198 protein-coding genes, 1 tRNA gene, 4 rRNA genes and 11 pseudogenes (1 of these 214 only partly in view) are annotated in these 230,686 nt (G+C 44.6%); 100 read left to right on the top strand and 114 right to left on the bottom strand.

Annotated features, from left to right (window positions below; all coding sequences use genetic code 11):
- On the bottom strand, positions 1 to 302 hold the 5' portion of the coding sequence (gene hslR, locus ACYX4W_RS02775) for a ribosome-associated heat shock protein Hsp15 (RefSeq protein WP_179984995.1). The gene continues 103 nt to the left of window position 1, outside the view; the window shows 302 of its 405 coding nt (coding positions 1-302); it begins with the start codon at positions 300 to 302; its stop codon lies off the left edge, out of view.
- Between the two features lie 128 nt (positions 303 to 430).
- Between hslR and gspC the strand changes: the two genes are divergently transcribed.
- From gspC to ACYX4W_RS02840, 13 genes are all read left to right on the top strand, one after another.
- Complete coding sequence (gene gspC / locus ACYX4W_RS02780) at positions 431 to 1,351, top strand: type II secretion system protein GspC (RefSeq protein ID WP_476074613.1); 921 nt, start codon at positions 431 to 433, stop codon at positions 1,349 to 1,351.
- A gap of 114 nt (positions 1,352 to 1,465) precedes the next feature.
- A complete protein-coding gene (gene gspD / locus ACYX4W_RS02785) occupies positions 1,466 to 3,511 on the top strand; it encodes a type II secretion system secretin GspD (RefSeq protein ID WP_179984997.1) in 2,046 nt (681 codons plus the stop codon).
- Between the two features lies 1 nt (position 3,512).
- Positions 3,513 to 5,072, top strand: coding sequence for a type II secretion system ATPase GspE (gene gspE / locus ACYX4W_RS02790; protein ID WP_474829101.1), 1,560 nt, complete (start codon positions 3,513 to 3,515; stop codon positions 5,070 to 5,072).
- Positions 5,073 to 6,299, top strand: coding sequence for a type II secretion system inner membrane protein GspF (gene gspF / locus ACYX4W_RS02795; protein WP_476074614.1), 1,227 nt, complete (start codon positions 5,073 to 5,075; stop codon positions 6,297 to 6,299).
- Positions 6,299 to 6,736, top strand: a complete 438-nt coding sequence (gene gspG, locus ACYX4W_RS02800; RefSeq protein WP_012520130.1) for a type II secretion system major pseudopilin GspG — start codon at positions 6,299 to 6,301, stop codon at positions 6,734 to 6,736. The genes gspF and gspG overlap by 1 nt, the downstream gene beginning before the upstream one ends.
- 5 nt (positions 6,737 to 6,741) lie before the next feature.
- Positions 6,742 to 7,368, top strand: coding sequence for a type II secretion system minor pseudopilin GspH (gene gspH / locus ACYX4W_RS02805; protein WP_269917930.1), 627 nt, complete (start codon positions 6,742 to 6,744; stop codon positions 7,366 to 7,368).
- A gap of 26 nt (positions 7,369 to 7,394) precedes the next feature.
- Entirely contained in the window at positions 7,395 to 7,823 is a 429-nt protein-coding gene (gspI, locus tag ACYX4W_RS02810; RefSeq protein WP_476075436.1) for a type II secretion system minor pseudopilin GspI, read from the top strand.
- A 1-nt stretch (position 7,824) separates the two neighbouring features.
- Positions 7,825 to 8,451, top strand: coding sequence for a type II secretion system minor pseudopilin GspJ (gspJ, locus tag ACYX4W_RS02815; protein WP_476074615.1), 627 nt, complete (start codon positions 7,825 to 7,827; stop codon positions 8,449 to 8,451).
- Complete coding sequence (gspK, locus tag ACYX4W_RS02820) at positions 8,451 to 9,521, top strand: type II secretion system minor pseudopilin GspK (RefSeq protein ID WP_474856684.1); 1,071 nt, start codon at positions 8,451 to 8,453, stop codon at positions 9,519 to 9,521. The genes gspJ and gspK overlap by 1 nt, the downstream gene beginning before the upstream one ends.
- Positions 9,521 to 10,720 carry a type II secretion system protein GspL gene (gene gspL, locus ACYX4W_RS02825; RefSeq protein WP_476074616.1) on the top strand — a complete coding sequence of 400 codons (1,200 nt, stop codon included), beginning with the start codon at positions 9,521 to 9,523 and terminating at the stop codon, positions 10,718 to 10,720. The genes gspK and gspL overlap by 1 nt, the downstream gene beginning before the upstream one ends.
- Positions 10,717 to 11,196: a type II secretion system protein GspM gene (gene gspM, locus ACYX4W_RS02830; protein ID WP_476074617.1), complete on the top strand. Its 480-nt coding sequence runs from the start codon at positions 10,717 to 10,719 to the stop codon at positions 11,194 to 11,196. Before gspL ends, gspM begins: the two co-directional genes overlap by 4 nt.
- Positions 11,193 to 11,948, top strand: a complete 756-nt coding sequence (locus tag ACYX4W_RS02835) for a type II secretion system protein N (RefSeq protein ID WP_476074618.1) — start codon at positions 11,193 to 11,195, stop codon at positions 11,946 to 11,948. The genes gspM and ACYX4W_RS02835 overlap by 4 nt, the downstream gene beginning before the upstream one ends.
- Positions 11,949 to 12,034: 86 nt before the next feature.
- Complete coding sequence (locus ACYX4W_RS02840) at positions 12,035 to 13,468, top strand: YdgA family protein (protein ID WP_476074619.1); 1,434 nt, start codon at positions 12,035 to 12,037, stop codon at positions 13,466 to 13,468.
- Positions 13,469 to 13,757: 289 nt separating this feature from the next.
- On the opposite strand, the gene ACYX4W_RS02845 is transcribed toward ACYX4W_RS02840, so the two are convergent.
- The 4 genes and pseudogenes from ACYX4W_RS02845 to yrfG form a co-directional block, all read right to left on the bottom strand.
- A complete protein-coding gene (locus ACYX4W_RS02845) occupies positions 13,758 to 14,885 on the bottom strand; it encodes an MBL fold metallo-hydrolase (protein ID WP_476074620.1) in 1,128 nt (375 codons plus the stop codon).
- Between the two features lie 210 nt (positions 14,886 to 15,095).
- A pseudogene (locus tag ACYX4W_RS02850) lies at positions 15,096 to 16,485 on the bottom strand (NAD-dependent succinate-semialdehyde dehydrogenase).
- A 280-nt stretch (positions 16,486 to 16,765) separates the two neighbouring features.
- On the bottom strand, positions 16,766 to 17,317 hold the full coding sequence (yjjX, locus tag ACYX4W_RS02855) for an inosine/xanthosine triphosphatase (protein WP_474856690.1): 552 nt from the start codon (positions 17,315 to 17,317) through the stop codon (positions 16,766 to 16,768).
- Positions 17,318 to 17,324: 7 nt separating this feature from the next.
- Positions 17,325 to 18,038 (bottom strand): GMP/IMP nucleotidase, encoded by a 714-nt coding sequence (yrfG, locus tag ACYX4W_RS02860; protein WP_476074621.1) that lies wholly within the window; start codon positions 18,036 to 18,038, stop codon positions 17,325 to 17,327.
- 71 nt (positions 18,039 to 18,109) lie between these two features.
- Here yrfG and nudE point away from each other — a divergent pair.
- The 3 genes and pseudogenes from nudE (at position 18,110) to ACYX4W_RS02875 (ending at position 20,235) form a co-directional block, all read left to right on the top strand.
- A pseudogene (gene nudE, locus ACYX4W_RS02865) lies at positions 18,110 to 18,674 on the top strand (ADP compounds hydrolase NudE).
- Positions 18,675 to 18,677: 3 nt separating this feature from the next.
- Positions 18,678 to 19,523, top strand: a complete 846-nt coding sequence (gene cysQ / locus ACYX4W_RS02870; RefSeq protein ID WP_476074622.1) for a 3'(2'),5'-bisphosphate nucleotidase CysQ — start codon at positions 18,678 to 18,680, stop codon at positions 19,521 to 19,523.
- Between the two features lie 127 nt (positions 19,524 to 19,650).
- Complete coding sequence (locus ACYX4W_RS02875) at positions 19,651 to 20,235, top strand: YceI family protein (RefSeq protein ID WP_476074623.1); 585 nt, start codon at positions 19,651 to 19,653, stop codon at positions 20,233 to 20,235.
- A gap of 110 nt (positions 20,236 to 20,345) precedes the next feature.
- Here the strand turns inward: ACYX4W_RS02875 and mdoH are convergent, their stop codons facing one another.
- On the bottom strand, positions 20,346 to 22,346 hold the full coding sequence (mdoH, locus tag ACYX4W_RS02880) for a glucans biosynthesis glucosyltransferase MdoH (protein ID WP_476055453.1): 2,001 nt from the start codon (positions 22,344 to 22,346) through the stop codon (positions 20,346 to 20,348).
- Positions 22,327 to 23,952, bottom strand: a complete 1,626-nt coding sequence (locus tag ACYX4W_RS02885) for a glucan biosynthesis protein G (protein WP_476074624.1) — start codon at positions 23,950 to 23,952, stop codon at positions 22,327 to 22,329. Before ACYX4W_RS02885 ends, mdoH begins: the two co-directional genes overlap by 20 nt.
- Positions 23,953 to 24,786: 834 nt before the next feature.
- On the opposite strand from ACYX4W_RS02885, the gene ACYX4W_RS02890 reads away from it, so the two are divergent.
- Positions 24,787 to 25,341, top strand: a complete 555-nt coding sequence (locus ACYX4W_RS02890) for an outer membrane beta-barrel protein (RefSeq protein WP_476074625.1) — start codon at positions 24,787 to 24,789, stop codon at positions 25,339 to 25,341.
- A gap of 92 nt (positions 25,342 to 25,433) precedes the next feature.
- On the opposite strand, the gene ACYX4W_RS02895 is transcribed toward ACYX4W_RS02890, so the two are convergent.
- From ACYX4W_RS02895 to ACYX4W_RS02910, 4 genes are read right to left on the bottom strand one after another with little or no spacing between them, the layout of a single operon-like run.
- A complete protein-coding gene (locus tag ACYX4W_RS02895; RefSeq protein ID WP_476074626.1) occupies positions 25,434 to 25,667 on the bottom strand; it encodes a YheU family protein in 234 nt (77 codons plus the stop codon).
- A gap of 58 nt (positions 25,668 to 25,725) precedes the next feature.
- Positions 25,726 to 26,760, bottom strand: coding sequence for a hydrolase (locus tag ACYX4W_RS02900; RefSeq protein ID WP_118491212.1), 1,035 nt, complete (start codon positions 26,758 to 26,760; stop codon positions 25,726 to 25,728).
- A gap of 20 nt (positions 26,761 to 26,780) precedes the next feature.
- Positions 26,781 to 27,287, bottom strand: a complete 507-nt coding sequence (locus ACYX4W_RS02905; RefSeq protein ID WP_476074627.1) for a TIGR02444 family protein — start codon at positions 27,285 to 27,287, stop codon at positions 26,781 to 26,783.
- A complete protein-coding gene (locus tag ACYX4W_RS02910) occupies positions 27,268 to 29,241 on the bottom strand; it encodes an ATP-binding cassette domain-containing protein (protein WP_476074628.1) in 1,974 nt (657 codons plus the stop codon). The genes ACYX4W_RS02905 and ACYX4W_RS02910 overlap by 20 nt, the downstream gene beginning before the upstream one ends.
- 118 nt (positions 29,242 to 29,359) lie before the next feature.
- Here ACYX4W_RS02910 and ACYX4W_RS02915 point away from each other — a divergent pair, with 118 nt between their 5' ends.
- Together ACYX4W_RS02915 and ACYX4W_RS02920 are read left to right on the top strand one after the other, a co-directional pair.
- Entirely contained in the window at positions 29,360 to 29,566 is a 207-nt protein-coding gene (locus ACYX4W_RS02915) for a YheV family putative zinc ribbon protein (RefSeq protein ID WP_012520152.1), read from the top strand.
- Positions 29,567 to 29,744: 178 nt separating this feature from the next.
- The gene (locus tag ACYX4W_RS02920) at positions 29,745 to 30,854 is read left to right on the top strand and encodes a DUF748 domain-containing protein (protein ID WP_476074629.1); all 1,110 of its coding nucleotides are present in this window, start codon (positions 29,745 to 29,747) and stop codon (positions 30,852 to 30,854) included.
- 136 nt (positions 30,855 to 30,990) lie between these two features.
- Here ACYX4W_RS02920 and ACYX4W_RS02925 read toward each other — a convergent pair whose 3' ends face one another.
- From ACYX4W_RS02925 to ACYX4W_RS02935, 3 genes are all read right to left on the bottom strand, one after another.
- The gene (locus ACYX4W_RS02925; RefSeq protein WP_012520154.1) at positions 30,991 to 31,149 is read right to left on the bottom strand and encodes a hypothetical protein; all 159 of its coding nucleotides are present in this window, start codon (positions 31,147 to 31,149) and stop codon (positions 30,991 to 30,993) included.
- A gap of 238 nt (positions 31,150 to 31,387) precedes the next feature.
- Positions 31,388 to 31,636 (bottom strand): SlyX family protein, encoded by a 249-nt coding sequence (locus tag ACYX4W_RS02930; protein WP_474803538.1) that lies wholly within the window; start codon positions 31,634 to 31,636, stop codon positions 31,388 to 31,390.
- Positions 31,637 to 31,645: 9 nt separating this feature from the next.
- Positions 31,646 to 32,578: a WD40 repeat domain-containing protein gene (locus ACYX4W_RS02935; RefSeq protein WP_269917973.1), complete on the bottom strand. Its 933-nt coding sequence runs from the start codon at positions 32,576 to 32,578 to the stop codon at positions 31,646 to 31,648.
- Positions 32,579 to 32,775: 197 nt separating this feature from the next.
- Here ACYX4W_RS02935 and fkpA point away from each other — a divergent pair, with 197 nt between their 5' ends.
- Positions 32,776 to 33,561, top strand: coding sequence for an FKBP-type peptidyl-prolyl cis-trans isomerase (fkpA, locus tag ACYX4W_RS02940; RefSeq protein ID WP_476074630.1), 786 nt, complete (start codon positions 32,776 to 32,778; stop codon positions 33,559 to 33,561).
- Between the two features lie 264 nt (positions 33,562 to 33,825).
- Here fkpA and ACYX4W_RS02945 read toward each other — a convergent pair whose 3' ends face one another.
- A complete protein-coding gene (locus ACYX4W_RS02945; RefSeq protein WP_179985024.1) occupies positions 33,826 to 34,095 on the bottom strand; it encodes a hypothetical protein in 270 nt (89 codons plus the stop codon).
- A gap of 174 nt (positions 34,096 to 34,269) precedes the next feature.
- On the opposite strand from ACYX4W_RS02945, the gene greB reads away from it, so the two are divergent.
- The 3 genes and pseudogenes from greB (at position 34,270) to ACYX4W_RS02960 (ending at position 39,532) form a co-directional block, all read left to right on the top strand.
- Positions 34,270 to 34,755 carry a transcription elongation factor GreB gene (gene greB / locus ACYX4W_RS02950; RefSeq protein WP_179985025.1) on the top strand — a complete coding sequence of 162 codons (486 nt, stop codon included), beginning with the start codon at positions 34,270 to 34,272 and terminating at the stop codon, positions 34,753 to 34,755.
- A gap of 178 nt (positions 34,756 to 34,933) precedes the next feature.
- Positions 34,934 to 37,316, top strand: a pseudogene (locus ACYX4W_RS02955) (Tex family protein).
- Positions 37,317 to 37,753: 437 nt separating this feature from the next.
- Positions 37,754 to 39,532, top strand: a complete 1,779-nt coding sequence (locus ACYX4W_RS02960) for a C1 family peptidase (RefSeq protein WP_476074631.1) — start codon at positions 37,754 to 37,756, stop codon at positions 39,530 to 39,532.
- 162 nt (positions 39,533 to 39,694) lie between these two features.
- Here ACYX4W_RS02960 and ACYX4W_RS02965 read toward each other — a convergent pair whose 3' ends face one another.
- The 3 genes and pseudogenes from ACYX4W_RS02965 to bioH all read right to left on the bottom strand — a co-directional run bounded on the left by ACYX4W_RS02965 (position 39,695) and on the right by bioH (position 41,964).
- Entirely contained in the window at positions 39,695 to 40,645 is a 951-nt protein-coding gene (locus ACYX4W_RS02965) for a putative metalloprotease CJM1_0395 family protein (RefSeq protein WP_476074632.1), read from the bottom strand.
- Positions 40,646 to 40,659: 14 nt separating this feature from the next.
- Positions 40,660 to 40,977 (bottom strand): hypothetical protein, encoded by a 318-nt coding sequence (locus ACYX4W_RS02970; RefSeq protein WP_476074633.1) that lies wholly within the window; start codon positions 40,975 to 40,977, stop codon positions 40,660 to 40,662.
- 176 nt (positions 40,978 to 41,153) lie between these two features.
- Positions 41,154 to 41,964 (bottom strand): annotated as a pseudogene (gene bioH, locus ACYX4W_RS02975) (pimeloyl-ACP methyl ester esterase BioH).
- Between the two features lie 167 nt (positions 41,965 to 42,131).
- Between bioH and ACYX4W_RS02980 the strand changes: the two are divergent.
- Entirely contained in the window at positions 42,132 to 42,776 is a 645-nt protein-coding gene (locus tag ACYX4W_RS02980) for a ComF family protein (RefSeq protein ID WP_476074634.1), read from the top strand.
- A gap of 66 nt (positions 42,777 to 42,842) precedes the next feature.
- Here the strand turns inward: ACYX4W_RS02980 and ACYX4W_RS02985 are convergent, their stop codons facing one another.
- A complete protein-coding gene (locus ACYX4W_RS02985; RefSeq protein ID WP_476074635.1) occupies positions 42,843 to 45,500 on the bottom strand; it encodes a M14 family zinc carboxypeptidase in 2,658 nt (885 codons plus the stop codon).
- 161 nt (positions 45,501 to 45,661) lie between these two features.
- Here ACYX4W_RS02985 and nfuA point away from each other — a divergent pair, with 161 nt between their 5' ends.
- The 5 genes from nfuA to ACYX4W_RS03010 all read left to right on the top strand — a co-directional run bounded on the left by nfuA (position 45,662) and on the right by ACYX4W_RS03010 (position 48,908).
- Positions 45,662 to 46,240: a Fe-S biogenesis protein NfuA gene (gene nfuA / locus ACYX4W_RS02990; RefSeq protein WP_118491185.1), complete on the top strand. Its 579-nt coding sequence runs from the start codon at positions 45,662 to 45,664 to the stop codon at positions 46,238 to 46,240.
- A 45-nt stretch (positions 46,241 to 46,285) separates the two neighbouring features.
- Entirely contained in the window at positions 46,286 to 46,516 is a 231-nt protein-coding gene (locus tag ACYX4W_RS02995; RefSeq protein ID WP_474829031.1) for a hypothetical protein, read from the top strand.
- Positions 46,517 to 46,727: 211 nt separating this feature from the next.
- Positions 46,728 to 47,423: an aspartate/glutamate racemase family protein gene (locus ACYX4W_RS03000; protein WP_476075437.1), complete on the top strand. Its 696-nt coding sequence runs from the start codon at positions 46,728 to 46,730 to the stop codon at positions 47,421 to 47,423.
- Between the two features lie 74 nt (positions 47,424 to 47,497).
- Positions 47,498 to 47,881 (top strand): VOC family protein, encoded by a 384-nt coding sequence (locus ACYX4W_RS03005; RefSeq protein ID WP_476074636.1) that lies wholly within the window; start codon positions 47,498 to 47,500, stop codon positions 47,879 to 47,881.
- A gap of 274 nt (positions 47,882 to 48,155) precedes the next feature.
- Positions 48,156 to 48,908, top strand: a complete 753-nt coding sequence (locus ACYX4W_RS03010; RefSeq protein WP_476074637.1) for a class I SAM-dependent DNA methyltransferase — start codon at positions 48,156 to 48,158, stop codon at positions 48,906 to 48,908.
- Between the two features lie 95 nt (positions 48,909 to 49,003).
- On the opposite strand, the gene ACYX4W_RS03015 is transcribed toward ACYX4W_RS03010, so the two are convergent.
- Positions 49,004 to 50,350, bottom strand: coding sequence for an MATE family efflux transporter (locus ACYX4W_RS03015; protein ID WP_476074638.1), 1,347 nt, complete (start codon positions 50,348 to 50,350; stop codon positions 49,004 to 49,006).
- Between the two features lie 161 nt (positions 50,351 to 50,511).
- Here ACYX4W_RS03015 and ACYX4W_RS03020 point away from each other — a divergent pair, with 161 nt between their 5' ends.
- A complete protein-coding gene (locus ACYX4W_RS03020) occupies positions 50,512 to 51,612 on the top strand; it encodes a polysaccharide deacetylase family protein (RefSeq protein ID WP_476074639.1) in 1,101 nt (366 codons plus the stop codon).
- 96 nt (positions 51,613 to 51,708) lie between these two features.
- On the opposite strand, the gene ACYX4W_RS03025 is transcribed toward ACYX4W_RS03020, so the two are convergent.
- The 6 genes from ACYX4W_RS03025 to ACYX4W_RS03050 are packed head-to-tail and all read right to left on the bottom strand — an operon-like array spanning position 51,709 to position 56,308.
- Positions 51,709 to 52,296 carry a GNAT family N-acetyltransferase gene (locus tag ACYX4W_RS03025; protein ID WP_474803502.1) on the bottom strand — a complete coding sequence of 196 codons (588 nt, stop codon included), beginning with the start codon at positions 52,294 to 52,296 and terminating at the stop codon, positions 51,709 to 51,711.
- A 1-nt stretch (position 52,297) separates the two neighbouring features.
- Complete coding sequence (locus ACYX4W_RS03030; RefSeq protein WP_476074640.1) at positions 52,298 to 52,942, bottom strand: SCO family protein; 645 nt, start codon at positions 52,940 to 52,942, stop codon at positions 52,298 to 52,300.
- The gene (gene cyoE, locus ACYX4W_RS03035; RefSeq protein WP_474803497.1) at positions 52,939 to 53,856 is read right to left on the bottom strand and encodes a heme o synthase; all 918 of its coding nucleotides are present in this window, start codon (positions 53,854 to 53,856) and stop codon (positions 52,939 to 52,941) included. Before cyoE ends, ACYX4W_RS03030 begins: the two co-directional genes overlap by 4 nt.
- On the bottom strand, positions 53,849 to 55,066 hold the full coding sequence (locus ACYX4W_RS03040; protein WP_476074641.1) for a COX15/CtaA family protein: 1,218 nt from the start codon (positions 55,064 to 55,066) through the stop codon (positions 53,849 to 53,851). Before ACYX4W_RS03040 ends, cyoE begins: the two co-directional genes overlap by 8 nt.
- A 5-nt stretch (positions 55,067 to 55,071) precedes the next feature.
- On the bottom strand, positions 55,072 to 55,611 hold the full coding sequence (locus ACYX4W_RS03045) for a hypothetical protein (protein ID WP_476074642.1): 540 nt from the start codon (positions 55,609 to 55,611) through the stop codon (positions 55,072 to 55,074).
- Positions 55,604 to 56,308, bottom strand: coding sequence for an SURF1 family protein (locus ACYX4W_RS03050; protein WP_476074643.1), 705 nt, complete (start codon positions 56,306 to 56,308; stop codon positions 55,604 to 55,606). Before ACYX4W_RS03050 ends, ACYX4W_RS03045 begins: the two co-directional genes overlap by 8 nt.
- A 45-nt stretch (positions 56,309 to 56,353) precedes the next feature.
- Here ACYX4W_RS03050 and ACYX4W_RS03055 point away from each other — a divergent pair, with 45 nt between their 5' ends.
- Positions 56,354 to 56,563: a DUF2909 domain-containing protein gene (locus ACYX4W_RS03055; protein ID WP_476075438.1), complete on the top strand. Its 210-nt coding sequence runs from the start codon at positions 56,354 to 56,356 to the stop codon at positions 56,561 to 56,563.
- A 16-nt stretch (positions 56,564 to 56,579) separates the two neighbouring features.
- On the opposite strand, the gene ACYX4W_RS03060 is transcribed toward ACYX4W_RS03055, so the two are convergent.
- The 6 genes and pseudogenes from ACYX4W_RS03060 to ACYX4W_RS03085 form a co-directional block, all read right to left on the bottom strand.
- Complete coding sequence (locus ACYX4W_RS03060) at positions 56,580 to 57,473, bottom strand: cytochrome c oxidase subunit 3 (RefSeq protein WP_476074644.1); 894 nt, start codon at positions 57,471 to 57,473, stop codon at positions 56,580 to 56,582.
- Between the two features lie 23 nt (positions 57,474 to 57,496).
- Positions 57,497 to 58,084 carry a cytochrome c oxidase assembly protein gene (locus ACYX4W_RS03065; protein ID WP_334059765.1) on the bottom strand — a complete coding sequence of 196 codons (588 nt, stop codon included), beginning with the start codon at positions 58,082 to 58,084 and terminating at the stop codon, positions 57,497 to 57,499.
- Between the two features lie 151 nt (positions 58,085 to 58,235).
- Positions 58,236 to 59,880, bottom strand: a pseudogene (ctaD, locus tag ACYX4W_RS03070) (cytochrome c oxidase subunit I).
- A gap of 10 nt (positions 59,881 to 59,890) precedes the next feature.
- Positions 59,891 to 61,054 carry a cytochrome c oxidase subunit II gene (coxB, locus tag ACYX4W_RS03075; RefSeq protein ID WP_476074645.1) on the bottom strand — a complete coding sequence of 388 codons (1,164 nt, stop codon included), beginning with the start codon at positions 61,052 to 61,054 and terminating at the stop codon, positions 59,891 to 59,893.
- Positions 61,055 to 61,636: 582 nt separating this feature from the next.
- Positions 61,637 to 62,263, bottom strand: a complete 627-nt coding sequence (gene lexA / locus ACYX4W_RS03080; RefSeq protein WP_474803480.1) for a transcriptional repressor LexA — start codon at positions 62,261 to 62,263, stop codon at positions 61,637 to 61,639.
- 173 nt (positions 62,264 to 62,436) lie between these two features.
- Complete coding sequence (locus tag ACYX4W_RS03085; RefSeq protein ID WP_476074646.1) at positions 62,437 to 64,719, bottom strand: sensor domain-containing diguanylate cyclase; 2,283 nt, start codon at positions 64,717 to 64,719, stop codon at positions 62,437 to 62,439.
- A 279-nt stretch (positions 64,720 to 64,998) separates the two neighbouring features.
- On the opposite strand from ACYX4W_RS03085, the pseudogene plsB reads away from it, so the two are divergent.
- Positions 64,999 to 67,453, top strand: a pseudogene (gene plsB / locus ACYX4W_RS03090) (glycerol-3-phosphate 1-O-acyltransferase PlsB).
- 304 nt (positions 67,454 to 67,757) lie between these two features.
- On the opposite strand, the gene ilvA reads toward plsB, so the two are convergent.
- Positions 67,758 to 69,305 carry a threonine ammonia-lyase, biosynthetic gene (gene ilvA / locus ACYX4W_RS03095; protein WP_476074647.1) on the bottom strand — a complete coding sequence of 516 codons (1,548 nt, stop codon included), beginning with the start codon at positions 69,303 to 69,305 and terminating at the stop codon, positions 67,758 to 67,760.
- On the bottom strand, positions 69,305 to 71,155 hold the full coding sequence (gene ilvD / locus ACYX4W_RS03100; protein ID WP_476074648.1) for a dihydroxy-acid dehydratase: 1,851 nt from the start codon (positions 71,153 to 71,155) through the stop codon (positions 69,305 to 69,307). The genes ilvA and ilvD overlap by 1 nt, the downstream gene beginning before the upstream one ends.
- Positions 71,156 to 71,582: 427 nt before the next feature.
- On the opposite strand from ilvD, the gene ACYX4W_RS03105 reads away from it, so the two are divergent.
- Both ACYX4W_RS03105 and ACYX4W_RS03110 read left to right on the top strand, forming a co-directional pair.
- Entirely contained in the window at positions 71,583 to 72,200 is a 618-nt protein-coding gene (locus ACYX4W_RS03105) for a trimeric intracellular cation channel family protein (protein WP_476055427.1), read from the top strand.
- A gap of 200 nt (positions 72,201 to 72,400) precedes the next feature.
- The gene (locus tag ACYX4W_RS03110; RefSeq protein ID WP_476074649.1) at positions 72,401 to 73,915 is read left to right on the top strand and encodes a YifB family Mg chelatase-like AAA ATPase; all 1,515 of its coding nucleotides are present in this window, start codon (positions 72,401 to 72,403) and stop codon (positions 73,913 to 73,915) included.
- 19 nt (positions 73,916 to 73,934) lie between these two features.
- On the opposite strand, the gene ilvY is transcribed toward ACYX4W_RS03110, so the two are convergent.
- Entirely contained in the window at positions 73,935 to 74,807 is an 873-nt protein-coding gene (gene ilvY / locus ACYX4W_RS03115; RefSeq protein ID WP_474856719.1) for an HTH-type transcriptional activator IlvY, read from the bottom strand.
- A 157-nt stretch (positions 74,808 to 74,964) separates the two neighbouring features.
- Between ilvY and ilvC the strand changes: the two genes are divergently transcribed.
- Positions 74,965 to 76,443 carry a ketol-acid reductoisomerase gene (gene ilvC / locus ACYX4W_RS03120; RefSeq protein WP_476074650.1) on the top strand — a complete coding sequence of 493 codons (1,479 nt, stop codon included), beginning with the start codon at positions 74,965 to 74,967 and terminating at the stop codon, positions 76,441 to 76,443.
- Positions 76,444 to 76,593: 150 nt separating this feature from the next.
- Here ilvC and ACYX4W_RS03125 read toward each other — a convergent pair whose 3' ends face one another.
- Both ACYX4W_RS03125 and ACYX4W_RS03130 read right to left on the bottom strand, forming a co-directional pair.
- The gene (locus tag ACYX4W_RS03125; protein ID WP_476074651.1) at positions 76,594 to 77,844 is read right to left on the bottom strand and encodes a multidrug effflux MFS transporter; all 1,251 of its coding nucleotides are present in this window, start codon (positions 77,842 to 77,844) and stop codon (positions 76,594 to 76,596) included.
- A 138-nt stretch (positions 77,845 to 77,982) separates the two neighbouring features.
- Entirely contained in the window at positions 77,983 to 79,968 is a 1,986-nt protein-coding gene (locus ACYX4W_RS03130) for an alpha/beta hydrolase family protein (protein ID WP_476074652.1), read from the bottom strand.
- 275 nt (positions 79,969 to 80,243) lie between these two features.
- Between ACYX4W_RS03130 and ACYX4W_RS03135 the strand changes: the two genes are divergently transcribed.
- Together ACYX4W_RS03135 and ACYX4W_RS03140 are read left to right on the top strand one after the other, a co-directional pair.
- Entirely contained in the window at positions 80,244 to 82,082 is a 1,839-nt protein-coding gene (locus tag ACYX4W_RS03135; RefSeq protein WP_476074653.1) for an autotransporter assembly complex protein TamA, read from the top strand.
- Entirely contained in the window at positions 82,079 to 85,981 is a 3,903-nt protein-coding gene (locus ACYX4W_RS03140) for a translocation/assembly module TamB domain-containing protein (protein WP_476074654.1), read from the top strand. Before ACYX4W_RS03135 ends, ACYX4W_RS03140 begins: the two co-directional genes overlap by 4 nt.
- A gap of 40 nt (positions 85,982 to 86,021) precedes the next feature.
- Here the strand turns inward: ACYX4W_RS03140 and ACYX4W_RS03145 are convergent, their stop codons facing one another.
- Together ACYX4W_RS03145 and ACYX4W_RS03150 are read right to left on the bottom strand one after the other, a co-directional pair.
- Complete coding sequence (locus ACYX4W_RS03145) at positions 86,022 to 86,642, bottom strand: hypothetical protein (protein ID WP_476074655.1); 621 nt, start codon at positions 86,640 to 86,642, stop codon at positions 86,022 to 86,024.
- Positions 86,635 to 87,141: an RNA polymerase sigma factor gene (locus tag ACYX4W_RS03150; protein WP_476074656.1), complete on the bottom strand. Its 507-nt coding sequence runs from the start codon at positions 87,139 to 87,141 to the stop codon at positions 86,635 to 86,637. Before ACYX4W_RS03150 ends, ACYX4W_RS03145 begins: the two co-directional genes overlap by 8 nt.
- Before the next feature lie 228 nt (positions 87,142 to 87,369).
- Between ACYX4W_RS03150 and ACYX4W_RS03155 the strand changes: the two genes are divergently transcribed.
- Complete coding sequence (locus tag ACYX4W_RS03155; protein WP_476074657.1) at positions 87,370 to 87,645, top strand: hypothetical protein; 276 nt, start codon at positions 87,370 to 87,372, stop codon at positions 87,643 to 87,645.
- Between the two features lie 50 nt (positions 87,646 to 87,695).
- Here the strand turns inward: ACYX4W_RS03155 and ACYX4W_RS03160 are convergent, their stop codons facing one another.
- The 4 genes from ACYX4W_RS03160 to proB form a co-directional block, all read right to left on the bottom strand.
- Complete coding sequence (locus ACYX4W_RS03160; protein ID WP_474803436.1) at positions 87,696 to 88,598, bottom strand: DMT family transporter; 903 nt, start codon at positions 88,596 to 88,598, stop codon at positions 87,696 to 87,698.
- A 9-nt stretch (positions 88,599 to 88,607) separates the two neighbouring features.
- Positions 88,608 to 89,504, bottom strand: a complete 897-nt coding sequence (locus ACYX4W_RS03165) for a D-2-hydroxyacid dehydrogenase (RefSeq protein ID WP_476075439.1) — start codon at positions 89,502 to 89,504, stop codon at positions 88,608 to 88,610.
- A 113-nt stretch (positions 89,505 to 89,617) separates the two neighbouring features.
- On the bottom strand, positions 89,618 to 90,055 hold the full coding sequence (locus ACYX4W_RS03170; protein ID WP_476074658.1) for an acyl-CoA thioesterase: 438 nt from the start codon (positions 90,053 to 90,055) through the stop codon (positions 89,618 to 89,620).
- Positions 90,056 to 90,150: 95 nt separating this feature from the next.
- Complete coding sequence (gene proB / locus ACYX4W_RS03175; RefSeq protein WP_476074659.1) at positions 90,151 to 91,251, bottom strand: glutamate 5-kinase; 1,101 nt, start codon at positions 91,249 to 91,251, stop codon at positions 90,151 to 90,153.
- A gap of 195 nt (positions 91,252 to 91,446) precedes the next feature.
- Here proB and ACYX4W_RS03180 point away from each other — a divergent pair, with 195 nt between their 5' ends.
- From ACYX4W_RS03180 to ACYX4W_RS03195, 4 genes are all read left to right on the top strand, one after another.
- The gene (locus ACYX4W_RS03180) at positions 91,447 to 93,909 is read left to right on the top strand and encodes a M1 family aminopeptidase (protein WP_476074660.1); all 2,463 of its coding nucleotides are present in this window, start codon (positions 91,447 to 91,449) and stop codon (positions 93,907 to 93,909) included.
- Positions 93,899 to 94,483, top strand: coding sequence for a DUF6702 family protein (locus ACYX4W_RS03185; protein WP_476074661.1), 585 nt, complete (start codon positions 93,899 to 93,901; stop codon positions 94,481 to 94,483). Before ACYX4W_RS03180 ends, ACYX4W_RS03185 begins: the two co-directional genes overlap by 11 nt.
- A gap of 312 nt (positions 94,484 to 94,795) precedes the next feature.
- On the top strand, positions 94,796 to 95,215 hold the full coding sequence (locus tag ACYX4W_RS03190; protein WP_476074662.1) for a hypothetical protein: 420 nt from the start codon (positions 94,796 to 94,798) through the stop codon (positions 95,213 to 95,215).
- 244 nt (positions 95,216 to 95,459) lie between these two features.
- The gene (locus ACYX4W_RS03195; protein ID WP_476074663.1) at positions 95,460 to 96,827 is read left to right on the top strand and encodes an ABC1 kinase family protein; all 1,368 of its coding nucleotides are present in this window, start codon (positions 95,460 to 95,462) and stop codon (positions 96,825 to 96,827) included.
- A 6-nt stretch (positions 96,828 to 96,833) separates the two neighbouring features.
- Here the strand turns inward: ACYX4W_RS03195 and ACYX4W_RS03200 are convergent, their stop codons facing one another.
- Together ACYX4W_RS03200 and ACYX4W_RS03205 are read right to left on the bottom strand one after the other, a co-directional pair.
- Positions 96,834 to 97,142: a DUF6482 family protein gene (locus ACYX4W_RS03200; RefSeq protein ID WP_269917869.1), complete on the bottom strand. Its 309-nt coding sequence runs from the start codon at positions 97,140 to 97,142 to the stop codon at positions 96,834 to 96,836.
- 93 nt (positions 97,143 to 97,235) lie between these two features.
- The gene (locus ACYX4W_RS03205) at positions 97,236 to 97,628 is read right to left on the bottom strand and encodes a hypothetical protein (RefSeq protein ID WP_476074664.1); all 393 of its coding nucleotides are present in this window, start codon (positions 97,626 to 97,628) and stop codon (positions 97,236 to 97,238) included.
- A gap of 384 nt (positions 97,629 to 98,012) precedes the next feature.
- On the opposite strand from ACYX4W_RS03205, the gene ACYX4W_RS03210 reads away from it, so the two are divergent.
- The 7 genes from ACYX4W_RS03210 to ACYX4W_RS03240 all read left to right on the top strand — a co-directional run bounded on the left by ACYX4W_RS03210 (position 98,013) and on the right by ACYX4W_RS03240 (position 103,365).
- Complete coding sequence (locus ACYX4W_RS03210) at positions 98,013 to 98,873, top strand: DUF3014 domain-containing protein (RefSeq protein ID WP_476074665.1); 861 nt, start codon at positions 98,013 to 98,015, stop codon at positions 98,871 to 98,873.
- Positions 98,860 to 99,486, top strand: a complete 627-nt coding sequence (locus ACYX4W_RS03215; protein WP_474803412.1) for a DUF1285 domain-containing protein — start codon at positions 98,860 to 98,862, stop codon at positions 99,484 to 99,486. Before ACYX4W_RS03210 ends, ACYX4W_RS03215 begins: the two co-directional genes overlap by 14 nt.
- Before the next feature lie 211 nt (positions 99,487 to 99,697).
- Positions 99,698 to 100,990, top strand: a complete 1,293-nt coding sequence (locus ACYX4W_RS03220) for an amidohydrolase family protein (RefSeq protein WP_476074666.1) — start codon at positions 99,698 to 99,700, stop codon at positions 100,988 to 100,990.
- Between the two features lie 24 nt (positions 100,991 to 101,014).
- Entirely contained in the window at positions 101,015 to 101,602 is a 588-nt protein-coding gene (locus tag ACYX4W_RS03225; RefSeq protein WP_474856737.1) for a YqaA family protein, read from the top strand.
- Between the two features lie 171 nt (positions 101,603 to 101,773).
- Positions 101,774 to 102,235: a hypothetical protein gene (locus tag ACYX4W_RS03230; RefSeq protein ID WP_476074667.1), complete on the top strand. Its 462-nt coding sequence runs from the start codon at positions 101,774 to 101,776 to the stop codon at positions 102,233 to 102,235.
- A gap of 27 nt (positions 102,236 to 102,262) precedes the next feature.
- A complete protein-coding gene (locus ACYX4W_RS03235; protein WP_461852146.1) occupies positions 102,263 to 102,445 on the top strand; it encodes a hypothetical protein in 183 nt (60 codons plus the stop codon).
- Positions 102,446 to 102,561: 116 nt separating this feature from the next.
- On the top strand, positions 102,562 to 103,365 hold the full coding sequence (locus tag ACYX4W_RS03240; RefSeq protein WP_476074668.1) for a DUF1206 domain-containing protein: 804 nt from the start codon (positions 102,562 to 102,564) through the stop codon (positions 103,363 to 103,365).
- Between the two features lie 52 nt (positions 103,366 to 103,417).
- On the opposite strand, the gene tusA is transcribed toward ACYX4W_RS03240, so the two are convergent.
- The 3 genes from tusA to rph are packed head-to-tail and all read right to left on the bottom strand — an operon-like array spanning position 103,418 to position 105,080.
- Complete coding sequence (gene tusA / locus ACYX4W_RS03245; protein ID WP_476074669.1) at positions 103,418 to 103,678, bottom strand: sulfurtransferase TusA; 261 nt, start codon at positions 103,676 to 103,678, stop codon at positions 103,418 to 103,420.
- The gene (gene pyrE / locus ACYX4W_RS03250; protein ID WP_476074670.1) at positions 103,668 to 104,309 is read right to left on the bottom strand and encodes an orotate phosphoribosyltransferase; all 642 of its coding nucleotides are present in this window, start codon (positions 104,307 to 104,309) and stop codon (positions 103,668 to 103,670) included. The genes tusA and pyrE overlap by 11 nt, the downstream gene beginning before the upstream one ends.
- A 57-nt stretch (positions 104,310 to 104,366) precedes the next feature.
- A complete protein-coding gene (gene rph / locus ACYX4W_RS03255; protein ID WP_025257195.1) occupies positions 104,367 to 105,080 on the bottom strand; it encodes a ribonuclease PH in 714 nt (237 codons plus the stop codon).
- Between the two features lie 300 nt (positions 105,081 to 105,380).
- On the opposite strand from rph, the pseudogene ACYX4W_RS03260 reads away from it, so the two are divergent.
- A pseudogene (locus ACYX4W_RS03260) lies at positions 105,381 to 106,245 on the top strand (YicC/YloC family endoribonuclease).
- A 146-nt stretch (positions 106,246 to 106,391) separates the two neighbouring features.
- On the opposite strand, the gene ACYX4W_RS03265 reads toward ACYX4W_RS03260, so the two are convergent.
- The 3 genes from ACYX4W_RS03265 to ACYX4W_RS03275 form a co-directional block, all read right to left on the bottom strand.
- Positions 106,392 to 107,897, bottom strand: coding sequence for a tryptophan halogenase family protein (locus tag ACYX4W_RS03265; RefSeq protein WP_476074671.1), 1,506 nt, complete (start codon positions 107,895 to 107,897; stop codon positions 106,392 to 106,394).
- Complete coding sequence (locus ACYX4W_RS03270) at positions 107,875 to 109,545, bottom strand: tryptophan halogenase family protein (RefSeq protein ID WP_476074672.1); 1,671 nt, start codon at positions 109,543 to 109,545, stop codon at positions 107,875 to 107,877. The genes ACYX4W_RS03265 and ACYX4W_RS03270 overlap by 23 nt, the downstream gene beginning before the upstream one ends.
- A 142-nt stretch (positions 109,546 to 109,687) precedes the next feature.
- The gene (locus ACYX4W_RS03275) at positions 109,688 to 112,618 is read right to left on the bottom strand and encodes a TonB-dependent receptor (RefSeq protein WP_476075440.1); all 2,931 of its coding nucleotides are present in this window, start codon (positions 112,616 to 112,618) and stop codon (positions 109,688 to 109,690) included.
- Positions 112,619 to 113,141: 523 nt separating this feature from the next.
- Between ACYX4W_RS03275 and ACYX4W_RS03280 the strand changes: the two genes are divergently transcribed.
- From ACYX4W_RS03280 to ACYX4W_RS03295, 4 genes are all read left to right on the top strand, one after another.
- Positions 113,142 to 114,479 (top strand): GH1 family beta-glucosidase, encoded by a 1,338-nt coding sequence (locus tag ACYX4W_RS03280; RefSeq protein WP_476074673.1) that lies wholly within the window; start codon positions 113,142 to 113,144, stop codon positions 114,477 to 114,479.
- 17 nt (positions 114,480 to 114,496) lie between these two features.
- Positions 114,497 to 116,047: an MFS transporter gene (locus tag ACYX4W_RS03285; RefSeq protein ID WP_476074674.1), complete on the top strand. Its 1,551-nt coding sequence runs from the start codon at positions 114,497 to 114,499 to the stop codon at positions 116,045 to 116,047.
- 45 nt (positions 116,048 to 116,092) lie between these two features.
- Entirely contained in the window at positions 116,093 to 117,094 is a 1,002-nt protein-coding gene (locus tag ACYX4W_RS03290) for a LacI family DNA-binding transcriptional regulator (RefSeq protein ID WP_476074675.1), read from the top strand.
- Positions 117,095 to 117,464: 370 nt separating this feature from the next.
- On the top strand, positions 117,465 to 117,956 hold the full coding sequence (locus tag ACYX4W_RS03295) for a nuclear transport factor 2 family protein (RefSeq protein ID WP_476074676.1): 492 nt from the start codon (positions 117,465 to 117,467) through the stop codon (positions 117,954 to 117,956).
- A 37-nt stretch (positions 117,957 to 117,993) separates the two neighbouring features.
- Here ACYX4W_RS03295 and ACYX4W_RS03300 read toward each other — a convergent pair whose 3' ends face one another.
- The 3 genes from ACYX4W_RS03300 to ACYX4W_RS03310 all read right to left on the bottom strand — a co-directional run bounded on the left by ACYX4W_RS03300 (position 117,994) and on the right by ACYX4W_RS03310 (position 120,622).
- Complete coding sequence (locus ACYX4W_RS03300) at positions 117,994 to 118,635, bottom strand: YiaD family glycine zipper/OmpA-like lipoprotein (protein WP_334059806.1); 642 nt, start codon at positions 118,633 to 118,635, stop codon at positions 117,994 to 117,996.
- Positions 118,636 to 119,015: 380 nt separating this feature from the next.
- The gene (locus tag ACYX4W_RS03305; protein ID WP_476074677.1) at positions 119,016 to 120,212 is read right to left on the bottom strand and encodes an HD-GYP domain-containing protein; all 1,197 of its coding nucleotides are present in this window, start codon (positions 120,210 to 120,212) and stop codon (positions 119,016 to 119,018) included.
- Positions 120,213 to 120,283: 71 nt separating this feature from the next.
- Positions 120,284 to 120,622 carry an MGMT family protein gene (locus ACYX4W_RS03310; RefSeq protein WP_476074678.1) on the bottom strand — a complete coding sequence of 113 codons (339 nt, stop codon included), beginning with the start codon at positions 120,620 to 120,622 and terminating at the stop codon, positions 120,284 to 120,286.
- Positions 120,623 to 120,720: 98 nt separating this feature from the next.
- On the opposite strand from ACYX4W_RS03310, the gene ACYX4W_RS03315 reads away from it, so the two are divergent.
- A complete protein-coding gene (locus ACYX4W_RS03315) occupies positions 120,721 to 121,302 on the top strand; it encodes a tRNA-uridine aminocarboxypropyltransferase (protein ID WP_476074679.1) in 582 nt (193 codons plus the stop codon).
- 23 nt (positions 121,303 to 121,325) lie between these two features.
- On the opposite strand, the gene ACYX4W_RS03320 is transcribed toward ACYX4W_RS03315, so the two are convergent.
- The 25 genes and pseudogenes from ACYX4W_RS03320 to rpmH form a co-directional block, all read right to left on the bottom strand.
- Complete coding sequence (locus ACYX4W_RS03320; protein WP_476055391.1) at positions 121,326 to 121,925, bottom strand: glutathione S-transferase family protein; 600 nt, start codon at positions 121,923 to 121,925, stop codon at positions 121,326 to 121,328.
- Positions 121,926 to 122,003: 78 nt separating this feature from the next.
- Positions 122,004 to 122,810, bottom strand: a complete 807-nt coding sequence (locus ACYX4W_RS03325) for a hypothetical protein (RefSeq protein WP_476074680.1) — start codon at positions 122,808 to 122,810, stop codon at positions 122,004 to 122,006.
- A gap of 80 nt (positions 122,811 to 122,890) precedes the next feature.
- Complete coding sequence (locus ACYX4W_RS03330; protein WP_474803358.1) at positions 122,891 to 123,841, bottom strand: hypothetical protein; 951 nt, start codon at positions 123,839 to 123,841, stop codon at positions 122,891 to 122,893.
- A gap of 214 nt (positions 123,842 to 124,055) precedes the next feature.
- Positions 124,056 to 124,469 carry a F0F1 ATP synthase subunit epsilon gene (locus ACYX4W_RS03335; protein WP_476074681.1) on the bottom strand — a complete coding sequence of 138 codons (414 nt, stop codon included), beginning with the start codon at positions 124,467 to 124,469 and terminating at the stop codon, positions 124,056 to 124,058.
- Between the two features lie 60 nt (positions 124,470 to 124,529).
- Positions 124,530 to 125,915: a F0F1 ATP synthase subunit beta gene (gene atpD, locus ACYX4W_RS03340; protein ID WP_012520216.1), complete on the bottom strand. Its 1,386-nt coding sequence runs from the start codon at positions 125,913 to 125,915 to the stop codon at positions 124,530 to 124,532.
- Between the two features lie 33 nt (positions 125,916 to 125,948).
- Positions 125,949 to 126,809 (bottom strand): F0F1 ATP synthase subunit gamma, encoded by an 861-nt coding sequence (gene atpG / locus ACYX4W_RS03345; RefSeq protein WP_012520217.1) that lies wholly within the window; start codon positions 126,807 to 126,809, stop codon positions 125,949 to 125,951.
- A gap of 58 nt (positions 126,810 to 126,867) precedes the next feature.
- The gene (gene atpA, locus ACYX4W_RS03350; RefSeq protein ID WP_269917847.1) at positions 126,868 to 128,409 is read right to left on the bottom strand and encodes a F0F1 ATP synthase subunit alpha; all 1,542 of its coding nucleotides are present in this window, start codon (positions 128,407 to 128,409) and stop codon (positions 126,868 to 126,870) included.
- A gap of 13 nt (positions 128,410 to 128,422) precedes the next feature.
- The gene (gene atpH / locus ACYX4W_RS03355; RefSeq protein WP_025257159.1) at positions 128,423 to 128,956 is read right to left on the bottom strand and encodes a F0F1 ATP synthase subunit delta; all 534 of its coding nucleotides are present in this window, start codon (positions 128,954 to 128,956) and stop codon (positions 128,423 to 128,425) included.
- Positions 128,957 to 128,970: 14 nt separating this feature from the next.
- A complete protein-coding gene (atpF, locus tag ACYX4W_RS03360; RefSeq protein ID WP_269917846.1) occupies positions 128,971 to 129,441 on the bottom strand; it encodes a F0F1 ATP synthase subunit B in 471 nt (156 codons plus the stop codon).
- A 45-nt stretch (positions 129,442 to 129,486) separates the two neighbouring features.
- Positions 129,487 to 129,708 carry a F0F1 ATP synthase subunit C gene (gene atpE, locus ACYX4W_RS03365; protein ID WP_012520222.1) on the bottom strand — a complete coding sequence of 74 codons (222 nt, stop codon included), beginning with the start codon at positions 129,706 to 129,708 and terminating at the stop codon, positions 129,487 to 129,489.
- Positions 129,709 to 129,807: 99 nt separating this feature from the next.
- The gene (gene atpB, locus ACYX4W_RS03370; protein ID WP_012520223.1) at positions 129,808 to 130,641 is read right to left on the bottom strand and encodes a F0F1 ATP synthase subunit A; all 834 of its coding nucleotides are present in this window, start codon (positions 130,639 to 130,641) and stop codon (positions 129,808 to 129,810) included.
- A gap of 101 nt (positions 130,642 to 130,742) precedes the next feature.
- Positions 130,743 to 131,129: an ATP synthase subunit I gene (locus ACYX4W_RS03375; RefSeq protein ID WP_474803345.1), complete on the bottom strand. Its 387-nt coding sequence runs from the start codon at positions 131,127 to 131,129 to the stop codon at positions 130,743 to 130,745.
- Positions 131,130 to 131,335: 206 nt separating this feature from the next.
- The gene (locus tag ACYX4W_RS03380; protein ID WP_118491049.1) at positions 131,336 to 132,214 is read right to left on the bottom strand and encodes a ParB/RepB/Spo0J family partition protein; all 879 of its coding nucleotides are present in this window, start codon (positions 132,212 to 132,214) and stop codon (positions 131,336 to 131,338) included.
- A 44-nt stretch (positions 132,215 to 132,258) separates the two neighbouring features.
- The gene (locus ACYX4W_RS03385; protein WP_474803341.1) at positions 132,259 to 133,053 is read right to left on the bottom strand and encodes a ParA family protein; all 795 of its coding nucleotides are present in this window, start codon (positions 133,051 to 133,053) and stop codon (positions 132,259 to 132,261) included.
- Between the two features lie 35 nt (positions 133,054 to 133,088).
- Entirely contained in the window at positions 133,089 to 133,724 is a 636-nt protein-coding gene (gene rsmG, locus ACYX4W_RS03390) for a 16S rRNA (guanine(527)-N(7))-methyltransferase RsmG (protein ID WP_474803338.1), read from the bottom strand.
- 316 nt (positions 133,725 to 134,040) lie between these two features.
- Positions 134,041 to 135,943, bottom strand: a pseudogene (mnmG, locus tag ACYX4W_RS03395) (tRNA uridine-5-carboxymethylaminomethyl(34) synthesis enzyme MnmG).
- Between the two features lie 887 nt (positions 135,944 to 136,830).
- Complete coding sequence (locus ACYX4W_RS03400) at positions 136,831 to 137,658, bottom strand: ATP-binding protein (RefSeq protein ID WP_071960318.1); 828 nt, start codon at positions 137,656 to 137,658, stop codon at positions 136,831 to 136,833.
- A gap of 6 nt (positions 137,659 to 137,664) precedes the next feature.
- The gene (locus tag ACYX4W_RS03405) at positions 137,665 to 138,333 is read right to left on the bottom strand and encodes a DnaT-like ssDNA-binding domain-containing protein (RefSeq protein ID WP_476055387.1); all 669 of its coding nucleotides are present in this window, start codon (positions 138,331 to 138,333) and stop codon (positions 137,665 to 137,667) included.
- Between the two features lie 27 nt (positions 138,334 to 138,360).
- Positions 138,361 to 138,798 carry an FMN-binding protein MioC gene (gene mioC / locus ACYX4W_RS03410; protein ID WP_474803328.1) on the bottom strand — a complete coding sequence of 146 codons (438 nt, stop codon included), beginning with the start codon at positions 138,796 to 138,798 and terminating at the stop codon, positions 138,361 to 138,363.
- Between the two features lie 97 nt (positions 138,799 to 138,895).
- A complete protein-coding gene (gene mnmE, locus ACYX4W_RS03415) occupies positions 138,896 to 140,284 on the bottom strand; it encodes a tRNA uridine-5-carboxymethylaminomethyl(34) synthesis GTPase MnmE (RefSeq protein ID WP_476074682.1) in 1,389 nt (462 codons plus the stop codon).
- A 2-nt stretch (positions 140,285 to 140,286) separates the two neighbouring features.
- Entirely contained in the window at positions 140,287 to 140,769 is a 483-nt protein-coding gene (locus ACYX4W_RS03420; RefSeq protein WP_334014123.1) for a YajQ family cyclic di-GMP-binding protein, read from the bottom strand.
- A gap of 70 nt (positions 140,770 to 140,839) precedes the next feature.
- Positions 140,840 to 142,498, bottom strand: coding sequence for a membrane protein insertase YidC (gene yidC, locus ACYX4W_RS03425; protein ID WP_476074683.1), 1,659 nt, complete (start codon positions 142,496 to 142,498; stop codon positions 140,840 to 140,842).
- Positions 142,499 to 142,508: 10 nt separating this feature from the next.
- Positions 142,509 to 142,757 carry a membrane protein insertion efficiency factor YidD gene (gene yidD, locus ACYX4W_RS03430; protein ID WP_474856789.1) on the bottom strand — a complete coding sequence of 83 codons (249 nt, stop codon included), beginning with the start codon at positions 142,755 to 142,757 and terminating at the stop codon, positions 142,509 to 142,511.
- Positions 142,742 to 143,101, bottom strand: a complete 360-nt coding sequence (gene rnpA / locus ACYX4W_RS03435; protein ID WP_334059820.1) for a ribonuclease P protein component — start codon at positions 143,099 to 143,101, stop codon at positions 142,742 to 142,744. The genes yidD and rnpA overlap by 16 nt, the downstream gene beginning before the upstream one ends.
- A 17-nt stretch (positions 143,102 to 143,118) precedes the next feature.
- A complete protein-coding gene (gene rpmH, locus ACYX4W_RS03440; protein WP_014290886.1) occupies positions 143,119 to 143,253 on the bottom strand; it encodes a 50S ribosomal protein L34 in 135 nt (44 codons plus the stop codon).
- 616 nt (positions 143,254 to 143,869) lie between these two features.
- Here rpmH and dnaA point away from each other — a divergent pair.
- The 4 genes and pseudogenes from dnaA (at position 143,870) to gyrB (ending at position 150,300) form a co-directional block, all read left to right on the top strand.
- Positions 143,870 to 145,537: a chromosomal replication initiator protein DnaA gene (gene dnaA, locus ACYX4W_RS03445; RefSeq protein WP_476074684.1), complete on the top strand. Its 1,668-nt coding sequence runs from the start codon at positions 143,870 to 143,872 to the stop codon at positions 145,535 to 145,537.
- A gap of 32 nt (positions 145,538 to 145,569) precedes the next feature.
- Positions 145,570 to 146,670 carry a DNA polymerase III subunit beta gene (gene dnaN / locus ACYX4W_RS03450; RefSeq protein ID WP_179981861.1) on the top strand — a complete coding sequence of 367 codons (1,101 nt, stop codon included), beginning with the start codon at positions 145,570 to 145,572 and terminating at the stop codon, positions 146,668 to 146,670.
- A gap of 111 nt (positions 146,671 to 146,781) precedes the next feature.
- The gene (gene recF / locus ACYX4W_RS03455) at positions 146,782 to 147,870 is read left to right on the top strand and encodes a DNA replication/repair protein RecF (protein WP_476074685.1); all 1,089 of its coding nucleotides are present in this window, start codon (positions 146,782 to 146,784) and stop codon (positions 147,868 to 147,870) included.
- A gap of 8 nt (positions 147,871 to 147,878) precedes the next feature.
- A pseudogene (gene gyrB / locus ACYX4W_RS03460) lies at positions 147,879 to 150,300 on the top strand (DNA topoisomerase (ATP-hydrolyzing) subunit B).
- A 165-nt stretch (positions 150,301 to 150,465) separates the two neighbouring features.
- Here the strand turns inward: gyrB and ACYX4W_RS03465 are convergent.
- From ACYX4W_RS03465 to glyQ, 3 genes and pseudogenes are all read right to left on the bottom strand, one after another.
- Positions 150,466 to 150,910, bottom strand: a pseudogene (locus tag ACYX4W_RS03465) (hypothetical protein).
- A gap of 84 nt (positions 150,911 to 150,994) precedes the next feature.
- Positions 150,995 to 153,073, bottom strand: coding sequence for a glycine--tRNA ligase subunit beta (gene glyS, locus ACYX4W_RS03470; protein WP_476074686.1), 2,079 nt, complete (start codon positions 153,071 to 153,073; stop codon positions 150,995 to 150,997).
- Positions 153,074 to 153,075: 2 nt separating this feature from the next.
- Entirely contained in the window at positions 153,076 to 153,981 is a 906-nt protein-coding gene (glyQ, locus tag ACYX4W_RS03475; RefSeq protein WP_014947716.1) for a glycine--tRNA ligase subunit alpha, read from the bottom strand.
- A 146-nt stretch (positions 153,982 to 154,127) separates the two neighbouring features.
- On the opposite strand from glyQ, the gene ACYX4W_RS03480 reads away from it, so the two are divergent.
- The gene (locus ACYX4W_RS03480; protein WP_474803304.1) at positions 154,128 to 154,736 is read left to right on the top strand and encodes a DNA-3-methyladenine glycosylase I; all 609 of its coding nucleotides are present in this window, start codon (positions 154,128 to 154,130) and stop codon (positions 154,734 to 154,736) included.
- A 136-nt stretch (positions 154,737 to 154,872) separates the two neighbouring features.
- On the opposite strand, the gene ACYX4W_RS03485 is transcribed toward ACYX4W_RS03480, so the two are convergent.
- The 4 genes from ACYX4W_RS03485 to ACYX4W_RS03500 all read right to left on the bottom strand — a co-directional run bounded on the left by ACYX4W_RS03485 (position 154,873) and on the right by ACYX4W_RS03500 (position 157,607).
- On the bottom strand, positions 154,873 to 155,334 hold the full coding sequence (locus tag ACYX4W_RS03485) for a DUF2489 domain-containing protein (protein ID WP_179981868.1): 462 nt from the start codon (positions 155,332 to 155,334) through the stop codon (positions 154,873 to 154,875).
- Between the two features lie 18 nt (positions 155,335 to 155,352).
- On the bottom strand, positions 155,353 to 155,856 hold the full coding sequence (gene yihI / locus ACYX4W_RS03490; RefSeq protein WP_474803301.1) for a Der GTPase-activating protein YihI: 504 nt from the start codon (positions 155,854 to 155,856) through the stop codon (positions 155,353 to 155,355).
- Positions 155,857 to 155,982: 126 nt separating this feature from the next.
- Entirely contained in the window at positions 155,983 to 156,630 is a 648-nt protein-coding gene (locus ACYX4W_RS03495) for a class I SAM-dependent methyltransferase (protein ID WP_474803299.1), read from the bottom strand.
- A 353-nt stretch (positions 156,631 to 156,983) separates the two neighbouring features.
- Complete coding sequence (locus tag ACYX4W_RS03500) at positions 156,984 to 157,607, bottom strand: c-type cytochrome (protein WP_179981871.1); 624 nt, start codon at positions 157,605 to 157,607, stop codon at positions 156,984 to 156,986.
- Between the two features lie 174 nt (positions 157,608 to 157,781).
- Between ACYX4W_RS03500 and yihA the strand changes: the two genes are divergently transcribed.
- The gene (yihA, locus tag ACYX4W_RS03505; RefSeq protein ID WP_474803296.1) at positions 157,782 to 158,417 is read left to right on the top strand and encodes a ribosome biogenesis GTP-binding protein YihA/YsxC; all 636 of its coding nucleotides are present in this window, start codon (positions 157,782 to 157,784) and stop codon (positions 158,415 to 158,417) included.
- A gap of 414 nt (positions 158,418 to 158,831) precedes the next feature.
- Here the strand turns inward: yihA and polA are convergent, their stop codons facing one another.
- The gene (gene polA / locus ACYX4W_RS03510) at positions 158,832 to 161,621 is read right to left on the bottom strand and encodes a DNA polymerase I (protein WP_474803293.1); all 2,790 of its coding nucleotides are present in this window, start codon (positions 161,619 to 161,621) and stop codon (positions 158,832 to 158,834) included.
- Positions 161,622 to 162,042: 421 nt separating this feature from the next.
- Here polA and elbB point away from each other — a divergent pair, with 421 nt between their 5' ends.
- Together elbB and ACYX4W_RS03520 are read left to right on the top strand one after the other, a co-directional pair.
- The gene (gene elbB / locus ACYX4W_RS03515) at positions 162,043 to 162,696 is read left to right on the top strand and encodes an isoprenoid biosynthesis glyoxalase ElbB (protein ID WP_179981874.1); all 654 of its coding nucleotides are present in this window, start codon (positions 162,043 to 162,045) and stop codon (positions 162,694 to 162,696) included.
- Positions 162,697 to 162,950: 254 nt separating this feature from the next.
- Entirely contained in the window at positions 162,951 to 164,402 is a 1,452-nt protein-coding gene (locus ACYX4W_RS03520; RefSeq protein WP_474803290.1) for a TrkH family potassium uptake protein, read from the top strand.
- A gap of 106 nt (positions 164,403 to 164,508) precedes the next feature.
- On the opposite strand, the gene trkA is transcribed toward ACYX4W_RS03520, so the two are convergent.
- The 4 genes from trkA to def form a co-directional block, all read right to left on the bottom strand.
- A complete protein-coding gene (gene trkA, locus ACYX4W_RS03525) occupies positions 164,509 to 165,888 on the bottom strand; it encodes a Trk system potassium transporter TrkA (RefSeq protein ID WP_136782368.1) in 1,380 nt (459 codons plus the stop codon).
- A gap of 63 nt (positions 165,889 to 165,951) precedes the next feature.
- Complete coding sequence (rsmB, locus tag ACYX4W_RS03530; RefSeq protein ID WP_476074687.1) at positions 165,952 to 167,271, bottom strand: 16S rRNA (cytosine(967)-C(5))-methyltransferase RsmB; 1,320 nt, start codon at positions 167,269 to 167,271, stop codon at positions 165,952 to 165,954.
- A 2-nt stretch (positions 167,272 to 167,273) separates the two neighbouring features.
- Complete coding sequence (gene fmt / locus ACYX4W_RS03535; RefSeq protein ID WP_474803283.1) at positions 167,274 to 168,224, bottom strand: methionyl-tRNA formyltransferase; 951 nt, start codon at positions 168,222 to 168,224, stop codon at positions 167,274 to 167,276.
- Positions 168,225 to 168,232: 8 nt separating this feature from the next.
- Positions 168,233 to 168,742, bottom strand: a complete 510-nt coding sequence (gene def, locus ACYX4W_RS03540; protein ID WP_474803280.1) for a peptide deformylase — start codon at positions 168,740 to 168,742, stop codon at positions 168,233 to 168,235.
- A 216-nt stretch (positions 168,743 to 168,958) separates the two neighbouring features.
- Here def and ACYX4W_RS03545 point away from each other — a divergent pair, with 216 nt between their 5' ends.
- The 7 genes from ACYX4W_RS03545 (at position 168,959) to ACYX4W_RS03575 (ending at position 174,781) form a co-directional block, all read left to right on the top strand.
- Entirely contained in the window at positions 168,959 to 170,032 is a 1,074-nt protein-coding gene (locus ACYX4W_RS03545) for a LysM peptidoglycan-binding domain-containing protein (RefSeq protein WP_476074688.1), read from the top strand.
- 38 nt (positions 170,033 to 170,070) lie between these two features.
- On the top strand, positions 170,071 to 171,180 hold the full coding sequence (gene dprA, locus ACYX4W_RS03550) for a DNA-processing protein DprA (protein ID WP_476074689.1): 1,110 nt from the start codon (positions 170,071 to 170,073) through the stop codon (positions 171,178 to 171,180).
- A 1-nt stretch (position 171,181) separates the two neighbouring features.
- The gene (locus tag ACYX4W_RS03555; RefSeq protein ID WP_014947732.1) at positions 171,182 to 171,658 is read left to right on the top strand and encodes a DUF494 family protein; all 477 of its coding nucleotides are present in this window, start codon (positions 171,182 to 171,184) and stop codon (positions 171,656 to 171,658) included.
- 85 nt (positions 171,659 to 171,743) lie between these two features.
- Complete coding sequence (locus ACYX4W_RS03560; RefSeq protein WP_476074690.1) at positions 171,744 to 172,286, top strand: DNA topoisomerase family protein; 543 nt, start codon at positions 171,744 to 171,746, stop codon at positions 172,284 to 172,286.
- 45 nt (positions 172,287 to 172,331) lie between these two features.
- Complete coding sequence (gene tsaC, locus ACYX4W_RS03565) at positions 172,332 to 172,937, top strand: L-threonylcarbamoyladenylate synthase type 1 TsaC (RefSeq protein WP_474803266.1); 606 nt, start codon at positions 172,332 to 172,334, stop codon at positions 172,935 to 172,937.
- Positions 172,934 to 173,866 (top strand): oxygen-dependent coproporphyrinogen oxidase, encoded by a 933-nt coding sequence (gene hemF, locus ACYX4W_RS03570; RefSeq protein WP_474803263.1) that lies wholly within the window; start codon positions 172,934 to 172,936, stop codon positions 173,864 to 173,866. The genes tsaC and hemF overlap by 4 nt, the downstream gene beginning before the upstream one ends.
- Positions 173,867 to 174,100: 234 nt before the next feature.
- Positions 174,101 to 174,781, top strand: a complete 681-nt coding sequence (locus tag ACYX4W_RS03575; RefSeq protein ID WP_474803260.1) for an OmpW family outer membrane protein — start codon at positions 174,101 to 174,103, stop codon at positions 174,779 to 174,781.
- 124 nt (positions 174,782 to 174,905) lie between these two features.
- Here ACYX4W_RS03575 and ACYX4W_RS03580 read toward each other — a convergent pair whose 3' ends face one another.
- The gene (locus tag ACYX4W_RS03580; RefSeq protein ID WP_474803257.1) at positions 174,906 to 175,337 is read right to left on the bottom strand and encodes a group II truncated hemoglobin; all 432 of its coding nucleotides are present in this window, start codon (positions 175,335 to 175,337) and stop codon (positions 174,906 to 174,908) included.
- Here ACYX4W_RS03580 and aroE point away from each other — a divergent pair.
- Positions 175,336 to 176,175, top strand: a complete 840-nt coding sequence (gene aroE, locus ACYX4W_RS03585; protein WP_474803254.1) for a shikimate dehydrogenase — start codon at positions 175,336 to 175,338, stop codon at positions 176,173 to 176,175. The two genes, ACYX4W_RS03580 and aroE, sit on opposite strands and share 2 nt — an antisense overlap.
- On the opposite strand, the gene ACYX4W_RS03590 is transcribed toward aroE, so the two are convergent.
- Both ACYX4W_RS03590 and ACYX4W_RS03595 read right to left on the bottom strand, forming a co-directional pair.
- A complete protein-coding gene (locus tag ACYX4W_RS03590; protein ID WP_474803251.1) occupies positions 176,172 to 176,714 on the bottom strand; it encodes a gamma carbonic anhydrase family protein in 543 nt (180 codons plus the stop codon). The genes aroE and ACYX4W_RS03590 overlap by 4 nt on opposite strands.
- 26 nt (positions 176,715 to 176,740) lie before the next feature.
- A complete protein-coding gene (locus tag ACYX4W_RS03595) occupies positions 176,741 to 177,559 on the bottom strand; it encodes a glycosyltransferase family 2 protein (RefSeq protein WP_474803248.1) in 819 nt (272 codons plus the stop codon).
- Between the two features lie 740 nt (positions 177,560 to 178,299).
- Here ACYX4W_RS03595 and ACYX4W_RS03600 point away from each other — a divergent pair.
- The 4 genes from ACYX4W_RS03600 to rrf (ACYX4W_RS03615) all read left to right on the top strand — a co-directional run bounded on the left by ACYX4W_RS03600 (position 178,300) and on the right by rrf (ACYX4W_RS03615) (position 183,553).
- Positions 178,300 to 179,832 (top strand): 16S ribosomal RNA (locus tag ACYX4W_RS03600).
- A gap of 330 nt (positions 179,833 to 180,162) precedes the next feature.
- Positions 180,163 to 183,038 (top strand): 23S ribosomal RNA (locus ACYX4W_RS03605).
- 127 nt (positions 183,039 to 183,165) lie between these two features.
- Positions 183,166 to 183,281 (top strand): 5S ribosomal RNA (gene rrf, locus ACYX4W_RS03610).
- A 140-nt stretch (positions 183,282 to 183,421) separates the two neighbouring features.
- Positions 183,422 to 183,553 (top strand): 5S ribosomal RNA (rrf, locus tag ACYX4W_RS03615).
- Together the 16S, 23S and 5S rRNA genes form the textbook arrangement of a ribosomal RNA operon.
- 90 nt (positions 183,554 to 183,643) lie before the next feature.
- On the opposite strand, the gene ACYX4W_RS03620 is transcribed toward rrf (ACYX4W_RS03615), so the two are convergent.
- The 8 genes from ACYX4W_RS03620 to ACYX4W_RS03655 form a co-directional block, all read right to left on the bottom strand.
- Positions 183,644 to 184,174 carry an acyloxyacyl hydrolase gene (locus ACYX4W_RS03620; RefSeq protein ID WP_474803245.1) on the bottom strand — a complete coding sequence of 177 codons (531 nt, stop codon included), beginning with the start codon at positions 184,172 to 184,174 and terminating at the stop codon, positions 183,644 to 183,646.
- Between the two features lie 165 nt (positions 184,175 to 184,339).
- A complete protein-coding gene (locus tag ACYX4W_RS03625; protein WP_474803242.1) occupies positions 184,340 to 185,131 on the bottom strand; it encodes a hypothetical protein in 792 nt (263 codons plus the stop codon).
- 138 nt (positions 185,132 to 185,269) lie between these two features.
- Complete coding sequence (locus tag ACYX4W_RS03630) at positions 185,270 to 188,359, bottom strand: error-prone DNA polymerase (RefSeq protein WP_476074691.1); 3,090 nt, start codon at positions 188,357 to 188,359, stop codon at positions 185,270 to 185,272.
- Between the two features lie 35 nt (positions 188,360 to 188,394).
- On the bottom strand, positions 188,395 to 189,867 hold the full coding sequence (locus ACYX4W_RS03635; protein ID WP_476074692.1) for a Y-family DNA polymerase: 1,473 nt from the start codon (positions 189,865 to 189,867) through the stop codon (positions 188,395 to 188,397).
- A 2-nt stretch (positions 189,868 to 189,869) separates the two neighbouring features.
- Positions 189,870 to 190,622 (bottom strand): recombinase RecA, encoded by a 753-nt coding sequence (locus ACYX4W_RS03640; protein ID WP_476074693.1) that lies wholly within the window; start codon positions 190,620 to 190,622, stop codon positions 189,870 to 189,872.
- Positions 190,623 to 190,871: 249 nt separating this feature from the next.
- Entirely contained in the window at positions 190,872 to 191,384 is a 513-nt protein-coding gene (locus ACYX4W_RS03645; protein ID WP_474857181.1) for a hypothetical protein, read from the bottom strand.
- Between the two features lie 2 nt (positions 191,385 to 191,386).
- Complete coding sequence (locus ACYX4W_RS03650; protein WP_476074694.1) at positions 191,387 to 193,138, bottom strand: DUF885 domain-containing protein; 1,752 nt, start codon at positions 193,136 to 193,138, stop codon at positions 191,387 to 191,389.
- A 39-nt stretch (positions 193,139 to 193,177) separates the two neighbouring features.
- Entirely contained in the window at positions 193,178 to 193,513 is a 336-nt protein-coding gene (locus ACYX4W_RS03655; RefSeq protein WP_136783251.1) for a DUF1820 family protein, read from the bottom strand.
- Between the two features lie 187 nt (positions 193,514 to 193,700).
- Here ACYX4W_RS03655 and ACYX4W_RS03660 point away from each other — a divergent pair, with 187 nt between their 5' ends.
- Positions 193,701 to 195,338: a M28 family metallopeptidase gene (locus tag ACYX4W_RS03660; protein WP_476074695.1), complete on the top strand. Its 1,638-nt coding sequence runs from the start codon at positions 193,701 to 193,703 to the stop codon at positions 195,336 to 195,338.
- Positions 195,339 to 195,383: 45 nt separating this feature from the next.
- On the opposite strand, the gene ACYX4W_RS03665 is transcribed toward ACYX4W_RS03660, so the two are convergent.
- Positions 195,384 to 196,226, bottom strand: coding sequence for an adenylyltransferase/cytidyltransferase family protein (locus ACYX4W_RS03665; RefSeq protein ID WP_476074696.1), 843 nt, complete (start codon positions 196,224 to 196,226; stop codon positions 195,384 to 195,386).
- A gap of 107 nt (positions 196,227 to 196,333) precedes the next feature.
- Here ACYX4W_RS03665 and ACYX4W_RS03670 point away from each other — a divergent pair, with 107 nt between their 5' ends.
- Positions 196,334 to 197,398, top strand: coding sequence for a CDP-glycerol glycerophosphotransferase family protein (locus ACYX4W_RS03670; RefSeq protein WP_476074697.1), 1,065 nt, complete (start codon positions 196,334 to 196,336; stop codon positions 197,396 to 197,398).
- A gap of 82 nt (positions 197,399 to 197,480) precedes the next feature.
- Here ACYX4W_RS03670 and slmA read toward each other — a convergent pair whose 3' ends face one another.
- Positions 197,481 to 198,068: a nucleoid occlusion factor SlmA gene (gene slmA / locus ACYX4W_RS03675; protein WP_012516568.1), complete on the bottom strand. Its 588-nt coding sequence runs from the start codon at positions 198,066 to 198,068 to the stop codon at positions 197,481 to 197,483.
- Positions 198,069 to 198,183: 115 nt separating this feature from the next.
- Positions 198,184 to 199,413, bottom strand: a complete 1,230-nt coding sequence (coaBC, locus tag ACYX4W_RS03680) for a bifunctional phosphopantothenoylcysteine decarboxylase/phosphopantothenate--cysteine ligase CoaBC (protein ID WP_474857186.1) — start codon at positions 199,411 to 199,413, stop codon at positions 198,184 to 198,186.
- Between the two features lie 205 nt (positions 199,414 to 199,618).
- Here coaBC and radC point away from each other — a divergent pair, with 205 nt between their 5' ends.
- The 9 genes from radC (at position 199,619) to mutM (ending at position 206,773) form a co-directional block, all read left to right on the top strand.
- The gene (gene radC, locus ACYX4W_RS03685) at positions 199,619 to 200,296 is read left to right on the top strand and encodes a RadC family protein (protein WP_476074698.1); all 678 of its coding nucleotides are present in this window, start codon (positions 199,619 to 199,621) and stop codon (positions 200,294 to 200,296) included.
- A gap of 92 nt (positions 200,297 to 200,388) precedes the next feature.
- Positions 200,389 to 200,748, top strand: coding sequence for a hypothetical protein (locus ACYX4W_RS03690; protein WP_476074699.1), 360 nt, complete (start codon positions 200,389 to 200,391; stop codon positions 200,746 to 200,748).
- A gap of 94 nt (positions 200,749 to 200,842) precedes the next feature.
- A complete protein-coding gene (locus tag ACYX4W_RS03695) occupies positions 200,843 to 201,532 on the top strand; it encodes a YjbF family lipoprotein (protein WP_476074700.1) in 690 nt (229 codons plus the stop codon).
- Entirely contained in the window at positions 201,532 to 202,281 is a 750-nt protein-coding gene (locus ACYX4W_RS03700; RefSeq protein ID WP_474834302.1) for a capsule biosynthesis GfcC family protein, read from the top strand. The genes ACYX4W_RS03695 and ACYX4W_RS03700 overlap by 1 nt, the downstream gene beginning before the upstream one ends.
- Positions 202,278 to 204,392: a YjbH domain-containing protein gene (locus ACYX4W_RS03705; protein WP_476074701.1), complete on the top strand. Its 2,115-nt coding sequence runs from the start codon at positions 202,278 to 202,280 to the stop codon at positions 204,390 to 204,392. Before ACYX4W_RS03700 ends, ACYX4W_RS03705 begins: the two co-directional genes overlap by 4 nt.
- Positions 204,393 to 204,722: 330 nt before the next feature.
- Positions 204,723 to 204,959 carry a 50S ribosomal protein L28 gene (gene rpmB, locus ACYX4W_RS03710; RefSeq protein ID WP_012516576.1) on the top strand — a complete coding sequence of 79 codons (237 nt, stop codon included), beginning with the start codon at positions 204,723 to 204,725 and terminating at the stop codon, positions 204,957 to 204,959.
- Positions 204,960 to 204,970: 11 nt separating this feature from the next.
- On the top strand, positions 204,971 to 205,126 hold the full coding sequence (gene rpmG / locus ACYX4W_RS03715) for a 50S ribosomal protein L33 (RefSeq protein WP_012516577.1): 156 nt from the start codon (positions 204,971 to 204,973) through the stop codon (positions 205,124 to 205,126).
- 372 nt (positions 205,127 to 205,498) lie between these two features.
- Positions 205,499 to 205,963 carry a hypothetical protein gene (locus ACYX4W_RS03720; RefSeq protein WP_476074702.1) on the top strand — a complete coding sequence of 155 codons (465 nt, stop codon included), beginning with the start codon at positions 205,499 to 205,501 and terminating at the stop codon, positions 205,961 to 205,963.
- The gene (gene mutM, locus ACYX4W_RS03725; protein WP_476074703.1) at positions 205,964 to 206,773 is read left to right on the top strand and encodes a bifunctional DNA-formamidopyrimidine glycosylase/DNA-(apurinic or apyrimidinic site) lyase; all 810 of its coding nucleotides are present in this window, start codon (positions 205,964 to 205,966) and stop codon (positions 206,771 to 206,773) included.
- Between the two features lie 103 nt (positions 206,774 to 206,876).
- Here mutM and coaD read toward each other — a convergent pair whose 3' ends face one another.
- Both coaD and ACYX4W_RS03735 read right to left on the bottom strand, forming a co-directional pair.
- Positions 206,877 to 207,365 (bottom strand): pantetheine-phosphate adenylyltransferase, encoded by a 489-nt coding sequence (coaD, locus tag ACYX4W_RS03730; protein ID WP_179981907.1) that lies wholly within the window; start codon positions 207,363 to 207,365, stop codon positions 206,877 to 206,879.
- Positions 207,366 to 207,473: 108 nt separating this feature from the next.
- Entirely contained in the window at positions 207,474 to 208,199 is a 726-nt protein-coding gene (locus ACYX4W_RS03735; RefSeq protein ID WP_476074704.1) for a 3-deoxy-D-manno-octulosonic acid kinase, read from the bottom strand.
- Between the two features lie 72 nt (positions 208,200 to 208,271).
- On the opposite strand from ACYX4W_RS03735, the gene ACYX4W_RS03740 reads away from it, so the two are divergent.
- From ACYX4W_RS03740 to glpG, 8 genes are all read left to right on the top strand, one after another.
- Positions 208,272 to 209,297: a glycosyltransferase family 9 protein gene (locus ACYX4W_RS03740; protein WP_474857195.1), complete on the top strand. Its 1,026-nt coding sequence runs from the start codon at positions 208,272 to 208,274 to the stop codon at positions 209,295 to 209,297.
- Between the two features lie 87 nt (positions 209,298 to 209,384).
- A complete protein-coding gene (locus tag ACYX4W_RS03745; RefSeq protein WP_474803191.1) occupies positions 209,385 to 209,858 on the top strand; it encodes a hypothetical protein in 474 nt (157 codons plus the stop codon).
- A complete protein-coding gene (locus tag ACYX4W_RS03750; RefSeq protein ID WP_476074705.1) occupies positions 209,855 to 211,030 on the top strand; it encodes a hypothetical protein in 1,176 nt (391 codons plus the stop codon). Before ACYX4W_RS03745 ends, ACYX4W_RS03750 begins: the two co-directional genes overlap by 4 nt.
- 9 nt (positions 211,031 to 211,039) lie before the next feature.
- On the top strand, positions 211,040 to 213,484 hold the full coding sequence (locus ACYX4W_RS03755; RefSeq protein ID WP_476074706.1) for a bifunctional diguanylate cyclase/phosphodiesterase: 2,445 nt from the start codon (positions 211,040 to 211,042) through the stop codon (positions 213,482 to 213,484).
- Positions 213,485 to 213,911: 427 nt separating this feature from the next.
- The gene (locus tag ACYX4W_RS03760) at positions 213,912 to 215,108 is read left to right on the top strand and encodes a glycine C-acetyltransferase (protein ID WP_476074707.1); all 1,197 of its coding nucleotides are present in this window, start codon (positions 213,912 to 213,914) and stop codon (positions 215,106 to 215,108) included.
- Positions 215,105 to 216,130, top strand: a complete 1,026-nt coding sequence (gene tdh / locus ACYX4W_RS03765; protein WP_476074708.1) for an L-threonine 3-dehydrogenase — start codon at positions 215,105 to 215,107, stop codon at positions 216,128 to 216,130. The genes ACYX4W_RS03760 and tdh overlap by 4 nt, the downstream gene beginning before the upstream one ends.
- Positions 216,130 to 216,441 (top strand): thiosulfate sulfurtransferase GlpE, encoded by a 312-nt coding sequence (gene glpE, locus ACYX4W_RS03770; RefSeq protein ID WP_118490912.1) that lies wholly within the window; start codon positions 216,130 to 216,132, stop codon positions 216,439 to 216,441. The genes tdh and glpE overlap by 1 nt, the downstream gene beginning before the upstream one ends.
- A 158-nt stretch (positions 216,442 to 216,599) precedes the next feature.
- The gene (glpG, locus tag ACYX4W_RS03775; RefSeq protein ID WP_476074709.1) at positions 216,600 to 217,463 is read left to right on the top strand and encodes a rhomboid family intramembrane serine protease GlpG; all 864 of its coding nucleotides are present in this window, start codon (positions 216,600 to 216,602) and stop codon (positions 217,461 to 217,463) included.
- A gap of 204 nt (positions 217,464 to 217,667) precedes the next feature.
- Here the strand turns inward: glpG and ACYX4W_RS03780 are convergent, their stop codons facing one another.
- Positions 217,668 to 218,081 carry a flagellar basal body-associated protein FliL gene (locus ACYX4W_RS03780; RefSeq protein WP_476074710.1) on the bottom strand — a complete coding sequence of 138 codons (414 nt, stop codon included), beginning with the start codon at positions 218,079 to 218,081 and terminating at the stop codon, positions 217,668 to 217,670.
- A 148-nt stretch (positions 218,082 to 218,229) separates the two neighbouring features.
- Here ACYX4W_RS03780 and ACYX4W_RS03785 point away from each other — a divergent pair, with 148 nt between their 5' ends.
- The 4 genes and pseudogenes from ACYX4W_RS03785 to ACYX4W_RS03800 all read left to right on the top strand — a co-directional run bounded on the left by ACYX4W_RS03785 (position 218,230) and on the right by ACYX4W_RS03800 (position 220,501).
- Complete coding sequence (locus ACYX4W_RS03785; protein WP_474803170.1) at positions 218,230 to 218,799, top strand: chorismate--pyruvate lyase family protein; 570 nt, start codon at positions 218,230 to 218,232, stop codon at positions 218,797 to 218,799.
- Complete coding sequence (gene ubiA, locus ACYX4W_RS03790) at positions 218,796 to 219,656, top strand: 4-hydroxybenzoate octaprenyltransferase (RefSeq protein ID WP_476074711.1); 861 nt, start codon at positions 218,796 to 218,798, stop codon at positions 219,654 to 219,656. The genes ACYX4W_RS03785 and ubiA overlap by 4 nt, the downstream gene beginning before the upstream one ends.
- Positions 219,657 to 219,933: 277 nt before the next feature.
- Positions 219,934 to 220,170, top strand: a pseudogene (locus ACYX4W_RS03795) (type II toxin-antitoxin system RelE/ParE family toxin); the annotation flags it as partial.
- Between the two features lie 25 nt (positions 220,171 to 220,195).
- Complete coding sequence (locus tag ACYX4W_RS03800) at positions 220,196 to 220,501, top strand: helix-turn-helix domain-containing protein (RefSeq protein ID WP_476074712.1); 306 nt, start codon at positions 220,196 to 220,198, stop codon at positions 220,499 to 220,501.
- A 110-nt stretch (positions 220,502 to 220,611) separates the two neighbouring features.
- On the opposite strand, the gene ubiK is transcribed toward ACYX4W_RS03800, so the two are convergent.
- The gene (ubiK, locus tag ACYX4W_RS03805; RefSeq protein WP_012516595.1) at positions 220,612 to 220,863 is read right to left on the bottom strand and encodes a ubiquinone biosynthesis accessory factor UbiK; all 252 of its coding nucleotides are present in this window, start codon (positions 220,861 to 220,863) and stop codon (positions 220,612 to 220,614) included.
- Positions 220,864 to 220,974: 111 nt separating this feature from the next.
- Here ubiK and rep point away from each other — a divergent pair, with 111 nt between their 5' ends.
- On the top strand, positions 220,975 to 222,990 hold the full coding sequence (rep, locus tag ACYX4W_RS03810; protein WP_476074713.1) for a DNA helicase Rep: 2,016 nt from the start codon (positions 220,975 to 220,977) through the stop codon (positions 222,988 to 222,990).
- A 220-nt stretch (positions 222,991 to 223,210) separates the two neighbouring features.
- Here rep and ACYX4W_RS03815 read toward each other — a convergent pair whose 3' ends face one another.
- Entirely contained in the window at positions 223,211 to 225,811 is a 2,601-nt protein-coding gene (locus ACYX4W_RS03815) for a sensor domain-containing phosphodiesterase (RefSeq protein WP_474857203.1), read from the bottom strand.
- Positions 225,812 to 225,913: 102 nt separating this feature from the next.
- Positions 225,914 to 226,321, bottom strand: coding sequence for a c-type cytochrome (locus ACYX4W_RS03820; protein ID WP_014947775.1), 408 nt, complete (start codon positions 226,319 to 226,321; stop codon positions 225,914 to 225,916).
- 265 nt (positions 226,322 to 226,586) lie between these two features.
- On the opposite strand from ACYX4W_RS03820, the gene ACYX4W_RS03825 reads away from it, so the two are divergent.
- Positions 226,587 to 226,663, top strand: a tRNA-Arg gene (locus ACYX4W_RS03825).
- 2 nt (positions 226,664 to 226,665) lie between these two features.
- Here ACYX4W_RS03825 and ACYX4W_RS03830 read toward each other — a convergent pair.
- The 3 genes from ACYX4W_RS03830 to ACYX4W_RS03840 form a co-directional block, all read right to left on the bottom strand.
- Positions 226,666 to 227,523 carry a helix-turn-helix domain-containing protein gene (locus ACYX4W_RS03830; RefSeq protein ID WP_476074714.1) on the bottom strand — a complete coding sequence of 286 codons (858 nt, stop codon included), beginning with the start codon at positions 227,521 to 227,523 and terminating at the stop codon, positions 226,666 to 226,668.
- Between the two features lie 74 nt (positions 227,524 to 227,597).
- Complete coding sequence (locus tag ACYX4W_RS03835) at positions 227,598 to 228,995, bottom strand: sugar porter family MFS transporter (protein WP_476074715.1); 1,398 nt, start codon at positions 228,993 to 228,995, stop codon at positions 227,598 to 227,600.
- Positions 228,996 to 229,005: 10 nt separating this feature from the next.
- The gene (locus ACYX4W_RS03840) at positions 229,006 to 230,667 is read right to left on the bottom strand and encodes a sulfatase family protein (protein WP_476074716.1); all 1,662 of its coding nucleotides are present in this window, start codon (positions 230,665 to 230,667) and stop codon (positions 229,006 to 229,008) included.
- Between the last annotated feature and the right edge of the window lie 19 nt (positions 230,668 to 230,686).

A 230,686-nucleotide genomic window follows, 5' to 3' on the forward strand; every position in this document is an offset into this window, starting at 1 on the left:
TCTTCACGTTTTGTTACACTTTCAGCCGTTTCTTCAAAAAGCGCCTGCGCTAAAGGTGCACTTAAACGCTTATCACTTAAGCCTAGCACCTTTATTTCACGAATATCCCATCCTGCGGGAACTTTAATCATGGCACCAAGCTCTACATGCTTACCAGGTTTGGCTCGTTGCCCGTTGTACTGGACCTTTCCCGACTGCACCATATCTCTAGCGATGGCGCGAGTCTTAAAGAACCTTGCAGCCCATAGCCACTTGTCCAGCCTAACATTTTGTGGTGTATTGTTACTTTCCGATTGGCTCATGTAATAATTTCGTAATGGTGCGGCTTTAGTGTTTGACCCTCACCTTTACTAGGCTATTATGGGTTTGCTAAAGCGCGGTTAACCAAAAATTCACTATATTATAATAAAGCAGTACCATTAGTGGCAGCATGACATTCAATAAACCCAATCCACAATCTCTGGTTGTTTATCTAAGCCAGCATCAAAAACAGCTACATACCATAGTAGTGGTTCTGCTTAGCCTGTATTTAATTGCATTTGCTGCCAAACTTGTGTGGCGAATTATACCTGAACCTCAACTATCTGCGACACCCACAGTAAGCCGAACTCCGGTTATTTCATCGTCATCAGGCAAAAGTGGGGTCAACATAGCGAAAATACAACAGCTGAATTTATTTGGTAATGCGGCAGCTAAACCTGCTGAACCCGTTGCCGAAGTAACCGACGCCCCTGAAACCCGTTTGAATCTAACTTTAACGGGTGTAGTAGCAAGTTCGGAACAAGAAGCTGGTACGGCGATTATTGAAAATCGTGGAAGCCAAGCGGTATATGGTTTAGGCGACAAAATCGAAGGCACCAATGCCACGTTGCAAAAGGTGTATAACGACCGCGTCATTATTAAAAACGGGGTAAGAAACGAAACCCTGATGCTAGACGGCATTGACTACGACGAAGCTAATCGTCGCCGTGAAATGCAGGCAAGAAATCGCCCTGAGCCAGAAGATGAATTAGAAGAAGATACCGTCGAGCTTAGCGATGAAGCATTAGAGGCAACTGCGGCACTTCGTGAACGGCCTGCTAGCTTTACAGATTTTATTTCGATATCGCCAAAAACCGAGGAAGGCCAGCTTATTGGTTACCAGGTTAGTCCTGGGAAAGAACCTGAATTATTCAAATCGGCCGGGCTTCAGGCTGGCGATGTTATTACACAAATTAACGGGCTAGACCTTACCGACTTGCAACAATCGCAAGAGGCTTTGTCTGAGCTACGCAATGCACAGAATATAGAATTAACGATTATTCGAGATGGCAGTTTAACCACGCTCTACTTAGATTTACCCGAGGCGTAACAACAACTAAAACGGTAACGGCTCGCTTTTTACTAGTAAGCGTTTGTGTAGAGGTCAGCACGTAACTGACAAGCAATTCAGCCATCGACATGTTAGGAAATGAAGGAAGTTAGAATGAAAAGGCGCACTAGCCATAAACTATTATCTCGCTTAGGCACAGCTATGTGTACGGCGCTTCTGTGTTTCTCGGTGACTGCCGCTGAATACATGCCTAATTTCAAAGATACTGACATCAATGAATTCATTAATATTGTTGGCAAAAATCTTGAGCGCACCATTATTGTCGACCCGAACGTACGCGGCAAAATTAGCGTGCGCAGTTACGACATGCTTAATGAAGATCAGTATTATCAATTTTTCCTAAATGTACTCCAAGTTTACGACTTTGCTGTAGTTGAAATGCCAAGCGGCATCTTAAAAGTTGTACGCTCTAAAGACGCGAAAACTTCTAATATTCCAGTAGTGGAAGGCGCGCAACAAGACGGCGATGAGTTTATTACCCGCGTAGTGCCTGTTTATAACGTACCGGTACGTGAACTGGCTCCTATTTTACGTCAGCTAAATGACCAAGCAGGTGGCGGTAACGTAGTAAGCCACGATCCATCAAACGTAATGATGCTAACCGGCCGCGCTGCGGTAGTGAATCGACTAGTAGAGATTATCGAGCGCGTAGACCGCGCGGGTGACGAAGAAGTAGAGATTGTTAAGCTTCGCTACGCGTCAGCCTCTGAGATGGTACGTATTATTGAAAGTATCAACAAATCACAAGGCAAAGCGAATACTGGAGCTAAATCTGAACCTCGCGTTGTAGCAGACGATAGAACGAACTCTGTGATCGTAAGTGGCGACGTTAAAGCACGTCAGCGTCTTATTAACCTTATTCAGCGCATGGACCAAGAACTTGAGTCCAATGGCAACACTCGCGTATTGTTCCTAAACTACGCAAAAGCAGAAGATTTAGTTAAGGTACTTCAAGGCGTATCGGCCAGTATTCAAGCTGAAGAGCAAGGCAGCGGCACCACGTCACGCCGAGCGAGTTCAAACCGCGAAATCAGTATTGACGCACATGAAGACTCTAACGCTATCGTAATCACCGCAGAGCCGGATATGATGCGCTCGCTTGAGGAAGTGGTGCGACAGCTAGATATTCGCCGTGCGCAGGTACAAGTTGAAGCTATTATCGTAGAAGTGTTTGAAGGCGATGGCACAACGCTAGGTGTACAATGGGTTTCAGAACAAGGTGGCGGCACGCAATTTAGCAACGGTGTAGTTCCTGTAGGTTCATTAGCCGTAGCCCTTAAGCAAGCAGAAGATGATACAGACACTGAAGCCTATGTTACCGACGACGGTGAAGTGGTAACTGTTACTACCACCGATGAAGGCGACTATACTTCACTAGCCAGCCTTTTAGGTGGTGCTAATGGACTGATTGCCGGTGTTATCGAAAATGGCTGGGGCGCTGTTGTCCAAGCGGTAAGCACTGACACCAATTCTAATATTCTTGCCACACCTCACCTAACCACTATGGACAATGAAGAAGCCTTTTTCATTGTAGGTCAGGAAGTACCGATTATTACCGGTACTACAACGGGCGCGAACAACTCTAACCCGTTCCAAACGGTCGACCGTCAAGAAGTGGGGATCAAACTTAAAGTAACGCCGCAAATTAACGAAGGCGATGCAGTTCAATTACTTATTGAACAAGAAGTGTCGAGCGTAAGCGGTGCAACCTCGGTAGATATCTCGATTAACAAGCGTGAAATTAAAACCACAGTAATCGTTGATGATGGCGGTACTATCGTACTAGGTGGATTGATTGATGAAGACGTACAAGAAAGTGTGTCTAAAGTGCCACTTTTAGGCGATATCCCTATTCTTGGTCACCTTTTCAAAACCACATCGACCAGCAAGCGTAAGCGTAATCTAATGGTATTTTTGAAACCTACGATTGTTCGTGATGGCGCTACTATGAACTCAATCAGTCATCGTAAATACAACTATATTCGAGCGCTACAGCTTAAGCGTCAGCAAGAGGGTGTGTCTTTAATGCCATCGGCTGAAACGCCGAGCATGCCTGAGTGGAACGATGCACTAGCCCTACCACCTTCATTTGAAGAGTACCTTTCAGAGAAAGAGAAGCAGAAAGAAGGTAACGAGTAGTATGGCGGATGAACAACTTACTCAAGCACTAGAGGCGCAAGAAGAAGCCCTAGAAGCCATGGGTGAAGAGGCCGGTTTACCTGAAGAAGAGGCTGGCCCCAAGCAGTTATCGTTTAGTTTTGCAAAGCGCAACCAGGTGCTGCTTGAAACCAACGAAACGCCAGCTGTTCTGTATTTTACAGAAAATACGCCATTTGACGTATTTGCCGAAGTTAGGCGGTTTTATGGGGAACCGTTTGTACCTAAAACTATCCCTGCTGACGAGTTTGAAAACCTATTAACGAGTGCGTTTCAGCGCGATAGTTCTGCAGCTAAACAGCTAATGGAAGACCTTGGCAATGAAAGCGACTTGTTCGCCCTTGCCGAAGACTTGCCTGACACTGAAGACTTATTAGACAGTGAAGATGATGCGCCTATCATCAAGCTTATCAACGCTATGTTAGGCGAAGCGATAAAAGAAGGTGCGTCGGATATTCACATCGAAACCTTTGAGAATCAGCTTGTTGTTCGCTTTCGCGTAGACGGTGTATTGCGGGAAATTTTGCGTCCTAACCGCAAACTTTCATCCATGTTGGTTTCGCGTATTAAAGTTATGGCGAAGTTAGACATCGCCGAAAAACGTGTGCCTCAGGATGGTCGTATTACGCTTCGCATCGCCGGTCGCGCTGTTGATGTTCGTGTTTCTACCATGCCATCAAGTCATGGCGAACGTGTGGTGCTGCGTCTACTCGATAAAAACAATGCTCGTTTGAATCTAGAAGATTTGGGCATGACGCTTCAAAACCGAAACCATTTTTCGTCCCTTATCAGAAAGCCTCACGGCATTATTTTGGTTACAGGCCCAACAGGTTCTGGTAAAAGTACCACGCTGTACGCCGGGTTAACTGAAATAAACTCGCGAGACAGAAACATATTAACGGTTGAAGATCCTATCGAGTTTGATCTGCCAGGTATCGGACAAACACAGGTTAACCCTCGTGTGGATATGACCTTTGCCCGCGGGCTTCGCGCTATTTTGCGTCAAGATCCTGATGTAGTCATGGTGGGTGAGATCCGCGACATCGAAACCGCACAAATTGCCGTTCAAGCCAGTTTAACTGGTCACTTGGTACTGTCTACACTGCATACCAATACTGCAGCAGGCGCCATTACCCGTTTAGAAGACATGGGAATTGAGCCATTTTTGCTGTCTTCGAGCTTATTGGCCGTATTGTCACAGCGACTGGTACGTACCCTGTGCTCAGATTGTAAAAAGCCCCATACGCCAGACGCTTCTGAGCTTGAAGTACTAGGGCAGAGCGCAACGAGCGACACCACTATCTATAAGCCGCACGGCTGCGCAGCGTGTAATCAAACTGGTTACCGTGGCCGTACCGGCATTCACGAGCTGTTATTAGTTGATGAAAAAGTGCGTGAAATGATGCACGAAGGTGTGGGCGAACAAGCCATTGAACGTTATATCAGAACCTCGACCCCAAGCATCCGTGAAGACGGCTGCAGCAAGGTGCTAGCTGGAGAAACTTCTCTTGAAGAAGTGCTTCGAGTAACGAGGGAAGACTAAATGGCGGCATTCGCTTATAAAGCGGTTAATGCCCGCGGTAAAAATACAAATGGGGTGCTTGAAGGCGATAATGCCCGTCAGGTACGCCAACAACTCCGTGAAAAAGGTTTAATTCCGTTAGAAGTAGAGCAAGTTGCAGAGCGGTCTCAAAGCGAAGGCAAAGGGCTTTCTTTTTCACTGTTTAAGCCACGTATTTCAGCATCGGATCTAGCGCTTCTTACACGCCAAATGGCAACGCTTGTAGAATCAGCACTTCCTGTTGAAGAAGCACTACTCGCTGTCGCCGAACAGTGTGAAAAAACCCGCCAGAAGAACATGATGATGGCGGTACGCAGTAAAGTGGTAGAAGGTCACGGTCTTGCAGACGCGCTTGCACAATTTCCTAGTGTGTTTGACGAACTATACCGCGCAATGGTTGCAGCTGGTGAAAAATCCGGTCACCTTGATACCGTGCTTAACCGACTGGCCGATTACACAGAGCGCAGGCAGCAAACCCGCAGCCAAATTACTCAAGCGATGATTTACCCATCGTTAATGCTGTTCTTTGCAATGGGTATCGTATTACTGCTGTTAACCGTAGTAGTGCCAAAAATTGTTGGCCAGTTTGACCATATGGGGCAAGACCTGCCGGGCATAACACAGTTTCTTATTTCCGTAAGTACATGGCTTCAGAACTACGGTTTATTTATGCTAATTGGCATAGGCGTACTTATTGTTATTATTCAGCGAGTGCTACAGCAAAAACACATGAAGCTGCGCTATCACAGAGCACTTTTAACCCTGCCTTTAATAGGCAAAGTTTCTAGAGGCTTAAATACCGCCCGATTTGCTCGTACCTTAAGTATATTGAGTGCCAGCGCAGTGCCGCTACTCGAAGCTATGCGGATTTCAGGCGATGTACTGGAAAACCAGCATATTAAAAATCAAGTAGCCGATGCGGCAGTCAACGTTAAAGAAGGCTCCAGCTTGCGCGCCGCGCTAGATAACACGAAAATGTTTCCACCAATGATGATGCACATGATTGCATCAGGTGAAAAGTCTGGCGAGCTACAGCAAATGCTGGCTCGCGCAGCAGATAATCAAGATAGGGAATTTGAAGCGCTTATTGGTGTCTCACTTAAGGTATTTGAACCCTTACTTATTGTATCTATGGCAGGCATTGTTCTGTTTATCGTTATGGCAATATTGCAACCAATTTTAGCATTGAACAACATGGTGAATATTTAATGAAAACACTTAATCGCAGTTCTGGTTTCAGTTTGATTGAAGTCATGGTCGTACTTCTAATCATCGGTATTATGGCCTCAATGGTTGCACCACAAATTTTGGGTAACCAAGAGGAAGCGCAGCTTAAAAAGGCCGCGGTAGACATTCAGCAGATGGAAAGTGCGCTTGAAATGTACAAGCTACGTAACAACCGCTTCCCAACTACTGAACAAGGTCTTGACGCGCTAGTGACAGCCCCGACTATCGACCCAATCCCACGCAACTACCCAGAAGGCGGCTTTATTAAACGTCTACCTGAAGACCCATGGGGCAATCCATATGCGTTAATTAGTCCAGGAGAGCTTGGTGTAGTAGATATTTTCTCTAATGGTCCAGACGGCGAACCGGGTACTGATGATGACATTGGTAACTGGAACATTAACGAATACCTGAACTAACTTTTATGCGCTACCGCGGCAGTACATCGGCTTATAAAGCAGGCTTTACCTTATTAGAAGTCATGCTAGTACTGCTGCTTATGGGTTTGGCGGCGGGTTACGTTATGTTTAACGCCTTTGGCGCAAGTAAGTCAGACCTGTTAAAAACTCAAGCCCAACGCCTGCAGGTGATCATTGATATGGCCAGCGACTTCGCGGTGTTAAATCAACAACAGCTGGGCGTGCGGTTTGAAGCTGACAAAAACGAATACTACTTCGTTTACCTAGACGACGATGATGAGTGGCAGCGTATTGAAGGGGAAAAAACCTACGAGCCCTACACGTTACCCGAACCTTTTACCTTCACCTTAAATTTAGACGACCTTCCGTGGGACGTTGAAGATAGACTCTTTGACAGAGAATTGTTCGACGAAAACCTAAGTGTTTCTGACGAAGGCGTAGAAATAGGTAACGAAGAAGAGAAAAAGCTGCCTCCGCCTCAAGTGCTGATTATGTCTAGCGGCGAAATTACACCTTTTACCCTATCGTTTAATTATGAGGGCGATGACGGCGACGACCCTGTCTATTACAGCTTACAAAACCAAGACTTACCGCCTTTAGTGCTTGAAGGTCCCCTGGAGCGTCCATTATGAACGCGACCACTATGAAAGCACCTTGTATGAGAACAAACTCGGTAAATTCGCCTAGCAAGAGCATGTCGTGTAACAACCCCCATAACCAACGTGGTTTAACCCTACTTGAAGTTATGGTGGCACTGCTTATTTTCGCACTAACAGGCACCGCCGTGCTTAAAGCCGCTGGCGAGCACTTATCTAGCGTTGGCCAAATAGAGTCTGTCACTTTTGCCAATTGGGTAGCAAGCAATCGCCTTAACCAGCTTCAGCTTGATACCACCTGGCCACCAAAAAATAATTTAAAAGGCACCATGGAGATGGCTGACCGCACTTGGTACTGGCAACAAACTGTTGCGAAGACCAACGATAACGACTTGCGTGCAGTTACCGTTTCGGTAGGCGAAGACGAAAACTACGAAAGTTCAGTGACATCGGTTACCACGTTTGTGGCTAAGCCAACGGCGGGGAACTAGTATGCAGCGCGGATTTACGCTTATAGAAATACTGATTGCCATGGCCATATTTACCCTTATCGGGCTGGCGTCAACGGGCTTGCTTACCACAGTTATCGACAGCAATGATATTTCTGAAGAGCGCTTTGCTAAGCTCCAATTGCTACAGAGGGCCATGATCACTATTGAACGTGATCTTCAACAGGCAGTACCTCGCGCTTCTCGTGTAAACGGAGAAAAGCAAGATGTAGTAATGGCAGGTGGAGAAACCGACGACAGCGATGATGATGGCATTGGTTTTGTGCGGGGCGGATGGCACAACCCGCAGCTGATGCTACCAAGAAGTACCCTACAGTTTGTTGCCTATAGACTTCAAGAGAACAGGCTTGAGCGTCTTTACAGTAATTACGTGGATAATGTTATTGGCTACGAGCCCAAAGTACGAGTGCTGCTAGAAGACGTAGAAAGTTTAAAAATTGAGTTTCTCGCCACCTCGAACAGCAGTTCGTTAGATGATGACGAGGATATCTCGTGGAGTGAAAGCTACAAAGGCGCGGCGCTACCGCGGGCAGTGGCGATAGAATTTGTAAGTAAAGACTTTGGCAAAATTCGAAGGGAATTCACCTTAACCACGGGTGAATCGTCATAATGCCAAGCACAGGAAGACGCCTTTTAAAAAACCATACGCGCGCTACGGTTGCGACATGTAAGCGCCAACCGTCTAGCCCACCAGCTAACCAAAAGGGTGTGGCGTTAATGATTGTGCTTATGATTGTGGCACTAGTGGCCGTGCTAGCTACAGAAATGGGCACGCGATTACAGCTACAAGTGCAGCGCACCATGAATTTAAAAGATAATAATCAGGCTTATTGGTACGCCATGGGCGCCGAAGCTTTTGCACGCAAGTCAATTCAGTCGCTGATAGAGGAAAGCCCAGATACTATTTCTATTGACCAACCTTGGGCACAAGAATTTAGCTATCCATTAGAAAACGGTGGCTTAACGGCTAATTTGGAAGACCTTCAAGCTTGCTTTAATCTTAACGCAATAGCGTCGGGTAGTGCCTCGAATAACGCAAATAGTGCGTCAAGCAATACCACCGAAGCTATGGAAGCCTTTCATACCATGCTGCTATCGCTAAACGTTGACGGGCTAGACAACTTTACCGCCGATACACTGCGCGACAGCTTAGCAGACTGGGTTGATGAAGATGACAGCATGCGCCCCTATGGTGCAGAAGACAGCGAGTATGAGTCAAGAGAGTTTCCATATCTTGCAGCCAACGGACCACTGGCATCAAAAAGTGAATTGCGTATTATTAACGGCGTATCACCAGCGTGGCTAGACGATTTAATGCCTTTGGTTTGCGTGATCCCAGATTACAGTGAATTGAAAATAAACGTTAATACGTTAGATGAGGAAGATGCACCACTACTAGCAGGCCTAACGGGGCTTGATATTCAGCAAGCGACGAGTTTACTCAGCAGCCGCCCGCAAAACGGCTGGGACGAAATCAATGATTTTTTAAGCGAGCCCTCTGTTCAAGCGCTTAATTTAACAAGCTCTCGACAAGATTGGTTTACGGTTAAAACTGAATATTTTATGTTGCATACAAAAACACAATACAACAAAGCAACCTTTAAGCTTTCCACCGTGTTTCATGCAAGCGCCGATAGTGGCGTTAGCATTGTGAATCGCGAGTTTGGGGGAACCTATTAATGGAACAATTATTGGTGCGTTTAGGCGCCAACTATACAGACCCGATAAGCTGGCTCGTTTATTCAAAATCTGAAGACGAGATCATTGCTTCTGGCGAACTACCTAGTGCAGAAGACTTATCTACGCTTACCGAGCGCGCTGGTCAGCGAAGCGTTATCGCTCTAGCTCCTAGCAGTGAGATTCTGCTTAAATGGGTAGAGCTACCTCCTAAAGCTGGGCGTAAAATTATCTCTGCAATTCCATTTATGCTGGAAGACGAATTGGCTACCGACATTAGCCAGCAGTTCTTCGCTATTGGCCCTAAGCGCGGTGACAACCAAGCTGTCGCTGTGGTTAGCCATGAAAAAATGGAGCAGTGGCAAGCTTGGCTAAGCGAAGCAGAGTTATTCTGCGACACTATTATTCCTGATGTACTCGCTGTTCCAGTAACCGAAAACGGCTGGTCGGTACTGACCTTAGGTGAGCAGCTACTGGTTCGCCAAGACGAGTTTAAAGGGGTTCAAGGTGAACAAACTTGGTTGCTTCCTACATTAGTGCATTTTACTGCGCAGCAAGAAGCGCCCGTGACCATTACGAACTACGCTGGTATCGATTTAGGCAGTTTACCGAATATTGAAGAAGCGCAGGCCCCACTTGAGTTGCCCATGCAAGTATTGGCTAAAGAAGCCATGCAAAGCAGCTTTAACTTGTGCCAAGGTGAGTACAAAATTAAACGTAAGCGCAGCGGTGTGCTAAGTCAGTGGCGTGTAGCCGCTGTACTCGCTGTACTTGCACTGTGTACCAGCTTAGTAGATAAAGGCGTTACTCTTTATCAGCTAAAGTCGCAAAACCAAGCACTTAGCAGTGAAATAAGTAGCTCGGTTAAAGCCGGTTTCCCAAATATTGGTACCTATCGCAACGTGCGGTTAAAGCTACAAAGCGAGCTTGCCAAGTTAGAGCAGGGTGGTGGGGATGCTTCCATGCTTATTATGTTAGATCAGCTTGCACCGGCTTTTTCAGCCACCGACGTTAAGCCGCAAACATTGCGCTTTGATGCTACCCGCACGGAAATTCGAATTCAGGCGCAGGGTAAAAACTTTGAAGCCTTGGAACAGTTTAAACGCAGCGCTGAAAACGCCGGTTTTGTGGTTGAACAGGGTGCGATTAATAATCGTGACAATGGCGTTGTGGGTACAGTTTCAGTAAGGAGTACGTTGTGAACGCGCTTTTAGAAAAATACAAAGCCCTCACTGAACGGGAACAAAGATTAGTGCTAATTTCTGCAGTGATGGTAGTGATAGCACTGTTTTATTTTGCAGTTTGGTCGCCACTTAATGCTGCGCTAGACAAACAAAAGCAATTACTTGATAACCAGCAATCGCTTTTAGTTTGGGTAAAAGACAGCGGTGCACGCGCTCAGCAGTTACGTCGTAGTTCGGGCAACAAAAGGGCGTTTTCGGGGTCGTTACCGCAAGCGGTGAATCGAACCACTGCCCAACATGATATTGCTATTTCCCGTATGCAGCCTCAAGGTGATGAACTGCAGGTGTGGGTAGACCAAGCGCCATTTGATGCGGTTCTAGAATGGCTTAAAGCCATGGAAAACATGGGCGTAGTTATTCTACAAGCCGATATAGCTGAAGCAGATGCGCCGGGCTATATCAAAATTCGCCGACTACAGTTAGGTAAAGCATGAAGTCGAAAGTTAGTTGGATCATAGGCGGAATTCTTGCCTTCCTATTGTTTGCTATTGCTTATATGCCCGCAGTGCAGGTTATTGGTCGTGTAACATTGCCGAATAATGTCTCGGTAAGCGGAGTAAGTGGCACCTTATTTTCTGGTAAAGCACAGACCCTAGTGGTTAACGGCTTGCCTGTTAATAACCTGAAATGGCAACTTAGCCCGCTTCACATGTTATTGGGTAAAGTTAAGCTAGATCTTAAAGCCGGTAATATTCGCGATAAAAACGACATCGCGTTTGAAGGGCCTGTTACTACAGGGCTTTTCAGCCAAGATACGATCAATACCGAGAACTTTACGCTGTATCTGCCTGTAGATAGAGTACTTGCACAAGTTCGCCTACCCTTACCGGTAAATGCAGGCGGACGTTTTAAAGTCTCGTTAAATGATCTAACCTTTGGTCCAGCGTGTGAGTCGCTAGATGGTACAGGAGACTGGTTAAACGCGACGGTTGCGGGAACTCAAGGACCCATTGATTTCGGTACTTATTCAGCGAAACTTCGTTGCGAAGGGAAAGACATTGGCATTATGGTAAGCGAGCCTAACTTGTTGAGCTTATCTATGGACGCGGTTATTCCTACCAACATGAAAAATATCCGCGTTAGCGGTAAATTTAAACCCGACGATAGCTTGCCCAACGAAGTACACCAAGCAGCTCGCTTATTTGGTGCACCTAATAGCAGTGGGTATATCCCAATAAAGCTTTAACGTACTAAACCCAATCAATATCAAAGAAGACGCCCTGGTTTTTATACCAGGGCCACTAGGAAACACACTCAACAAAGGATTGTACAATGAACAAACCTCTTTTAGCTGGCGCTGGCGTGACTTTAGTTGCGCTTGGTATTGCCCCTTATTTTATCGGTTCTAGCGTTGAAGATAATGTTAACGCTGCAGTAAACGGATTTAACGAACAGGCTGTATATTCAGCCGAAGTCCTCTCGTACGACAAAGGCTGGTTCTCAACAAAAGCGGAAATCAAACTTGCTATAGACTTTCAAGCGCTTTTCAATGCGCAAAATGTCGATGCCGCAGAAATGCCTTTAGACGAAAACCCTAACATTACCGCTACTTTGGTTGCGCATCATGGTCCTGTGTACTTTGGTGACGGCGTTGGATTAGGGCGCGTTCATTATACAGTGTCGATTGATGGCGATGAGTTAAGAGAATACGTTCAATGGGATGCGCAACAGTCTATTTATCACAATAAAGGCGTGGTTGGTCTATTTGGCGGTCTAAGCTATGAAGATGTCATTCCGGCCCTTAGCGCAACTAATGAGGAAGAAGGCTTTACCCTGCTGTTTTCCGGTTATACGGGTGAAGCGAAGCCTGATGGAGGGCAAACCTTATATACGTCCTCGGGCGAGTCGCTAAGTATTAACGCCGATGAGTTTTCAATGAAAATGGCTAATTTATCTATGGATGTAGCCTATGACGGCAGCATGATGGAAGCTTTCAAGGGCGAATTGTTTGAAACTAAAATTGAAGCGCTTATCGAAACCATGGAAGTTTCCGGCCTTGAAGCGGGCGCTACGGTGCAGCTAGAGAATATTGCACTGATTACAGACACTAACATTGATAAAGATAACAACACCGCCAATGTGTACGTAGAATACGCCATTGATAAGGTCGTGGGGCCGGAGCTTGAAGCCTCTGATATGGTGTTAGGCGTTGCCCTAAACAACTTAGACGTAGACTTCATCGAGGCTTATCAAGACTTTAGCAACACATCTTTAATGATCCCTTCTGAAGAAGTACCCGCTAAAATGATGGAGTTTGTCGAAGCTAACTTACTTCCACAGCTGAAAGCCGAACCCGAACTTAACATTACGACGCTGAAAGCAACATTACCTGAAGGCTCGTTTAGTGCCCATGCGAATACTAAGCTAGTAGGCATTGAAGCGCTGCCGGGTACCATGGAAGATGTGGCTTATTGGGTAACTCATCTCATGGCCGATGCACAAATAGTCGCTGACAAGGCTTTTGCACAGAGCGTAGCGTCTGGCTATATGATGGGCCAATTGATGGCAACACCACAAGCGCAAAACATGTCAGCAGAAGAACTCGAAGCCGCAGTAGAGCAGCAAACACCAATGATGTTAAGCACCTTTGCTCAGCAAGGCTTGATAAAAGAAACTGAAAAAGGTTACGAAACAAAACTGGAGCTTAAAGATGGCAAAGCCAGCGTTAACGGCACGCCTATTCCACTGCCTTTTGCACCTCAGTAACAAGTAGAACAGTATTTTAAATACCCGAAAAGCAAAGTACGGTTAAGAGTACGGTGAAAAGTACGGTTAAAATCGCGGTTAATAGTACGGTTAACACAAAGCGCTATTTGCGCTGAGCGTTGACTGACTTAGTTTGAATTAAACATGCCCAAATTAAAAATGCAGAGCCTCAACGCTCTGCATTTTTTTAAGTCACCCCATTCTACTCAGCTTTAAACATCCAAAACCCATAAAAACCAAGCCCCTTGTTACAGGCTACCATAGCTACGTATTTGACTTGAAACTGCGGCTAGTTTTCGTCAAGCAGCTCGATATTCATCAATTCCTGAGCAGCGTAGACACGCCCTTCGGCTACAACTGTAATAGCCTCGGTAAGCGCATCTAAGCCCGATTCGCTGCGCTTCATAATATGAGACAGCACAATGCGCTTTGCTTTAGACTGCTCGGCAATATTGATGATTTGCGTTGGTGTCATATGCAGATTCTTCGCAACGCGCCCCGCGTTATCGTCAATCGCATTGTGCAGCACTAAAAGGTCGGCGTTTTTAGCAAAGCGCGCTAGATTTCCTTCTTTATCGTTAGTATCGCCAGAAAATACCGCTTCACACCCGTTAGCCTTAACCTTCCACGCAAGAGTGGGTATAGGACCGTGATTTACCGACATCGCTTCAACTTTAATATCACTATTCACCGCGTATTCAAAGGGTTTCTCTAGTGTGGCGTTTGCAACGCTTTTCGCCGATATTGTGTAATCGTCTTGACCTTCGATAGTGTAAGAAGACAGGTATTTAAACGCGCCTTTCTCGCCAATTAACGATGACACATAGGCGTTAGTAGAGGGCATAGTTTGGTTGCCGTCTGGTCCCATAACCCATAAGTCTTTCTCGCGATTGGTGAAATACCCCCCTTTTACGAAGCTGGGTAAATCCGCTGAATGATCGGTGTGTAAGTGGGAAAGTAGAATCACATCAAGGGTTTCAAATGACGCGCCAGCGGCGCCGAACTGAACACTGCTGCCGCTGCCAGCATCTACTAGCACGCGAGCTTTGTTATTTACCCAGACCAAATACGCGCTAGAGGTTCTTCCATCATCCAACTCAGGCCCGCCCGACCCTAGTACCTGCACGGAGACATTACCACAAGCCATAGAGGCGGCGTTTTCACTCTCGCTTTTTACATGATTCGTATGTTTAGACGATGAATGAGGTGAAATATCAGATTGCGGTGAAGCATGAAATAACTCACTTGACGATACCTGCGCCCCAGAAGAAAACGCCAGAACAGCAGTAGCGGCTAGTATACTTAGCGAGCCCTTGCACGCCTTACCGCTTTGCTTCGCGCGCTTAATGGACCTCTTATTATCCTTAATGTCATTACCCAATGCTGTTCCGCTTATCTGTCTTTGTAAGACCTTCATCGCCATCATCCTATATCGCTTCATAAGAATTTATACATTTGTATCAAAGGAAAAGACCGAACATGGGTGAAAAATCATTCAATGAAAGCTCTGTGATAGCGAAGAAAGGTTGAGAGTAGGGCCGTAGACATACAAAAATGGGGCACGTATGACGTACCCCATTTTTTAACTCATTATATTAATTAGCTAATGGCTTTACTTAACTAATGATCACTCAGCAGCGTTCTCAGCTACCATAATGGTTTTGATATTTACGAATTCACGCATACCGTAACCACCGTGCTCACGTCCATAACCACTGTCTTTAACACCACCAAAAGGCAGGTTCGGTTGTGCTAGAGAATACCCGTTGATATTTACCATACCAGTGTCAAATTCGTCTTTCGCTAGGGCAACAGCTTTATCCGTATCAGTACTAAAGATGCCGCCGCCTAAGCCGTAGCGCGAGTCGTTTGCAACTTCCATCGCCTGTTTATCATCACGGGCACGAATTAACGACGCAACAGGGCCAAACAGTTCATCATCATAAGCCGGCATACCAGATGATACGTCTTCTAGCACAGTTACTGGGTAAAAGTAGCCATTAGAGTCTGGAATTTCACCACCAAGAGTGAGTTTCGCCCCAGCTTCTACTGACTTTTTCACTTGCTCATGAAGTTCATCTCGCAAGTCTTCTCTGGCCATAGGCCCAAGATCAGTGTTTTCATCCGTTGGGTCACCCACTTTAAGCTTCTTACACTGTGCTACGAACTTGTCTCTAAACTCGTCATAAACGCTATCCACGATAACGAAGCGTTTAGCCGCTACGCACGTTTCACCGTTATTGATAACACGGCCTTGAATACACATTTCTACCGCATGGTCGATATCGGCATCTTCAAGTACTAAGAAAGCATCATTACTACCAAGCTCCATCACGGTTTTCTTCGATAAACTCGCGGCCTCTTTCGCAACTTGTTTACCGACTTCGTCACTACCAGTGAAGGTAACGCCGCGCACGTATTTATGCTTGATTAGGTCGCTTGCCGTGCCACCATCAATTAACAACGACTGATATACGTTTTTCGGGAAACCAGCATCTTCGTACATCTGCTGGATGGCTTGTGCCATACCAAACACGTTTTTAGCGTGTTTAAGCACTGTCGTATTACCTGCCATGATGTTTGATACGCTGTAGCGAATAACCTGATAAAGCGGGAAATTCCAAGGCTGTATACCCAGAATAACGCCAATAGGTTGATAGGTAATAATCGCACGACCACCTTCAAAAATGCGGTGCTCGTCTTCTAAAAATGATGCACCATGCTCTGCTGTATAACGACATATTTGAGCACACAACTGCACTTCTTGTTTACCCTGCGCCGTCACTTTACCCATTTCTCGGGTCATTAGACTAGCAAGGTCGTCAATGCGCTCTTCCATTAAATCGGCAAGGTTGTTAAATAAATCTGCTCGAGTTTCAAATGACGTACGGCGCCAGTTCAAATAGGCTTCTTGAGAACGTGTTACCGCCTGTTCAGCTTCTTCAGTCTGACATCAAATGATAATGATCGATCTTTTCACCTGTAGCAGGGTTGTAGGTATTAATAGTCTCACTCATTGTCACTCTCCTTAATCCGTTTGTTAAGTTGAAGGTGCAACTAGAAAGCCAAATTGCAAAAAACTTTTTTTCGCAACATATTCAGCAACATAGAGCAACGTCACAGCAAGGATGGAGTCTGAGAATAAAACTGGAATTAGAAAAGATTACTTATCGCAGTAAAGATTTCAGAGCGAGCTCTTTAGAAAAAGAAGGGCGGCCCTCAAGAGGTCACATTTGTTCGAGGGCCGATATGCTGCGTTTGGTAATGGCTAATTTAGTGAAAGGAAACTTAACCTGACTAGTCGGTATATAAGTCTGGAAAATGAAACTTCGCCATAGCAAGGGTCAACGCAACTTCATAAACACTTTGTCTAGAGGCATGATTTAGAGTCAGTAACCCTATAGCACCGCCTTTTTGCTTAATATTTACCGTATCGAAAAGCTTATCCATAACCGGTCCAAGCTCTTCGCCTCGCTGTAGCGCTTGATACACGCTAACAGGCAGCGGCAAACTCGCACTTCGTGTTACCGACCAGTGACCTTCATGGTAAATCGCCACATACGCAAAGGTTGCAGGGCCATCTTCAAATACATCCACACCACCTTCAATTGCCACATACCATGCGTCTGTAAGGCCACCTTGATGGTGGGCGAGCATGGCCTTCACGCGATTAATAGCACCTAGGCGCGTTTCATCCTCGTTCATTGGCTGTTCGGGCACGCCGCTTGGCACAGCCATGCCCTGGGCGTCAAAGTCGTGCTCTAGTGTGTCAGAGAGTGTATTGAGCGCAGCATTTATTTTTACCGGATTCAGCGATCCTACAAAAATTGTGTCAGATACCATTTGCATTTGTCCTTTAAAAACGTTCTTTTGCAACATCACCCACTGGGCTGCGTTTAATATCTTCTAGCATTAAACGGTAATCACGTACTGCTGGAAATTCGCTAATATTGCGATTTGACAAGGTACTATCAGGGTTATCTACAGCAAGTAAATGTTTAATACCGTACGTCTGTGCCGCTTTCAAAATAGGCAGTGAGTCATCGACAAATAAGGTACGGCTACTATCAAATTGCACTCTCTTTTGTAGCCGCTCCCACAAAAGCTGAGACTCTTTGGTAACGCCAAATTCATGGGTAGAAATAAGGTTGTCGATATGCGCATCAAGTTGGGTATGCTCTATTTTAAGCGCCAGACTGTTTGGATGCGCATTGGTTACTAACACTACCTGCCTACCTGAGTCATGAAGTGCATCAAGGAAGGGAATGGTATCGTCGCGAAGGGCTAGCAAGTGCGCCAACTCTCGTTTCAGCGGCATAAACTCATTTTCTAGGTCCAGTGCTAGAGTTTCAGCCCAGTAGTCTAAACAGTACCACTGAATTTGCCCAAATACTGACTCATAACGCGCGCTCATTTCCTTTTGACTCTCGGCCTCAGAAATACCTTTTATCTGAGCTAACCGTTTTGGTAAATGGTGCAGCCAAAACTGGTTGTCGTAATGAAGGTCTAACAAAGTACCGTCCATATCTAGCAGTACAGTTTCTATTTCATTCCAGGGCAGAAAGGGCAAGCGATTTTCCTTATAATGAAGTAAGCTAAGAAATTGTATACAAGTATGATAACAAAGTTGTAGCGAGAGACATGCCAAAAATCGATCCGAACAAACCGTTACCACACATTCATTCTCGTGAAATCGTTGCGCAAAGCAAACTCTTTAGGGTAGAACGCTTAGACCTTGAGTTTTCGAACGGCGCTACCCGTGAATTCGAGCGGATGGCGGGCGGAAACCGGGGTGCTGTAATGATAGTGCCCATGCTTGATGAAAACACCATGGTGTTAATTCGTGAATATGCTGCCGGTACACATTCGTATCAACTAGGTTTTCCTAAAGGCTTAATAGACCCAGGTGAAACGGCTATTGAAGCCGCTAATCGCGAACTACAAGAAGAGGCGGGCTTTGCAGCGAACGATCTTATAGAGTCTCCATAAGGTCAGCATGGCCCCTACGTTTTTCAATGCAAATATGACCATCGTTTTGGCCCGCGACTTGTATCCTAAACAGCTTGAAGGCGATGAACCCGAGCCTCTTGAGGTGATTCACTGGCCTTTAGATGAAGCAGATGCTTTACTTGCACGAGAAGACTTTGTTGAAGCACGCTGCATAGCCGCGCTGTTTTTAGCTCAAAAGTGGTTTAAGGAACAATAAACAATGCCCGATGACGCCCATGCCGACTTACTAGAACTTGCGAAAGAAATTGCCGTTGAAGCTGGTGAAGCCGTATTAGAAGTGTACGATAAAGGTGAGTTTGACGCTTATCAAAAGGACGACGAATCTCCCGTTACCAGTGCAGACTACCTAGCAAACGATATCATCAACAAGCGCTTACAAGCTGCAACGCCTGATATCCCAATCCTCTCAGAGGAAAACAAACACGCAAGTTTAGAAGAGCGAAAGCATTGGCCTCGATACTGGTTAATCGACCCCATCGACGGCACCCAAGAATTTATCGCCAGAAGCGGAGACTTTGCGGTCAACATTGCCCTAATAGAGAACAATGAGCCAACTATCGGGGTTATTTTCTGGCCTCCAGGTCAATCATTGTATTATGCGCAAAAAGGCAAAGGGGCGTTTAAGTCATCCCCTGATGGCGATCACCCAATAAGCGTTCGCAAACTAGACGACCCTAAAAATAGCGTGGTAATGATTGCAATTAGCCGTCGACAGTCAAGAGAGAAAGTACTCAGCAGAATGTGCGCGAAGCGCGTATATCAAACGCTTCCACTGGGCAGTTGCTCACTGAAAGCGTGTTTTATTGCCGAAGGCAAAGCTGATGTATTCATGCGCATTGGTATCACAGGCGAGTGGGACACAGGCGCATCTCAATGCATTGTTTCCGAAGCTGGCGGGAGTATAGCAGCGGCCAACTTCGAGCCGCTTACGTATAATCAGCGTCATTCGCTGGAAAACCCAGATTTTGTAGTAATGGGCGATCAAAGGGTGCCATGGCAAGACGTAGTCCAGTATGATGACTTTGTAAACCCACATCAGCACTAGCGCGTATTATTTCTTTAGCGCAGTGCAATAAACCTACGTATAATAGCGTAGTAATGTTGCTGGGCCACATTACTCTGGTATTGGTTAAATCAAGCCAGATGGAACCAAAAAGTAAAAGGAGTAACCTATGATGACTACACGTATTCGCACGTTATCTGCAGCATTGCTCGCATGTGGGCTAGCATTCCCTGCCGCAGCCGACTGGTCAATAGACGGCGAGACAAGTGCGCTGCATTTCTTATCAACTAAGAATGCACAAGTCACTGAAGTACATAAGTTTGATAGCTTTGACGGTACCTTGTCTGATAGCGGCAAGCTCTCTGTGGCGGTAGACTTATCGTCAGTTAATACAGCCATTGATATTCGCAATCAGCGAATGCAAGAGATGCTTTTTAATGTGAGCAAATATGCACAAGCTAAGTTTGAGGCCGATTTACCTGAGTCGATGATGAGCCTGAAAGCGGGTCAAGTTGTTAACGGAAAAGTAGATGGCATTTTGATGTTACATGGAAAAGCCGTTCCTACATCATTTGCGGTTAAGGCGAGTAAAGTAGACGACGGTACGCTAACTGTATCTACTACTGCTCCGACCCTTATTAAAGCAGAATCTTTCGGCCTTGCTGAAGGCGTAGCTGCGCTACAAAAAATTGCAGGGCTAAAGAGTATAACGACAACAGTCCCAGTGACGTTTTCCGTTACCTTTACGCAATAGAATACAGCTATTGCTAGGGTCTATCGATAAGAGTTAGGCAGTGGTAATAAATCAAAGCATAAAAAAACCGCACGAAAACGTGCGGTTTTTTTTGTTTTAAGGGCTTGTTTCTAAGACTGATGTAGCCTGTTAGGAAGTCTATAACGCATAGGTAATGGCTTTTGACTTAACGCTTGCTCTGGCATACCTTGCCACACGTTCTCAGGAAGGGCAGGTACTTCTGCCTTATATTGAGAGACAGTGAAATATCCCATCGCAACACGTAAACGCTTAAGTGCTTTACATTCATTTACTTCCTGATCAATGACAAACACGCCCCACTTGCGCATCGCTATGCCTAGTATATCACTGCTTGTTAAGCGGATAACCGGTGCTGCCAACACCATGCCAATTAATACAGGTAGCAGCCACATAAATAACGACGGGGTGAAATAAAAGGTAGTGACGCCCCACGCTACCGCTAAGCAGCTCATAATTTGCGTGTGTTTAATTGCAACTTTCCACGGCACTTTTCGCCCTTCACGCTCTTGCGCTTCCCATTTAACTGAGTGGCCTATAAAAACACTGATCACAAAATAGCTGTGGTAGAACATCATCAGCGGCGCAATTAGCACAGCCATGGCTAATTCAATTGCCGCGCCTTTTAGTAAAGACCACGCCCCACCAAACTCTTCGCGACGTTTCATCAAAGCCAAGGTAATACCTAAAAGCTTAGGTAAGAATAGTAAGGCGGCGGTACCCCACATGGTTACCATCATCATGTCTTGGCGTGCTACCTGCCAACTGGGGAAAAGCTGATACTCAGATACGAAGAACTCTGGCACTGACGTGGCGCGAATTAATGCATCTGCGGTACCTAGTGCCAACATACAAAACAGTATTAGTGAAGAAATGTACGCAAACGCACCAAATAAGAAGTGCAGACGGTTCGCCATTTTAAGACCTTTCACCTTCAAAAGCCCTAAATGCTGTATGTTGCCCTGTACCCAGCGACGGTCGCGAATGGCGTAGTCAACAATGTTACTTGGCACTTCTTCATAGCTACCTGTTGTGTCGGTAAGTAGGTAAGCCTGCCAACCTGCACGGCGCAAAAGCGCTGCTTCGACAAAGTCGTGGCTTAGTATTTCGCCACCAAAAGGTGCACGACCTTCAAGAGTGGGAAGTCCACAATGCTGCATGAAAGGGGCAATACGAATAATGGCATTGTGCCCCCAGTAGTTTGCACTGTCCGTTTGCCAAAACGATAAGCCTGTTGCCAACATTGGGCTGTAAAGATGAGCGGCAAACTGCACGAAACGACCAAAAAAGGTGTTTTGACGTACTGGCATAGGAATAGTCTGCACTAAGGCCGTATCAGGGTTTTGCTCAATACGGCGGGCCAGGTCCTGCATACGCTCTCCGGTCATTACGCTATCGGCATCTAATACAATCATCGACTCGTAATTTGCACCCCAGCGTTCGCAAAACTCTTTAAGGTTACCCACTTTTCTGTGCAGGTTTTGCTCGCGACGGCGGTAAAACACTTGGCTAGAGAATGCTCCCAAACGCTTTTTCAATCGAGTAAAAGCGCGTAGCTCAGCATCCGCTTTTTCCATGTCACGGGTGTCGCTGAGCATATAGAAATCGAAATTCGAACTGTTTTCGCTTTCCATTAACTCGCGAATACAGGCTTCGAACCCCACCATAATACGGCGGGTATCTTCGTTATAAACCGGCATGACTACGGCGTGTTTTTGCTTTAACGGCGACGAAGCATCTGGCTTTACTTGGTTTCTGCGTAAGCTCAGTGGATCTATATTGAAAAGCTGTAAAAAGAAACCAATGATACCCGTCCAAAACGCCATGCACAGCCAAGCAAATAGAGTCAAACCCAAGCCTAACTGCGCAATTTCTAGATTCGTAAGGCCGTTCGGTAAAAATATCTCGTATAAGCTCCAACCGGCCAATGCCGTGCTTGGAATCACTAGCATTGCCATGATAAACAAACGCATATGCTCTCCTTTTAAGATGAAGTGTGAAGCACGTGCAGTGCTGTCACGTTTAATCTGAGGCACGGCTTTAGCCTCGTTCGATACTGATGTTTGAGGACGATTATTTTGGCTGGTAGACATAATTCCAAACCTCGCTAACACGCTTTCCGTCTTTTTCAATGTAAGCGCGCATATCTACCGTTTGCTTTTCTTTCGGCTTAACAAAAAAGGAAGCGCGCCACTCTTGGCCGTCGGCTACAGGATAAAGGCGCTGTTGGGAAATCGTTCCGTTGGTGCCCTGCACAACAAGCTTCATAGTTTCATTGTCAAAAGAAATGGCAGAAGGAGCACTGAAGTCCACATTGAACTGGCGGGTAGTGTTCAAGCTATCATCTTTAAATTCATCGCCTGGTAACACGGCCTTTCCCTGACGGGTACGCACTACAGAAGCAAATTCGCTAACAAAAGGGTTTTGCTCTACCGTTTTAAGCTCATAAGAAAAATACAAAGATTCACCTGACTTAAACGGCTTTTCAGGCGTCCAAAAAGCCACAATGTTGTCGTGGATCTCAGACTTAGTAGGAATTTCAACAACTTCTAATCGGCCTTTCTCAAAACCAGCTTCTGGGGTAACCCATAGCCCTGGACGTATATGATAGTTGGCCTCAGCATCAAGGTAGTTATCCCACTCGCCGTCGCGTTGAAGCATTCCAAAGCCTTTTGGATTTGTATCGCTAAGTGAAGTAACCTGAAGGCGTGCTGGGTTAGTCAGTGGACGCCAAATCTCTTCACCCGCATGAGTTACCATTAGCACACCGTCGCTGTCGTGCACTTCTGGACGATAGTCGTCATGGCGCTTTTCTGTGTTCTCGCCATATAAAAACATACTGGTAAATGGCGCAATACCTAGCTTATTCACGTCGTCGCGAGCAAATAACCAGCTCTCTACCTCTACGCTGGTATCGATATCAGGCTGGATAACAAATTTATAAGCACCCGCAACAGAAGGACTTTCTAGGCGAGCATAAATAGTAATTGGCTTGCCTTCACCAGGCTCGATAACCCAGAACTCTGTGAAATGAGGGAACTCTTCACCTTTCGCTAACGCGGTATCAATTGCCAAACCGCGTGCTGAAATACCATAAACTTGATTTTTACCTACCAAACGAAAATATGAAGCACCGAGGAATACAGCAAATTCATCTTTGTACTCTTCGTTTTTTATAGGGTAGTGAACACGAAAGCCTGCAAACCCTGACTTTTCATCCGTTAACCCAGCTAACCCCGACGCAGACCCGTCGTAGTTAAACATATCACTGTTAAACGCTAAGCGCTCAGGCTTGTTACTTTCGCCAATAGTGTGAATAGTAACGGGGTATTCATATAAAAAACCCGGATGAAAAAACTGAAGTTCGTAGTCGTTCTCGCCGTGCCAAAGACTTTGCTCAGGCTTAAAACGAATAGAACGATAGGTGGTGTAATCAATCTCTTTTAATTTGCTGTTTAGTCCGTGATCGTCTTGTTCATAGCTTTCTGTTGCTGATTTGCGAGCAGCATCAATTATAGATTGAAGAACGGGTGATGCTTTTAGAGGCTGATTGTTGTCATTAACCTCGACAGCGCCTGCTTGGTGAAATGCAAATAGGGCAATAACGCTGGTCATCGCCAAAAGAATGCGCGACAGCTTTCGATGCTGAATCGCATTAGTTTGTAAATCTTTTCCGAAAATTGAAACTGGCTTAGCCATTTGTCCTCTCCTTATGAAAACAATGGTTATCCAGATGGTCGTCAATCTCTTAACTTTATCGCTTAGCTATGTATAGCTAGCAACAGAGTATCTGTTGCTTTAAAAGCGATGATGAGAAAAAGTATTCATTGAAACCATTCAAGAAAGGCGCTCTATTCCTTTCCTTATTCACTGGTATCGCGAAAAAAACCGAATTCCGTGCCTGTTGGCAAAAGTGAATGCTGGATAACACACAGGTACTTCAGCAAAAGCTGTTCCAACACTAAAAAGACGGGCTAATTTATTATATTTACATTTATTTACAGTCACTTAAAAGCATCGACATTGAAGTTAGTGGGCAATTTCCTTGTTGTAAATTTGTCCGATGAGTTAGACAAAAGTTTATCTGTTGTTTTTTAGAGACAGTTCCCCATGCCAATATGTTTACTTTTTAAACTTCACCCAGACATTAGCAGCTTAGGTATTCATATAACGCTTCTTCTTATTTTTTAATTTCTCTATATTTATTAGATAGATGGATACCTCCAATTTGAATTTCAGCTGAGTTTTTTTCGCAGTTGGCAGACGCTTTGCACTCCACCATGTTGATAAATACATCGGACACGATTTCTGAAAAGAAATAATTGAGATGACATGAAGACGTTTTTGGCTTTGTGTTCATCAATCAAGTGGCCCACTGCAGAGCGATGTATAAAAGCAGAGCGATTTAGAAAGACAGCGTGTTTGCAGAAGAGCAGCGCGCTTTAGAAGCGCTGACTTGTGACACGCTTCGCAAACACATTGGATGTTTGCGTTGCAGAAACTGGGCTACTGAGCATACTAAGGAGTTATCACATGCGTAAATCAATCACACTTATTGCAGCGACACTTACTGCGGCAACACTTCCTCTTACAGCAATGGCCGACAAGCCAGACTGGCGTTACGTAGAAGGTGGTTACACCAAAATGGACTTTGACGACAACGAGTCTTTCGAACCAGACGGCCTAACCGTGAATGGTAAGTACCTGTTAAACAGCAACTGGTACTTAAACGGCGAGTACAGCTTTTTTGAAGAAGGTAACTTCGACTTCGATATGCTAACCCTAGGTGCAGGTTACCGCTTACCTGTAAACGCCACAACAGATGCCTATTTTGGCGCTAACCTAGAGCGTATTGATGGTGACGTAGATGACGAGACTGGTTACAGCATTAATGCCGGTCTTCGCTCAATGATTACAGAGCAGGTAGAGCTTGCTGGTGAAGTGGGCTATTACGATGTAGACGACGGTGAAGCGACATTCAAAGTAGGCGCTAACTACTACATCACGCCACAGTGGGCAGTTGGTGCAAACTACAAAATCATTGATGATTTAGACATTATGCAGGTAACTGCACGCTACGCTTTTTAAGCCTTCCTCTCCTCAGGTAGGTAGCCGGGTTGCTCGACCCGGCTTTTTTATGTCTGCATTTCAAGAAGACGGCTATTCTTTCGCTTCGTTTTCTATTCAACTGTGTCGCTGGGCTCAATATCTTCTTTTCTTTTTATATCTACACTTTCGTGAAGCTCTGAGTATACGAGTACTGCCTCGCCAGATTTTAACCTGTCTAGCACCTGCTGAACTTTTACTTCTAGCTCAACTTCCTCAGCGCCATAGTCGGTGCCTTCGCGTAATACAAAAGACTCAGCCAAGCTATAAAGCGTATCGGCTTCTAATGCGTCGATGGGAATTATCATTCACACTCCTGGGAAAAACGTTTTATAAAACTTAAACGACACCAATATCACCTCAGTATTAGCGACTAACATAACCACAGGTTGAGTTTACCGGTAACGCTTCGCTAACGAAGCGTTTTACGCGCTCGTGCAGCCAAACCTTCGGGTTTAATACAGAGCCTTGCATGAAGCCGACATGACCGCCTCGTTCGCTCAATTCTACGGTGACGTTACGCGCAAGTTCCTCTTCTTTTGGCACAATTAAGTGGTTCATGAAGGGGTCATCAATGCTATGCAATACTAACGTTGGACAGTGGATGGCGCTTAAAAAGTGATACGCGCTGCACTTTTCATAATAGTCTTGCGCATCTGCAAAACCGTGCAGGGGAGCCGTGATCTTTTCGTCAAATTGAGTAAAGCTAGTAATGCCTTCTACATCACTTTTTGTAAGCTGAATAAGCTTGCGATAATCAATGTATTCCATCTTCTTACGCAAAGTATCTTTCATGCTAGTAAGTAAATACTTTTGATACACACGAGAAAAACCCTGATTGATTGACTTAGCGCACTCAGATAGTTTAAGCGGAGAAGAGATGGCAACAGCCGCCTTCAGCCACTTTTGTGCAGGGTTTTCTCCCAACAGTTTCAACAGCATATTACCGCCAAGCGAAAAGCCAATAGCCACCTTGGGAATACGTGGAAATTTATCGTGCAGCCACTCTAAGAAAAAACTAGGGTCTTCTGTTTCGCCACTGTGATAAGCGCGCGCTTTTAGGTTTGGCACACCGCTACAGCCGCGATAATGCATCATTACCACCTGCCAACCATTCACAGACAGTTGGGCCATCATATCGTTCGCATAATGCGACTTGATGCTGCCTTCCAATCCGTGAAACATCACCACTATCCCTGATGTCTCTTGTGGTTTGGGGCCCCATGCTACGTCAACAAAATCGTCATCCGGTAAGGTTAAACGCTCCATGTTATAAGAAAGGGGTAAGCGCTTTTGAATAAAACGCGGCCATATGGTTTGCACATGTCGGTTCTTTGCCCATCCTGGCACTTTAAAGCTACTTTTTATTATCTTTCCATGCGATAGCGCTGATTTGCTCATTGTATTTTCTTATTGTGTTTTTACGATAATTGATTAACCACAAGGCTCACTAACTGGCGCGCCTCATTGTTGTCGCGTAACTCGTATGCATTAATGAACGCAGCGATAGACGCGTTAAATATATTCGTTGGCGAGGCTTGCTGACCCAAGTGCGTAATCGCCTGCTCATTAAAAGATGCAACGATGTCTTGCTGCTGTTGCCTTTCAAGCTCTAACTCTTGCGCTTTGAGTACATCGTAGGCTCTTTGCTCACCACCTTTCTCGGGGCTTGCTGCTTTGCGCTTCTCGCGATGCTGTTTTAACTTTTCGTCAGTGCTCGCTGATGCCGCTATAACCGATTTAAGCTGAGGCAAATTTATAATGACATTATTCTCTAAACACCAGCAAATCAGCAAGAGAACGTTTACATTCACCTTGTGGTTATCTTGAAGCAGAAGCGCGAGCGGTGCCATATCGCCTTTCGTATAGCGAGATACGCTGTACTCCCAAAACTCGCTGCTATTAATATTAGGCGCTGGCACTGTCATACTCTTCTCGTTTTTGCTCTATTTGCTCTTGGGCATCTAGCCATGCCATTTCTTCCTCTTCAAGCTGTTGCTTAAGCTCAGTTTGTTTGTCGAGCAAGCCCATGAGTTCTGCTTTTTTGTCGTCGCTGTAAAGCGAGGTATCGGCGAGTGATGCTTCTACCTCTGCCAAGGCGGTACTGCATTTCTCCATGGCTTTTTCGTGTTTTTCGATGGCTTTTTTAAGTGGCGCTACGCTTTGCCTGAACTCGGCTTCGCGGCGCTTTTCTTCTTTACGATCTAACTTGCGTTCTGGCTTACTGTGCGCTCCTGCCTCTTGCTGCGCGCCGTTTTTAGCGTCGCTGTTAGCACTTTTAGCCTCGCTGTTGGCCTTGGCTTTTTCTGCAGCCTGCTGCTTTAAAATCCAGTCGCGATAATCATCCAAGTCACCTTTAAATGGCTCAACTTCACCGCTGTCTACCAAATAGAAATCTTCACAAACAGAGGAAAGTAAGAAGCGGTCGTGAGATACCAGCACCATTGCCCCTTCAAAACCTTGCAGCGCAATATTTAGCGCATGGCGCATTTCTAGATCTAAGTGGTTGGTAGGCTCATCCAGCAGCAATAAGTTAGGTTTTTGGTAAACAATTAACGCCAATACTAAACGCGCCTTTTCACCACCTGACATAGGTGCCACGGGCGCCAATGCTTCATCGCCGTTAAATCCAAAACCACCCAGGTAATCGCGAAGCTGCTGTTCAGTAGCTTTTTCATCAATACGCTGCAAATGTAAAAGGGGTGTGGCATTAGCGTCTAGCGTTTCTAACTGGTGCTGGGCAAAATAGCCAATCTTCAGACCTTTTGCGGTATTGAAAATCCCCTGCTTAGGCGCATGAACACCCGCTAACAGCTTGATTAACGTTGACTTACCTTGCCCGTTTCTACCTAGAAGACCTATTCTGCTGCCAGGTACTAAATTCAGTTTTACCTGTTGAAGCACTATATGGTCATCGTACCCCAGCTGTATTTTTTCCATTTGCACAAGCGGGTTTGGAAGCGCAGTTGGTGGTGCGAAGGAAAAACTAAACGGGCTAGCCATATGGGCTGGCATTAACGTTTCCATTTTCTCTAGCTGCTTAATACGGCTTTGCGCTTGCTTTGCTTTACTAGCCTTGGCTTTAAACCGCGTAATAAACGAGTTTAGATGGGCTACCTTTTGCTGTTGTTTTTCATACTCTATGTTTTGCAAGCGCATGCGCTCAGCACGCTGTGTTTCGTAAGATGAATAATTACCTGTATAGGTAACAAGCTTTTGTTGCTCAACACTAATAATTTGCGCGACGGTATTGTCTATAAACGCTTTATCATGAGAAATAAGTAAAAGCGTGCCCGCATAGCGTTGTAACCATTTTTCGAGCCAAATTACGGCATCTAAATCTAAGTGGTTAGTGGGCTCATCAAGCAACAATAGATCTGATGGGCAAAGTAGTGCTTGTGCAAGATTCAAGCGCATACGCCAACCACCAGAAAAGTCACTGACTGGTGCGCTTAACTGCGCATTAGTAAACCCTAGGCCGGAAAGTATAGTCGCTGCACGTGATTCCACATCGTAAGCCCCAGCCTGCTCTAGTTGCCCATGAATTTGGCCAATCTTTACGCCGTCTCCGCTTTTTTCAGCGGCGTCTAGCTTAGCCTGTAAATCACGTAAATGTTTGTCACCGTCTATCACGTAATCTATCGCAGTTCGATCAGTCGCTGGCGTTTCCTGAGCCACGCTCACAATTCGCCAATCGCTGGGTACGCTGCAATCTCCGGCATCGACGCTTAGTTCACTGCGCAACAGAGCAAACAGCGTGGACTTTCCGCAGCCATTGCTGCCTATTAGCGCCACTTTGTGGCCTGGAAAAACCTGTGCCGACGCCTCTTCCAGCAGCATTTTGCGGCCGCGAAGTAGCGATACATTTGAAAGCTTAATCATGACTAACCTGTGATAGAACAATCTAGGGCGCGTATAGTATCAAAAACTTAAGGTAAAAGCTGATCAACACATACCATTTCAAGGTATAATACTGGCGAAATTCCCCAAAGGTGTATGTATGTCAAAACGTGTAAAACGTCGCTTTGTAGCAGGGGCTACGTGCCCAAAATGCCAAGAGCTAGATACTATTTCGTTATATTTTGAAAATAACGTGGAAAAGCTGGAATGCGTCGCATGTGGGTACAACGAAGCGCAAACTGACGAAAAGGTCAGTGCCGCCACTCGCTCCAACGAAAACGTGATTGGTATTTTCAAACCTCACTAGCATTCCTACTCACTGTTAAGAAAATCTTACCATCAGGCCTGTGTAACACCTTATCATACTGTACTCAGGCTTTTTAAAACCTTCTCTGGATACCGCGCCAGTCGCGACTAACGCTCTTACCGAGGAAAAACGCTCTCCAAGGCATGCTTTTTGTATTCCTTTCCCTAAGGAGTGAAATATGAAACACGCTAAAAAACGATTTTGCTATGTAGTAGCAGGGCTATTGCTCATGCTCATCGCGTTCAGGTTGTACCTTCCTTATGCCGCAGCCACATACATTAACAATACACTAAGCCAATCGGACCAATACGATGGTCGAGTGGGCGATGTCGATTTAATGCTATGGCGTGGTGCTTACAGCTTAGAATATGTGTTGCTGTATAAAGCGAATGGACAAATAGATAAGCCACTGTTTAAGGCTGACTATGTGGAGTTTACACTTTCGTGGGCACAGCTTCTTAAAGGTGCAGCCGTTGGCAGAGTGGTGGTAAATTCTCCAGAAATTAACTTTGTAGACGGAAACACGGAAAAAAAGAGTCAGTCGGGTAAGAACGAAAACTGGCTGTCTATTGCCGATCAATTGTTTCCTCTACGTATAGACAAACTCACCATTAACGAAGGGAAAATTGCCTTTCACAACCCTGATACCTCTCCGGCTATCGATATTGCGCTGCACGACATTCATCTTGAAGTGAATAATTTGGTAAACAGCGACGACTTATCAGACACCCGCGTAGCCACAGCTACTGCGAGAGGCCAGACTGCGGAGCAAGGTACTATTTCATTAAACGCCAAGCTTAATCCTGCAACCAAAGCCCCTACTTTTGATCTAGACATTAAAGCTGACAATGTGGGTCTGGTGAATTTTAAAAACCTGCTTGATACCTATGCGCCTTTCGACCTAGAAGCCGGAACGCTTACGCTTGCTGCCGAGGTCGCGTCTAATGAAGGGCAGGTAAAAGGCTATATAAAACCTATTTTGCATAACGTTGAAGTATTTTCTTGGAAAGGCGACATTGAACGTGACGGAGACGGTTTTGTTGAAGGCAGTATTGAAGCAATTTCCGCGTTTATCACTGAACTGTTTGAAAATCAGAGCCAAGACCAAATTGCCACGCGTATTCCCATTGAGGGCGACTTATCTAGCCCAGAAACACAGACTTGGGAGGCGTTTACGGCGATATTGAAAAACGCATTTATTAAAGCATTTCAAGGCGATGTGGAGGAAAGTGTAGAGCTCGACAGATTGGAGTTAGACCGACTAGGGAAGCCTGAGGGGTCTAATTAAAAACGCTGAATTTTTCTTACGCTGCTAAGGGCTGATTTAACCGCTAAGGGCTTATATAACGCTGAAGGCTTATATAACGCTGAAGGCTTATACAACGCTGAAGGCTCTTCACGAGCCCTTAGCAGTTTAGATAGTGTTATATAGTACAGCTATCGCCACAATCGTTGGCACCGTCGCGCATTCCTTCAATTTCTTGGCTTTCCTGCTTGTCTTTCTCAGCCTGCTTTTCGGCTACTGACTGCTCAACTGAGTCAAAATCGATGCTGTCAAACGCATCCATATCAAAATCACTCATAACTACTCTCTTATTTGTTGAAGATAAGGCTCGGTATTACTTGGGCCTGTGCAATTGCGCGCAAGTGTAATTCAATTAGATTATCAGGATAAATGCAGTCTTAGCCTAACTCATAACAAGATAAACTAGTGTTTAACCCAAAGCCTCATAAACGGTTGATTTTACTAATTTGTCGACTGCCTTTGAGGCGCCTATTTCAAACCAAAAAAGCGCCTATACCACTCAAGAATGGCTAAAATTAATAGTGCGGAGGCGGGGTTTCTTCTGATTGCTTAGCAATATTAGACGGTTCTATGCTTTTAACACGGTCTATTACGTGACTTACTTTAAACGCTAAATCATCAAGTTGCTTTTGTTGTGAAGCCAATGCTTCATTAAGTGCCTCGATAGTGTGTTCTTGAAAGGCTACTTTCATCTGTAACTCTTCAATATAGCTATTGGCGCTATCTATTTGCTGTTGTAACTGCTCAGCGCTTTTGTTTGTCATGTAAATTCTCTATCTCTCTCGTTGCCATTCTTCGGCAAGGCCACTGCTGCTTATAGACAATATATTATCATTGGGAAGGAAGCCGACGCCATAAACAACTGCGGTTGGCGGTGAAATTGACTCTCTAGATGCGACTTGAATTGACTGAACTTGCTCGCCGTTTTTCAAATTCCAAAGATAAACTTTCCTGGCTGGCGAGCCTGTTAGTAAATACTGGCCATCTTTTGAAAACTCAACGTCGGTGAAGATTTTTTGTCTTGATGCAAATTTCAGTGAAGTCACGGGCTGCCCGGTTTGTACATTCCACACTTGCGACTTACTTTGACTGTCGGCAGTAAAAGCAAACCGGCCTTCATCGTCTAACGCAACTTTGGTTACTCGGGTGGGGTGCGTGAAGGTGTGGATAATCTGCCCAGTGTCTGTACTCCACAAGTAGGCAATGTAGTCATTGCCACCAGTAAGGGCAAACTTGCCATTAGGTGAGATATCAATGGAATTAACTTTTTCCTGATGCCCAAAAAACTCGAGACGACGAGAGGTGCGCGGCTCAAAATACATCACTTTACCATTTGAGCGAGCGACGAGTATGCCATTACCATTATTGGTGACTACCACATCGCGAATAGAGGATTCATCAATTCTCCAAAACCCTTCTGGTTCGCCAGTTTCCAAGCTCCACAGAGCAAACGCTTCACGGTCGGCAGTGACCACATAGCGCTTATCTGCACTGATGTGCACTGACATCACTAGGTTGTTACCTTCCCCTTGATGACTCCAATGATAGAGGGGTTCACTCTGCCCAATTCGCCATACATTGACCCCATTATTTACGCCAGACACTACTGCTAACGTGCCGTCGGTAGATATATCTGCCGCGTATGCGCCCTCTTCTACATGACGCCACTGCTGTATTGGCGTAGTATCAGGGACAGAACATCCCATGGAATTGCCAATAAGTAAGGTGAGTAACACTATTCTATGGAACATTTGAGGCCTAAACATAATCAAATGGGTTTCGCTTTGTAAACGCTAGGTTTAACATAGCATGGATCACGCATCTTTAACTATCGTGCAAACTGCCTTAGATGCAGCAGTATAGACATAGACGCATGATGATAATAATTAATGGAGACGTTTTTATGCAGAAGTCGCTCGTTGCCTTATCTACTATCGCTGCGCTAGGCCTTTTCGCTTGCCAGCCAAACACATCTGATGAGGCCGCTTCTACAAGCGCTGATAGTGCAAAAACAACTGCTGTTGCAGCAGAAGAAATGACAGATACACAAAAGCAAGCTTACGCCATGGGCGCGAGTATGGGTCTGTTCGTTAGCAACCGTGCCGAACAACAAGAGCAGCTTGGTTTAACCCTAGACCAAGATGCGCTACAACAAGGCTTTAAAGACGGCCTGAACGACACCCTTAAGTTTACGCCAGAGCAAATTCAGCAAATCGCTCAACAGGGCGAAGAAGTATTGCGTGCTAAACAGCAAGAAATGGCTGAACAAGCGGCTGAGAAAAACATTGAAGCAGGTCTTGCTTACCTAGAAGAAAACGGTAAGAAAGAAGGCGTGACCACAACAGAGTCTGGTCTTCAATACGAAGTACTTGAAGAAGGCGAAGGCGCAAGCCCAGAAGCAACAGACATGGTAAAAGTTCACTACCGTGGTACCTTGCTTGATGGTACAGAGTTCGACTCTTCTTATAAGCGCGGCGAGCCAGTTGAATTTCCTCTTAATCGCGTAATCGCGGGTTGGACTGAAGGCGTACAGCTAATGAAAGAAGGCGCGAAATACCGCTTCCACATTCCATCAGAGCTTGCTTATGGCGCACGTTCAACAGGCGCAATCACGCCTAACTCAACGCTAATTTTTGATGTTGAGCTTCTAGAAGTGGTTAAACCTGAAGCCGAAGCGCCAGTTGAATAAGCTAGAGTTTCAGAAAAGAGAAAGCCGACGCTATGCGTCGGCTTTTTTGTTTTAGTGAGTCAGCGTGATCCTTGCTTACCTTTTCCCTACGAGCTAGTGGATTTTCACCACGCGCGTACCCAAATAGTAAAATGGGTTATTCAATATGCTTGGTGCCTCGAATTACACTTTAAAGCTTAGCCTAAGATTGAAATATTTCACGGCCCTAACAAAGGTTTTTAGGAACAATTAAACCTTAAAAACTGGGGCTTAAAACTAAAGGTTTTAACGGTTAGGTGCGCGTCGTCTCTCCGTATGGACTTTAAACGTCGCAAAATGATTAAGCAGTGAGTGCCCTACTTTATACATGGCACACGCTAAGATAAGGTATATCACGGTTCGTACACTATTTAAGCGAACAACTATATCAAGTAAGGCATACAACAATAACAGCGCGCCGCTTAAAAACAGCATAAAACCTATGATAGTGCCGCTGGTTTGAAGCGGATCGCTTCCCGACCTTCGGCGGTTCAACACAGGCATTCTGTTACGCATTCATTTCCCCTAATGGCTAGTATGGTATTGATACTACGACACTGACAGAAAGGTTTATGTTCAATAATTATTCAATCTGTCTGTTTTGTCACTTTTTACCTTATCGAAAGATTGCGTTTTGCCTTATTACCCACATAAAGTAGGGGTAATTAGCTGGATTATTTATAGGACATTGTGAAAACACCGCTTATCACTCGAAAAGGCTATTTAAAGCTTAAACAAGAACTGGATTTCTTGTGGCGTGAAGAACGGCCAGAAATCACTCGCAAGGTAACTTGGGCAGCCAGCCTGGGCGATAGGAGTGAGAATGCTGACTACCAGTACAACAAAAAGAAGCTTCGCGAAATTGACCGTCGAGTTCGTTACTTACGCAAATGCTTAGAGAACCTAAAAGTTGTTGATTATGATCCACAGCAAGAAGGAAAAGTGTTCTTTGGTGCTTGGGTTGAAATTGAAAACGAATCAGGCGCAGTTATGGAGCTTCGCTTAGTTGGCTATGATGAAATATTTGGCCGTAAGGACTACATCTCCATTGATTCACCCATGGCCCGTGCTCTACTTGGCAAAGAAGAGGACGATGAGTTTATTGTTAAAACTGAGGCGGGTACTAAAGAGTGGTGGATAAACCGTATTTGGTACGACGCAACAGATAAACTTTGAATAAACAGATGATCTACTTAACTACCCAGTTGTAACACAATGATCAGACGACTTTCCCTACACCGCGGTGATATACTCACCGCTCTTATTTTCACTACTAACGCTGTGTATGTAAGCCTGTCACACACCGTTTATTCGCCATTGCCTAACGCGAACTTTTAGTATCTTAGAGCGACTTATGATTACCAATAAAATTGCAGAAGAGCTTAGCGTTCAACCCTCGCAAGTAACTGCCGCAGTAAAACTTCTCGATGAAGGGGCAACCGTTCCTTTCATTGCCCGATACCGCAAAGAAGTAACCCAAGGCCTTGATGATACGCAGTCTGCGTAATCTAGAGCAGCGTTTGACCTACTTACGTGAGCTAGAAGAACGCCGCGACGTTATTCTTAAATCTATCGAAGAGCAGGGCAAACTCACTGACGAACTCAAAAGCAGCATTGCCGGTGCTGACAGCAAAACAACCCTTGAAGACTTGTACTTACCGTATAAGCCTCGCAGGCGTACTAAAGGACAAATTGCTATCGAAGCAGGTTTAGCGCCGCTAGCCGATGCATTGTTTAGCAACCCTGACACAGACGCTGAAAGCAAAGCGCAAGAGTTTGTTAATGCAGACAACGGCGTTGCTGATACTAAAGCCGCGCTAGAAGGTGCTCGCTATATCCTTATGGAAAGGTTTGCTGAAGATGCTGCTTTGCTAGCGAAAGTGCGCCATTACCTTACTGAAAATGCTCACGTAAAAAGTACGGTTGTACCAGGTAAAGAGCAAGAAGCAGCTAAGTATAAAGACTATTTTGAACACAGCGAAAAATACAAAAAAGTTCCATCGCACCGCGCATTGGCCATGTTCCGAGGTCGCAATGAAGGCATGCTTCATATTCAGCTAGATGCCGACCCACAATCAGAAGAAAAGGGACCATCTCATTGCGAGCACATTATCGCAAGCCACTACGATATCATGCACCGCGGTCGTGGCGCTGATGATTTCTTAGCTCAGGTAGTGCAGTGGACGTGGAAAATCAAAATTGGTTTACACATGGAAACTGAGCTATCCAGCGCCCTTCGAGAGCGTGCTGAAGAAGAAGCCATTGAAGTATTTGCTAAAAACTTAAACGACTTGTTGATGGCTGCACCTGCAGGTGCAAAAACCACTATGGGTCTAGATCCAGGTTTAAGAACTGGCGTTAAGGTAGCGGTAGTAGACAGTACAGGTAAGGTGGTAGCGACAAATACCATATTCCCACACGCACCGCAAAATCAGTGGGATAAGTCTATTCGCACGCTAACAACCTTGTGTAAACAATACAAAGTAGACTTAATCAGCATTGGTAACGGTACAGGTTCTCGTGAAACCGACAAACTTGTCGGAGAAATGCTTAAGAACAACAGCGAACTTACAGCACAGAAAATTATGGTAAGTGAAGCTGGCGCTTCTGTGTATTCAGCGTCTGAGCTTGCCTCGAAAGAGCTGCCTGATCTGGATGTTTCAATTCGTGGTGCCGTGTCTATCGCACGCCGCCTGCAAGACCCACTCGCAGAGCTCGTCAAAATTGAGCCTAAAGCTATTGGTGTAGGCCAATACCAGCACGACGTAAGTCAAAGCCAGTTAGGTAAGTCTCTTGACCGTGTAATTGAGGATTGTGTAAATGCGGTAGGCGTTGACCTAAACACGGCATCGCCTGCGCTATTGAGCTATGTATCAGGCTTAAACAAAACCTTAGCGCACAACATTGTGAATTTCAGAGACACCAATGGTGCTTTTCCAGACCGTAAAGCACTGTTAAAAGTTGAGCGTTTGGGTCCAAAAGCTTTTGAACAAGCGGCGGGTTTCTTGCGTATTGTAAACGGTACCAACCCACTTGATGCTTCTGCGGTTCACCCTGAAGCCTACCCTGTAGTCGATAAAATTGTAGATACCACTGCTGTTGCGGTTAACGACATCATCGGCAATACCGAGCTTCTAAAAAGCCTGTCGCCAGATACCTTTACCAGCGACGCATTTGGTTTGCCAACTGTTAAAGACATTCTAAAAGAGCTAGACAAGCCAGGTCGTGACCCTCGTCCTGAATTTAAAACAGCGGCGTTTAAAGAAGGCGTTGAAACTATTAACGACCTGAAGCCAGGTATGATCCTAGAAGGCGTAGTGAGCAACGTAGCTAACTTTGGCGCGTTTGTTGATGTGGGAGTACATCAGGATGGACTGGTACATATTTCAGCACTGACTAACAAGTTTATCTCAGACCCTCGTGAGGTTGTTAAAGCAGGCGATATCGTTAAAGTAAAAGTGCTTGAAGTCGACGTACCGCGCAAGCGTATTTCCTTTACCATGCGCTTAGACGATACACCGAGTCAGAGTAATAATACCGCTGGCGATAGCTCTTCAGGTAAGGGCGTTTCAGGCAAGGGGGCTTCAGGTAGAGGTGCGAATAACCAAGGGGCTGGGCGTGCCAATAGCAAAGCAAATCCGCGCTCAAACAAGGGAGGCGGCAATCGCAACAGCCAGCCTCAAAACAGCGCCATGGGTAATGCCTTTGCTGACGCGTTTGCTAAAGCGAAAAAGTAGATAGTAGCGATTCACAACAATTTAATGTTGCTTATAGTGGGCCTGTCATTGACAGGCCCTTTTTTATCACGCTTTCGTTTAGCCTGTCGTTTTTTTCTACATTATTTTGTGGCACATTAGTTTGTAGCGCATAGAAATTCTATATGCCTAAATACTCTTTAGCCAGAGCACCAAAATAGAGAATACCGAAACAATAAAAAGGTGTGGGTCACACCGAAACCGAATTTCGTATATTGGTAGCGTTTAGCAGGGCCGTTGACATGCTTTTAGTGCCTTAACGTTTAACGAAGGTAATGTTGCTCATTTGACCTCAGCCTTTTTTTACAGGCAGTACTTTCGGACGACCATAATGAGTTAACGGCCGACGGTCTTTGGTGTACGCGCGTTTCATCTCGCTGTACAGCAAAAATCACCTGCCCTAATCAGAGGATGATGTTATGAACTTACCGGTTTCAAAAAGCATGTTAAATGTCAGTGCAGACTACCCCGACCTTCGGGATCGCTACTACCAACCCAACCTTACCCCACTTAAACCTTTTATCGACCCGCCGGGTAACTTGGGTATATTAGACCAAGGCAAAGACGGCGCTTGTACAGGCTTTGCCTTGGCCGCCACCATAAATTTTATCTATCGCCAGCAAGGCCGAAAACATACCGTGAGCCCATGGATGCTTTATGCCATGGCAAAGCGTCACGATGAATGGTTGGGTGAAGCTTATGATGGCTCTAGCTGCCGCGGCGCTATTAAAGGCTGGTATAACAGCGGAGTTTGCAGCGACTCACTGACGCAAAATATCAATCACAGCAACGAATTTGAAATGACCCTCGCCATAGCTGATAACGCCAGTAATCATAGGCTCGGCGCATACTACCGCCTTGAACGGGAAATTAGCGATTTTCATGCTGCACTTAATGAAGTGGGTGTAATCTTTGTTTCTGCGAGAATTCATGAAGGCTGGAAAGACGCCGCGGGCGACGCGATAAACTTAAGACCTGAACCCATGGGAGGTCATGCGTTCGCCATTGTTGGCTACAATGATGAAGGCTTTTGGATTCAGAACTCGTGGGGTACGGATTGGAAAAAATCAGGGCTAGCGCTTTGGCGATACGATGACTGGGCGTTGAATGTTATGGATGCCTGGGTGGTACAACTCGCTCTTCCTATTTCAGGTACGGGTACCTACCATCAAGCTACGCGCTCTATCGCACAAGGGCTGTTCTCTCGCTCTACGCCACGAGTAAGTATTCAAGATCACTTCGTTCATTTTGATGACGGGCACTTTGATACTAAAAGTAAATATTGGAGCAATAAAAACCACGTCGATGCCATTATTGAAAAGCTTTTCGACAGTAATCATGAACATGTAATGCTGTACGCGCACGGAGGCTTGAATAGCATTAAAGCCTCGGCTAGACGCATTGCCGCCATGAAAGACACCTTTCTTAAAAATGATGTGTACCCCATTCACTTCATGTATGACACAGGCATGCTTGAAGAGCTAAAAGATATTTTAGGCTTTAAGAATGAAGAAATTAGCACCAAAGTTGGGGCTTTTACCGACTACACTGACCGCATTTTAGAATGGGCGACACGTAAAGTGGGCGGCGCACTGTGGCGTGAAATGAAATCAGACGCTTGCACGCCTTTTACCCGCACCACGTCCGATGGCACCTACTTTTTAACAAAGTTAGCCGACTATTTGAAAAACAACCCAAGGATACAGCTGCATGTTGTGGGTCATTCGGCAGGCTCTATTTTTCATGCACACAGTCTATCAAGGTTATTCAAAGTTGATGAAAATATAAAAGTATCAAGCCTGCATTTAATGGCCCCAGCCATTAGCTATTCTCTATTCGACGAAAAGCTTTCGGAGTTTATAGAGGGAGAACATATCCAGTCGACCACGATTTATAACTTATCTGAAGCATTAGAAAAAGATGATCACGTGGCGCGTATTTACCAAAAATCACTGCTCTATTTGGTATCAAATGCTTTTGAACCTAAACCGGAGATGCCATTATTAGGTATGGCCGTATTTAATCAGCCACTGTCTAACGTAACGTTTAAATACAGCGAAGGAAAAGAAGGTAATGCGACGGCAGCTACATCCCATGGTGGATTCGATAGCGACGTAGATACCATGAATTCGGTGCTATCAGATATCACTGGTGGTGCACCTAAATATCCGTTTACGAAGGCGATATTGGATTATTAGGGCTTGCTGATTTGAAGAAACTTTTGCATAAATAAAAGTGCCGTACTTGCGATTTAGCTCGCAGTTTCTTGGGCTAGATCGTAAGTTATTCAGCGGGTTAATTTGTTGGTGTAATATGAAGCAGCCAGCACTAACTTACGCTATCATGCTTGAAGCTGGCTATTATGCTTGAAGAGATATACCTTCTCTAGATGGAGTGTAAGCTTGTAAATAAGCGTTTTGAATACGGCCTATTCTTGTCTGCATGGCGTCAGGCGCATTTGCTTCTAAGCCTTTCGAAGATATAGCGTTTGCGGGGTTAGACGCACTATCCAACACTTCGTCTGCCGCCGCTCCTATTCTTGGGCCAGTGTTAATTTCGGACTCAGTGATAGTTTCAATACCTGAAACTGTATCGACACTACCGGTTGGAGTCTGCTCTGTAATAGATTCCGCTGTTGGTGGGTTATCAGCTTGCGCTTTAGCAATCTCACTTCGCGCCTCTGTCGCTTTTTGAGATGCCTCAGCGGCCACTTTTAAGTCTTGCGAAGAAGGCTCAGCTGGCGCGAGCGCTGCGGCGCGCACCTGTTCCATTTTTTGCAGCGTTTCTTCTGGCGTTTTCTCTTCTGAGATGTCAATAGACACCTCGCCATCGGTAACATAGCGCTTATTATCTGGGCCTGTAGTGTATTCATATCGCGGTGCACCTGCGTACTGCCCACCTGTTGCCGCATGTGCCTGCTCGTGAACTCTTACTTCCTGATCACGGGCTTTTAGTTGTTCAATTTCCGTGGCTTCTTGCTTCTCTTGTTGCTCTTGCTGCCTGTCTTTCGCGTCTTGCTTGCCTGCACTCTCGTCCTGCGCATTGTCTTTTTCTTGCCCAAAAACGTTTTGGAAAGCGGCTTGAAGCTCGGTTTGTATTTGAGGGCGTTCGTAGGTGACAGGAGCTGGCGGCTGCCCCGGGCTTTTAGCCTTATCAGTTTCAGAACCTAAACCTTTTTGAGAAGCGCCTTGCTGGGAGTCTGACGCTTGGGGAATAGTTTCCCGCTGCACGTTATCTCTACGGGCAGATTCTGTATTTACATTCGCCGTGGGATAAGCAATAGCGTTAAGGATTGGCGTTACTATATTCACCGTACCAGCTCCACTTAAGCCAATACGTCAATGATAGTGCCAAGCATCTCGTCGGCCACCCCTAAAACTTTGGCGGAAGCTTGGGCATTACGCTCGTTTACATTAAGCGCAATTAAATCGTCGGTTAAACGCGTAGTGCTAGAAGCGGAGTTAGAAGAAGTATTGTTTGATTCGCTGGTAGCTACTGTAGGTTGAGCGGGTGCAATAGCATCCTCAGCCGTTCGCTGAGCAATATTTGCCGCTGCCTGCGATACGCCATCGCTTGCACTTTGTAACCCATACTGAGCCGCTGCAAATGCAGAGCCTGCACTTAAACCATCAATATTTGTCATACACTACCCCTAACCTCTCATGTGCAATTATTGACCAATTTCACACAAATGGAAAGTCATGTATCACACACTACCATTAACTTATTGTAAGCAGGCGACTTTTAATTAGCTGTAACGAAACGAAAAGCTTCAAACCACCGATTAATAGCAGTTTGAAGCCGTATTGAGGCGTTAGATCAAGACGCTTTCTGTTGGTAAATTCCCGCAGCAAAACGGAATAGAATATCGGCAGTTTGCTGAGGATGAGAAATAAAAGGCGCATGAGAGGCATGAGGAAGAACAACCGTATCGGCCTGTGGGTGCAACTCACATATACGATCTATTCCACTGGTCGGCACTAAACTATCTAATCTGCCATATAATCGCAACGTAGGCGTAGTTATCCGCCCTACATCGTGTCGCATGTCTTCAGTAGACAATATACGTAAGCCTTTCTTAAGCGCTTCCTCAGCGGGTTCTGGAAATTGAGTGACCTGCTCTCGTATTGCTTTAATATCTTGCTTTGCCGTTTCACTACCCATAGCCTGAATTGCCAAAAAGCGTTCGAGTGTCTTTTGGTAATTCTTCTCCAGCCTGTGTTTCAAACATAGTAAGTAAATCAGCCGCAATGCCTGGCCAGCAAGGTCCGGCTATAAAACGAGGCGTTGAAGCAATAGTAACCAGTCCATTGAGCTTTTCTGGTGCTAATAACGCGAGCTTTTGAGCTACCAATCCACCTAGTGACCATCCAACCAACACGCACTGGTCTGGCAGTTTGTCTACAATAGCTTGGGCAAGGGACTCAACATTGTAAGGTGAAGGCACGATTTCCGCGTTTTCTCCAAACCCAGGAAGGTCAATGGTGGTAACGCGAAAATTATCACTAAGGTAAGGGATAAAGGATGTGAACGCGCCGCTGTTCATACCCCAACCGTGAAGAAACACTACATCTACGCCTGTACCCTGAGTACGGGTGACAAGCTCGCCGTTTGTATGCAAAATTTCCATTTACACCTCCTTAGGCAGAAACGTGTTTTTGTGAAAACACGAAATGATGAAAATAGGTCGACGTTCGACAATTCAAGGAAGTTGATGGAATCAACACTATGAACCTTTCATGCTTGCTATGTTATCAGGCAAGTCCTACGCCAGTATGTCACTGGTGTGAAAATGACATGTTTTTTTTCGAAGCCTCATTACATGGGAGTAACCTACTTCAATACGGCCCTGTGGCAGGCCACGTCAAGCATAGCCATTACGACGCACTATCCGTGCTGGGGCTTCACACATGGCCCATGTCATCGCTGGTTCACCAGTTAAAGTTTACGCATTCACTGACGGCAGGGAAAGTATTAAGTAACTGGTTTGTCCATAAAAAGCGACAGTGCACTCTATCAGTGCCAGATGTACTACTTCCGGTTCCAATTAGTGCATGGCGGCTTGCAAAGCGTCACTACAACCAAGCTACGCTTTTGTGTGAAAGCTTAAGCCGCGAACTAGGTATACCCATTAACCAAGCGTGGGCTAGCCGCAAAGGTTTTAGTGTGCAGCACCACTTATCCAAAATGGCCAGAGCAGAGAACGCAAACCGTGTATTTACTTTATCCAAGCAGTGTATTGATGACGAAATAGCGGCAGCGCAAAGAAATAAAGATGGTAGCGATTTCACCGTGGCGATAGTGGATGACGTGCTTACTACGGGGGTGACCGTAAACACACTAAGTAAAAGACTTAAGCAGCGCTACCCAAATATACAGGTTCAAGTGTGGGCAGCGGTATTTACGCCGCCACCTAAAAGCAGCTTATTGCTAAAGGCGTAAGGTTTAAAAAGGAATATATAAAAATGCGCTGTTAGGCGCGGCATTCACCGCGCCTTATAAACTGATTTAGCGGATAAAGTGCGACTGGTAAATTGCATTAGCTAGCATTTTGTTCGTGCCGTACCAGTAGCCTCTAAATTGCGTATTGTCGGTAAAACCAATGACCACACCACGCCCCATTTTCTGAGTCGTCACGGCAGTCGATTCAGCCATTAGCGCAACCATTCTTTTATCACTAAACCCTGCCATGAGCGGCTCGCCAGTGTAGCGTGCTGGCGTGACAAACGGCGAACCACTTGCCTCCACGATCATATTGTTCGTTTTAAACATAGGTAGCGTGTCATCGTTGTAGCCATAAAAAAGTGGATGAGAGTTATCAATATCTGCTTCAAATACAGCGCCTGCCACCAACTTTCTGGCATAGAGCGATGATCTGTCTTTGTAGCTTAAATCGCTTTCATCAAAAGCGTTATCTATGGTCTCTTTACTTACAATATCCGCATCTAGCCACTTGTGTTTGGCGAAGTAACGCAGTGCAGATTTTTGGCCTACAATCACGCCACCGGCTTTCACCCAGTCTTCAATTCTCGCTCTGTCGTTCTCTGTAAAGCGATAGCGACCACTTGGAAATAGAATGTGAGTGTATGAGATGCTAGGGTCATTAAGCGCACGTACTAAATGTTGTTGCTCTACGATACTAGGCGCTATACCAACCTTTGTGTCGAAGTAATGCCACATTTCACCGGCTTCGTATTCGCTGGTACCTTCACCGCCTACGATCAACACTTGCGGCAACGCCACTGGCGCCATACTCCGGCTACCTAAATCATTACCTGTCGGCGTTAACCCACTACGCAAGCTAAACACAGGTACCTGAAGTTGTTGCTGCGCTTCGCTCAAAATGGCTACTAAGTTTTCGGGCTGCCCCAAACCTTTAGGTACCACGATACTACCGGGCTGAAGGTCAACATTTTTGCCATCGTATTTAATAGCGGAAAACGCTTTTTCACTGCTTCGCACTTTCACGCCGGCTTCCAGTAAAGTTTGAAGCATGGCGGGCGCGTAATAATGCTGCCATGAAAACGCATAGGCATAAGCGTTTTCCTGAATATTATTAGGTGTTGCTTGTGTTAGAGCAGAGTTGTCACTTAGCGTAAGGCTTCGCACATCGCCCTTGTCTAAAGGCGTGTAGTCCAAGTTAAACGCCAACGCTAAATTCCACGTTGAAACATCATAGAAGGTGTTATTTTCAAATGATGTTTGCGTAGAAAAGATTGACTTTACTAGGCGATATTGAGGTTGGTTAGTAGGGATAAATATTGCCTTCCCAGCCTTGTAGCTAATCTTGTTCGCGTCGAAGTTCTCTGTAAGCACTTCATATTCGATGTGATGCTGCTCTAGTAATGCGATAAACGCGTTAAAACGAGCGGTATCATTCGATGCACTTACCACAAATCCAGCCTGTGCATCTTGCTTAGCTAAAGACTGCGTACTCTTCACAAAGCCCGATTGGTAATCAAGTATTGCAGCCTTATTTGCCAATGCGCCCCTAAAGGTACTGAGAGACGTGGTAATTTGGTTCGCTATGGTGTCTTTGAAAGCAAGCTTGCCGTTTATAGAGTCTTGAAGGTGTCCTCGTGAGCTGGCCTGTTCAAACAGAATACCCACGCTACCGTGTAAATCCGGGTAAGTAGATCCTTTACCAGCGTAGAAATCATCGAATGCTTCTTCGGTGAAATACAGCTCGCCCTGTTCGTCGAATGCAGCCGCGTGATAATGCGCAAGCGCTTCAGTTAAGGTGACGTTCTCGTCTGGCGTTAAGGGGTTTTTGCGCGAGCGTACGCCGGGCTGAAAGAAATAGGTGCTGTCTGTGCCCATTTCATGAAAATCGGTCAGAATATGTGGCCGCCATTTATGAAACTGTTTAATACGCGCCTGTGACTCTGGGTGCGCCAGCAATAACCAGTCGCGATTTAAATCGAACCAGTAGTGATTTGTTCTGCCTGACGGCCACCCCTCGTCATGTTCACGGTGGCGGCTATCAGAAACTAACTGCTTGCCTTTGTGCATATTTGCCCACTGAGCAAAACGAGAGAGTCCATCGGGGTTGAAAGATGGATCAAACAGCACAATATTGTTGTTCAACAAGGCATCAATTTCTTCACCTTCAGCGGCGGCTAAGTAATAAGCCAGCGCTAGGGAAGCATTGGTACCGGAAGGCTCGTTACCGTGAATACTGTAGCCCATGTAAAAAATCAAAGGAGCGCCGCCACCTACTTTTTTGCCACTTTCCATGGCATCAATGTGCTGCTGCCTCATGGCTTCAATGTTGTTTCTGTTTGACGGCGCAGTGATAGTCATGAGTAAAAGCGGGCGATTTTCGTGGGTACGGCCAGTTTCTTCAATGGTGATGCGGTCAGATTTCTCGGCAAGCAACTGCATATAATTTACGACTTGGTCGTGACGTACGTGCCACTCACCAATGTTGGCACCAAGTACAGATTCAGGCGTAGGAATAGCTGGGTTGTAGGATACTGTATCAGGTAAGTATGCGGTAACTGGCTGCCCGCCGGTATCAGGGGTAACAGTAACCACTGATGATAAGGCTGGCTGTGCCAGGGCTTGCTGGCTGGTCGTCGCCCCAAGGCCGATAGTGCCAAGCGCCAACAATACTGTAAGTGATAATGGGTTATTTTTGGCGGAGATTTTTAGTTTCGCTAACATAGCGCTTCCCGTCTTGTTGTTATGGTTGAGAGTAATACCGAGGTACGTCGCTCTCAACAAATTCGATTCACTGGAATAATTTATTTAATTAATACCTGACTGTTTTACTCAGGTAAATTTGATACAATAATCTAAATTTTCAAAATATGTAGGACTTGCTGATGATAACTATATCAGAAGAAGCCCAGGCTCACTTCGTAAAACTGCTGAGTAAACAAGAGTCTGGCACGAATATTCGTGTATTCGTCGTAAACCCAGGCACCTCGTCAGCTGAGTGTGGCGTGTCCTATTGCCCGCCGGACGCTGTCGAAGAAACAGACACTCGCCTTACGTTTAACGGCTTCGATGCCGTGGTAGACGAAGAAAGTGCACCTTACCTCGATGAGGCGGAAATTGACTACGTTACCGATCAAATGGGCTCGCAATTAACACTTAAAGCGCCTAATGCTAAAGCGCGCAAAGTGGCCGACGATGCCCCTTTAGTCGAGCGAATCAACTACATGATTGAATCAGAAATTAACCCGCAGCTAGCCAGCCACGGAGGTAATGTTGTACTTACCGAGTTAACTGATGATGGCTACGCTATTCTTCAATTCGGCGGTGGCTGTAATGGCTGCTCGATGGTAGACGTGACGCTCAAAGAAGGTATAGAGAAGCAAATGATTGAACAGTTCGCTGGCGAGCTTAAAGGCGTGCGCGATGCAACTGAACACCAAGCCGGTGAGCACTCTTACTACTAAGCGCAATACTGCGCTTATTTAGGTGCACATTACAATGCTGCCCTTATGCTGACGCAAGATCCACTCAAGAGCTGGCAACGATTTAAAATAGGCTTATCTATTTTCGTTGTTGGCGTCTTGATGTTGTTTACCCTTAGCGAACTTCATGTTGCGCTGCGTTACCTAAGCCTTCTGGTGCTATTTCTTGGTTTTGCTATTGCCATGTTGGGCTACTGGGGCATTTTCATTCAGCGTTTCTCGTTTATGAAAAATAAGAAACCGCCACCTAAGTTCTAACAATTGAGCTTATCTATTTAATTTAAGCCACTTTACCGCGTTAAAGTATTCACAACGCGCCAACGTCTCTCCCTACACTTAGCTAGTTATATCGCTGTTATATTTCTGTTCATAATGTTTTCCTTCTTCCAGCCACTAGTCGCGACTTCATTTTATCGGTAGATTGAAGGTAGTACTAAGTACCTAAAAAAGGTGAGCTGTGGAAAATACTATTAAAAAGCTAGGCTTGCTCGGCGGCATGAGCTGGGAATCAACGGTCAGTTATTACCAAGCTATAAACCGAGGCGTCAACGCACAACTTGGAGGCCTCCACAATGCCCCCATGATTATAAGCAGCGTTGACTTTGCTCACATAGAGCAGCTTCAACATAAGGGCGAATGGGATAAAACCGCCGACATACTTATCCGCGAGGCAAAGCATTTAGAAGTTGCAGGTGCAAAAGCCGTATTAATTTGTACCAATACCATGCACAAAGTGGCGGGTGACATAGAGCAAAATATTAGTATCCCTCTTATTCACATTGCCGATGCCACGGGTCGTGTGCTGCAGAAAAATTCAGTTAAGAAAGTTGGCCTGCTAGGCACCCGCTTCACTATGGAGCAAACCTTTTATACATCGCGTATTGAGGAGATTTTCGGTATTGAGGTTATCACTCCGAATGCCGAACAACGAGATACAGTCCATAACATTATTTATGAACAATTATGCAAGGGCGTGATTTGTGTTGATTCTCGTGAGGCGTATATTGAAGTAATAAACGCACTTGCGGCCGAGGGTGCTGAAGGCATCATTCTAGGCTGCACCGAAATCGCGTTATTAGTGCAACAACAGCATACCAAGATTAGGTTATACGACACTACCGCTATCCATGCTAAAGCCGCGGTAGACTTCGCTTTAGGGCAATAAATAAACTAGAGCAGAGCACGAGTAACCGAATTTGATAAAAAGGGGTTACCCCTACTATTTCAGAGGACACAACTATGTTTAGCCACGTTATGTTAGGTGCAAACGACCTTGAGGCGTCGAAGAAATTCTATGACGCTATTTTAGGTGTATTGGGTTACGAGCCAGGCGTTTTTGATGAATATGGACGCGTGTTTTACTATACGCCCAAAGGTATTTTAGCCCTAACCAAGCCAATTAATGGCGAGGAAGCGACACACGGCAATGGAACAACCCTTGGTCTTGCAGCGCGTACACCAGACATCGTAGATGAATGGCATAAGGTAGGAAGCGAAAATGGGGGCGTTCCATGCGAAGACCCTCCTGGTGTTAGAGGTAATAGCGAACGCCAACTTTATCTAGCTTATCTTCGCGACCCTGCGGGTAACAAACTCTGTGCCACGCACATTATAAAAAAATAGCTGAAGTTCTACCTGCTTTATGACTACGCTCTTTTTGCAGGCTATTAGCTTTTAGCTGTCTATTTGGCCCAAAGCGCTTTAAGTAATAGCGCTTTGGGTATGTCTATTTAAGTCTACATATAAGCCCTAGCCAAGCGAAAAAGCATAGGCGTTACTGTCTGGCCGCTCCATGCCTCAAACGGGTTTCGCTTTTTCTCTTCCTTGTACTTTGACTATACATTGCTGTTAAATGAATTAATCTTGAACCAGTATAAGCTCAGCTAACAGAGGGAATATGACACCTGAAGAAACTGGCAAGGCCTACGACACCATTACTCACCTTTGGACTCGCTCTGAATTTAATCAGAAAAATGGCATGACGGCCTATCAAAAAGCCCTGTCATTTTTGCCGGACACCCCATCACAAGAGCCCGATACAGTGCCAAGCGAAGCGCCTAACAAAAGAGAAGCGCTTGGTGAGAAAGAAGCGCCTAACAAAGGAGAAGCGCTAAATAAAGGAGACGAGAGCAATCAAGTCAAACCCAAAAAACGAGGTTACGCGCTAGACATAGGTTGTGGATGCACAAACCGCTTTGTTCCCATTATCGAAAGCGCAGGGTTAACTTACGAAGGTATTGATGTATCCGAAGAAATGCTTGCCATTGCGACAACTCAATTACCCGCTCATACCTTCTATCGCGCCGACGTGTGTACATTCACTATGCCCAAGCACTATTCGTTTATAAGCGCTTGGGATAGCTTTTGGCATATTCCTCTAACGCAACAAGAGCCTTTGCTTAAGAAGCTAGTGAACCACTTAGACGATGACGGCGTGTTACTTTTTAGCTGCGGTGGCACGGATGAAAGTGGTCAACATACAAACGAAGTGATGGGCCCAGAAGTCTACTACGCCTCGCTAGGGCTACATAGATACTTGGAAATATTGATGGAAGCTGGCGGATTTATTCGCCACGTTGAGTTTGATCAGCACCCTGAGCTACACACTATTATCATTGTGCAAAAAAGAGCCGCGCAAAAAACACAGTAGCAAAAATAATACTGAATGATGCCCTAGAAAAACTGAGAGAGGCAGCGTGCTCAGCACGCCTTCACTAAGTAAGGTCAGCGAAGCGTTATAAAACACTAGCTTTGCGGTGTCGCTAGCTCACCGCGTTTATCTAAACGATAAAAACTCCACGCCAGTGTCACGCCGCGAGCGAGTAAAAAGGCGAGTAGGGCGTACCACAGGCTAACATTACCTTGGTCTTGCGTGAGATACCAAACAGGGAAATATACACCTAAAGCACTTATTATCATGGTATTTCTCATGGCGCTGGCTCGGGTGAGACCAACAAACACGCCGTCGTACAAAAAACACCAATGCGCTAATAAAGGAAGTAATACCATTAGGCCAAGATAAGGTAGCGCAGCATCTACAATGTCACTATGCTCCGTAAGCAACGTAATAATAGCCTCACCGCCAGCGAAAAATATCAAGCTATAAATAAGGGCAAAAATACTCGACCAGACTAACCCTTGATAGGTGCGTCGTTTCACTTCGCTGCTGTCAGACGCCCCTTTGGCTTCACCGACCAGCGCTTCCACGCCATACGCAATACCATCAAGCCCCAATGCAATTAGAACAAAAAACTGCATGAGTATAGCATTGACGGCCGCCGACGTTTCACCGTAACGGGCCCCTTGAATAGTGAGGAACGCTAGGCAGCCTTGCAGTGCCAGATTCCGTAGTAACATGTCACCGTTTAACTTCATTAGCACCTTACGGGCCGCACGGTTAAACCAAGACGCACTTACCGCTACACTGCCAACGCACTTAAGCGCCACGGCGAACGCCATTATAGCCATGGTGTATTCAGCGATAACACTGGCCAGCGCTACGCCAGCCACGGACAAACCAAGACCGAACACAAACACCACATCGAGTGCCGCATTTAATAAATTTCCCACTATTTGAATAGCCATGACGCTGCGCGTTTTTTGCTGCCCGACAAGCCATCCAACCAATGCCAAGTTCAGCATAGCAGCTGGCGCACCCCATACCCGCGTCGAAAAATAGTGTTGAAGGTGAAGGGCGACGTCACTGTTTGGCTGAGTTAGAGCTAAGCCTATAGACAAAATGGGAGATTGAAGAGCAAGTACCGATGCCCCCAATACCAAGGCAACAGCCACCGTTTGCCACAACACTTTTGCTGACTCTAACGTGTTATTCGGCGAACCTTTAGCTTGTGCACTTAAGCCCGTTGAAGACATGCGAAGAAATCCGCACACCCAGTATATTTGCGTTAGAATTAGCGCGCCTACCGATGCTCCCGCAAGCATTGCAGGTAAAGACATATGCCCCAAAACTGCGGTATCAACCAAGCCCAATAGGGGCGTGGTAATATTTGCTAAGATCATGGGAAGCGCTAACGCCAACAGACGGGAATGGTCGTCAAAAAAAGAGCGCTGAGTTACTTGGGAACGGGGCATAAATGATCTCAGTAGGGGTTAATTTCGCTATATACTATCAACCTAGGCAACAGCATAAGTAAAAGCGTACCTGCGCGACCAAATATAAAATTGGCCCAATTTGCGTAATTTTGAAGTTTACCATGCTATTGAATTTGTTCAGGCACTCAGTGGATGATGATATGAAAACCAACAAAGTAATTCAAAATAGAATGATGATTCGCTCGCGTTTGAAGATCTTTTCTTTAACGTTGTTGGGGATCTTCAATATGTTGCTGGCCTCGCCTAGCTTCGCTTCAGATTCTAGTACGAGTGCCACGCCTAACGCGGCCATTTTGCTTTACCACCATGTGTCGTCTTCAACACCGGCTAGTACCAGTATTTCGCCTGAAGCCTTTAGATCGCACATGGAATACTTGGACAAACACCACACAGTTGTTTCGCTACAGGACGTTGTTGAAGCAATACAACACAATAAAACACTGCCCGAAAAAGCAGTGGCTATCACGTTTGACGATGGTTACGCGAATATCTTACACAATGCTCATCCTATTCTGGCTGACCTTGGCTTTCCATACACAGTGTTTATCAACCCCGATGAAATTGGCGTAGGCCCGAAGCAGCTAACCTGGGAGCAAGTAATTGCCATGCACAACAACGGCGTTACTTTTGCCAACCATACGCTAGATCATCTTCATATGCTAAACGGTGAGCAAGCGATGGGGGAGCGCGCATGGCTGGAAAAAGTGTGGGAAAACGTAGAAAGTGCTGAAAAGAAGATAGAAGACAAGCTAAATATAAGCCTTAAATATCTAGCGTACCCGTTTGGCGAGTACAACACCGCGCTTGCTAATAAGCTCAAAACTGAAGGTTATGTTGGATTTGGACAGCACTCTGGGGCTGTAGGCCCATCTAGCGACATGCAAGCCCTTCCACGGTTTCCAGCGGCAGGTCCTTACGCAAATTTGGCAACGCTCAAGACCAAGCTTAATAGCCTTGCTATGCCAGTAACGCACAGTTCACATGAAAACCCTCGCATGACGACACGAACCTTGTCTTCACCCATAAGCTTGACTATAGACAGTGACGATGTGCGTCTTACTCAGGTTAATTGTTTTTTTGGGGGCGATACCATCGAGACAGACCTTGAAGGTAAGGTGCTTTCGTTCACCTTAGATAAGACGCTCCCGGTAGGCCGCTCACGGGTGAACTGTACAGCACCATCCAATACTCAAGACTGGTCGCTATTATTGGTACTCAACGCCCTTCTTTGTGGCGGATGAAAATGGCAATTATCCTGACTAGAGAATAACGGGCAGTAATTATAGGATTGGGCCCGCCCTTAGGTTGGCGTCGCTCTTACATAAGGAAACGTTTACCTAAACTGGACGAGCAAAGCGGATAAAGCCTTTATTAATGGACTCTTCCACAAAGTCATGGTGTTGATAAAAACGGATAGCCGACACGTTCGATACTTCAACATCGAGCACAAGCTTACGTTTCTTGAGCTTTTCCGCTCGCACCTGCATAGCATCCATCAGCATAGAGCCCACCCCGGTTCGTCGGGCGCTTTCTTCAACGGAAAGGTGTCCAATCATTAGTTCAGTATTGGTGGGGGGCGTAAGGTTTACCGCTACTGTTTGGTTACGCATGAGTACTGTCATAGCTTCATCAAGCGTAAAGTATGACGTAATGCTGTCTAGAGTTGCTCTATCAAATGCGGCACCTAGTTTGCTATGCCAAGCAGTTACCACACCTAGCACTTCGTCACCACTGCATGCCACCCAATGATTGTTGAAGCCATACTGACCGCCGCCTAGTTCCCAAGCATGAGCAAGGTAGCCATCGGCTGTTTTATTCTTATTGTGTCCAAAAATAGACGTTAATAATGACTGCGCCGCGTTCAATATGAGCGGCGTAGTTTGCGCGGCATCAGATGCCACACCTTGCCTAATTTCTATTTCCATACTACTGCTTCGAGGTAATTATCGGCATATCTGCCAATATTTGCTGAGAATCACTTATCGATAGCTTTCCTGGCTCTCTTTTTGGTTTGAATCTTCCTATCACCCTAGCATCAGGGTCGACAAGTACAACAGATGCACTGTGATCAACTAAATAGTTGGGGTTATCGGTACTTTCAGCGATAGCATACATCATCCCTAAATTACGTACGAACGGGAATAGCGCTTTGTGCTCTCCGGTAACGGCGATGAACTCCTCATTAAAATAGCTCACATACTCTGAAAGTCTTTCTATTGAATCGCGATTCGGATCAACGGATACAAATACAACTCGAATTGGTTCGACAGTATTTAATGCCTTTAGTTCAGGGTATATTTCGTTTAACTCGGCCATGGTCGTGGGGCAAATATCTGGGCAAAATGTATAGCCCACAAATACTAAGCTCCATTGGCCTTTGAGCGAGGAATTATCGAATACGTCACCTTCATGTGACGTTAGTGTGAAAGGTGATAATGCTCTTGGCTCAGGGTAGGTTTGAAAGTATTCAGGCTTACTTTCAACACTTGGAGGCGCGATATAAAGCGCCCCGACAATACCCGCACACAACGCTAAAAATGCTACAAGACCGACAATCGTTCGTTGGTTCATAAACTCAATGGAATGTAATGATCTAAGAGTAATACTACAAACAATACCATGAGATGAATAATAGAGAACCTAAAAGTTTTCATTGCTGTTTGAGGCTGTGCATCAAATTTTAGCTTTAAAGCATAATATAAAAATCCAATGTTAAGCATACTTGAGCCAATTAAATAAATGAGGTCACTCATACCTGTAAGGTAGGGAAGCAGGCACACAAGTCCTAGCAACACTGTATATAACAATACTGAAGTTTTCGTAAAAGACACACCATGGGTTACTGGCAGCATAGGCACCTTCGCTTTGGCATAGTCTTTTTCTCTATGGATGGCGAGAGCCCAAAAATGGGGAGGGGTCCAAGTAAAGATAATCAGTACCAAAAGTAATGCATGGGCATGTATTTCCCCGGTAACCGCAGTCCAACCTAAAAGGGGTGGCGCGGCACCCGCCAAACCACCAATCACGATATTTTGCGGTGTCGCTCGCTTTAAGTACATAGTGTAGATAAACGCGTAGCCCACTAAACTTGCTAGGGTTAACCACGCGGTTAACATATTTACAAATAAGGCCAACACCACGAACCCTACCACACCTAAGATACCGGCAAACCACAGAGCGTTGTTTATACTGACTTTGCCTTTCGCGACAGGCCGATTAAACGTACGTGCCATGACGCTATCTATTTTATGGTCGACAACGTGATTAATAACGGCAGCAGACGCAGACAACATACCAATACCTAATAAGCCGCAGATGAGCACAGTTGCGTTTACCCAAGTAGGCGTAGCTAAGCACATTCCCACTAACGCGGTTAACAGCAACAACATGACGACATTAGGCTTAGTCATTTCATAGTAATCTCGCCACGTGACTACATTGTGCTTGCGTGAAGTACGCGCATGTAAAGAGACCGATTTAGCCATGGAAACCTCCTGGAGCTTTAGGGAGAATATGAGAAGACGTTGACGCGTCAAATGGGCCCTGCAAAGGCACTTCATGTATGCTAAATGCACCTGCCCCCTGCAGTGGTTTCGAGCCTGAGAATGAGTCTGTTCTTCGTTTTTCTGTACCAAAGACGTTATCGTTTTCTAGTGCCAGAAATACGGTAAAAATGAGGTTGAGTAGGGAAAGAAGTAACACGGCTGCTACTGCGTTATGCATTACAGCGACAGCCAGTGGCAGCATAAAGATAATGTTGCTAAGCCCTAATGCCACCTGCGTACACAAGGCTACCAACATAAACGCGCTCACATATTTTTGTTTACTTGAGGTATGGCGGCTTACCAACACACTGATAGCCAGTGCTAGCAAGTATAAAAACGTAATGACCGCACCGAACCTATGCACTATGTGCATAGTGACTCGCTCGCCGTAATCGTGAGCACCGAATTCATAGTTGTCTGCATCAGGCACACTGAATGCGCCTGCCAAATCAATTCGTTCCTGCCAACCGCTTTCACAAACCGGCATTTCCGTACAAGCTAAGGCCGCATAATTTGCCGAAGTCCACCCTCCCAGAGCAATCTGCGTAACAAGTACGCCGAGTCCAATGAAAGCGAAAAGTTTAAGGTTTCGCTGAAAGGCTTTGGCCTGAGGTAAGTCGGTCATGTCACGATCATGCATAGCTGACGCTAAGTTCGCGTGTCTAGCTTCCTCTGCTTTAGCTTCAGTATTGCGCAAACGAAGGTAGAGAATAAACAAGCAAGAAAGCACAGAAAAGCCACCCAATAAATGCCCCATCACGACAACGGGAAGTAGGTTGAGCGTCACTGTCCACATACCAAGGGCTGCTTGAAATATAATGAGTCCCAGCAGTAACAGAGGTAATTTAACGGGCGTGCCTTTGTCGCGCTGCCGAACAGCAATAATGGCAATAGCCAGTACACATAGCCCTAAGGTTCCTGCAAAGTAGCGGTGAATCATCTCATTCCACGCCTTAAATGCTTCTACCGGACGCTCAGGGTAGGCGGCGTTTGCTTGTGCTACCTTTTCTTCACTTAAGGGGACGGTTAAGTTTCCGTAACACCCAGGCCAATCCGGGCAACCTAATCCGGCATCGGTCAAACGGGTATAGGCACCTAAAATGATAACAACAGCAGCTAAAAATATACTGAATAGGGTTAACTTTTTCATAGCGTTTATCCTATGCGTGATAGCTTTAATAGCTTTCTCATGTCCGCCAGCATGTTACGGCTTTCCATCACCGCGTCTTTTCTATCGTCTTTAATTTCGTAAAAGAGCATGGCGTTATTTTGAGTATCGACGATATAAACACTGCTAGAGGCGAGGGCGGTTGGCATGGTAACCGGCAAGGTTTCTACAAAGGGGTAGTCCGCTAAGGCTGCTATCGCTACTTGATCACTTGAATCGCTCGTAACGACCACTGCTTGGGCGCGATCAGACTCTTTACCCAAAGCAAGCCATACTTGGTTAATGCTAAATAGTGCATTTTCACACACTGCATCGCACTCGTTCGGCATGACATAAAGTAAACGCCACTTGGGCTCTGCATCTTTCAAAAGTGCACTCATGTCGATTGTTGGCGCAAGCAGCTGACCTTTATTAGTAGCGCCTTTGGTAAACCAATCGTTGTCAAGTGCAAGCTTCGCCATGACGACAGGCAAAACAAACACAGCTACCATGATAATTAACGTTTTTTTCGAAGCAGCATTACTCATAACTACGTCCTTTCTTATTAATTGCAAAACCACCTATAGCCGCAGCGGCAATGGCTAAACCAAACCACTGAACGGCATAACCTAGGTGCTTTTCGGGAGACATTACAACGGCCTGATGTTCGCGAATAAACGCTGGATCAGGCGTAGTAAGCTGGAGAATAAAAGGTAAGAAATTTCGCTCTAAGGCGTCGTTTAATTCGGGAAATTCGATGTGCTGAACAAGCGCAGGGCTTTGCGCCAAGGCCATGTTGGTTTCTTTAACTAAAGGGTTATTACCCGGAGCACTGATGACACCGGTAAAATCGCGAATTTCGCTCGTAAAACTTATATCTGGCAAGGTGCGAGTTAAATCTGGTGCGGGCACCCAGCCAAAGTTCACTAAAAGCCAACCGGCATTGGTATATACCGGCGCTATCACGTCAAACCCTACCCGTTGATTGTAAATCTGGTTATCTAAAAGCAATACGTGATTTGCATCTAAGGAACCACTGAAAGAAACGGTGATATCTCTCGGATCTTTGTGGTTCAGCGCTTCTTCTAAACTCAAGGTTCCATTACTTTGCTTTTGCGCTATGCTAGCTAAACGTTGTTGCTTTTGGACCATGCGATCTAGTTGCCAGTAACCTAACCCGCACATAATCGCCACACTAAAGCCAGTGAGTAACCAAGGAATAACGTGGCGAGTGCGAAAAAGCATGATTATCTCGCACCCTGCAAAATGAGAATAAAAACAGAGGTGAATATGTTGATAAAAATAGTCCTTGTTGTTTTGGTGCTGTACATGATTGTGAATTTATTCATGGCGATGCGTATCATGATAAAAAACGACACGTCCAAGGGGCCAATGAGTAAGTATATTGGTCGACGTGTGCTCACTTCAGCCATCATTGTTATTATTATTCTTATCGCTATTGGTACTGGTTTAATTACCCCAAACCCAAGACCTTATTGAGTTTGGGGTATTATTTCTAAAGCACGTAAACGAAGATATAGAGCATAACCCACACCACATCTACAAAGTGCCAGTACCAGCTACCCGCCTGAAAGGCGAAGTGGTTTTCAGGCGTGAAATGGCCTTTCAATACCCTAAAAAACAATACAATCAGAATGATGGTGCCAAGGGTCACATGCATGCCGTGAAACCCTGTAAGCATAAAGAAGGTGTTGCCATAAATGCCCGACTGAAGCGTAAGCCCTAAGTCGCGATAAGCATGAATGTACTCTTCCACCTGTAAAAACAGGAACCCACACCCGAGTAAAATGGTAATGCCTAGCATTAGGGTCAACTGCTTGCGTTTGTTTTGCTCTAAACCCACATGAGCGAAGTGCAAAGTAATAGATGAGATAAGCAAGATAATTGTGTTGATTGTGGGTAAACCCGCAGCACTCATTTCTTGTGTGGTAGTGCCGCCTGGCGTTGATACCAGCGGCCACATAGCCTCAAAAGACGGCCACAAGACTTCATTGGTCATAGCGTTATTCGATGCACCACCAAGCCATGGAACCGAGATAAACCGTGCGTAGTAAAGCGCACCGAAAAACGCAGCGAAAAACATCACCTCTGAAAAGATAAACCAGCTCATGCCTTGACGGTACGAGCGGCCTAGCTGGTCGCTGTAAAGCCCAGCCATAGACTCATCAATTTGGTTTTTAAACCAGCCCACTAGCATAATCAGCAATACGGCTATTCCCGCTAAAAGGATATGACCGCCATAGCCGGTTTCGCCTTTGGTTGCCTGCACCACATAGTTTCCTGCCCCTACGGCGATAAGAAATAGAGCGACGGCCCCTACAATGGGCCATGGGCTTTGCGCTGGTACATAGTATTTTTGGTATTCGTGATTCTGTACTTCGGTTTGCATTTTCTTCTCCTTATCCCTTCTGCTTATTCGCCAGTTGATGGTGTCGAAGCCATAAAGGGATTCGGTGTTGTCGTTAGGTCACTGGCTCGCGCTGTGACGTCATAGAGTGTGTACTGCAAGGTAAAAAAGGTTATATCTTCAGGAAGCTGCGGGTCGACATAGAACTGCATAGGCATGTAGGCTTCACTCCCCGCCTCTAACGGCTGTTGATTGAAGCAGAAGCATTCCGTCTTGTTTAGGTAGAGCGCTGCTGTGCCGGGGGATACAGAGGGAATGGCTTGAGCTACGATATTACTTGATGCAGGATTTCTCACATAAAACGATACCGTGTTTAGCTCGCCAGGGTGCACTTTCACACGCTTGGTTTCAGCACGAAACTCCCACGGCATACCGGTATTTGTGCGAGTGATAAACTCTACGGTCACTTCTCGCGATTCATCAATCTCAACTGATTGATAAACGGCTGCCGTGTTCTCGGTTTTGCCATTAATTCCTGCTACGTCACAAAATACGTCATACAAGGGTACCAAGGCGAAGCCAAAGCCAAACATGCCAATGACAATAGCAACAAGCTTGATAACCATCTTGTTATTTGCACTTTGCTGTGACATCACGCAACCTCCGGGTAACTTCAAGAGTGAAGCTTGGTAAACGCTTGTATAGCCGCTTATCTACTCCACCGTCAGCAATATGTGAGTACCATCCTAACCGCTGCAGTTTAGCGCTTTACAAGAATGGTCAGTTCACAAATCCCACCTATCGTTACTTGACGACAGGCGGAGTTTCAAACGTGTGATAAGGAGCGGGGGATGGAATTTCCCATTCCAATCCTTCTGCGCCGTCCCAAACTTGCGCTGATACCGGCTCACCTTGCTTTTTGCACGCCTTAATAAGCAGGGCAAGAAAGATGAGTCTGAGATAAACCGAATGCAAAACCACCCAAACTTATCCATTTATTGAAATCAGCGAACTGTAATGCATAGTCAGGAATACGGCGTGGCATACCTGCCAAACCCACAAAGTGCATAGGGAAGAACAAGACATTTACCGATACTAAAGAGCACCAGAAATGCCATTTAGCCAAAGTAGTGTCGTACATTTTGCCTGTCCATTTAGGCAGCCAGTAATATACGGCCGCCATAATTGAAAAGACCGCCCCTGTTACCAGAACATAGTGAAAGTGAGCCACTACAAAGTAGGTATCGTGGTACTGGAAGTCCACAGGTGTTATCGCCAGCATTAGTCCTGATAGTCCACCAATGGTAAACAGCACGATAAAAGCAATAGCGAACATCATTGGCATTTCGAAACTTAGTGAGCCGCGCCACATGGTAGCTACCCAGTTAAACACTTTTACTCCAGTAGGCACTGAGATAAGCATGGTGGCAAACATGAAAAACATTTCCATGTAAACCGGCATGCCCGTGGTAAACATATGGTGAGCCCAAACTACAAAAGAAAGCAGCGCGATAGACGCCGTGGCGTACACCATAGAGGCATAGCCAAACAATTGTTTTCTAGAAAAGGTAGGGACAATTTGAGAAATAATGCCGAAAGCGGGCAAGATCATAATGTAGACTTCAGGATGCCCGAAGAACCAGAAAATATGCTGGAACATAACTGGGTCGCCACCACCTGCAGCATCAAAGAAGCTGGTTCCGAAAAACTTGTCTGTCAATACCATGGTTACCGCGCCAGCAAGCACTGGCATTACCGCAATCAGCAAGAACGCTGTAATAAGCCACGTCCATACAAATAGCGGCATTTTCATCCAGGTCATGCCTGGCGCACGCATATTAAATATGGTCACAATCACGTTAATCGCACCCATAATGGATGAGATACCCATAATGTGAACAGAAAACACAAACAATGCTGTCGAATCGCCACTGTAGGTTGTTGAGAGCGGCGCATAAAAAGTCCAACCGAAAGCAGGGCCACCACCTTCCATAAATAGCGAGCTAAGCAGAATTAAAAAAGCGCCAGGTAAAATCCAAAAGCTCCAGTTATTCATGCGCGGCAATGCCATATCTGGGGCGCCGATCATCATAGGAATCAGCCAGTTTGCGAGCCCTGTAAAGGCAGGCATTACAGCACCAAACACCATGATAAGCCCATGCACCGTGGTCATTTGGTTAAAGAAGTTTGGCTCAACAATTTGCAGGCCAGGTTGGAACAATTCAGCGCGAATAACCATGGCCATTGCGCCGCCAACCAAAAACATGATGAAGGCAAACCACAGATACAGTGTGCCTATGTCTTTGTGGTTAGTGGTAAACAGCCAGCGCGTTATTCCTTTAGGAATATGGTCGTGATGTTCATGGTCATCATGTAGATGATCGCCATTTACTTGACCACTGTGAGGCGCAGAGGTATCTGGCGAAATAACTTCAGTTGCTTTGCTCATTTGTCTGCTCCTAGTTTCCGTTTGCCACTGCATTGACGTCTTTGGCTTGAACCATATCGCCCGTGTTATTACCCCACGCATTGCGCTCGTAAGTGACTACCGCAGCAATTTCTTTAAGGCTCAGCATTTTGCTAAACGCCTGCATAGCTGTACCCGCCTTACCATGTAATACAATGTCGATGTGGCCTTGCTGATCTTCTAACGCCATTTTGCTGCCTTTAAGTGCAGGGAATACACCGGGTAAACCCTCACCATTTGGCATATGGCACGCTGCACAAGTTGTGTTGTAAACGCGCTCGCCTTCTTTCATCAATTCATCCATAGACATATTCATAGAAAGTAGACGCTGCTCTTCTTCTTTTGCTTTGCGAACAATTTCTTCTTGTTCACCCATCCATTTATCAAATTCAGCTGGCTCTTTAGCAATCACCACAACCGGCATATAGCCGTGGTCTTTTCCACAAAGCTCTGCGCACTGTCCGCGATAAATACCAGGCTCATTCACTTTGGCCCAAGACTCGTTAATAAAGCCGGGGTTGGCATCTTTTTTCACAGCAAAATCGGGGACCCACCACGAATGAATAACGTCGTCAGAGGTAATAAGAAAACGCACTTTTTTCCCAGTTGGAATAACTAACGGACGGTCAACTTCAAGCAGATAATTGTCGGTTTTTTGAAATTTGTTCTCTATCTGCTCACGCTGAGTAGCAAGCAGTGAGTAAAATTCTACGTCACTGTCCATATACTTGTAGTGCCACTTCCACTGAGAGCCTGTAACTAATACTGTCATGTCAGGCTCAGATGTGTCTTCCATCGCAATAAGCGTGTTTGCGGCAGGCACAGCCATAAAGATAAGAATAAGGAAAGGAATAACGGTCCAAGCAATTTCAACCTTCACGTTCTCATGAAAGTTAGCGGGCTTGGCGCCACGAGATTTCCGATGCAGATACATTGAGGCGAACATAACCCCAAACACGACAACCGCAATACCTACACAAATGAAGAACATCAACATATGCAGATCATAGACCTGCCCACTGATGTCGGTAGCACCGCGTCTCAAATTAAGCGAAGAGGCTTCTTCACTAACTTCTTGTGCAAGAAGCAAAGGGGAGAAAAGCAAAAATGGTATTATTGAACACCACTTTGCAAAAACGGTCGTTAGTTGTTTCACTCAGCACCTCCGTAATAGCAAGACCAAAAACGCTGATTATTTTGCGCGCTGCCCTACCAAATGGTTTGCGAACGATTGACCCATCACCACAACTTGTAAAACAAATTTAGAGCCATTGTTATTATTTTGTTAATCTCTGTATAAGAATTGCGCAATAATGCCGTGTCGTCTAGTCTTTTCTATTAAAAATTTAATGAAGAGGCTAATTTTTAACCATTTCTTGTGGCAGGCTTACGTTACAATTTTGTTGGAGAGGGTATTGGGCGTGCTCGCGGCGGTTAAAAAATCAAACGCGCATTTTGAACGGGGTGTTGATGAGGACGAAGCTTCATTTGGTCATAAAATCAACAATTAACACATCGCTCGTCCTATTTTTCAAACAAACTTTCAAATAATAAATGTGTATTAGCCAATTCATTCTCGGGCCAAATAGCGCATATCTTTCGCACAATGGTGATGCCAGATTTCGTAGTTTTGAGACATACTAACAAACGCTAACCTAAGAAAATTAACTAAAATATGGTACTAAAAGGCATAAAAAAAGCGGCTAATACGCCGCTTTTGATTGAAGATGCTAAAACCTTACATCCAGTCGGCGTTTCTAATAACACCTACGGCAATACCTTCAATAGCAAAAGGCTCGCTGGCAAGGTCTACCTTAATTGGCGAAAACTCTTCGTTTTCAGCATGAAGTAAAACTTCACGACCGCGTTTCTCTAAACGCTTCACCGTAACGTCTTCATCCACCCGCGCGACAACTACCTGACCGTTGTGGACATCAGTCGTGCGATGCACAGCAAGAAGATCGCCATCCAAGATACCGATGTCCTTCATGCTCATGCCGTTTACACGAAGTAAAAAGTCTGCCTGAGGCTGAAACAAAGCAGGGTCGACCTTGTAGTGGGATTCTACATGCTCTTGCGCCAAAATTGGCTCACCAGCCGCCACGCGCCCTATTAGAGGCAAGCCTTCTTCTTCTGGTGCAGTATCCTCGAGGGGAATATTTAACTTAATACCACGCGAGGTACCAGGCAAAATTTCAATTACGCCCTTACGCGCCAATGCTTTCAAATGTTCTTCTGCTGCGTTGGCAGAACGAAAACCAAGTTGACGAGCAATTTCTGCACGCGTAGGCGGCATTCCCGTTTCTTGCATGGTTGTTTTAATAAGTTCTAAAACTTCAGTTTGTCGAGCTGTGAGTGGGCGCATAAAAGACCTGTCTGTTCATACAGTTCCTGTAAGTATATACACCTAAAAGCAAATAACAAGCGCAAAGTCTTGAAACTATGGAGCAAGCTGGATGGGGCTAGCACCTAGTATATAAAAACTAGGGGGCTTAAGGCTGTCAAATACGTGAAACCTAGCGCGGCCTTAAGTTTTCATTACTCTAGAACAACTCGATTTCGGCCATTCTTTTTCGCCGTATATAGCAGTTTATCCGCTTTGGAAAGTAACACACTAAAGTCAAGATTTAAGCTATCCTCAGCAAAAACAGCACCAATACTTATTGTCACGAATATCGTGTCTTTCTTGTATTTAACTTCTGTTTTTTCAACAGCCTCTCGAAGTTTGTTAAATCGCCTTTCTTCGTCTCTTTTGTTGTCTGAAATTGCTACTATCGCAAACTCTTCTCCACCAAGACGTGAAACAATATCGGGCTCCACATAATATTCTTCGATGAGGTGGGCTACTGAAATTAGAGCTTGGTCTCCTGCATCATGTCCATAAGTATCGTTAACCTTTTTAAAGTGGTCTATATCGATTACCGCTACGCTCACTCTATTGCTTTGTGCAGAGAGCTGATGGCATTTATCAACAAAAGCTCGTCGATTGTACAGCCCAGTTAGCGAGTCAGTCATGGCCAGCTTACGCAACTTCTCTTCAGCTATCGCGCGTGATTCTTCCAGTTCAACCGCATAGAAAAGACCGGCTAATGCATCTAATAGAGGTTGCAAAAACTCAGCATCATCGAAGGTGTAGGGCTCGAATTTATTGGCTAAACCAATCATGCCCACCACTCTATCTTTGATCTTAATCGGTAGCCCTAAAAATCGACTAATGCGGGGGTGCCCTTGGGGCACCCCTTTTGAGTTTGGATGACTTCCTGAGGCATTACTAATCGTTACCTCACCGGTTAAAATTGTGGTACCGAAAAGGTTATCGAAACTGCTGAAATACAAGTTTCGCTTTTTGTACTCGTTGTATTGCGTAAAGCTGCTGCTGTCCCAGACTATTTCAGAAATAGCATGAATAAACAGCTTCGATGCATCGCCTTCACCTTTCATTTGCCCAATGAAAGCGAACTGACTATCCGAGATATCAATAAGCTCGGGTAATACCGTTTGGCAGGCCATGGTTAAATCGTTGTTCTGGAGGTAAGAGGCACGGGTTTTATTTATAAATTGAAGTAGCTGGGTTTTCTTTTTCTCATGAAGCTCACTTTCCATTCTCTGCGTGATGTCGCGATGAATACCAGCAACGCGAATAGCCTTACCCGCATTGTTAAATTCTACGGTTTTTCCGTAGGTTTCAACCCAAACCCACGCGCCGTTAGTATGTTTCATGCGAAACGTGGTATTGAAAACCTTGCTTTTACCAATGATGTGCTCGTTTAATTGCTTTTCTACTTTTACATAGTCCGCGGGGTGAATTAACTGCCTGAAAAAGCGAGAGCTGGTGTCATAGTACTCATATTCCAGACCGACGATATCACACCAACGCTTGTTTACTTGGTTTACGTCAGCGGCCAAATTCCAATCCCATGTGCCCAATTCAGAGGCTTCCAATAACAGCCGCATGCGCTGGTTTGTTTTGTTGAGCTTGTCTTCCACATATTTTTGGTCGCTGGTGTCAAATAAGAACGCCTGAACTGAAGACAACATACCGTCTTCACGGAAACTCGCCGTAGAGATCATACTTACCCAAATGGTACGTGTGGGCGTGGCTATTTGAAGACGACAGGTATGCGTTTCCACGCCCTCCATATGCGCCTGCATGGCAAACGTAAAGTCGCCCTCAGCGTCTTGTGTTAAAACATCGCCAAGCTCAACTGCACCGCTCAGTAAATCTTGGGACGATATGCCCAAAACGCGCTCACTATTATTTGAGATATGAACCAGTTTGAGCGACGTAGTATTTCGCCACGTAGCCAGAACAATAGGGGACTTTTCTATTAGCCCATGCTCACGCTTGAGTGCTTCATGCTCTTTAGAAAGAGAAATATGCTGGCTAACAAGCGCTCCAATTCTATTCAGCACTTCAAGATATTTGGCATCAATTTCTCGAGGAACAGTATCGATAAGACAGACAGCACCAATAATCTCATCATTAATTTCAATGGGAGTTCCTGCATAAAAGCAGATGTGCGGCTCACCCGTAACTAATGGATTATCTTTAAACTTGGGGTCCTCGTGGGCATTGTTAACAACAACTTGTTTGCGCTCTTCTACAACACAACTGCAAAAGGCATGCTCACGGCTCACTTTAGAAAGTGTAGTTCCATATCGCGCTTTGAATGTTTCTTCAAATTCACCAACAATTCCTATTAGCGCGATAGGCACCTTATATGCCCCTGCTAACACAACCATAAGGTCGTCAAGATCTAACGGCACCTCATCACTGAGCAAAAAGTCATCAATCGTCTTTAACCGGTTTTGTTCATCCACTACTACATGCTCACATTCATTAACCCTTATAAAAGTAGTAATTATCAAAGCTTATAGCAATTTAAATACTTCTAATGTTGCATTGCTAAAAGGGTCAGTGAGCCTTACCCTAAACAAAGTTACGAAGATATAAAAATACAGGCGCTTATGAACTTCATGAACTTACCGCTAGGTAGGGAGTCTGTAAAACAAGCAAATCAATAACAATGGCTCGTCGCGAGATTGTGACGCGATTGTGTTACACTTCACCCGTTTTTATTTCATAGGATTACATAATTCATGTCGTGGATGCGAAAAGCCCTTCTGTCGGTATTTCATTATCCTGTTAAGTTACTGGTTAAAGCTCACAGTATTCCAGTTAACGTTGAAACCGAATTAGGAATAGACAAGAGCAAGCCTATTGTTTATCTACTTCCCACTAACTCAGTGACCGACCAGCTTGCGCTGAGAATGTCGACTAAATACCTGGGCCTCCCTAGCCCAACTGACACGCTTACACTGGCAGGTCGAGAGTACTCATCGACTCTATTTTTACGTAAAACTCAGCCTCTTTTTCGCTCATCAGCCAAAGATACGGGCATTGAAGACGTTTTCACTGACCTTTTCCATTTGCACCGAGACCACGAAAACCTTGATCTACAGGTAGTTCCTGTTTATGTAACCTGGGGTCGTGCACCAGGGCGCGGTAACCCAGGGTTGAGCGACCTAATTGCTGATAACGCTGCACCGAGACTGGCTACGTAAACTTTTCATCGTGCTGTTTTTAGGCCGTGATAACTTTATTAATTATTCTAAAGCTGTCTCGGCGCGCGCCATGTCAAATCAGCATGGTAGTGACCAAAGCATCGCACACAAACTTGTACGAGTAGCAAGTACTCACTTTCAACGTAAACGTCAAAGTATGACTGGCCCTACGCTGCTAGAGCGACAAGAACTCAATAACAGTGTATTGGGTTCAGATGCCGTACGTCGTGCGATCGCCGAAGAGTCAAAAAGCAAAAAGGTCACACACGAAAAGGCCAAAGAGCGGGCTCAAAGCTATATCACCGAGATTGCTGCAGATTATCGTGAAGGGCTTATCCGTTTCGGTGACAGATTGCTGACACGCATTTGGAACAAGATTTACAACGGCATTAGCGTAGGTCATGCAGAGCGTATACGTGAGCTGGCCGCTAACGGTCACGAAATTATCTATGTGCCTTGCCACCGCAGTCACATGGATTATCTGTTATTAACTTACGTGATTTATCACGAAGGTATGGTAACGCCTCACATTGCAGCGGGTATCAACCTTAACTTCTGGCCTGTTGGAAAAATGTTTCGCAGAGGAGGTGCATTCTTCCTACGTCGTAGTTTTGCAGGCAACAAGCTCTATACCGCGGTATTTAGAGAGTATTTAGAGCTGCTGTTTAACAAAGGTTACTCTGTAAAATACTACCCTGAAGGTGGACGCAGCCGTACTGGTCGCCTAATTCCACCTAAAACCGGTATGCTGGCCATGACAATTCAAGCCATGCTTAAAGGCGTTAACCGCCCAGTTAGTATTGTTCCTGTCTACATTGGCTATGAAAATGTGATGGAAGTGAAGAGCTATTTGAATGAGCTTAAAGGCTCAAAGAAGAAAAAAGAGTCTAACCTTCAGGTTTTCTCAGCCATTCGTAAGCTTAAGAATTACGGGCATGGATATGTGAACTTTGGTGAGCCTATCGCTCTTAATCAGTTCCTTGAAAGCCATGTGCCGAACTGGCGCGACTGTCGCGATGCCGAGCCAGAGAAAAAGCCTGCTTGGTTAACGCCTGCCGTTAATGAGTTGGCTAACAACGTCATGACGCGCATTAACCGCGCTGCGGCACTTAACGGCATGGCATTAGCTTCGCTATGTCTACTGTCTTCTAAAAGGCAGACCATGAGTGAGATGGAGCTTAAACAAGCCATGGATGACTTCATGAACTTGTTCAAAACAGTGCCCTTTAGTGATGACGCCACTATTCCAGATTCATCAGCACAAGAATTGCTTCGGGATACATTAAAATTAGGTCGTTTTGATGTTAAAGAAGACGATTACGGACGTTTGATCAGCCCTCAGCCTAAATCTGCTGTATACCTAACCTATTATCGCAACAATATTTTGCATTTGTTCGCCATACCCGGCCTTATCATGGCGTCTATCTTCGCTAAGAAGGGCGCAACCAAGAACAGTATTTTCCAACTCATTGCAGCACTTTATCCTTTGCTGCAAAAAGAACTGTTTTTGCATCTAACACAAGATGAAGCACTTGCGCATACTGATGCGTTGATTACCGCGATGTTAGACAACGGGCTGTTGCGCCAAAAAGACGGTGAACTTTTACCCCCAGATGCACACTGCAAACAGTTCCATTCTGCTTGGTTATTAAGTCGCTGTATGCAAGAAACATTGCAGCGCTATGCCGTAGTACTGACTATTCTTGATAAAGAAAAAGTAATTAGCCGCAGTGCATTAGAACGAGAAAGTAAACAAGTTGCTGAGCGCTTATCTGCCCTTTACGGATTAAGTTCACCTGAGTTTTACGATAAGAACGTATTATCTAGCTTTATCGGCGCATTAAAAGATAATCATTGGTTAGATTCTGAAAAAGACGGCAGCTTAAAATACTCGGAAGAGTGTGAAGCGTTGCGGGCTGACGTAATGGCGCTGATATGGCCTGAGATGATTCAGCATTTGGAAAATGTGGCGCTTAACACGGCAAATTAGCTTTGTAAGCAACAAAAACTACCGCATTGTTAAAAGCGTAAAAAAACCCATGCATCCGCATGGTTTTTTTATTGGGCGTATTCCTAACTTATGGGGTTTCTTAGTACCTATATTTCGATAGGCACTGAGCTGGTCCTCCATAGAGGATGGTATAGCAGGGTTTAAATAGTGCCGCTTTGTATCGCTCCTCGGTAAACCTGCGCTTAACGTGAAGCAATACAAAGCGAAAAAGTGTTTAAAGCGCGCTAAATTTCGCTTTTGAATGTATAGCTATCGAAGGCTGTTCTGCATAGCCGATAGGATTTTACGCTGGTTGCGACAGGAAAAAGCGATATGCCGGATTATCCGTTACTTCTTCAACCTTATAGCCTAACTCGGCAACATGCTGGTTAAAGTCATTTCGGCTTTCTGGCGCAATATCAAAACCAGCCAATACCAAGCCTTCCGCCGCACCGTGGTTACGATAGTGGAATAAAGTAATGTTCCACTGCTCGCCCAATGTGTTTAAGAAGTTCAGTAGTGCACCTGGGCGCTCCGGGAACTCAAAGCTGAACACCTGCTCGTTTAAGATGGTCGGCGGGCGGCCGCCTACCATGTGTCTGACATGGAGCTTGGCTAACTCGTTATCCGTTAGGTTAACGCAGTCATATCCTTTACTTTCAAGGTCACTTTGAAGGGTCGCAAATTCTTGTTGACCGCCTTTTAGCTTAACCCCAACAAAAATATGCGCTTCGCTCTCACTTGCGTAACGATAGTTAAATTCAGTAATCGCTTTTGCCCCAACGCATTCACAAAACTGTTTAAACGCGCCTTTAGTTTCAGGAATTTTAACGGCAAAAACGGCTTCTTTCTGCTCGCCTAATTCACAGCGTTCCGACACGTAGCGCAAGGTATGAAAGTTAATATTTGCGCCACATAAAATACCGCCTAACTTTTTACCTTTAAGGTCGTGTTGCTTGGCATATTTACGAATTGCCGCTACAGATAGTGCACCAGCAGGCTCGGCGATAACGCGGGTATCATCGAAGATATCTTTTATAGCCCCGCATATTTCATCATTGCTAACCGTAATGGTTTCATCGACTAAACGGTTACACAGGCGAAAAGTTTCTTGCCCCATCACTTTAACAGCCACGCCATCGGCGAAAATACCTACGCTTTCCAGCTCTGTAGGCTCGCCTTGCGCTTTTGCTTTAATAAAACAGGCCGACTCTTCTGACTCAACCGCTACAATTTTTATACTGGGTTTGAGTTGCTTTAAGTACACCGCAATGCCCGCGGCTAGGCCGCCACCGCCAACAGCAATAAACAAAATATCCAAATTTGGGTTCTGCTCCAACAGCTCTCGTGCAACCGTACCTTGTCCGGCGATTACATCGGGGTTGTCGAAGGGAGGCACAAAAGTATAGCCGTGGGTGTCACATAACGCTTTGGCATGGTTGCTTGCCTGGTCGAAGCTCGTGCCATGCAAGACTACATTAACGTTATCACCACCGAAGCGACGTACAGCATCCACTTTAATATCAGGGGTGGTTTCTGGCATCACGATAGTCGCTTGAATGCCCTTCATTTTTGCACTGTATGCTAAGCCTTGTGCATGGTTACCCGCTGATGCGCCAATAACGCCAGCTTGCAGCTGTGCTTCACTTAATGAGCAGATGCGGTTGTAGGCACCGCGCAGTTTAAAGCTTTTCACTGGCTGCTGATCTTCTCGTTTCAAAAAGATCTCGTTGCCAAGCTCCGCTGAAAGCAAAGACATATAAGAAAGTTCACTGGCCACCGCCACATCGTAAACGGGAGCGAGTAATATCTTTTTCAGATACTCGTGGTCGCTAACGTGCTCGTTTTCCATTACAAGTCTTCCAACTTACTGACATCGCGCACTGCACCTTTGTCGGCACTGGTTGCTAGCGCGGCAAAGGTCTTAAGTGATGTAGAGACTTCGCGTACACGATCTTTCGGTTTCCAAGGCTTATCGCTTGCTTCCATTTTTGCACGGCGCTCGGCAAGTGCTTCATCTGAAATAACGATGTTGATGCTTCTGTTAGGGATATCTATTTCAATCTTGTCCCCGTCTTCAACTAAGCCAATACCGCCACCGCTGGCTGCCTCTGGTGAACAGTGTCCAATAGACAAGCCGCTTGTACCACCACTGAATCGCCCGTCGGTTACTAGCGCACAGTGCTTGCCTAGGCCTTTCGATTTCAAATACGACGTTGGATACAGCATTTCCTGCATACCTGGCCCACCGCGAGGGCCTTCATAGCGAATAAACACGACGTCACCGGCTTTTACTTCGTCACCTAAAATACCTGCCACCGCATCATCTTGGCTCTCGTAAATACGGGCAGTGCCGTTGAATTTTAGAATAGACTCATCCACACCCGCTGTTTTTACAATGCAGCCATCTTCGGCCAAATTGCCGTATAACACCGCTAAGCCACCTTCTTGGCTAAACGCATTGTCGATAGAGCGAATACAACCATTTTCACGGTCGGCATCGGCCTCATCCCAGCGACAATCTTGGCTAAAGGCTTTAGTAGTGCGAATACCCGCAGGACCTGCACGGAAAAAAGTTATCGCATCTTCGTTTTCAGGGTTAGTGATGTCCCACTCGCTGATAACCTCAGTAAGCTGCTTGCCTAAGACGTGATTAACATCGGTATTTAGTAAGCCCGCTTTATTTAGCTCGTTCAAAATACCCAGTACGCCACCGGCACGGTGAACGTCTTCCATATGATATTTTGGCGTAGACGGCGCTACTTTACATAAGTGAGGCACTTTGCGAGACAAGCGATCGATATCATCCATAGTGAAAGGCACTTCACCTTCCATCGCTGCCGCTAGCAAGTGCAAAATGGTATTGGTTGAACCACCCATGGCAATGTCTAGGCTCATGGCGTTTTCAAACGCTTTAAAGTTAGCAATATTACGTGGCAATACACTTTCATCATCATCGCCATAATAACGCTTACAAAGCTCAACAATTTGCTTACCTGCTTGCTTAAATAAGCCTTCACGGTCGGCGTGAGTGGCCAGCATAGAGCCATTGCCCGGTAGTGATAAACCTAACGCTTCAGTTAAGCAGTTCATTGAGTTTGCAGTAAACATACCTGAACACGACCCACAAGTAGGGCAGGCAGAGCGCTCAATTTCGTCAGTGTCGGCATCGCTCACTTTATCATCAGCAGCCGCTACCATGGCGTCAACTAAATCAAGTTTAATCAGCTGGTCTGAAAGCTTGGTTTTACCCGCTTCCATTGGGCCGCCAGATACGAATATAACGGGCACGTTCAAACGCATAGACGCCATTAACATTCCCGGGGTGATCTTGTCGCAGTTAGAAATACATACAATGGCATCCGCGCAGTGTGCGTTCACCATGTACTCCACTGCATCAGCAATGATTTCACGAGACGGCAAGCTATATAGCATGCCGCTGTGTCCCATGGCGATACCGTCATCTACCGCTATCGTATTGAATTCTTTGGCGACACCACCGGCTTCTTCCACGCTGCGCGCTACTAGCTGACCAAGATCTTTGAGGTGAACGTGCCCAGGTACAAACTGCGTAAATGAATTAGCAATAGCAATAATAGGCTTGCCGAAATCAGAATCTTTCATTCCGGTTGCACGCCATAGCGCACGAGCACCGGCCATATTTCTACCTTGTGTGGTAGTTGCAGAACGTAACTTGGGCATAAATCCTTCCCGTTAATTTTAGGTGCTAGAGTTTAATGCTAGACCTTTATGTGAAACTTAAAAACAGTGGTAAACCAGTAATGCTTTGGCTTGTTTTCCAATACGCGCTGTTTTACTCAAAATTGCATGTCATACTGATGATGTATTAAATCATCTTAGGTCGTTCAAGCGAAGGGCGACAAAGCCTCACTGCTTACAGATCAGTAGCGCTTTGTTTTATATGATATCTTTGACTTACAATGCCGTATTCCTTTGGCATTATAAAAATGAAATGTTGTTCGTTAGGGGCTATGGCTTTACCCCTAAACGCAATGCGCGCTAAACCGCGAATTGGTATTAGGCAAAGAAATAGCATGAAACACACGGTTTGATCAAGTTTTTGCGGTAGAAATAGCGAGTTCTTAAGAGTAGTAAAAGGGTAATAAGCATGTTCGATTGGTTTCACTGGTTAAACCTGGCAGGCGTTGCCGTGTGTGCAATTTCAGGCACCCTTATGGCTTATCAAAAACGCATGGATGGATTTGGCGTGGTAGTGCTTGCCAGTGCAACAGCCATTGGCGGCGGTACCTTGCGAGATGTGATGCTAGATGTACCCGTGTTTTGGATTGCCGATACCGATTACTTGTACACCACGCTAATTGCCGCCTTTATTCCCATTGTTTGGCTGCGAATTAGCCCACGCTTCCCTTTTCACTACCTGTTAATCGCCGATGCTTTTGGGCTAGCACTTTTTAATGTAGTAGGCATAGAGAAAGCCTTAGCCAACGACACAGGCATGGCAGTGGCGGTAGCAATGGGCACCATTACTGGCGTATTTGGGGGGTTGTTACGCGACGTCATCTGCCGTGAGGTACCGCTGGTACTAAACGGCGAGCTTTATGCGATGACCTGTATCGCTGGCGGTATTGTATATGGCATCGCACTTGAATTTGACCTTGCTACCCAATGGTGTGGTATTGCAGCCCTTGCAACCACCGTATTGTTTAGATTAGGCGCCATGCGCTGGCATTGGCAGCTACCCGTATTTTACAACGACCATCATTAGCATCTAACCTTCGTTGCCGAGCAAGGTAATCAATGGCCTGGCTCGGTGAGTATTGGCGATAAATCCCGTCGTTAGTACAGTTACATCTTTATCCCACTCTCTCTAGAGTTTATGCCCAGTGCGTTGACTATTTAGCCGCACTTAAGTTTTGAAATTTCAATTAGACGAACAATGAGTGTGTAAGAGAGGGTGTTCACAATATGGGAATGGCTGTTGTTAAAACCTTTGCAGGGCAGGGGGTGTCTGCACCAGAGGTAAGTGTGGAAATTCACTTGGCTAATGGCCTACCCGCATTTCAACTGGTCGGTATGGCGGAAACCAGTGTTAAAGAAGCTCGTGAGCGGGTACGCAGCGCGTTAATTAACAGTGGTTTTGAGTTTCCTGCCAAACGAATAACGGTTAATTTAGCGCCGGCTGATATTCCAAAGTTCGGCGGCCGGTTCGACCTTCCTATTGCCGTTGGCATTTTAGCAGCTTCGGGTTACATTTCAGATATTAGCCTGCTCAATATTGCATTCGTGGGCGAGCTAGCACTAAACGGTGAGATTAAACCGGTTAACGGGCTTATTCCTGTAGTGATGACGGCAGCGAACGAAGATATAGCCCTTGTGTATCCGGGAGATAACGATGTTGAAGCAGCCTTGGTTTCCCACGCCACACGCTTTCCCGCCTTCGATCTCCTATCTGTGTATGAACACCTCACGGGTAACAAAAAGCTCGCCAAAGGGCAGCCTTTCACTTCTCATTCATCATGTAACTCCCCAACGGGTTGGGACGATATTATCGGCCAAGAGCAGGCTAAACGGGCCCTAATTATTGCAGCTAGCGGGGCTCACAACTTATTGATGGTAGGCCCGCCAGGCACAGGTAAAAGCTTGCTTGCCAGTCGCATGCTGTCGTTGCTACCAGACATGAGTGAAGAAGAAGCCCTGGAGGTCGCCGCTATCCATTCAGTGAAAGGCGAAAAGCTAAATGCTGAACGTTTTCTAACCCGCCACTTACGCTCCCCCCACCACACAAGTTCTGCCGTAGCACTTACGGGCGGGGGCTCTACTCCAGTACCAGGTGAAATTTCGCTGGCCCACAACGGTATCTTGTTTTTAGATGAACTCCCCGAATTTGGCCGAAAAGCGCTGGATGTATTGCGGGAACCGCTTGAAACCGGTGACGTGCATTTATCCCGAGCATCAGGAAGTGCAACGTATCCCGCAAATTTTCAACTCGTAGCGGCTATGAACCCCAGCCCTACTGGGGATATCGACGACAACCGTCTAACACCTCAGCAGCAGCTTAACTACTTAAACCGTTTGTCAGGCCCGCTGCTAGATAGAATAGATATACAAGTCGAGGTGCCTAGACTTCCAGACTACGACTTGCCAGAGCGGGGTAATAGACCTAATGACTCATTGCATGACATGCGGGAAAGGGTGATAGCTGCACGGCAAAGACAGGAGTCTCGACAAGGCAAACCCAATGGTGCGCTGCACGCAGGTGAGCTTGCCGACATCTGTTTGCTAGATGACGCAGATCTCCTCTTTTTACAAGCAGCCGCGAAACAACTTAATTTATCTATGCGCGTATTTCACCGCACGCTGAAAGTGGCTAGAACCATTGCCGACCTTGAAGAAGAAAATGCCGTATCCAGATCTCATATCGCAGAAGCGCTGGGCTATCGTGCTCTCGATAACCTTATAAAGCAGCTCAGTGCTAGCTAAGCGCAACTAATAAAATAATTTACCCTCGAGAGTGCAAATTTAGCTGCATGAAGGCGTTGATAAGCGGTTCGTTTTGCTTATCTTGTAAACAACATAGGCCAAGGGCATAAGGCTCGATATCTTCAACCTGAATTTGGGTTACCGCATTAGCCATACTGGAGTGGTCGAGCACTACCTTTGGCACAAAGCCTACACCACACTCTAGCGCTACCATGCTTACAATTGCTTCGTTACCGCCTACATAGGCATAAACATTCGGCCGAATACCGTGCTCGGCAAACCAGTGATAGGCAGTGCGTCGCGTTGGCCCTGTTTCAGGCATTATCACCTGATGCTTGGTCCAATCCAGCTGGTTTAGCTGAGTAAGTCGCCATTCCTTTGGAGCAATAAGAACCAAAGGTACGTTATCAAGAGCAGTGAAATGCAAATCTGTCGGCATGTCAGGGGTATAGATAGCAATAGATAAATCACACTGCTTACTTTTAACTTTTTCTATGGCAAGAGCAGGGTCACCGGTTATTAGGCGTATATCAACCCCAGGGTGTTGCTGCCTAAACTGCCTTAGCATAGCGGGTAAATGGCTTTGACTGGCAGTTACCGAGCAAAATACACTTAGTTCCCCCTGAAGTGCATCGCTATCTTCTTTTAAATCAATTTTTAATTGCTGCCAATCAGCTAACGCTTGTTTTGAGAAGGACAGTAACTTGTGCCCGCTATGGGTGAGCGCGACTTTACGGTTATCCCGTTTGAACAAGGTGCAGCCTAACTCGTCTTCAAGACGCTGAATTACACGGCTTAACGTAGATGGCGATACATACATGGCCTCAGCGGTGACGCCGAAGTGAAGACTGGTAGCCAGGTGGTTAAAGAGCTGTAGACTGCGAAAATCCATATATATTTCACTTTATGCAATATTATCTTGCAAATATATCATTTTCCAAAACAAAAGAAATCTTTTAGTCTCACTACCAAGTCGTCATAGACGAGGTCTGTCAACGCCAAGGTCGGTGTTTGATATTGACAAAAATGAATGTTGTTCGGAAATTTTTATGGCTAATTATTTCAACACCCTGTCACTTCGCCAGCAGTTAGACCAGCTTGGCCGCTGCCGTTTTATGGCACGCGATGAATTCGCTGACGGTTGTCAGTTCTTAAAAGGCAAGAAGATTGTCATTGTAGGCTGCGGCGCGCAGGGCCTTAACCAAGGCCTGAATATGCGTGACTCAGGGTTAGATGTTTCTTATGCGCTGCGTCAGGCAGCGATCGATGAGCAACGCGACTCTTACAAACGCGCTTCAAGCAATGGATTTACTGTTGGTACATATCAGCAGCTTATTCCAGAAGCTGATGTAGTTTACAACCTAACTCCTGATAAGCAGCACGCAAGTGTAGTAGAGGCAGTAATGCCGCTTATGAAAAAAGGTGCAACGTTAGGTTACTCACACGGCTTCAACATTGTTGAAGAAGGCCAACAAATTCGTAGCGATATCACAGTTATTATGTGTGCGCCGAAAAGCCCAGGCTCAGAAGTACGGGAAGAATATAAGCGTGGCTTTGGTGTACCAACACTAATAGCTGTGCATCCAGAAAATGACCCTGAAGGTAAAGGTTGGGATCAAGCCAAAGCACTGGCAAGTGCAACTGGCGGTGACCGCGCAGGTGTACTTGAATCTTCATTTGTGGCTGAAGTTAAATCTGACCTTATGGGTGAGCAAACCATTTTATGTGGTATGCAACAAGTTGCAGCAGTACTTGCGTTCGAGAAAATGGTTGATGATGGTATTGACCCAGGTTATGCAGGTGCGCTTATTCAGTACGGTCTAGAAGCCATTACTGAAGCACTTAAGATTGGCGGTGTAACTAACATGATGGACCGTCTATCAAACCCTGCAAAAGTGAAAGCGTTTGAGCTTTCTGAGCAGTTAACTGATTTACTTCGTCCGCTATTTGAAAAGCACCAAGACGACATCATCAGCGGTGAATTCTCTCGCACCATGATGGAAGATTGGGCAAATGGCGATGCGAACCTACTTAAGTGGCGTGAAGAGACCGGTGAAACCGCGTTTGAAAACGCACCTGCTTACGAAGGTGAAATCAGCGAACAAGAATTCTTTGACCACGGCATCTTGCTAGTTGCCATGATCAAGTGTGGTGTTGAAGTTGCGTTTGACGTAATGGTTGAAGCTGGGATTCTGCCTGAGTCTGCGTACTACGAATCACTGCATGAAACACCGCTAATTTCTAACACAATCGCACGTAAGCGTTTGTATGAAATGAACGTGGTTATTTCAGACACAGCAGAATACGGAAACTATTTGTTTGCTAACGCAGCAATTCCAATTTTGCGTGAGAAATTTATGCCTACTATTGATACCAGCGTTATCGGTAAGGGTTTGACTGCTGCTTCTAATCAAGTAGAGAACAAACGCCTTGTTGAGATTAACGAAGCCATCCGCTCACACGGTGTGGAATCAGTAGGTAAGACCTTGCGTGGCTACATGACTGACATGAAAGCCATCATAGGATAGGACAGTTTCTGTCGTTAGGTGCTTAACTAAGCCCTCTTGCCCGACCATTTTGGTCGGGCTTTTTTATACCTGTAACTCAGTGAGTCACATATCCTTTTAAAGCGTACTGCTTAGCTAACTCAAAGCAGTGACTAACAACCACTTATCTCTTTAAGAAACAGCCACTTCCCGAACACGCTCAGCGTAGCGAACTGATGCATACGCCAGCGCAAAAAAGATAAGAAAACCCCAACCTATTGGCATCAAGTTCCCATTTAAAAAACTATCGACTATAAGGGCAACGGGCACCGAGAATAAGCTTGAAAAGCAACCAATGATTGCTGCACCTAAACCAGCCATATCGCCAAGAGGCTGCATTGCCATAGCGTTTAAATTGCCAAACAGAATACCTACAAAGAAAAAGCCAACGAACATAACGGCCACGGTCGGAATTAATGGCGGCAGACCATCGTAAGCAAATAGCAGTGCCAAATACACCACCGCAAAACAATTTACGCCTTTAAGCGCAAATCGACACAGCTTGCGCATGCCGAAGCGCATTACCATTTTTCCGTTAAAGTAAGAGGCAAGACCGATAGAAAAGGCAAGGGTAGCGAAGATATAGGGGAACCATTCACCTACATTGTAAAACACAGTAAAGATGGTTTGTGACGCGCTTAAATACGCCAAAAACGCGCCGAAAATACACCCCATCGCAAAGGTGTAACCCATCACTTCGGGGTGGGTTAGGATAAACTTTGATGATTTGAAAAAGTGTGCGCGCGAGAATTTTCTGCGCTTTGCCCGAGGCAAGGTTTCTCCCTGGCGAGAGAAAAACCAGATTCCAGCCATAGTAGCCACTATGAGGAACATAGTGAAAATATGAAACCATGACGTCAATTCCATCACCGTTTGTCCGATGATGGGGGCTAACATGGGCACCAATATAAACACCATCATGATAAACGACATGACTTTTGCCATGGCATCCCCCACGTATAAATCACGAATGATGGCCATTGAAGCTATGCGAGGGCCTGACACGCCGAATGCTTGAATAACCCGCCCCACCAGCATGGTTTCCAGGTTGGTTGCCAACATACACACAAAAGTACCTAAGGCGAAAATACACAAGCCCACTAATATAGTTAAACGACGACCACGGCTGTCTGAAAACGGGCCAAAAAACATTTGTCCAAATGCCATGCCTAAAAAGAACACGGTTACAATCAAATGGGTTTGATGGGCCTCCTCTACATTTAGAGCTTCACCAATTTGAATGAGTGCGGGCAACATAGCATCTATACTAAGTGCCACTAGCGATGTCATGGTTGCCATTAAGGCAACAAATTCAACAAGGCCAAGGGCGGGCTTTTGCACAATTACAGTATCATCAGATACGCCATTAGATGTCTGGGGCATAAATTCTCGAAAACGAAATAAAGTGGGGAAATTAAAAAGGCGCGAAATAATCGCGCCTTGTATAGTATACCTGAAATATGGTTAAAAAGCCGTCGATTCACGCACGCTTGTCGTAAATACTGACACGTTTAACGGGAGCTATTCGGTTGTAAGGTCTGCCGCCATCCTCTCGCCGCTTTTATTTGGTTTCAAATACGCGCCCAAAAATGCATCCATTTCTTTAAAAAACAAATGTCGATTACGCTGAATAGAAAGGTGGTGATCGCCACTTTCAAGTTCTACATACTTAAAGACTTTATCGAGGTCTTCCAATTCGTCAGCCATGTAACGACTGTGAAGAGGTGGAACAATACGGTCTTCTTCGCCATGTACAAGTAAAATAGGTGTCTTGATACTTTCCGCATTGTAATAAGGTGAACGCGCTTCTAGATCATCGTAGTCGTCCCCAATCTGATTTTTAACAAATTCATTGTTCAGGAAACGGCGAGAGTGAATGACGACGTGTTTAAGTGAACTTACGCCGGCAAAACTCACCGCGCATTTAAATAAATCAGGGGTTTTAACCGTTGCCATTAAAGCTGCATATCCACCGTAGCTTGCGCCAACAATGCACATATTATCCTGTTCAGCATAACCTTGTTTAACCATCCAGCCTGCCGCGTCAGTGATGTCGTCTTGCATAGCTAATCCCCAGCCTTTCATTTGGCTTTGCGCAAAACTATAACCATAACCTCTTGAGCCTCTAAAATTCGGTCTCAACACCGCGTAGCCTTTCGAGGTGAAGTATGCCGTCCAATAGTCGAAACCGCTGAAATCACGAGCACCCGGACCGCCATGAGGATGAATAATGGTTGGGAAGGGTCCGTCACCTTTGGGAAGGGTTAAATATGCTTCGATCTTGATGCCGTCTCGGGCTTCATATTCAATGAGTTTATGTTCTGATAATTGTGCAGAGTCAATTTGGCTGTATTGCTGAAACAATACATCGAGCGTGCCTTCCTTACGGTTACCCAGTAAGTAAACACCGGGCAATACGTCCGATTCAGAATAAACGATGTAGGTTTGTTCATCATCACTGAAACTGACTAGCGTGTTATCGTAATCGGGGAGCCCAATATCAATACCGTTTTGAAGTGCAACATAGCGCTCATCCCAATAAAAACGACCATCGTGACGCACACCGATGGCATCTCGCGTTACTGGTGAGTAAATAAGACTACCGTTTACGTCGTACCCTTCATCAGCATAAACTTCAGTTCGCTCATTGGTTTTAAGGTTTAGGGTGTAAAGTGCGCGGTAGTCACCTTTGTAGCCTTTGTAATAAAGAATGTTTGGGTCTTTAGCGAAGCCTACTGGATATTCGCCCTTCTCTGTCATGGCGTTATAGGCAAACAAGGTTCGCCAGCCATCCTCTTCTTTTAGAAAGACCTCGCGCTCACCGCTATCATAATTAAGTGAAACACCAATACGGACGTTACTTTGTTGATCGGTAAGCCAATCTCTGATGCGCTTTTTACCACGCATAATGCGGCTTACGCCTCCTGTGTTGACATTGACTTTATACACTGAAGGTAAACCTAGTACCTCGGCATCGATTGCTATAAGCACATGATCTGGGTCATCAGGTAGCCAATCGATAACCTCATCTTGAAATTGGGGAATGTGGTTAGGATTACCGGCCCGACGCTTAATTCGTTCCCATTCAACCATATTAAACGCGCCGCCCTCGCCATCGAATTTAATACTTAACAAGCGGGTGTCATGCACTTTTGTGGTACCACGGCGAGTTTCATAGCGCGCACTCACCACGACACGTTCATTGTTTACCCACTTGTACCATTTAATCTTTACACGCTCATTGTCAGAGCGAAGTAGGTAATGCTTTTCACCCTTTTCCAAGTCGAAGGTGGCGAGCATGGCAAACGCCTCTCCTTGTTCAACATTTTGAACAAAAGCGATTTTTGTTCCATCCGGTGACAAAGATGGCGTCCAATAGGTTGGCAGCTTACTAAAAGCATCGTAGGCATTTTTTTGAGTAGCCGGCTCAGCGCTCAACGTAGTCGAAGTAGCTAACAATAGTAGGGCAATAAGCGTAGCTGGTGAGAAAGCCTTTTGATAAGACATAACATTCCCTTGTAATTTTTATTTTGGGCGGAACTTAGTTAATGAGTAAACCTCAAAACTATGTTAATTCGAGTATACAAAGTTGTGACCCAATGTACAAAAAACCAACCCATACGGGTTAATATAGATAATATTGACGCAATAATTTGATCTCTCGTCGTACTTTGCGAATACAAAATGCAGATATGGTACTATTAACCACAGATATAATATGGATTTTACCCTAAACCAGTAAGCTTCTAAGCCCAGCGTTACCTTAAGGATTTAGCCTTTTCATGCCTTCAACTTGGAGCGGGCTTGCCACTTTGCAAGGCCTATTTTCCCGACAATTAGTGCGCAAAACATCCAAAGCATGCTCTTTATTAGCTAAGGCTTTGTTGTGCGTGCAGTTGTGCTTGCTGTGCACGACATCTTTGGCTCAAGAGTCAATTACCTACGATGTTCAAGGCGTAGAAGACGGGAAGCTACGTAACAACATTCGACTGCATTTAAGCGGACTTGATGTGGAAAAAGCACTTTTAACTGACCCTTATTGGCAAGACGAAGTGGCAGAAGCGGTGGCGACGGCGGTACAACCCTATGGCTTTTACAACAGTGAAACCAAGGTACGCATACAAGAAGGGGACAAGGTCACAGTAACGGTTGCGTTGAATGCCCCTCTTACCATCAACAAAGTTACCCGAGAAATCATTGGTGCTGGTCGTGAAGATAAGGCATTTAGAGAGCGTTTTAACTCACTTAAACTCAAAGAAGGTGATGTGTTAAATCAGACCATCTATGAGTCATTTAAATCTTCCATGTTTAACTACGCTCTCTCAAACGGTTATTTTGATTATTTCTGGCAAGCAACACGTTTAGATCTAGTACGTGACGAAAAACAAGCAAACGTGCTGCTAATTGCGCAAAGCGGGCCTCAATATAAGTTTGGGGAACTCAAATTTGTAGGTGATGATAAAGCTAAAGCGATTATTGAGCGCCTAAAACCTTTTAAAACTGGCGATGCCTATTCGTCCTCAGTGTTAGGCGACTTTAACAGACGTTTAAATCAGTCGGGCTATTTCAACCGAGTGATAGCAAGGCCGGTAGTCAGCGACGCAGAAGGTTTACTGGTTCCTGTTGAAGTCTCGCTTCAACACAGGCCTACCGATGCATTTAACGTCTCTGTTGGTGCGGCTACCGATACAGGACCGCGAGTACGTTTGGGTTGGGAACGTCCTTGGGTAAATGACAAAGGCCATTCAGTTTCATCAGATATTTTTATTTCGGAGCCTGAGCAATCGGTTACCGCTGACTATCGCATCCCGATGAAAAATATCACCCGTGACTATGCCAGTATCGAAGCGGGCTACCAGTTTATTGAGTACGCCAATACGTCATTTGAAAGCGAAACCCTTTCTTTGTCGGCACATAGGTACACGCAACAAGATGGATCGCCATGGCAACATGATTATTCAGTAACCTACCTTAGAGAAACTTACGATCAGGGTGATCTTGATACCAATACCACGTCGTTAGTTTTACCGGGCTATTCTCTAACCTATCGCGATAAAGACGATGAATTAAACATTAGCAACGGCACCTATATTCAAGTGCTGGCTCAATATGGCAAAGAGGGTTTTGGCTCAGACATTGACTATGCTAAAACTGCCGTTGAAGGCATGTTAATTCGTACATTCGCTAATAAGCATAGAATAACTTTACGCGGAGAAATTGGAGCAATTAAAACAAATTCTTTCGATGATGTGCCTGCTTCACTTCGCTTTTACGCTGGAGGCGACCAAAGCGTTAGAGGGTTTAGCTATCGTGATTTGTCGCCGAAAGCAGATGTTATTAACCCAGAGACTGGCGAGCTTGACCTTGAATCTATTGGCGGAAAGTACCTAGTCACATCGAGCATAGAATACGCTTACTCAATTGCAGACGACTGGCGAATAGCCGCTTTCGTAGACGCGGGTAAAGCAGCTAACGATATAAGCGACTCACTCGCTTATGGTATAGGGCCAGGAGTCCACTGGCTGTCACCTATTGGCCCTGTAAGATTATACTTAGCCAGAGGGCTATCAAAACAAGGAAATGATTGGCGCATTCACATCATTTTAGGGCCTGAGCTATGAGAAAACGTACGCTTTCGGCCATTTTACTCTCACCTATACTGCTATTGGTTGCCATTTACGCGCTACTTATTAGCCCATTGGGCGGCCCAACGGTAAAACTTATAGCAAACAGCTTTGTTACAAACCTTTCCATTGATGATATTGAGGGAAGTTTTGCCGATACCCTCGAAATACGCGATTTACACTGGGAGAACGCGCAGTGGCGCGTGGCATCGGAGTATGCCTATATTGATATAACGTGGCGTTGTTTCTTTGAACCAAAAGTCTGCGTAAATGAACTCACGCTTGAAAATGCCACATTAACGCAACTCGCTGCTGCTCCTGAGACTGATGAAAAAACAGAGGCTAGCGATGAATTTTCTTTGCCTATTCCCATTGAGGTAGGGCATCTAGCCCTTGCAAACATTAACGTTGAGCTTCTTACCACAACCATTGAAGTCGATGAGCTAGAGCTTACGGATTTTAGCGGTGACCAAGCGCTAACGCTTGGCGGTTTAGCCACTAAAGGAATTCGTATAGCTTTAGTAGAGGCAGATGAAAACGCTAATTCACCAGCGGCAAACACGGCTTCTCAAGCTAAATCATCCCAGAGTCAACAGCCCCCTGTTCAAGACACCGATAAAACAGCAAACCAAGCGACCTCGAGTGAAGAAAGCGCCTTACCCAAGTCATACTCGCTTAGCTACGAGGTGCCTGAATTACCAACAATCACCGCTCCAATTCCCATATCGTTTGGTACTTTATTGGTTGAAGACTTACACGTTACCCAAGGCGATAGCACACAACAAATAGCATTAGTATCGCTGCTTGATGCACAGTTCAAAGACAGTGATATTGCCATTGAAGAAATGGTTGTCGCGCATGAACAAGGGGAAGTAAAAGCAAAAGCGAGCGCCACCCTTAGTGGGAACTTCCCGCTAAGCATTGCAGCTAGAGCAAAGACAGTCCTTGATGATGCTCCCCTTACCGTAAACTTCAACGCGTCGGGAGCACTTGATGACTTGGCCATTACTCTCAACACAAAGGGGGCTGTAAACGCAGACGCTAATTTGGCGGCAAACGTTCTTAATACCGAACTCCCCATTAAACTTACTGCAAAGTGGCAAGAACAACCCATTCCAACAATGGAAAACGCCACGTTAAAAGCAGGTACGCTGTCACTTGAAGGCACTATGGGCGATTACCTGCTAAAAGGCGCCGGTGCAGCAACCTTGCCAGACATAGGCAATGTGCCTGTATCACTGGATGTTGTGCTTAAAAAGAACAATATCTATGTCAATCAGGCGAATATTGAGGCGCTAGAAGGTAGCTTAGTCAATACAGGTACCCTTTACCTAAACGAGAGTATTGCTTGGGAGGGAAAAACCACGCTTTCAAACGTGTCTGCACAGCGTTTCAGCGCTTACGCACCTGAGAACTTAAGCGGCCAGATAGAGAGCATTTTACAGTACTCAGAGCGTGGCGGGCTGCATATGAGCTTTAAAAATATGCAGGTATCTGGCGTGCTACAAGGTGAACCACTAGAAATAAAAGGCAACGCCGTGTATGCCGGCCCCAGTGACTTATTCGTTACTAACGTAAACATCGTGCAAGAAGGGAATAATGAAAAGAACGTTATTCGAGCGATTGCACAAGTCTTAAACAAGCGTCATTTAAACGCCGATATTACTATTAACGCCAACACAATAAATAATCTTTACCCAGAAGTATCCGGTGCGATAAATGGTAAAATATCTGCCTCTGGTCCGTGGCAAAATCCACGAGCTAACGGCACATTAGAGTTATCCAACATCACTATATCACCAAATTTAAATGCCTCTGCTGCGCAGCAAGGACCGTTGAGTGGCGAGATAACACTAGATGGCACTTATAAAGACCACAAAGCGCAGCTAAACCTTTCTGTGCCGGATAATCAAGTCGCCTTCAGCCTTAAAGGTTCATGGGCAAACAATCATTGGATAGGTGATATTAGCGATACCCAGCTAGAGCTTGCTAATATGCAATGGGCGTTATCAAGCCCGTTCACACTTGATATAGGCACTGCACCTGTTACGGCCAAAATAGGCCAGCACTGCTGGACATCGCGACGCGAAGGAGAGCTGTGCATCTCGAACGTGAATTACCAAGACAGCAAAGCAAGTTGGGATATTAAGGCAACGTCACTGCCTGTGGGGCTGTGGGCAAATGAACTAGTGCCGACCATGGTTTCAGCGCCCTCTGAAGCGACGTTGAGTATTCAAACAAAAGGCAGCTATTCACAACAAGATCCTATTGACGCCACTTTTACCGCGTCAATGAGTGCAGCCCCGTGGCAATTAGGTGAAACCAGACCATTAACGCTTACCATTAACTCATTTGAAACTAGCGGGAAAATAAAACAAGGGCTGCTGGAGTCTACTTCACTGATCTCTAGTCAAGATATCGGTGATGCTACGCTTACGTTAAATACCCGACCGTTTGAAGAGAAAATACCTTTGGACGGTAAATTGGTAATGGAGGGGCTTGATGTAGCGCCACTGAAACCTCTTTCACCCGCAATTCGCACCTTAACAGGCGTGCTTAACGGTAATATTACCCTTAGCGGTTATGTCGATGACCCATCTCTAAATGGCGAACTTACGGTTTCTAACGGCGCAATAGATATTCAAGATACGCCTGTCACATTAGCCGACTGGAATCAAAAAGTAGTGCTTAGCGACCAAACTGCAGCGCTTGATGGCAGTTTTATACTTGGTGGAGGTAAAGGCACGCTAAAAGGTGAACTCGACTGGTCATCAGAGCCTAGCGCTAACTTTAAGTTAAAGGGCAACAGCTTTGAAATTAGGCAGCCAAACATTCGCCTTAAGGTATCGCCTAATATTGATGTTGCCGCAACTAAAGAGAAGGTCGATGTCACTGGCGATATTAATATTCCGTGGGCCCGAATTGAGGTAGAGTCCCTGCCTGAAAGTGCAGTTTCACCATCAAAGGACGTGCACTTGCGCGGAGAACCAGACAAAGAAGAACCACTGGATATTGTTCATGCATCTGTGTTGGTTAATATTGATAAAAACAAAACAGAAGAAGTAAAGCTTGAAGCCTTTGGTCTTACAGCCAGCTTGTTCGGCGGTATACGAGTGAACACTCAGCCGGCGTTAGTTGGCTATGGAGACCTGCAAATAATAAACGGTCGCTACAGCGCCTATGGCCAACAATTAATAATTCAAACCGGCGAAGTACAGTTCAACGGTCCTATCGACCAACCGCTGTTGCTGGTAGAAGCTATAAGAGACCCTGCTAAAACCGACGATGATGTTATAGCGGGTATTCGTATTGACGGGGCCGCTGACGCACCGAGTATCAACCTTTTCTCTGAACCCTCTATGGACCAGCAGGGCGTATTATCATATCTATTAACGGGGTCTGGACCAGATTCAGGTAGTTCAGCAGATCCTAACTACGCAGCTCTGCTATTGGGTTTTGGTTTGTCGAACACAGAAACCCTTACCGGCCAGTTAGGCAGTGCTTTAGGCATTGACGATTTTAGTTTAAGTACTAATGAAAACATGCTTTCTGTTACCGGCCAAATCAACGACAGGCTCTCGGTGGAATACAATGTGGACGTAGGCATAAAAGATAACGATGCCAATAGCACCCTGAGACGACGACAGCTCCCACCCGATTTGGCGCTTAAATATCAGTTACTACCTAGCCTGTATTTAGAGGCAATCCAAACCACACTGGAAGACCAATCAGAGTTTGCGTTAGATCTTTATTATGAGTTCTTTTTAGGTGATAACAGAACTCGCAAAAGCGATAACGCTGATGACGATAGCGACGATGCTGATGAGGTTGATAATAATTCAGAATCATCACAGAGAAGCAACGCTGATACCTCAAGTGCTAGCAAGGACAGCTAAACGCTCCATGTTGATGCTTTGATTAGTTAGGCTCTATTTTTTAGCGCTGCTGCGCCATACTTTCTAGCGTTTTGAGCTGCCGCTCGAAGCGCTTTTGTCTTTTGTGTGCCCATACATACCACACTAGCATTCCGATACTAAGTGTTGTCATAACTATCGTCATCTTGGTGATTTTCTCTGGAGTAAGCTCCCCATAAAAATAACGCTCCATCGCCAGACCTATTCCAAAAACCATGCCTATCCACGTTGAGTGTTTAGTCATATAAGCGATTCTGACGTTATTCTTGATTTGCTTAGTGAGCTTTGCGAGATGGTCAGCAGTTTGAGTATTTTTATAGAATGCAGCTTCGCTTCTCAGCCATAGTTGGTAAGCAAGAAAGGGAAAGGACGCGATTAAGATAAACAAAATTATCATTTGCGCGATATACGACATATTGTCCCAATACTTAAAAAAAACATAAACACCGGGAACAATCATAAGTAAATCCACTACCATATACCAACGCTGCTTTGTTCGTTCGCTGCGCAAACTGGATTTTACTTCCTCAACATCGATAGTCGTAACTGGCTGAGTTTGCCATAGCGCAGATAGGGCCTCGTTTTGTTCGTTACCTACTGATATTGGCGGCGTCTTATGACTTTCTTTATCTGAATTATGCATGCGGTTGCTCCTGCATGATACTTTGCTTGGCGCGTTTTAATATCACACCAACATGGTTTTTTGTCAGACCACACACGTCTGCTATTTCGTCGTAACTTAAGCCTTCAAGAGAGAGGGTAAGCACCTGTTTTGGCTGCAGTGGCAAGGCTCGTACAGCGCGCAATAGGCGTTCTAAAGATTGATGGTGACTGGACACTTCTTCTGGGGATTTTGTATTACTCGCATACCCGTCAGAGCCCGTATCATCGTGGTCGTATTGATGGGTATCAATACGCTTCACTTGACTTGCTACGTGAGTCACAGCGCGGTTGTGGGCTATTTTCAAGATATAGGTTTTTACGCTGCTATCGCCTTTAAAGCGAGACAGTCCTTGCCAAACTGCAATAGCAATTTCTTGCAATAATTCTTGCTGCATCGCTTCGTTTGCCTCATAGCTGTTAGCTACACGGCCAAGTAGTGCTCCGTATTGCGCAAAAACATCTTCAAAACCCTGCCCCAAGGTTACATCCCTAATAGCAAAAACTGTTGTTATTTTATTGTGTTACTTCTATCAGTCTGCCCACACCTATTTTTATTACAAACTTTTTTTGATGAAGCTGTAATTTTTTTTAACAGCTCCCGACTACTCAACAAAGACAGGAAATAGAACACGAAGTAGCGGGCGGTGAGGACACTTCCCCTAAAAAGCTTTAACTTTAAATTCTGAAATTTAAACGAGGAAAACACTATGTCTACGTTAAGTTTAGTTTTGTTAATTGGCAGCATCACATCGCTTGTGCTTTTGGCAAGTTACTTAGACGCAAAATTCCAGTGGCGATTGAACGACTGGATGAACGGCGAGTGCAGTAATCCGTTTGTAAAAGCCGTGACCGACAAACAGCAGCAGCGCTTAGAAGAAAAAGATGCGCAAATTGAAACTTTAATGAAGCGTATTGAAACCCTTGAAACCATCGTCACTGAGCCTGCTTACGAGCTAAACAAGAAAATCAATGCACTTAAGTGAACGCGCTTATCAGGGGTCGTCGAATTATTGTATAGTCAAATTCACAGGCACTAGCTAGATACGGGTGGGCGACGCATAAAGCGGGGGACTTTTCCCATTGCAATGGCGTTACCCACCAGCACAATTACTACGCCAAGTACTGATAACACGCTCCAGGTGTAACCTTCAAAAAATGTAGAAATAACCAGTGCAACCATGGGGTAGACCAGCACCACGTAGGCTGCCTTGTCTGCGCCCATCTGTTTTAACAGTTTCATATATGCGCCAAACGCGAACACAGAGCCAAATATTGCCAAGTACACGAGTGATAAATAAAACTCAATGTGGGTAGGAATCTTTAATTCTCCAGGCATAGCCAGCGAGGTGATAAAAAGCAGCGCCATGGCGTAGCTCATGGCATAGAAATTCATTTGAATAACAGGCGTACCAGAAGTCAGAATACGCTCGGAAATAACGTTACCCGTTGACGCACAGAAAAAGCTGACAAACGCGATGGCAAGACCGGTGGCAAGCGCTGCGTCCATGGATACTTTTGAAAACTCAGGCACGAAAAGACACACAATTCCCAGCAAGCCAAAGGTGGCCCCAACCACGACTTCTTTTCTTATGGGCTCTTTTAGCCACCAACGGCGAAGTACAACGTTGATATAAATAATGCAGGAACTCATAAGCGCCAATAGCGCGCTAATAATATGCGCCTGTGCAATATACAGCAGCGTGTAATTCAAACTGTATAAAAAGAGACCCACTGCCGCCATTTTCACATGAACGTGCAGGGGAAGTTTTAGCGGTAAACGTTTAATAACACAGTATGCCCCTAAACAAGCCGACGCTAAAAAGTAGCGAAGCGCTATGGCAAACGTCTCTGATGTGTGTCCGATTTGATAGGTAATGGCTATCCAAGTCGAACCCCAAATCAGGCAGCACAGAGCAAATAAGGTCGCGTTATTCATCGCCGCGCTTTAACCCAAAAAATCTTTTAAATGGGCAAGGGCTTTATCAAGCAGTTTTTGCCTTGCACTATTACCAATCCAAGCATTATGTGGTGTTATCAGTAAATTAGGTAACGGCTCCTTTAGTAATATGTGATCAGCGGGCGGGGGCTCTATGCTAAGTACATCCAACCCTGCACCACCAATTTTATTTTGTTTAAGCGCATGGTAAAGCGCCTCTTCATCAACCAGTCCGCCGCGAGCGGTATTAATAAGAAAGGCCGTTGGCTGCATCAATGACAGCGTATCTGCGTTAATAAGTTTTTCGGTATCTTCAGTAAGCGGGCAATGAAGGCTTATCACATCAGCACTGGGCAAAAGAGACGCAAAGCTTGGGCGAGGGTCGTCTTGTTTACCGGGGCGAGCAGCAATACTCACTTTCATCCCCATAGCTTTGAATAATGCTTCTACACGCTTACCAAGTTCGCCGTGACCCACAATCACCGCGTGTTTACCTGCAAGCTCAATCACTGAGTGATTAAGTAAGCAAAAATGAGAAGAAGCGGACCATGCCTGATTATCCATATCACGCTGATATGCCACAAAGTTCGTAGCCAGGTTCAGAGCTAAGGTTAACGCGTGCTGCGCCACACTATCAGTGCCGTAGCCCTCTACATTTTGAACAGTAACACCCGCTTGCTTACAGTAATCATGATCGATATTGTTCGTACCAGTAGCCGTTACACCAATATAACCAAGCTGTTCTGCCTGCTTTAAATCTTCGGCGTTTAGCACAACTTTATTTACTAAAACCGCATCGGCTGCTCGAATACGCTCGGCAACTTCTTCAGCACGAGTCTGCTGATAAAGTGTGACGTCGGCATAAAGACTATCGAGTACAGAAGTATCAAGGCTGGGTAAATCCATTGTTTCAGCGTCTAGGAAGACAACTAGCTTTTTTGGCCTATTGCGCGACGATTGTGTTTGGTTATCTTCAATTTTACTGTTTAAAGCATCGTTTTTTGTCATTGTCGATAGGCCTACATTACTTCCACAATAGATTCTAACGCCGCTTTCACGTTTACAGGAATCGGAATAGCTTTATCGGTCTTCCTATCTACAAATACATGCACAAATTGACCATGGGCCACGCGTCGCTTATTTTCGCCTGCATACACAGATAACCCATAGGTCACTGAACTTCGACCTACTTTTATTACCCGTAGCCCAACAAAAATGTCTTCTGGGTATGCCGCCGGAGCCACGTACTGGCATTGACTGCTTACCACATACGCAACGGTTTGCCCGTTGTGTATATCTAAATTGCCTTTTTCAATCAGAAAGCGGTTTACCGCGGTATCAAAAAAACCGTAATACACAACATTGTTGATATGACCATATGCATCATTGTCTTGCCAGCGGGTGGTAATAGTGACGTTATAAGGGTAGTCGGCAAGTGTCGGTGTAATATCAGTCATGAACAATCCTTGGCATATACATTTGGGTAAGTGTTACTGCCCAAAAAGTGAACAAATATAGCGCCTAAGCGCTATATCGTATTTCAATGATAGTGCTATGAATAAAGCACCATATCGTCACGGTGAACGGCAACATCGCTTGTTTCATAACCTAACACACTGGCAATTTCTTTCGACTTTTTCCCTTTTATTAGGGTTAAGTCTTTTGCGTTATACAAGCAAAGACCTTTAGCGATAATTTCTCCATCGCACATCACTTCAACGGCATCCCCTTGTTCAAATGAACCGCTCACATTCACAATACCCGACGGCAGCAATGACGCGCCTTTTCTCACTAGCGCCTCTTTAGCACCTATATCTACTTCTATTCTACCAGCGGTTTTAAGGGTGTGAGTAAGCCAAAGCCTTCTGGCGCTGGCCGGTGTGCTGCTAGCAGTAAACAAAGTCCCCGGCACCTTGCCTTCAAGTAAAACATCGAAGGTTTCGCCTTTTCGCCCATTAACAATAAGAGTTTGGATACCACTACTGGTGCACTTGTCTGCCGCTTCAATTTTTGTGCGCATGCCGCCAGTTCCTACCGCAGTACCTGCGCCCCCCGCTAGTCCGTAAATAGTAGGGTCTATTTTATCCACCTGCGGAATGAGTGTGGCGTTGGCGTCTTTTCTGGGGTCAGCGGTAAACAAGCCATCAATATCAGAGCAAATAATTAAAGTGTCAGCCTGCGCAACCAATGCCGTGTAAGCACCCAAGTTATCGTTATCACCTACTTTAAGTTCGTTGACAGCTACCGTGTCGTTTTCATTCACAATAGGTAACGCGTTGTGATTCAAAATTTCACGTAAGGTATTTTTGATATTTACGTAGCGGGTTCTGTCACGCAAATCATCTGCGGTTAGCAATACCTGCGCGCAGGGGAAATCAAAAAAGCGCTGCCAGTTGGCCATCATTAAATTTTGACCAATCGCAGCCATGGCCTGCTTCTCTGCAATAGACGCGTTGTGGCGAACTTTAACTTGGCTACGACCAGCAGCGACACTGCCTGATGAAACCAAAATTACTTCTTTGCCTGCCTCTCGGCTTGCGGTAATAAATCGAGCAAGAGACAAAAGGTAGCGTCCGCTGCAACCATTGCCTTCAGGTGCAATAAGGGCACTGCCAACTTTAATAACAGCACGTTGCCAATTAAAACAATTCATAGGGGGGGAGGAAAAAAGATAACAAGAGCTTAAGAATACGACAGTTAAAGCGTATAACAAAACGTTCTGTTACAGTTTTTTTGCGTTAAAACATGGTTAGTTTACGGTCAAAAAATTGGATTGTGTGTGCCATGCTTATATACTAGCAAGTGTTATCTTATAACAATTCTAACTTACAAGTTGCAAGGAACCTGCATGAGCACCGCAAAACGACACTTTTTCTGGCTAGCGCCAGTGTTGTCTATGCTGATTTCTCTTCCTAGTACCGCCGCTATAAAACAAACAAAAGGCGACTTTGAAGATAAATTCCGTCAGCTAGATGAAGTACTTCCTACTCCCAATGTTTATCGCAACGCCGCTGGTGAGCCTGGTCATCAATACTGGCAACAGCAAGTAGATTACGATATCGACGTAAAGCTACTTGAAGACGAGCGCCGTATCGAAGCAAGCGAAGAAATTACGTATTACAACAACTCGCCCGACACCCTTAAGTACCTTTGGGTTCAGCTAGATCAAAACAAGTTTCGTGACGACTCAATGTCTGCGCTTACTACCACTTTCGGTGGCATTGGTAACCGTGGACCAGGCACGCAAGCCGCAAGTGGCAATACGCCCGCTAAATTAAGCATGGGTGCATTGCGCCGTCAGCAGTTTGTTGACGACAACGAGCTGGGCTACACCATTTCTCGCGTTGAAGACAAAGCGGGCAATGATTTACGCCACACCATTGTCGGTACCCTAATGCGGGTTGACCTAGCTAAGCCACTAAAGCCAGACAGCAAAGTAACCTTTGATATCGACTTTGCCTTTAATATTGTTGAAGAAGATGCGGTTTCAGCACGTGCAGGTTACGAGCACTTCCCAGATGACGAACGTGAAGGCGGCAATGATATATTCTTGCTAGCCCAGTGGTTTCCGCGCCTAGCGGCATACACTGACTACGAAGCATGGACCAATAAAGAATTTATTGGCCGTGGTGAGTTCACCCTAGAATTCGGTAACTACGAAGTAGATATCACGGTTCCGGCTGATCACATCGTATCGTCAACAGGTGTGCTTCAAAACCCGAAAGATGTGTTAACTAAAACACAACGGGATCGACTGAAAAAAGCAGAAAAAGCTGACCGTATCGTATTCATCGTTTCTCCTGAAGAAGCTATTGAAAACGAAAAAGAAGGCACCTCTAAGCTTAAGACTTGGACCTTTAAAGCGGATAACGTACGTGATTTTGCTTGGGCTTCGTCGCGTAAGTTTGCATGGGATGCACGTGGCTACCAGCAAGATGGTGACACTCAGCCGCTTGTAATGGCAATGTCCTTCTACCCGAAAGAAGGTGGTGAGCTGTGGCAGAAGTATTCAACAGAGTCAATCATCCACACTATGGATGTTTACAGCCGTTTTAGCTTCGATTACCCCTACCCAGTAGCCCAATCAGTAAATGGTCCAGTTGGCGGCATGGAATACCCCATGATCACCTTTAACGGCCCGCGTACAGAACTTCGTGATGACGGTTCACGCACCTACTCGCTAGCTGAGAAACGCTTCCTAATTGGCGTAGTTATTCACGAAGTGGGCCATATCTACTTCCCTATGACAGTAAACTCTGATGAGCGTCAGTGGACATGGATGGATGAAGGTCTTAACAGCTTCCTAGATGGCGTTGCTGGTCGCGAATGGGACCCAACAATTCCATGGGGTGTAGAGCCGCGCGATATTACAGGCTACATGAAGTCTCAGACTCAGGTGCCAATTATGACGCAATCTGACTCGGTACTTCGCCTTGGTCCAAATGCTTACACCAAGCCTGCGGTAGCGCTCAACATCCTTCGTGAAACTATCCTTGGCCGCGAGCTGTTTGACTTCGCATTTAAAGAATACGCGCAGCGCTGGATGTTTAAGCGTCCTACACCATCAGATTTCTTCCGCACCATGGAAGAAGCCTCGGGTGTTGATTTAGACTGGTTCTGGCGGGGTTGGTTTTACACCACAGATCACGTAGATATTAGCTTAGACAGCGTATACAAGCTGCGTTTAGACACTGAAGACCCAGATATCGACTTTGCTCGCGAGCGCGAAGCGGAAATGGAAAAGCCTAAGTCACTTACCGATATTCGCAATAAAGAAGAAGGTAGAAAGCTGTGGGTAGATCGTTTTGAAGATATCAGTGACTTTTACGACGAAAACGACCGCTATACTGTAACCAACAAAGAGCGCAACAAATACAAGAAGTTCCTTGATAAGCTTGAACCTTGGGAGCGTAAAGCCTTTGAACGTGCGGTAAAAGAAGACAAAAACTACTATGTGCTAGATTTTAGCAACAAAGGTGGTTTGGTAATGCCGATTATTCTTGAGCTAGCCTTTGAAGACGGTACGAAAGAAGAAATGCGCATTCCAGCAGAAATCTGGCGTCGTACACCTAAAGCCGTTAGCAAGCTTATTGTTACCGACAAAGACAAAGAGTTGGTAAGCGTGACGGTTGACCCGCATTGGGAAACAGCGGACGTAGATGTGGAAAACAACCACTACCCACGTCGTATCATTCCTTCACGTATTGAAGCGTATAAGAATAAGCCGCGTAACACTTACGAGTACCGCGACCTTATGCACGATTCAAAGACCGAGCTAAAAACTGACGACGAGGATAAAGATGACGAATAAGTTGTCTTTAGCCCGCCTGCTGCAGAGCTCTCATGCTCTGCTTGCAAGCGTTGGTGGGTTAGCTATTGCGGCTGCGCTACTAGTTAGCGCAATGTCGTTCAGCACGACTGCTCAAGCGCATCAAATAAAAGCCGCGATTACAACAGTACTGTTCAACCCTAGAACAGAAAATATTGAAGTGATGCACCGCTTTAATTTGCATGATGCTGAGCACGCGGTTAAAGCTTTGTTCGACAAGCATGCAGATATTATGGATGACGTTAAAACGCAGCAGCAGTTTGCCGATTACGTTGCTAAGCATTTTGCTATCTTAAACGCGGCAGGCGAATCGTTAAAACTTGCTGACGTGGGCTTTGAAGTTGAAGGTAAGCACTTTTGGGTTTATCAGGAAACTGCTGAACCGCCTGTGCTAGAAGGCATTAAAATTCGTCATGATGCATTGCGTGACTTGTGGCCTAAGCAAGTGAATACGCTAAATGTAGAAGGCAAGGGCAATATTAAAACCCTCACCTTTGCTGATAGCGTAAATCTGCTGGAAGTGAGCTTTAAAAGTCAAAATAGCGACCATCACTAATATTTAGCTGAGTAACTTGTGAAAAGCCCACCAGCTTTCATCGTTGATAGACGGTGAATGCTGGTGGGCTTTTTTAATGACTAACTTTTTAGTTCCCTAATTCGAATACCCCTGACTCAAATGCCCTTTGATTCGAACTGAGTTGGCAAATACCCATATCGAATGCACAAAGATCCGCTCTTTACTCTCCGTATAAGAAGTTTTACTCCATGATGTCGATGTGAGACCGAAGTCTTATAGTCATAGCTTAAGGCATGCTCTACCTTATCAATAGACAAATACGTTACTCAAACCTAGTTAACGAGGTATATCATGACCAATAGCGCTACAGCACCGTTGCCTTCACAGGTCAAGAAAACCCAAACAAGAAGCGAGCGCCGCGCTAAAAAAATGCGTACTGCCAACGCAGCAGAGCGCGCTAAACAAAAGGTAAATGCAGAACTAACCCAAGATGCTAATTTAGCAAAGGGTAAAAACAGCAATGCGTTCGCTGATAAGAAAAATATCATGTGGGTGCTGTTGAGCGGTGCCATGGCACTGACATTTATCGTAATGCTATTTCTGCCCGATACAGGCATGGGCGGGGGCCTAATATCAACTTATTCTGCAATGCTATGGTGCGGATTCTTTGGTGCTGCGCTTTGGCGTTACAGAACAGCAAGCGGATGGGCTGGGTTTGCTTATGGCAGCGTCATTGGTCTAGTGCTTCAATTTATTTCTCAAATCATCTAAATATATAGCACTGTGTAATCCGCACACTTATGCTGTGCTCAATCTTATTTTTACATCTCTTCCTGATTCTATAATCTCAACACTACTATCAAGCAATTCATTTAATTATTTGGTGATTTATGGCTCTTATACCCGATCCAGCCACCCTACTTAAATGTATAAAGGGTCAGAGTACTTTTTAAGCTATGCTTTAAACCATAAAAATTAATATTCCTTTCCGTCTTCAATAAAACAGAGTGAACCTATGGCAGAGAAGCCAACTAAATCTTCCGAGTCGCCAACCCGTTCAAGTAAGGCAGTACCCTCGTCTCGTTTATCGCGTATAGGTCGTTTAGGCACGTTAGCAGGTAGGATTGCAGGTAATGTGGTTTCTCAGGGCGCAGGCCAGCTGCTAAAAGGTGAGAAGCCGGTCCTATCTTCGCTGCTTTTAACACCAAAGAATATATCAAATATTGCCGATCAGCTTGCCAGTATGCGTGGCGCTGCAATGAAACTAGGGCAACTCATTTCCATGGATGCAGGAGACTTTTTACCCGAAGAACTCGCCGCCATTTTAGGACGTTTACGAGACGATGCTGACCCCATGCCCAAGGACCAGCTAATAGCCACGCTAAATCAGTCTTGGGGCGACAGATGGCAAGATGACTTACTTTACTTTTCCTTTGCCCCTGTTGCTGCAGCCTCCATAGGCCAAGTTCACAAAGTTATTACTATGGACGGTAAAATGTTAGCGGTAAAAGTACAGTACCCTGGCGTGAAAAAGAGTATTGATAGCGATGTGGATAACGTAGCAACACTCATAAAGCTTACCGGCTTGGTGCCAAAATCATTAGATATAGGCCCACTATTGCAGGAAGCCAAAGCTCAGCTTCACCAAGAAGCGGATTACGTACGAGAAGCCGATATGCTAAATCGTTACCGCAACCTAGTTGAGGCCGCTGATATCCAAGGGGAAGAACAAAGCGCGTTTATTATTCCAAAGACCTATGCACCACTTACCACAAGCACGGTATTAGCCATGGACTATATCGAAGCGAAAGATTTGGATGTGCTAATTGATGAGCCTCAAGAAGTTCGAGATGCCGTGATGACAGCGTTAATGACGTTGTTTTTTAATGAAGTTTTCCACTTTAAGCTGCTGCAAAGCGACCCTAACTTAGCCAACTATCAGTTTAAACCTGATACCAAGGAAATCGTGCTGCTAGATTTTGGCGCTACTCGCGAAGTGCCTGAAAATATATCTCAGCAATACCAAACTTTACTTAAGAGCGCCGCAGACAATGATAAAGCACTGATGCAGCAAGCTGCATACAATATCGGGCTTATTGATGACAGTCATTCTAAAATGCAAGTTGATGCAGTCATAGCTATAGGCATGGAAGCCTGTGAAGCCATTCGCTTTGAGGGGGCTTATGACTTTGGAAAAAGTGATTTAGTCGCAAGACTTCACGAAAAAGGAATGTCGCTTACAATGGAACATAACTTTTGGCACACTCCGCCGGTCGATGCGCTCTTTATACATAGAAAGCTCGGAGGTTTATTTTTGTTAGCGAAGCGGTTGCAAGCTAAAGTGGATATGCGCGAGGCCGCGGGCAACTGGCTTTGCTCTTAACAAGGTTTAGTAGGGCAGTTCCATACTAAAAGGTAAGGCCATCTGCTCTTTGCTTTTCGGCGGGTTACCTATCATCTCGTCGTACGGTGTATCGTGCTTCATTACAGCCTGCTGAACGCGACAATGAGCGAACGCTTCACGAATGTGCCCGGCACTAAAAAAACGCATTGGCTTGTCTTTATTGTCGTAAAGCATACCGCTTTGTTTATCGATAGTCAGATAAACCAAATAGACGTTCATTTCATAAGATTGAACTTCTAAGTAATCGATAACCGTCGGCGACTCTTCAATATCCCGAAAATAAAATTTATGCATTTTACTACCTCATGAAATCAGCGTGCGCATTACGCTCGCCCTGCTTTATTTTATGTACGTTGATTTTCAGGACGAGATAATGACAGTTATACGCTATGCGAGGTTTTCAGGTTCATTCAGAAGATGAAGTGGAGGGCGGTGATTTTTATGTCGCACTGCGTTGGCTAAAACCAACAACGAAGCAATAGAAAAAACGGTGTACACAAGAGCAGCGACCCCCATTCCAGTTGCTATCCATAACAGTGGGAAAACCAGCAACCGAGGCCCTTCTACAGCAAGTGCAACTTTTGCTCTCGACAAGATAAAGCCATTTTGTATGCCCATAACAACCACGGTTATTACAGTAATTAGTTGATGATGCGGTGGCAGACTATGCATATTCAAAAACAGGTAAAGCATTATCCCTAGTGCAATAACGTATTGTATAGCAGTGTACCGTGTAACGGCTCGGTGTAACTTTGGATGATATGATTTGAATTTACTCACGCTTACTATCCTACAAGGGCACATTTAGGTAACACTGGGACTTAAGGACTCAAAATGTTAGTTAATTACTGTAAATAGCAGTGCTCTAGCATTTGCTTTTCAATGATTAATCAACACATTAGTACACAAAGCCCCAAATGTTAAACAATTGTTTTAAAAATTACTTTCACGTTTACATTGTATGGCGAACTGGAAGATCAAAAAAATGGGGAGTTCCCACTAATTTTTGGATGAAAACAAATCGGAAACTGTCTTTTAAACGTTAAAATCTGTTCAGAATAAGGAATTTGAATTTTGAGGGAACATTTCTCTTGATTGATTTTCTAATTTTGGGTGTTATCTCTGGTAGTATTACCGAAAGGATATTTTTGTAGCGGAGTCATTATGAGCGAATCGTCAGAAAAGAAATCGTTAGGCCCACATTTTATTATTGTCGGCATCCTTCTTATCGTTATTCTGGCTGTAGTTTTTTGGCCAAGTGACGAAGAGCCTGAGCCAGTAATTACGCCTGAACCTGAAGTGACCGAGCCGGAAGTCACAGCACCGGAAGAGCCAGAGATTTTTGAACCTACTCAACCAGCACCCACCGTTGAGCTTGAAGAAAAAGACGACGTTGAGCCACTTCCAGAGCCCGTTGAGCCTGATCCAGAGCCATTAGATACTAGCGATCCAGCAGTCAAAGCGTCATTAATTGAAAGTTCTTCTGCAAATGAAGAAACCGTAAATCGTATGCTGGTTAACGAAGGTCTTATTCAACGGTTTGTTGTCTCTGTAGTTAATCTCGCGAATGATGAGATGGCGCCAAACCATCAACTACTTACGCCGCCAGAACAAAACTTCCGGGTTTATTCTCAAGCGGGAAAACAGTGGATTGATGCTGCAAGTTATAAACGATATACGCCCTATGTAGATATGCTGGAGTCGTTCGATAATGAAGCGCTGCTTAATATCTACGGTATTTATAAAGACGATATCCAAGCGAAGTTTGCAGAAATTGGTAGTCCAGACCAAGACTTTAACAGCGTATTACTAAACGCCATCGACCAGTTACTTGATACACCAGAAGTACCTGTTCCTGTTGAGGTATATACAGATTCGGTAGCTTATAAGTATGCAGACGATCGTTTAGAGAGCCTTAACGAGCCACAAAAGCAGCTACTGCGTACCGGACCAGACAATATGCGTCGTATTAAAGCGAAACTACGCGAATTGAAAGTTTTGGTAGAAGAGCGTGGATCTAACTAGGTTTCAACATCAGCTTAAGGGCACGTCTTCAAAAGCGCGCCCTTTGCCCCCCGTTGACCAATGGAATCCAGATTTTTGCGGTGATATTAATCTGACGATAGCCCTTGATGGCCGATGGTTTTACGAGGGCAGCCCTATAGGGCGGGCAAGCCTGGTCGAGCTTTTTGCCTCTGTTCTGAAGCGAGAAGGCGATAAGTACTTTTTAGTGACACCTGTCGAAAAGGTAGGGATCACTGTTGAAGACACGCCCTTTCTCATTACCCAGTGGCATATAGAAAAGAATAAATGCGGCAAGGCGAGTGAAGTTGAGCAAGAAGGTGAATCTGCTAGCGGCAGCACCTATGTGTTTACTACGCAAACCGGCGACGTTATTCGCTTAGAGTGCGCAGATCAGCTAGAACTTCGAGTTCCACCAAAAGCTATTCAGGACCCCCAGGCAACACCCATTCCTTACATTCGCGTTCGTAGAAACCTATGGGCAAGGCTACATCAAAACACTTATTACCAGCTGCTAGAACAAGCCGAAGAGTCATCGGATGGTTCGAATACGCAATTTAGTATTCAATCTAGCGGTACGACCTTCGTATTGGGCGAAATACTTCAAACGCCCTAATTCGCGTTTTCTATTCTCACGTTACTGATGGATAAGCAACTTATGGTTACGCTACTAGTGTTGCACAACTATTTTGCGTCTGTAACTTGCACTTACTATTAAAATATTTGTCACCATCAACATGTCATTAATAGCACTTTATTTTGCGTTATTTCTTTGTGTGCATTACATTCGATGTAGTCTATAAAACAATCAAAAGAAGACCTACATCATGAAAAAGCCTTTGCTCACCCTTGCGATTACCAGCGCACTAATCTCATCACCTTTTTCTGCGGTTGCCGATACCCTTATACATGCGGGAAAAGTGTTTACTGGCACCTCAAAATCACTTCAAGAAAAAATGACCATTGTTATTGAAGGCAACAAAATAGCAGAGATAAAGAAAGGGTTTGCTAAGCCACAAAAAGCCGACACCGTTATCGATTTAAGCGCTTCAACGGTTATGCCCGGTCTAATGGATATGCATGTTCATTTATCGTCGCAACACGGCGGTCCGCAAACCTACTTAGAACGTTTTTCACTTAATGAAGCCGATTACGCATTGCGTGCAGCAAACTATGCAGAAATAACCTTAGATGCAGGCTTTACCACAGTGCGTAACCTTGGTGATGGCTATAACGAAACCGTGGCTTTAAGAAATGCTATTGCGAAAGGCTATGCTACCGGCCCACGTATTTACACGGTAGCTAAATCTATTGCGACTACAGGCGGACATGCTGACCCAAGCAACGGTATGTCTCACTTACTTCGACCAGATGTAGGCCCAAAGCAGGGTGTAGTTAACGGCGAAGTTGAAGCCCGCGAAGCGGTACGTACCCGTTATCAAGATGGTGCTGACCTAATCAAAATTACTGCAACTGGCGGCGTACTAAGCGTAGCCAAAAGTGGCCAAAACCCTCAGTTTATGACCGACGAATTAGAAGCGATTGTCGATACAGCAAAAGATTACGGTATGACGGTGGCTGTGCATGCCCATGGTAAAGAAGGCATGAAACGCGCAATAGAAGCTGGAGTAGATTCTATTGAGCACGGTACTTATATGGACAGTGAAATTCGCAAGCTAATGAAGAAACACGGCACCTATTATGTACCTACTATATTGGCTGGGAAGTTTGTAGCAGATAAAGCCAAGATTGATGGCTTTTTCCCTGAACTAGTTCGCCCTAAAGCAGCAGCCATCGGCCCCTTAATTCAAAATACCTTTGAACAAGCGCACAAAGCGGGCGTAAAAATTGCTTTTGGTACAGACAGTGGTGTATCGGCCCATGGCAATAATGCACAGGAATTTTCTTTAATGGTTGAAGCAGGCATGAAACCCGCTGACGCACTTCTTAGTGCTACCGTTAATAGCGCAGATTTACTGGGTATAAGCGACATTTTAGGTACGTTAGAACAAGGTAAGTTAGCAGATATTGTTGCTGTTCAAGGCGACCCGCTTGACGATATATCACTTATGGAAAGCGTGTCTTTTGTGATGAAAGACGGGGTAGTTTACAAGCAGTAAAACAATAAAAGTGGTAGAGGTTACATGGCACTAGGTAAAAAGGTTAAGCACAAAACCAAAAAGCTTATTGACTCTAAACATATGTTAAAGGGCATTACCTTAGCGTCATTTTTAGAATCGACCATTGTTCCTATACCGCTTGAAGCTGTTATGGTGCCGTTAATGCAAGCTAGACGAGAGTCGCTATGGAAAATTGCATTAATGGCTACCGTGGGCTGTGTGATTGGCGCTGTTTTCGGCTATGCCCTTGGCTATTACCTTTTCGACCTTGTTGGCCAGTGGGTGATTGATACCTTCTTTAGTCAAGATCAGTTCGACAGCGTTAAACAACAAATGCAAAATCAAGGCTTCTGGTTTGTGATGACGCTAGGCATTGCGCCTATTCCTTTTCAAGTGGCCATGTTAGCTGCTGGCGCCACCCAATATTCACTCCCGCTATTCCTTTTAGCCACGGTTATTGCCCGCGCTATTCGCTATTTTGGCCTTGCAGTAGTGGTGTATTACGCAGGTGACAAAGCAGAGCAACTTATAAAACGCTACAAGATGAAAGCCGTGTTTGCTATCACGCTGGTGGTAGTTTTATTGTGGTGGCTGTCTAATATGCTCTCCTAATTGAAGAGCCTTTCGATTTGAGGGCGCTAAAGCTATCAAAATAGCATCAACCACACCGTGCTAGGCCTTTCTTAAATTCTCATTTCAAATCACGCTAATAGATTTTTTGAACTTTACATTTGATAATGATTCTTATTTGCACTAATGTTATAAAAAACAGGAGGTGCTTATATGAATGTTCAACGTTTATGCCCAGTTTACAGAAAGTGGCTACAGCTAAACCCTTCAAGCGCACGAGAGCATCGCTTAGCAATGCAGGCACAAACGCAGAAAGCCCATCAACAGGGTAAGTTGGATTATGCCAGAGAGTTAGGTTATCAAGCCTTTGAAGCGGCTAAAGCTATTCTCAACGCGCTGCAGCCCACATCCTCTCAAAAAGTGAGCGCTGTGCAAGAAGATGTACTCGCGTTTGGCACTATGGGCATATACTTATCTTCTTTACTTGCTCAAGAGCATAAAAGACAAGAATCTCACGCAATTTTGCAGGAGTGCCAACAGCAGCTAATTGCCATATTGCCTTTGCATGCCACTAACCCGTCTGTATGTAGGCTTATATCCGCCATTCAGCACACGCTAGAGCAAACCTACGAACCTCAAATTAGCAGACAGCTTGCTTCTGCAGCTCTGCATTAAATCAAACAGTTGAAGGAGCAAATGATGATGTCGAAACAAATCCCAAATGAAGACGGCTTTGTCTCTTTAAGTGTGAGAGCATCTGTACTTCAAAAAATGCTTAAAGGTGAAGTTCTACATATGACAGATGTTCACTGCAATTGTGCTCACAGCAAACGTACGCTTCAAAACTTGCTGCTAAAAGCCGTTGCAGACAGTTCGGAACGTTAACCTGAAACGCTAGCTCGTAAGCGTAGAATACAGACTGGAGCAAAACGGAACATAACTTGATACAGAATAAGTAACGAAATCGTTTTTATTTTGCAATTAAGCTATGAGAGGACACCGTGGAACCTTCGTCTAAATGGAAAGAGATAACCGCTAGAGCGGGGTATAGCGCCAAGACAGTCATGTACGTTATGCTTGGTGTCTTCATTCTTACATCTGTATTTACTGCGCTTAACCGTGAAAAAGCCTCTCAGTCCAATGTCTTTCTTACACTTAAAGAGCAACCACTCGGGCAGATCTTATTAGGCATTCTAGTTCTTGGCTTAGCATGCTATGCCTGTTGGCGTTGGCTTCAAATTTTTATTACCGACAGATCTGACGACGACAGCTGGTTCATTCACATCATAAATAAGCTGTTCTTCTTTATATCAGGCGCGTTCTATTTTGTTGCAGCTTACGCGGGAGGTAAAACCTTATTAGAAATACAAAGTAGCTCATCATCGCAAGGGAACGGAAAGAAAGTGAGTGAATTTCTAATGCAATACGAGTGGGGACTGTGGCTTGTAGCCGCGATCGGGCTTTGCATCATCATATTTGCCGTTGTGCAGTTCAAACATGCTTACACTGCTGACTTTCTAAAGAAATTTTCACTACACGCTTTAAATCAGCGCATTAGAAAGAGTGTGAAAGTAACCGGTCGCCTAGGGTATACCGCAAGAGGGGTCGTTTATTCCTTAGTAGGTGGCTTTTTTATCCTTGCCGCCATATTAAGTAACCCATCCCAAGCAGGAGGGTTACAAAAAGCACTAGAAACCTTGATGAAGCAGCCCTTCGGCCCTTATCTCATTGCCGCAGTAGGCGCAGGCTTTGTTATGTTCGGCCTTTATTGTGCGCTAGAAGCGAAGTACAGAAAGGTAGAGTAGGAAATTTAAATGGAAGGCGCTAAGAGCCTAAATTTGAATGATAAAAGGGCGCTTAAGCGCGCCCTTTTTTAATAACATATTGGTAAGGCAAGGTCTCTGTTTGAGACGCTACCAACGTATGGTCCATAAAGCGGCAAAAGCTAGGAATATCTCTTGCCGTTGACGGGTCGTCAGCCGTGATCGATAAGGTTTCCCCGTCGGCCAGCTTACGAATATTTAAACGCACCATCATCACTGGTTCAGGGCAACGTAAGCCCAATGCATCTAAATGCTGACTTGCTGCACCAAAGGCGCTATCAAAATCAGATGCCATAGTTTTCACGGTAGGTGTTGATAGCGCTGATTTCATTATCAAAACCACCTTTCTCAGTCAGGTAGGCCACCACATCAGTCAGCGTTACAATAGAAATAACTTGAGTACCAAAATCACGTTCTACTTCTTGAATAGCTGACAGTTCACCATTACCGCGTTCTTGTCTGTCTAATGCGATCAATACGCCAGACAAACTTGCCTGCTGCTGTTCAATTAATGTCATCGATTCACGAATAGCGGTACCCGCGGTGATCACGTCATCCACCAGCATAACCTTGCCTTCTAGTGGGCTGCCAACTAAATTGCCGCCTTCACCGTGGGTCTTTGCTTCTTTACGGTTGAAGCAATAAGGTACGTCAAGGTTGTGGCTATCGGCCAGTGCTACGGCGGTAGTCGTCGCAATGGGAATGCCTTTATACGCTGGACCAAACAGTACATCGAATTCCACGCCTGCATCCATTAGCGCATCAGCGTAAAAACGCCCTAGCTTGGCCAAATCGCCGCCGCGATTAAACAAGCCGGCATTAAAAAAGTAAGGGCTAACGCGGCCAGACTTTAAAGTAAATTCGCCAAATTTTAGTACGCCACGTTCAATGGCAAACTCGATAAAATCACGCTGAAACGCTTTCATGATGACCTCTTAATTACTAACTAATACGTAGGCGTTAAATACGCTTAATTGCCTCGCTTACGCAAGCGCCGCTTTTTGAATATCGAATAATTCGCGTAAGCCGTGCTTACCAATTTTCAATAATTCATCAAGCTCTTCAAACGAGAAGGGTTCACCCTCAGCAGTACCTTGAACTTCAATCAGTTTACCGGTTTCGGTCATCACTATGTTCATGTCTGTTTCAGCTTCAGAGTCTTCAGTGTACTCAAGATCAGCGATTGGCGTACCTTCATAAATGCCCACCGAAAGTGCAGCAATCATGTGCTTAAGCGGGTTAGTTTTGATAATGCCTTTTGCACGCATATAGGTAAGCGCATCAACAAGAGCAACACATGCACCAGTAATAGAGGCCGTGCGCGTACCGCCATCGGCTTGAATAACGTCGCAGTCTAACGTAATGGTGTTTTCACCAAGAAGTTTTAAATCAATCGCCGCGCGAAGTGAGCGCGCAATTAGACGTTGAATCTCTAGCGTACGACCACCTTGCTTACCACGGGCCGCTTCACGACCGCTACGCGTATGGGTTGCACGTGGAAGCATGCTGTACTCTGCGGTAACCCAACCTTTACCTTGGCCTTTCATAAAGCGTGGTACACCTTCTTCCACCGTCGCATTACACAACACCTTAGTGTTGCCAAACTCTACTAAAACAGAGCCTTCTGCATGGCAAGTGTACTGGCGAGTAATAGTAACAGGGCGAATTTGACTGGCGGTTCTGCCGCTTGGACGCATAGTGTTCTCCACAACGTAAATGCTTAAAAAAGGTAGCGCTTTACAGGTTTTTCGTGCGATATGGGAATAGAAAGCTCAATTCGCGGTCAAACCCTGTAAATTCGATGTAGCTACGAAATTGTGCATAAGTATAACGCATTACCCGTGACCGATAAAAACGAACTTTACATGTTTGCTTATTGAATTACCTAAATGTGCGCTAATATACAAAATACAAGAAAACCTGCTGTAGAAATTCACGTATACAACACGACGTTCGGGTTGTTTTTGCAGGCTTTCAGTTAAATTTAAAGGACATTTATGATTTACAGCATGACAGCGTTTGCACGCGTAGAAACGAAAAAAGAGTGGGGCTCAGACCGTATGGGAAATACGCTCGGTAAACCAACGCTTTTTAGAAACCTATTTTCGCCTACCGGAACAGTTCCGCTCGTTAGAGCCAGTTTTGCGCGAGCGTTTTCGTAAAAAGCTGGCGCGAGGCAAAGTTGAATGTGCACTTCGTTTTACTGCTAACGATGCTGCTGTAACCAAGTTAAGCCTAAACGAAGAACTGGCTAAACAAGTGCTTCACGCTGCCGACTGGGTGCAGTCACATGGTCAGTCTACCGGCGTTAACCCGCTTGATGTTTTGCGCTGGCCTGGCGTAATTGCTGCTGAAGAAACTGATATGGATACCATTCACGGCGACGTAATGGCAGCGTTCGATCAAGCGTTAAACGACTTCATCAGTGCTCGCGCTACAGAAGGCGAAGCCCTTAAAGGTATGATCACGCAGCGCCTAGACGCCATTGAAGTTGAAGCGGAGAAAGTCGCCGCGCGTATGCCTGAAATCATGGTGTGGCAACGAGAAAAAGTGCAAACCCGCTTTGAAGAAGCAAAGGTAGAGCTTGATGCAGGCCGTTTTGAACAAGAAATGATTATGCTTGCGCAAAAAGTGGATGTTGCCGAAGAACTAGATCGCCTAAACGCCCACGTTAAAGAAACGCGCAATATCCTTAAAAAGGGTGGGGCAGTGGGTCGCCGTTTAGATTTCATGATGCAGGAGTTTAACCGCGAATCGAACACGTTAGGTTCAAAGTCTATCAGTACTGACATCACACAATCAGCCGTTGAACTTAAGGTGTTGATTGAGCAGATGCGCGAGCAGATCCAGAATATTGAGTAGTTAAAAGCAAAGTCAAATTCATTCAATAAATAGGACCAAACCAAGCTTTCTAGCTGGATTTGGTCTTTTGCAGGGGGTTCGGTTACAAACTGCTTGAGTCAGCGTTAACACGCGACCTGTCGCCAACAACCAACGCTCCTAATAATTCATTTCAAATACAGTGTTAAGAAGGCCTCGTGCGAGGGGAGTTTAGCTACAAGGTTTTCCACCTGCTGCTTTAACCCTGCCATAAACTGCTTAAGCGACTGTTCACTCATTTCATCGGCAACGCGGTGATATTGCTTGGGCGTCATACCTTGGCCCATCAATACTTGCGTCCAGGAATCGACACGAAAAATGTCTCCGTCGTCTAAAAACACGCGGCCAGACTCGGCAAACAAAGCTAATTTGTGTTTGAGTGACGGCGGAATATCCATGCGCTGACACTGCTGCCAAAAAGGGCTGTCCTCACGCTGTGTCACCTTGTAATGCATAACAATAAAATCGAGTATGGCCGACATTTCGCTATCAAACTTGTTGTTGTATTCATCGATTGCGCTTTGGGTGATGCCATCAAAAGGGAATAAACGCATTAAGCGTATAAGGCCTGTCATGATAAGATGAATACTGGTCGACTCTAAAGGCTCAATAAAACCACTGGATAGCCCTAACGCAACGCAGTTTTTATTCCAACCACGCCTACGTTTACCAGGCGTAAAGCGAATGACTCTCGGCTCATTAATTGGCGCACCTGTCACCTGCGATTTGAGTGTATTAATGGCGTCCTCATCGTTCATAAAGCGGCTACAAAATACCAATCCGTTACCCATTCGCTCTTGAAGTGGAATTTGCCAGCGCCAGCCCGCTTGATGTGCCACGCTTTTGGTGTATGGCACAGGTGGGGCAGTAAGCTCTGTTTGCATGGCAACTGCTCTATCACAAAATAAATAGTGCTGCCAATCGTCGTATCCAGTATGAAGCGCTTGCTCAATAAGCAGCCCTTTAAAACCCGTACAGTCGATAAAGAAGTCACCATTTATCACTTCACCGCTTGCTAATTGTAGGGACTGGATGTTGCCTGATTGCGGGCAAACAACGACCTTTTCTATGTCTCCTTCCTGATGCGTCACCCCGGCTTCGCAAGCTAACGATTTTAAAAATCGACCGTAGGCGACGGCATCGAAGTGATAGGCAAAGTTAAGCGGCATAGCTTCTGATGTAGCAAATTTATTCTGCTTAGCGGCAATCAGTTCAGGGCAATAATCACCAAATTCACCGCCGAAACCATATTCTTTAGCCCTCAGCCAAAAGTGGTGAAACTCGCCTGCCCAGCACTCTCTTCCGGTAATGCCAAACGAGTGGATATAGCTGTGACCCTGTTCACGCCAGTTTTCAAACTCTATACCCAATTTGAACGTGGCTTGGGTAGCGCGCATAAAGGCTTTTTCGTCTATACCTAGCAACTTATGAAATGTTCTAATCGGCGGAATAGTGGCTTCGCCAACGCCCACAATACCAATATCTTTTGATTCGACTAGGGTAACCTTTATCGACTTACCCAAAAGCCGGGACAACGCCGTGGCCGCCATCCATCCTGCAGTACCGCCACCTGCAATAACAACGTTCTTAACGGGCGTTTGATTGTTACTGCTATCTAAACCCGATCCGGTCATATGAAGTGTCCTTTTTATCTGAAGAGGTATTGTTATTTAAATTTGTAGCGCAAGTGTGGCCATTGTCCTGACGTTGAGTATGCGAGTGAAGATGCTTCTGCTCATTGTAATAGCGCTTTGCGATATCTTTGAGCAGCGCATTATTAGTCGGTAGCCCCTGCAAATAGTTTTTTTTAGTCTGTTGCAACGTTTCACTAAGATGCAGTGCTTTACGCTTATCTTTTTCGTTTAAACCTAGTGGCGGCCCAAACGTAGTAAAGCCCATCCCGTACATCACATATTGGTAACTGGCAGAGGGAAAAATCTCTTCGTTTTCGATAAGATCTAAGCGTGAAGGACTTTGATACTTCCACAGTTTAAGCAGCTCAGCAAGTGAGTCAGGAATTGAAGCATCACTTCTTTGTGCTACCCAATAAGGCTCTTCTCTATCGCTAAGCACATAATGTAGCTTCAAAAAGTCGATGACTCGCTGCCAGCGGTATTCAAAGCGCGTGTTGTAGCGCTTACTGACTATTTCCATGTGCTCTTTATTATGCGGAAACGCCTCACAGAGCATACGTAAGCCAAGCTCAACCATGGCAATAGCTGATGCTTCTAGCGGCTCAACAAAACCCGAAGACATACCTAAACTTACACAGTTTTTTACCCAGAACTTTGACCTGTAGCCCGGCTCAAAAGAGAGTGTGCGAAAAGCAAGTTCGTGCTCTTTTGCACCAGGATAACGTTCACAAACATAGTCAATAAGGACCCGCTTTGCCTGTTCTTCATTTGTGAATTGGGAAGAATAAACCAGACCGGTACCTCGCCGATGCTGCAATGCAATATCCCACGTCCACCCGCAGGTTTGTGCAGTAGCCACAGTGGTACTTTTTATTTCGTTATCATTTTCTGTGTAAGGCACTTGCAAGGCTATGGCTCTATCGTTAAGCATAGCGTGCTTAACGGGTACCCACGGAACTTTGAAATGCTTATCAATAAGCAAACCGCTGCTTCCCGAACAATCGATAAACAAATCGCCAAACACCTCTCGCCCACATTCTGTTACTACTTTTTCAATATCGCCATTTGGATGTGAAGTGAGCGAAGCAATATGGCCTATAACGTGTTCAACGTTCAGCTTGTCTACACAGTGCTTTTTCAATAAATCAGCGAGCTTTGCAGCGTCAAAGTGGTAACCGTAGTTAAGCACATGGGCATAGTCAGGCGTGGCAATTTGTTTGGGCGCCTTGCCTGCTGCACACATTGTCGATTGTAGCGAAAAAGCGTCTTCGTATGGCATGTCGGGCGCAAAAGCTTGCCAACAAGCATGAATATCAAGTTCGTTGTAGCCCGTTGGGATAGTGAATGGGTGGTGATAGCGGTGTCCGCCTTTACGCCAATTCACAAAACTAGAGCCTTGCTTAAAAGCACCTTGGCATAGGGTCAAAAACTCAGATTCATTAATGCCAATATCTAAAAGAGTATCGCGAAGTGACGGCCATGAACCTTCACCAACGCCGATGGATGAGATAGTAGGAGATTCAACAAGGGTAACCGAGTGTTTTGCGCTAAGCTTCGCTGCAAGAACGCCAGCAGCAAGCCACCCTGCAGTACCACCTCCAACAATGACGACCCGATGTAGGCCGCATTGGTTTTGTGAATTACTCATAAGACGATAACCACGCTATCTTGAAAAGCTCAGTTTCTGTCACGTGCCGAAGCTGTTTGTATACTATTCAAACAGCACTATGACAAAAAAGCCCGCTAAAGCGCAACCCTAAGCGCTATAGCGGGCAAACACACCCCAATTTTTAGAATGTATATCTAGCACTTAGCGCATACCTTGCACCAAACTCGTCTAAGTTCCAAAGCATTGCGCTGGTACGCCCATGTCGGCGAATATTTTCTTCAGTAATATTGATACCTTCGAAGGCCACTGTTAAATCTTCGGTTATATCGTAAGAGATACTCAAATCAATTTGTGAATAGGCTTCGGTATAGCCCGGCTCATTAATATACTGAGACGTCGTGTCTAAGAACTTGTCACGCCAGTTGTATGCAATACGAGCTTGCAGCGCGTCTTTCTCGTACATTAACACTAGGTTTGCAGTGTCGCTTAATCCCACTAGCGCGAACTGAGTAATAGAGGGGGCCGCTTCATTGTCAAACCCGATATCACCTTTAACAGACGTGTAGTTCGCTAACACTCCAAAACCACTGTCGCCAAAGAAGTGTTGCGCAGCTACTTCAAAGCCATAGATATTTGCGGCTTTGTTGTTCACTGGCTTTGAGTTTATAAAAGTGATGAGAGGGTCATCGCTGTTCGGTAAAATATCGAACTGCTGCTCAAATTGTTCATCGGTTAAAGAGTCGTATTCAATACCGTTTTCTATAGCAGCAACCATATTAAAGAGAGACGTATCGTTTACCGGTATTCCACGGGCTTCTAACTCTGCACGCGCAGCTTCTGCGCGAGGGCCATTTGTCACATCTCTTAGGCCAAATACGTTCTCTTCAACTTGTTCATTACCTATGAAGTTCTTAACTCGCTTGTCGTAAAAGCCCACAGATACATAGCTTGTTTCATCAAAATAGTACTCAACGGATAGGTCTAAATTATCAGACTCAAGCGGTATCAAAGATGGGTTACCAGAACTCGCCGTTGCAGTAATACTATCGGTAAGCAAGGTAGGTCCACTTTGTGGCGACACTGACGCAGCAGCACTTAGATTGTTATAGGTAGGGCGCGCGATTGTTTTGCTGTAAGAGAATCGAGCAATGACATTTTCAATCACTTCAATATCGAAGTCTAACGCAGGAAGCACATGGTCATAGCTAGCTTCCACTTCAACGTCTTCCATTTCACTACCGAAGCGTACATTGAAATCATTATTTCCTTCCCATGCTATACCGCTGGGCAAACTAATATTTGCAATTGAAGTAACATCGGTATTTTCGTAGCGAACACCAGTAAGCAGGTTATACTCCATTCCGTTTAACTCGCCCGACAAATCTAGCTCGAAGTAGACGGCGGTAATATCTTCTTCAATAGTTCTGTTGGTAGCAAACGGGTTGTTAGCAACTAAATCAAATCCATACTGCTGCGCTGCAAATGCACCAATCTCAGCTACACTCCCAGTAAAACCTTGAGAAAACATACCATCGGTATTGAAGTCATCAAATTCGCTTGCTAAATCAAGAGGGGTTAGCAAGCCCGAAGGTAATTCACCAGGGTTTTCTATACCCCAATTACCCATGGTGTGGCGCGTTAGCGATTGAAGCGACGTACTTTCCATAGAGCGCGACTCTATACCGAAGTTAATACTTCCAGTATCCATTACGTAAGACCCATCAAGACGGGCTTGGGTAATTTCAGTATCTTGCGATGAAAAGTTCATATCCAAAATTGACGTGCCTACGTCATCTTGATCTAACACGCCGTTGCCATTCAAGTTATCCCGCGCTGCATCGTCAAAATCGACAAACATAACAGGAAAATCACCGCTAAAGTCGACGCCTTGTCCTTTAACCACATTCGCACCTAGACCTAAGTTTGTCCACGTTCCATAAGGGGCATCTGGGCGGCCTTCAGCTGACGAGTTATGAAGATCAAAAACCAGAGTAAAGTCATCATTAACGAAGTACTCAAGGTTTAGGCCAATCGATTTATTTTCATTTACTTGGTTAAGTTCTTGTAGCGCTAAGCCTAAATCACGGGGAAGCAAATCCCGGCGCTCTTGTGAAATTAATATTGGTGTTTTAACCGCTTCATCATCGAAAGTTAGCTCAGCGAAATACCTATCGTCCATCCAAATAGACTGTTCAGCACGCGCTTCATAAAGATCTTGTTTCGAATAAGTATAATCAAGCGTAGCCGTCATTTTCTCTGAGGGTGCAAATTGGAACGTTAGCTGTGCATTGGTTCTCTCACGCTCTCGGTCTGCCATGTAATAACGAAGGTCAGAAGGAATAGCAAACAGTTGTCCCATAGCTGGCGCATTATTTAATACAACAGGGTCACCGCTGTCTGGGTTCGCTGGGTCTGGAGATTGAGGAACAGTTCCATCGAAAGGATTTACTCTCCATTGATTAACAAATGCACCTTGTGCTGCACTGTCGCGCTGCTGGAAAGAGCCCGTAAATGTGACACCAAATGTATTATCGTCGTTTAGATAGTTAATAAACCCTGACAGTTCTGGCGTAACGTCATCGCCCACGCGATTTGTTGTATCGTGCAAGGCTTTAGCACCAACACTAGCAGTTATACCGTTGTCTGCTGCATCGAATGGGCGAGCAGTCCGAATGTTAACCGTTGCACCTATTCCTCCCGTGGCAATACTAGCTCTGCCGGTTTTATACACTTCCACAGCCCGTACACTTTCAGAAGCAAGGTCAGAAAAATCGAACGCACGAGAATTTGGTGTACCGCCGCCTCCAGGTAAAGCAGAGCCGGGCATGGTTCTTCCATTTAAAGTGACCATGTTGAAATCAGGGCCAAAACCACGAGCGGTGACTTGGCTACCTTCACCATTATTTCTGCTAATAGAAATACCTGTTATGCGCTGAAGGGATTCAGCTAAGTTAGTATCTGGAAACTTGCCGATGTCTTCCGCTGAGATCGCATCGACAACGCCCGACGAATCACGTTTTATTCCCATCGACTCTTGTACACTGCTTCTGATACCGGATACCTGAATGACTTCGATATCTTTTTCTGCTTCTTGTGCGGCGACCGGTGACATAACGCCACTGCTTAATGCGGTTCCTAGTATTAATGACAAGCTTGTTGCGATTTTACTTTTGTGTGGTGTTTTATGTGTCACGATCGCTCTCTCTTTCATCTGTTATATAAGTGTGTTTGAACCTTTAGCGCTTTTAGAAAGGGCTTTCTCAAAAACCGGATGAAAAACCCTCAATAAGAAAGCGCTTTCCGAACATTAATTCAACAAAAGAATTAGATCAACACATTTTTTACAACAATTTCACAGAGAGTGTATTTCTTCAAACTGACAAGCAATAGCAAAAAAACAAAAAATCATGAATAATCAATAATATAAAACAATGAATTACCTTTCCTTCACTATTTTTTATACATGTCAGATAAGTGACCACTCCTAACTCTGTTAACTAAAAAATGACATTTTATTGAGAAAGCGCTTTCTAATTGTTTTTTATTTGTGCTATAACTCACCTCTATTAAAAATTCATCTTACTGCTTTCCTGCGCAATATGGCCCTTGCACGGGAAGAAAAGAGGTTATCTATTATGCACAGTATTTCTCTACCCGCTGACAGTCCTTTGTTAAAGCAATCATTTCTTTATGGAACCGCTACTTCAAGCTTCCAAATTGAAGGTGATGTAGAAAATCGCTTAGAGTGTATATGGGATAAATTTTGTGAACGTCCTTCTGCCATCGCCGATCATTCAAATGGCGACGTGGCCTGTGACCATATTGCGCGTTGGAGAGAAGATTTCGAGATTCTGTTAGACCTTAATGTAGATGCTTACCGCTTCTCTATTTCTTGGCCTCGCGTTATGACGCAAAACGGTGAGTTAAACCCTAGAGGCGTAGCCTTCTACAAAACATTAATTGATGCCCTAAACGAGAAGGGCATTAAGCCATTCGTAACACTTTATCATTGGGATCTGCCGCAATATTTAGAAGACAAAGGCGGATGGCTATACAGACAGACGGCTTATGAGTTCCAAAACTATGTAGATAAAATTTCCCGAGCTCTGGGTGAAAATGTTTTTTCTTACGCCACCTTCAATGAACCATTCTGTAGCGCTTATCTCGGGTATGAAATTGGCGTACATGCACCGGGTAGAACAGGAACGAAGAATGGGCGCACTGCAGCTCACCACATTTTACTGGCTCATGGTTTAGGTATTAAAACACTTCGACAAAACGTTCCAAACAGTGAAGCCGGTATAGTATTGAATTTCACACCATGCTACCCCGCCACACAAAAATCAGAAGACTTATTAGCCACCCGCAAAGCTGATGAATATATTAATCAGTGGTATATGCAGCCAGTAATGGAGGGTAACTATCCGGAAGTCTTATTTGAACTAGACGAAGCAGACAGACCACCGATAAAAGCAGGGGATTTGGATATTATTTGCCAGCCTATCGACTTCTTAGGCGTTAACTTCTACACGCGTTTACACTATTCAGCGCCGAAGGAAAAAAACGCATTATTTTTCGAACACCCTCACCAAGGGCCGCTAACCGATATTGGGTGGGAGATCTATCCAAAAGCGCTTTATGATTTGCTTATGTCATTGAATGAAAGGTACACGCTGCCACCTATTTTCATTACTGAGAACGGCGCTGCTATGGCAGATAAATTAATAAATGGCGAGGTTAACGATGTCGACCGTGTTAAGTATTACCATGAGCATTTAAATATGGTCCATATGGCAGTTACTGACGGAGTGAAAGTAAGTGGTTACTTCGCATGGAGCCTAATGGATAACTTTGAATGGGCAGAGGGTTATGAAAAACGATTTGGCCTAGTTTACGTTGATTTTGAGACCCAGAAGCGCACACCAAAACTTAGCGCCAATGCTTACAAAACTTTGCTAGCAAGTCGAACATAGTAATATTGGAAAAAACGATGGACCATAAACTGACGATAAAAGAAAAAATAGGTTATGGCATGGGAGATGCTGCTGCTAACTTAGTATGGCGAGGCGCGCTCGCCTACCTTGCAGTATTCTATACCGATACCTTTGGTATTACTGCGGCCGCCGCTGCCATGTTGTTCCTCGTGGTTCGTCTTTCAGACGGTGTTACCGATATCATTATGGGGATGATTGCTGACAGGACGCAAACCAAAATGGGGAAGTTTCGGCCATGGATACTAGGCTCTACGCCATTTCTCGGCCTTTTTATGATCCTTTGTTTTACTACGCCAGAACTTTCTTACTCTGGAAAGCTTGTTTATGCCTACCTTACCTACATCGGACTTACACTGGCGTATACAGTTAATAATGTGCCGTACTCAGCGCTAATGGGAGTAATGACTACCGACGATAGGGAACGAACAAGTCTATCTGGATTTCGCTTTGCTGGCGCTTTTTTAGGTGGTTTAGTAGTTATGGGCTGCTTACCCATGCTAGTAGATTGGTTAGGAAAAGGTAACGATGCAACTGGCTATCAGTATACGATGTGGCTATTTGCTGCCTTGTTGGTTGCGTTGATGTGCATTACCGTATTCACAACAAAAGAGCGTGTGTCCATACAAAAATCACCTCAATGCTCTCGCCCTTTATCATCTGAACTTTCTGATTTAGCTAAACAGCTGCCACTAATTTTGATTCCACTTTCATCGATAACAGCCTTTTTCTATTACCGCGATATATTAACTGGCGTGATTTTTATTGCGGTTATGGTATTTACCTCTATCGCAATTAAACAGCTAACTCGTCGCTCAGAATCTGAGAACACTCGCTCACAGCAGGATATTATCGATTTACTGTCAAACAAACCTTGGTTGATACTGTTGGGAATGGGTTTTTTAACCATGATGTTTAACGGTATCAAGTACGGCGTTATTGCGTATTACTTTAAGTATTATATGGGAAATGAGCTACTCACAGGGTACTTCTTTATTGCTCTTCTGGTAGTATCTATTTTTGGTGCGCTTGCTACGGCAAAGCTATCTTCAATAATCGGCCGAAAGAAGCTTTTTATAGTCGCGCTATTAGCGAGTAGCTTACTCACCTGTGGCATTTACTTTGTGCCCCAAGGTAATGTGAGTGGAATATTTATCCTTGGCTGCAGTGCCGAATTTTTTGCAGCTATTTTACCCACCTTATTTTTCTCTATGCTAGGCGACTCCGCGGACTATAGTGAGTATAAAACCGGACGTAGAGCGACAGGTTTGGTTTATTCAGCGGGCTCTTTTGTCCAAAAGACCGGGGGCGGCTTTGCAGGTGCTTTAGTACTATTAGTGCTAGGTAGCTACGGTTACAACGGGCTTGATGTAAATACTATCGAGCAATCTCTTCCTGGTATGAAGTCATTGATGAGTTGGATACCTGCATTATTCGGCTTCGCTGGAGCAGCACTTATCTGTTTGTATCCTTTAAATGACGAAAAACAGCGAGAAGTCACTAAAGCTTTACTTACTCGTCGTAGCGAACAACCGCCGATAACGGCATAATACAAAAACGTTAAGTGATTGTTTTAATAAACGAGGTTTTTACACGTGCCTACCATTTACCAAGTTGCCGAGCGCGCAGGTGTTTCTTTATCTACCGTATCCCGCGTTTTAAACGGAAAAGCCTCGGTAAATAAGGTGTTGCGAGAACGGGTGGAAAAAGCGGTAGAAGAATTAAACTACCGTCCAAATTCCGTCGCCCGCTCTTTGGCTAATAGCCGAACAGACAGCATTGGTGTGCTTGTACCTGAACTAAATGCTCCTTTTTTCGGCGACTTGATGCAGGCAGTAGAATCAACGTTACGCGCTGCAGATAAGCACGTCATCATTACTGTAGGGCGAAACTGCTTAGAAACCGAAAAAGATGCGGTCGAATTCTTAATAAGCCGTAATTGCGACGCACTTATCATGCACGCCGAGGCGCTCTCAGATGAATACTTATTAGAACTTAATCAGTCCAAACTTCCTATTGCTTTAGTTAACAGGCAAGTCGAGGGGCTCTCTGAAGCGTGCACTACGCTGGATAATGAAAAAGGGGGATACCTTGCCACCCGCCACTTACTCGAATTAGGCCATAAAAACATTGCGTATATATCAGGTCCAATAGAAAAGCGTGACGCCAAACTGCGTTTGGAAGGGCACAATCGTGCGCTGTCTGAAGCTGGGGTTTCAGCCAACTCCGAACTCATTTTTGAAGGCAATTATACTGAGGAAGACGGAAAGCTTGGGTTATTGGAACTTATGGCTCGCGACTTACCATTTACCGCATTAGTATGTGCTAACGATTGGATGGCATCAGGAGCAATAAGTTGCGCAAGAGATTTGGGCATGAGTCTTCCTCACGACCTATCAATTGTTGGTTTCGATGACGTCGTTTTCGCGCATCATGTTTTCCCACGACTAACGACGGTAAGTAACCCCGTTGCTAAAATGGCCGAGATGTCAGCAAAATACATTTTAAACAAAGTTTATGGGCAAGCTAACGACGTTCAATTGAGCTTTGAGCCCACGCTTATACTGCGTGAATCTACTATGAAGTATGATGGCTAAGATAATTTGTGAACCTTAGCAGCTGCAGTATTACAGAGGAAAATCTATTTATATATCGTAAGTGGAAGCAATCTGAACTGTAGCCCATATGGTTTGGGAAAATAGCGTAAAGAGCGTGTTCCATGTGGAACATGGCAAAACGTTAGCATCGTTTATAAATATCGCACGCCTTTGAACTATGTACCCCCCCTGTAATTTGAAGCACATTTACACCTTCTAATTTAACGAGCTGAATCCCAATCTACACTTACCTTTAAGTTAAATGACAAATAAGTCGCATAGGCGTCAGGCTATCGAAAAATAGAAGTTTACTTCAGATGTAGCCACGTTAAATTATCAGCATACCGCGGAAAGTTTTTGGGGAAAAATTATGAAGTATCTATTGTTAGCTTTTTTATTGTTTTGTTTAGGGGTAGGAACGAAGGTCAGTGCCAATACTGCCGAGGCCACTGTGAACCGAACCCTTGATGCGCTGCATCACAATGCGTCTGTTGCTAACTTTGAAGCGTATTTCAGCTTGTATCATAAAAACGCTATTTTCATTGGTACTGACGCGTCGGAAGTTTGGGATAAAGAAACATTTAAAGCCTATGCGAAACCCCATTTCGATAAAGGCACTGGATGGACATATCACCCTAGAGATAGGCACATCTATTTTTCGCCAGACCAAAATACAGCTTGGTTCGACGAGTTGCTGGATAATAAAAGTTTAGGCGAAACAAGAGGGACTGGCGTTCTGATAAAAATTGGGGAGGATTGGAAGCTAACACAATACCATCTAGCTATACCCATTCCTAATTCAATAGCTGACAGCGTTGCAGAGCAAATTAAAACAATGGACAACGAAAAAGCCCCGCATTAAAACGGGGCTTTTGGATCTTTAGTTCACTTACTGGTCATTAGGTATTAGATTGGGTAAGCGGCTGAATTTCCATCTCAACGCGACGGTTCATAGAACGGTTTGCCGCACTGTTGTTAGGCACTTTTGGCGAGTATTCACCCATACCTACTGTTGTAATACGTGTTGGATTAACTGAATAGTTAATCAGTAAGTTTTTAACCGCACCTGCACGACGCTCAGATAAAGACTGGTTGTACTGTTCTGACCCCGTATCGTCAGTGTGACCTTTAATCATCAATACGGTTTTCTCATAATTGTTCACAACTTTCGCAACATCTTGAAGTACTGGGTTAAAGTTAGGACTAATGCTTGAGCTATCTGTTGCAAAAGTAATATCACCTGGCATGATTAATCGCAGATTATCGCCCTCACGTACCACCTGAACACCAGTATCAGAAAGCTCGCTTCGAAGTTCTTCTTCCTGTTTGTCCATGTAATTACCTATTGCACCACCTGCGATAGCGCCTACCGCAGCGCCCCAGGCATAGCGACTTTTATCGTTGTCGCCAGTAGCTTTACCAAGTAATGCGCCAACTACAGCGCCAATAGCAGCACCTTTTTGCGTATTATTAGGGTCTGTTGCACAACCAGCCACCGTTAGTGATGCAGCAATCAAACTTACAGCAAGAGTCTTTTTCATAACTTCCTCTTTTTTCAATTGAAAGCTCAGCTTTGAGAAGCGTCAGATGTCCTTTACCACTCTCAATGAGCTTTATATAAAAACGTTGTTAATTACTTAACTTTATACTTAAGGTTTGCAATTAACGTTCCACTCATTATTTGCGATATAGTTAGCAGGGTGTTGATACTACTATCTACATTTTTAAATTTAAAAAATTATTGCTGTTAGATCAGTGATAAACGTCTAGCCCTTGTTATCATGATTAACTAATCTCGCTAAATTCTAAACGAAACATGCTGAACCCAAGCTAAACGGGTGCGTTTATTTTTACAGAAGAAGAGAAAAGAAGTAGAGTAACACAGTGTAAACTCTACACTGTGTTGCCAATAAGTAACGTTTTAACCAACCGAAACTGAACGCTCGAAGAACGCATTTACATCTATTTTGTAGTCTGAAGCGATAACAGACTTAGTGATGTTTACGGTTTTATCTATAGATAGGTCAATATCTTTCGGTGTTAAATAATGACTGTTACGGACGGAATAGAAAACCTTTACTAATGGCGTAAGAGGTGAACCTTTCTGTTCCAGTACCATAGCTAGCCTTTCATTAGACAGTAAAACTAGGCTACCTACAGGGTAAACCCCTAAGCATTTTATAAATTGCTGTACAAGCGACTTATCAAGTCGGGTGGGAGCATCATTCATTAGGATAGAGAATGCTCTTTGGCTAGACATACCTGCTTTGTAAACCCTATCCGCAGTCAACGCATCGTACATATCTGCAATAGCCAACATGCGTCCTGCTTTACTTATATCATTGCCTTTTGTTCCAGCAGGGTAGCCTAGGCCGTCTAAACGTTCATGGTGTTCACTAATTGCCTGAATAAGCGGTTGCGCTATGTCTGTCTCTTTTAGATAGTCTACGCCGTGTTTTACATGCCCCTTCATAATATCCATTTCGCTATCTGTTAAGCGACCTGGCTTATGAAGTATTTCATCTGGAATTTTTATCTTGCCTAAATCATGCAAAAAACCCGCGTATGAAAGGTCTTGAACCTCTTCTTCTGACATACCTAAAAATTTGCCAAAGTTCGCCAAAAGAACAGCAACGTTAAGGGAGTGCTCTAGCAAGTAGTCGTCTTTCTCGCGAATTTTAGTTAAGCAAAGCAGCGCATCAGGATTTCTATCAACTGACTCCACCAGTTTACTCGAAAATGCTTTTGGAATACTTGCATCAAAAGGCGTTTCCTTTTGAACACTAGCAAGCAAAAGCTTTTGAATCGCTTTGCCTTGTTCGTGAAGTTTAGATGCCCTGGTTAACTCATTTTCAAGGGAGACTTTTTCGGCTTTTTCAGCCTTATTCGAATTATTCGGCTTACTATTGTCCGTAGAAGAAGTTGAATTATTACTAGGATCAAATGCTTTCTCAGTATCGATAGCTAACGTTTTTACGCCTTGCTTCTTCAGTACATTAACGACATCATTTGATATAACGCGCCCTTGGCTTTTAACCGTTAAAGTACCTTTTTGCTCTAATATCTGATGAACAAACATACCCGGTATTAGCTGATCTATCGTAATCTTTTTAATCATTCTAAATGTACAACACTATTTTCCAAATGCTATTACGTTGCTACAGAGCATTTACTAAACTTTCTATGGAACTAATACTCTAGCTCTAACAGTATAGTGTGTAAATCTGGCTTCCATGCGAATTTACTCATATTGGCTCGGAAATTTTTAACTACTACACCTTCCGCAGTTAAACGTTGACGTTGCTCCTCTGCTTTTTCCGAACCAGCAGGAAAAGCGATTTTTCCGTCACTACGTAATACTCTATGCCAGTTACAGTCTATGTTTATCTCTCTTAAACATTTCCCCATCATTCTTGCTCTGCCAGGTAACCCACATAAATCAGCTAGTTGTCCGTAACTAATTACATGTCCTGATGGTACGTAAGAAAGCGTTTTTTCTACTCTAGATTGTACGGCTTCACCTGCCATGTTGTATATTATCCTATCTGGTAAGTTGCGCTGTTTAATAGGTGATTGCGATAAATGAACGCAGTTAACATTGTAAAAAAAGGTAGAGAAATAAGGTAATGCGCCTTTATTGTGAAAAATGTGGATACCCCGAAGCAACGTGTATCTGCGCCCATATTAACACGGTGGATACGTCGTTAAATATCATCATTATCCAGCATGAAAAAGAAGCGTATCATGCGAAAAATACAGCAAGACTAGTTTCTTTGTGTATTCCAACAAGTCGTATTGTTCTTACAAATGATGCGCAAGCTATGGGTAGCTTGCCCAACGAGTGCTCTCTAGAACATACAGCGCTCATATATCCCAGTGATACCAGTATGCCAATAGAAAGTACTGCTCGAGAAAGATTAAATAAACTGTCTACCTTGCTGTTAATAGACGGGAGCTGGAAACAGGCATTCGGCATAGTTAAGCAAAACCCATGGCTTGCTACTTTGCCTTCATTTCACTTTTCATCGGCGCCAGCGTCTAATTATGCAATTCGTCACACAAAATTAGAGCACGCGCTCTCTACACTCGAAGCGACAGCCTATGCGATAAGCTGTTTAGACAAAACCGACGTATCTGCACTTCACAAAGCTCAATGCGCCTTACAAAAGCATTGGCAAGGGCCAATGTCCCATAGAAGACAAATCTAACGCTGAGAGGGTCACAGGACTATCTAAGTGTTCATAGGTACAAAGCCTTTGTGCCCTTTAATTAAACTTATCCAATGGCGAATAGCAGGGTATGCCGACAAGTCGAAGCCGCCTTCATGAGCTACATGGGTATAAGCAAACAGTGATATATCAGCTAAGCTAATGGTATCGCCTATCAAATAGGGTGTGTTGTTAAGTTGATGTTCCATTACCTCAAGCGCTCGGTATCCACCCGCTTGCTTAGACTCATATTCCGCTTTTCTGTCATCAGGCAACCCTAAATAGATATTGATGTAGCGGGCAACGGCAATGTACGGTTCGTGGCTGTACTGTTCGAAGAACTGCCACTGTAGCAGTTGCGCAAAGTGATAGGGGGAAGAGGGAACGTAGGGCGTATTAGAAGCAAGGTAATGCATGATAGCGTTTGACTCTGACAACACCCTTCCGTCATCGAGTTCAAGTATGGGAATTTTACCGTTAGGCGTTTTTTCAAGAAATGACGGCGCTCTGGTCTCTCCCTTCATTATATCAACATTAACCCATTCACAGGTTTTGCCTAACAAAGAAAGAAGCAATTCAAGTTTGTAGCAGTTTCCAGAACGTTTATCGCCGTATATTCGCACAGTGGTAATCTCAATACAGTTAGGTAGAAGGCATCATGCAAGCGTTTCAGCTTAAGCTCATCGATTCACTTAGCTACATTAACCTTTATATATACACACAGTAAAATTAGAATTGCAGTATTTTTCTTTCATACTAAGTAAATATTCTATTTCTTTGCTTCTTTCTGACGTCACGCTTTCTTTGATTAGGCACTCTACCCGTCTATCTAAATCAGTCGCTAGTAACCGCTTTGTCATACTTAATCTACGATAATAATTGATTAACGGCGAAACTAGTAGGATTGCTAAAAACAGGCATAATGAAGATATAAAAACCATATCGAACAGATGAACCGATAAATTTATCCAAAATACTGGCATTATTAAGAACACCAATAATGTTGTGGCTATAGTGATAGCGGCAACGGTTATTACACTTTTATACATCTTTATTTTGACGATAAGCTCCATACCTTCAGTATTAAGAAATGTCCTTAGATGCCGGTTAACTGTCGTTATTTGGAAAATATATAGGGACATGAGTAACCAGAAAGGTATTGCTCCCATTGCAACGATAAAGACTTCTTTCTCGTTAATTCTTGAGATCAGTCCTTCAGTTACCATGTACAAAATAGGCATTATAAAACCTAAGGACACTGACCAAATCAGGTGTTTTTTAAATTGCTCCGACAAAGCTTTTCTATGTAGCCAAAAATAATGACGTTGTTTAGTTACATCAAGGATAAGCAAAAGATGCTTGGCCACACTTTTTTGGATGACTCTAATAGATAAAAGAAACGCACCACTAAGTAGTGAGGTTCCTATTGCCGTATTAAAGTCTCTTTGTGCATCCAGAGAGGCGATATCTAACAGTATTGTGCCACCAATAGTGTGTAGTACGATCATGGAGGTTACAAGTATTACGGGATACGTTAGGTTTTCTAGTAAATTAGCTTTATTCATAAGAAGAAATTAAGTGCAGGCTGTTATATGTGCCCTTTGAAGCTGTGGGAGAAAATTAAAACCATACCCCAAGATATAGCTATTAAGAGTAAGCAAGCAACAAGTCTCATTTTGTCTTTAAGTCCGAATAGGTTCATCGACAGTGAATCTATCCTTTCTAAGTCTTGCTCGCATTGCACTAGCTTTTCTGAAGACTTCTCGTTGTTCGCTAGTTTATTAAGCTGTTCGCGCTTTTTATTTTTACCGTTAAACCACTGAGAGTGTAACTTTAAAACAGGATAAAATAGGTAAAACGCTATAATACATAAAAAAAATAACGTCATAGCAATATCAAAAAAAGGAACGTTTTTATTAAGCCAAAAGATAGGGAAAAGAGAAAAAGCCCCAATGGATAAAGTCGCGTTAATCAAGGATAAACGAGCTAGAGAGGAGATAGAATTTAAATAGTCAATATAGTTTTCAGTTTGACTTAGTACGTGCTTTTTTAAATAGCTTACGTTTGACGTAGACTGAATTAAAAAGAGAAAAAACAAAAACCAAAAAAGTACCGCACATCCTGTAATCACGTATTGATACAACTTTACCTCGGAAAAAAGCAGGTTTTCTAAAATTACGTACATTACGGTCGTAAAAACAGCAGTAATAAGGCTATTTATAGTATGTAGCTGGAATTTTGTGACAAGTTTTTGCCTATGCTGGCTCAAATGACTCAGCTGATTTGTTTTTACCAACATCGAGATTAATGTGCTTAGTACATTTTTATGATTTAGTTGTAAACAAAACCAAAAATACCCAGATAGCAAAGTCATACCAATTGCTGAGTTAAAGTCTCTCTGCTCGCGAACACTTCCGTTATTGTCCAGCGCTAAAGCACCACTGAAGTAGTGTAAAACTAGAAGAACGACAACCAATAAGAATGGATATAATCCTATAAATACACCGTTGTGCGCATTTGAATATGGATTTAGTTTCATTATTTATGATAATTATTTAAAGGTAGTTCTTCTTACTTTCAATTAATTTAATAAACTCGAAAGAAGCATTCCCATGGGCTATAGATAACACCTCAACCATAAGCGTTAAAGTCATCGTAAGCAATATAAATAAACGTAAGAGAATGTGAACGTTTACTTTTCGTTCGACAATAAAAAACCCGCCAGTTGGCGGGTTTTTTCAAAGCTGTGCTTTTTACTTGCGTAACTTCTGAATAAGGCGAAGTTGTGCAATTGCTTCTGCAAGCTCGTGAGCTGCTTCCGCATAGTTAAAGTCAGCGCCTGGGTTGGCGATGTGCTCTTCTGCACGTCGTTTGGCTTCTTGTGCTGCCTGCTCGTCAAGATCTTCAGCTCGAACCGCGGTATCAGCCAGTACGGTAATGTTGTTAGGCTGTACTTCTAGTACACCACCAGCAACATAAATTACTTCTTCTTCACCGTGCTGTTTAACCAAACGCACCATACCAGGTTTAATAGCAGAGATAAGTGGCGCGTGACCTGGGTTAATACCCAATTCACCTTCGCTACCTGTCACCTGAATCGATTCAACGCGTCCTGAGAAAATCGCTTCCTCCGCGCTTACTACGTCCAAATGTACTGTCATTGCCATGTGAACCTCCTGATTAGGTACGTTAGCATGATGCTAGGCTAGCTAATGCTAGCCCCGCTATTATGCTTTCTTGGCTTTCTCTAGCGCTTCTTCGATAGAACCAACCATGTAGAAGGCCTGCTCTGGAAGGTGATCATACTCACCGTCTAGAATACCTTTAAAACCACTGATTGTGTCTTTTAGAGAAACATACTTACCAGGTGCACCAGTAAATACTTCTGCTACGAAGAACGGCTGAGATAGGAAACGCTGAATCTTACGAGCACGTGATACTACTTGCTTGTCTTCTTCAGATAGTTCGTCCATACCTAGGATCGCGATGATGTCTTTCAGCTCTTTATAACGCTGAAGAACAGTCTGTACGCCACGTGCTACGTCGTAGTGCTCTTGACCGATTACTAGTGGGTCTAGCTGACGAGACGTTGAATCTAGTGGGTCTACCGCAGGGTAGATACCAAGAGAGGCGATATCACGAGAAAGTACTACCGTTGCATCCAAGTGAGCAAAGGTTGTCGCTGGAGATGGGTCAGTCAAGTCATCCGCAGGTACGTATACCGCTTGGATTGACGTGATTGAGCCAGTCTTCGTTGACGTAATACGTTCCTGAAGTACACCCATTTCTTCTGCAAGAGTAGGCTGATAACCTACCGCAGATGGCATACGACCTAGAAGTGCTGATACTTCAGTACCTGCTAGTGTATAACGATAGATGTTGTCTACGAAGAATAGAACGTCACGACCTTCATCACGGAACTTCTCAGCCATAGTTAGACCGGTAAGTGCAACACGTAGACGGTTACCCGGTGGCTCGTTCATCTGACCGTATACAAGCGATACTTTATCAAGTACGTTTGAATCGTTCATTTCGTGATAGAAATCGTTACCCTCACGAGTACGCTCACCAACACCTGCGAATACTGAGAAACCGCTGTGCTCGATTGCGATGTTACGGATAAGTTCCATCATGTTTACGGTTTTACCTACACCCGCACCACCGAATAGACCAACTTTACCACCCTTAGCGAATGGACAAACCAAGTCGATTACTTTGATACCAGTTTCTAGTAGTTCTACCGAGCTAGACTGATCTTCGTAGCTAGGCGCTTCACGGTGAATAGACATACGCTCTTCTTCACCAATTGGGCCTGCTTCGTCGATTGGGTTACCCAATACGTCCATGATACGACCTAGTGTCTTCGTACCAACTGGAACCATGATTGGGTTACCGGTATTTTCTACTGTAAGACCACGTTTTAGTCCGTCAGTAGTACCTAGTGCGATGCCACGAACAACACCGCCACCTAATTGCTGTTGCACTTCCAGGGTTAGACCTGACAAGTCACCTTCGGTAACTCGTAGTGCGTCATAAACTCTTGGTACCGCATCTTGTGGAAACTCAATGTCCACAACGGCGCCAATGATTTGGACGACCTTACCTTGACTCATAATTTGTCCTCGTTATCTCTTTTAAACCTTTGCCTACACCGCTGCGGCACCGCTAACAATCTCACTGATTTCTTGTGTGATTGCAGCCTGACGCGCTTTGTTATATACCAGTTGTAACTCATCAATAAGGTTACCGGCGTTGTCGGTTGCTGCCTTCATGGCAACCATTCGCGCAGCTTGTTCTGACGCCGCGTTTTCTACAACACCCTGATACACCTGAGACTCAATGTAACGAACCATTAGTGCTTCCAAAATTTCTTTTGGATCTGGCTCGTAGATGTAGTCCCAACGATGTTGATATTCTTCGTCTTCTGACTTTGGCAAAGGCAATAACTGATTGATCACAGGTTTCTGTGTCATGGTGTTAACGAAGTCATTGAATACCAAGAATACTCGGTCAATTTGTCCTTCGTCGTACGCTTTAAGCATAACGCGTACAACACCCACTACATCGCTCACAGACGGCTTGTCACCTAAACCAGATTCAGCAGCAAGCAACTTGCCACCAAAGCGGTTGAAGAAACTGCACGCTTTAGAACCTAATGCAGCGAAATCCACTTCTACACCCTGTTCACGCCATTTTTTGACATCTTGGGTGACGAGCTTAAATTCATTGGTGTTCAAGCCACCACATAAGCCTCGGTCAGTGGAAATCACAATGTAACCGACGCGCTTGACTTCACGCTCTTCCAAATATGGATGGCGATATTCAAGGTTACCGTTTGCAATGTGACCAATCACTTTAAGCATATTTTGTGCATATGGACGGCCAGAAGCCATACGTTCCTGCGCCTTTTTCATTTTAGACGCAGCAACCATTTCCATCGCACTGGTAATCTTCTGAGTATTTTTGATACTCCCAATCTTACCTTTTATTTCTTTACCGCTGGCCATGACTATCTCTCCGATTACTCAACGAATTGCGCTGGTGGTTAAACACCAGCACCATTGATTACCAAGTTTGTGTCGCTTTAAAGTTTGTTAAAGCGTCGTTCAACTTAGAGGCAATCTCGTCGTTGTAGTTACCTGATTCGTTGATAGTCTTCATAAGGTCAGCGTGTTCGCTGTTCATGTAAGAGTGAAGAGCGGCTTCAAAATCTAGGATCTTGTTAAGCTCGATACCCTTAAGGAAACCTTTTTCTACCGCGAACAGAGATACACCCATGTTAGCAATTGATAGTGGAGCGTACTGCTTCTGCTTCATTAGCTCAGTTACGCGCTCACCGTGCTCAAGTTGCTCACGAGTTGCATCATCAAGGTCAGAAGCAAACTGCGAGAACGCCGCAAGTTCACGATACTGAGCAAGGGCTAGACGGATACCGCCGCCCAATTTCTTGATGATTTTAGTCTGTGCAGCACCACCAACACGAGATACCGAGATACCAGCGTTAACCGCTGGACGGATACCTGCGTTAAACAAGTCAGTTTCTAAGAAGATCTGACCATCGGTAATTGAGATTACGTTAGTTGGTACGAATGCAGATACGTCACCAGCTTGCGTTTCGATAATAGGAAGCGCAGTCAATGAACCTGTCTTACCTTTCACTTCGCCGTTAGTGTAACGCTCAACGTATTGCTCGTTTACACGTGCAGCACGTTCTAGTAGACGTGAGTGAAGGTAGAATACGTCACCTGGGTATGCTTCACGGCCTGGTGGACGCTTAAGTAGTAGTGAGATTTGACGGTAAGCAACAGCTTGCTTAGACAAATCATCATATACGATTAGCGCATCTTCACCGCGGTCACGGAAGTATTCACCCATAGTACAACCAGAGTAAGGCGCTAGGTATTGAAGCGCTGCAGACTCAGAAGCAGATGCTGCAACCACGATAGTGTGGTCAAGGGCACCGTGCTCTTCTAGTTTACGTACCACGTTAGCGATAGTAGACGCTTTCTGACCAACCGCTACGTACACACATTTAATGCCTGTACCTTTTTGGTTGATGATAGCGTCAACAGCCATTGCTGTTTTACCACACTGACGGTCACCGATGATAAGCTCACGCTGACCACGACCTACTGGGATCATGGCATCAACTGACTTATAACCAGTTTGTACAGGCTGGTCTACTGATTGACGTTCAATTACGCCAGGTGCAATTTTTTCAACTGGCTCGAAACCAGCAGCATCAATTGCGCCTTTACCATCGATAGGCTCACCTAGTGTGTTTACAACACGACCTAGTAGTGCGTTACCTACTGGTACTTCAAGAATACGGCCAGTAGATTGTACTTTATCGCCTTCTTTAAGGTCCGCATAAGGACCCATAACAACTGCACCTACAGAGTCTCGCTCAAGGTTTAGTGCAATTGCGTAACGGCTTCCAGGAAGCTCAATCATTTCACCCTGCATTACATCTGCAAGGCCATGAATGCGGATAATACCGTCAGTTACTGCGACGATAGTACCTTCATTACGTGCTTCACTGCTTACATTGAACTGTTCAATTCTTTTCTTGATCAGTTCAGCAATTTCAGTGGAATTAAGTTGCATGCTCTTATCCCCGTTATGCTTGCAACGCGTCTGCTAGACGGTTCAATTTCGACTTTACGGAACCATCAATTACTGTATCACCGGCATTTATTACCATTCCAGCGATCAGGGCAGGGTCCACGTTACAATTAAGCTTCACTTTACGTGCCAAACGTTTTTCCAAAGATGCTACCAATTCATTTGTTTGGGCATCAGTCAGCGTAGATGCTGAGGTTACGTCCACTTCTACTTCTTTGTCGTAATCCGCTTTAAACGCATCAAACAAAGTAGAAATTTCAGGCAACGCGGCTAAACGTTTATTCTCAGCCAAAACCTTTACTAGGTTTTGACCGTGTTCGTCGAGTTGCTCACCACACACATTATTAAAAATGTCGGCTAGCGTATCAGCGGCGATAGCACCAGTTAGTAACTGGTGCATATCTTCATTTACTGCTACTTCACCTGCGAAGGTGAGCATTTCTTGCCATTTTGCAACGGCATTTTTCTCGACAGCAAAATCGAAAGCAGCTTTAGCATAAGGACGAGCAACAGTAGTCAATTCAGACATGGCTCATCTCCCAATTAAAGCTCAGCGACAAGTTTTTCAACAATGTCGTTTTGTGCGTTAGCATCGATTTCACGTTGTAAGATTTGCTGTGCGCCAGCTACTGCAAGTGCAGAAACCTGCTTGCGCAAATCTTCTTTGGCACGATTGCGTTCAGCTTCAATCTCGGCATAACCAGAAGCGATAATTTTTTCGCGTTCCGCATGACCTTTTTGCGTTTCATCGTCAACCAATTGGTTGGCACGCTTTTTAGCCTGCTCGATAATTTCAGCTGCTTGCGCTTTCGCATCTTTCAATTGCTCAGTAGCTTTCGCTTGAGCAAGCTCTAGGTCTTTCTCTGCACGTTCAGAAGCTTCAAGCCCATCGGCAATTTTCTTCTGACGTTCTTCAATCGCTGCCATCAGTGGAGGCCATACATATTTCATGCAGAACACCACGAACACAGCGAAGGCGATTAATTGACCTATAAAAGTGGCGTTAAAATTCACAATCGCCCCTCCTCTTAAAGTTCGCTAAAAAAGTGTTTAGTAAAATTAGGCACCAACAGCGAACAATAGGTATAGAGCGATACCAACACCGATCATCGCGATGGCGTCGATAAGACCCGCTACGATGAACATCTTAACTTGTAGTTGAGGTGCTAGTTCAGGTTGACGAGCGGCAGATTCTAGGAATTTACCACCTAGTAGACCGAAACCAATAGCGGTACCTAGGGCACCAAGACCAATCAGTAGTGCAACAGCGATGTATAACATTTACGTCTCCGATTTAAGTTAAATTTAAAGTTAATGTTTAAAAGTCAAACTCTGTAAAAACGGTGCCGATTAAAAGCCAAAACCGACACCCGTTAATGCTTAGTGGTCTTCACACGCCAGGCTTAAGTACACGATGGTAAGCATCATGAAAATAAACGCTTGAAGCGGAAGTACCAGAATATGGAACACAGCCCACATGAAGTGTAGTGGAAGCTGGAAGTAGCCAATTGTAGCAATCAAAATGAAGATTAGCTCACTGGCATACAAGTTACCGAACAAACGCAGTGCTAGTGAAAGCGGACGCGCAAGCAAAGTAACGGTTTCAAGAATAAAGTTCACCGGAATAAAGATAGGGTGACCGAAAGGCTGCATTGTCAGTTCTTTAGCAAAACCGCCTATGCCTTTCATCTTGATTGAATAGAAAAGAATAAGGATAAACACGCCTGAAGCCAGTGCGAACGTTAAGTTAAGGTCAGTGGTTGGAACTGCCTTGTTGTAAACGTCGTGTGGATCCATGCCAAAAGCCGCCTGGCCGATAAGACCAGATACCCATGGAATGAGATCAACTGGCACCAAGTCCATAAGGTTCATTAGCAATACCCATACAAAGATAGTTAGCGCTAATGGCGCAATAAGTGCGCTCTTACCGTGGAAAGTGCTTTTAACGTTGTCGTCAACAAATTCAACAACAAGCTCAACAAACGCCTGCATTTTGCCAGGTACGCCGGTTGTCGCTTTTGAAGCAACGCTTCTAAAAATGATTAAGAAAAGAAGACCAAGACCAATAGACCATGCCAGTGTATCAACATGCCATGCCCAAAAACCGGCGTCAGAACACGCTTTGTTAAAAGCAATTCCGTTGTCAGTTGAGCACATGGTGGCATTGGTCAAGTGGTGCTTGATGTATTCTGAGGTAGTGTATTCAGATGCCATTGTTTAACCCAAGTTGTAAAGTGTAAAAATTTGGTGACTGGTTCTACTGTCTCAATCGGTCGATTACGTTGTTTTAGTTATCGCAACGCCTCGCGTTGTCTTTATTGTTTCGTACCGTAATGAAACATGGCTAGCCCGTGGCTAGCGGTTGTAATCACAAATGCCATGAAAATCTCTAATGGCGCGGCGTTTAAACCTTTAAAAGCAATTACAAATAAAATGATTGTCAGTGCCAGCTTCAATTTTGAGCCTTGGCTAAAACTCCGTGCAACAAGGTCGTTTTTACTCGCACCCGCATATCGAAACGCGAAAGCCATAAAAACACTATTGGGCAGGATACTGATTAGAGCGCCTGCTGCTGCCGACATGGCGGAATGACTTCCTCCTGCAGCACCTGCGATGACCGTAACGAATAGGGCCGTGACAGCCTGAAAAAGTAGCCCTTTTTTTGCGAGGTCTATCCCGCGCTTCGCTAACTTGTTCGTCACTTTTACTCGCAGCTTGTTCACGTCTTACAAAAAGCGTCAGAAGTATACTGTTTTACCGACAATTTTCAACAGTACAACGCTTTTTGAAAGTTATTCTGAAAATTTTCTATTGCTATAACCGGAAAGGAGAGTGTCCGCTGCTAGTGTCGGACAGCATGTCAATTGCGGGTAGGCAAGGGAACCACTTCGGCCGTTATTAATATAAACTATTGAATTTTAGAGATAATTCCATCTAATTGTTCAAGGTCACTAAAACTTATCGTTAGCTTACCTTTGCCTTTAGCGTTATGGTCGATGACCACAGGCGTGCCTAAATTTTCTGAAAGCCGAGTCATAAGATTTTGAACATCAGGATCAACTTTCTTCTCAGGCTTTGGCTTCGCGGGCTCTAATAGCTTTTTAACGAGCTTTTCAGTATCTCGAACGGTAAGACCTTTACCCGAAACCACTTGCGCTGTTTCTGACTGAGTTTCGCCTTCTAAAGCTAAAAGGGCGCGGGCATGTCCCATCTCAATATCACCGTGCTCAACTAACAGTTTTACATCATCGTTTAGATTGTTCAGACGAAGTAGGTTAGTTACGGTTGTACGAGATTTACCCACCGCTTCTGCCACTTCTTGATGAGTTAACGCAAATTCGCTCATTAAACGGTCTAGCGCCTGAGCCTCTTCCATTGCATTAAGATCTTCACGCTGAATATTTTCGATAAGAGCAATAGCAACGGCAGCTTCATCAGGTACGTTTTTGACTAAACACGGCACCTCGTCTAGTTGTGCTAATTGTGAAGCGCGCCAACGACGCTCACCGGCGATAATTTCATAACGGTGTTCATCCACTTTTCTCACAACAATCGGCTGAATAATGCCCTGTGCCCGAATAGATGAGGCTAATTCTTCTAATGCCTCAGGTGACATGTCTTTACGAGGCTGATATTTGCCTGGCACTAAGTATTCAATAGGGAGCTTGCTTAACTCACCGTTGGTTGAATTTACCTCGGCGGCATCTTGTTCTTTTTGAGCAGATGATTGGCTGGTTGCGAGTAGCGCATCTAAACCGCGGCCAAGGCCTCTTTTACGTGCTGACATAGTGTCCTCTATGGCATGTGCTGATGGTATTCAGCTTATTGTGTTTAACTAGCTTTTGCCTGTTTAGGCGATGTCTTGTCCCTACGGCGCAGTATTTCACCAGCCAATGCTAGGTAGGCTTTAGCACCTGTCGATGACTTATCATAGTACATCGCTGGCGTACCGAAGCTCGGCGCTTCAGCTAGGCGAACATTGCGCGGAATAACCGTACGATAAACTTGTTCACCAAAGTGGCGCTTCAATTGTTCTGAAACGTCGTTAGCAAGGCGGTTGCGCGGGTCGTACATAGTACGCAATACGCCTTCAATCTTCAATTCAGGATTCACCACTGACGCTAATTTTTGAATGGTATCCATAAGGGCCGTAAGACCTTCAAGTGCATAGTATTCGCACTGCATGGGCACCATTACCGAATCAGCTGCAGCTAGGGCGTTCACGGTTAATTGGTTAAGTGAAGGCGGGCAGTCGATAAAGACAAAATCGTAGTAGTCCATAACTGGCTTTAGCGCATTGCGAAGCCTTACTTCACGAGCAAACATTTCCATCAGCTTAATTTCTGCTGCGGTCACGTCACCGTTCGCAGCGATGAGGTCGTATTTGCCGCTTGTCGCTTTAACGATGACATCGTTAATGGGCTTCTCTTCAACTAACAACTCGAATGCCGTAGATTCAACGTCGTATTTATCAACGCCGCTACCCATGGTGGCATTGCCTTGTGGATCGAGATCAATTAGCAATACCTTGCGTTTGGTTGCTGCCATTGACGCTGCCACGTTAACTGCGGTGGTTGTCTTCCCAACACCACCTTTTTGATTCGCGATCGCGATTACCTTAGCCACGTTAGATCCTGTTTTCGTCTTTTTCTATTTTTCGGCTATTTCTTTTTTAGCCAAACCAGATGTCGTTCGCCTACTAAATTTGGCACAGTGAGGTTTTCCGTCTTACTCACATGGAAGTGATCACTCACTTCTTCTATTTCATCTTTTGGAAACTGACCTTTAAGCGCCAAAAATTGTCCTTCAGAATCTACCAGATGCTGACACCAGTGCAACATATCTTTTAGCGAAGCGAAAGCTCGACTTAGCACAATATCGTAAGGTCTATCGCCATTGTGCTCTTCTACGCGGCTTTGCACAGGAGTCACATTAGTTAAACCAAGCGTATGCACACATTGGGTCATAAACCGTACGCGTTTGCCTAATGAATCAAGTAGCGTAAAAGATTTATCTGGAAACGCGATGGCTAACGGCATACCTGGAAGGCCAGGGCCTGTACCAACATCAATGATATTGTCACCCTCAAGAAAGGGGACAATCGCTAACGAGTCCAGAATATGTTTTACCATCATTTGCTTTGGATCCCGAACGGAAGTGAGGTTATACGCCTTATTCCATTTATCCATGAGCAGCACATAGTCAATTAACTGCTGCTGTTGCTTATCACTTAAATCTAGTGAAAGGGCATCAAGTCCAGAAACCAAAATGGTATGCAATTCTTGCTGTATCGTCATTGAAAAATCTGTCTGTTCGCGTTGAAGTCTTAAGCTTAACTTAGTCTTTGACATAAACATTAGCGGCGAACCGCAATCTGTTTTATGTATTTGTTACACTTCCATCGCCGCTAATCATTACGACTTATTCACGTACGAATCAAATGTACGTTAAGTAAAAGCCGCACGACGCTAGTGAAGAGGAACAATAGAACTGTATGGTAAGCACCTAGTTTTTCTAGCTTTCGCATAGCTAAGGCAATTATGACTAGCATAATACGCGAATAAACAGGAAAAACTAAGCGCTGCGAGTAGCCTGATGAATTAAGCGCGTGTTTTACGCACTAATTTTCTCTTGCTTGCGTAACATGCCGTGTTTTTTAAGATAAACCAGCAGTAAAGAAATGGCCGCCGGGGTAATGCCCGAAATGCGCGACGCTTTACCAATAGTTTCCGGTCTGGCTTCGGTTAATTTGGCAACCACCTCATTCGACAGGCCAGAAATCTTGCTGAAATCCATATCAACCGGCAACAATGTATTTTCGTGTCGCTGCGTTTTCGCAATTTCATCCATTTGACGGGCAATGTAGCCAGCGTACTTAATTTGAATTTCTACTTGCTCTGCAGCAATCGGATCTTCAAGACCTGGGCCAACACTCTCAATTTCCATTAACTGACTGTACGTCATTTCTGGTCGGCGTATCAGTTCTTCAAGAGAATGTTCACGACTCACCGGATTTTTCAGCATAGGATTGAGTTCAGGTGTAGCTGCATGATCAGGGTGGATCCACTGTCCGCGAAGGCGCTGTAGTTCACTTTCTACCGCTTCCATCTTGTCGTTAAATTTCGCCCAGCGCGCATCGTCAACAAGACCAATTTCTCGGCCCATCGCGGTTAAGCGGCTATCGGCATTGTCTTCACGAAGCAGAAGTCTGTATTCAGCACGGCTAGTGAACATGCGGTACGGCTCTTTTGTACCCATGGTGGCTAAGTCGTCGATAAGTACGCCCATGTATGCTTGGTCTCGGCGTAAAATCAACGGGTCTTCTTCTTGAACTTGTAGCGCTGCGTTCGCGCCCGCTACTAAGCCTTGCGCACCCGCTTCTTCATAGCCAGTGGTACCGTTAATTTGCCCTGCAAAGAACAAACCTCGGATGAACTTAGTTTCCAATGTTTGTTTCAGATCGCGTGGGTCAAAGAAATCATATTCAATCGCATAACCCGGGCGAACAATGTGCGCGTTCTCAAAACCTTTGATCGAGCGAACAAGATTCATTTGCACGTCAAACGGCAAACTGGTTGAAATACCGTTTGGATAAACTTCAATGCTGTTTAAGCCCTCTGGCTCGACAAAAATTTGATGCGAAGTCTTGTCGGCAAAGCGTGTGATCTTATCCTCAATGCTTGGGCAGTAACGCGGACCAATACCCTCGATAACCCCTGTAAACATGGGTGAGCGATCTAATCCACCGCGGATGATATCGTGAGTTTTTTCATTGGTATGCGTGATGTAACAAGGGATCTGCGTAGGGTGCATACTTCTATCACCCATAAACGAGAATACCGGCGTTGGATTGTCACCAGGCTGAGGTTGCATCACAGAAAAATCTAATGAGCGTGCATCAAGTCTTGCTGGCGTCCCTGTTTTTAAACGCTCAACGCGAAATGGAAGCGCACGAAGTCTTTCTGCTAGAGCAATAGACGGAGGATCGCCCGCACGACCGCCGCGATAGTTCTCAAGACCAATGTGAATGGTACCGCCAAGGAAGGTGCCTACTGTCAGCACGACTGACTTAGCTTTAAATTTCAGGCCCATTTGCGTAACAACGCCGCATACCTGATCGTTTTCAACAATGAGATCGTCAACGCTTTGTTGAAACAAAGTTAGGTTTTCTTGATTTTCTACAATGTCACGAATGGCGTTTTTATAAAGCGTTCTGTCAGCTTGTGCACGAGTAGCACGTACCGCTGGGCCTTTTGAAGAGTTCAGTGTTCTAAATTGAATTCCACCTTTGTCGATGGCCAGAGCCATAGCACCGCCTAACGCATCGATCTCTTTTACAAGATGCCCTTTCCCGATCCCGCCGATTGCTGGGTTACAGGACATCTGACCGATCGTTTCGATATTGTGAGTTAGCAAAAGCGTATTTGCTCCCATGCGAGCAGTCTGCAAGTGCCGCCTCTGTACCTGCATGTCCACCACCTACAACGATGACATCAAATGCTTCAGCATAAAACATGGTTAAACCTCACTATTAACTTACGATAAGCCGATTAAAAACTAATTTTTTTTCACGCAGAGACTGCTGAAAAAAGGGCGCGTATTTTATCTGACTTATTGGATAAAGAAAATGATTAAATTTTCCTCAAAACCAGTTTTTGAAAAGGTGTGATCGAATTATAAGATCTTAAGATCTCTTTTAGATCTGTTTATTTTTATTTTTATTAGGATCATGAAGATCTGTGGGTAACCGATCAAAGCACATTAAGATCATCAAGTTACGCGATCAATAACATTGGGAAACACCGATCCATAACCCTACCTCAAACTTGTGTATAAATGGCCTTTTTATCCACACCCCGAATCCTTTGAAAAGTTATTCTTTTTTCGATCAAAGCTTATGCACAGTGGTTTGTAGGATCCTATCCACAGGGGTGATCAAGATGTGATCCAACTGGGGATAAAATGTTTGCTATTTATGTATTGCGATCAAAAGATCGTGTAATTACGTGCGTTATAGCGTGATCACATTGTGGAGGAGATCTTTTCCAAAAGCTGTGATTAGATCGTCCGATCGCATTAATGTGTCTTTTTAGAAAAGTGCGTAACTTTATTCACAACGAAATTATTTTCTTCAAAATTAGCTATTTCTCACAATAAAAATATCAGCACTGTCCAAAATACAGTCACATTTTAAACCATAATGTGAAGCAGTAAGGTGATTCAATCGTATGAATGAACGGGATCGACATGTGTATCTACGTATTGGAACAGTATTATGTGGTTAAACCAGAGATCAACAGATTGATCCTCTCTCAATTAACACAGACTGTGAAGAGAATAAGCGTTTCTAAAAGATAAAACGAAGAATGAGCAATGGATTAAAAGGGCGTAAACCAGGTGCTGTTAGCGCACCTGGTTAGGTTGATAGCGTGGCTGTGCAACAGAGCCTTGCATATCCTCTTGTTCGATAGTTAGGCCTTCACGGCGGCTTGGGCCTTGGAATCGCACTTTGTACGTGTCGTACTCTTTAATCGATTCGAAACAATAACGGCCAAGGGCATTTTCAAGTTCGGCTAAGTTGTGATTAGTGATTAAGATACAGTTTTTCTTATTCACTAAGCGCTGTCGTAGCAAGTTCCCAAACCAGCTCTGTGCGTTTTTCTTAAGTGCAGACTCGTTGACACAGACCTCATCTAAAATAAGCAAATCTACGTCTAAAAGCTCTTGGTTAATTTCTCTGAAACGCTGACTAGCATTATCGGTGGCAGAGAAATCAAAAGAAAAGTTGCGCATTTCGAGCAGAGTTGAAAGCTGACGGTATAGCACAGAGATCTCATATTGCTCGATAAGTTGATGGGCAATAGCGCCTGCAATATGAGACTTACCGCGACCATAATCGCCGTAGAAAATCATCATATGAGAGCCACTTTGGCGCCACGCTGGATCATCATGAGCAGCAATAAACGACTGTGCGATAGAAACAGCTTCTATAACATCGTCACTGTCTTCCACTAAGTTGGCAAACGTCCACTTTGGATTTAAGTCAGAACGGCCATGGATAGCTTCTACACGCGCTTTCTTACTGCGCTGCTGTAGTTGTGATACTTCCTCGTTAGCTTTCGCTTCATACTGCTTGCGCAGCGTTTTGTAGTCGATGTACTCACCATTGGGATCGACATCTTTTTTAAGCGCTTTGGCAAGATTAGCAATTTTGTCAGTTATACGATCCATAATGAATTAACTCTTCTTTGTTGCGGCATACTTTTCCACCAGCTTTCTAGCATTATCATCTGCTTCTATGCCGGCTGCAACTTTCACTTGCTGAGTACCTACCACTTTTGTTGGAGCATAGCCTGAAGCCAAGCGCTTTCGCTTGATATTATTGGCGAATTTTTGCGTCCATTGAAATTCGCTAAATACAGAACTTGGTCTTCCCAACCAGTAGGCGATGAATTCACCCACCTCATTGTCATCAAATGTCTTATCAATGATACCGAGTAGCGAGGCCATTTCTTCAAACAGCGCTTTGTTAGGTGTCCAATTGGCTGTCATTGCACTATGCCGAGCATGCAGTTGATCGAAGTCTGACTGGGGCTCGCTTAGAAGTGGAAGAAGCAGGGTTTTCCCATTAATCGTGTGTTCAAGATCAAGTTCGATGGGCAGGGCGACCAACCCCACTTGTTCAAGCTGCTTCACCAAGCTATTGATCTGTCGGCCACGCTGATAGGGTTCTTCTTTGTCGTCGCCGTTTAGTAGATTTAATAGCTGCTTATAATCAATAGGCGCAGACGATGTCGTTGCTGAATTCGCACCTATTCGAAGCCCCAGTAAATAAAGCACCCGGCAATCGTTAGAAAGAGGAGATTGCAACGCCGCTAGTTCAGCTTGGGTTAGATTGCTGTTCATAGTGCAATGTCCACATTGATGGTGTTGTTAAGCATTGGCCAGCTTTTCTTCAAACCATTCTACGGCGGCATCTTCAGGAATAGGATGTTCAAGCACATCGATGTAAAGGGCATCAGTGATTAATGTACCACCTGCGTTTTTTATCTGCTTCTCCATTTCTTTCGCACCGAAACAAAAGGTGTCGTAGCTTGTGTCGCCCAGTCCAATAACGTAGGCGTTCACTAAGCTTAAATCAGCATTTTCTAGCTGTTTTGCAAACGGTTGGATATTGTCAGGTAGTTCGCCTGCTCCATGGGTAGACGTGCACACGATCCACGTTGACTCTGTTTTTATCTCGTCCAGATTAGGTTCAGCGTGAATAGTGTGGGTGTGCCCGCTCGCATCAAGCTTTTCCGCAATGGCATCTGCCACGTATTCTGCAGCGCCTAACATGGTGCCAACGATGATTTCAAAATGCTTGCTCATTATTGGGTTGCTTCTCTATTTTCGATTATCGTCTTAACGTAAGTAAGTCTTATCCGTTAGGTTATTCACCTTCTTACTTATCACTTTGTTTATTACACTACTTGCCGATACAGAATGATGAAAAAATCTTGCCAAGGAGATCGTCGGATGTGAACTCACCCGTTATCTCACATAGCGCTTGATGAGCCAAACGTAACTCTTCAGCCAATAATTCACCGGCCATGGCGTCATGTAGCTGCTGTTCACCAGTGCTTACATAGCTGTAGGCTTGATCAAGTGCATCTATGTGTCGTCTTCGCGCAATAAACTGACCTTCGGTGGTCGTATCAAAGCCCATTGTTTTTGCCAGATGTGCTTTTAGCGTATCGACACCGCTACCTTCTTTGGCTGATAAGTTGATAACCGAGATATCGCCTTGTTCGGTAGCAACCTTACTTTGTCCGATATCTAAGGTACTTAAGTCCGCTTTATTGCGAACTACGGTAACGGGAATGCCTTGTGGCAAGCGCGCCATAAATTCTGGCCAAATCTCGTAAGGGTCGATAACTGAGGTTGCGGTAGAATCTACAACAAACAATACATGGTCAGCTTCGTTAATAGCTTGCCACGCACGTTCAATGCCTATTTGCTCTACTTTATCTGGGCTTTCACGAAGACCTGCAGTATCGATAATATGCACCGGCATGCCATCAATGTGAATGTGCTCTTTTAATACATCGCGTGTAGTACCGGCGATATCAGTAACAATAGCGCTATCACGTCCTGCTAGGGCGTTTAATAAGCTCGATTTACCGGCGTTAGGGCGCCCCGCTATAACCACCTGCATACCTTCGCGCAACAAGGTTCCTTGTTTAGCCTGCTCGCGTACTTTGGTTAAGCTTTGCATGATTGCGCTTAAGTCACCCGATACTTTACCGTCAGATAAAAAATCAATTTCTTCTTCAGGGAAATCGATAGCCGCCTCTACGTACATACGAAGGTGTACGATTTGGTCGGATAGCGTTTGAATTTGTGTGGAAAACTCACCCTGTAGTGAACGCAGCGCACTTTTGGCTGCCTGTTTAGAGCTTGCATCAATCAAGTCGGCAATCGCCTCTGCTTGCGCAAGGTCTAATTTATCATTTAAAAAGGCTTGTTCACTGAATTCACCGGGGTTGGCAAGCCGGGCATGGCCCGTTGCAAGCACGGCATCAATCAGCATGTCCATTACTATTTGGCCTCCATGGCCCTGTAACTCAAGCACATCCTCTCCGGTAAAAGAGTTTGGCCCTTTAAAAAACAGTGCTATGCCCTGGTCTATTACGCTGTTGTTAGCATCAACAAACGGCGTGTAGGTCGCAAGACGTGGTGTTAGTGCGCTTGGTACTAACGCCTCTGCGATGGCTTTAGCTTTAGGACCTGAAACACGCACAATACCTACGCCGCCACGGCCGGGCGCTGTCGCTTGTGCAGTAATAGTGTCGGTAGAAAGGGTGAGTGATTCCATAATTAGTCGCGGAAGTTCTTAAATTGGAAAGGTTGGCCTAAGTTAGACTCTTTAACCAGCGAAATTACTTGCTGTAAATCATCGCGCTTCTTCCCAGTTACGCGAAGCTCTTCACCTTGAATAGCGGTTTGCACTTTGATTTTGGCATCTTTAACCAGCTTTACAATTTTCTTTGCCGTGGGCTGCTCAATACCTTCCTTGAACGCAATGGTTTGGCGATAGGTTTTACCGTGAGCGTCATAAGGCTTCACATCCATTGATGAGGTATCTACATTGCGCTTAGACATCGCCGTTCTAAACATACTTTCCATTTGCTGAAGTTGGAATTCAGCCTCGGCTTTCATAACCACGGTTTTATCTTTGTATTCAAAACTCGCGTCGATGCCGCGAAAGTCGAAACGCGTTGATAGTTCGCGGCTGGCGTTCTCGGTGGCGTTACGAACTTCTTCCATGTTGATTTCTGAAACAATATCAAATGATGGCACAGGTTAATCCTCTATCTTTTAAGACAAAACAGCCCGCATAGGCGGGCTGTATAATTAATTGATCAGCGTGTTATTTACTGCTGATGCCCCGCTTCTCCATGGAAGCATAAATCATTTTGGCTTGAACCAAGGTAATCACGTTACTGACTAGCCAGTATAGTACCAGACCTGCAGGGAACCACAGGAAGAACACACTCATTGCTACCGGCATCCACTGCATGATTTTTTGCTGCATTGGATCAGTAATGGTGGTTGGCTGAAGTTTTTGCAATAGGTACATACTCGCGCCTGTTAGAATAGGCAGTACAAAGTATGGGTCTTTTGTAGAAAGGTCAGTAATCCACAGCACAAAGTCTGCATGGCGTAGTTCAACACTTTCCATCAGTACCCAATAAAGGGCTAGGAAGATAGGCATTTGTAGAAGAAGGGGTAAACAGCCGCCCATCGGGTTTACTTTTTCTTTACGGTATAGCTCCATCATGGCTTGCGACATTTTCTGTCTGTCATCGCCAAAGCGGTCTTTAAGCTGTTGCATCTTAGGCGCTAGGTTGCGCATGCGCGCCATTGATTCATATTGCTTCTTGGTTAGCCAGTACATTGCGCCTTTCACTACAATGGTGATAAGGATAATTGCCACACCCCAGTTATTAACTAAGCTATGCAGGAACGTAAGAAGGGCAAACAGCGGTTGTGAAATCCAAAATAAAATGCCGTAATCGACAGTCAGGTCTAAACCGCGAGCAATCTTGGCAAGCTTATCTTGGTCTTTCGGGCCCATGTATAGGGTAGACGCTATCGTTTTAGTTTCACCTGAGGCAACGCTTTCAGAAGGTGATAATACACCAATGACTGCGTACTGATTTTTCAAGTTACGTGAATAAAGCGTATTGGTTTGTTCTTGTGAAGGTACCCATGCTGACACAAAATAATGCTCAAGCATGCCTACCCAACCCGCTTTTGTGGTTTCACGAAGGTTGTCATCTTCAATCTCGTCAAACGAGTATTTCTGATAGCGGTCATCTTCCGTTGAATAAGCGGCACCACGGTACGTTGGCATAAACATGTTGCCGTCGTCTTCAAATTCCATCACTTGCTTAAGCTGCGCGTACGGCTGAACCGTTGCTGCGCTGCCGGTACCATTTTCAACGCTATAGCTTACGTTTACGTCGTAATGACCTTTAGTGAAAGTGAAGGTTTTGGTGATAGCCAAGCCCTGATTGTTTTTCCAAGTAAGAGGAATAACAAGGGTGTCGCCCGTCATTTCATAGAATTCACTTTGCGCGTTGTAAACAGGGCGGCCACTACTGCTTGCATCTGGACCTTGTGCGCCAATAAGACCGCTTTGAGCAACATATAGACCATTGCCAGAACGAAGCAGGCTGTAAGGTATGTCTGAACCTTGCTCTACTGGAAACTTAAGTAAGTCTGCTGATACTACATCACCACCTAACAAATCGATGCGTAAATCAAGCGTATCGGTTTTTACTTCAATAATACGGTTTGTGTTTTTCGCCGCAGCAATAGGCTGTGCAGCGGGCACGCTATCACTGCTAGGTACATCTTCACTACCATTGTCATCAAATGAAGGCACACCTTGTGATGTTTCTTGCGTTTGTTGTTGCTCAACAGGCACAACTGGCTGCGGCCCATAATCTTTTTGCCATGATTGCCAAAGCAAAAAGCTAACTAGCGCAAGGCCAATTATCAGAAAACTACGTTGCGATTCCATAGAGGTCTCTTTATTTTGAGTGTTTATCTTGTTGTTTTTCCGGCACTGGATCATATCCGCCGGCATGCAAAGGGTGGCATTTTAATATGCGTTTAATAGATAACCAACCGCCTTTTACTAATCCGTGTGTTTTTAATGCATCTATAGCATACCAAGAACAAGAAGGATGAAAACGACATCGTTGCCCTAATACAGGGGAAATGAACCATTGATAAAATTTTATCAAGGCCAAAGGCACAGCAATTAAGAGTTGCCGCAACGCTTGTTTAATTTTTTCCATAGCTTGTCCAATGTAGCGAAAACTTCTTGGTTGCTAAGGTTGTCAGCGCCTGACTTGCCAATAACGATAATATCAACATTGGGTAAGTTGTGCTGCTTATGCCGAAAACTTTCTCTGACTAATCGTTTTAATCGATTTCTATCGTGCGCTTTACGAATACGTTTTTTAGCGAGCGTGATACCCAAACGAGGATTAGAGAGTGTATTTTTTCTAGCTAGAACAGTAAAAGAGGGGGATACAGCAGGGGTTGCGTCATCAAACACATAGGTAAAGTGGGTGGGAGTTAACAGACGTAACTCCCTTGAAAAATTATTCTCACCCACTTTTGGCGTCTTTCTAATTAAGCAGAAAGACGAGCGCGGCCTTTTGCACGGCGAGCTGCTAGTACTTTACGACCATTTTTAGTCGCCATACGAGCACGAAAACCGTGAGAACGCTTGCGCTTTAGATTGCTCGGTTGAAATGTTCTTTTCATGACCAAAGTCTCACTTATATTTAGTTAAACATAGGCGTTTTTGGTAACACATTATACTGTTGCCAGAACAATGTGGTGTTTTCACCAGAAAAGCCCATCGAAAAAGGACGCTGAATTCTAGAGATCTCGGGGCCTGCTGTCAATGGATATTCTTGCTTTTCGGACGAATAAGTGAACAATTTATGCTGTTTTTTGAACGATAACATTGTTTTTTACACAATTTAGTTGTGAATAACGCATAAATTTGACTCAGGTTATCCACAGCGGATTGTGAAAAACATGATGTTAGATATAAATTGCAAGGTGATCTAGCGGTTTTCTTAGTGAAATTTAGAATGATTCTTTCTTCTTATAGTTACATTTGATCTAAAGGTTAATGTCTTTAAATTCAATGGTTTAATATTTTGATCGAAAAGATCGATCGGGATCACCATTTACATTGTGTTGATAACGTAAGATAATCCACAGCGATTAAAACGAAAACTTAAATTTCTCGCTGCTACTCTACACCTCCAACGCTATTTTCTTCTAATGGCGCGCTTCAGTGCCTGCTATTCTATGCTTGGCTTTCAAAAGAGGGTGGTTTTTAGCGAGTTACGGGAGCTAACAACGTACCATGTCCTTGTGGAACCAATGTCTTGAAAGACTGCGTCAAGAACTACCTACGCAGCAATTTAGTATGTGGATACGACCGCTTGTTTGTGAAGAGCAGGGCGGTGTTGTAGCACTATACGCTCCTAATCGTTTTGTGCTTGATTGGGTAAGAGACAAGTACCTGAATAATATTACTGCTCTGCTAAGGGAATTTGCTGGAACCGATGCACCTCAGTTGCGTTTAGAGGTAATGAGTCGCAATAGCGTAAACCGTTCTCAGCCGGCTACGGGTAATGCTGCTGGTTCAGTGCATAGTTCAAACGGTGATAGCTACACCAATAGTTCTACTACTGTAAATTCTCCGAATCACGGACATAATTCAAATTACAGCGCGCCACAATTTACTAACCGCAACGACGAGAGCCAGGTTCAGCATTCATCGTATCAGCGTCAGCCCACCATACCTCAAAACAGTAATGTGGCTAGCGGTAGCGATCACTTTAATTATAAAGATCAAAATAAGGATCTTGGTGCTTATTCACAGCAAGCTGATCAGAATAATACTGCTGCAAGAAATGTAGATCCTAATGGTCAAAATCATTACGGAAATCAAGCGCCACGATCGTCAACGCCGCCAAAGGTGATCCCGATCCCTGAGGCGATGAAACATAAAAGCAATATTAATCCGACGTATCAGTTTGATAATTTCGTCGAGGGTAAATCTAACCAACTGGCACGTGCGGCGGCGACTCAGGTTGCCAACAACCCCGGTGGTTCTTATAACCCATTGTTTATATATGGTGGAACAGGTTTAGGTAAAACTCACTTATTGCATGCGGTAGGCAATGGTATTGTGGCAAACAATGGCGATGCCAAAATTGTTTACATGCATTCTGAGCGCTTTGTACAAGATATGGTTAAGGCGCTTCAAAACAACGCTATAGAAGATTTTAAACGTTTCTATCGAAGCGTCGATGCGCTACTTATCGATGATATTCAATTTTTTGCAAACAAAGAGCGGTCGCAGGAAGAGTTTTTCCATACATTTAACGCGCTTTTAGAAGGTAATCAGCAAATTATCTTAACCTCAGATAGATATCCAAAAGAGATTGATGGGGTAGAGGATAGATTGAAGTCGCGATTCGGCTGGGGTTTAACAATTGCTATTGAGCCACCTGAGCTTGAAACCCGGGTTGCAATTTTGATGCGTAAAGCGGCTGAAAACCGAATACATTTACCTAATGAAGTTGCATTCTTTATCGCTAAGCGTTTACGCTCGAATGTACGTGAGCTGGAGGGCGCATTGAACCGAGTTATTGCAAATGCGAACTTTACGGGCCGCCCAATTACCATTGATTTCGTACGTGAAGCCCTACGCGATTTATTAGCGCTTCAAGAAAAATTGGTGACCGTTGATAATATTCAGAAAACTGTCGCTGATTATTATAAGATAAAAGTAGCTGATATTTTGTCTAAACGCCGTAGTCGTAGCGTAGCACGTCCTCGCCAAGTAGCGATGGCGCTGGCTAAAGAGCTAACTAATCATAGCTTGCCTGAATTAGGTAATGCGTTTGGTGGGCGAGACCATACTACCGTTTTGCATGCGTGCAGAAAAATAGAGCAGCTAAGAGAAGAAAGTCATGATATAAAAGAGGACTATAAGAACCTCATTAGGACTTTGTCTTCCTAACAACACGACTTTAGAGGCGAGATAGCACTGCGATGAAATTTTCTATAAGCCGCGAACAATTTTTACAACCCCTACAATTAGTGTCAGGTGCTGTTGAGCGTCGACATACGTTGCCAATTCTTTCTAACGTTCTTATTAAAGTTAGTGAGGACGCACTATGGCTTACCGGTACAGATTTAGAGGTTGAGCTAATTTCTAGTGTAAAGCTAGAGGGCGAATTCACCGAAGGTGAAATTACTGTTCCAGCTAAAAAGCTGTTTGATATTATCCGCGGTATTTCTGAGGGAACAGACATTCATTTTTCCTTAGACGGAAGCAAAGCGCTTATTCGTGCGGGTCGAGGTCGCTACACTCTTTCTACGTTATCTGCTAACGACTATCCTAATCTTGAAGATTGGGAAGGTGAGGTCGAATTTGAATTAACGTGCAGTGACTTAAAACGTCTTATCGACGCAACCAGTTTTTCTATGGCGCAACAAGATGTGCGCTACTATTTAAACGGTATGTCTCTAGAAACTGAAGAGAACATCATTCGAACCGTTGCTACTGACGGTCACCGATTAGCACTATGCCGTTTGAACTATGAAACTGCATTACCGTCTCGCCAGGTGATTATTCCTCGAAAAGGCGTGTTAGAAATTTCTCGTCTTATTAGCGAAGATGACAAATCGCTTAAAGTACAAATTGGCGCTAATCACCTACGCATCTTCTCAAACGATTTTATTTTCACTTCAAAATTAGTAGACGGTAGGTTCCCAGACTATCGCCGTGTTTTGCCTCAAAACGGTGACAAGGAAATTATCGCAAGCAAGGCGGTGCTAAAAGATGCATTTTCGCGAGCTGCAATATTATCCAATGAAAAATTCAGAGGTGTACGATTAAACCTTTCTTCGGGTGAACTTAAAATAACCGCAAATAACCCAGAGCAAGAAGAAGCAGAAGAAATCGTTGACGTTCAATATCAAGGCGATGATTTAGAAATAGGCTTCAATGTTGCCTATCTCATAGATGTCTTAAATGCGTTAGGCTCTGATGGCGTAAAAGTTAGTCTATCTGATTCCAATGCGAGTGCGCTCATTGAAGATGATGCTGATGATGCTGCGTTATATGTAATTATGCCAATGCGACTATAAAAGTATTCGCCCCTTCTTTTATAACGATTTTATTTTGTTATTTACATATCCAATCCAAGAAGCGATAAGTTTAGTTATTTATCGCTTCTTTTTTATCTTTAGTGTGGCCTCATGAAACTGGACCGAGTCCAGATTACTCAGTTTCGTAATCTTACTTCCGTAACGCTTTCTCCTTCACCATCCTTAACAATAATTAAAGGTGCAAATGGCAGTGGAAAGTCATCACTAATTGAAGCGCTTTATTATCTAGGTTTTGGTCGTTCTTTTAGAACGAATAAACACAACTCAGTTATTCAAAATGGGCAAGACAACTTTAGTGTTTTTGCTTCCTGTAAAACTGAAGCAGAAGAGAAATTGAAGCTCGGTTTTCAAAGAAGTCGAAACGAAACATTTACCTGTAGTATTGATGGCGAACATTCAAATAAATTGTCTGACTTAGTCAGCTTAGTTCCTATTCAACTTTTTACGCCTCAAAGTACAGACCTCATAATAGGCTCGCCATCTGAACGTCGGCGTTTTTGTGATTGGGGGTTGTTTCACGTGAAACATCAATTTCAATCTCTTGCTAATCAGTATGGTAAGTTTTTAAAACACAGAAATGCTCTATTAAAGCAGCAAGCTAACTTGTCCGCACCACAAAACCAATATTGGGAAACACAGTTTTCCGACCTGGGAGAGACGTTAACCTCTACTCGCCAAAGCTATGTCGATAGACTAACACCTATTTTTAAACAGTATGCAGAAGAATTTCTTCCAAACTTTGATGTGGAATTAAGTTACTATAAAGGGTGGGAAAAAGATGTCGCTTTATCAGAAAGCTTAGTTAAAAAACGCGAGTATGATGGTAAAATAGGACATACCTCTTCTGGGCCTCACAAAGCAGATTTAAGGCTTAAAGTGAATGGTGTTAATGCCCAAGAGCTTTTATCGAGAGGACAGCTTAGAATGGCTGTGGCTGCATTACAAATGTCCCAGACAAAGCTTTTCAATTCGGCAACGCAACGGAAAAGTATATTTCTACTTGACGATGTAGGTGCTGAGTTAGACGCAGATAAAAGAGAACAATTTATTGATGGGTTGCTCGAAATGGATACGCAGGTTTTCGTTACTGCAATTGAGTCCTCGCAACTCGCATTTATACAAAAATACAACGAAAAGAAAATGTTTCACGTGGAACATGGAAGCGTGAAAGAGGAGTAAAAGCTAGTATGTCAGAAGAGAACAACTACGACTCGTCCAGTATTAAAGTACTTAAAGGATTAGATGCAGTAAGAAAGCGTCCGGGTATGTATATCGGTGATACTGATGATGGTACCGGATTGCACCACATGGTATTTGAGGTGGTCGATAACTCTATCGATGAAGCACTGGCGGGACACTGTTCTGAAATAACTGTGCAAATCCATAGTGACGGATCAGTTTCTGTGTCTGACGATGGACGTGGTATCCCTACAGAATTACACCCTGAAGAGGGTGTGTCTGCAGTCTGAAGTTATTATGACGGTGCTTCACGCAGGCGGTAAATTCGATGACAACTCATATAAAGTTTCCGGCGGTCTTCACGGCGTTGGTGTATCGGTAGTAAATGCACTTTCTAGTCGACTGAAGCTGCGCATTCGTCGCGCTGGCAAAGCTCATGAGCAAGAATACCAACATGGTGTTCCACAAGCTCCTCTTGCAGTTACTGGCGATACAGACAAAACAGGAACAATGATTCGTTTCTGGCCAAGCTCTGATACATTTACAGATACACTGTACCATTACGATATTCTTGCTAAGCGCCTTAGAGAGCTTTCATTCCTGAATTCTGGTGTGTCAATTCGTTTGAAAGACGAACGTGACGGTAAAGAAGACCACTTCATGTACGAAGGTGGTATTCAAGCCTTTGTTGAATATTTGAATGAAAAGAAAACGCCTGTACATCAAAAAGTGTTTCACTTCGCAAGCGAGCAGGAAGATGGCATTGCTGTAGAAGTTGCAATGCAGTGGAACGATAGCTTCCAAGAGAACGTTTTCTGTTTTACTAACAACATTCCACAGCGAGATGGCGGTACTCACTTAGCTGGCTTCCGTGGAGCGTTGACGCGTACGCTGAACAACTATATGGAAAAGGAAGGCCTGAATAAAAAGGCGAAAACCAATGCCAGTGGTGATGATGCTCGTGAAGGTCTAACAGCTGTAATTTCAGTAAAAGTGCCTGACCCGAAATTTAGCTCACAGACAAAAGATAAGCTTGTATCTTCTGAGGTTCGTCCTGCAGTTGAATCTGCGATGAATGAAAAGCTTGCCGATTTCCTATTAGAAAACCCAGCTGAAAGTAAGATTATTGCAGGTAAAATCATCGATGCTGCGCGAGCGCGTGAAGCTGCTCGTAAAGCACGTGAAATGACACGCCGTAAGGGCGCGCTAGATTTAGCCGGTCTGCCAGGTAAGCTTGCTGATTGCCAAGAAAAAGATCCTGCACTGAGCGAACTATACATAGTGGAGGGTGACTCAGCGGGCGGTTCAGCCAAGCAGGGTCGCAACCGTAAAAACCAAGCTATTTTACCGCTTAAAGGTAAAATCCTTAACGTTGAGAAAGCACGTTTCGACAAGATGCTTTCTTCACAAGAAGTTGCAACGCTTATCACAGCATTAGGCTGTGGTATTGGCCGTGACGAATATGACCCAGAAAAGCTACGCTATCACAGCATCATTATCATGACCGATGCTGATGTGGATGGCTCTCACATTCGTACGCTTCTACTAACGTTCTTCTATCGTCAAATGCCTGAAATCATCGAACGTGGTTATGTTTATATTGCTCAACCTCCGCTTTATAAGGTAAAGAAAGGTAAGCAAGAACAATATCTAAAAGACGATGATGCTTTGACTAATTATCTTACAGGTATCGCTATTGATGGGGCATCATTGCACACTAGTGATGACGATCCAGGCATCAGCGGTGTAGGGCTAGAAAACCTAGTTAAGCAATATCAGTCAGTAGAAAAAATGATTGCCCGTATGAAGCGCAAAATGCCTTCAGCGATTCTTTACCGCATGCTGTACACGCCTACGCTTAACCTTGAAGATCTGAAAGATGAATCAGCTCTAGAGCATGTAGCGAAACACTTCGTAGAGCAGCTTACAGAGCGCGAAAACGATGGTGCAACGTACCGTTATGAAATTCGTACTGACGCAGAGTTAAGCGAATACTACATTACGATTATCATGCGTATGCACGGTATCGATTATGAGTACATTATCGACCATGAATTCATTGAGTCGTCTGAGTACCAGCGTCTGAAAGAACTTAACTTAGCTATCAATGATATGATGGGTGTAGACGCTTACATTAAGCGTGGTGAGCGTAAGCAGCCAGTAGAGTCTTTCAAAGACGCTTTAGAGTGGTTAATGAATGAAGCGAAACGTGGACAATACATTCAGCGCTATAAAGGGCTAGGCGAGATGAACCCGGAGCAGCTTTGGGAAACTACCATGGACCCTGAAAGCCGTCGTATGCTTCAAGTTACTATTGAAGATGCTATCGGTTGTGACCAATTATTTACAACGTTAATGGGCGACCAAGTAGAGCCGCGTAGAGAATTCATCGAAGCGAATGCGCTGAAGGTAGAAAACCTAGACGTGTAGTAGATAAAATCTGCTGAAAAGAAAGCGACCACATGGTCGCTTTTTTTATGTATAAAGAACGAGAAAATTCGCTACAAGACAGTAACGTTATAGTGTGTTTACCGTAGTGGATTAAATGATTAATGATATATGTAAAAAGAATGCCGCTTCAATGCGGCATTCTTTTTAAACTTTGGTCACTATTAATGCGACCTCTCCTGCACTAGCAGGGTTTACTGTAAAGCGATAAGTGCCAGTAGTAGAGGGGGTGAATTGTAAGTTCTCTGAGCCTTGCTCACAGACTAAATAGGCGGTAGAGCCTAGCATCACAGGCTGGCCTTTATATTTGCCTCCACAGTCTCTGTGAGGGCGTCCATTTTGCATCAGATAGTCTGAAATCGTAAGGTTGTCCGTCGGCAATCAGTTCAACATCTACTGCCCAACCTGAATCTGACCTTTCGAACTTATAGCTTGCATCGGCTTCCCACCAATTAAACACGCCTCTTAAAAACATGTTTTCAAATTGAATACGTGGCACTTCCGGTGCTATTTCTGGGATCTTAAAGCTTCCACTGCTTGAGCATGCTGACAGGGCTATGCACATAGAAGCAATAGTTAGTAACTTTTTCACAGTTTCTCCCTTTATAAAAAAGCCCAACGTAAGGGTTGGGCTTTCATTTATTGCAGCATTAGACTGCATTAACGTTAACTAGCCTTATGACTTCGCAAGGATTGAAATATCTGCGGTAGTAAGGAAAAGTTGCCTTAAAAGCGACAGTAAAGCAAGTCGGTTATTCTTAACTGCTTCGTCATCTGCCATAACCATTACGTTATCAAAGAAGTTATCGATTACATCACGTAGCGTAGCAAGTGCTGACAGAATGCGTGTGTAGTCGTGTGAAGGTAGTGCGCTATCCACTTCTCCTTGTGCAGACTTCAGATTTACATAAAGCGCTTTTTCAGCGTCTTCCACTAGTAACGATTCATCTATATTCGCCGAGTTAGTCACATCTACTTTTTGCTTAGCAAGAATATTGGCTACACGTTTGTTAGCGGCTGCTAAGGCTTCTGCCTCTTCTAATGCCTTAAATTTATCTACCGCATGGACACGAGCTAGATAATCAGAAGGCTTTGTAGGGCGACGGGCTGCTACGGCCTGAATAACGTCAATGGCGATAGCTTGATCTTGTAGGAGGGCATTGAAGCGACCTAATACAAAATCAACAACCTGCGTTTGTGTTTCAGCATTTGTTAATTTATCGCCATATACCTCAATTGCTTTGCTCACTAGTGTTTCAAGGTCTAAAGGCAAAGATAGCTCGGTAACAATACGTAAAACACCAATAGCTGCACGACGAAGCGCGAATGGGTCTTTATCACCTTTTGGCAGCTGGCCAATACCGAATATACCAACCAGTGTATCAAGTTTGTCAGCAAGGGCTACTGATGCGCTTACGCCAGAACTAGGAAGTGCGTCACCAGCAAAACGTGGCATGTACTGCTCATATAAAGCTTCCGCTACAGGTGCATCTTCACCGTCGTTTAGCGCATAGTATTTACCCATAACGCCCTGAACGTCTGGAAACTCCATAACCATGTTCGACATTAAGTCGGTTTTAGCTAGAAGACCTGCGCGCGCTGCTTGTGTTTCATTTGCGTCAATTTGCGAAGCGATAAATGCCGATAGGGCTGATATACGTTCAGACTTTTCTTTAAGCGTACCAAGCTGCTTTTGGAATAACACGGTTTCTAAGCTTTCAAGGCGGCTTTCTAATGTTGTCTTTTTATCGCTATTAAAGAAGAACTCTGCATCGGCAAGGCGAGGGCGTATAACCTTCTCATTACCTGAGATAACCTGAGATGCGTCATGGCTTTCAATATTCGTTACAAACAAGAAGGTATTAGAAAGTGCGCCATCACTATCAAGCAGCGGCACATACTTCTGGTCGTCCTTCATTGTGTAGATAAGCGCTTCTTTCGGGACTTCTAAGAAACCCTTATCGAATCCTGCTTGCAGCACAACAGGCCACTCTACCAGGGAAGCAATTTCCTCAAGCAGTTCTTCATCGTAATCTGGCTTAAGCGATAGGTTTTTAGCTGCGTCTTCTAATTGCTGACGCACTTTATCTTTACGCGCCTCAAAATCTGCAAGCACATATTGTTGCTCTAGTGCAGAGGCGTAGTTGTCAGCATGATCAAGCTCAAAGCGACCTTCGCCGTGGAATCGATGACCTTGAACAACGCGGCCGCTTGTTAGGCCCAATACTGAAACGTTAACCACTTCGCTTCCATAAAGCACACAAAGGGTGTGCACAGGGCGAATAAACTGAGTGTTGTAGTTACCCCAGCGCATAGGCTTTGGAATAGGTAACTTGCTTACTGCTTGATTAATCAAACCTTCTAACAACTCAGCAATAGTTTGACCAGGCACATATGCTTTATGAAGAAGCCATTCACCTTTATCCGTAACCAAACGCTCTGCGTCAGAAACGTCGATACCGTTACCGCGTGCCCAACCTTGAGCTGCCTTAGTGGGGTTGCCATCAGCGTCAAACGCCGCAGATACTGCTGGACCGCGTTTCTCTACTACTTTATCAGCTTGACCTTCAGCAAGACCTGAAACGTAAACCGCTAAGCGGCGAGGGGCTGCAAACCAGCTAACTGAGTCAAAACTTAAGTCAGCTTGGCTAAGTGCTGCTTCAAATTGTGTGGCGAAGGCTTCGCCCAAAGACTTAAGTGCTTTTGGTGGTAACTCTTCAGTACCTAATTCAACTAAACAATTTTCTGTACGCACGCTTATGCCTCCTTGTTACATAGTGGGAAGCCTAGTGCTTCACGTGCTTGGTAATAGCTCTCTGCACACGCTTTAGCCAGAGTTCGCACACGAAGAATATAGCGTTGGCGCTCTGTCACTGAAATAGCATGACGTGCATCAAGTAAGTTAAATGCGTGAGACGCCTTCATTACCTGCTCATAAGCGGGTAGTGGAAGGTTATTCTCAATTAGCTTTTTACTTTCGGCTTCACACTCGTCGAAAGTTCTAAACAGGGCTTCTACGTTGGCGTGTTCGAAGTTATACGTAGATTGTTCTACTTCGTTTTGATGGAATACATCACCATAGGTGACTTTACCCATTGGGCCGTCAGTCCATACCAGGTCATAGATACTATCTACACCTTGAACGTACATAGCTAGTCGCTCTAAGCCGTAGGTGATTTCACCAGTAACAGGCTTACATTCAAGGCCGCCTACCTGTTGGAAGTAGGTGAACTGCGTCACTTCCATACCGTTAAGCCATACTTCCCAGCCTAGTCCCCACGCACCAAGCGTTGGTGATTCCCAGTTGTCTTCTACAAAGCGAATGTCGTGAACCAGCGGATCAAAGCCCAACTCTTTCAAAGAGCCCAAGTACAACTCCTGAATATTGTCAGGTGAAGGCTTAAGCATTACTTGGAACTGATAGTAATGCTGTAAGCGGTTTGGGTTCTCACCGTAACGACCATCGGTGGGTCTACGGCATGGTTGAACATAGGCGCTACTCATTGGCTCTGGACCTAAAGAACGTAGGAATGTCATAGGGTGAAAAGTACCTGCACCCACTTCCATATCCAGAGGCTGAATAATAACGCAGCCCTGACGCGCCCAATAATCTTGAAGCGCAAGGATCAACCCTTGAAAGGTTTTAATATCGTATTTTTGCATACATCCGCTGCTTATTAGTTAACTGACTTAAAATTAAGGTGGGATAGTATACAATTTGTGAGGCACAGTATGTAGGTGTAAAGGGTGAAAAAACGTCACGAATAAAGGCAATATGCTACTTCACAACAAGGATTTAATCTTAAGCCATGACCAGTCAATTAAAAACAGCACAAAACACGCCATTACACCGTTGCGGTTGGGTGAGCAATGACCCTATTTATCTGGCTTATCATGACAACGAATGGGGTGTACCTGAGCTAAATAGCCGAGCGCTGTTTGCTAAATTATGCCTAGATGGTCAGCAAGCAGGCTTGTCTTGGTTAACTATCCTTAAAAAGCAGCAGAATTTTGAGCGGGCATTTCACCAGTTTGATCCTGAGAAAATCGCGACTATGGGTCCTTCTGATGTCGAAAGGCTAATGCACGACAGCGGTATAATCAGAAACAAGCTTAAAATAGAGTCTGTTATTAAAAATGCTAAAGGGTATCTGGCCATAGAAGAAACACAGCCATTCAGCGAGTTTATTTGGCAATTCACAGGCGGACGTACTGTGATAAATGCTTGGGATAACTTTAAGCAGGCCCCCACCTCTACCGACGCATCGAAAGCGATGTCAAAAGCATTAAAAAAGCACGGGTTTAATTTTGTAGGCGAAACAATTTGCTACGCTTTTATGCAGGCAGTGGGAATGGTAAACGATCACGAAGTAGGGTGTCACTGTTATCAGCGTACCTGTGACTTAGCGATAAAGTGATATGGTAAGGGACACAACATTGAATATAGAAATTAATTCATAAAAAACAAAAAAGACCGAGCACCTAGTGATGTTCGGTCTTTTTTATATATGCCTGACGCTAAAGCTTTTGTTTTTACGCAATAGCGTTACATTCTTATTGAGCGCTTATCAAAGTTTCACAGTAGGCTTTAAGCGGTGGTAATTCATCCAATACCTTAGACTCGTATTCAGACTCAATTTGCTCTCGTGCGATATCCTGTTTTCTTCGCTCATTCTTAGGAAGTTGCTGTCTTGCTTCTAAAATAGCAAAGCCACTGACCTCGGTGAAAAGTGCATGAACTTGCGGATACTGCGCTTTAAAGTCAGGTGGTGAATTAATAGGAAGGGCGTTAAGCAAGTTAACGATACGAATAACACCTTCTGATAAATCACACTGCTGTTGCTCCATCGCTTTAGCAATCACTATGATGCTGTCAGTGATATTAGCAATGCGAGATTGCCTTGCGGCTTCCTGTCGCGCTTTCTGCTGCTTTAGCATAAACAGCAGTTTACCTGCGTAAAAGCCAAGCCCAACAATGATGAGTAGCGCAATGCCTGAAAGTACTGCCCAAAGCATAACGTTTTCCTGTTTCTATTAATGCTTAAAGTCGTCGATGTTAATAGCGTCTAAATCGTTAAACGGATCCATATCGTCGTCTTCATCATCTTCTTCCACTATACCTAGTAGGTCACAAAGGATGCGGTGGCGTGCCATTTTTTCGTCTACGTACGCTTGTTGCTCGCGAGTAAGCGGCTTGTCATCATCAAGCTTATCAAGTAAATCTGTTAAACGTTGGTCTACTTCTAGGGCTGCCAACTCTTGGGCTGGAGTTGCGTACTTCTTCTTTTGAGCAGGGGTTGGCGTTACTGTTTTTACAAGCTGAACAGGCTTCTTACTGCCGTGACGAGGATCTTTATTCTCAGCACTCTTTTTGCCAGTTACTTTTTTCTGTTCAACATTGTGGCGGCTACCTGCAGGCTTACCCTTGTGCTTTTTAGGGCGAGGTGAGTCTGATTTACGGTTTTCGCTAGGTTTAAAGTCTGGGTCTTTACGAACGCCGATTTGACCGACTTTACGAGATTTCTTTGAACGTGCCATAATTTCCAAATAACAAAGAGAGTGAAAAAACAACGCTATTATAGCGCGAATTAGTGCCTACGTATTGATCTTTGGGTGTGCGGTTAAAAATCAATATGCCATAAAGGTAGTGATAGATAATCTATTTCAGCGCTTCTTCATTAGCACAACGTCATTTGCTGGGAATTTAACGTCATAGCCGTCTCTTTGTGCTAAATACTCAAAGGTTTTTTCGCTGAAGAAGCTTACATGTGTGATGTCGTTTTTATAATGCCAATTTGCAAAGCGGGCTTTATCGAGCACGCGTTTTGTCATGATGGCTAGAACCCCGCTAGGGGCAACAAGTTTGTTGAACAGCGCCCATTCCACGTATGGGGAGTGAAAGTGCTCGATAGCTTCAGTACAGGTTACAATGTCGTAGCTTTTCTCAAGTACCCTTAAGGTCGGGGCATAGAAGGGGTCGTATGTACTCATATTCACTCCTTCTTCTGACAGCATGCTTGCTAGAACAGGTGCTGGACCGCAGCCAAAGTCTAGTCCAGAAAGCTCTCCTGCGTTAGTTGCTTTTATAAAAGGTGAGAGCGGGGTTAAAACCTTTCCTAAAAACTTTCGATATCCTTCATCTTCGAAGCTGTTTTCGTGAAGATCATATTCCTGTTTTTCTACTTCTTTTGACGGCAGAAACGCAGGAGAAACATAAACAAGTTCGCATTGACTACACTGGAGGTATTCCCGCTTTTTATCAGTGTGGTAGTGAGATGATGTATTAGCGCTTTGGCATAAAGGACAAGACATAAAAGGCGGATATTAATAAAGGGGCTAAAAAAGAAAAAGGTGATGGTTTTCACCATCACCTTACATTGTATGAGTGTCAGATGACACCTCTCCCGTTATACACATCTATGTGTAGCTGGCTTCCCTAGCTGTGCTCCCCTTATTTTTATTTTTAGCAGAGCTGTATTGTTGTTTTTGGCCCTCGTGGCTCTTTATCCCGTCTTCCATGCTGCATTTTTATTATTATTCTTGTTGTTTAGTTTGTAGATTTTCAAAGGCACCTACAAACTACGCCGTTAGATTACACGAATAATTTTAAAATACAACTTTTATGGTAACAAAATTTTAACAACAGTGTGTAAAAACGGTACGGCTTAGTGTAAGCCTGCGATATAGTTAGATAAAATTTCGATATCTTCGTCGGTTAATTTCATCGCAATATCACGCATCATGCCATTCATATCGTTGTGACGTTGACCAGAACGGAAAGCCTTTAGCTGAGATGCAGTGTAGGTAGCGTGCTGTCCACTGATGTCAGGGAAGCCTGCTAATGCCATACCGTTACCTTTAGGTCCGTGGCATGCGATACATGCTGTTACGCCACGCGACTCGTCACCACCTTGATAAAGTGCGCGTCCAGCTTCTACATATTGCTCAGGCGTTTCGCCCGCTTTAGGCTCTTGGCTTGAGAAATAAGCAGCTAGGTCTTTCATGTCTTGCTCTGATAGTGGAGCAGCCATGCCGTTCATCACAGCATTGTTACGACCTTCCTCGCCACCCGTTTGAGAGGCAAGTTTAAATTCGGTTAATTGCTTAACAATGTACTTCTCATGCTGGCCAGCAAGTTTCGGGTTCATGTCAATCATGCTGTTGCCATCAGGGCCATGACAGGCTGCACATACTGCAGATTTCGCTTTACCTGCCTCGGCGTCGCCTTCTGCCATAGCAGTTGCGCTTAAACCCAAAGACATACACACCAACAAACACAGTTTTTTCATAATAAATCTCTTAAATGGATCCAACGGCTCGCGTGATATACGTGATATCATGCGTATTTTACACATTTAACGCGTCAGAAAAACCTATTCCATGATAAAACTATGGTTTTTAGCTGGTTTATTCATTAAAAAACTGTAAACCAAAGGTTGAGACGCATGTGGAGGTAAGTCTAGATGTCGTATTACACCAAAGCAAAATTCTTTACGAGTGCACCTGACATTCGTCACTTAAAGAATGACAGCGGTATTGAAGTTGCGTTTGCGGGTCGCTCGAATGCGGGAAAGTCGAGTGCGCTTAACACATTAACCCGTCAAAGAAACTTGGCGAGAACCAGTAAAACACCAGGTCGTACTCAATTAATCAATGTATTTGAATTAGAGGAAGACTTGCGCCTTGTCGATTTGCCGGGTTACGGATTTGCTAAAGTCCCGGTGGCGATGAAAAAGAAGTGGCAAGCGTCATTAGGTGAATACCTTCAAAAGCGTAAGTCGCTAAAAGGTTTGGTGGTACTAATGGATATTCGTCATCCTTTTAAAGATTTAGACCAAGACCTCATTCATTGGGCTGTGGCGTCGGATATCCCTGTACTCGCGCTTCTTACAAAAGCCGATAAACTGAAAAGCGGAAAGCGCAAAGCACAACTATTAATGGCCCGTGAAGCTGCTATGGCATTTATGGGTGATGTGACGGTACAAACCTTTTCGTCATTAAATAAACATGGTTTACCAGAGCTAGAGCGTATCTTAGATTCATGGTTTGGGTTGGACAAATCAGTTGATGAAGATACATCCGATAGTGAAGCCAAATAACGTTAACGGTGAATTTCACTTGTGTTGACTTAGTGTATTTAGTGGGAAAGCTCGATGCGCTAGAAAAAAGAACGCCCCGCATAGAGCGAGGCGTAAACTGAGAGAAAACACATAAAAACCGTAGATATAGAGTAGCGGTAATAAAAGAAGTTCAGAAAAAATAGAAAGAAAAATCACTCAAAGTGTTATGTGTTTGATATTTAACAGTTATTTATTTTCTGCAGATATAAAAAAACCCCGACAAAACTGTCGGGGTTAAAGCAAAGGTTTGAAAACAGCTTTCTCACCTCTGTACCCTACATGCGTAATATTACAACAAAGCACAGAAAAGGCAAGGGTGTTATGTAATTAAATTACCAAATTTAATGTAAATAACTCCCAACTGGGTATTGAAACTGTAATCTAATTACCAAACTAATGTGCTTCATCCCAATTTTCGCCCACACCAGCTTCAACAACTAGCGGCACATTAAGTGTGGCTGCGCTTTCCATAAGTGCTGTAATAGTAGAAACATAGGTATCTACTTTGTCTTCTTTAATTTCGAAAACCAGTTCATCGTGCACTTGCATCATCATGGTTACATCGTCGGATGCATTTTTTCTGATCCAGTCGTCAACTTTAATCATGGCCATTTTAATAATGTCTGCCGCCGTACCTTGCATTGGCGCATTGATTGCTGCGCGTTCTGCACCTTTTCGGCGTGCGCCATTACTTGCTTTAATATCAGGCAGGTATAGCCTGCGACCAAATACAGTTTCTACATAACCCTTTTCCTTTGCACTCTCACGAGTAGAGTCCATATATTCAAGCACACCAGGGTAGCGCTCAAAGTAAAGGTCCATGTATTTTTGGGCTTCGTTACGTGGAATATTAAGTTGCTTAGACAGTCCAAACGCACTCATACCGTAAATTAAGCCAAAGTTAATCGCTTTTGCGCTGCGTCGCTGCTCGGTCGTTACCTCATCAAGTGGTACGCCGAATACTTCAGATGCCGTTGCTTTATGAATATCTTTGCCATGAGCAAAGGCATCGAGTAGGCCTTTATCACCAGAAAGGTGCGCCATAATACGCAGCTCAATTTGAGAGTAGTCAGCTGCGACAAACTTATTTCCTTCCCTTGGAACAAAAGCCTGACGTACGCGACGACCTTCTTCATTGCGAATAGGAATATTTTGTAAATTAGGATCGGTTGAAGAAAGACGCCCTGTTGCCGTTACCGCTTGATGATAAGACGTATGCACCCGACCTGTTCGATGATTGATCATCTTAGGAAGTTTATCGGTGTAGGTATTCTTTAGCTTAGTTAAGCCGCGGTATTCCATGATCTTTTTAGGCAGCGGATACTCAAGTGCAAGTTCTTGAAGTACATCCTCAGAAGTAGAGGGCGCGCCTTTTGGCGTTTTCTTAATAATTGGCAGCGACATCTTTTCAAATAGAATATGCTGAAGCTGTTTTGTTGAGCCTAAGTTGAATGGCTCGCCCGCTTCCTCATGAACCTCACTTTCTAGCTCGGCAATACGACTAGCAAGATCTTGGCTTTGTTGACTAAGTCTCTGGCTGTCAATCAGAACGCCTTCTTGTTCCATGCGAGAAAGGACGCACGCAAGGGGAACTTCAACGTCTATCAACAAGTCTTTAAGTTCCGGAATATCTTTTAACTTTGTCCAAATAGCGTTATGTAAGCGAAGCGTTATATCAGCATCTTCTGCTGCATAAGGGCCAGCTTCTTCTAGGTCAATTTGGTTAAAGGTAAGCTGTTTTGCGCCTTTGCCAGCAATTTCTTCAAAGTGAATGGTTTTATGACCAAGATAAGCTAGAGCTAGCGAGTCCATATCGTGGCGCTGGGCGGTGCTGTTTAGTACATAGCTTTCAAGCATAGTGTCAAAGCCAATGCCATTTAAGGTTATGTCATAGTTCGCTAGTACATTTTTATCGTACTTAATATGCTGGCCTACTTTGATAACCTTGTCTGATTCCAAAATAGGTTTTAATGCGTTTAATACGAACTCTCGTGATAGCTGTGCCGGCGCATCGGGGTAATCATGGGCTACAGGTACGTAAGCTGCTTCACCTTCTTCTATACAAAATGAAACGCCAACTAATTCGGCATCCATGTAGTTAAGACTAGTAGTTTCGGTGTCAAAGGCAATTAGCTCAGCTTTTTCAAGCTTAGCGACCCAAGCGTTAAAGCGCGCTTCATCAAGTACGGTTTCGTATTTCGCTTTGTCGATATCTACCGATGTACTTTGCTCACTTTCTTGTGCACTGCTGCTATCTTCACTGCCAGTAGTGTCGCTATTTGAGGTATCACCGCCCGCCACAAGCGCACTTACTTCTGTATGCCAGCGTTTGAATTCATACTCAGCAAAGAGATCGCGAAGTTGTTCATTATCGGGTTGGCTAGGCATCAAGGCTTCAACATCATAGTCTAAGTCAAGATCGATGCTAATAGTGGCTAGGGTATAAGAGAGTCGTGCTTGCTCCTCGTACTCCTGCATTTTAGCCGCCATTGACTTGCTACCTCTAAACGATAGATCGGCGATTTTATCCAGGTTCTTATAAATATCGTCGATACCGCCAATACCATTAAGTAAAGCTTGAGCACTTTTATCGCCTACACCAGGTACGCCGGGTATGTTATCTACTTTGTCGCCTTTTAATGCGAGAAAGTCGATCACAAGTTCAGGAGGTATGCCAAACTTAGTATTTACGCCTTCAACGTCCATTACTTGATTGGTCATAGTATTGATCAAGGTGACATGCTCATTAACCAATTGCGCCATGTCTTTGTCGCCAGTGCTGATAAGGGTATCAATTCCTTTCTCTGTCGCATGTTTGGCTAATGTACCTATAACGTCATCTGCTTCTACTCCGGACTCTACGATAACCGGTAAGCCCATCGCCTTAATGATGGTATGTAATGGTTCGATCTGGCTTCTTAGCTCATCCGGCATAGGCGGGCGATTCGCCTTATACTCTTTATAAATGTCGTCTCGAAACGTTTTTCCTTTGGCATCAAAAATTACTGCCATGTGGGTAGGGTTGTATTGCTTGATCAAGCTTTTAAGCATGTTCACAACACCATAAATGGCACCGGTATCTTGGCCTTTTGAGTTCGTTAAAGGGGGTAAACCGTGAAAGGCACGAAAGAGATAGGACGATCCATCGACAAGAATAAATGGAGGCTTTTTAGAATCTGGCATAGCGGGCGATTTTCCAATATACAATATGAGCGCAAGGATGCCACAGGCTAGGGCAGATCGCCATATCATGAAGGAAGATTAAACGTGACAGCCGATCATATTTCGCCTGTGGATAACTTTGTGATCTAAAGTTTCAGGCACAGTGATCCGGATGATCTTTGTCAAGTTAAAGATCACCATCTAAATCAAGAAAAATAAGGGAATGAGACTAAGGTGTGAAAACAGCGTACCTGCTACTAATCATTCCATTTTGTGTGGATAACTTGGTGTACGTTTATTTTTGGTTTAACCAAGTTGGTCAAGTAATGTAGCATAACCGTTAACATTGTATACACGTATTTATAAGAACTTTTTTTGTACACTTGTGTGTTTAATAGCCAAATTTTGAATAAGTAGATGGCATAACGTCTAGGAGGACAATATGAAACAAGTAGCCGTTATTTTAAGTGGTAGTGGTGTGTTCGACGGGGCAGAATTACATGAAGCGGTATTAACGCTTCTAGCCATTGAGCAAGAAGGAGCATCTTATCAATGTTTCGCGCCCGATGTAGAGCAACTTCACGTGGTCAATCACTTAACCGGTGAAGTGGCGGAAGGTGAAACCAGAAACGTATTGGTAGAGTCAGCCCGAATAGCCAGAGGCAATATAAAGCCTGTCACTGATTGTGACGTTAATGCATTTGATACACTTATACTGCCCGGCGGCTTTGGTGCGGCGAAAAACCTTTGCACCTTTGCTGTAGACGGTGATAAATGTACCTTTAACGAAGAGGTTCTTGAGGTCTGTAAGGCATTTGCACAAGCTAAAAAACCTGCAGCTTATGCGTGTATTGCACCAGCTTTAGCCGCCAAAGTGTATAGCAACAAGACTAAGCTAACTATTGGCGACGATGAAGCCACGGCTTGCGGCTTGAATGCCTTAGGTGCCACTCATGTAGAGTGCCCAGTCGATGAGGTTGTCGTGGATAATGATGCGAAGCTGGTAACTACACCTGCCTATATGCTGGCGCAAAGCGTTAGTGAGGCGAATGCGAGTATTAGCAAAATGGTCAAGACTGTACTTGCCATGAAATAGAAAACTTGGGGCTGGCTTTTCTGAACCGAAAAGTTAAGCGCCATTCTATATAATTAGCTTAATAATGTGGGGAGACAAAGGTTTCCCCTTACTGATTATAGTCCTATAATCAAAACCCTATACGAAACACATTGAGTTTTACCTTTTTTGTTTGAGGTAACGACGTTTGTTTTTTTGAAGTCAGTTCAAAAAATCATTAAAACTAGGGCGCTTAAGCCCTTATGCGCGCTATAAAAATAAAGGCATAATAAACAATGCACTACCGTGCCATCATACGAATACTCGGGTTACTAATAGCGCTTTTTAGCGTAACCATGATCCCACCAGCTATTGTGTCGTTGATTTATCAAGATGGCAGCGGTCTTCCTTTCACTCTCGCTTTTATATTCTGTGTCATTGGCGGCATGGCCTTGTGGTATCCCAATCGTCAGCAAAAAAATGATTTAAGAGCGAGAGAAGGGTTTTTAATAGTCGCGCTGTTTTGGTCAGTACTGGCAAGCGTGGGTGCAATTCCACTTATCTTGCTTGAACAACCTAGCATGACAGTAACCGATGCTTTTTTTGAATCGTTTTCTGGCCTGACGACCACAGGTGCTACGGTTATCGAAGGGATAGATTTTCTCCCTCATTCAGTACAATTTTACCGGCAGCAACTTCAGTGGCTAGGCGGTATGGGTATCATCGTACTTGCCGTTGCCATATTACCTATTCTTGGTGTTGGGGGCATGCAGCTGTATCGAGCAGAGACACCCGGCCCGGTTAAAGATAATAAGATGACGCCGCGTATTGCCGATACGGCAAAGCATCTATGGTATATCTACCTAACTATAACCATCGCGTGCGCGGGTGCATATTGGCTTTCAGGTATGAATGTATTCGATGCTATATGCCATGCATTCTCAACCGTAGCCATTGGTGGGTTTTCTAACCATGATGCGAGCTTAGGGTACTTCAACAGCCCCATGGTAAACGTGGTTTGTACGGTCTTTTTGCTTATTGCTGCGCTGAATTTCTCGCTGCACTACGCCGCGGTAAGTTCACGCTCAGTGAAAGGCTACTTTAAAGATCCTGAATTCAAAGCCTTCTTTATTATTCAAGCGTCGCTAATTGGTATTTGCTTTCTAGTACTCACTCTATCAGGCTACTATAGTTCAGCAGAGCAAGCTCTAGATCAGGCTATGATTCAGGCAGTGTCCATTAGCACCACGGCCGGATTCGCCACTACTGACTTTTCTGTATGGCCTACGTTTTTACCCATAATGCTTATTTTTTCTAGCTTCATAGGCGGTTGCGCCAGCTCCACAGGTGGTGGCTTGAAGGTAGTACGTGTGTGCTTATTGTTTTTACAAGGCAAGCGTGAAGTAGACAGACTTATCCACCCTAAAGCCGTGTACAGTGTTAAGTTTGGCGACCGTGCTATGCCCGACAGAGTGGTAGAAGCTGTATGGGGGTTTTTCTCGGCTTACGCCGTAGTATTTGTGGTAATAATGATAGGCCTAATTGCGACAGGTTTAGATAACCTGAGTGCTTTTACTGCAACGGCGGCCATGCTAAATAACTTAGGCCCAGGCCTAGGCAGTGTGGCAGCAAACTATGCCGATGTAACTGATGCAGGCAAATGGATCTTAGTAACTGGGATGGTGTTTGGTCGACTAGAAGTCTTTTCATTACTGGTACTGTTCTCGCCTACGTTCTGGCGAAGCTAATATCTAGAAAAAAGGGCGATAATTATCGCCCTTTGTTCTATGAGTCTATATTCGAATCACTGTACTCTGATATCTTTGCGAAGCTTTATTAAAGAGGGGTATAGCGCTAGCCAAAGAAGAATGCACTGGGCTGGAACAGCTTTTCTACATCATTGATGTACTTCTTATCCACCAAGAACAAAATAACGTGATCGTTCGCTTCTATCTTGGTATCACTATGGGCAATAATTACCTGTTCGTCGCGAACGATAGCACCGATAGTCGTACCAGGAGGTAGCTTGATGTCGCCAATTTGTCTGCCAACCACTTTAGATGTGTTTTCATCACCATGAGCAATGGCTTCAATAGCCTCTGCCGCGCCACGACGTAAAGAATAAACGTTAACAATGTCTCCACGGCGTACGTGCGTAAGTAGTGCCGAAATAGTGGCTTGTTGTGGTGAAAACGCAATGTCTATCTCGCCACCCTGAACGAGATCTACATAAGCACTTCGCTGAATAAGCACCATGGCTTTTTGCGCGCCCATGCGCTTTGCCAGCATGGCCGACATAATATTCGCTTCATCGTCGTTAGTTACCGCAATGAAGGCATCGACCTGTTCGATATTCTCTTCACTGAGTAATTCAGGATCAGATGCATCACCACTGAAGACAATGGTTTTATCTAAGTTGGCAGATAAATACTTTGCCCGCTCTGGGCTGTATTCAATAAGCTTAACGTTATGATTGTGTTCAAGCTTCTTCGCTAACCCTGCGCCAATTAAACCACCGCCGGCTATCATAATTCGCTTGTAGCTAGACTCGAGCTTTTGAAGCTCACTCATTACTGCACGAATGTGCTTGGTGGCGGCAATAAAGAATACTTCGTCATCTGCTTCTATAACGGTCGTTCCCAATGGTCGAATAGGGCGGCCGCGACGGTAAATAGCTGCAACCCGGGTTTCCACATTAGGCATGTGATCTTTAAGCGCAGATAACGCGTGGCCTACTAATAAGCCGCCATAATAGGCTTTAACGGCTACCAGGCTTGCTTTGCCTTCTGCAAACTCAACAACCTGAAGGGCACCGGGATAATCAATGAGGCGTTTAATTGCTTTGGTTACCAGTTGCTCTGGGGCAATAATGTGGTCTACCGGAATGTCTTGCTGCTTATATAGCTGCTCTTGGTAAATAATGTATTGTTCTGAGCGTACACGGGCAATTTTTGTGGGCGTTTTGAAAAGGCTATAGGCAACCTGACAGGCTAGCATGTTGCTTTCATCACTATTGGTTACGGCTATCAGCATATCAGCATCTTCCGCACCGGCTTTGCGCAATACATCTGGGTGTGAACCCACACCTGTTACAACCTGCAAATCAAGGCGGTCTTGCAGCGCGCGAAGAATAGTGGGGTCAGAGTCAATAACGGTAATTTCGTTATTTTCACCTACTAGGTTTTCAGCAAGAGTTCCGCCTACTTGTCCGGCCCCTAAAATGATGATCTTCATCGTTATTATTTTGCCTTCATATCTGTGCAGGTCATCACAATGTAACCTGCACAACTATTAAACTTAGTCTGACGACTTTACCAGCCTCGCATAATAGAAACCATCCATTTGTTCTTCCCCCGGCGTAATCTGACGTCCAGGTTTGTCTATGGTTTCTGTTTTCACTACAGGCGATAACTTGGCGTTTGGCGTGTCGGCTAGAAACTGCTGTATTTGCGCCATGTTCTCTTTTGGTAAAATAGAACAGGTTGCATAAAGCAAGGTGCCGCCTGGTTTTAATAGGCCCCACAGCGTATCTAATATGCGGCGTTGTAGCCGCGCTAAATTGTCGATGTCATTGGATTTTCGAAGCCAGCGAATATCTGGGTGGCGTCGTATAACGCCAGTAGCAGAGCAGGGGGCATCCAATAATATTCTATCGAAGGGCTTTCCGTCCCACCAAGTTTTTGGATTAGCGGCATCACCCTGCTTAATATCCACAACGTGTTTAAGACGCGTCATGTTTTCTTCTACGCGTTTTAGGCGTGTAGCGTCGGCATCAAGTGCCAACACGTACTCAGTATCCGGTTCGCATTCTACAATGTGCCCGGTTTTACCACCTGGTGCGGCGCAACAATCTAAAATACGCTCACTAGCTTGCGGCTGTAAGTAGTGTGCGGCTAATTGAACTGCACCGTCTTGCACCGCAAAGTGCCCTTTATCAAAGCCAGGCAGGGACGTAATGTCTTCACGTTTAGCCAGAATTACTGCATCTGCGTGATTGTCGCTAAGGGTATATTCGACGCCAACACTATCTAGCGCCTCGGTGAATGCTGCCAATGTTGTTTGCAGCTTATTTACACGAAGCCAGATGGGAGCCATAGCGTTAGTTTCGCTACGCACTTGGTCGGCATCGGCGCCATAGGCGGTCTCTATTGCCTTAAACAGCCACTTAGGTAAACCGCTGTTTATAATGGCATCATCAACGTTTTTGTCGGCAAGGTTCTCTCGCTGAAAATTGCGTAATACCGCATTTACCAAGCCTTTAAGCGCTGCTGCATTTAAATAAGACGCTGCAGCAACGGTTTCACCTACTGCAGCATGGTTACTAACTCGTGAAAAGTTAAGCTGGTACAAGCCAAGAAGTATAAGGTGCTCGATAACCTTTTTATTTCCCTTTAAGGGTCTATCTAGCAAAGAGCGTAGCCAGTGCTGTAAAAGGGGAAGGCGACGCATTACCCCTAACGACATTTCTTGAATCCATGCGTTGTCTTTGGCGTTGTGTCTGCGCTGAACGCGTTCTAGGCATTCACGCGACGACTTGCCTTGCTCTAAAATTTGATAAATGACCCACGCACAATCTGCGCGCAGGTTTTTTTGCTTGGGAAGGGGTAATGGTTTCACGTTTAGTCCGCTTGTGTCAGACAACGACCCACTTCAAACCACGTTTGGCGAGCATTGATGACGTCTGACGCTGGTAGCGCCTTTTTACCTGGAATTTGAAGTGATGTGATGCAAAGTGCATCGCGCCCTGTTGCTATGGTTATGCCTTCTTTATTAGCACTGATTATAGTACCTGGCTTAACCTCTTTATCTAGTGTTACAACGGTAGCTGACCACACCTTCACATTCTGATCTTCTACCTTCATCCACGCTACCGGCCAAGGGTTGAAGGCGCGAATATTTCGTTCTATTTGCTCGGCATCGTCTGCCCAATTGATAAGCGCTTCTTCTTTAGAAAGCTTTTTCGCATAGGTAGCCAAAGAATCATCTTGTTTGGTGGGCGTATAGTTTTCAAAGTTATCGACGACTTCAACTAACGCTTGTGGCCCTAGTTCTGCAAGCTTTTCATACAAAGTGGCGCTGGTGTCTTCAGGCGTGATAGGTAATGTGGCTATGTGAAGCATATCGCCGGTATCTAAACCTTCATCCATTTGCATTATAGTTACGCCGGTTTCTGCGTCACCCGCCCATATAGCGCGCTGAATTGGAGCTGCGCCACGCCACTTTGGCAAAATAGAACCGTGGACATTAATACAACCTAGTCTAGGTGCATTAAGCACAGCAGTAGGCAATATTAGGCCATAAGCAACTACCACCATTAAATCGGCATTTAGCAAGGCTAATTCTTCTTGTGCGTCTGGCGCTTTTAACGACTGAGGCTGATACACAGGAATGGCATTTTCTTCAGCGAGCACTTTAACTGGGCTGGCTGTGAGTTTCTTACCTCGTCCAGCGGGCCTATCAGGCTGAGTGTAGACTGCAATAACCTCGTGCTCACTCTCTAGCAACGCCGATAGATGTTTAGCCGCAAAATCCGGAGTACCGGCAAAAATCACTTTTAATGGAGTCGTCACGTTATTCCCTACGCTTTTGCGGCAAGCCGCGCTTCTTTCTCAAGCTTTTTACGAATACGTTGGCGCTTAAGTGGCGATAAATAATCGATAAAAAGCTTACCTTTTAAATGATCGAGTTCGTGTTGAATACAGATAGCCAGCAGGCCTTCGGCGTCCAATTCAAAAGTGTCCCCGTTTTCATCTAACGCTTTCACCGTTATTGCTTCAGCGCGCTCAACTTTGGCGTAGTTACCCGGTACAGACAAGCAGCCTTCTTCGCTAATTGTGGAACCATCTTTACGAATAATTTCAGGGTTAATAAATACGCGAGGCTCGTTTTGATCTTCCGATACGTCCATTACAACAACTTGAACGTGGCGATTAACTTGCGTCGCTGCAAGGCCAATACCGTTCTCGTCTTTCATGGTTTCGAACATGTCCGATACCAATTGTTTAATTTCGTCGTTAACCTCTTCTACGGGTTTAGCTACCGTGCGAAGACGTTCATCAGGAAAACTTAATACGTCTAAAATTGCCATTTCTCGCTTACTTCACCTTTTCGCTGTATAAATTCATATACGATCTAATTGCCAGCACGCTTTACAGTGCTTATTAAGTTACTATTCTAACGTATATCGGGTGGTTTCGTGCAGTTTTTTGCCTAAACCCTATAAGAATACGTACTTCTGCCGATATAGTGCTATTGTCTGAAAAATCAACAATAAATGACAGTGAATAATTTGCAGGTGGTCAATTTGAAAAAGCGATTAACATACGCGCGTCGTGCAGCAATATTTATTTTTGGAGTGCTTTTGTCTTTGCCTGCGTTCGCGCTTCAATTAAAAGACACTGCGCCTGAAACCTATACGGTGAAGCGTGGCGACACCCTATGGGAAATTGCGAGTATTTTTCTAAACGAGCCTTGGCTATGGCCAGAGCTATGGCGAACGAATACGCAAATAGATAACCCTCATCTCATCTATCCCGGTGATGTCATCGTTTTAGGTTACATTGATGGTCAGCCTGTCTTAAGCGTAAAACGCGACAAGCTAGCCTACAACCTTTCACCGTCTACCGATAAGCGAATAAAGCCAAAACCTGTCGACGTCCTGTCTTGGACTACTATATCTCCTTTTGTTAGACAGCATATGTTGCTAGACGAAGACGACTATTCAGCCTTACCTCGACTCCTAGGTAACCAAGACGGAAATGTAAGGTTTGCTTCAGATGACTTTGTGCTTAGCCAGCAACAATTCAGTACTGACGATCAGTACAGAGTGATTAGAAAACACGCTACTATCAAAAACCTAGATGGAGAAACGCTGGGCATTCAGGTCACTCATATATCCAATGCTTCATTGGTAGAGAAAGACCAGTCAGACGACACCATGCTGCTGTTTATTGATGACGCCAATCAAGAAGCAAAACGTGGTGACAAATTGATGGCCGGTGGCTTTACTCATCCAGAAGGTTTCGAGCTTACGCCTGCTACTTCACAACGAGGAGCGGTCGTAGGTGATTTGCATGATCACGACTTACTTGGCAAATATGACGTTGTCATTGTTGACCTTGGTGCAATGGATGTAGCACCAGGCACAGTATTGGGGCTGTATGCTCAAGGTCCAGCCATTATTGATGAAGATAGCCCGCGTTACGTTGATGAACCCGGTGCTAAAAACGGTGGTGAGTGGTTTATTGATACGGTAGCACAGCCCGCACTCAAAGTAGGTGAGGTGATTGTTTTTAAAACATTCGATGCGGCAAGCTATGGATTAATAACACGAGCGAATAAAGGAATTAAGCGCGGCTTTATTGTTGCTAAGCCTTAGACGCTATAGGTTTCATTGTCGCTTTTAAAGGAGCGACAATGAAACAGCATACTTCTCAATCAAACAGCGAGCTATTTGCATGGATAGCACTAGCATCGGCTCAGGGCATCTCCCCTAAAATTTGGCTACAGTCCCTTGAACACTATCAACTATCTCCTGCTGATTTAGTCGGTAATGCATCATCACTTCCCGACGCTGTGAAACAGCTCGTAAATCAAATATCAAAGCCCCTTATTGATGCTGCCTTCTCATGGGAACAAGCAACTGATAATAGACACATTATTTCTTATTCGTCTTCATACTACCCCCAATCGTTAAAGCAATTGGACAGTCCACCCCTAGTGCTATTTGCAACGGGGGATAGTACTTTGTTGTCGAGCCCGCAAATTGCCATTGTGGGTAGCAGAAGGGCTAGCATTCAGGGTAAGCGTATCGCCAGTGAATTTGCAGTAGGGTTGTCTAGTAATGGGGTTGCAGTAACAAGCGGCCTTGCTATGGGCATTGATAGTGCAGCGCATCAAGGCGCTTTGCGTGGTAACGCAGGGACAATCGCAGTAATGGGGACGGGGCCTGAAAAGGTCTACCCCGCGAAAAATCACAAGCTCTACGAGGAAATAAATAATGACAAGGGCGTTACCGTCACAGAGTTCTTTCCGGGGCAGGGGCCTAAGCCTTGGCACTTTCCTAGAAGAAACCGAATTATCGCAGCATTATCACTTGGAACCTTGGTGGTAGAGGCAAAAATTAAGAGTGGCACCTTGATAACTGCGAATTTGGCCGCAGATATGGGGCGAGAAGTATTCGCTGTGCCTGGTAGTATCTTTCACGCGTACTCTGAAGGCTGCCATTGGTTAATCCAACAGGGCGCCAAATTAGTAACTAATATTAACGATATTCTTGATGAAATTGGTTTTCAACCTGAGCAACTGGGCTTGGATGTAAGCGAGCAAAACGAAAAAAGTGCAGCGAATAGCTTGGCAACCGATAAATTATTAGCTAGTGTGGATTATGACATCACCGCTATTGATGTTATAGCCCAGCGCAATGCCTTATCAGTATCGCAAGCAATGGCATCATTATTAGAATATGAGTTGCGTGGTTTAGTAGCCGCTGTCCCTGGTGGTTACATTAAATTGAGGGGAAAATAATATGTTCGATATCCTCATGTATCTGTTTGAAAACTTCATTCACAGTGAAACGGAAATTCGTGTTGATCAAGACGAGTTAACAGAAGAGCTTGTGCGCGCAGGTTTCCATCACGATGAGATTTATAAAGCCCTCGCATGGTTAGAAAAGCTAGCGGCTCTGCAGGAAACGGATATTAAACCGTATTTTTGTAAAGGGATTAGCACTAGCTTAAGCCGCATTTACACCCACGAAGAACAGATGCGTTTAGATGTGGAATGTCGTGGTTTTCTTATGTTCTTAGAACAGGTCAATGTACTAGATGCGTCCACACGTGAAATGGTGATAGACCGGGTTATGGAAATCGATTCCAATGAATTCTGTTTAGAAGACCTGAAGTGGGTTGTGCTAATGGTACTATTCAACGTACCTGGCAAAGAGAAAGCCTACGCGCAAATGGAAGATCTTTTGTTCGAAGAGCCAGATGGCGTGCTGCATTAATGCAGTCATAGTCACTGATATTTGAATCTTTATTTAAAAAATGCGCTGTGAAATCGCAGCGCGTTAAGGCCTTAACGTCTAATACATGTCTAAAATAGACCACTCACTTTTTTCAGCGCACGAGCATGCTCTTGATGATAACTTCGGAGACTGCCCCGAGTGCGGCAAGCCCCTTCATATAAAGAACAGTAAATCAGGCCCGTTTATTGGGTGCACAGGCTACCCTGAATGCAACTTCAGTAAGCCGCTTCACGATAAACAAACTACTATTCTCAAAACCTTAGAAGGAATAGCTTGCCCCGAATGCGCTTCTGACCTTGCTATAAAAAAGGGGCGGTTTGGTATGTTTATTGGCTGTACAAATTTTCCTACGTGCCATCACATAGAGCCTATTAAAGAAAAAGAAGACACCTTGGTAGATTGCCCAAAATGCAAGAAAGGGCACCTGATCTCGCGTACTAACAAATACGGTAAACAGTTTTTTGCGTGCAACCATTATCCACAATGTCGATATGTGCTAAATTTCACGCCGGTAAATGAAAGCTGCCCAGACTGCGGTTGGGGAGTATTGATAGATAAAAAGGGACAGTTACAGTGCCCTCAGCCTACTTGTGGCTTTAAAAAGTAACTATACAAAGAACTACACGAAGAACTATACGTAGAGATCAAAACCATGTCTGATACCCAAAATGGGAACGTGAATACGTTTACACCCGTTGAGGCTAATTCGTCTGAAGTAGACCCTGTTGTTGCCGCTTTTGAAGCGGGAAGTTTAATCGTTTATCCAACCGAAGCGGTAATGGGCATTGGATGTGACCCGGACAATGAAGCAGCGGTAAATGCGTTGTTAGAGATAAAACAACGACCAGTAGAAAAGGGCGTTATTTTAATAGCTGCCAATTACAGTCAGCTATTGCCCTATGTCAACGACAACGCCATACGACCACACCGACGCACCGATATTTTCTCTAGCTGGCCTGGCCCTAATACATGGCTATTACCTAAGTCGACATCGGCGCCTGTTTGGTTAACCGGCAAGCATAATAAAATAGCTGTGCGCGTAACTAATCATCCAGTAGTAGTTGAGCTGTGCAATAAGTTAGGGAAGCCACTTGTTTCTACAAGTGCTAACCTAACAGGTCAACCGCCAGCCATCACCACTGAAGAAGCAAAAGCCGTATTCGCTGATTCCGTTTTCTACGTTGACGGTTCAGTAGGCGGTGCAACTAAACCCAGTACCATTCGCGATGGTGACACGGCAGAGGTAATAAGAGCATGACGTCAGCAGAATTAGTGGACGGTAAAAACGCCGCTGAAGTAATAGAACAAGTAAAAAGCTATCTACTAGGGCTTCAGGACACCATTTGCCAAACCCTCGAGCTCGCCGATGGGAAAGGTCAGTTTGTCGAGGATAGTTGGAAGCGTGAAGAAGGCGGCGGTGGTCGCTCTCGAGTCTTAAAAAACGGTGCGGTGATTGAGCAAGGCGGCGTTAATTTTTCACACGTGTTTGGCAGCCAAATGCCTGCATCAGCAACGGCAAATCGTCCTGAGCTTGCGGGAAGAAATTTTCAAGCAATGGGCGTGTCACTTGTTATTCACCCACATAACCCGTATGTCCCAACGTCACACGCTAACGTTCGCTTTTTCATTGCGGAAAAAGAAGGTGAAGCACCTATCTGGTGGTTTGGTGGTGGTTTTGACTTAACGCCGTTTTATCCGTTCAAAGATGACGTTGTGCACTGGCATGATACCGCGAAGAAATTATGTAAGCCGTTTGGCGATGATGTTTATCCTAAGTATAAAAAGTGGTGCGACGACTACTTTTACTTAAAGCATCGCAATGAAACTCGCGGAGTGGGCGGTTTGTTCTTCGACGACCTGAATGAATGGGGCTTTGAACAGTCATTTGCGTTTATGCAGGCTGTTGGTAATGGCTTCATCGATGCTTACGTTCCTATTGTTGAACGTCGTAAGCAAACCGATTTCGGTGAAAGAGAGCGTGATTTCCAACTTTATCGCCGAGGTCGCTATGTCGAATTCAATTTAGTATTCGACCGGGGTACCCTGTTTGGATTACAAACCGGAGGGCGCACAGAGTCTATTTTAATGTCGATGCCGCCGTTAGCCCGCTGGGAGTATTGCTATACACCCGCACCGGGTAGCGCTGAAGCTAAGTTAACTGACTGGTTAAAGCCTACTGACTGGTGATCAATTAGTTAACTAAGGCTGCGCTTAAATTCTAAAGCGTACCGCCTATAACAGCACTCATCTTCAATGACTAAAAAACGCCGCATTAACATCAATGCGGCGTTTTTTTGATCTGCATCAAGTCCGAATATCATCTTTGTTTCAATGAGTTATCAAGCTTGCGCTGGATCAATGTTTCTCTTAACCAAGGGCGTAAAGTAGCGCCATCTTAGTTAAACACAAAAGAGACACATCATGCGCAAACACTTTTTATCTGCATCTGCACTTTGTCTTACACTTGCTGCACTTTCACCTTTAGCTAACGCTCATCAACAGGGCGACTGGATTGTTCGTGGCGGTCTTACTACCGTTGCTCCTGACGAATCGACTTCTAACATCGTAGCGGGTGGAACTGATCTTGGCGTGGCCCTTAATATCGATAACGATACTCAGTTAGGTTTAAATGTAGCGTACTTTATTACTGACAATATTAATATTGAGCTGCTTGCCGCAACGCCCTTTAAGCACGACGTTAATTTTTCTGTTGCTGATCCCTTAGGGACGGGTAATCAGCTTGGTGAAGTCACACATCTTCCACCTACGCTTACCGCAAACTACTATTTTAATGATGCCAGCTCTGCATTTCAGCCGTACATTGGTGCTGGTATCAACTATACCTTTATCTTTGATGAAGAGTTTACAGGTGCGAATGAAACAGCTGGCTTAAGCGACCTATCCCTTGATAATTCATTTGGTGTATCAGCTCAGGTGGGAATGGATTACCAAATTGATACCAAATGGCACGTCAATGCATCGGTTCGATTCATTGATATAGATACAGAAGCCACCTTTAAAGTGGGAGATGCTGCTGGAAAGGTAAGTGATATTGAAATAGACCCTTGGGTGTATACCTTATCGGTGGGTTACACATTCTAATTATTAGTTTCACGCCTTATTAACTATGAGGCTTTCACAATTGCACTACTTTATGCGCCATAAAGAGCGTAGACAGTAACAGGGGAGTTGCGCGTTAAAAGGTTAATCCTTTCAACGCGCTTTTTTATTTTGTATTCACCATGTGATTGGCGAGTTGATCAAGTGCGTCTATCAACTTTTGAGCTAACGCGATATCTTCTACCGTTTTAAACATGGCTTTTCGCATACAATACATCCACTGTGCTTTTAACTCTGGAGTTACTGTGTAGGGAAGGTGGCGTGCACGCAAACGGGGGTGTCCAAATTGCTGCTGATAATCATCAGGACCACCCAGCCATAAACTCAAATATAAAAAGAATACATGACGAATTCTGTCTAATGGCTGAGGGTGAATAGCAAGTAGTTCATTTGCTAATGGGTCGGTCTCCATAATGTCGTAAAACGTATTTGCTAATTCCCGCACTTTCTCCTCTCCACCTATACGTTCATATGGTGTACTCTGCGAAGCACGATTATCGTTTTTCTTCTTTATATTAAATAAGTCTCGTATTCCCATGAAAAAATTCGCTGTATTCGGAAATCCTATTGCACAGAGTTTATCACCAACTATCCATCAAATGTTTGCTGAACAAGTGGGAGAAAAGATTTCTTATGAAAAGATACTTGCGCCAGTAGACGGTTTTGTAGATGCCGCCAACGCGTTTTTAGCTCAGGAAGGCGCTGTAGGTTGTAACGTCACCATGCCTTTTAAGCTTGATGCATTCAACTTGGCAAAGGTAGATGACCAAGCAGCCAAAGATGCACAAGCTGTTAATACGCTAATGAATGGTGACAGCGGTGAAATATGGGGATTCAACACTGATGGTGTAGGGCTGGTAAACGACTTGCTTAACAGCGGTGTGGAAATTAAGGGTAAGCGCGTGTTGCTTATTGGTGCCGGCGGCGCAGCCCGTGGTGTTATTTCTCCGTTATTAAAAGCGGGTGCTGCTTCACTAATTATTGCGAACAGAACGAAAGCAAAAGCTGAGGAAGTCGCAAGCGCTGCGTCTAACGCTAAAGTGCAGGTGGTGTCCCTAGAAGATATCGCAACGATAGCACCTCATATTATTATCAATTCAACAGCTGCTAGTCTAAGCAACGAGTTGCCGTGTAGTTTAACTGATGGTGTTTTACAACACTGTGAAGTGGTGTACGACATGGTATATAAAAACTCGCCCACGCGGTTTATGAGAGATGCGGCCGAGCTTGGTGTCAAAACGCAAATAGATGGGTTAGGGATGCTGGTTGAGCAAGCGGCAGAAGCTTTCTATATATGGACACAAAAGCGCCCCGATACCTCGGACATTGTGAAACAGGTTAGAGATATTGTTGAGCAAAGTGAGAAGCGAAACTAGTTCGCTTCTTCTAGGTACTCATCTTTTAATACCACATAGTTTACGGCAGACTGTTTTAGAAATGCCATTTCAGCGTCGTTGAGTGGCCTTTTCTTTTGCATGGGGTTTCCTACATAAAGAAATCCGCTCTCTAATCTTTTGTTTGGCGGTACTAATGTACCTGCGCCAATGAGCACATCGTCTTCAACAACAACACCATCCATTACAATAGCGCCCATACCGACCAGAATACGATCACCTAATTGGCAGCCATGCAGCATACATTTGTGCCCAACGGTAACGTCGTCACCAATAATAAGTGGAAATCCATCAGGGTTTTTCTCTGATTTACGTGTAACGTGCAAAACACTGCCGTCTTGTATATTACTGCGAGCGCCAATACGAATCTTGTTCACGTCACCGCGTGCAGCAACCAATGGCCAAATACTGGCATCATCTTTTAATACTACATCACCGACTATCCTTGCCGAGTCATCAATATAGACATTCTTTCCTAAAGTAGGTGAGACACCTTTGAAACTATCAATTGGTTTATGCATTAGAGCAACTCTTGTTTATTACCGTTTTACTGTGATGATTCTTCTATTCCTACACGTGCCTTTATTACTTTATTCTTCTTTGTATCTTCACGTATTGCTTTGCTTCTCTGTAGCATTTCTGGCGTAACATATCCGCGTTTATGGTCAAGGTGTATGCACACAGCGGAATAACGTATGCGTTTAGCTTTTAGGCCATAGTTAACTAATCGATCGCCAAATTCGCAATCTTGACCACCATATTGCATAGTTTCCTCAAAACCGTTTACTGCCAGAATGTGCTCTTTGTAACATGAAGCGCTATGACCATTCCAAGTGGGGCGAGCCGGGCTTATCTTATTTAAGAACTCTGCCCAGGCGCCTCTTGCAGTGAGTTTCATCGTTTTATGCGTCTTTTTTAAACCTTTACTAACTAACCAATCCACATTGAATGCTCGCTGACTTACGATATCCTCACGTGTGATTGCTTTACTTACACTCATGGGTAATTTGAAATACCCACCAGAAAGATAGGTATTTTTCTCTGATAGTCTTAGATGTTGCTCTACAAAGTCGTTTCGAGGAATGCAGTCGCCATCTGTGAAAATTAAGTATTCGCCCTCAGAGGCTACAATAGCTTTATTAAGGATACGGCACTTTTGGAAACCATCGTCTTCTTGCCAAACGTGTTTGATAGGTATATCTGTGTCTTGCTTCAGACGTTGGATAAGTGCTTTAGTGTCTTCACGAGAGCCGTCGTCCGCAATAACAATTTCGAAGTTATCTGCAGTTTGTTCGAAGAAACCCCATAGTACTTTCTCTAACCACGCGGGTGAATTATAAGTTGTAAAAATGACGCTCGTTTTCATAATGCGTGATAGACCTCTATATAATGTAGTTAAGCAATATTGATATTACGTATCCAACTCCCCGCTAACAGATGCTTATATACTGACAAAATTGAAAGCAAGTATCGGCAGGTTATTTCCCGTAGTTTATCTAAGTGTGGGGAGTAATGACACTGCCGCTGTTAATCATTATGAATCATATGACTGATTAAAAAGGATTGTGGCATGCGCATGAAAATATTCTTTTTTACTAACTTAAAGCTAATGTGAGGAACCGAACAGATATATGTAAAGGTTCGATAAATACATTCTTATAGCTAAATAGATACCAGTGTTTTAGTTTGAGAGCTTCAGATTGTTCAAATAAAGCTCATGTTGAGGGTAATTTGAGCGTTCAGAGCTAATATGACACTTTTTTTAAAATAAGTGTTGACGTGAGCGCTCATTTCCCTAGAATGCGCATCCGCTTCGGGGGAAAAGCGAAACAGCAACCCTCCTGAAGTAAGTCTCTACTACCTATATAGGCCAGTAAAGACGGGAGTTTAGAAGAAACGCTTCAGAAAATAAATTTTCAAAAAGTGTTGACAACGAAAACTTCCAGCGTATAATGCGCACCTCACTCGAACAGGGTGAGTCACTAAGAAGCAACGACTTCTAGTGAATAGCAGCGAGGCTGCTACGTTCTTTAACAATTTAGACAAGACAATCTGTGTGGGCACTCGTTAAGAGTGTCACAACGACGATTCATATTTCGATATATTTAATTGAAGAGTTTGATCATGGCTCAGATTGAACGCTGGCGGCAGGCCTAACACATGCAAGTCGAACGGTAACAGGAAGTGCTTGCACTTCGCTGACGAGTGGCGGACGGGTGAGTAATGCTTGGGAACTTGCCTTTGCGAGGGGGATAACAGTTGGAAACGACTGCTAATACCGCATAATGTCTACGGACCAAACGGGGCTTAGGCTCCGGCGCAAAGAGAGGCCCAAGTGAGATTAGCTAGTTGGTAAGGTAAAGGCTTACCAAGGCAACGATCTCTAGCTGTTCTGAGAGGAAGATCAGCCACACTGGGACTGAGACACGGCCCAGACTCCTACGGGAGGCAGCAGTGGGGAATATTGCACAATGGGGGAAACCCTGATGCAGCCATGCCGCGTGTGTGAAGAAGGCCTTCGGGTTGTAAAGCACTTTCAGTTGTGAGGAAAAGTTAGTAGTTAATACCTGCTAGCCGTGACGTTAACAACAGAAGAAGCACCGGCTAACTCCGTGCCAGCAGCCGCGGTAATACGGAGGGTGCGAGCGTTAATCGGAATTACTGGGCGTAAAGCGCACGCAGGCGGTTTGTTAAGCTAGATGTGAAAGCCCCGGGCTCAACCTGGGATGGTCATTTAGAACTGGCAGACTAGAGTCTTGGAGAGGGGAGTGGAATTCCAGGTGTAGCGGTGAAATGCGTAGATATCTGGAGGAACATCAGTGGCGAAGGCGACTCCCTGGCCAAAGACTGACGCTCATGTGCGAAAGTGTGGGTAGCGAACAGGATTAGATACCCTGGTAGTCCACACCGTAAACGCTGTCTACTAGCTGTTTGTGACTTTAAGTCGTGAGTAGCGAAGCTAACGCGCTAAGTAGACCGCCTGGGGAGTACGGCCGCAAGGTTAAAACTCAAATGAATTGACGGGGGCCCGCACAAGCGGTGGAGCATGTGGTTTAATTCGATGCAACGCGAAGAACCTTACCTACACTTGACATGCAGAGAACTTTCTAGAGATAGATTGGTGCCTTCGGGAACTCTGACACAGGTGCTGCATGGCTGTCGTCAGCTCGTGTCGTGAGATGTTGGGTTAAGTCCCGCAACGAGCGCAACCCTTGTCCTTAGTTGCCAGCATTAAGTTGGGCACTCTAAGGAGACTGCCGGTGACAAACCGGAGGAAGGTGGGGACGACGTCAAGTCATCATGGCCCTTACGTGTAGGGCTACACACGTGCTACAATGGCATTTACAGAGGGAAGCGAGACAGTGATGTGGAGCGGACCCCTTAAAGAATGTCGTAGTCCGGATTGGAGTCTGCAACTCGACTCCATGAAGTCGGAATCGCTAGTAATCGCAGGTCAGAATACTGCGGTGAATACGTTCCCGGGCCTTGTACACACCGCCCGTCACACCATGGGAGTGGGATGCAAAAGAAGTAGTTAGTCTAACCTTCGGGAGGACGATTACCACTTTGTGTTTCATGACTGGGGTGAAGTCGTAACAAGGTAACCCTAGGGGAACCTGGGGTTGGATCACCTCCTTACCATTACGTCGAAAGACGCACTTGATGCAGTGCCTACACAGATAGTCTTGTTTATATTTAAAGATGACTTAAATAAAAGCCCTTAGCTTTGATGTAAGATCAAACCTAAGTGTTTTGAATTAAGCACTATGCTCTTTAACAATTTGGAAAGCTGATATTAATAGTAATCAATCAAAATTGAGTAACTGAGAAATCGAAAGATGAACTTTTTACTCTACTTGACTGAATTGCTTGTTATCAATTTATTGATAGCAAGGCAATTCTTCCGATTAGCTTGTCATTCATGCGACATAACTTAGACAGAAGTCAAAAGGCTGTTTGGGGTTGTATGGTTAAGTGACGAAGCGTATACGGTGGATGCCTTGGCAGTTAGAGGCGATGAAGGACGTGTAAGTCTGCGAAAAGCTGTGGTGAGCCGACAAAATGCATTTGAGCCACAGATGTCCGAATGGGGAAACCCACCTATTTATAGGTATCGTTACATGAATACATAGTGTAACGAGGCGAACGAGGGGAACTGAAACATCTAAGTACCCTTAGGAAAAGAAATCAATTGAGATTCCCCTAGTAGCGGCGAGCGAACGGGGAGCAGCCCTTAAGCTGTATTGAATGTAGTGGAATCCTTTGGGAAGAGGAGCGATACAAGGTGATAGCCCTGTACACGACGCAATCTTTACAGTGAAATCGAGTAGGTCGGGACACGTGTTATCTTGACTGAATATGGGGGGACCATCCTCCAAGGCTAAATACTCCTAACTGACCGATAGTGAACCAGTACCGTGAGGGAAAGGCGAAAAGAACCCCTGTGAGGGGAGTGAAATAGAACCTGAAACCGTATACGTACAAGCAGTGGGAGCCCTTCGGGGTGACTGCGTACCTTTTGTATAATGGGTCAGCGACTTATATTTAGTAGCAAGGTTAAGCGAATAGCGGAGCCGTAGCGAAAGCGAGTGTTAACTGCGCGTTTAGTTGCTAGGTATAGACCCGAAACCCGGTGATCTAGCCATGAGCAGGTTGAAGGTTGAGTAACATCAACTGGAGGACCGAACCCACTGACGTTGAAAAGTCAGGGGATGACTTGTGGCTGGGGGTGAAAGGCCAATCAAACCGGGAGATAGCTGGTTCTCCCCGAAATCTATTTAGGTAGAGCCTCGGACGAATTCCATTGGGGGTAGAGCACTGTTAAGGCTAGGGGGTCATCCCGACTTACCAACCCTTTGCAAACTCCGAATACCAATGAGAACTATCCGGGAGACACACGGCGGGTGCTAACGTCCGTCGTGGAGAGGGAAACAACCCAGACCGCCAGCTAAGGTCCCAAAATATTGCTAAGTGGGAAACGATGTGGGAAGGCATAGACAGCTAGGAGGTTGGCTTAGAAGCAGCCACCCTTTAAAGAAAGCGTAATAGCTCACTAGTCGAGTCGGCCTGCGCGGAAGATGTAACGGGGCTAAGCAATATACCGAAGCTGCGGCAGCATGTTTACATGCTGGGTAGGGGAGCGTTGTGTAAGTGGATGAAGGTGAGTTGTAAAGCTTGCTGGACATATCACAAGTGCGAATGCTGACATGAGTAACGATAATGGGAGTGAAAAACTCCCACGCCGGAAGACCAAGGTTTCCTGTCCCATGCTAATCAGGGCAGGGTAAGTCGGCCCCTAAGGCGAGGCAGAAATGCGTAGTCGATGGGAAACGGATTAATATTTCCGTACTTATATAATCAGTGATGGAGGGACGGAGAAGGCTAGGCAAGCTTGGCGTTGGTTGTCCAAGTGAAAGTGCGTAGGCTGAAGACTTAGGTAAATCCGGGTTTTCAAGGCCGAGACACGAGACGAGCTCCCAAGGGAGTGAAGTTGTTGATGCCCTGCTTCCAGGAAAAGCTTCTAAACTTATGATTATATGAACCGTACCCCAAACCGACACAGGTGGTCAGGTAGAGAATACTAAGGCGCTTGAGAGAACTCGGGTGAAGGAACTCGGCAAAATTGTACCGTAACTTCGGGAGAAGGTACGCCTCTGTTTGTGAACACTTCGCGTGGTAAGCAAATGGAGGCCGCAGTGACCAGGTGGCTGGGACTGTTTATTAAAAACACAGCACTCTGCAAACTCGTAAGAGGACGTATAGGGTGTGACACCTGCCCGGTGCCGGAAGGTTAATTGATGGGGTTAGTCCTCGGACGAAGCTCTTGATCGAAGCCCCGGTAAACGGCGGCCGTAACTATAACGGTCCTAAGGTAGCGAAATTCCTTGTCGGGTAAGTTCCGACCTGCACGAATGGTGTAACCATGGCCACGCTGTCTCCACCCGAGACTCAGTGAAATTGAAATCGCAGTGAAGATGCTGTGTACCCGCACCTAGACGGAAAGACCCCGTGAACCTTTACTACAGCTTGGCACTGAACATTGAACCTACATGTGTAGGATAGGTGGGAGGCTTTGAAGCACAGTCGCTAGATTGTGTGGAGCCGTCCTTGAAATACCACCCTTGTATGTTTGATGTTCTAACATTGGCCCCTTATCGGGGTTGTGGACAGTGTCTGGTGGGTAGTTTGACTGGGGCGGTCTCCTCCCAAATAGTAACGGAGGAGCACGAAGGTTAGCTAATCACGGTCGGACATCGTGAGGTTAGTGCAATGGCATAAGCTAGCTTAACTGCGAGACAGACACGTCGAGCAGGTACGAAAGTAGGTCATAGTGATCCGGTGGTTCTGTATGGAAGGGCCATCGCTCAACGGATAAAAGGTACTCCGGGGATAACAGGCTGATACCGCCCAAGAGTTCATATCGACGGCGGTGTTTGGCACCTCGATGTCGGCTCATCACATCCTGGGGCTGAAGTCGGTCCCAAGGGTATGGCTGTTCGCCATTTAAAGTGGTACGCGAGCTGGGTTTAGAACGTCGTGAGACAGTTCGGTCCCTATCTGGTGTGGGCGTTGGATGATTGATGGGAGCTGCTCCTAGTACGAGAGGACCGGAGTGGACGAACCGCTGGTGTTCGGGTTGTGATGCCAATCGCATTGCCCGGTAGCTATGTTCGGAACGGATAACCGCTGAAAGCATCTAAGCGGGAAGCCGGCCCAAAGATGAGTCATCCCTGAACTCTAAGTTCTGGAAGGGTTGTTATAGACGATGACGTTGATAGGCAGGGTGTGGAAGCGTTGTAAGGCGTTAAGCTAACCTGTACTAATTGCCCGAGAGGCTTAACCATACAACGCCCAAAAAGCTTTAGGCTTTTGGAAGTGTTGTAGACAAGCTAAAGTAAGCAAGTAAGAGTAAAAAGCAGTTACTCACTGATTGAATTAATATTATCTTTCCCAAATTGTTACCAGTTTTTTCCTGGCAGCCATAGCGATACGGTACCACCTGAATCCATTCCGAACTCAGAAGTGAAACGTATTAGCGCCGATGGTAGTGTGGGGCTTCCCCATGTGAGAGTAGGACACTGCCAGGTCCCATTAAGAAGAACCCGCCTAACGGCGGGTTTTTTGCTTTATATAGAAGCTATAGTATCCAAGTATGTAAGCTAACAGAATTCAGTGAAGTTGATAAATATCAGCTTTACGCAGTAAACGCTACTGCAAACCAGTTTTTCCTGGCAGCCATAGCGATACGGTACCACCTGACCGACATGTCGGCCCAGCCCATCCCGAACTCAGAAGTGAAACGTATTAGCGCCGATGGTAGTGTGGGGTTTCCCCATGTGAGAGTAGGACACTGCCAGGTCCCATTAAGAAAAACCCGCCTAACGGCGGGTTTTTGCGTTTAGACGAAAGAAAATAGTGGGGTCAGAGTCACGACACTGACCCCATTTCTTTAGAAATGGTAGGCGTATGATAAGTTAAGGAAGTCTAGTCCTGGGTTGTCGTTGTTAAAGCCACCGTTTGAAAAGTGCATGTAACGCAGCGCAACGTGTTGTTTCTTATCAATCTCTACAAACACGCCCAATCTGTCTTCAAACTGGTAGTTAGAGCCAATATCTTTACCTGCGACTTTTTGATCGCCAATGTAACTTGCGCCAATGCCCGCTTCTATATATACAGGGTACTTGTCATATAGTGTGGATACTTGTTTCATAAAAACAGGAGTCAGTGATGCGCCATAACTTGTACTGTGCGTATCGTTCTCGCCATATTCCCAAACAACCGCGCTCACTTCCCAGTAAAGCTTTATGTCGCCAAACCAATCTGTCGCTAATGTTTGTTCAAGTGGTCTGTATGCGAAGCGCATACCGTCGATATCATCAAAACCGTGCATATAGTCGACACTGACAGTTTGCCTTGCCTGCGCGCTATTAGCGGTAAAAATGATTAAAAAAGAAAATAAAAGTAGTGATAACTGTTTCATAATTGCTCCTTGATCTGATGATCAACAAGCAAAAAATTATCCAACCAAAAAAAGGCCGTTATTTCAGTCGGATAGGGCTCTAGAATAAGAAGGGATTAAGTTTTATAAAGTCTACATTACTGACATTATTGAAGTTTTTACAAGGGTTTCCATAGCGCGTTTTTATTATTTCCAAACCTCTTCAATTTCCAATCCTTGTTCGTTAAGAAGCTGATGAGACAATTGCTCAAAAGGGGTTATTCCGTATTTCGCTTTTATACTATCAATTAATTCGGGGTTTGAGGATATGAAATCATTCAGTTCACTAATAATGTCTTTATGATAAAGGGTAGATAAAGAAAAAGGGATTTCGTTATGAGGAAGCGTTAAATCTAAAGTAAACGCGCCTTTCTCATACGCTAGCGGTGCGGATCTTTGACTAACAAAGTATTCCAAATCTAACCCGTCGACGCGCTCTTGGTATAGAAGGGCTAAGCCCTGTTGTATATTCGTAACCCAAGTAATTTTTGTATGTTTACTGTCTATTCTTTGTTGCCAGTTTACTGGTGTGAAACCTAGTGGCATGGCTAGATGCTTTATCTCATCAATACCTTGTCCAACATTTTCTTGTTTAACGATAGTTCCTGTTACTGCATTGGTTAAGGGCAGTGAAAAATGCTTATCGCTTGATGTGGTGATGCTGTTATACCAGCCTCTGTTATCAGGGTATACAAAATCAACATTACCTTTAACTAGCTCGAGTTGAAGCCGTCTTATAGGCAAACTCAAATAAATAAATTCGTGCCCAGAAGCTTCAGAAAACGCCTCTAAAATTGACCAAGCAACCCCTTTATCTACAGGCGAAGAAAAATCGTAGTGAGGGAAGTAAGCTAAATCTTGTGCGCCAACTATATATTTATCTGCGTAGCTACTAAGACTGAATAAGCAGATAAAACAAAGCGCAATCCATCGCATCATTTTATACTCCAAAAATGATAACTGTTCTCTACAGGTATAGCGGAATTGTCTATATGCTACTCAACAAAAAAGGGAATTATCATTCATAAAATAACCGTTTCGCAGACCATAATCTATTGCTTTGTCTCTGTAAAAGGTTCAGTGAAAATCTCTAGAGTTTAAAGTCAGCTTTTCGAGCCAAGATGTACGGTCGATAAGCTTACCCGCAATAATGTGAATAACCCCCTCTTTTGAACGTTCAATAATACCGTTAACCTGAAGAAGCTTGGCTTTCAAAAAAGTTTGTTGCTGAGCGCGCGCCGTAGCTTGCCATACCACAACATTCATATTGCCTATATCATCTTCTAAAGTTAGAAAGGTAACGCCTGCGGCAGTACCTGGGGCCTGTCGACCAGTTACTGCCCCAAGTACTTTAATAACAGACTTATTTTTTTTATCTTTAAGTGAATTTGACCAGCTTATGTCTTTAAGCTCATGTTGCTGCTTAAGCAGTGAAATAGGATGGTTATTTACAGACAAGCCTGTCGAGGCATAATCTTCAAGTAAGTTTTCTGCTTCAGAGGGTTTAGCGCCAAGGGGGGCGGCACTTTTATCTGCATAAAAATCATCGGTATCAAATAGCGGTAAACGCGTTTGTGTATCCATAATTCGCCAGCGAGTTTCGTACCGGTTCCCTGAAATAGTACGAAGCGCATCGGCGCTGGCAAGTGCCTCTAGCTCATTACTTTTAAGCGAAAGCTGCTGTAACTGTTCAACGTTGTTGTAGCCTTTTGCTGTACGGTTTTCCACAATAATCTGGGACGACGCTTCACTTAAACCTTTAATAAGCTTAAGACCAAGTTGTATGTACTTTTCTTGGCCTTTTACAACCAAAGTGTGTTCTGCGCTTGACTGGTTCACGCAGGGCGCCTCTACTCGTATATGGTGACGCTTAGCGTCTTGAACTAATTGAGAAGGAGAATAAAAACCCATGGGCCAGCTATTTAATAGCGCCACGTAAAACTCTACGGGGAAGTAAAATTTCAACCAGCAAGACACATAAGCTAATACCGCAAAAGACGCTGAGTGAGACTCGGGAAAGCCGTACCCTGCAAAACCTTTGATTTGTTCAAATAAGTTATGAGCGAACGTACTTTCATAGCCTTTATCCGTCATACCCTTAATGAGTTTATCTCTGAACTCAAAAATTCTGCCGTCTTTTTTCCAGCTAGCCATAGCGCGTCGCAGCTGGTCGGCTTCTCCGCCACTAAAGCCAGCGGCAACCATGGCAAGTTGAATCACTTGTTCTTGAAAGATAGGCACGCCCATGGTGCGTGATAGCACCTTTTCCACATCTTTAGATGGGTAGCTAATATTTTCGTTGCCGTGGCGACGTATCAAATAAGGGTGGACCATATCGCCCTGAATCGGGCCTGGCCGTACAATGGCTATTTGTACGACCAAATCGTAATAGCGGCGGGGCTTTAACCTTGGCAGCATAGACATCTGAGCCCGTGATTCTATTTGAAAAACGCCTACGGTATCGGCACGACAGATCATATCGAATACCTGTTTGTCATCTCCGAGCTTAGTGATAAATGGAATACTGGTTTCAACAGAGTATTGTTTATTGATAAGAGAGAATGCACGACGAATAGCGCTTAGCATCCCTAGCGCCAGCACATCTACTTTTAGCAAGCCCAAGGTTTCAATGTCATCCTTATCCCATTGAATGATGGTACGGTTTTCCATTGCGGCGTTCTCAACGGGTACAAGGTCGTAGAGCGGCCCTGCGCTAATAACAAAACCGCCTACATGTTGCGACAAATGTCGGGGCGTTCCCAGTAAAGCTTCGGTAAGGGTAATTAACTGCCGTACCCTAGGCTCTTCAGGGTTTAGTCCTAGTCCAGCCAGCTGAGACTTCCACGGAATAACGCTGTCTCGACGATTGATTTGTTTAACTACAAAATCAAGTTGTGACTCGCTAAAGCCAAGCGCTTTACCCACATCTTTAAATGCTGATTTAAAGCGGTAGCAAATAACGGTAGCCGCGATAGCGGTTCTTTCTCTGCCGTACTTTTGATAAATGTATTGAATGATCTCTTCACGGCGCTGATGCTCGAAATCCACATCAATATCGGGCGGCTCGTTACGTTCTTTAGATATGAAACGCTCGAACAGTACGCTTATTTGCCTTGGATCTACAGCCGTTATCTCTAGGCAATAGCACACTACAGAGTTAGCCGCCGATCCTCGTCCTTGGTACAAAATGCGCTGCCGCTTGGCAAATTGAACAATGTCGTAAATGGTTAAAAAGAAATACTCGTATTCTTGTTCGGCAATAAGTGTTAGTTCTTTTTCTATAATTTGGCGAATTTCAGAGGTTATACCTTCTGGAAAGCGCACTTTAATACCGGCTTCTACGCGCTCCCGTAAATAAGATGTGGGTGTATAGCCCTGTGGCACAAGTTCCGAAGGATAGTGATAGCGCAACTCTTCTAAAGAAAACGTGAATACCTGGGCTAGGGCATTGGTATTGGCTATCCACTTCTCAGGGTAGAGCTTCTTTATTTTTTGTATGGTGCGCAGACTACGTTCTGCGTTACTCAATGCTTCCCGGCCTATTTTATCTACACTGGTATGCTGGTGTGTAGCATGTAAAACATGTTGAAGCGGTAGCCTGTCAGCGTGATGCATGAGTACACCTGTACAGGCGATAACAGGAAAGGGGTAGGCAGACTGTAAATGGTTGTAGTGCGCAAACTTCTGATGATCCTGCCCGTCTAATAGACGCTGAGCACCGATATAGGCATCAATGCTAGGGTGTTTTTGCAGCCACTCAGCCCAATGTTTGTCGTGGGCTTCTTTTCCGCTAGGTAGCCAAATGAATTTGCAGTGACGAATGGTACGTAAGTCCCACTCGGCCAGTTGATACTCTCCTTTTTCAGAGCGACGTCTCGCGTTAGTTATAATTCGGCACAGTTCGCTGTAGGCTGCTTTGTTCGGGCACAGCAGTATAAAAGATAAAGTGTCATCGAATACAAAGTAACTGCCAACAATAAGCTTAATAGGCAGACCCTGATGGGTTATTTCATCGAAAGCCCGTACGACTCCTGCTACTGAGCACTCATCTGTAATAGCAAGCGCGTCATAGCCAAGAAAAGACGCGGTGGTCACAAGCTCTGCGGGAGAAGAGGCTCCGCAAAGAAAGCTATAGTTACTTTGGCAAAAGAGTTCGCTGTATTTCATGGTTTCGCTTTTACCTTTTCTTTAACCGCATACGGCTAGCAAAAAAGTCCATGCACCCACCAACGGTTTTCTTCGTCTTTAAATACTAAGAGCCTTACACATTGCTCAGTCTGGGCGATGAAATAATCTCGCCTTGTTGGGCTGTCATGCCACCACTCGCTGTGTAACCTCACAGGGCCAAAGCAAATTTGGGTCGCCTGAATAAGCGGTTTAGGTGTATCAAAGGTAAAGGTGGGCGTAATGTCACTGCTATAAACATAATTGTCGGCGCTCGGCTCGTTCACCGTCATATATTCAAACTGATGGCTGTCGGCAGCGCGAGGTTGAAACGTACTGTTATCACCTAGTTTGGCGTTTAAGCGGCCAATCAATTGCTTTTGTGCAACGTTATTAAACCTATTGCTAAAAAAGTCGCCATTCTGCGAATCTATTTCTTCAAACTGCTGACAGGTAAGCGCAATCGCTGTGGCAGGCTCAGATAACTCCAAGCTTTCAGTTTTAAGGCTAAACAGTGGTAGCCAACTATGCACCGAAGACTGAGGCATTGCAGAGCGAATATTAATATCTAATACAGGAGCTTCTCTGAAATGAATATGCACGCTTATGCTTGATGTATATAAGTTCCTGGCCCGTAAATAGTGAGACAAATGCTCAAACTGCTGGGTGACAAAAGGGGTTAGGTGCTGCGTGTTTTCAATATCAAAAGGCAATAGGATAAAGTTATCGAAGTGCTCCAAAGGCCTAAATAATGTAACCCGTGGAAAGGTTTCTCCCCTTAACGCAGTAAGATACATAATAGTGTTATTGTCGAAGCGCCGCCCCAGCTCTTGTACCGGCATGGCCAACAGTTGTTGTACACGGGTAACACCTACCCTTGCCAAGGCCTCAATGACTTTAGATGACAAAGCAGTAATAGAAAGCGGGCACCTACTTAGTGCTTTCTTTATGTCATCTGGCGCATGCATATAGGTATTGTGTTGATGAAGGGCTAATACCTTTGCAGCCTCAATCGTCCATGCACTAGCAAAATGATAGCGAATATTTGCCTCTGCGAGTGCTTGAGTTAGGGTTTTCCACAGCGGCTTATGCCCGCCATAATAATGGATTAGGTTATCTAGCCTTACTGCCAGGCCATTTACGCCATTCGAATGAATGTGGCTGTCTAGTACGATGTCAGAAGCAAGAGGGTACAGCCTATGGGCTAGCTGCGTCAGCATATGCTTTTCGGCTTCTTCACTGAAAGGCAGAATATGCACGTAGGGGCACAGCGCCGCGGCTTGGGCAAGTCCATGACCAACTTCAATGCCTTCTTTTATCGCAATATCATTACACTGCGTAATTTTGTTTGTTTTACTGCAATACACAGCAATAGGTGTATTCGACGGTAATGAAGAATAACTTCCGTTAGATTCGTCTCTAGACCCTTGCCTGGGCGTACGTTTAGTTTTAGCCGCTTTTATGTGGCTGTCTAAAGTAAGTTGATAGCAGTAAATATAAGCCCACAACATTATTAGCTCACAGAGTGTAGCGCCTTGTCGGAAAGCGTGTTGTGTGCCATGGCCCATTTAATGGCCTGATTGTCAGGGGTCCACTGATGAGAAATAACAATGTTATCTTTGGGCCACCCATGACGCTGCTTGCGTATGCTCACTGCCAAAGCATGGGGGTTACCTTTTAATGCAATATCTAAAATAACGGGTAATGCACTGTCGCTTTGATTCGAAAGGGTGGCTTGTGAATCGCTCCCCATGTCGGCTTTTTGGGAGCCTAACTGTAAGGCCTGCTGTTGCGGTGGAGTATACAGCAAGCACAGCGCATCGTTATGCGTTGCTGCTACCTGTAGGCGTCGCGCTTCTTTTTGATTTACAGCATTACTCCACAGCACCACGCAATGGCAAGCCGTACTTTTTAAGCACTGTTCTGCTGCCCATAATGATTCTTGTTCTGCACTTGTTTTTACTACCAGCACCTGTTGTGCTTTAAGCCCCAGATTTTCTAACCACGGCGACTGTAGTAGCCCAGGAGGGTTAATAAATACCACCAGTTTATGCGTGCGATGCTGGCAAATAACCTGTTTAAAGAGCGAAAGCTCACCCACGCCGGTTAGTGAGGCAATACGTACAAGCCCCGTAGAGGCAACGCCACCGTTAAGCGCTTTATCCAGACGCGGAAACCCCAGCGAAAACTTGGCTTCACTTTGCTTCTTATCTCTGGCCCGCCAAATATGCGGGTGGTTGTTAAGCACGGATAACGATTTGTTCATGGCACTCAAAATAAACTGTATTTTTATACAGTATTATAATGCAGCAATAACCCTTTTCAAGACAAAAGGTTTTTGACTTGTTGTTTTAAGCGCTAACTTACTGATTAGTTTGAAAAGGTAAAAAGATTAAACTTTTAAAAGAGTAGTGATATAGACGAGGGCCGCCAATCCTAACAACACAGTAAAGCGGGCGACCCTAACGCGTAATTAGCACTTTATCGACGCTAACATGGGGATAAGAGTAAGAGGCTACTCTTGTGATGAAGGTTCTTTTTGTGATTTTGCTGCAGTACCGCTTACGGTTGCTGTAACGGTTTGGCAAAAAGCAATAAAACCATCAGCGGTATTTTTTGACCACACCATACGCACGTTGCTAGGAAGTGCTTTCACCACCTCACGAATTTCCTCAAGCGTCACTTCTTCATTCTGCAATGCTTTATTTAAAGACTCTTCAAGAGACATGCCTTTTTCACAACAAGCCATAATAATGGTTGAAAAGTTGCGCATAAGCGGGTGCAGCGCATTATATTGAGTTTGGTCGATAAGACGGCTTTTATAGGCACTTTCAATACGCGCGGTAAGGTTTTTTTCCAACGCATCTGTAACAAGGACAAGATTGCGATAAGCATACGTAACCTTGTTACTAGTCTGCTTATTCGAGTGGCGCAACAGCGCCAGCTCTTTCTGTAAGTTCTGCGCTCGCAGCACAAAGTAAATTAAAAACAGGATAAGTAATCCTATAACTCCAAATGCAACGATCATGTTTATTTTGCCTTTTGTTCTTCTATAAAGGTGTTGATGTTTTGTTCCAATATGAAAAGTGGAACTGAGCCATTTTCTAACACCGCGCGGTGGAATTTGCGCACGTCAAAACGCTCACCTAAAGCAATCTCTGCTTTTTCGCGAAGGCCTTTTATTTTGATTTCACCAATTTTGTATGACAGCGCTTGCGCTGGCCAAGAGATATAGCGGTCTATTTCCGTATTAACGTTGTGTTCTGAAAGCGCGGTGTTTTCCATCATATAGTCCACCGCTTGCTGACGGCTCCAACCCATTGTATGCATACCAGTATCGACCACTAAGCGACACGCACGCCACATTTCGTAGCTTAAGCGACCGAAGTTGTCGTACGGCGTTTCGTAAATACCTGCTTCAATACCTAAAAACTCAGAGTACAGTCCCCAGCCTTCACCAAATGCTGAAATATAGGTGTTACGGCGTACCATAGGTAAATCTTCAAGCTCTGCTGCTAATGAAATTTGAAGGTGATGCCCTGGAACCGCTTCGTGTAATGTCAAAGCAGGCAGCGCATATAAAGGGCGTTTATCAAGGGCGTAAGTATTTACCCAGTAATATCCTGGCTGATCATCGCGGCTAGGATGGATGTAACGGCCCGTTGTATATTTAGGTGCAATAGCATCTGGCACGGGTGCTACGCCGTAAGGCGTTCTTGGTAGATACTCAAAAAGAGAAGGGAGTTTCGCGTCCATTTTCTTTGCAATAAACGACGCCTCTTTCAGCAAATCTTCAGCGCTGGTGGCATAAAACTGAGGGTCTTCGCGTAAAAACGCAATAAAGTCGTTAATGTCGCCATCAAAGCCAAGCTCATCCACAATTTGCTGCATTTGCGCGCGAATACGTTTTACTTCAGACAAACCTAAATCGTGGATTTCCTGAGGGGTCATATCTGTTGTGGTGTAATGCTTGGCTCTATTGGCGTAATAGGCCACACCATCAGGCCAGTTTCTTGCGGCAATATCTTCACGGGCATTAGGAATGTATTCCTCTACCATGAAGTCGTAGAATATTTGATACGCAGGCAACACGCTGCTGTTTATGGCTGCTTTGCCTTGCTCTGCTAACGCTGCCTTTTGCTCGGCAGTAAAGTACTCTGGAAAGCGGGTAAACGGAGAATAAAAGCCACTGTCCACTGCATTTTCAACAATATACGACGCAACTGAGTCTTCAAACCCTTTCAGCACGACTTTGGGCTGCGTGTAGCCTTCTTTTAACGCCTGCTTCATATAAGTAATTTGCTGGTTAAAATAAGGCTTAAGTGCGTTTAAGCGGCTAATGTATGCCTGATAGTCTTCTACACGCTTAAACGTAGATAAGTTAGGAAGCGAGGCCATGGCACCGTGAAAGCCGTATTCTGAGTTGATGGGCACCAAGTGCGCGCGATAGGTATATTCATCCACATAGTTGGCTAAACGGTATTGCTGCATTAGCAAAGCAATATAAGCGTCAGTAGAGATAGAGTCTTTTTCGTACTGACTTAAGGCTTTTTGAAACACACGCCACTGTTCATTTTGTGCTTTAAGTGCTTCTGGTGAAATATCGGGTAGCACATGGGCCAAGGAACTATCGCCTTGGCGAGACGCTAAAAGCGGGGAAACCGAAAGCTCATACTGCCAAATGTCATCAAGTAGTTGATACAAGCTTTCATCGTCAAGGCTCTTTGCAGATGAACTAACGCTGCAAATAAGTAGTAATGCTGCTAACAGATAGCGATACATAAGGGTCTCCGGTAACCTTTACCGGATAGACTCCGGCGGCTACTCTTTCGTTGGTGTATATATTGGACTAGGGAAAGCCGTTACTTTATCAGATTTATTTTCTAATTTAGTAATTTTGGCTGTTCCTTTTTTATTTACGGCGTCAATGCGTAAAACGTTGTGCATAGGAATATAAGTTTTTGTTACTTCTGAAAATTCAGCTTTTAACCTTTCATGGCTAGGATCTACAACAACGCTCGTATGGGTATCCCATACAAAGTCACCTATCTCGATGAAGCCAAACAAAGCGCCCTGAGTAAGGGCTCTAACGTACAGTTCGTAACGTTCTCCATTGCTGATGAATTGAACGCGGTAAAGAATATCGTCTTTCGACATGGATGCTGCTCTTCACTAAAAATATAAATACTCCCGGAATCTACACCGGCGTTTAGCTAACAATTTTACCTTGCTCCTAAAATGCGAGCAACGGTAGGAAACACATGGTAAACGTATGCAGTTTAATGGTATTTCGCCTATTAACTGCGTTACCATGTCGCACACTTAGTTATACGGTGAAATTACAATGATAAAAAAACTACTAATAGGTAGTGCAATGACAGCAATGACCTTTGCTGCTACTGCTCACAACCACGCATCGACAGACAATGCTTTTAACCCTGATACACAGCGAATTAAATCACACCTGTTTTTCTTAGCTGATGACTTACTTGAAGGTCGTGATACTGGTTCTCGCGGCCATGAAATTGCGGCGCTTTATATTGCTACCGAATTTGCCAAATATGGTTTGAAGCCGGCAGGTACAGATGGTTACGTACAAAACGTATCGTTTCGTAAAGCCAATCTGGTTCAAGAGTCTCCTAAGTTTACCTTCACCCAAAACGGCGAGACCATCGATTTTGATTATCCAAAAGAGTACTTAGCTAGCCCGAGTTTGCTCAGTATTGAGGGCAATGTAAAAGGCGAAATGGTATTTGTCGGCTACGGTATTGTAGCTGACGAGCTATCTCACAACGATTACAAAGACCTAGATGTAGAAGGTAAGATTGTTGTGGCCCTTGCTGGTAAGCCAAGCGACTTTCCATCAGAAGAGGGCGCTCACTTTGCATCTGGCTATCAAAAGCAAAAGTATGCGGTAGACAATGGTGCTATTGGCATGATCACTATTACTACGCCCAAAAATGAAAAAGTGCGTCCTTATCAAAGCCGCTTGAACTATATTCATACACCGCGTATGGCTTGGTTAGACGACAAAGATCAGCCTGCAAACAGCTTTTCTCAACTGAAAGGGGGCGCTTATATGAGTGAAGGCGCTGCGCGTAAGTTATTTGAAGGTGCTGAAAAGAGCCTTGATGACGTTTATGCAGTTCTTGAAGCTGACAAAGTACCGCAAGGCTTTGCATTAAACGGTGTGGTAGATATTAGTAAGAAGAGTGTTCACGACACCATTACAAGCCCGAATGTAGTGGGTGTACTTGAAGGTTCAGACCCAGAGCTTAAAAACGAGTACGTGGTTTTCTCTGCTCACTCTGATCACATTGGTTTTGCCAAAACAGTGAAGAAAGACAACATTAACAATGGTGCTATGGACAATGCGTCGGGCACATCAGTGATGTTAGAAACAGCACGCCTGTTTAGCGAAATGAAAGAAAAGCCAAAGCGCTCAATTCTGTTCGTGTCGGTAACCGGTGAAGAGAAAGGCCTGTTAGGTGCAGACTATTTCGCTCGTAACCCAACCGTACCTGTTACATCAATGGTGGCGAACGTAAACTTAGATATGCCAATTCTAACCTACGAGTTTGCAGACGTTATTGCCTTTGGCGCAAACCACAGTGATTTGCAAGAATCAGTGGAAAAAGCCGCTGCTAACGCCGATATCGAGCTAAGCCCAGACCCATGGCCTGAGCAGGCGCTGTTTACTCGCTCAGATCACTATGCGTTTGTAAAACAAGGTGTACCTTCAGTATTTATGGTGCCGGGTCTTAAATCAAAAGATCCTAACGTAGACGGCAGCAAGGTATTTGGTAAGTTCTTATCTACGCACTACCATAAACCCAGCGATGATATTAACCAGCCTTTCAACTGGAATGCAGCGGAGACGTTTACTAAGGTCAACGCGCAAATTGGTTGGACACTAGCAAACCAAAAAGATAAGCCTAAGTGGAACGAGGGTGACTTTTTCGGTAATACGTTTAGTAAGTAAACGGCTATGCTTGAGCTAGCAGGTTACTGCTAGCTCATGCGTTTTTTATAGCTTTCTTTTAAGCACGGTAGAGCTAACGTTGGGTGTATAGTCAAAATAAACCATATCACAGGTTACGCTAGGATATTTTCCCTTCCAATCAGAACCCACTGAAATCGCATCAATATTGTATTCATCTACCACTCTTTGTTTATTTTTATCCACCTGAGGGATAACTTCATCCACATATCGGTTGGACTCGAGGATGGAAATTCGTTCCTCAAAAGGGATAAGCGGTGGGCGTCCTTTAGACTTCTCGATGAGCTCGTCGGTAGAGACTCCTACAATCAAATAATCACAAAGCGCTTTTGTCTTCTTCAGTATATTTAGATGACCTTGGTGGAAAATGTCAAAGCAGCCTGACGTATACATTCTTTGATATTTTTTACCTGTCTCGGATGCGTTCGTAGATGAAAGTAATGCAAAGTCAGCGCGTAACGTTGCTCTTAATTCAGCAAAATAATCCTCATCTAATTCAAGCTTTTCGCTTAAGACAGGTGGCTTAGGCCAGTGCTTGTCTTCAAAAGATTCTTCGCAAAAAATCACGGGATGTTCATAACGAGGAATAACGTGGAAATGGACAGCAGGATCCACCATCATTAACATTAAATAGTTTATTTTGCAGAAGTTGAAGCGTTTTTTGAGCACCTTTTCTATATCTGCAACAACGATCTTTTGTTCTCTAGCAGCCTCTTCTGAGATATCAGAATAGTTAAAGACATTTTCTTTACATATAAGAACTAATGAACCAAGGGTTACCTGTCCAGGTCTGAGTAAAACATGCCAATAATCGTATGTTTTTATAAGATTATCAGGATAACCGAATTTAGATAGGGTAGTGTTAAGCATAAATTTTATTTTATAAATGATACTGTTCACACTGTAATACAAATTAAGTATTACGCCCAGTCGCTTATTTTTTTTGATACTAACAATAAATAATTATAAGAAATTTTATGAAGATAGCTTTTGATACTGTCAATGTGTATTACTTACCTCAATTTATTCCCATATGTGAAGAACTAGTAAAGCGCGGTCATAAAGTTAAACTCGTTTGCTATAGCAATAAAAACAACGTTCAGAAATTCGAACAAGTTTTATTGTCGCTAGGCTATGAGTTTTGCTGGGTAGATGATGATAAAGCCGCCAGAGACTTTTATTTGAAAGAGTCCCCTGACTGGATATTCTTTGGCAATGGCTTTCCTTACTTAGATGATATTCACAAAGCCAGTAAAACCGCACAACTCGGTCATGGTATTGGGCCTAAACCTAGCTACTATCACAAATCAGCTACGCCTATGACGGTTAGGTTTATAGAGGGTAAACTACGTCTAGCAAAGATTAGAGAGCTATATCCGAATGACGAGTTTGTTCAGGTTGGCTTTTCCAAGCTCGACCCCTTATTTAACAATACAGAAACAGGTTTAAAGTACGCTGAACTAGGTTTGGATGAGAATAAGCCGACCCTATTGTTTGCCCCCACTTTTAACCCAAGCTCACTTGAATGTTTTCCTGATAATTGGCCAAGCCACTTTCCTGATTTCAATATTCTTATCAAGCCGCACACTTTCACCTACTCCCGTGAAGCTTACAAAAATCAGCGGAAAAAACTGAAAAAGTGGGGAGAGTTTAGTAACACCTATGTAGCAACCGAAACAGACATATCTTTACTTCCTTTTATGAAAGAAGCAGATATTTTAGTCAGTGAAGCATCGAGCACACTCTTTGAGTTTGTCGCGTTAACTAAACCTGTAATCGTATGTAACTTCTTTAAGTTGAAGTGGTCATATCGGGGTATTTTCAAATACCGCTTTAAGAAGCGCTTTGGTAAAGATAACGTGATTTATCAGAATATAGGGCTTCATATAAACAGCTATAAAGAACTACGAGGCGCGATAGAAAAGCAATTAGAAAATAGAGATTTATATAAAGAAGAGCGTGAGGCATATACCGAAGATCACGTAGGTCCTACTGATGGTAAAAGCTCGCTACGCATAGTTGATTATATTGAGAAAAACTAACTGCGAATAGTAGTGTTGAAATGAGCCAGAATAAAGCATCAGTAATATGCAAAAAACTGATGCTTAGTTTAAACCTAGCGCCTTACACAAACATTTGCTTAAACGCGGCCCATTGTTCATTGAATTGCTCAGTGGGTTTGCGGGTAAAGCCGCTGCGAATAAAGCCGTTAATACGTCCATCGGTATAGCAAATCATCATATTAGCGATAATCGCTTCATCGGCGGAAAGGGTTTTCCCTTCACGCAGCTTGCGCTCTCTTAGCACTTGTTTAAGCTGGGTTTCTAAACGTTCAAAAAGCTTGGCGATACGCGCACGTAGTCGGTCTTGCTCACCCATTAACGCATCGCCGTTTAAAATACGGGTAATGCCTGGGTTCTTCTCTGCAAAGCCTAAAATAAGGTGAAGAATTAGCTGACAGCGCGTGAGCGAGTCTTTTTCTTCATTAACAATTTTGTTGATACGCGTAAAAAGCGTTTCTTCAATAAATTCAATAAGCCCTTCAAACATTCGCGCTTTACTGGGAAAATGACGATACAGTGCCGCTTCAGACACCCCGACTTTTTCCGCTAACTTAGCAGTAGTGATACGTTGACCTGGGCTGGTTTCTAACATTCCAGCAAGTGCTTGCAGAATTTGGGCTCTGCGATTTGTTTTTTTGACAGCAGGCATGACGAAAGTGGTTCCTCCGCTACCGAGTTATAGCAACCCGGGCTCCATGTTAAGTTGGCTTACGCCAAAGCGTTTATATTTATCGTTTTTATTATCGACACTTAATAAGTATCTGTTAGTTTTTATTGTTGAAAGCAAAACGTTCTGCAATAAGCGCTAGCAGCTGCTCGGCTAACGCATTTTTGCTGGTGGCAGGCAATTGCTTATCACCGTCTTGCCATATTACATGCAGCGCGTTTTTATCGCTATTAAACCCCAGACCTTCAGCCGTTATATCATTTGCCGCAATCATATCTAGCTTCTTTTTAGTAAGCTTACCGCGGGCATAATCTTCCACATTTTGGCTTTCAGCTGCGAAGCCCACGCAAAATGGGCGGTCTTGTCTGTTAGATACAGTTGCTAGAATATCAGGGTTTTTAACAAAAGTAAGTGTTAACTCATCTCCTGTTTTCTTTATTTTATTGTCCGCCACTGAGCATGCCTTATAGTCGGCAACCGCTGCAGTGCTAATAAAAATATCTGTTGAAGGCACAAGTTCTTCGCAGGCCTTAAGCATTTCATCTGCGGTGGTGACATCGATACGGTTACAAAGGGTAGGCGTAGAAAGCGTTACTGGCCCTGCAACTAGCGTTACGTTCGCGCCCGCTTCAGCCGCAGCTTGCGCAATAGCAAACCCCATCTTTCCAGAGCTGTGATTAGAGATATAGCGTACCGGGTCTAACGGCTCTCTGGTTGGCCCTGCGGTAATCGTGATTTGTTTTCCCGCTAGGTTTGTTAATGCTAATGCCAACTCTGAAGACTTATCTTCATTGTCATTTAATGCATTGGCGATATCTACAGGTTCAACCATGCGGCCTGAGCCTACATCACCACAAGCTTGCTCACCACTTGCTGGGCCAATAAAGGTTACACCGTCTTCTTGAAGTGTAGCAATATTTCGCTGTGTCGCCGATGCTTTCCACATTTGCTGGTTCATTGCTGGGGCAACAAAAAGCGTAGCGGTTGTGGCCAAATAAAGCGTGGTTAGTAAATCGTCTGCCATGCCGTGAGCAAGTTTAGCGATAGTGTTTGCTGTGGCTGGCGCAATAAGTAGGATGTCGGCCCATTTTGCTAATTCGATGTGCCCCATCGCAGCTTCAGCAGCTGGGTCGAGAAGGTGCTGATGCACCGGATTTCCTGACACAGCTTGAAGCGATAAAGTGCTCACAAACTCTGCGGCAGAGTCGGTGACAACAACACGTACGTTTGCACCTAATGCGGTGAGCTTTCGCACTAAATCTGGGGCTTTGTAAGCGGCAATACCGCCCGTCACGCCCAGCAAAATGTTTTTATTAGCAATAGACATAAAAGAACACTAAATCTAAATATTAATATTAGCCTACCATGGTGACAAAAAATCGGATAGCTGAACAAAAGTCGATCTTGGCGTTTAGATACTGTTTGTCTTTTATCTGCTCAACTTCAAAAGAAGAAACCCGCCTTTTATACAGTCGTTAATCTCTTTCAATTCAACTATAACCACTGTTTTATTGAGTTAACGGACCAAGTACATGTCGATAAAAGTATGGCCGATAAGTGAAAGGCCAAGAGAAAAGCTACTACAGCAAGGTGCAGAAAGCTTAAGTGACGCTGAGCTTATCGCAGTGTTGCTGGGTAAAGGTGTTAAAGGAAAGAGCGCCTTATCTGTAGCGCACGAATTGCTAAATGAATTAGGGTGTTTGCGAGGTGTGGTAACTGCGACAAAAGAAAGCTATGCAAAGGTGTCTGGCATTGGGCCGTGTAAGTATGCCCAGTTCCAAGCAGGGTTTGAAATTTTTAAGCGTAATTTAGAAATAAAACTTAAACGCCAAGATGTATTTAACAACGTAGATGACACTAAGCGTTACTTGCAGGCCAAATTAAGAGACTGCGAAAGGGAAAAGTTTGCGCTTTTGATGCTTGATAGCCAACATCAACTTATCGCTTTTCGTACCATGTTTAACGGAACGATCAATAGCGCTGCAGTGTATCCGAGAGAATTGATCAAGCAGGTTATGATCGACAACGCGGCGGCGATCATTTTGGTCCATAATCACCCTTCAGGCGTAGCAGAACCTAGCCATGCAGACATTCGGTTAACAGCCGAGATCAAAAATGCCATGGCATCGATCGACGTGCCTGTGCTTGATCATTTTGTGGTTGGAGATAAAGAAACCATTTCATTTGCGCAGCGTGGCTTGCTAACATAAGATTTCTAAGTCATTTGTCGATTATAATCTAGTCAAATGGTTGAAAATGATTTAGCATAGGACTTAGTGGGTAATTTTATTAAAGGACTGTTATGAAGAAGTCAATTATTGCATTGTTTGCAGCTGCTACTATGGTAGCTGGTGTTAACGCACAAGAAAATGAAGGTGGTGCTGGTGCAGGTGGCGCAGGCGCAGTAAGCGGTGGTCTTATCGCTACTGGTGTTGTTGCTGCTGGTATCATTGCTGGTGTTGCAAACAACAACTCTGCAGACGCGCCAGGAGATGGTGGCGTTACTCCAGGTGAACCTACTTGCGAAGGCGACGATCAAATCGTAGACGACGTATGTGTTGGTACAACTAACACTGTTACTGTTACTACTTCTGGTACAAGCACTGTAACTAAGACAATTACCGTGCCTGTTACATTTACTTACGCGCCGACCGTACAGTAAATTTAAGAGTATTCGAAAAAGCCGCTTCTTTTAGCGGCTTTTTTTATTTTTAGAGCAAAATTTCATCATTCTTAGTGTTTGTCGGCGTACTTTAATGAAACTACATATTCTATCGGCCCTTATCGGCTTTCTTTGCCTTTTTCTATCGGGTTGTTCCACAACAACACTTGCTTATTACAATACGCTTAAACTTGCTTTTAAAGACCGCACGGTAACTTACACCGTTGAAGAAATTGCAGCGAGTAAGGCGGATATTATGCAAATTAAAGCGGGGGAGCGAGACGCAGCCTCTCTTGCATTAGCCTATATTGACGGTGATAAGTATAAATGGGTGTCGGGTGATAGAGTCATCTTCACCATGCATCACGGCATAATTGTTAAAACTGAAGGTTTAGATAACGACCTCTTTTATACAGGAAATTTGCAGCATAATCCGTTAGCCACCAACGATGTTTTGCCTTTTAGCTGGAAGCGTAAAGTGGATATCGACGCAATTGGCTATGGTGTTCCAGTAGACTCTTCATGGCGAATTGTGGGCGAGGAAACCCACGAATACCTAGGCTTTACTGTGCCCCTTATTAAAGTCGTAGAAACCGTAGACTTTTCAGAATATACCCCGTTTATTGACGTGGGTCTGTCGTGGGAAAATACCTACTTCTTGCACAAACATACGAAAGAACTGATGGCCACAAAGCAACAGTTCAGCCCTAAGGGAGACGTGTACGACATGGTTTATCTAAGCCGTGTAGTACGTGAGATGAACAAACAAGGAGTAACGCAATAATGAAGTTTATTTCTACGCTTTTTATTGCCTTAGGTCTTATTACATCTACTAGTTTATATGCCAATGACGGCCTTGTAAGCGTTATGGTGAACAAGCAAACTTATCAGTTCGACCGACCAATCAGGTTATCAAGTGTGTTGTCTATAGTGGCTGATAATGGCGATTGGTATTGGCCTACAGCTTCTGCATTTGATTTAACCAATCCAACAGCTGAAAGAGAAAAAGAAATAGCGCTGTCGCAAATAAGAGAACTGCTGGCTAGCTTTGATAAAGACTCAGACACTCACAAAGCGCTACAGAATTTGTTTGAACAAGTGTCATCATGGACAGTATCTACGCGCATCGATATGCCTATCTCTTACAATCGAGCTAGGTTGTTCTTCGAAGACAACCCTATGTTCCAGCCGGGTAAATATTGGATCCGTTTGAATGGGCGCCCTAACGTAGTGCATTTCTCGGGCGCGGTAATAAAGCCAGGCGCTTACCAACATCAAAGCGACACTTCAATTTATACGGCGGCTCATACGGTCAAAAAGGCGGTAGACGCCGACAGAAGCGTTGTTTACGTCATTGACCCCATGGGCAATATAGAAGAGAAGGGTATTGCTTACTGGAATTTAGATTTTGCTCAGCTTATGCCGGGTAGCCAGGTTTACGTGCCTATTTCTTCAGAGCTTTTCAGCAATAAACTTAAGCAATTAAATGAGCGGGTCGCCGCGTTAGCTGTACATAGGGTTTTACCGCAATGAGTGCGCCAATATTTAAGAAAAAAGTATCTAAGAAAAAAACACTCGCGCTGGTAATTGGCAGCGCATTGTCTTCTGCCACGCTTGCCGATACTCAACTTCGGGTTACGCCTTCTCAAATGGTGCAAGGCGGTAATGGCCTAATCCAAACGCCAACCGCGCGTATGCGAGACGAAGGCGGAATGGCCATCAACTACACCGATAACGGCGAATATCGTTTTTGGTCAGTTAATATCCAGCTTTATGATTGGATGGAAGCGACCGCTCGCTATACCGACGTACGTACACGTTTATATAGCCAAGTTGAATCATTCAGTGGCGACCAAACCTTAAAAGATAAGGGCCTAGACGTTAAATTCAGGCTATGGAAAGAAAGTTATTACCTACCAGATATTAGCGTTGGTTTTAGAGACTTCGGTGGCACAGGCTTCTTTGAAAGCGAATACGTAAACGCCAGTAAATCGGTGGGGCCGTTTGATTTTCATTTAGGCTTAGGCTGGGGATATTTAGGAACAGCTGACGATATCACTAACCCATTTTGTGAGGTTAGAGACAGCTTTTGTGAACGTCCTGGCGGGTTCTCAGGCCGTGGTGGTAAGGTCGATTACGATCAATTTTTTAAAGGTACAACTGCCTTCTTTGGTGGCGTAGAGTACCAAACGCCGTGGGAACCTTTAACGCTAAAGCTAGAGTTTGAAGGGAACGATTACTCACGTGACAGAGCCGGTCAGTTAGAGCAAGATTCTCGCTGGAATGTAGGCGCGGTATATCGCTACAAAGACTTTGATTTCTCGTTAAATTACCAACGTGGAAATACCATTGGTTTTGGCGTGACATATCGCTTCAACATGAACACAGCATCACAGATCAAATTTGACGATGCGCCGCGAAACTTATTGGGAAGAAATGCACCGTCTAATGTTAAAGATGTGAATAAATCGCGTCTTTATAATGACCTTTATAATTCAGGCGGTTTTGTTTTGTCCGATGCTGAAATTAAAGAAGACAGTGCAATTTTCTATGGAACGCAGGTTAAGTATCGCGATCAAGATGAAGCTATCGAGCGCGTGGGACGCGTAGCGGCTTCTGAGCTTCCTGATAGTGTTAAAACTTATCATATGGTAGATAATCGTGGCGGCATTCCTATGGTCGATACACAAATAGATGCTGAAGCCTTTATCTCTGCCGCCCGCTATGAGTCAGTGGATGCTGAAATAACTGAGACTTACATAAGAACGTCACCTTCTGAAGAAGTGATGGACGCTTACGATCCCGCAAATACGTCAGGCTTTTTCTATAGCACCGACTTCTTTTTCACTCAATCGTTTGGTAATCCAGAGGACTTCTACCTTTATCAAACTGGGCTATTACTCAACGGTGGCTATGCGTTTAATGAAAACTTCTCGGTGGTGAGTAGTGCACGAGTGACGCTTCTTGATAACTTCGACAAGTTTAATTACCTCGTAGATGGTGAAGACGTGTCTTTACCTCGCGTACGTACCCGGGTACGTGAATATGTGTCTGAAAATGATGTATGGTTAGATACCGCGTTTTTACATTACAAAGACGATATCGCTGACGACCTTTATGCTCAAGCATACGCAGGTTATCTAGAAACCATGTTTGCTGGTGTAGGTGGTGAAATTCTTTATCGCCCTGTCGATAGTAATGTCGCCTACGGCATCGATATCAACTACGTTAAGCAGCGTGATCCTTACAGCCAAACAGGCTTAGAGGATTACGACACGCTAACCGGCCATGCAAGTGTCTATTGGCAGCCTGAATTCCTAGATGATACGCAAATTACGGTTAGTGCAGGTCAATTCTTAGCGAAAGATAAAGGTGTAAATATTGATTACGCCAAACGCTTTGATAGCGGCATTATAGTAGGTGCTTACGCTGCCTTTACTGATGTATCGTCAGAAGAATATGGAGAGGGAAGTTTTACTAAAGGCTTCTATATTTCCATTCCTACCGATTTGTTCTTGCTAGAGCCGTCGAAAGGGCGAGGATTATTCCCTTGGGTACCAATCTCTCGTGACGGTGGGCAAATGTTACGCCGACCTTCAAGATTGATAGATTTAACTGAAGTTAGGTCGCCTTTTTTTGACTAAATAGAAAAACGCCACGTGAATGTGGCGTTTTTTTTGCCTGTAGATAATTTAATTCAGCTACGAAATTAAAGTGTAGATTAGGTATTTATTCGTAGCGTAACTGCGAAGAGAAAAGTACAATACAGGCCGTGAAAAATGAGTGCTGGTGGTATTTTGTGCAAAAATAGTACGTAAAAGTAACCTTTTTGTACTTTCTTATTGAAATGATCCTGCCTTTGCTGTATAAAATGCGCCCTCTAATTTATAGTAATACGTCATTTGACCCAACCACTGTTTGAGCGCTTGGGATTAACTGACGCGACAGTTATCGTTGTTCTGGAGACAAATACAATGTCAAGAGTATGCCAAGTAACAGGTAAGCGTCCAACGGTTGGTAATAACCGTTCACACGCACGAAATGCGACTCGTCGTCGCTTTTTACCAAACCTTCAAACACACCGTTTTTGGGTTGAGAGCGAAAGCCGTTTTGTAAAACTACGTTTGTCTGCTAAAGGCATGCGTATCATCGATAAGAAAGGTATTGATTCAGTACTAACTGACATCCGTGCCCGTGGTGAGAAAATCTAAGGAAGCCGACAATGCGTGATAAAATTAAACTAGTTTCTTCAGCAGGTACAGGTTTCTTCTACACCACTGATAAAAACAAGCGTAACATGCCTGGCAAAATGGAGATCAAAAAGTATGATCCCGTTGTGCGTAAGCACGTTATGTTCAAAGAGGCCAAAATCAAGTAATTAGCTTGCTTTTGTCTCCACGAAAACCCAGCCTTTGCTGGGTTTTTTGCTTTTTTAACTCTAGCAATTGTTTGTATACCTCTCAGATCTCTGCGAGATCGCAACGTAGCGCACAAATGATCCCAAATAATTCATAGGTCAATAATGGCCTTGTCTATATCAGATCAGACGTTGCCATCAGCCTGAAAAAAGTTTGCTTCTAAAAGTTCAAGACACATAAAGCTCAGCACCAAACGCTAAGCAGCACCATGGTTTATGTGAACAAACGCGCATACTTTTCAAAGTCACCTAAAAATATTGAGTTAGCTTATAAGAGAGTGAGGTATTACTATATTCCGGTATTTATAGTCGACCATTTTACAGGAACAAGGCGTGGCAAGAATTTCTCAGCGGGCAATGAACAATGTGGTTATCGTTGCGATGCTCATTATGATTGCACTGTTTAACTTAGACAGTTTGGTACCAAAGAAAAGCCCAGTACAAACGCGCAGCTTATTGCCTGAAGATGCTTACGTGCTAAAGATAGAGCATGATAACAATAGCCTGGAACGTGTCGGACAACAATGGCGTCAAAAAGGTCTTAACACCAGCCTCGCTGTAAAGCCTGATGAGCAGTTTTCACATTGGCAAAGGGCTATGTTGAATCCAGCAACTGAAGTGCCTGAATCGGTCTTGAATACGCAGCCGTTTATTGTAGTGGTGTGGCTGGCGGGTAATAGCGACGGCAAGGTTTACGCTATTTATCCTAATACATCACCGGTAGTGATCAAATTCGAAAATAACTGGTACACATTAACCAATACCGACCTTGATAAATTATTACCCTGGACACTATAAATGCCTGAATTACCAGAAGTTGAAGTAAGCCGGTTGGGCGTATCACCTCATCTAATCGGCAATACCATTACTCAAGTGGTGGTAAGAGAACGTAGAATGCGCTGGCCCATACCAGAGGAAGTCTCACTGGTTGAGGGAAAAAAGGTAATAGCGGTAAAGCGTAGGGCGAAATATCTGCTAATTGAAACTGCCACAGGTACACTGGTTTTACATCTAGGTATGTCAGGTAAACTGCGGGTTATTGACGCAAGTACACCCGTTGTGAAACACGACCACGTGGACATTGTTTTAAATACTGGTAAGTGTTTGCGCTTAAACGACCCTAGACGCTTTGGGGCGGTTTTATTTCAAGCGCCCAATACACAACAATCAATGTTCGACAACTTGGGCCCTGAACCTCTTACAGACGACTTTGACGATAAACGTTTATTCAGCTTATCGCGCAACCGCAAAGGTCCGGTAAAGAACTTTATAATGGATAACGCTATCGTTGTGGGTGTAGGCAATATCTATGCAAACGAAGCCTTGTTTCTTGCAGGTATCGACCCGAGAAGATCCGCGGGCAATATTAGCGCCGCTCGTTACAAGTCACTTACTGCAACAATAAAACAAGTGCTTGCTAAAGCTATCGAGCAGGGCGGCACTACGCTCAAAGACTTTGCACAAACCGATGGTAAGCCAGGCTACTTTGCACAGCATTTAAATGTGTATGGAAGAAAAGGTGAGCCTTGCGAAGTGTGTGGCAAAGCCATTGAAAGCAAGGTAATAGGACAGCGAAATACCTTTTTCTGTACTCGCTGCCAGCGCTAAATATAGCAAGACAAGACTCATAGCTAGAAAGGTTTACAGCTAGAAAGATAGCTTAAAGCAACATAACACTGTAAACCGGCTGTACTGGAAAGCGCCGGTTTATCTAGCTCTTTTTACCTAGCCTGTCTCTTAACGCTTGCTCTACTACGGGGTGGCAAAAACCACTTACGGCCCCGCGATGCAAGGCTACTTCTTTCACTAGAGTTGAAGAAATAAAGGAGTTTTCTTCAGCTGGAGTTAAAAATACGCTTTCTAGCTTAGGGTTTAGGCGTCGATTCATATTAGCTAGCTGGAATTCGTATTCGAAATCAGATACCGCGCGTAAACCACGAATCAAAATAGTCGCGTTTTGTTCATCCGCAAAGTCCGCTAGTAGACCAGTAAATCCTACTACTTCAACATTAGGCAGATCGGCAGTAACTTTCTTTATCATTTCTACCCGTTCCTCTAATGTAAAAAGCGGCTTTTTACTGGGGTTAGACGCGATAGCCACGATAACGTGAGAGAATAGCTGAGATGCTCGCTCAATAAGGTCTGCATGACCGTTAGTAATTGGGTCGAAAGTACCTGGGTAAAGTGCTCTAGTGTGCATAAATTGAATCTTATTGTCGTATAGGGTTTATAGGTTCAACGGGGCTACTGTACCACATTAACGAGTAATGCTAAGTACTGCTGCGATTATGTTTATTATGCGCGGTTTCTAACGCTTCACCAATTCGTTGTAGCCATCTAAGCATGCCGTCCAATCGTCTTCTTTCCAGTGAAATATCGGGTTTTTGCCTTGCTCTTTATGCAAAGAGCGCAATAGACGATCTAGGTTACTTTGTTTCCAGCTATCCCCTTTACGTTTCGAGCAGCGGTCAAAGTCGATTAGCCAAATTTGCTTATCGCTATCAATCATAATATTTCGAACATTCGCATCGTGATGATAAACCTGGCAATTGTGCATTCGAGCCAGCGCTCGCCCTACTTCCTGCCACTCGTTTTTTGATAGTGGCTGCTGGCACAAAACGTGGTGCAGGTCTTGGCTATTAGGAATGTTAAGGGTGATAATATCGCCGCGATAAATCAAGCCTCTGCGGTGGATACGTGCAGCGACAGGAATAGGTACCAAAAGACCTTCACCTCGCATGTATTCGAGCAATGCGAATTCTTCGAAAGGTCTAGAACGTTCAATACCATTAAAAAAGTATTGGTCACTAAGTACCTTGCCTACCAGTCCGCCACGCATAAAGTGCCGTAAAACCCAGTGTTGTCCTTCATGCTCAATGAAGATCGTTGTACCACGCCCCTTGGCTTGACCTGTTATCTTGTTTTGTAGCTGCCAAAACTCAGGGCTAAACATTTCTGTATTAGGCTGACTGACTAAGGTGTTGTCGAAAATAAAGTGGTGCCCAGCACCTATGTCTCGTCGCATTGTCGCCATGTTGCCCACAACTTATGGTAAATTTCATATTCTAATGATTTATTTTGGTTTTTCAGCAACGAGAGAGCTTCTGTGGGAAAAAAGATTTGTTTAATGCGCTTATCGGCCATTGGGGATGTGTGTCATGCCGTTGCTATGGTTACTCGAATTCAATCACAGTGGAACGATGCTGAAATTACGTGGGTAATAGGGAAAGTGGAGTATCAGCTTGTGAAGCTGATGCCAAACGTACGGTTCATTATTTTTGATAAATCAAAAGGGAAAGCTGCAGTAGAGTCGCTAAAAGCGGAAGTGGCCGGTGAAACCTTTGATGCTTTATTAATGATGCAAGTGGCATTACGGGCAAACTTAGCTTCGCGAGTGATTAAAGCAAAACAGCGCATAGGTTTTGACTGGGCGCGAAGTAAGGAGCTGCACTGGTTGTTTGCCAATAAAAGGGTGGCTGCCACAAAGCACGCTCATGTGCTTAAAGGTTTTATGGATTTTGCCGATGCATTGGGCGTACCTGAGCCAAAAGCTGTTTCTTGGAGTATTCCTGTTGCATCAGAAGATGAAAAGTGGGGAGAAGAACAAGCTAAAACCTTGGGTAAATATGTCGTTATTTCACCAGCGGCAAGTAAGGCTGAAAGAAATTGGTTGCCGCAACGATACGCAAGTATTGCTGACTATATCCAAGAGGCCGGTGTCACCGTGATATTATGTGGCGGTCCAGGAGATTTAGACCGCAAAACTGCTGATGCAATTAAAGCGAGTGTGAAATATCCGCTTAAAGACTTTACTGGGCAAACAACATTGCATCAGCTGCTTATGTTACTAAAGCATGCTCACCTAGTTATTGCACCAGATACTGGGCCTGCTCACATGGCAACTACCGTGGGCACGCCTGTTATTGGGCTATACGCACATTCTAATCCACGTAGAACAGGGCCTTACAACAATCTTGAAAGGTTGGTGTCGGTTTATGATGAATGCATAGAAGAGCAAAAAGGGAAACCTTGGAGCGCCTTACCGTGGGGAACGCGAGCCAAAGGGAGCCAGTTAATGGAAAAAATTACCGTAGACATGGTTAAGCAAAAAGTTGCGCCGTTCCTCGTTTAATTTTTTTATCATAAGGTAAAACTACCAACTATTATCTACACTTAGCGTTGTGCTGTGTGCTTCTTTTGAACAGGGAGTCGTTACTTAATGAAAAAGCCCGCTTTGCGATGGCTGTCCGAGATTCATTCTTTTGCTGCATTTAGAAAAGTACTGCTAACACTAGCAGTGCTATTCATGTGCTTGCCTAAAGTAAATGCATCGGAACTTAACGTCATGGTGAACGAAAGTGTAATGGTTGAAGAACTTAGTCGCTCCGAACTTCGTCAGATCTTTACGGGGCAGCGCCAGTATTGGGAAAATGGCACTAAAATTACCGTTTTCGTACTGCAAGACAGCGACGAGCTACACCGTCAATTTTGCCGCGATATTCTTCAAATGTTCCCTTATCAGCTGTCTCGTCTTTGGGATCAAATTACCTATTCTGGCCAAGGTATCACCCCTATCAGAGTAACCTCTTATCAAGCGCTAGTGGATGCATTGGAAAACACGGTAGGTTCTATCGGTTATGTTGAGCGGACCGATATCGTCAAGCTTAGACGCGTTGAGGTAGATTTAAAATGAAAATATACATCGCTTTAGCGCTTGGGCTATTTAGCTCGCATGTTATTAGCGCGCAATCAGATTTTACATGGCATGGTTATGTTTCACAGGGCTTGACCCAGTCGAAAGACAGTAGTTTTATTACTGACGATAATAAAGTGACAGGTGAACTCACCGAAATCGGTTTAAACGGTTATTATCAGCTTGCTGAAAACATATCCATAGCAGGCCAAATTAACTATCTAGAGGGTGGGAATCGCTTCGAGCAAGGTGCTCGCCTCGATTACTTATTTGTTGACTGGAAACTACCTGACTTACCTGGCGGGTGGCAGGGCCAAATTCATGCAGGACGCTTTAAAAACATCCACTGGCTTTATTCATCAACCAGAGATGTCCCTCAAACGCGATATACGTCAGTACTGCCTCAGTCAGTGTATTTTGACGGATTCCGCGATGTCGCTTTGGGCAGTAACGGAATACTAACCAGTTTCTCTCACTATGGTAAAGAATTTACGTGGGAGCTTAACTGGAGTTATGGTCGCTCGAATATTAATGACTCTCAGCGCGATTTTCTCTTAGGCGATGCAGCTGAGGGCAAAATCAAACAAGATTTCGCGCATCAAGCTAGCGTATTTTTGCAGCCCTCATCAATGACGTGGAAGGTAGGTGCGAGTTGGCTTAATTCCGACTTTAGGTACACCCCATCACAAAATGATAACCGTTTGTCTGGTGGAGCTAATGTCGAGCGCTTTATGCTGTCCGCCCAATATTTTGCTGAGAAGTGGGAAGTCACTGCAGAGGTACTTCGTGAAAAACAAGACAGCCAAGGGTTATTTGCCCCTGACTTTGCTGAAAAACGTACTGGTGAAGGTGGCTTTGTTCAATTTAGATACCTATTTAACAACGAAATCAGCGGTCTTATTGGTTACGATACCTACATCAACGATACCTCCGACAGAGACGGTAAAATCCTAGAGGCAAGTACTGGAGGGCTTATCCCTGCCTACTTCGGGTATCAAGATACTTATACGGTGGGGTTACGTTGGGACATCGCGCCCAAATGGCGATTACAGGGCGAATATCACTGGGTTGAAGGTGCAACGCGTGTGGTCAGCTTATTAAACCGTGATGTGGCATCCCACGCCGATAAGCATTGGGAAATGTGGTCAATACAATTGATGTATTGGTTTTAAGGGTAAAAGATGAAGGTTCAGGTATCTTTTACCACGAAAACCATCGCTATTTTACTGGCAATGGTTTTAACCGTTACTATCGTTATATCCACCGTGCTAATTCAAGAGTCTGAAGCACAGGTTGTGATGCAGCAGCGGGAAAGCCAAATTAGCAACCAGCGTAGGGTTCAGCTATTCGAAGACATACTCCATAGCCGTATGATCACCCTCATTGATATCATTAGCCGTAAAAATGGCGCGTATTCTAATAACCTTGATAATTTACATAATACGCTAGATGACTTAAGCGAATACCTAACGCTCAATTTTCAGGTAGAAACCCTTTACTTATTCGATGAAAACGGCGTTGTTGGAAAGCCTACTTACCCCGTTAACGGCACCATCAAGCGGCTTGTAGATTCTACCCGGGCCTCATTTGAAAGTCGTTCGTTACTGGTCTGCGAAAGCGTATGCACTCACTACATTTCTATACCTATAATGGCATCAAGCGAAAAAGTGCCGGTTATTGTCGTGTCGACTTCCATGCGAGAGTTACTGTATTTATTTAGCCGCGCCACCGATGTATATAAAGTCGCGGTTGTTCAGGTAGATGAATCACAGGTTGAAAAACTTGCGTTAAAGGTAGCAAGTCAGGTTTCCGCTGCGAACAAACAATTTTTAAATTCGCTTATTAAGGCATTGCCTGAAAACTGGCGTGTTGACGACCTCGTAATAAAAGGGGTAAACGTAGAGTTAGAAAACCAGCAGCTTCTGGTTAGCCTTTTGCCTTTTGACCATGCGGCAGGCGATCATCCTTATTTGCTTATCGTTCAAGATGTCTCAGCAATGATACGTCAGAACGAGCAATATCAGTACGTGGTTATTTCAAGCGCTATCGCATTATTTCTTCTTTTCTCTTCGTTGCTCTATCTTTTCTTAAATCAATATCGCACAAGGCTTTTAGACATAAGCGAGCGTCTGCCGATGTTGGCTGAACATAAGTTTAGCGAATTCTATACGGTCGCAGCTAAGCGTCGAAAGCAGCCGGTATTTAAGCTAACCGACGAACTCGACGTAGTTGAGGAAGCGGCGAACGATTTAGCGCGCCAGCTAGAAAGCTTTGACGGACAAATGGCAATTAACACCGCTAAGCTAGAAAAAATGGCCATGTTCGACGTGCTGACAGGCCTACCCAACCGCAACATGTTGACCTTTCAAATTGAAAAACAACTGGCTAGCTCAATTCGAGATGACAGGCTAGTAGCGCTCATGTTTATGGATTTAGATGACTTTAAAAAAGTTAACGATAGCCATGGGCACGATGTCGGCGACAAGCTGCTTAAAGCTGCGGCAATGAGAATTTCCCGTCCTATTCGGGAGTCTGATATTGCATCGCGGTTTGGGGGCGATGAGTTTGTTATCTTACTGTCGAATATAGAGAGCAAAAAACATGTCGACACGGTCGCGCAAAAAATTATCGACGAGTTTCAAGAGCCCATTATTGTAGACGGCGTTACGTTTTATGTTTCAATCAGCATTGGTATTGCCATTACTAACCACTCACGCGCTACGCCGGTAGAGCTGCTGCGCCATGCCGATATAGCGATGTACGAAGCTAAGGCGAAAAAAGGTGCTGAGTTTAGGGTATATGACGCCACTATGAACCTTAAGGTAATGCAAAAGGTTGAATTGGAGTCTGAAGCTCGCGAAGCGCTAAGAGGCAATCAGTTTAGCCTTGCCTTGCAACCCCAAATAGACATGCACAGCGGTAAGCTAATGGGCTTTGAAGCACTATTACGCTGGTATCACCCTAAAAAAGGGCATATATCGCCAGGCGATTTTATTCCTCTTCTTGAAAACACGTCATTTATGCTCGAGCTAGATTATTGGGTGATCACGCGTTCCACTCACTTAGTTAACGAGCTCAAAACCAGCGGCTACCCAGACATCAAAGTGGCAATTAACTTATCGGCCGGGCAGTTCCTCGACCCCAGTTTGCCAGAGTTTTTACAGCACCAAATTATTAAAAACGATATCGCTCCCGATCAAGTTTGCTTAGAGCTAACTGAAACCGTGTTGGTCTCTGATATCAAACGGGCTACGGGGATAATGCAAACCATACGTGATATGGGGTGCATGTTAGCGATTGATGACTTTGGAACCGGCTATTCATCTTTAAGTTACTTAAAATCATTACCAGCCGACTTTATAAAAATAGATCGCTCTTTCGTTGCCAACATCGCCAGCAGTGCAGATGACAGAAACATCGTGCATTCCACCATATCCATGGTGCGTAACATGGGCATGCAGGTGGTAGCTGAAGGCATTGAAACCAATGAGCAATACGAGTTGCTTTGTCATTTCGACTGCCATCAGGGCCAGGGCTATCTTATTAGCCGTCCTATACCTGAAGTAAACCTTTGGGACGCATTAAGGGACAAAGTAGAAAACGGTTTTTGGAAAGACTTTGCCTAGGGCCTGTTGACCTTTGGTGTACGAATTTTGGTCTAAATGGAAGCCTTTTAATCGCGAAACAGTCCTGCAAGCCTAGCGGGCTAAGTTAAAGGACTGTGACAAAGAGTAAAAGGCTTCCATAACGACCCCTACGGGCAGCGCCTTTGTGCCATCTATACTGCGTTGAATGTTCTCGATTTAGAACCACTAAACCGTCAAACATTCGCCTTGTCTAGATGGCACACAGACCGCTGCAAAAATGTACAACAAAGGTCAACAGGCCCTAGCACTTAAAACAAATTAGCGTGATTTAAGCATTTTTTGTGAGTGTGCTGAATAATTTACAAACTTAGTCGACAAACCCATTAAATACAGCGCAAGGGTGTGTACCCTTTCATGCGCTTTCATTACACTAGCGGTTTTCATATACCCACACTTGGAGAATGGCATGTCTGCGGCATTTATTTCTCATTTGCAATCGCAAATTGAAGCCACGAAAGAAGATGGTTTGTACAAAAAAGAGCGTGTAATCACGTCGAAACAACAAGCGGATATTGGCGTTGCTGGTGGCGAGCACGTTATTAATTTTTGTGCTAACAACTACCTTGGCCTAGCAAATAATGAAAGCTTAATCGAAGCGGCGAAAGAAGGCTTAGATAGTCATGGCTTCGGCGTAGCATCTGTGCGATTCATTTGCGGAACGCAAGACATTCACAAGCAACTAGAAGCCTCTATCAGCGACTTTTTAGGTACAGAAGATACCATTCTTTATCCGTCTTGTTTTGACGCCAACGGAGGTTTGTTTGAAACCCTTCTTGGACCAGAAGATGCCATTATTTCTGATGCGCTGAATCATGCGAGCATCATTGACGGCGTGCGCTTGTGTAAAGCCAAACGTTACCGCTATGCCAATAACGACATGGCAGCGCTAGAAGAGCAATTAAAGCAAGCTGATGCCGACGGTGCGCGCTTTAAAATCATTGCTACCGACGGCGTATTTTCCATGGACGGCGTTATTGCCGACCTTGCTTCAATCTGCGACCTGGCCGACAAATACGATGCCATGGTAATGGTTGATGACTGCCACGCCACGGGTTTCTTGGGCGAAAATGGTAAAGGTAGCCATGAATACTGCGGTGTAATGGGTCGTGTAGACATTATTACAGGTACTTTAGGCAAAGCCCTTGGTGGTGCGTCAGGCGGTTACACGTCAGGCAAAAAGGAAGTTGTTGAATGGCTACGTCAACGTTCCCGTCCTTACCTATTCTCTAACTCAGTTGCGCCACCTATCGTTTCAGCATCGTTAAAAGTGTTTGAAATGATGAAAGAAGGCGATGAGTTACGCGCTAATCTATGGCGAAATGCCAACCACTTCCGCAAGCGCATGGAAGACGCGGGCTTTACCCTTGCAGGTAAAGATCACGCTATTATTCCGGTAATGCTTGGCGATGCCCGCTTAGCCAGTGAAATGGCTGACAAACTGCTAGAAAAAGGCATTTACGTTATTGGCTTCTCTTACCCTGTTGTACCAAAAGGGCAAGCCCGAATTCGTACGCAAATGTCAGCAGGTCACAGCCTTGAACATGTAGATAAAGCCATCGATGCGTTTATCGAAGTAGGCCGTGAAATGGGAGTGATTTCATGAAGTCGCTGGTAAAAGCAAAAGCGGAAAAAGGCATTTGGCTACAAGACACGCCAAAGCCTGAAGTAGGGCACAACGACCTACTGATTAAAATTCGCAAAACCGCGATTTGCGGTACTGATATGCATATCTACAACTGGGATGAGTGGTCGCAGAACACGATTCCCGTACCAATGGTGGTTGGTCACGAATACGTTGGCGAAGTAGTGGGTATGGGGCAAGAAGTAAAAGGCTTCGAAGTTGGTGACCGTGTTTCTGGTGAAGGTCATATCACCTGTGGTCACTGCCGCAACTGTCGCGCTGGTCGCGTACACTTGTGCCGTAACACTGAGGGTGTGGGTGTAAACCGCCCTGGTGCTTTCGCAGAGTACTTGGTAATTCCAGCATTCAACGCGTTTAAAATTCCAGACAATATCAGCGACGACCTCGCGTCTATTTTCGACCCGTTTGGTAATGCCGTTCACACCGCACTAAGTTTCGACTTGGTAGGTGAAGATGTGCTTATCACGGGTGCTGGACCTATCGGTATTATGGCCGCAGCAGTCGCTAAGCACGTAGGTGCGCGACATGTTGTTGTTACTGACATCAACCCTTACCGTCTTGAGTTGGCTAAAAAAATGGGTGCAACCCGCGCTGTTGACGTAAGTAAAGAAAACTTACAAGACGTTATGGGCGAACTGGGCATGTCAGAGGGGTTCGATGTGGGCCTTGAGATGTCTGGTGTGCCAGTAGCCTTCAGAGACATGCTCGACAAGATGAATCACGGCGGCAAAGTGGCCATGCTGGGTATTCCTCCGCAAGACGTTGCTGTCGACTGGAACCAGGTCATTTTTAAAGGTCTGGTCATAAAAGGTATCTATGGCCGAGAAATGTTCGAGACTTGGTACAAAATGGCGAGCTTACTACAAAGCGGCCTAGATCTTTCTCCCATCATCACTCATACCTTTTCCGTTGATGACTTTCAGAAAGGGTTTGATACCATGGGGTCAGGACACTCAGGTAAAGTTATTTTGGACTGGCAATAATGACAACATTCTCACACATTAGCGTAAACGACGTGGCTAACTTCCAAGGCGACGTAACGATTGTGGATATTCGCGATCCTCAATCCTTTGCTAATGGCCATATGCCCAATGCGGCACCGCTTAACAACGACAACTTTGGGGCGTTTATTGACCAAACACCCAAAGATATCCCAGTTGTTGTAGTGTGTTACCACGGCGTAAGCAGTCAGCAGGCTGCACAAGTGATCGCTCAACAAGGTTTTGAGACCGTTTATAGTATGGACGGGGGCTTTGAAGCGTGGCGACAGGCGAACCCGGTAGTAACCGAATAGCGATTTTATAAAGGTGCACAATGTGCACCTTTATTTTATGTTTTGCAGGTCTTTCACTATTTCAGTATAAAGAGTCAATGACGAGAGCTAGGATTCCGCGCTCTTGCACATCTTTATCGCTTCACACTCTTTTTTGCTTTTGGGGTAACAACTAGCTTATGGGTCATCCTTTAATTGCGTTTAATCAGCAAAGTCCAGCGCACCTTCTTGCCAACTATTTAACCAGTCAGCATATCAACGCCAACGTAGTACAGCACGAAAAAGAGTTTGTGGTTGTGCTGGATAACAATGAGCATATTGACCGCGCAAAAGTTATCGCAGAAGACTTTATAGCAAATCCAACGAACCCTAAATATCAACAAGCGGCATGGGACAATGGTAAGAACGTACAGCTAGCCCCATCAGGTAGCGGCTTTTCGTTAAGAAAAATAATCTCTGATGCCGTTAAAGCGCCATTTACTTCTGTGGTATTTGTGCTGTGTGCTGCAGTTTACCTATTGTCTTTATTTGGGTTATTTGCCCCCATTGCACAGCACTTATTGATGCAGCCGTTTTCTGTCTTGTCACAAAATCACGAGTGGTGGCGGCTGCTGGGCCCGGCGTTCATTCATTTCTCGGCACTTCATATCATATTTAATTTACTGTGGTGGGGCATGCTGGGGGCCAAAATTGAACGTACTCTAGGCATAAGCATGCTGCTTATTGTATTTTTAGTATCGGCCACAATTTCCAATGCCGCTCAAGCGCTATTTAGCGACCCTGTACAAGGTAATCTATTCTTATTTGGCGGCTTGTCTGGTGTGGTGTATGCCGTGATGGGTTTTGTGTGGTGGCTTGGCTGGCTGCGCCCTAGTTGGGGGTTGTCGTTACCGAACTCTATTGTAGGCTTTATGTTGGTTTGGCTGGTCATTGGCTATGCCGACATACTGTGGGTGAGTATGGCAAATGCTGCGCATACGGCGGGGCTTATTTCAGGCTGTTTACTTGCCGCCATACTAAGCTTGGGTTCTGCTAAGCGTTAGCAATTGGCCAGCGCAGGCCTTAGTTTGTATAAGTGCTAGAACGTGCAGGTATCACAACGAAAAGATAGGGAATAGTTAGCCGCACTTACTTAGATATTTGGCGTATTACACGCTAATAAAAAACGGTAAACTGCTATAGAAACAAAAAAGCGAGCTCAGTATTGAAGCTCGCTTTTTCATTGGGTTAGGCAGCAGTTATTCTATTTAAGCACCCTGGTACAAATACTTAGTAAAAATAACGTTTTTAATTACTTCACCACCAGTTTCTTGCTGCATGTGCTCTTGAAGGGCTTTTAAAATAGCGCGGCGAATGTCTTCACGACCGGTTAGTGATTTCACCTTTTCTGCTGGCTGCTGCCCAAAAATTTCAATAGCGGTAGCGCGTAGCAGCGGCATATGGTGTTCAGCAATTTCCAGTTGGTTAACATCGTTAATCATCAACTCTACCGACACGCGAACGTATCCCAGCTTCTGTGCGCTGTCGCTAATATAGTTGGTAACAATTTCTGGCTCTAAGCCCAAATAAGCATAGTTGGCTTTATCTTGTGCCAATGCTGAGCTGCAACCAAAAACAAAAAAGCTAACCGCTAATATACGTAAAATTAGTGACTTAAACATAGTGAAGCCTGAAACACCAAAATAATAAATTCACTTGGTAGTGTAGCAAATCTCTGATCAAACACACTACTGCAAAAGTTTAACCAAGTGAAAATATTCTTACATGACGTGTTATCATACCAACAGATTCATTATTCGGGCTTTTCGTGTGAGTTTTAATGCCACTTTTCCAGTGGGTTTGGCGGTTGACTGGCAAGCACCTTCTGGCATCACAATTCCTAATGCGCAGCTAAAAAATTGGCTTTTAGACACAGGGTCGTTGACCGAGCGGGTGCAATCACTAAGCGATCATTTTTCGCTGGAGCTTATCGGGCAGAGCACGCAAATACCTCACGACAACGAGCTGTCGTTACTTCACAATAACGGTAACACCAGCTATCAAGCCCGTGAAATTCTATTATGTGGCGATCACCAACCCTGGGTGTTTGCACGCTCAATTATCCCCCAAGCATTTGTAGACAGTGAGCTTTCTGACTTAGGTCGCGAGCCACTGGGAAAACGCTTATTTAACGACGCGCGGTTCACCCGTTCACAGTTCCAATTGTGTACTGCCCAAGCCTCCCAGTTTGGCATCAATAGTAACCAAACCTTGTGGGGAAGACGCTCGTTGTTTACGTTAGATAACTACAGCATGATAGTGGCAGAAGTTTTTCTTCCACATTCTCCGGCTTACGGTCAGTCAGCGACAAGCGAAAAAGAAAGCGAACAACAATTATGAAACACAATTGGAATGCATATGCGCGACTTATGCGCCTAGATAAACCCGTAGGTATTTATTTATTGTTGTGGCCTACATTGTGGGCACTGTTAATGGCGGTACAAGGTTTACCGTCTTTAGGCATTACGCTTATCTTTGTGGCTGGTGTAATTGTAATGCGTTCAGCGGGCTGCGTTATCAATGACTATGCTGACAGAAAGGTCGACGGACGCGTAAAGCGCACAACCCAGCGTCCGTTGGCAACTGGCGAAACTAAGCCTAAACAAGCGCTGCAGTTATTCAGCGCACTGATCGCCTTTGCATTTGTGTTAGTGCTGTTTCTTAACTGGCAAACTATCGCGTTATCTGTCGTAGCGCTTTTGCTTGCTGCAAGTTATCCCTTCATGAAGCGTTATACCCACTTGCCGCAGGTGGTATTAGGTGCGGCATTTGGCTGGGCTATACCTATGGCTTTCATGGCCGTGCTAGAAACTGTACCAACGTACGCTTGGTGGTTGTTTATTGCTAACTTACTATGGACAGTAGCGTACGACACCATGTACGCCATGGTAGACCGCGACGACGATTTGCAAATAGGCGTTAAATCTACCGCTATATTGTTCGATAAAAACGACGTGCTAATTGTGATGTTGTTGCAAGCCTGCGCGCTAGCAATTCTGTGGAGTATAGGCGTAACAATCAATGCGACATGGCCTTACTACACGGCCGTGCTGTTTTCTGCTTTGTTATGCGTGCGCCAATATCAACTTATTAAACGCCGCCAGCGTGAAGGCTGTTTCACTGCGTTTATTGAAAACCACTACATTGGTTTAGCCATTACGCTTGGTACGGCGCTGCATTTTTGTTTGGTAAGGTAAAACTTACCAACAGCAAACTTCAACCTGTACCAACGTCCCCTTATAACTTATTTATAGCCAGTCTAAAGTATTCACTAGCTTATACAGGAACGCGCTTCAATCACTAAATGTTTTTAAAGCTGTACACAAATTGTGCTACTAAGTGTTATACTTCAGGTGTCGAATGGAATCTATAGGCATATATAAATTGAAGTGGTTCAAGAGGTGGGCGAGTAAGGAAGGTTTATCAGACAGCGTGCTAAAATTAGCAATTGCAGAAATGTAACAGGGATTAGTTGACGCCGATTTAGGTGCAAACGTGTATAAAAAGCGAGTACCTCTTTTGGGGCAAGGCAAAAGTGGAAGCTTAAGAACCCTCATAGCTTTTCAAGTGGATAATAAAGCCTTTTTTATTTACGGTTTTTCCAAAAGCACCCGCTCTAACATTAGTGTTAAAGAGATGAAGTCTTTAAAACTCTTAGCTAAAGAGCTACTGAACTACAGCGAGGAAAAGCTTAAGAAAGCTATTGATTAAGGTAGTATTGAAGAGGTGAGATAACATGAAAGAAAGCATTTTAGATGTAGTCCATAGTACAGCAAAAGATTTGAGCGAAGCCGGAGTAATGGATAAGCAGACTATGCATAAGTTTGATGCATTATGTTTACCCAAACTCAAGCAATATGATGGACAGCGGATAAAAGCAATACGTGATAAAGCAAGAGTAAGCCAAGCTGTTTTTGCTGCCTATTTAAATATCACGCCATCTACAATCAAGCAGTGGGAGCAGGGGAGCAAAAAGCCTCGAGGTACTTCTTTAAAGCTTCTGAGCCTTGTTGAGCAGAAAGGTCTAGAGATCTTGATGTAACGTTTCTTTTGTTCTGGGCTTTTGCAAAGACAGAAGAGCATTCTTTATCTCATCGGTTTTAACAAAAAAGCGCCATAAAGGCGCTTTCAGGTTTCTAGAAGTACCAATGTCTACTTTTCTGCTAGCTTTGCTTCTAGCTCGGCTATGCGACTTTCCATAGCGTCTAACTTTTCGCGAGTGCGAATAAGCACTTGGCTTTGAATATCGAACTCTTCGCGAGTCACTAAATCAAGTTTCGACAGCTGCGACTGCAATACTGTTTTCACTCGGCCTTCTGCTTCTTCAGCCATGTTTTTAACGCCTGGTGGTACGGCATCAGCAATTTGTTTCGCTAAATCTTCGAGTTTCTTCGGATCCAACATGGAATTCCCTTATAATGCGCAGCTCAAAATATGAAAGCTATTCTATCGGTATCGTCGCGACATGCAATGAAAACCGTGTTACGCCCAAACGTACGTTGTTTTAGGAATTAAATGAAACTAAATGAAGCTCAAGAATCTGCCGTAACCTATGTGTCTGGCCCATGTTTGGTGCTGGCAGGGGCGGGCAGTGGTAAAACCCGTGTAATTACCAACAAGATTGCTCATTTAGTTAGAAACTGCGATATGCCAGCACGCTATATTGCAGCGGTTACTTTCACCAACAAAGCCGCACGTGAAATGAAAGAACGTGTAGCGCAAACCTTGGGTAAGCCAGAAGCTCGAGGGTTAAAGGTATCGACCTTTCACACCATGGGCTTAACTATCATTAAAGCCCATGTAAAAGACTTAGGCCTAAAACAGGGGTTCTCGCTGTTCGATGATAAAGACTCGTTTGCCCTGCTTAACGACCTAACGTCCGACACCCTCGATGGCGATAAAGATCAGCTTCAGCTTCTGCAAAGCTGCATATCGAACTGGAAGAACGACCTTATATTGCCTGACGCCTTATTGAAGTCAGCAACCAGCACGGGCGAACGCGAATTTGCAGAAGCCTACAAGCGTTACCAAGACAACCTAAAAGCCTATAACGCGCTAGATTTTGATGACCTTATCCTGCTGCCCACACTGCTTTTAAAAAGCAGCGAAACGATAAGAGCCAAATGGCAAAGCAAAATTCGTTATCTGCTGGTAGATGAATACCAAGATACCAACACCAGTCAGTACGAGTTAGTAAAGTTACTAGTAGGCGAGCGCGCACGGTTTACCGTGGTTGGCGACGACGACCAGTCTATTTACTCATGGCGTGGCGCGAAGCCGCAAAACCTACATTTGCTGCAAGAAGATTTTCCGCGATTAAACGTGATTAAGCTACAGCAAAACTACCGCTCGTCAGGGCGTATTCTACATTGCGCGAATATTCTTATTCAGAACAACCCGCACTTGTTCGATAAAACCCTGTTCTCTGAACTGCAGTACGGCGAGCCGCTTAAAGTGATAGAGGCGAAGAACGAAGAACATGAAGGTGAGCGGGTGGTGGCAGAACTGCTGGCGCACAAGTTCATGAACCGCACCCAGTTTAAAGACTACGCCATTTTGTATCGCGGGAATCACCAAAGCCGTATTTTCGAAAAGCTGCTAATGAGCAACCGCATTCCTTACAAAATAAGCGGTGGGATGTCGTTCTTTGGTCGAGCTGAAGTGAAAGACATCATGGCCTATTTACGGCTTTTGGTGAATCAGGACGACGATAACGCTTTGCTGCGTATAATAAATACGCCTGGGCGTGGTATAGGCCGCGCTACGCTAGAAAAACTGGGTAACTTTGCCAATAGCTTGGGTGTGTCTATGTTTGAAGCCGCGACCCATCCTAACTTAAACAGCGTGCTGCCTGATAAAGCCTTTCATTCGGTATCGACCTTTGCCCGCTGGGTAGTTGAGTTCTCGGACAACGCTGAACGTGGCAACACTGCAGATGCAGTGCGCACCATGATCCGCACCATGGGTTATGAAGAATGGCTGTATGAAACCAGCGCCAGCCCCAAGGCCGCAGAAATGGCCATGGCCAATGTGAGTACGTTATTTGGTTGGGTTAACGATATGCTGGAAGGCAACGACCTAGACCAACCCATGACTTTAACTGAGGTAGTGAACCGCTTAATTCTGCGCGACATGATGGAGCGAGGTGAAGACGACGGGGAAGGGGACCAGGTTCAGTTAATGACGCTGCATGCTTCTAAAGGTTTGGAATTCCCTATTGTGTTCCTAGTGGGTATGGAAGAGGGCTTATTGCCGCACCAAAGCAGTATTGACGAAGATAACGTAGAAGAAGAGCGCCGACTTGCCTACGTAGGTATTACCCGTGCCCAGCGCGAGCTTATATTCAGCCTTGCCAAAGAGCGCCGACAGTTTGGTGAAGTGATTAACCCCGAGCCAAGCCGCTTTTTATTCGAGCTACCGCCCGATGACGTTCAGTGGGAAAACCAAAAGCCAAAGGCAACGAAAGAAGAGCGCCAGCAAAAAGCACAGGTGGGTATTGCTAACCTAAGGGGTATCTTAGGTAAAAAGTAGTCGGTAAGTATCTAACTCAGATAGCTTTATCAATGAAGACTGGTCGGAATAACCAGAGTGAGAAATTTCCTGGTCATATGTTTTGGGCATACCTTGTTGAGCAAGCATCAGCTGAAAGCGGGTAGTTAGCCTACAAAAGTTACAGATGGCGCGACTTGAATCTTACACCACCTATTTATTTTTTAGTGTAAGGCCTTTTGTTGTAAGTGAGTACTTACTTTTAGCTGGCTAGCAGTGCCATATCAAGCACTTTGGCGTGCTTTAATATCTTGCCCTGACCGTACGAACACTCAATTTCATTTAGGGCGTCAAGCTGGGCTTGGGAATCTACTCCCTCTGCGATCACCTTAAACTTAAGGTGTTCAGAAATAAGCATCACCGATTGAATAAGCTTTAAGTTTCGCTGAGAGCGCGGGAGTGATTTTACAAATCGGTGGTCAATCTTGATGAAGTCGAAGGGGTAAGCAAACAGGTAACTTAGCGAAGCTAATCCACTTCCAAAGTTATCAAGAACAAGGGTTACGCCAGCGCGTTTGAGCTTTTTAATTGCCGGTAAGATAAACTGCGAACGTCGATTTAAGTCATTTTCATCAAACTCAAACACAAGCTGGCTTGGCGTAATGTCAGATGCCGCAATTACGTCTATCATTTGATTAACCATAGAAGCCTGTAATAAGTGGTTAATCGACACATTGACCGCTATTTTGTTAATAGGCTCATCGGTATTCTTGTAGTGGTTTAGTAACTCGCATGCTTTGTTAAGCTGAAATAAATCAAGGTCGAGTGTAAGGCCGCTGTGCTCAGCCACTTCCCTAAACTGCTCACGGGCTATTTTGCCGTAGGCAGGGTGAGACCAGCGAATATACATTTCTTTGTACAGCGTGCTCTTGTCATTTAAGTCAATCACTGGCTGCAAAAAGTAATCAAACTCTTCTTCACGCAGGGCGCGCCTGAATTCATTTTCAAGCTCCAACTCTTCTATCAGCCTTTCGCGCATGCTCTTATCAAACATTACGTAACGGCCACGCCCCAGCGTCTTCGCTTGGTACATGGCGGCGTCGGCATCACGTAATACTTCGTCGGCGCTACGATAATAGGTTTCTAAGTGGGCAATACCCACGCTGGCGCCGGAATACATTTCGCGACCATCCAGTAAGAATGGCTCTGAAATTGAAGAAATGATGCGACTAGCTACTTCTTCTACATCGGCTTCATCTTCGAAGTTATCCAGCAGTACAACAAACTCATCACCTCCTAAGCGGGCTAATAAGTCGTGACCGCGAATACACAGCGCAATGCGTCTTGCGACCTCAATTAAGAACTCGTCGCCCGCGTGGTGACCTAGCGTGTCGTTAATAACTTTGAAGCGATCTAAATCGATAAATAACACCGCGAACAGGTTGTCGCTGTAACGTTGCTTGCTGGCTACGGCTAGCTCCAACCGACTTGTGAACATAGCGCGGTTAGGTAAATCCGTTAACGAGTCGTGGTGGGCGTCGTGGATAAGCTTAAGCTCAATCTCTTTGCGCTCTTCAATTTGCTGCTTTAAAAACTTGTTCGCGCGGTTAAGTTCTGCAGTGCGCTCTTTCACGCGCTCTTCAAGCTCAATGTTATAGCGCTGCATCGACTCGGTGTTACGCTTGCGCTCAATGGCTACCGCAATGTGGTGCGATACAAAGCGAAGAAGCTCTTGGTCGCGGGCATTGTATTTTGCCAGTTTACCGTAGGTTTGAACCGCAATAACCCCGGCTATTTCGCCTTCAACAACAAGCGGTGAACCAAGCCAAGAGTTAGCGCTATTTAGCATGGTCTGAGCAACAGAAACATCGAGGTCTCCCGACTCAGCCAGCTCTAACACCTTCGGCGGGTTTACTAGCTCAGCTTGGCCCGTACGTAACACATATTCGGTAAGCCCTAAGCCGAGCGGCCTGGCACTAATCTCTTTGTTTTTGGTATCGCTGAAGTACGGAAACTCCAACATATCTTTCTCTTTGTCGAGAATAGCTATGTAGCAGTTCGGCGCGCTAATAAGCCGCGCAAGAATATCGTGAAGGCTGGAGTAGAAGGCATCCATATCGCCTTCAAGGTTGGCCGCCAGTTCAGAAATTTCAAACAGCGCTTGCTGCAGCGACTCTACTTTTTGGCGCTCTAAAATTTCTTCTTGAAGATCGTCGTTCGTTTTTCGAAGCTGGCGGGTACGCTCGCGAATAGTGCGTTCGGTAAGCTCTCTGTTTTTTACTCTATCTACGGTAGTAACAATATGCTGGGAAACAAAGAGCAGAACCTCTAAATCTTCCTGAGTGTAGTGCACGCCCTCATCATAAGTTTGCACTACCATTGCCCCAATCACTTGGCTACCGCGTTTAAGAGGAACGCCCAGTAGCTCATAGGGCTGTGAACCTACCAGCTTAATGTCGTGCTCAGAGGCAAAGGTTTCTTCTTCATCGCGCTTATAAAATAAGTAGTTGCCAGTTCTAAGAATATAGCCGGTCATACCGTCCATTAAAGACTCGGCAGGAAGCTGAGGAACGGTTTGTTCGTCGAATTCATCAATAAAATAGGCAAAGTCGACAACGTTGCTTTCAGGTTCGTAAAAGGCAACAAAGAAATTGTCGGCGTTCATGAAATCGGCAATGATTTCGTGAATAGCGGAGTAAAGGCGGTTTAGGTGACTTACAGAGCTGGCAAGTTCGGAAATATCAAAAAGCGCCTTCTGAACACGTTCAGCGCGCTTATATTTGTCGGTGAGTTGTTGGAGCTGCGGTATAAGTTCGCGCAGTTCTTCTTCCGTCAACTCGTGTTGCGTCGAATCTTGTGACATTCCGCTCGCCAGTAAAAAAGTAACGTTTCCCAACCGGTTAACTTACCCGATTAGAGGGTGAAACGCTACTTTTTCCATCAAGTTGTTGTGATCGTGTGGGTATTAGATACCTTCAATCATATACTCAATAGCGGCTTTAATTTCGTCATCAGAACAGTTGCCACAAGTACCGCGAGGAGGCATAGCGTTGATACCGTTCAAAGCGTTTTGCCATACACCGTCAAGACCGCGCTCGTCCAAACGAGGCTGCCAGTCGGCTGCAACGTGAACTTTAGGAGCGCCTAGAACACCTGCAGAGTGGCAAGCAACACACGCAGAGTTGTAAACGTCTTCGCCAGACTTTGCACCGCCAGCTGCGCCAGCGCTACCTTCTGCCGCTGCACCTGCAACATGTACCTGACCTACCGGCTTAATGCGATCGGCAATTTCATCGTTACTCATTTCTTGTGCTTGTGCTGCAAAAACAGTTAGCGCAGTAGCAGCAACAGTTAACCAAGTCTTTAATTTCACATCTGTCTCCAGGCAATGATGAATTTGTTTAAAATATAACTGGCCAGATTATAACGGTTAATTGGGGCTGAACAACTATTTGAGGCCAATTACCCATAAAAAGTAAGGATTTTTAACACTTCTGCCAAGCCATCTAAAGAGATTTTAATAAATGAGTTGAAGCCAGCCCGTGGCGTCAGTATTATTACGCCCCGTTTGCAGCATACGTGTAGTGACGTAGTTCGTTGTTGTAAACGCTCGGTGATTATCTCACCGGTTCTACAAACCGCCCTTAGCTCAGCTGGATAGAGCGCGGCCCTCCGGAGGCCGAGGTCAGAGGTTCGAATCCTCTAGGGCGGGCCATTTTATTTGTGGTTTTTGCGGAAACTAGAAGGTGTATAGTGAGTCGCTTTCTTAAAGAATTTAGTGAAATGTGCTTGGTCTTGAAAACCCAGCCGCTCTGCTACGGTAGAGATGTTGATATTCGAAAAAATCAAAAGCCTTTTCGCCTCATCCAATAAATATCTGTAAATCAATTCTGAAGCGCTTGATTGAGAATACTGCCTGCAAATTACATTAAGATGAGCGCTACTTACTCCTATCTTATTCGCGTACCATTTTACTTGGTGTTGTTCGCAACCATACTTCTTAATTAGCATCTCGTAAAAGCGGACTTTATGTTCAGATCTAGACGGCTTAATCACAGGTTGACTTGTTGATGGCTCAACCCTACCGAGAGTAATTAAAAGTTGTTGAAGTAACGCTATTGTCATAGCCCCGCTACAAGCGAAGACGTTCCGAGCTTCGTCTTCCAGCTTTTGGCACAAATAAACGATATCATGTATGTACTTTCCGTCTAAACTCCCTATCAATGCATCGTCAATGAAACCCAAGCAATCTACATTCTGTGCTATTTGTTTTACCACGGGTGAAACAACAGATAATACATGCCCTTTCGACCCCACGTCCCAATCAAACCCATGAACAACATTTTCAGGTATAAAAAGCGCGCAGGGAGCGGTCACTATCGTATTTCTGTCATCGAGTTGAACTCTACAACCGCCGGTCGTGATAACAAAAATTTGGCAAAGCGCCTTGTGACGATGAGGTAGTATCTTCCACCCGTGTTGTTGGCTACGAACGGTCAGTGCTTCGCTATGAAAGAAAGCTTCGAACTCGTCAAAGCTATTCTCTACATAGAGCTCGAGATTTTTAGCGGTCAATTTTGACCTCCGTTGTGAACCATTTCCCTGCTTGACGAGAGTTGATGACAATAGCGTCACTTTTGGTGCAGGTGTTACATTGCTTCAAGTGATTTGCCTTTCGTCTCTTTCACGAACTTCACGACAAAGAAAATAGATAAAAATGCAGCAAGTGCGTAAAGACTATAAGCTCCAACCAAACCAATTGCTAAAAGCAATATTGGGAAGGTTATTGTAATGAGGAAGTTGGCGCTCCACTGTGCAAGGCCACTTATAGCTAAACCAGACCCCCTTACTTGATTAGGAAACATTTCACCTAACATTACCCACATCACGGGCCCCCACGATAAATTAAAGAAGAAAACGTAAACATTAGCCGCCACTAGAGCGAGTGTTCCCATATGACCCGGCAGCTGAAGCTGTCCTTCTATAAATTGTCCGCTTTGAAATGCGATAACCATTAACGCTAGTGCTGTTGCCATACCGACCGAGCCGACAGTGAGTATGGGCTTTCGGCCCCATTTATCGATCAAGGTAATGGTAATAATACAAGCAAAGATACTCAGCCCTGCACTGAGTATATTTATTAGTAATGCATCTGACTCTGTAAACCCAACGGCTTGCCACAATACGGCACCGTAATAAAACACCACATTTATACCAACAAGCTGTTGTAAAACGGCTAGACCAATACCTACCCATACAACAGGCCTAACTTTGTTCGTTGATGTGTCGAAAATATCTCGCATTGAAGGCTTATGATCAGCTTGCAGCGAGTCAGATATCTCGTTGTATATAAGATTGGCCTGCTGTTCTCCAAAAAGCGCACTTAACACGCTTTTGGCTTTTTCTTCTTTTCCAGAGAAAACTAAATATCTTGGGCTTTCTGGTATAAAGAACAGTGCGAAAAAAAACAAACTTGCTGGGGCAAGTTCTACCCAAAACATCCAACGCCAGGCTTCAAATTCTGCCCACAATATGTCAGTTGATTTGCCTGCCGATAGCGCCAATGCATAGTTGCTAACAAATGCCGAGAAGAGACCAGTAATAATGGCAACTTGTTGAATAGTCGCCAAAGCGCCCCTGTATCTAGCTGGTGCAATTTCTGCAATATAAGCCGGTGACATGACGGAAGCTGCCCCTACAGCTATCCCTCCAAGTACTCGGTATATAACAAATTCAATCGAGCTACTAGCGAGCCCCGAGCCTAACGCTGAGATAATAAAAAAAACTGCTGCGACAATCAGCAGGCTTTTCCTACCAAAAATATCTGCTAATTTCCCCGCAAAAAAAGCGCCAATGGCACAACCTAATAGCATTGATGCAACGTTAAAACCTGTGCCTATATCATCGGCATTAAACGCAGATTGCAGTCCGTCGATGGTCCCATTAATCACGCCACTGTCGAAACCAAATAAAAAACCGCCAATAGTCGCTACCAAGCTGACCAGAATAATAGTGAATCGGTTTTCGTTAGTGTTTGCTTGTTGCACAAACTTTCTCCTAGTTGTTTTTATTCAGACTTTCCATGAAGGGAAAGTAAAGCTCACCTTTTCTTTCCTTTTCTATCTTCAAAGGAGTATCAGGGAATAAGCCGTTGTATTTATCAAATCTATTAGGTTCTACTTTCCACCAATCGGGAAAGGGAGCTGCTTCTAAACCCTCTTTTTTACGCAAGTTCAACCCCTCTGAGAGGCGAGCGTTGAAAGGAACAGAAGGCTTTGCACCTGTTGCTGGAAATAAAGATTGATAAAGCGCTTTGCGAAGAGGAAGCAGTTTTTCTGCGTAATCAGGGTGGCGAATTAAGTTTTTCCGCTCATCGGGGTCAGTACTTAAATCATACAGTTCTTCTATGTCCCAAACGCCGTGGTACTGAATGTATTTGAGGTCGCCTCGTCGTATTGAGAATGTGGTTGGGGTCATAGGAAATGAATATTCCCAGTAATACTCGTACACAAAGTCAGGGGCATCCCACTCCTCTTCCTTTACCGCACCCGTGGCAACGGGTAAGAAGCTTTTCCCTTCGAAGTGACTTGGTGCCGCTATACCAGCAAGGTCCAAAAATGTTGGAGCCAAATCAAGGTTTCGCACTAATGTATGGTTGCTCTCTCCTTCAGGAAGTAGACCGGGAGCACTAATAACAAGCGGTACCTTTATAGAGCTTTCATAAGCATTTCTCTTATCAATTAGGCCGTGTTCCCCAATCATAAAGCCGTTGTCGCTGTAAAAAACAACCATAGTATTATCAAAGAGATTTTTCTTTTTCAGATAGCTAATAATTTCGCCTAAACCATCGTCTACCGCTGACAACGTAGCGTAATAATTTTTTAAGTAGTCACTCATTTTTCTGTCACTGGCATAGAAAAATTCTACGCCATGCCAGCTATTTCTTTGATTGTGAACCCACATAGGCTTGTTTTTAGCATCTTCCTTTGTCACCTTTGCGCTTTCAGGCAATGTGAATTCGACATCTTTGTACTGGTCTTTGTGGCGAGCGGCAGGCGTTGCATCTGAATGCACTGCTTTATGGCTTAGATAAAGTAAAAATGGCTGTGTTTGGTCGATATCGTTATCTAGCCACTCAAGTGCATAGTCGGTTAACTCATCTGTGATATAGCCTTTTTGATCAACGTGAACACCATCGACATTTAGCTGGTTTACAATCCCTTTATTGCGTAATGGTGGCGGTACCCGGTCTTGCGGATAGTAGGTGCCCTGACCGGTGAAACTTACCCACTTATCGAAGCCTTTACGGGGCATATCTGAGTGAGACCCCATATGCCATTTCCCAAAAAAGCCCGTTTGGTAGCCCGCGTCTTGTAAATACTGAGGGAAAAAGGTTAACCCCTCTTCGCTAGAATTATTATTATCAACGATCTTATGATTGCGAGTAGACATGCCTGTCAAAATTGATGCACGGCTAGGTGAGCACAAAGACGAAGTCACCAATGCATTTGTGAAGTGCACGCCGGTTGATGCCAAATCATCAATATTGGGGGTTTGGAGAGTAGGCTGAATGAAGCCCATTCCGTCATATCGAAGATCATCAACTAATACAAATACAATGTTTCGCTTCTGGCCATGCTCGCTTTCAGTTGCCGAGGCCTGGACAAAAAGAGTAAATACACTGCAAACCGTGAGAAAAACCTTTAATGTGCGCTTCAATTTATTCTCTCCAAAAAAT

This window comes from Alteromonas sp. ABH4_454, from assembly GCF_056311775.1.

Excerpts from the sequence above, each read along its gene's own strand:
- ACYX4W_RS03330 (WP_474803358.1), bottom strand. The coding sequence starts at position 123,841 with ATGAAACTAAATCCATATTCAAATGCGCACAACGGTGTATTTATAGGA.
- ACYX4W_RS03620 (WP_474803245.1), bottom strand. The coding sequence starts at position 184,174 with ATGAAACAGTTATCACTACTTTTATTTTCTTTTTTAATCATTTTTACC.
- yihA (WP_474803296.1), top strand. The coding sequence starts at position 157,782 with ATGTCGTATTACACCAAAGCAAAATTCTTTACGAGTGCACCTGACATT.
- gspK (WP_474856684.1), top strand. The coding sequence starts at position 8,451 with ATGCCAAGCACAGGAAGACGCCTTTTAAAAAACCATACGCGCGCTACG.
- ACYX4W_RS03230 (WP_476074667.1), top strand. The coding sequence starts at position 101,774 with ATGAATGTTCAACGTTTATGCCCAGTTTACAGAAAGTGGCTACAGCTA.
- ACYX4W_RS03760 (WP_476074707.1), top strand. The coding sequence starts at position 213,912 with ATGTCTGCGGCATTTATTTCTCATTTGCAATCGCAAATTGAAGCCACG.
- ACYX4W_RS03200 (WP_269917869.1), bottom strand. The coding sequence starts at position 97,142 with ATGCATAAATTTTATTTTCGGGATATTGAAGAGTCGCCGACGGTTATC.
- ACYX4W_RS03055 (WP_476075438.1), top strand. The coding sequence starts at position 56,354 with ATGTTGATAAAAATAGTCCTTGTTGTTTTGGTGCTGTACATGATTGTG.
- tdh (WP_476074708.1), top strand. The coding sequence starts at position 215,105 with ATGAAGTCGCTGGTAAAAGCAAAAGCGGAAAAAGGCATTTGGCTACAA.
- ACYX4W_RS03335 (WP_476074681.1), bottom strand. The coding sequence starts at position 124,469 with ATGGCAATGACAGTACATTTGGACGTAGTAAGCGCGGAGGAAGCGATT.
- ilvA (WP_476074647.1), bottom strand. The coding sequence starts at position 69,305 with ATGGAAAACGAGCACGTTAGCGACCACGAGTATCTGAAAAAGATATTA.
- ACYX4W_RS02960 (WP_476074631.1), top strand. The coding sequence starts at position 37,754 with ATGAACTTACCGGTTTCAAAAAGCATGTTAAATGTCAGTGCAGACTAC.
- ACYX4W_RS03485 (WP_179981868.1), bottom strand. The coding sequence starts at position 155,334 with ATGCTTTGGGCAGTACTTTCAGGCATTGCGCTACTCATCATTGTTGGG.
- rph (WP_025257195.1), bottom strand. The coding sequence starts at position 105,080 with ATGCGTCCAAGCGGCAGAACCGCCAGTCAAATTCGCCCTGTTACTATT.
- tsaC (WP_474803266.1), top strand. The coding sequence starts at position 172,332 with ATGTCTGATACCCAAAATGGGAACGTGAATACGTTTACACCCGTTGAG.
- ACYX4W_RS02885 (WP_476074624.1), bottom strand. The coding sequence starts at position 23,952 with ATGGCTAAGCCAGTTTCAATTTTCGGAAAAGATTTACAAACTAATGCG.
- rsmG (WP_474803338.1), bottom strand. The coding sequence starts at position 133,724 with ATGACGATACAGCAAGAATTGCATACCATTTTGGTTTCTGGACTTGAT.
- ACYX4W_RS03650 (WP_476074694.1), bottom strand. The coding sequence starts at position 193,138 with ATGTATCGCTATCTGTTAGCAGCATTACTACTTATTTGCAGCGTTAGT.
- ACYX4W_RS02905 (WP_476074627.1), bottom strand. The coding sequence starts at position 27,287 with ATGACAGTGCCAGCGCCTAATATTAATAGCAGCGAGTTTTGGGAGTAC.
- ACYX4W_RS03310 (WP_476074678.1), bottom strand. The coding sequence starts at position 120,622 with ATGGCAGGTGAAGCCGTACAATCTAGAGTAGAAAAAACGCTTTCTTAC.
- ACYX4W_RS03185 (WP_476074661.1), top strand. The coding sequence starts at position 93,899 with ATGACGAATAAGTTGTCTTTAGCCCGCCTGCTGCAGAGCTCTCATGCT.
- ACYX4W_RS03225 (WP_474856737.1), top strand. The coding sequence starts at position 101,015 with ATGGCACTAGGTAAAAAGGTTAAGCACAAAACCAAAAAGCTTATTGAC.
- ACYX4W_RS03690 (WP_476074699.1), top strand. The coding sequence starts at position 200,389 with ATGAAGAAGTCAATTATTGCATTGTTTGCAGCTGCTACTATGGTAGCT.
- ACYX4W_RS03295 (WP_476074676.1), top strand. The coding sequence starts at position 117,465 with ATGAAGTATCTATTGTTAGCTTTTTTATTGTTTTGTTTAGGGGTAGGA.
- gspC (WP_476074613.1), top strand. The coding sequence starts at position 431 with ATGACATTCAATAAACCCAATCCACAATCTCTGGTTGTTTATCTAAGC.
- ubiA (WP_476074711.1), top strand. The coding sequence starts at position 218,796 with ATGAAACACAATTGGAATGCATATGCGCGACTTATGCGCCTAGATAAA.
- ACYX4W_RS03745 (WP_474803191.1), top strand. The coding sequence starts at position 209,385 with ATGAAAAAGCCCGCTTTGCGATGGCTGTCCGAGATTCATTCTTTTGCT.
- gspL (WP_476074616.1), top strand. The coding sequence starts at position 9,521 with ATGGAACAATTATTGGTGCGTTTAGGCGCCAACTATACAGACCCGATA.
- ilvC (WP_476074650.1), top strand. The coding sequence starts at position 74,965 with ATGGCTAATTATTTCAACACCCTGTCACTTCGCCAGCAGTTAGACCAG.
- ACYX4W_RS03580 (WP_474803257.1), bottom strand. The coding sequence starts at position 175,337 with ATGGGAATACGAGACTTATTTAATATAAAGAAGAAAAACGATAATCGT.
- ACYX4W_RS02980 (WP_476074634.1), top strand. The coding sequence starts at position 42,132 with ATGTTTTTTTTCGAAGCCTCATTACATGGGAGTAACCTACTTCAATAC.
- ubiK (WP_012516595.1), bottom strand. The coding sequence starts at position 220,863 with ATGTTGGATCCGAAGAAACTCGAAGATTTAGCGAAACAAATTGCTGAT.
- mutM (WP_476074703.1), top strand. The coding sequence starts at position 205,964 with ATGCCTGAATTACCAGAAGTTGAAGTAAGCCGGTTGGGCGTATCACCT.
- ACYX4W_RS03630 (WP_476074691.1), bottom strand. The coding sequence starts at position 188,359 with ATGAAATACAGCGAACTCTTTTGCCAAAGTAACTATAGCTTTCTTTGC.
- mdoH (WP_476055453.1), bottom strand. The coding sequence starts at position 22,346 with ATGTCTACCAGCCAAAATAATCGTCCTCAAACATCAGTATCGAACGAG.
- ACYX4W_RS03110 (WP_476074649.1), top strand. The coding sequence starts at position 72,401 with ATGGGAATGGCTGTTGTTAAAACCTTTGCAGGGCAGGGGGTGTCTGCA.
- ACYX4W_RS02875 (WP_476074623.1), top strand. The coding sequence starts at position 19,651 with ATGATGACTACACGTATTCGCACGTTATCTGCAGCATTGCTCGCATGT.
- glpG (WP_476074709.1), top strand. The coding sequence starts at position 216,600 with ATGGGTCATCCTTTAATTGCGTTTAATCAGCAAAGTCCAGCGCACCTT.
- ACYX4W_RS02835 (WP_476074618.1), top strand. The coding sequence starts at position 11,193 with ATGAAGTCGAAAGTTAGTTGGATCATAGGCGGAATTCTTGCCTTCCTA.
- ACYX4W_RS03045 (WP_476074642.1), bottom strand. The coding sequence starts at position 55,611 with ATGAGTAATGCTGCTTCGAAAAAAACGTTAATTATCATGGTAGCTGTG.
- ACYX4W_RS03645 (WP_474857181.1), bottom strand. The coding sequence starts at position 191,384 with ATGATCGTTGCATTTGGAGTTATAGGATTACTTATCCTGTTTTTAATT.
- ACYX4W_RS02895 (WP_476074626.1), bottom strand. The coding sequence starts at position 25,667 with ATGATAATTCCCATCGACGCATTAGAAGCCGATACGCTTTATAGCTTG.
- rpmH (WP_014290886.1), bottom strand. The coding sequence starts at position 143,253 with ATGAAAAGAACATTTCAACCGAGCAATCTAAAGCGCAAGCGTTCTCAC.
- lexA (WP_474803480.1), bottom strand. The coding sequence starts at position 62,263 with ATGCGCCCACTCACAGCTCGACAAACTGAAGTTTTAGAACTTATTAAA.
- atpE (WP_012520222.1), bottom strand. The coding sequence starts at position 129,708 with ATGTTATACATCGCTGTTGCACTACTGATTGGTCTTGGTGCCCTAGGT.
- ACYX4W_RS03660 (WP_476074695.1), top strand. The coding sequence starts at position 193,701 with ATGATAAAAAAACTACTAATAGGTAGTGCAATGACAGCAATGACCTTT.
- yidC (WP_476074683.1), bottom strand. The coding sequence starts at position 142,498 with ATGGAATCGCAACGTAGTTTTCTGATAATTGGCCTTGCGCTAGTTAGC.
- gspF (WP_476074614.1), top strand. The coding sequence starts at position 5,073 with ATGGCGGCATTCGCTTATAAAGCGGTTAATGCCCGCGGTAAAAATACA.
- yjjX (WP_474856690.1), bottom strand. The coding sequence starts at position 17,317 with ATGCAAATGGTATCTGACACAATTTTTGTAGGATCGCTGAATCCGGTA.
- ACYX4W_RS03595 (WP_474803248.1), bottom strand. The coding sequence starts at position 177,559 with ATGAAAACGAGCGTCATTTTTACAACTTATAATTCACCCGCGTGGTTA.
- ACYX4W_RS03625 (WP_474803242.1), bottom strand. The coding sequence starts at position 185,131 with ATGATGCGATGGATTGCGCTTTGTTTTATCTGCTTATTCAGTCTTAGT.
- ACYX4W_RS03040 (WP_476074641.1), bottom strand. The coding sequence starts at position 55,066 with ATGAAAAAGTTAACCCTATTCAGTATATTTTTAGCTGCTGTTGTTATC.
- ACYX4W_RS03145 (WP_476074655.1), bottom strand. The coding sequence starts at position 86,642 with ATGCATAATTCAGATAAAGAAAGTCATAAGACGCCGCCAATATCAGTA.
- ACYX4W_RS03400 (WP_071960318.1), bottom strand. The coding sequence starts at position 137,658 with ATGGATCGTATAACTGACAAAATTGCTAATCTTGCCAAAGCGCTTAAA.
- ACYX4W_RS02945 (WP_179985024.1), bottom strand. The coding sequence starts at position 34,095 with ATGCGTAACAGAATGCCTGTGTTGAACCGCCGAAGGTCGGGAAGCGAT.
- ACYX4W_RS02890 (WP_476074625.1), top strand. The coding sequence starts at position 24,787 with ATGCGTAAATCAATCACACTTATTGCAGCGACACTTACTGCGGCAACA.
- ACYX4W_RS03670 (WP_476074697.1), top strand. The coding sequence starts at position 196,334 with ATGAAGATAGCTTTTGATACTGTCAATGTGTATTACTTACCTCAATTT.
- ACYX4W_RS03300 (WP_334059806.1), bottom strand. The coding sequence starts at position 118,635 with ATGAAAAAGACTCTTGCTGTAAGTTTGATTGCTGCATCACTAACGGTG.
- ACYX4W_RS03140 (WP_476074654.1), top strand. The coding sequence starts at position 82,079 with ATGAGAAAACGTACGCTTTCGGCCATTTTACTCTCACCTATACTGCTA.
- slmA (WP_012516568.1), bottom strand. The coding sequence starts at position 198,068 with ATGCCTGCTGTCAAAAAAACAAATCGCAGAGCCCAAATTCTGCAAGCA.
- atpB (WP_012520223.1), bottom strand. The coding sequence starts at position 130,641 with ATGGCATCTGAATACACTACCTCAGAATACATCAAGCACCACTTGACC.
- mnmE (WP_476074682.1), bottom strand. The coding sequence starts at position 140,284 with ATGGAATCACTCACCCTTTCTACCGACACTATTACTGCACAAGCGACA.
- cysQ (WP_476074622.1), top strand. The coding sequence starts at position 18,678 with ATGCCCGATGACGCCCATGCCGACTTACTAGAACTTGCGAAAGAAATT.
- ACYX4W_RS02840 (WP_476074619.1), top strand. The coding sequence starts at position 12,035 with ATGAACAAACCTCTTTTAGCTGGCGCTGGCGTGACTTTAGTTGCGCTT.
- ACYX4W_RS03020 (WP_476074639.1), top strand. The coding sequence starts at position 50,512 with ATGAAAACCAACAAAGTAATTCAAAATAGAATGATGATTCGCTCGCGT.
- ACYX4W_RS03520 (WP_474803290.1), top strand. The coding sequence starts at position 162,951 with ATGCACTACCGTGCCATCATACGAATACTCGGGTTACTAATAGCGCTT.
- atpG (WP_012520217.1), bottom strand. The coding sequence starts at position 126,809 with ATGGCCAGCGGTAAAGAAATAAAAGGTAAGATTGGGAGTATCAAAAAT.
- ACYX4W_RS03265 (WP_476074671.1), bottom strand. The coding sequence starts at position 107,897 with ATGACCGGATCGGGTTTAGATAGCAGTAACAATCAAACGCCCGTTAAG.
- ACYX4W_RS03635 (WP_476074692.1), bottom strand. The coding sequence starts at position 189,867 with ATGTTGTGGGCTTATATTTACTGCTATCAACTTACTTTAGACAGCCAC.
- ACYX4W_RS03380 (WP_118491049.1), bottom strand. The coding sequence starts at position 132,214 with ATGTCAGCACGTAAAAGAGGCCTTGGCCGCGGTTTAGATGCGCTACTC.
- ACYX4W_RS03180 (WP_476074660.1), top strand. The coding sequence starts at position 91,447 with ATGAGCACCGCAAAACGACACTTTTTCTGGCTAGCGCCAGTGTTGTCT.
- ACYX4W_RS03285 (WP_476074674.1), top strand. The coding sequence starts at position 114,497 with ATGGACCATAAACTGACGATAAAAGAAAAAATAGGTTATGGCATGGGA.
- ACYX4W_RS02930 (WP_474803538.1), bottom strand. The coding sequence starts at position 31,636 with ATGACAAACAAAAGCGCTGAGCAGTTACAACAGCAAATAGATAGCGCC.
- ACYX4W_RS03500 (WP_179981871.1), bottom strand. The coding sequence starts at position 157,607 with ATGAAAAAACTGTGTTTGTTGGTGTGTATGTCTTTGGGTTTAAGCGCA.
- ACYX4W_RS03590 (WP_474803251.1), bottom strand. The coding sequence starts at position 176,714 with ATGCATAAACCAATTGATAGTTTCAAAGGTGTCTCACCTACTTTAGGA.
- ACYX4W_RS03315 (WP_476074679.1), top strand. The coding sequence starts at position 120,721 with ATGCGCCTTTATTGTGAAAAATGTGGATACCCCGAAGCAACGTGTATC.
- rpmB (WP_012516576.1), top strand. The coding sequence starts at position 204,723 with ATGTCAAGAGTATGCCAAGTAACAGGTAAGCGTCCAACGGTTGGTAAT.
- elbB (WP_179981874.1), top strand. The coding sequence starts at position 162,043 with ATGAAACAAGTAGCCGTTATTTTAAGTGGTAGTGGTGTGTTCGACGGG.
- ACYX4W_RS03575 (WP_474803260.1), top strand. The coding sequence starts at position 174,101 with ATGCGCAAACACTTTTTATCTGCATCTGCACTTTGTCTTACACTTGCT.
- ACYX4W_RS03195 (WP_476074663.1), top strand. The coding sequence starts at position 95,460 with ATGGCAGAGAAGCCAACTAAATCTTCCGAGTCGCCAACCCGTTCAAGT.
- ACYX4W_RS03030 (WP_476074640.1), bottom strand. The coding sequence starts at position 52,942 with ATGAACCAACGAACGATTGTCGGTCTTGTAGCATTTTTAGCGTTGTGT.
- pyrE (WP_476074670.1), bottom strand. The coding sequence starts at position 104,309 with ATGAAAGCGTTTCAGCGTGATTTTATCGAGTTTGCCATTGAACGTGGC.
- ACYX4W_RS03495 (WP_474803299.1), bottom strand. The coding sequence starts at position 156,630 with ATGTCTTGTCCTTTATGCCAAAGCGCTAATACATCATCTCACTACCAC.
- ACYX4W_RS03005 (WP_476074636.1), top strand. The coding sequence starts at position 47,498 with ATGTTTAGCCACGTTATGTTAGGTGCAAACGACCTTGAGGCGTCGAAG.
- gspI (WP_476075436.1), top strand. The coding sequence starts at position 7,395 with ATGAGAACAAACTCGGTAAATTCGCCTAGCAAGAGCATGTCGTGTAAC.
- ACYX4W_RS03735 (WP_476074704.1), bottom strand. The coding sequence starts at position 208,199 with ATGGCGACAATGCGACGAGACATAGGTGCTGGGCACCACTTTATTTTC.
- ACYX4W_RS03750 (WP_476074705.1), top strand. The coding sequence starts at position 209,855 with ATGAAAATATACATCGCTTTAGCGCTTGGGCTATTTAGCTCGCATGTT.
- ACYX4W_RS03655 (WP_136783251.1), bottom strand. The coding sequence starts at position 193,513 with ATGTCGAAAGACGATATTCTTTACCGCGTTCAATTCATCAGCAATGGA.
- atpH (WP_025257159.1), bottom strand. The coding sequence starts at position 128,956 with ATGTCTGAATTGACTACTGTTGCTCGTCCTTATGCTAAAGCTGCTTTC.
- polA (WP_474803293.1), bottom strand. The coding sequence starts at position 161,621 with ATGCCAGATTCTAAAAAGCCTCCATTTATTCTTGTCGATGGATCGTCC.
- recF (WP_476074685.1), top strand. The coding sequence starts at position 146,782 with ATGAAACTGGACCGAGTCCAGATTACTCAGTTTCGTAATCTTACTTCC.
- ACYX4W_RS03235 (WP_461852146.1), top strand. The coding sequence starts at position 102,263 with ATGTCGAAACAAATCCCAAATGAAGACGGCTTTGTCTCTTTAAGTGTG.
- mioC (WP_474803328.1), bottom strand. The coding sequence starts at position 138,798 with ATGAGCAAGCATTTTGAAATCATCGTTGGCACCATGTTAGGCGCTGCA.
- trkA (WP_136782368.1), bottom strand. The coding sequence starts at position 165,888 with ATGAAGATCATCATTTTAGGGGCCGGACAAGTAGGCGGAACTCTTGCT.
- gspH (WP_269917930.1), top strand. The coding sequence starts at position 6,742 with ATGCGCTACCGCGGCAGTACATCGGCTTATAAAGCAGGCTTTACCTTA.
- atpA (WP_269917847.1), bottom strand. The coding sequence starts at position 128,409 with ATGCAACTTAATTCCACTGAAATTGCTGAACTGATCAAGAAAAGAATT.
- ilvY (WP_474856719.1), bottom strand. The coding sequence starts at position 74,807 with ATGGATTTTCGCAGTCTACAGCTCTTTAACCACCTGGCTACCAGTCTT.
- gspD (WP_179984997.1), top strand. The coding sequence starts at position 1,466 with ATGAAAAGGCGCACTAGCCATAAACTATTATCTCGCTTAGGCACAGCT.
- ACYX4W_RS02995 (WP_474829031.1), top strand. The coding sequence starts at position 46,286 with ATGCTGACGCAAGATCCACTCAAGAGCTGGCAACGATTTAAAATAGGC.
- rpmG (WP_012516577.1), top strand. The coding sequence starts at position 204,971 with ATGCGTGATAAAATTAAACTAGTTTCTTCAGCAGGTACAGGTTTCTTC.
- ACYX4W_RS02925 (WP_012520154.1), bottom strand. The coding sequence starts at position 31,149 with ATGAGTGATTTTGATATGGATGCGTTTGACAGCATCGATTTTGACTCA.
- ACYX4W_RS03165 (WP_476075439.1), bottom strand. The coding sequence starts at position 89,504 with ATGGATTTACCCAGCCTTGATACTTCTGTACTCGATAGTCTTTATGCC.
- ACYX4W_RS03755 (WP_476074706.1), top strand. The coding sequence starts at position 211,040 with ATGAAGGTTCAGGTATCTTTTACCACGAAAACCATCGCTATTTTACTG.
- ACYX4W_RS02845 (WP_476074620.1), bottom strand. The coding sequence starts at position 14,885 with ATGAAGGTCTTACAAAGACAGATAAGCGGAACAGCATTGGGTAATGAC.
- ACYX4W_RS03665 (WP_476074696.1), bottom strand. The coding sequence starts at position 196,226 with ATGCTTAACACTACCCTATCTAAATTCGGTTATCCTGATAATCTTATA.
- fkpA (WP_476074630.1), top strand. The coding sequence starts at position 32,776 with ATGCAGAAGTCGCTCGTTGCCTTATCTACTATCGCTGCGCTAGGCCTT.
- ACYX4W_RS02935 (WP_269917973.1), bottom strand. The coding sequence starts at position 32,578 with ATGGGATGTTCTGTCCCTGATACTACGCCAATACAGCAGTGGCGTCAT.
- ACYX4W_RS03560 (WP_476074690.1), top strand. The coding sequence starts at position 171,744 with ATGTCTAAAATAGACCACTCACTTTTTTCAGCGCACGAGCATGCTCTT.
- ACYX4W_RS03305 (WP_476074677.1), bottom strand. The coding sequence starts at position 120,212 with ATGATTAAAAAGATTACGATAGATCAGCTAATACCGGGTATGTTTGTT.
- ACYX4W_RS03025 (WP_474803502.1), bottom strand. The coding sequence starts at position 52,296 with ATGGAAATAGAAATTAGGCAAGGTGTGGCATCTGATGCCGCGCAAACT.
- ACYX4W_RS03125 (WP_476074651.1), bottom strand. The coding sequence starts at position 77,844 with ATGCCCCAGACATCTAATGGCGTATCTGATGATACTGTAATTGTGCAA.
- ACYX4W_RS03210 (WP_476074665.1), top strand. The coding sequence starts at position 98,013 with ATGAGCGAATCGTCAGAAAAGAAATCGTTAGGCCCACATTTTATTATT.
- cyoE (WP_474803497.1), bottom strand. The coding sequence starts at position 53,856 with ATGGCTAAATCGGTCTCTTTACATGCGCGTACTTCACGCAAGCACAAT.
- dnaA (WP_476074684.1), top strand. The coding sequence starts at position 143,870 with ATGTCCTTGTGGAACCAATGTCTTGAAAGACTGCGTCAAGAACTACCT.
- ACYX4W_RS03130 (WP_476074652.1), bottom strand. The coding sequence starts at position 79,968 with ATGTCTTATCAAAAGGCTTTCTCACCAGCTACGCTTATTGCCCTACTA.
- ACYX4W_RS03705 (WP_476074701.1), top strand. The coding sequence starts at position 202,278 with ATGAGTGCGCCAATATTTAAGAAAAAAGTATCTAAGAAAAAAACACTC.
- tusA (WP_476074669.1), bottom strand. The coding sequence starts at position 103,678 with ATGGCATCTGATTTTGATAGCGCCTTTGGTGCAGCAAGTCAGCATTTA.
- gspJ (WP_476074615.1), top strand. The coding sequence starts at position 7,825 with ATGCAGCGCGGATTTACGCTTATAGAAATACTGATTGCCATGGCCATA.
- ACYX4W_RS03170 (WP_476074658.1), bottom strand. The coding sequence starts at position 90,055 with ATGACTGATATTACACCGACACTTGCCGACTACCCTTATAACGTCACT.
- nfuA (WP_118491185.1), top strand. The coding sequence starts at position 45,662 with ATGATAACTATATCAGAAGAAGCCCAGGCTCACTTCGTAAAACTGCTG.
- coaBC (WP_474857186.1), bottom strand. The coding sequence starts at position 199,413 with ATGTCTATTGCTAATAAAAACATTTTGCTGGGCGTGACGGGCGGTATT.
- rep (WP_476074713.1), top strand. The coding sequence starts at position 220,975 with ATGAAACTAAATGAAGCTCAAGAATCTGCCGTAACCTATGTGTCTGGC.
- ACYX4W_RS03060 (WP_476074644.1), bottom strand. The coding sequence starts at position 57,473 with ATGCAAACCGAAGTACAGAATCACGAATACCAAAAATACTATGTACCA.
- ACYX4W_RS03220 (WP_476074666.1), top strand. The coding sequence starts at position 99,698 with ATGAAAAAGCCTTTGCTCACCCTTGCGATTACCAGCGCACTAATCTCA.
- ACYX4W_RS03325 (WP_476074680.1), bottom strand. The coding sequence starts at position 122,810 with ATGATCGTACTACACACTATTGGTGGCACAATACTGTTAGATATCGCC.
- ACYX4W_RS03640 (WP_476074693.1), bottom strand. The coding sequence starts at position 190,622 with ATGAACAAATCGTTATCCGTGCTTAACAACCACCCGCATATTTGGCGG.
- ACYX4W_RS02920 (WP_476074629.1), top strand. The coding sequence starts at position 29,745 with ATGAAACACGCTAAAAAACGATTTTGCTATGTAGTAGCAGGGCTATTG.
- ACYX4W_RS03155 (WP_476074657.1), top strand. The coding sequence starts at position 87,370 with ATGTCTACGTTAAGTTTAGTTTTGTTAATTGGCAGCATCACATCGCTT.
- ilvD (WP_476074648.1), bottom strand. The coding sequence starts at position 71,155 with ATGCCCAAGTTACGTTCTGCAACTACCACACAAGGTAGAAATATGGCC.
- ACYX4W_RS02915 (WP_012520152.1), top strand. The coding sequence starts at position 29,360 with ATGTCAAAACGTGTAAAACGTCGCTTTGTAGCAGGGGCTACGTGCCCA.
- radC (WP_476074698.1), top strand. The coding sequence starts at position 199,619 with ATGTCGATAAAAGTATGGCCGATAAGTGAAAGGCCAAGAGAAAAGCTA.
- glpE (WP_118490912.1), top strand. The coding sequence starts at position 216,130 with ATGACAACATTCTCACACATTAGCGTAAACGACGTGGCTAACTTCCAA.
- ACYX4W_RS03105 (WP_476055427.1), top strand. The coding sequence starts at position 71,583 with ATGTTCGATTGGTTTCACTGGTTAAACCTGGCAGGCGTTGCCGTGTGT.
- ACYX4W_RS02970 (WP_476074633.1), bottom strand. The coding sequence starts at position 40,977 with ATGACAAATATTGATGGTTTAAGTGCAGGCTCTGCATTTGCAGCGGCT.
- dnaN (WP_179981861.1), top strand. The coding sequence starts at position 145,570 with ATGAAATTTTCTATAAGCCGCGAACAATTTTTACAACCCCTACAATTA.
- ACYX4W_RS03700 (WP_474834302.1), top strand. The coding sequence starts at position 201,532 with ATGAAGTTTATTTCTACGCTTTTTATTGCCTTAGGTCTTATTACATCT.
- hemF (WP_474803263.1), top strand. The coding sequence starts at position 172,934 with ATGACGTCAGCAGAATTAGTGGACGGTAAAAACGCCGCTGAAGTAATA.
- yihI (WP_474803301.1), bottom strand. The coding sequence starts at position 155,856 with ATGGCACGTTCAAAGAAATCTCGTAAAGTCGGTCAAATCGGCGTTCGT.
- coaD (WP_179981907.1), bottom strand. The coding sequence starts at position 207,365 with ATGCACACTAGAGCACTTTACCCAGGTACTTTCGACCCAATTACTAAC.
- ACYX4W_RS03405 (WP_476055387.1), bottom strand. The coding sequence starts at position 138,333 with ATGAACAGCAATCTAACCCAAGCTGAACTAGCGGCGTTGCAATCTCCT.
- dprA (WP_476074689.1), top strand. The coding sequence starts at position 170,071 with ATGAAACAGCATACTTCTCAATCAAACAGCGAGCTATTTGCATGGATA.
- ACYX4W_RS03800 (WP_476074712.1), top strand. The coding sequence starts at position 220,196 with ATGAAAGAAAGCATTTTAGATGTAGTCCATAGTACAGCAAAAGATTTG.
- atpD (WP_012520216.1), bottom strand. The coding sequence starts at position 125,915 with ATGAGTCAAGGTAAGGTCGTCCAAATCATTGGCGCCGTTGTGGACATT.
- ACYX4W_RS03190 (WP_476074662.1), top strand. The coding sequence starts at position 94,796 with ATGACCAATAGCGCTACAGCACCGTTGCCTTCACAGGTCAAGAAAACC.
- ACYX4W_RS03480 (WP_474803304.1), top strand. The coding sequence starts at position 154,128 with ATGACCAGTCAATTAAAAACAGCACAAAACACGCCATTACACCGTTGC.
- def (WP_474803280.1), bottom strand. The coding sequence starts at position 168,742 with ATGGCAATTTTAGACGTATTAAGTTTTCCTGATGAACGTCTTCGCACG.
- proB (WP_476074659.1), bottom strand. The coding sequence starts at position 91,251 with ATGAATTGTTTTAATTGGCAACGTGCTGTTATTAAAGTTGGCAGTGCC.
- gspE (WP_474829101.1), top strand. The coding sequence starts at position 3,513 with ATGGCGGATGAACAACTTACTCAAGCACTAGAGGCGCAAGAAGAAGCC.
- ACYX4W_RS03815 (WP_474857203.1), bottom strand. The coding sequence starts at position 225,811 with ATGTCACAAGATTCGACGCAACACGAGTTGACGGAAGAAGAACTGCGC.
- aroE (WP_474803254.1), top strand. The coding sequence starts at position 175,336 with ATGAAAAAATTCGCTGTATTCGGAAATCCTATTGCACAGAGTTTATCA.
- ACYX4W_RS03010 (WP_476074637.1), top strand. The coding sequence starts at position 48,156 with ATGACACCTGAAGAAACTGGCAAGGCCTACGACACCATTACTCACCTT.
- ACYX4W_RS02900 (WP_118491212.1), bottom strand. The coding sequence starts at position 26,760 with ATGAGCAAATCAGCGCTATCGCATGGAAAGATAATAAAAAGTAGCTTT.
- ACYX4W_RS03275 (WP_476075440.1), bottom strand. The coding sequence starts at position 112,618 with ATGTCACCGGTCGCCGCACAAGAAGCAGAAAAAGATATCGAAGTCATT.
- ACYX4W_RS03050 (WP_476074643.1), bottom strand. The coding sequence starts at position 56,308 with ATGCTTTTTCGCACTCGCCACGTTATTCCTTGGTTACTCACTGGCTTT.
- glyQ (WP_014947716.1), bottom strand. The coding sequence starts at position 153,981 with ATGCAAAAATACGATATTAAAACCTTTCAAGGGTTGATCCTTGCGCTT.
- ACYX4W_RS03135 (WP_476074653.1), top strand. The coding sequence starts at position 80,244 with ATGCCTTCAACTTGGAGCGGGCTTGCCACTTTGCAAGGCCTATTTTCC.
- gspG (WP_012520130.1), top strand. The coding sequence starts at position 6,299 with ATGAAAACACTTAATCGCAGTTCTGGTTTCAGTTTGATTGAAGTCATG.
- ACYX4W_RS03555 (WP_014947732.1), top strand. The coding sequence starts at position 171,182 with ATGTTCGATATCCTCATGTATCTGTTTGAAAACTTCATTCACAGTGAA.
- ACYX4W_RS03065 (WP_334059765.1), bottom strand. The coding sequence starts at position 58,084 with ATGTCACAGCAAAGTGCAAATAACAAGATGGTTATCAAGCTTGTTGCT.
- ACYX4W_RS03280 (WP_476074673.1), top strand. The coding sequence starts at position 113,142 with ATGCACAGTATTTCTCTACCCGCTGACAGTCCTTTGTTAAAGCAATCA.
- ACYX4W_RS02985 (WP_476074635.1), bottom strand. The coding sequence starts at position 45,500 with ATGTTAGCGAAACTAAAAATCTCCGCCAAAAATAACCCATTATCACTT.
- ACYX4W_RS03270 (WP_476074672.1), bottom strand. The coding sequence starts at position 109,545 with ATGAGTAATTCACAAAACCAATGCGGCCTACATCGGGTCGTCATTGTT.
- ACYX4W_RS02910 (WP_476074628.1), bottom strand. The coding sequence starts at position 29,241 with ATGATTAAGCTTTCAAATGTATCGCTACTTCGCGGCCGCAAAATGCTG.
- ACYX4W_RS03780 (WP_476074710.1), bottom strand. The coding sequence starts at position 218,081 with ATGTTTAAGTCACTAATTTTACGTATATTAGCGGTTAGCTTTTTTGTT.
- ACYX4W_RS03015 (WP_476074638.1), bottom strand. The coding sequence starts at position 50,350 with ATGCCCCGTTCCCAAGTAACTCAGCGCTCTTTTTTTGACGACCATTCC.
- ACYX4W_RS03160 (WP_474803436.1), bottom strand. The coding sequence starts at position 88,598 with ATGAATAACGCGACCTTATTTGCTCTGTGCTGCCTGATTTGGGGTTCG.
- ACYX4W_RS03695 (WP_476074700.1), top strand. The coding sequence starts at position 200,843 with ATGAAACTACATATTCTATCGGCCCTTATCGGCTTTCTTTGCCTTTTT.